The sequence below is a fragment of the Streptomyces composti genome, from assembly GCF_012034205.1.
Classification (GTDB): domain Bacteria; phylum Actinomycetota; class Actinomycetes; order Streptomycetales; family Streptomycetaceae; genus Streptomyces; species Streptomyces composti.
In genome coordinates this window covers 1-204251 of the sequence record NZ_JAATEM010000006.1, presented here as the reverse complement: position 1 = coordinate 204251, position 204251 = coordinate 1, and the positions used below count along the sequence as shown (strand labels likewise).

The 204251-nt window shown below is 72.4% G+C and carries 162 protein-coding genes, 1 tRNA gene and 8 pseudogenes; 97 read left to right on the top strand and 74 right to left on the bottom strand.

Going from position 1 to position 204251, the window contains the following annotated elements; translation table 11 throughout:
* The first annotated feature begins 256 nt into the window (after positions 1-256).
* The gene (locus HCJ93_RS07225; protein ID WP_167992140.1) at positions 257-1876 is read left to right on the top strand and encodes an ABC-F family ATP-binding cassette domain-containing protein; all 1620 of its coding nucleotides are present in this window, start codon (positions 257-259) and stop codon (positions 1874-1876) included.
* A gap of 45 nt (positions 1877-1921) precedes the next feature.
* On the opposite strand, the gene HCJ93_RS07220 is transcribed toward HCJ93_RS07225, so the two are convergent.
* Positions 1922-3034 (bottom strand): baeRF2 domain-containing protein, encoded by a 1113-nt coding sequence (locus tag HCJ93_RS07220; RefSeq protein WP_167992138.1) that lies wholly within the window; start codon positions 3032-3034, stop codon positions 1922-1924.
* Between the two features lie 32 nt (positions 3035-3066).
* On the opposite strand from HCJ93_RS07220, the pseudogene HCJ93_RS07215 reads away from it, so the two are divergent.
* Positions 3067-3386 (top strand): annotated as a pseudogene (locus HCJ93_RS07215) (DUF6158 family protein).
* A gap of 32 nt (positions 3387-3418) precedes the next feature.
* On the opposite strand, the gene HCJ93_RS07210 reads toward HCJ93_RS07215, so the two are convergent.
* From HCJ93_RS07210 to HCJ93_RS07200, 3 genes are read right to left on the bottom strand one after another with little or no spacing between them, the layout of a single operon-like run.
* A complete protein-coding gene (locus tag HCJ93_RS07210) occupies positions 3419-3973 on the bottom strand; it encodes a type 1 glutamine amidotransferase domain-containing protein (RefSeq protein WP_167992134.1) in 555 nt (184 codons plus the stop codon).
* 57 nt (positions 3974-4030) lie between these two features.
* Positions 4031-4450 carry a CBS domain-containing protein gene (locus tag HCJ93_RS07205; RefSeq protein WP_167992132.1) on the bottom strand — a complete coding sequence of 140 codons (420 nt, stop codon included), beginning with the start codon at positions 4448-4450 and terminating at the stop codon, positions 4031-4033.
* Positions 4451-4486: 36 nt separating this feature from the next.
* Positions 4487-4879, bottom strand: a complete 393-nt coding sequence (locus HCJ93_RS07200; RefSeq protein WP_167992130.1) for a DUF2795 domain-containing protein — start codon at positions 4877-4879, stop codon at positions 4487-4489.
* 183 nt (positions 4880-5062) lie between these two features.
* On the opposite strand from HCJ93_RS07200, the gene HCJ93_RS07195 reads away from it, so the two are divergent.
* Entirely contained in the window at positions 5063-5266 is a 204-nt protein-coding gene (locus tag HCJ93_RS07195) for a hypothetical protein (protein WP_167992129.1), read from the top strand.
* Here the strand turns inward: HCJ93_RS07195 and HCJ93_RS07190 are convergent.
* The gene (locus HCJ93_RS07190; protein ID WP_167992127.1) at positions 5214-7013 is read right to left on the bottom strand and encodes a thiamine pyrophosphate-requiring protein; all 1800 of its coding nucleotides are present in this window, start codon (positions 7011-7013) and stop codon (positions 5214-5216) included. The genes HCJ93_RS07195 and HCJ93_RS07190 overlap by 53 nt on opposite strands.
* 250 nt (positions 7014-7263) lie before the next feature.
* Between HCJ93_RS07190 and HCJ93_RS07185 the strand changes: the two genes are divergently transcribed.
* The 4 genes from HCJ93_RS07185 (at position 7264) to HCJ93_RS07170 (ending at position 11580) form a co-directional block, all read left to right on the top strand.
* Positions 7264-8061 (top strand): RNA polymerase sigma factor SigF, encoded by a 798-nt coding sequence (locus HCJ93_RS07185; RefSeq protein WP_167992125.1) that lies wholly within the window; start codon positions 7264-7266, stop codon positions 8059-8061.
* 215 nt (positions 8062-8276) lie between these two features.
* Entirely contained in the window at positions 8277-9065 is a 789-nt protein-coding gene (locus HCJ93_RS07180) for a hypothetical protein (RefSeq protein WP_167992124.1), read from the top strand.
* Positions 9066-9247: 182 nt separating this feature from the next.
* Positions 9248-10492 (top strand): aminotransferase class I/II-fold pyridoxal phosphate-dependent enzyme, encoded by a 1245-nt coding sequence (locus tag HCJ93_RS07175; RefSeq protein ID WP_167992122.1) that lies wholly within the window; start codon positions 9248-9250, stop codon positions 10490-10492.
* Positions 10489-11580: an MBL fold metallo-hydrolase gene (locus HCJ93_RS07170; protein WP_167992120.1), complete on the top strand. Its 1092-nt coding sequence runs from the start codon at positions 10489-10491 to the stop codon at positions 11578-11580. Before HCJ93_RS07175 ends, HCJ93_RS07170 begins: the two co-directional genes overlap by 4 nt.
* A gap of 299 nt (positions 11581-11879) precedes the next feature.
* On the opposite strand, the gene HCJ93_RS07165 is transcribed toward HCJ93_RS07170, so the two are convergent.
* Both HCJ93_RS07165 and HCJ93_RS07160 read right to left on the bottom strand, forming a co-directional pair.
* Entirely contained in the window at positions 11880-12491 is a 612-nt protein-coding gene (locus HCJ93_RS07165; protein ID WP_167992173.1) for a DedA family protein, read from the bottom strand.
* A 50-nt stretch (positions 12492-12541) separates the two neighbouring features.
* Positions 12542-13315, bottom strand: coding sequence for an MBL fold metallo-hydrolase (locus HCJ93_RS07160; protein WP_167992118.1), 774 nt, complete (start codon positions 13313-13315; stop codon positions 12542-12544).
* An 82-nt stretch (positions 13316-13397) separates the two neighbouring features.
* Between HCJ93_RS07160 and HCJ93_RS07155 the strand changes: the two genes are divergently transcribed.
* The 5 genes from HCJ93_RS07155 to dnaK all read left to right on the top strand — a co-directional run bounded on the left by HCJ93_RS07155 (position 13398) and on the right by dnaK (position 19748).
* The gene (locus HCJ93_RS07155) at positions 13398-13799 is read left to right on the top strand and encodes a hypothetical protein (RefSeq protein WP_167992117.1); all 402 of its coding nucleotides are present in this window, start codon (positions 13398-13400) and stop codon (positions 13797-13799) included.
* A gap of 240 nt (positions 13800-14039) precedes the next feature.
* On the top strand, positions 14040-16148 hold the full coding sequence (locus HCJ93_RS07150) for a phage holin family protein (protein ID WP_373563564.1): 2109 nt from the start codon (positions 14040-14042) through the stop codon (positions 16146-16148).
* 331 nt (positions 16149-16479) lie between these two features.
* Positions 16480-16908, top strand: coding sequence for an OsmC family protein (locus tag HCJ93_RS07145; protein WP_167992113.1), 429 nt, complete (start codon positions 16480-16482; stop codon positions 16906-16908).
* Positions 16909-16983: 75 nt separating this feature from the next.
* A complete protein-coding gene (locus tag HCJ93_RS07140) occupies positions 16984-17760 on the top strand; it encodes a glycerophosphodiester phosphodiesterase family protein (RefSeq protein ID WP_309141332.1) in 777 nt (258 codons plus the stop codon).
* A gap of 86 nt (positions 17761-17846) precedes the next feature.
* Positions 17847-19748, top strand: coding sequence for a molecular chaperone DnaK (gene dnaK / locus HCJ93_RS07135; protein ID WP_167992112.1), 1902 nt, complete (start codon positions 17847-17849; stop codon positions 19746-19748).
* Positions 19749-19809: 61 nt separating this feature from the next.
* Here dnaK and HCJ93_RS07130 read toward each other — a convergent pair whose 3' ends face one another.
* Positions 19810-20625, bottom strand: a complete 816-nt coding sequence (locus tag HCJ93_RS07130; protein ID WP_167992110.1) for an SAM-dependent methyltransferase — start codon at positions 20623-20625, stop codon at positions 19810-19812.
* A 154-nt stretch (positions 20626-20779) separates the two neighbouring features.
* Complete coding sequence (locus tag HCJ93_RS07125; RefSeq protein WP_167992108.1) at positions 20780-21643, bottom strand: Sco1979 family transcriptional regulator; 864 nt, start codon at positions 21641-21643, stop codon at positions 20780-20782.
* A gap of 291 nt (positions 21644-21934) precedes the next feature.
* Here HCJ93_RS07125 and HCJ93_RS07120 point away from each other — a divergent pair, with 291 nt between their 5' ends.
* Positions 21935-22360: a hypothetical protein gene (locus HCJ93_RS07120; RefSeq protein ID WP_167992106.1), complete on the top strand. Its 426-nt coding sequence runs from the start codon at positions 21935-21937 to the stop codon at positions 22358-22360.
* Between the two features lies 1 nt (position 22361).
* Here HCJ93_RS07120 and HCJ93_RS07115 read toward each other — a convergent pair whose 3' ends face one another.
* The gene (locus tag HCJ93_RS07115; protein WP_167992105.1) at positions 22362-23183 is read right to left on the bottom strand and encodes a helix-turn-helix domain-containing protein; all 822 of its coding nucleotides are present in this window, start codon (positions 23181-23183) and stop codon (positions 22362-22364) included.
* A gap of 219 nt (positions 23184-23402) precedes the next feature.
* Between HCJ93_RS07115 and HCJ93_RS07110 the strand changes: the two genes are divergently transcribed.
* The 4 genes from HCJ93_RS07110 (at position 23403) to HCJ93_RS07095 (ending at position 26263) form a co-directional block, all read left to right on the top strand.
* On the top strand, positions 23403-23708 hold the full coding sequence (locus HCJ93_RS07110; protein ID WP_167992103.1) for a 4a-hydroxytetrahydrobiopterin dehydratase: 306 nt from the start codon (positions 23403-23405) through the stop codon (positions 23706-23708).
* Between the two features lie 5 nt (positions 23709-23713).
* Complete coding sequence (locus HCJ93_RS07105; protein ID WP_167992102.1) at positions 23714-24484, top strand: class I SAM-dependent methyltransferase; 771 nt, start codon at positions 23714-23716, stop codon at positions 24482-24484.
* Positions 24485-24589: 105 nt separating this feature from the next.
* Positions 24590-25456 (top strand): class I SAM-dependent methyltransferase, encoded by an 867-nt coding sequence (locus HCJ93_RS07100; RefSeq protein WP_167992100.1) that lies wholly within the window; start codon positions 24590-24592, stop codon positions 25454-25456.
* Between the two features lie 105 nt (positions 25457-25561).
* Positions 25562-26263 carry an SDR family oxidoreductase gene (locus tag HCJ93_RS07095; protein ID WP_167992098.1) on the top strand — a complete coding sequence of 234 codons (702 nt, stop codon included), beginning with the start codon at positions 25562-25564 and terminating at the stop codon, positions 26261-26263.
* 82 nt (positions 26264-26345) lie between these two features.
* Here HCJ93_RS07095 and HCJ93_RS07090 read toward each other — a convergent pair whose 3' ends face one another.
* From HCJ93_RS07090 to HCJ93_RS07080, 3 genes are all read right to left on the bottom strand, one after another.
* Entirely contained in the window at positions 26346-27137 is a 792-nt protein-coding gene (locus tag HCJ93_RS07090) for an aldo/keto reductase (protein ID WP_167992171.1), read from the bottom strand.
* 211 nt (positions 27138-27348) lie between these two features.
* Complete coding sequence (locus HCJ93_RS07085) at positions 27349-29175, bottom strand: AMP-dependent synthetase/ligase (protein WP_167992096.1); 1827 nt, start codon at positions 29173-29175, stop codon at positions 27349-27351.
* Positions 29176-29423: 248 nt separating this feature from the next.
* Positions 29424-30296: a LysR substrate-binding domain-containing protein gene (locus tag HCJ93_RS07080; protein ID WP_167992094.1), complete on the bottom strand. Its 873-nt coding sequence runs from the start codon at positions 30294-30296 to the stop codon at positions 29424-29426.
* A gap of 93 nt (positions 30297-30389) precedes the next feature.
* Between HCJ93_RS07080 and HCJ93_RS07075 the strand changes: the two genes are divergently transcribed.
* The gene (locus HCJ93_RS07075; RefSeq protein WP_309141331.1) at positions 30390-31499 is read left to right on the top strand and encodes a bile acid:sodium symporter family protein; all 1110 of its coding nucleotides are present in this window, start codon (positions 30390-30392) and stop codon (positions 31497-31499) included.
* Here HCJ93_RS07075 and HCJ93_RS07070 read toward each other — a convergent pair.
* Together HCJ93_RS07070 and fdhD are read right to left on the bottom strand one after the other, a co-directional pair.
* Positions 31435-32673, bottom strand: a complete 1239-nt coding sequence (locus tag HCJ93_RS07070; protein ID WP_167992093.1) for a DUF5005 domain-containing protein — start codon at positions 32671-32673, stop codon at positions 31435-31437. The two genes, HCJ93_RS07075 and HCJ93_RS07070, sit on opposite strands and share 65 nt — an antisense overlap.
* Positions 32674-32786: 113 nt before the next feature.
* Positions 32787-33635 carry a formate dehydrogenase accessory sulfurtransferase FdhD gene (gene fdhD / locus HCJ93_RS07065; protein WP_167992091.1) on the bottom strand — a complete coding sequence of 283 codons (849 nt, stop codon included), beginning with the start codon at positions 33633-33635 and terminating at the stop codon, positions 32787-32789.
* Positions 33636-33904: 269 nt separating this feature from the next.
* On the opposite strand from fdhD, the gene HCJ93_RS07060 reads away from it, so the two are divergent.
* Positions 33905-34843 carry a beta-ketoacyl-ACP synthase III gene (locus HCJ93_RS07060; RefSeq protein WP_167992089.1) on the top strand — a complete coding sequence of 313 codons (939 nt, stop codon included), beginning with the start codon at positions 33905-33907 and terminating at the stop codon, positions 34841-34843.
* A gap of 33 nt (positions 34844-34876) precedes the next feature.
* Here the strand turns inward: HCJ93_RS07060 and HCJ93_RS07055 are convergent, their stop codons facing one another.
* Positions 34877-35785: a hypothetical protein gene (locus tag HCJ93_RS07055; protein ID WP_167992087.1), complete on the bottom strand. Its 909-nt coding sequence runs from the start codon at positions 35783-35785 to the stop codon at positions 34877-34879.
* Positions 35782-37473 carry a serine/threonine-protein kinase gene (locus tag HCJ93_RS07050; protein WP_167992086.1) on the bottom strand — a complete coding sequence of 564 codons (1692 nt, stop codon included), beginning with the start codon at positions 37471-37473 and terminating at the stop codon, positions 35782-35784. Before HCJ93_RS07050 ends, HCJ93_RS07055 begins: the two co-directional genes overlap by 4 nt.
* A gap of 332 nt (positions 37474-37805) precedes the next feature.
* Here HCJ93_RS07050 and HCJ93_RS07045 point away from each other — a divergent pair, with 332 nt between their 5' ends.
* The 15 genes from HCJ93_RS07045 (at position 37806) to HCJ93_RS06975 (ending at position 58921) form a co-directional block, all read left to right on the top strand.
* Entirely contained in the window at positions 37806-38987 is a 1182-nt protein-coding gene (locus tag HCJ93_RS07045; protein ID WP_167992084.1) for an ROK family protein, read from the top strand.
* Between the two features lie 332 nt (positions 38988-39319).
* Positions 39320-40837, top strand: a complete 1518-nt coding sequence (locus tag HCJ93_RS07040; RefSeq protein WP_167992083.1) for a sugar ABC transporter ATP-binding protein — start codon at positions 39320-39322, stop codon at positions 40835-40837.
* Positions 40834-41856 (top strand): ABC transporter permease, encoded by a 1023-nt coding sequence (locus tag HCJ93_RS07035; RefSeq protein ID WP_167992081.1) that lies wholly within the window; start codon positions 40834-40836, stop codon positions 41854-41856. Before HCJ93_RS07040 ends, HCJ93_RS07035 begins: the two co-directional genes overlap by 4 nt.
* Before the next feature lie 17 nt (positions 41857-41873).
* On the top strand, positions 41874-42926 hold the full coding sequence (locus HCJ93_RS07030; RefSeq protein WP_167992079.1) for a substrate-binding domain-containing protein: 1053 nt from the start codon (positions 41874-41876) through the stop codon (positions 42924-42926).
* Positions 42927-43165: 239 nt separating this feature from the next.
* Complete coding sequence (locus HCJ93_RS07025; RefSeq protein ID WP_167992077.1) at positions 43166-44374, top strand: Gfo/Idh/MocA family protein; 1209 nt, start codon at positions 43166-43168, stop codon at positions 44372-44374.
* Between the two features lie 15 nt (positions 44375-44389).
* Entirely contained in the window at positions 44390-45388 is a 999-nt protein-coding gene (locus HCJ93_RS07020; protein WP_167992075.1) for a sugar phosphate isomerase/epimerase family protein, read from the top strand.
* Between the two features lie 272 nt (positions 45389-45660).
* On the top strand, positions 45661-49377 hold the full coding sequence (locus HCJ93_RS07015; protein WP_167992074.1) for a ThuA domain-containing protein: 3717 nt from the start codon (positions 45661-45663) through the stop codon (positions 49375-49377).
* A 145-nt stretch (positions 49378-49522) separates the two neighbouring features.
* Positions 49523-50812, top strand: coding sequence for an inositol-3-phosphate synthase (locus HCJ93_RS07010; protein WP_167992072.1), 1290 nt, complete (start codon positions 49523-49525; stop codon positions 50810-50812).
* Positions 50809-52269, top strand: coding sequence for a UbiA family prenyltransferase (locus HCJ93_RS29840; RefSeq protein WP_167992071.1), 1461 nt, complete (start codon positions 50809-50811; stop codon positions 52267-52269). Before HCJ93_RS07010 ends, HCJ93_RS29840 begins: the two co-directional genes overlap by 4 nt.
* On the top strand, positions 52266-53204 hold the full coding sequence (locus HCJ93_RS07000) for a sugar phosphate isomerase/epimerase family protein (protein ID WP_167992069.1): 939 nt from the start codon (positions 52266-52268) through the stop codon (positions 53202-53204). The genes HCJ93_RS29840 and HCJ93_RS07000 overlap by 4 nt, the downstream gene beginning before the upstream one ends.
* Positions 53205-53500: 296 nt before the next feature.
* Positions 53501-54160, top strand: coding sequence for an EboA domain-containing protein (locus HCJ93_RS06995; RefSeq protein ID WP_167992167.1), 660 nt, complete (start codon positions 53501-53503; stop codon positions 54158-54160).
* Complete coding sequence (locus HCJ93_RS06990; RefSeq protein WP_167992067.1) at positions 54160-55008, top strand: TatD family hydrolase; 849 nt, start codon at positions 54160-54162, stop codon at positions 55006-55008. Before HCJ93_RS06995 ends, HCJ93_RS06990 begins: the two co-directional genes overlap by 1 nt.
* A gap of 3 nt (positions 55009-55011) precedes the next feature.
* Complete coding sequence (eboE, locus tag HCJ93_RS06985; RefSeq protein ID WP_167992066.1) at positions 55012-56181, top strand: metabolite traffic protein EboE; 1170 nt, start codon at positions 55012-55014, stop codon at positions 56179-56181.
* The gene (locus HCJ93_RS06980; protein ID WP_167992064.1) at positions 56178-57623 is read left to right on the top strand and encodes an alkaline phosphatase family protein; all 1446 of its coding nucleotides are present in this window, start codon (positions 56178-56180) and stop codon (positions 57621-57623) included. Before eboE ends, HCJ93_RS06980 begins: the two co-directional genes overlap by 4 nt.
* A gap of 110 nt (positions 57624-57733) precedes the next feature.
* A complete protein-coding gene (locus HCJ93_RS06975) occupies positions 57734-58921 on the top strand; it encodes a sugar phosphate isomerase/epimerase family protein (RefSeq protein WP_373563563.1) in 1188 nt (395 codons plus the stop codon).
* Positions 58922-59191: 270 nt separating this feature from the next.
* Here HCJ93_RS06975 and HCJ93_RS06970 read toward each other — a convergent pair whose 3' ends face one another.
* Positions 59192-60523 (bottom strand): DUF2254 domain-containing protein, encoded by a 1332-nt coding sequence (locus HCJ93_RS06970; RefSeq protein ID WP_167992061.1) that lies wholly within the window; start codon positions 60521-60523, stop codon positions 59192-59194.
* Between the two features lie 141 nt (positions 60524-60664).
* On the opposite strand from HCJ93_RS06970, the gene HCJ93_RS06965 reads away from it, so the two are divergent.
* Together HCJ93_RS06965 and HCJ93_RS06960 are read left to right on the top strand one after the other, a co-directional pair.
* Positions 60665-60749 (top strand) — tRNA-Leu (locus tag HCJ93_RS06965).
* A gap of 139 nt (positions 60750-60888) precedes the next feature.
* The gene (locus tag HCJ93_RS06960; RefSeq protein WP_167992059.1) at positions 60889-63669 is read left to right on the top strand and encodes a SpoIIE family protein phosphatase; all 2781 of its coding nucleotides are present in this window, start codon (positions 60889-60891) and stop codon (positions 63667-63669) included.
* Between the two features lie 43 nt (positions 63670-63712).
* Here HCJ93_RS06960 and HCJ93_RS06955 read toward each other — a convergent pair whose 3' ends face one another.
* Positions 63713-64591 carry an ABC transporter substrate-binding protein gene (locus HCJ93_RS06955; RefSeq protein WP_167992058.1) on the bottom strand — a complete coding sequence of 293 codons (879 nt, stop codon included), beginning with the start codon at positions 64589-64591 and terminating at the stop codon, positions 63713-63715.
* A gap of 83 nt (positions 64592-64674) precedes the next feature.
* Positions 64675-65517, bottom strand: a complete 843-nt coding sequence (locus tag HCJ93_RS06950) for an MBL fold metallo-hydrolase (protein WP_167992056.1) — start codon at positions 65515-65517, stop codon at positions 64675-64677.
* A 66-nt stretch (positions 65518-65583) separates the two neighbouring features.
* On the opposite strand from HCJ93_RS06950, the gene HCJ93_RS06945 reads away from it, so the two are divergent.
* Positions 65584-66042 carry a MerR family transcriptional regulator gene (locus HCJ93_RS06945; RefSeq protein WP_309141330.1) on the top strand — a complete coding sequence of 153 codons (459 nt, stop codon included), beginning with the start codon at positions 65584-65586 and terminating at the stop codon, positions 66040-66042.
* On the opposite strand, the gene HCJ93_RS06940 is transcribed toward HCJ93_RS06945, so the two are convergent.
* Entirely contained in the window at positions 66033-68813 is a 2781-nt protein-coding gene (locus HCJ93_RS06940; RefSeq protein ID WP_167992055.1) for a glycosyl hydrolase, read from the bottom strand. The genes HCJ93_RS06945 and HCJ93_RS06940 overlap by 10 nt on opposite strands.
* 843 nt (positions 68814-69656) lie before the next feature.
* On the opposite strand from HCJ93_RS06940, the gene fusA reads away from it, so the two are divergent.
* A complete protein-coding gene (gene fusA, locus HCJ93_RS06935; RefSeq protein ID WP_167992053.1) occupies positions 69657-71738 on the top strand; it encodes an elongation factor G in 2082 nt (693 codons plus the stop codon).
* A 151-nt stretch (positions 71739-71889) separates the two neighbouring features.
* Here fusA and HCJ93_RS06930 read toward each other — a convergent pair whose 3' ends face one another.
* Together HCJ93_RS06930 and HCJ93_RS06925 are read right to left on the bottom strand one after the other, a co-directional pair.
* Positions 71890-72816, bottom strand: a complete 927-nt coding sequence (locus HCJ93_RS06930) for a hypothetical protein (protein ID WP_167992051.1) — start codon at positions 72814-72816, stop codon at positions 71890-71892.
* A gap of 9 nt (positions 72817-72825) precedes the next feature.
* Positions 72826-73218, bottom strand: a complete 393-nt coding sequence (locus HCJ93_RS06925; protein WP_167992050.1) for a hypothetical protein — start codon at positions 73216-73218, stop codon at positions 72826-72828.
* 80 nt (positions 73219-73298) lie between these two features.
* On the opposite strand from HCJ93_RS06925, the gene HCJ93_RS06920 reads away from it, so the two are divergent.
* Positions 73299-77072 (top strand): CHAT domain-containing protein, encoded by a 3774-nt coding sequence (locus tag HCJ93_RS06920; protein ID WP_309141329.1) that lies wholly within the window; start codon positions 73299-73301, stop codon positions 77070-77072.
* A gap of 104 nt (positions 77073-77176) precedes the next feature.
* Here HCJ93_RS06920 and HCJ93_RS06915 read toward each other — a convergent pair whose 3' ends face one another.
* Positions 77177-79033 carry a pectate lyase-like domain-containing protein gene (locus HCJ93_RS06915; protein WP_167992048.1) on the bottom strand — a complete coding sequence of 619 codons (1857 nt, stop codon included), beginning with the start codon at positions 79031-79033 and terminating at the stop codon, positions 77177-77179.
* 234 nt (positions 79034-79267) lie between these two features.
* Here HCJ93_RS06915 and HCJ93_RS06910 point away from each other — a divergent pair.
* The 3 genes and pseudogenes from HCJ93_RS06910 to HCJ93_RS06900 all read left to right on the top strand — a co-directional run.
* A pseudogene (locus HCJ93_RS06910) lies at positions 79268-79859 on the top strand (ABC transporter substrate-binding protein); the annotation flags it as partial.
* Between the two features lie 59 nt (positions 79860-79918).
* Complete coding sequence (locus HCJ93_RS06905) at positions 79919-81277, top strand: GH1 family beta-glucosidase (protein WP_167992047.1); 1359 nt, start codon at positions 79919-79921, stop codon at positions 81275-81277.
* Positions 81278-81493: 216 nt separating this feature from the next.
* Positions 81494-83380, top strand: coding sequence for a DUF2075 domain-containing protein (locus tag HCJ93_RS06900; RefSeq protein ID WP_167992045.1), 1887 nt, complete (start codon positions 81494-81496; stop codon positions 83378-83380).
* Positions 83381-83495: 115 nt separating this feature from the next.
* Here the strand turns inward: HCJ93_RS06900 and HCJ93_RS06895 are convergent, their stop codons facing one another.
* The 5 genes from HCJ93_RS06895 to HCJ93_RS06875 form a co-directional block, all read right to left on the bottom strand.
* Positions 83496-86474, bottom strand: a complete 2979-nt coding sequence (locus tag HCJ93_RS06895) for a DUF5682 family protein (protein WP_167992043.1) — start codon at positions 86472-86474, stop codon at positions 83496-83498.
* Positions 86471-87592 (bottom strand): ATP-binding protein, encoded by a 1122-nt coding sequence (locus HCJ93_RS06890; protein WP_167992042.1) that lies wholly within the window; start codon positions 87590-87592, stop codon positions 86471-86473. The genes HCJ93_RS06895 and HCJ93_RS06890 overlap by 4 nt, the downstream gene beginning before the upstream one ends.
* A 185-nt stretch (positions 87593-87777) precedes the next feature.
* Positions 87778-89217, bottom strand: coding sequence for a vWA domain-containing protein (locus tag HCJ93_RS06885; RefSeq protein ID WP_206317048.1), 1440 nt, complete (start codon positions 89215-89217; stop codon positions 87778-87780).
* On the bottom strand, positions 89214-90671 hold the full coding sequence (locus tag HCJ93_RS06880; RefSeq protein WP_309141328.1) for a hypothetical protein: 1458 nt from the start codon (positions 90669-90671) through the stop codon (positions 89214-89216). The genes HCJ93_RS06885 and HCJ93_RS06880 overlap by 4 nt, the downstream gene beginning before the upstream one ends.
* Complete coding sequence (locus HCJ93_RS06875) at positions 90641-91159, bottom strand: hypothetical protein (protein WP_167992040.1); 519 nt, start codon at positions 91157-91159, stop codon at positions 90641-90643. The genes HCJ93_RS06880 and HCJ93_RS06875 overlap by 31 nt, the downstream gene beginning before the upstream one ends.
* A gap of 400 nt (positions 91160-91559) precedes the next feature.
* Here HCJ93_RS06875 and HCJ93_RS06870 point away from each other — a divergent pair, with 400 nt between their 5' ends.
* The gene (locus tag HCJ93_RS06870; protein ID WP_373563561.1) at positions 91560-93185 is read left to right on the top strand and encodes a phosphodiester glycosidase family protein; all 1626 of its coding nucleotides are present in this window, start codon (positions 91560-91562) and stop codon (positions 93183-93185) included.
* Between the two features lie 102 nt (positions 93186-93287).
* The gene (locus tag HCJ93_RS06865) at positions 93288-93764 is read left to right on the top strand and encodes a hypothetical protein (RefSeq protein WP_240967477.1); all 477 of its coding nucleotides are present in this window, start codon (positions 93288-93290) and stop codon (positions 93762-93764) included.
* A 61-nt stretch (positions 93765-93825) separates the two neighbouring features.
* Here the strand turns inward: HCJ93_RS06865 and HCJ93_RS06860 are convergent, their stop codons facing one another.
* Positions 93826-95184 carry a caspase family protein gene (locus HCJ93_RS06860; RefSeq protein ID WP_167992035.1) on the bottom strand — a complete coding sequence of 453 codons (1359 nt, stop codon included), beginning with the start codon at positions 95182-95184 and terminating at the stop codon, positions 93826-93828.
* On the bottom strand, positions 95174-95614 hold the full coding sequence (locus HCJ93_RS06855; RefSeq protein WP_240967476.1) for an effector-associated constant component EACC1: 441 nt from the start codon (positions 95612-95614) through the stop codon (positions 95174-95176). The genes HCJ93_RS06860 and HCJ93_RS06855 overlap by 11 nt, the downstream gene beginning before the upstream one ends.
* A 351-nt stretch (positions 95615-95965) precedes the next feature.
* On the opposite strand from HCJ93_RS06855, the gene HCJ93_RS06850 reads away from it, so the two are divergent.
* From HCJ93_RS06850 to HCJ93_RS06835, 4 genes are all read left to right on the top strand, one after another.
* Positions 95966-97456 carry an aldehyde dehydrogenase family protein gene (locus HCJ93_RS06850; RefSeq protein WP_167992031.1) on the top strand — a complete coding sequence of 497 codons (1491 nt, stop codon included), beginning with the start codon at positions 95966-95968 and terminating at the stop codon, positions 97454-97456.
* A 104-nt stretch (positions 97457-97560) separates the two neighbouring features.
* A complete protein-coding gene (locus tag HCJ93_RS06845) occupies positions 97561-99093 on the top strand; it encodes a GMC family oxidoreductase (RefSeq protein ID WP_167992030.1) in 1533 nt (510 codons plus the stop codon).
* 168 nt (positions 99094-99261) lie between these two features.
* Positions 99262-101382 (top strand): choline BCCT transporter BetT, encoded by a 2121-nt coding sequence (gene betT, locus HCJ93_RS06840; RefSeq protein ID WP_167992028.1) that lies wholly within the window; start codon positions 99262-99264, stop codon positions 101380-101382.
* Between the two features lie 160 nt (positions 101383-101542).
* Positions 101543-101995 (top strand): hypothetical protein, encoded by a 453-nt coding sequence (locus tag HCJ93_RS06835; protein ID WP_167992027.1) that lies wholly within the window; start codon positions 101543-101545, stop codon positions 101993-101995.
* A 106-nt stretch (positions 101996-102101) separates the two neighbouring features.
* On the opposite strand, the gene HCJ93_RS06830 is transcribed toward HCJ93_RS06835, so the two are convergent.
* Positions 102102-102707 carry an HD domain-containing protein gene (locus HCJ93_RS06830; RefSeq protein ID WP_167992025.1) on the bottom strand — a complete coding sequence of 202 codons (606 nt, stop codon included), beginning with the start codon at positions 102705-102707 and terminating at the stop codon, positions 102102-102104.
* A 199-nt stretch (positions 102708-102906) separates the two neighbouring features.
* On the opposite strand from HCJ93_RS06830, the gene HCJ93_RS06825 reads away from it, so the two are divergent.
* Complete coding sequence (locus tag HCJ93_RS06825; protein ID WP_240967475.1) at positions 102907-103167, top strand: hypothetical protein; 261 nt, start codon at positions 102907-102909, stop codon at positions 103165-103167.
* A gap of 140 nt (positions 103168-103307) precedes the next feature.
* Here the strand turns inward: HCJ93_RS06825 and HCJ93_RS06820 are convergent, their stop codons facing one another.
* The 4 genes from HCJ93_RS06820 to HCJ93_RS06805 are packed head-to-tail and all read right to left on the bottom strand — an operon-like array spanning position 103308 to position 108102.
* Positions 103308-104288, bottom strand: coding sequence for a TniQ family protein (locus tag HCJ93_RS06820; protein ID WP_167992023.1), 981 nt, complete (start codon positions 104286-104288; stop codon positions 103308-103310).
* A gap of 3 nt (positions 104289-104291) precedes the next feature.
* Positions 104292-105344: an AAA family ATPase gene (locus tag HCJ93_RS06815; RefSeq protein WP_167992022.1), complete on the bottom strand. Its 1053-nt coding sequence runs from the start codon at positions 105342-105344 to the stop codon at positions 104292-104294.
* Entirely contained in the window at positions 105341-107344 is a 2004-nt protein-coding gene (locus HCJ93_RS06810; RefSeq protein ID WP_309141327.1) for a TnsB C-terminal domain-containing protein, read from the bottom strand. The genes HCJ93_RS06815 and HCJ93_RS06810 overlap by 4 nt, the downstream gene beginning before the upstream one ends.
* 44 nt (positions 107345-107388) lie before the next feature.
* Entirely contained in the window at positions 107389-108102 is a 714-nt protein-coding gene (locus HCJ93_RS06805; RefSeq protein ID WP_167992020.1) for a TnsA-like heteromeric transposase endonuclease subunit, read from the bottom strand.
* A gap of 202 nt (positions 108103-108304) precedes the next feature.
* On the opposite strand from HCJ93_RS06805, the gene HCJ93_RS06800 reads away from it, so the two are divergent.
* Together HCJ93_RS06800 and HCJ93_RS06795 are read left to right on the top strand one after the other, a co-directional pair.
* Positions 108305-109030: a class I SAM-dependent methyltransferase gene (locus HCJ93_RS06800; RefSeq protein ID WP_167992018.1), complete on the top strand. Its 726-nt coding sequence runs from the start codon at positions 108305-108307 to the stop codon at positions 109028-109030.
* A gap of 81 nt (positions 109031-109111) precedes the next feature.
* A pseudogene (locus HCJ93_RS06795) lies at positions 109112-109456 on the top strand (hypothetical protein); the annotation flags it as partial.
* A gap of 200 nt (positions 109457-109656) precedes the next feature.
* On the opposite strand, the gene HCJ93_RS06790 reads toward HCJ93_RS06795, so the two are convergent.
* From HCJ93_RS06790 to HCJ93_RS06780, 3 genes are all read right to left on the bottom strand, one after another.
* Positions 109657-109980: a barstar family protein gene (locus tag HCJ93_RS06790; RefSeq protein WP_167992016.1), complete on the bottom strand. Its 324-nt coding sequence runs from the start codon at positions 109978-109980 to the stop codon at positions 109657-109659.
* Between the two features lie 15 nt (positions 109981-109995).
* Positions 109996-111459: a pre-toxin TG domain-containing protein gene (locus tag HCJ93_RS29135; protein ID WP_206317046.1), complete on the bottom strand. Its 1464-nt coding sequence runs from the start codon at positions 111457-111459 to the stop codon at positions 109996-109998.
* A gap of 272 nt (positions 111460-111731) precedes the next feature.
* Positions 111732-112496, bottom strand: a complete 765-nt coding sequence (locus HCJ93_RS06780) for a CDP-alcohol phosphatidyltransferase family protein (protein ID WP_167992014.1) — start codon at positions 112494-112496, stop codon at positions 111732-111734.
* Positions 112497-112604: 108 nt separating this feature from the next.
* Here HCJ93_RS06780 and HCJ93_RS06775 point away from each other — a divergent pair, with 108 nt between their 5' ends.
* The 5 genes and pseudogenes from HCJ93_RS06775 to HCJ93_RS06755 form a co-directional block, all read left to right on the top strand.
* Positions 112605-113582, top strand: a complete 978-nt coding sequence (locus tag HCJ93_RS06775; protein WP_167992012.1) for a zinc-dependent alcohol dehydrogenase — start codon at positions 112605-112607, stop codon at positions 113580-113582.
* A gap of 164 nt (positions 113583-113746) precedes the next feature.
* The gene (locus HCJ93_RS06770) at positions 113747-114145 is read left to right on the top strand and encodes a 6-pyruvoyl trahydropterin synthase family protein (RefSeq protein ID WP_167992010.1); all 399 of its coding nucleotides are present in this window, start codon (positions 113747-113749) and stop codon (positions 114143-114145) included.
* Positions 114142-115341, top strand: coding sequence for a glycosyltransferase family 4 protein (locus HCJ93_RS06765; protein WP_167992008.1), 1200 nt, complete (start codon positions 114142-114144; stop codon positions 115339-115341). Before HCJ93_RS06770 ends, HCJ93_RS06765 begins: the two co-directional genes overlap by 4 nt.
* The gene (locus tag HCJ93_RS06760; protein ID WP_167992007.1) at positions 115338-116429 is read left to right on the top strand and encodes a class I SAM-dependent methyltransferase; all 1092 of its coding nucleotides are present in this window, start codon (positions 115338-115340) and stop codon (positions 116427-116429) included. The genes HCJ93_RS06765 and HCJ93_RS06760 overlap by 4 nt, the downstream gene beginning before the upstream one ends.
* Positions 116426-117397 (top strand): annotated as a pseudogene (locus HCJ93_RS06755) (lysylphosphatidylglycerol synthase transmembrane domain-containing protein); the annotation flags it as partial. The gene HCJ93_RS06760 and the pseudogene HCJ93_RS06755, both read left to right, overlap by 4 nt.
* A gap of 533 nt (positions 117398-117930) precedes the next feature.
* On the opposite strand, the gene HCJ93_RS06750 reads toward HCJ93_RS06755, so the two are convergent.
* Positions 117931-118764: a creatininase family protein gene (locus tag HCJ93_RS06750; RefSeq protein ID WP_206317045.1), complete on the bottom strand. Its 834-nt coding sequence runs from the start codon at positions 118762-118764 to the stop codon at positions 117931-117933.
* A 41-nt stretch (positions 118765-118805) separates the two neighbouring features.
* Here HCJ93_RS06750 and ribA point away from each other — a divergent pair, with 41 nt between their 5' ends.
* Positions 118806-119465, top strand: a complete 660-nt coding sequence (ribA, locus tag HCJ93_RS06745) for a GTP cyclohydrolase II (RefSeq protein ID WP_167992003.1) — start codon at positions 118806-118808, stop codon at positions 119463-119465.
* Between the two features lie 30 nt (positions 119466-119495).
* Here ribA and HCJ93_RS06740 read toward each other — a convergent pair whose 3' ends face one another.
* The 9 genes from HCJ93_RS06740 to HCJ93_RS06700 form a co-directional block, all read right to left on the bottom strand.
* Positions 119496-120725: a serine hydrolase domain-containing protein gene (locus tag HCJ93_RS06740; protein WP_167992002.1), complete on the bottom strand. Its 1230-nt coding sequence runs from the start codon at positions 120723-120725 to the stop codon at positions 119496-119498.
* An 85-nt stretch (positions 120726-120810) separates the two neighbouring features.
* Entirely contained in the window at positions 120811-121395 is a 585-nt protein-coding gene (locus tag HCJ93_RS06735; protein WP_167992000.1) for a histidine phosphatase family protein, read from the bottom strand.
* Positions 121396-121401: 6 nt separating this feature from the next.
* Positions 121402-122295: a phosphogluconate dehydrogenase (NAD(+)-dependent, decarboxylating) gene (gene gnd / locus HCJ93_RS06730; protein ID WP_167991999.1), complete on the bottom strand. Its 894-nt coding sequence runs from the start codon at positions 122293-122295 to the stop codon at positions 121402-121404.
* A 148-nt stretch (positions 122296-122443) separates the two neighbouring features.
* Positions 122444-123376, bottom strand: coding sequence for a glucose-6-phosphate dehydrogenase assembly protein OpcA (opcA, locus tag HCJ93_RS06725; RefSeq protein ID WP_167991997.1), 933 nt, complete (start codon positions 123374-123376; stop codon positions 122444-122446).
* Positions 123373-124959 (bottom strand): glucose-6-phosphate dehydrogenase, encoded by a 1587-nt coding sequence (zwf, locus tag HCJ93_RS06720; RefSeq protein WP_240967473.1) that lies wholly within the window; start codon positions 124957-124959, stop codon positions 123373-123375. Before zwf ends, opcA begins: the two co-directional genes overlap by 4 nt.
* Before the next feature lie 416 nt (positions 124960-125375).
* Complete coding sequence (locus HCJ93_RS06715; protein WP_167991996.1) at positions 125376-126785, bottom strand: glycoside hydrolase family 16 protein; 1410 nt, start codon at positions 126783-126785, stop codon at positions 125376-125378.
* Positions 126786-127256: 471 nt separating this feature from the next.
* On the bottom strand, positions 127257-129362 hold the full coding sequence (locus tag HCJ93_RS06710; protein WP_167991994.1) for an MMPL family transporter: 2106 nt from the start codon (positions 129360-129362) through the stop codon (positions 127257-127259).
* 234 nt (positions 129363-129596) lie between these two features.
* Positions 129597-130268, bottom strand: a complete 672-nt coding sequence (locus tag HCJ93_RS06705; RefSeq protein WP_167991993.1) for a response regulator — start codon at positions 130266-130268, stop codon at positions 129597-129599.
* Positions 130269-130275: 7 nt separating this feature from the next.
* A complete protein-coding gene (locus HCJ93_RS06700; RefSeq protein ID WP_167991991.1) occupies positions 130276-131469 on the bottom strand; it encodes a sensor histidine kinase in 1194 nt (397 codons plus the stop codon).
* Positions 131470-131672: 203 nt separating this feature from the next.
* On the opposite strand from HCJ93_RS06700, the gene HCJ93_RS06695 reads away from it, so the two are divergent.
* Positions 131673-133010, top strand: coding sequence for a 6-phospho-beta-glucosidase (locus HCJ93_RS06695; RefSeq protein WP_167991989.1), 1338 nt, complete (start codon positions 131673-131675; stop codon positions 133008-133010).
* Positions 133011-133270: 260 nt separating this feature from the next.
* Here the strand turns inward: HCJ93_RS06695 and HCJ93_RS06690 are convergent, their stop codons facing one another.
* Complete coding sequence (locus HCJ93_RS06690) at positions 133271-134416, bottom strand: ATP-grasp domain-containing protein (RefSeq protein ID WP_167991987.1); 1146 nt, start codon at positions 134414-134416, stop codon at positions 133271-133273.
* A 260-nt stretch (positions 134417-134676) separates the two neighbouring features.
* Here HCJ93_RS06690 and HCJ93_RS06685 point away from each other — a divergent pair, with 260 nt between their 5' ends.
* A complete protein-coding gene (locus HCJ93_RS06685; RefSeq protein ID WP_167991985.1) occupies positions 134677-135540 on the top strand; it encodes a metallophosphoesterase family protein in 864 nt (287 codons plus the stop codon).
* A complete protein-coding gene (locus HCJ93_RS06680) occupies positions 135537-136238 on the top strand; it encodes a 4'-phosphopantetheinyl transferase family protein (protein ID WP_167991984.1) in 702 nt (233 codons plus the stop codon). Before HCJ93_RS06685 ends, HCJ93_RS06680 begins: the two co-directional genes overlap by 4 nt.
* A gap of 49 nt (positions 136239-136287) precedes the next feature.
* On the opposite strand, the gene HCJ93_RS06675 is transcribed toward HCJ93_RS06680, so the two are convergent.
* The 3 genes from HCJ93_RS06675 to HCJ93_RS06665 form a co-directional block, all read right to left on the bottom strand.
* Positions 136288-136524: a hypothetical protein gene (locus tag HCJ93_RS06675; protein WP_167991982.1), complete on the bottom strand. Its 237-nt coding sequence runs from the start codon at positions 136522-136524 to the stop codon at positions 136288-136290.
* Between the two features lie 199 nt (positions 136525-136723).
* On the bottom strand, positions 136724-137263 hold the full coding sequence (locus tag HCJ93_RS06670) for a toxin-antitoxin system, toxin component (protein ID WP_167992152.1): 540 nt from the start codon (positions 137261-137263) through the stop codon (positions 136724-136726).
* A 31-nt stretch (positions 137264-137294) separates the two neighbouring features.
* Positions 137295-137957, bottom strand: a complete 663-nt coding sequence (locus HCJ93_RS06665; RefSeq protein ID WP_373563560.1) for a helix-turn-helix domain-containing protein — start codon at positions 137955-137957, stop codon at positions 137295-137297.
* A gap of 223 nt (positions 137958-138180) precedes the next feature.
* Here HCJ93_RS06665 and HCJ93_RS06660 point away from each other — a divergent pair, with 223 nt between their 5' ends.
* The 16 genes and pseudogenes from HCJ93_RS06660 to HCJ93_RS06585 all read left to right on the top strand — a co-directional run bounded on the left by HCJ93_RS06660 (position 138181) and on the right by HCJ93_RS06585 (position 151797).
* Positions 138181-138840, top strand: a complete 660-nt coding sequence (locus tag HCJ93_RS06660) for an MmyB family transcriptional regulator (RefSeq protein ID WP_167991980.1) — start codon at positions 138181-138183, stop codon at positions 138838-138840.
* A gap of 147 nt (positions 138841-138987) precedes the next feature.
* Positions 138988-140154 carry an NAD(P)/FAD-dependent oxidoreductase gene (locus tag HCJ93_RS06655; protein WP_167991978.1) on the top strand — a complete coding sequence of 389 codons (1167 nt, stop codon included), beginning with the start codon at positions 138988-138990 and terminating at the stop codon, positions 140152-140154.
* A complete protein-coding gene (locus HCJ93_RS06650) occupies positions 140151-140450 on the top strand; it encodes a (2Fe-2S)-binding protein (protein WP_167991977.1) in 300 nt (99 codons plus the stop codon). The genes HCJ93_RS06655 and HCJ93_RS06650 overlap by 4 nt, the downstream gene beginning before the upstream one ends.
* On the top strand, positions 140440-141852 hold the full coding sequence (locus HCJ93_RS29835) for an FAD-dependent oxidoreductase (protein ID WP_167991975.1): 1413 nt from the start codon (positions 140440-140442) through the stop codon (positions 141850-141852). The genes HCJ93_RS06650 and HCJ93_RS29835 overlap by 11 nt, the downstream gene beginning before the upstream one ends.
* A complete protein-coding gene (locus HCJ93_RS06640; protein WP_167991973.1) occupies positions 141849-142748 on the top strand; it encodes a dihydrodipicolinate synthase family protein in 900 nt (299 codons plus the stop codon). The genes HCJ93_RS29835 and HCJ93_RS06640 overlap by 4 nt, the downstream gene beginning before the upstream one ends.
* 12 nt (positions 142749-142760) lie before the next feature.
* Positions 142761-143762, top strand: coding sequence for a proline racemase family protein (locus tag HCJ93_RS06635; protein ID WP_167991972.1), 1002 nt, complete (start codon positions 142761-142763; stop codon positions 143760-143762).
* Entirely contained in the window at positions 143759-144427 is a 669-nt protein-coding gene (locus HCJ93_RS06630) for a GntR family transcriptional regulator (protein WP_167991970.1), read from the top strand. The genes HCJ93_RS06635 and HCJ93_RS06630 overlap by 4 nt, the downstream gene beginning before the upstream one ends.
* Positions 144428-144893: 466 nt before the next feature.
* Positions 144894-145454: pseudogene (locus HCJ93_RS06620) on the top strand (F420-dependent methylene-tetrahydromethanopterin reductase); the annotation flags it as partial.
* A 132-nt stretch (positions 145455-145586) separates the two neighbouring features.
* On the top strand, positions 145587-145667 hold the full coding sequence (locus tag HCJ93_RS30105) for a putative leader peptide (protein ID WP_373563562.1): 81 nt from the start codon (positions 145587-145589) through the stop codon (positions 145665-145667).
* Between the two features lie 387 nt (positions 145668-146054).
* On the top strand, positions 146055-146612 hold the full coding sequence (gene ssuE / locus HCJ93_RS06615) for an NADPH-dependent FMN reductase (RefSeq protein WP_167991968.1): 558 nt from the start codon (positions 146055-146057) through the stop codon (positions 146610-146612).
* A gap of 48 nt (positions 146613-146660) precedes the next feature.
* Positions 146661-146849: pseudogene (locus HCJ93_RS30330) on the top strand (LLM class flavin-dependent oxidoreductase); the annotation flags it as partial.
* Between the two features lie 109 nt (positions 146850-146958).
* The gene (locus HCJ93_RS06605; RefSeq protein WP_167991966.1) at positions 146959-147114 is read left to right on the top strand and encodes a putative leader peptide; all 156 of its coding nucleotides are present in this window, start codon (positions 146959-146961) and stop codon (positions 147112-147114) included.
* A gap of 93 nt (positions 147115-147207) precedes the next feature.
* Positions 147208-148083 carry a glutathione S-transferase C-terminal domain-containing protein gene (locus tag HCJ93_RS06600; protein WP_167991965.1) on the top strand — a complete coding sequence of 292 codons (876 nt, stop codon included), beginning with the start codon at positions 147208-147210 and terminating at the stop codon, positions 148081-148083.
* Between the two features lie 101 nt (positions 148084-148184).
* Positions 148185-148976 (top strand): GlcG/HbpS family heme-binding protein, encoded by a 792-nt coding sequence (locus HCJ93_RS29130; RefSeq protein ID WP_240967472.1) that lies wholly within the window; start codon positions 148185-148187, stop codon positions 148974-148976.
* Positions 148946-150997: a phosphocholine-specific phospholipase C gene (locus HCJ93_RS06590; RefSeq protein WP_167991963.1), complete on the top strand. Its 2052-nt coding sequence runs from the start codon at positions 148946-148948 to the stop codon at positions 150995-150997. The genes HCJ93_RS29130 and HCJ93_RS06590 overlap by 31 nt, the downstream gene beginning before the upstream one ends.
* A 185-nt stretch (positions 150998-151182) precedes the next feature.
* Entirely contained in the window at positions 151183-151797 is a 615-nt protein-coding gene (locus HCJ93_RS06585; protein ID WP_167991962.1) for a TetR/AcrR family transcriptional regulator, read from the top strand.
* A gap of 323 nt (positions 151798-152120) precedes the next feature.
* On the opposite strand, the gene HCJ93_RS06580 is transcribed toward HCJ93_RS06585, so the two are convergent.
* Positions 152121-153068 carry a DUF2510 domain-containing protein gene (locus HCJ93_RS06580; RefSeq protein WP_167991960.1) on the bottom strand — a complete coding sequence of 316 codons (948 nt, stop codon included), beginning with the start codon at positions 153066-153068 and terminating at the stop codon, positions 152121-152123.
* 261 nt (positions 153069-153329) lie between these two features.
* On the opposite strand from HCJ93_RS06580, the pseudogene HCJ93_RS06575 reads away from it, so the two are divergent.
* Positions 153330-156009 (top strand): annotated as a pseudogene (locus HCJ93_RS06575) (ATP-binding protein).
* A 74-nt stretch (positions 156010-156083) separates the two neighbouring features.
* Here the strand turns inward: HCJ93_RS06575 and HCJ93_RS06570 are convergent.
* Entirely contained in the window at positions 156084-157073 is a 990-nt protein-coding gene (locus HCJ93_RS06570) for a DUF3048 domain-containing protein (protein WP_167992145.1), read from the bottom strand.
* A 191-nt stretch (positions 157074-157264) separates the two neighbouring features.
* Here HCJ93_RS06570 and HCJ93_RS06565 point away from each other — a divergent pair, with 191 nt between their 5' ends.
* A complete protein-coding gene (locus HCJ93_RS06565; protein WP_167991958.1) occupies positions 157265-158455 on the top strand; it encodes a zinc-dependent alcohol dehydrogenase in 1191 nt (396 codons plus the stop codon).
* Positions 158456-158483: 28 nt separating this feature from the next.
* Here the strand turns inward: HCJ93_RS06565 and HCJ93_RS06560 are convergent, their stop codons facing one another.
* Positions 158484-159551 carry an ATP-dependent DNA ligase gene (locus HCJ93_RS06560; RefSeq protein ID WP_167991957.1) on the bottom strand — a complete coding sequence of 356 codons (1068 nt, stop codon included), beginning with the start codon at positions 159549-159551 and terminating at the stop codon, positions 158484-158486.
* Between the two features lie 146 nt (positions 159552-159697).
* Here HCJ93_RS06560 and HCJ93_RS06555 point away from each other — a divergent pair, with 146 nt between their 5' ends.
* The gene (locus tag HCJ93_RS06555; protein WP_167991955.1) at positions 159698-160135 is read left to right on the top strand and encodes a glutaredoxin domain-containing protein; all 438 of its coding nucleotides are present in this window, start codon (positions 159698-159700) and stop codon (positions 160133-160135) included.
* Between the two features lie 17 nt (positions 160136-160152).
* On the opposite strand, the gene HCJ93_RS06550 is transcribed toward HCJ93_RS06555, so the two are convergent.
* Complete coding sequence (locus HCJ93_RS06550; RefSeq protein ID WP_167991954.1) at positions 160153-161163, bottom strand: LacI family DNA-binding transcriptional regulator; 1011 nt, start codon at positions 161161-161163, stop codon at positions 160153-160155.
* 71 nt (positions 161164-161234) lie between these two features.
* A complete protein-coding gene (locus HCJ93_RS06545) occupies positions 161235-162230 on the bottom strand; it encodes a multicopper oxidase domain-containing protein (protein WP_167991952.1) in 996 nt (331 codons plus the stop codon).
* 174 nt (positions 162231-162404) lie between these two features.
* Between HCJ93_RS06545 and HCJ93_RS06540 the strand changes: the two genes are divergently transcribed.
* Together HCJ93_RS06540 and HCJ93_RS06535 are read left to right on the top strand one after the other, a co-directional pair.
* Entirely contained in the window at positions 162405-164945 is a 2541-nt protein-coding gene (locus tag HCJ93_RS06540; RefSeq protein ID WP_167991950.1) for a ThuA domain-containing protein, read from the top strand.
* A 14-nt stretch (positions 164946-164959) separates the two neighbouring features.
* A complete protein-coding gene (locus HCJ93_RS06535; protein WP_167992144.1) occupies positions 164960-167140 on the top strand; it encodes an OmpL47-type beta-barrel domain-containing protein in 2181 nt (726 codons plus the stop codon).
* Between the two features lie 36 nt (positions 167141-167176).
* On the opposite strand, the gene ligD is transcribed toward HCJ93_RS06535, so the two are convergent.
* Positions 167177-168187, bottom strand: coding sequence for a non-homologous end-joining DNA ligase (ligD, locus tag HCJ93_RS06530; protein WP_167991948.1), 1011 nt, complete (start codon positions 168185-168187; stop codon positions 167177-167179).
* A 141-nt stretch (positions 168188-168328) separates the two neighbouring features.
* Between ligD and HCJ93_RS06525 the strand changes: the two genes are divergently transcribed.
* A complete protein-coding gene (locus HCJ93_RS06525) occupies positions 168329-169117 on the top strand; it encodes a VOC family protein (RefSeq protein WP_167991946.1) in 789 nt (262 codons plus the stop codon).
* Positions 169118-169351: 234 nt separating this feature from the next.
* Positions 169352-169609, top strand: coding sequence for a WhiB family transcriptional regulator (locus tag HCJ93_RS06520; RefSeq protein ID WP_167991944.1), 258 nt, complete (start codon positions 169352-169354; stop codon positions 169607-169609).
* A gap of 43 nt (positions 169610-169652) precedes the next feature.
* Here HCJ93_RS06520 and HCJ93_RS06515 read toward each other — a convergent pair whose 3' ends face one another.
* From HCJ93_RS06515 to ssgD, 6 genes are all read right to left on the bottom strand, one after another.
* Positions 169653-170630, bottom strand: coding sequence for an acyl-ACP desaturase (locus HCJ93_RS06515; protein WP_167991943.1), 978 nt, complete (start codon positions 170628-170630; stop codon positions 169653-169655).
* A 227-nt stretch (positions 170631-170857) separates the two neighbouring features.
* Positions 170858-171634 carry a dimethylargininase gene (ddaH, locus tag HCJ93_RS06510; protein WP_167991941.1) on the bottom strand — a complete coding sequence of 259 codons (777 nt, stop codon included), beginning with the start codon at positions 171632-171634 and terminating at the stop codon, positions 170858-170860.
* A 95-nt stretch (positions 171635-171729) separates the two neighbouring features.
* Entirely contained in the window at positions 171730-174033 is a 2304-nt protein-coding gene (locus HCJ93_RS06505; protein WP_167991940.1) for an ATP-binding cassette domain-containing protein, read from the bottom strand.
* 10 nt (positions 174034-174043) lie between these two features.
* Positions 174044-175669 carry an ABC-F family ATP-binding cassette domain-containing protein gene (locus HCJ93_RS06500; protein ID WP_167991938.1) on the bottom strand — a complete coding sequence of 542 codons (1626 nt, stop codon included), beginning with the start codon at positions 175667-175669 and terminating at the stop codon, positions 174044-174046.
* Between the two features lie 378 nt (positions 175670-176047).
* Positions 176048-177208 carry a GDSL-type esterase/lipase family protein gene (locus HCJ93_RS06495; RefSeq protein ID WP_167991936.1) on the bottom strand — a complete coding sequence of 387 codons (1161 nt, stop codon included), beginning with the start codon at positions 177206-177208 and terminating at the stop codon, positions 176048-176050.
* Between the two features lie 78 nt (positions 177209-177286).
* Positions 177287-177703, bottom strand: a complete 417-nt coding sequence (gene ssgD, locus HCJ93_RS06490; RefSeq protein ID WP_167991934.1) for a spore wall synthesis regulator SsgD — start codon at positions 177701-177703, stop codon at positions 177287-177289.
* A 413-nt stretch (positions 177704-178116) separates the two neighbouring features.
* Between ssgD and HCJ93_RS06485 the strand changes: the two genes are divergently transcribed.
* The 3 genes from HCJ93_RS06485 (at position 178117) to mmpA (ending at position 179768) form a co-directional block, all read left to right on the top strand.
* Positions 178117-178440, top strand: coding sequence for a plasmid stabilization protein (locus tag HCJ93_RS06485; RefSeq protein ID WP_167991932.1), 324 nt, complete (start codon positions 178117-178119; stop codon positions 178438-178440).
* 154 nt (positions 178441-178594) lie between these two features.
* Positions 178595-179344 carry an endonuclease V gene (locus tag HCJ93_RS06480; RefSeq protein ID WP_167991930.1) on the top strand — a complete coding sequence of 250 codons (750 nt, stop codon included), beginning with the start codon at positions 178595-178597 and terminating at the stop codon, positions 179342-179344.
* A gap of 49 nt (positions 179345-179393) precedes the next feature.
* Complete coding sequence (mmpA, locus tag HCJ93_RS30100) at positions 179394-179768, top strand: morphogenic membrane protein MmpA (protein WP_373563559.1); 375 nt, start codon at positions 179394-179396, stop codon at positions 179766-179768.
* Here the strand turns inward: mmpA and HCJ93_RS06475 are convergent.
* The gene (locus HCJ93_RS06475) at positions 179673-180851 is read right to left on the bottom strand and encodes a saccharopine dehydrogenase family protein (protein ID WP_167991928.1); all 1179 of its coding nucleotides are present in this window, start codon (positions 180849-180851) and stop codon (positions 179673-179675) included. The genes mmpA and HCJ93_RS06475 overlap by 96 nt on opposite strands.
* 90 nt (positions 180852-180941) lie before the next feature.
* Between HCJ93_RS06475 and HCJ93_RS06470 the strand changes: the two are divergent.
* The 4 genes and pseudogenes from HCJ93_RS06470 to HCJ93_RS06455 all read left to right on the top strand — a co-directional run bounded on the left by HCJ93_RS06470 (position 180942) and on the right by HCJ93_RS06455 (position 186082).
* A pseudogene (locus HCJ93_RS06470) lies at positions 180942-181321 on the top strand (MmcQ/YjbR family DNA-binding protein).
* A gap of 131 nt (positions 181322-181452) precedes the next feature.
* Positions 181453-182631 (top strand): CaiB/BaiF CoA transferase family protein, encoded by a 1179-nt coding sequence (locus HCJ93_RS06465; protein ID WP_167991927.1) that lies wholly within the window; start codon positions 181453-181455, stop codon positions 182629-182631.
* Positions 182632-182642: 11 nt separating this feature from the next.
* Complete coding sequence (locus HCJ93_RS06460) at positions 182643-183857, top strand: acetyl-CoA C-acetyltransferase (protein ID WP_167991925.1); 1215 nt, start codon at positions 182643-182645, stop codon at positions 183855-183857.
* Positions 183858-183901: 44 nt separating this feature from the next.
* Entirely contained in the window at positions 183902-186082 is a 2181-nt protein-coding gene (locus HCJ93_RS06455) for a 3-hydroxyacyl-CoA dehydrogenase NAD-binding domain-containing protein (RefSeq protein WP_167991924.1), read from the top strand.
* A gap of 133 nt (positions 186083-186215) precedes the next feature.
* Here the strand turns inward: HCJ93_RS06455 and HCJ93_RS06450 are convergent, their stop codons facing one another.
* Positions 186216-186929 carry a MerR family transcriptional regulator gene (locus HCJ93_RS06450; RefSeq protein ID WP_206317042.1) on the bottom strand — a complete coding sequence of 238 codons (714 nt, stop codon included), beginning with the start codon at positions 186927-186929 and terminating at the stop codon, positions 186216-186218.
* Between the two features lie 215 nt (positions 186930-187144).
* Between HCJ93_RS06450 and HCJ93_RS06445 the strand changes: the two genes are divergently transcribed.
* On the top strand, positions 187145-188611 hold the full coding sequence (locus tag HCJ93_RS06445; RefSeq protein WP_167991921.1) for an amino acid permease: 1467 nt from the start codon (positions 187145-187147) through the stop codon (positions 188609-188611).
* 298 nt (positions 188612-188909) lie between these two features.
* Here HCJ93_RS06445 and HCJ93_RS06440 read toward each other — a convergent pair whose 3' ends face one another.
* The gene (locus HCJ93_RS06440) at positions 188910-190409 is read right to left on the bottom strand and encodes a M1 family metallopeptidase (RefSeq protein WP_167991919.1); all 1500 of its coding nucleotides are present in this window, start codon (positions 190407-190409) and stop codon (positions 188910-188912) included.
* Between the two features lie 360 nt (positions 190410-190769).
* On the opposite strand from HCJ93_RS06440, the gene HCJ93_RS06435 reads away from it, so the two are divergent.
* Positions 190770-192491 (top strand): BCCT family transporter, encoded by a 1722-nt coding sequence (locus HCJ93_RS06435; protein ID WP_167991917.1) that lies wholly within the window; start codon positions 190770-190772, stop codon positions 192489-192491.
* Between the two features lie 56 nt (positions 192492-192547).
* On the opposite strand, the gene HCJ93_RS06430 is transcribed toward HCJ93_RS06435, so the two are convergent.
* Entirely contained in the window at positions 192548-193501 is a 954-nt protein-coding gene (locus HCJ93_RS06430; RefSeq protein ID WP_167991916.1) for an FAD-dependent oxidoreductase, read from the bottom strand.
* An 80-nt stretch (positions 193502-193581) separates the two neighbouring features.
* On the opposite strand from HCJ93_RS06430, the gene HCJ93_RS06425 reads away from it, so the two are divergent.
* Complete coding sequence (locus tag HCJ93_RS06425; protein ID WP_167991914.1) at positions 193582-194616, top strand: oxidoreductase; 1035 nt, start codon at positions 193582-193584, stop codon at positions 194614-194616.
* Positions 194617-194727: 111 nt separating this feature from the next.
* Here HCJ93_RS06425 and HCJ93_RS06420 read toward each other — a convergent pair whose 3' ends face one another.
* The 3 genes from HCJ93_RS06420 to HCJ93_RS06415 form a co-directional block, all read right to left on the bottom strand.
* The gene (locus HCJ93_RS06420) at positions 194728-197085 is read right to left on the bottom strand and encodes a Tex family protein (RefSeq protein ID WP_167991913.1); all 2358 of its coding nucleotides are present in this window, start codon (positions 197083-197085) and stop codon (positions 194728-194730) included.
* 106 nt (positions 197086-197191) lie between these two features.
* Positions 197192-197323 (bottom strand): LPFR motif small protein, encoded by a 132-nt coding sequence (locus HCJ93_RS29830; protein ID WP_010042827.1) that lies wholly within the window; start codon positions 197321-197323, stop codon positions 197192-197194.
* Between the two features lie 180 nt (positions 197324-197503).
* The gene (locus HCJ93_RS06415; protein ID WP_167991911.1) at positions 197504-198262 is read right to left on the bottom strand and encodes an enoyl-CoA hydratase/isomerase family protein; all 759 of its coding nucleotides are present in this window, start codon (positions 198260-198262) and stop codon (positions 197504-197506) included.
* A 238-nt stretch (positions 198263-198500) separates the two neighbouring features.
* Here HCJ93_RS06415 and HCJ93_RS06410 point away from each other — a divergent pair, with 238 nt between their 5' ends.
* Entirely contained in the window at positions 198501-199265 is a 765-nt protein-coding gene (locus tag HCJ93_RS06410) for an HdeD family acid-resistance protein (RefSeq protein WP_167991909.1), read from the top strand.
* 174 nt (positions 199266-199439) lie between these two features.
* On the top strand, positions 199440-199946 hold the full coding sequence (locus HCJ93_RS06405; protein WP_167992142.1) for an ATP-binding protein: 507 nt from the start codon (positions 199440-199442) through the stop codon (positions 199944-199946).
* A 48-nt stretch (positions 199947-199994) separates the two neighbouring features.
* Here the strand turns inward: HCJ93_RS06405 and idi are convergent, their stop codons facing one another.
* Entirely contained in the window at positions 199995-200588 is a 594-nt protein-coding gene (idi, locus tag HCJ93_RS06400; protein WP_167991908.1) for an isopentenyl-diphosphate Delta-isomerase, read from the bottom strand.
* A gap of 272 nt (positions 200589-200860) precedes the next feature.
* Entirely contained in the window at positions 200861-201799 is a 939-nt protein-coding gene (locus HCJ93_RS06395; protein ID WP_167991907.1) for a cation diffusion facilitator family transporter, read from the bottom strand.
* 521 nt (positions 201800-202320) lie between these two features.
* Between HCJ93_RS06395 and HCJ93_RS06390 the strand changes: the two genes are divergently transcribed.
* Positions 202321-204168 (top strand): DUF5941 domain-containing protein, encoded by a 1848-nt coding sequence (locus HCJ93_RS06390; RefSeq protein ID WP_167991906.1) that lies wholly within the window; start codon positions 202321-202323, stop codon positions 204166-204168.
* The coding region (locus HCJ93_RS06385) for a sugar phosphate nucleotidyltransferase (protein WP_277350681.1) at positions 204165-204251 on the top strand (87 nt) is incomplete at its 3' end. The genes HCJ93_RS06390 and HCJ93_RS06385, both read left to right, overlap by 4 nt.

The following is a 204251-nucleotide window of genomic DNA, read 5'->3' as shown; positions in this document are numbered from 1 at the left end:
ATGGGGGTAGACGGCGGTCTCCCGTGGCGCAGCAGGCATGGCGGGCCCGCCCTTCTCGTCTCGTAGTCGTCTCGTAGTCGTCGTGCTCGTCTCGTGCGGCGACGGCCGGCGATGACAGGAACGCTCGTCACGCTACGCCGGCAACTCGCATGATGAGACCTGCGTTTCACATACCGGTCCCCGGATACGGGTCCTGCGGCGCCCGCCCCGGTAATTCGTTTGATCGCTGGTCGGGCGGCTCGGACAATCGGCCCCCATGGGTCATCTGGAAGCAGCACACCTGGAGTACCACCTCCCTGACGGGAGGCCGCTCCTGGGCGATGTCTCCTTCCGGGTCGGCGAGGGCGCCGTGACGGCCCTGATCGGACCGAACGGAGCGGGCAAGACGACCCTGCTCCGCCTGCTGTCCGGCGAGCTGAGACCGCACTCCGGATCCGTCACCGTCAGCGGCGGCCTCGGCGTGATGCGCCAGTTCGTGGGCTCCGTACGCGACGAGACCACCGTCCGCGACCTGCTGGTCTCCGTCGCACCGCCCCGGATCCGCGAGGCCGCCCGCGCCGTCGACCGGGCCGAGCACGCCGTGATGACCGTCGACGACGAGGCCGCCCAGCTCGCCTACGCCCAGGCCCTCGCCGACTGGGCCGAGGCGCGCGGCTACGAGGCCGAGACGCTGTGGGACGTGTGCACCACCGCCGCGCTCGGCGTGCCCTACGAGAAGGCGCAGTGGCGGCAGGTGCGCACGCTCTCCGGCGGCGAGCAGAAGCGGCTGGTCCTGGAGGCGCTGCTGCGCGGCGGCGACGAGGTCCTGCTGCTCGACGAGCCCGACAACTACCTCGACGTGCCGGGCAAACGCTGGCTGGAGGAGCGGCTCGCCGAGACGCACAAGACGGTCCTGTTCGTCTCCCACGACCGTGAACTGCTGGCCCGCGCCGCCCAGCGCATCGTCTCCCTCGAACCCAGCCCCAGCGGCGCGGACGCCTGGGTGCACGGCGGCGGCTTCACCACCTATCACGAGGCCCGCCGCGACCGCTTCGCCCGCTACGAGGAACTGCGCCGGCGCTGGGACGAGAAGCACGCCCAGCTGAAGAAGCTGATGCTGAATCTCCGTCAGGCCGCCTCCCACAACGACGGGATGGCGTCCCGTTACGCTGCTGCGCAGACCCGGCTGCGCAAGTTCGAGGAGGCGGGACCGCCGCCGGAGCCGCCGCGCCGGCAGGACATCACCATGCGTCTCAAGGGCGGGCGCACCGGAGTCCGCGCGATCACCTGCGAGCGGCTGGAACTCACCGGCCTGATGAAGCCGTTCGACCTGGAGGTCTTCTACGGGGAGCGGGTCGCCGTGCTCGGCTCCAACGGCTCGGGCAAGTCGCACTTCCTGCGCCTGCTCGCGGGCGACGACGTCGCGCACACCGGCACCTGGAAGCGGGGCGCCCGCGTCGTTCCCGGGCACTTCGCCCAGACCCACGCCCATCCCGAGCTCGAGGGGCGCACCCTGCTGGACATCCTCTGGACGGAGCACGCCCAGGACCGGGGCGCCGCCATGTCCCGGCTGCGCCGCTACGAGCTCACCGGGCAGGCCGGGCAGACCTTCGACCGCCTCTCCGGCGGCCAGCAGGCCCGCTTCCAGATCCTGCTGCTGGAACTCCAGGGCGTCACCGCGCTGCTGCTCGACGAGCCGACGGACAACCTCGACCTGGAGTCCGCCGAGGCGCTGCAGGAGGGGCTGGAGAGCTTCGAGGGCACGGTCCTCGCGGTCACCCACGACCGCTGGTTCGCCCGCTCCTTCGACCGCTTCCTGGTCTTCGGCTCCGACGGCCGGGTCCGGGAGACACCGGAACCGGTCTGGGACGAGCGCAGGGTGGAGCGGGCCCGCTAGCCGGCACGCACCAGGACCTGCCGACGGGCCGTCACCCCGCCGCGCTCACGTCCAGCGCAGCAGTGCGCCCAGGCCGCCCACGGGGGTGTCGTCGTCCAGGCCCGGGATCACCGTGACGACGAGCGCCTCGGCGTCCGTGGTCACCACCGAGCGGACCAGGGCGTCGTCCGCCCGGGCCGCCCAGGAGTGCTGCTCGCCCAGGGTTCTGAGCTCGGTGCGGCGCATCGCCAGCTGGTCCGGGTCCTCACCGATCCACACCTCGCGGTGCGCGTCCGGCCCGTCCGGGCGGATCAGCAGCTCGTCGATGCGATGCTCGCGCGCCGCCTCCACCAGCGCCGGCACACCCTCCACGGCGCCCCCGCGGCCCGCGTCGTCGCGGCCGCGGGCGGCCAGGAACCGCTGCAGCTCGGCCGCCGCGTGTGTCTGCACATGCTCGGTCCGCGCCCGGTCCACGTCGTCGTCGAGCAACCTGCTGCCGGCGCCGTGCGCGGCCTCCACCACCCGATGGTGCAGCCGCTGCGGCAGCCGCCGGCGCACCTCGTGCCGCTCGCGGTCGTCACCGACCAGGATCAGCAGATCGGCCCCGGTCTCCTCCTGGCTCACGGCCAGCGCGTCGGCGATCTCCGCCGCGTTGTGCTCCCAGGTGTTCTCCACCCGCAGCTGGAAGCGCCGCTCGGACCAGTCGACGGAGCCGGTGCGGTGCACCGGCCACTGCCGTCCGGTCACCCCGCCGGCGTCGTCCCGGCCCAGCGCGCTGCGCAGCTCGAAGGCGGCGCCCTTGCGGTCGACGTAGGCGACGACGCACACGGGATCCTCACCGGCCAGCTCGAGCAGCGGGGTCACCCGGGGCAGCGGCGCCCACACGGCGTGGTCGCGCTGCGGCGCGCGGGCCAGCGGCGGATCGAGCACCACCTCGCCCCCGCGGGCGAACAGCGCCCGGCCGTGCGGCTCGGAGGAGTGCCGCAGCTCGTCGATCGCACGGCCCACCACCCGGCAGGTCGCCTCGTCCGCGCCCTGCCCGGCCAGCTCGCTCGCCATCGCCCGGGCGGTCAGGTGCCGCTCGTGGGGCGTGTCCTCGGTGTGCCGGGAGGTGCCGACGTACACCGAGGCCCAGGGGCCCGGATGTTCGTACAGTGGATGCAGAAACGCGAGATCCATGGCTCCCTCCCGGATACCGCTCGGGGCAGTGCTTGTGGTCAGGACCGGGCGGGTACCCGGACCGCACACACGAACACGACGAGCGGGGCACACGATGACCGGAGTCGACCCGAGCCGCCTGGACGACCAGCAGCTGATGAAAGAGCTGGAGAACATCCACCGCACACGGCACGACACCCTGCTGTACGGGTCCAACGACGCGCTGCGCACCCACAACGAGCGCATGGCGCAGCTCGAGGGCGAGTATCTGCGCCGCAACCCGGACCGCCTCGTCGCCGCGTCCCGCACCCGCGAGGGCGCCCGCGAACGCGACTGCGCGGACTCCGCCACACCCACCACGCCGGGGACCTGAACGCGTCCGTCCAGCTCCCCGGCCGCGGCCGCTCAGGCCGCCTGCTTCTCCTTCTCCTCCGCGAAGACCTCGAGCAGCGTCGCGCAGAACGCCTTCAGATCGCCCGGCTTGCGGCTGGTGACCAGCTTGCTCGGCGCGTGGTCGCAGACCTTCACCTGCTCGTCCACCCAGGTCGCCCCGGCGTTGCGCAGATCCGTCCGCAGACTCGGCCAGCTGGTGAGCACCCGGCCGCGCACCACGTCCGCCTCGATCAGCGTCCACGGCGCGTGACAGATCGCGGCCACCGGCCGGCCCGCCTCGAAGAAGCCCTTCACGAACGCCACGGCCTCGGGGTCCATGCGCAAAAAGTCGGGGTTCGCCACCCCGCCCGGCAGGACGAGCCCGTCGAAGGAGCCGGCCGACGCCTCGCCGACCACCTCCTGCACGGGGAAGGTGTCCGCCTTGTCGAGATGGTGGAACGCCTGGATCCTGCCGGGCTTCGTCGACACGAGCACCGGCTCGTGCCCCGCGTCGACCACCGCCTGCCAGGGCTCGGTCAGCTCGACCTGCTCCACACCCTCCGGTGCCGTCAGAAACGCGACACGCATGACAGTCCTCACGTCCTTTCCCCACAGCCATGGCCGTGGGCGGTTCTCATCCGTCGGTCACTCGTCCGGGTCCGCGCGGCTGATGTCGGCCAGCGCCGACCCGGGATCCTGCGCCTCGGCCAGATCGCCGAGGCTCACCATGCCGACCGGCAGGCCGTTCTCCACGACCGGGATCCGGCGCACCGCCTTCTCCCGCATCAGGGCCACCGCCGTCGAGACCGGGTCGTCCGGGCCCAGCGTCAGCGGCTCCCGCGAGCACACCGAGCCGACGCTGACGCTCATCGGATCCGCCCCGTCGGCGACCGCCCGGACGGTGATGTCCCGGTCGGTGAGCACGCCGACCACCTGCTGGCCGTCGGCCACCACCACGTCGCCGATGTTCTGGGAGCGCATCAGCTGCGCCGCCTCGACGAGCGACGCGCCCGGACGCACGGCGACCACGCCCGGAGTCATCACGTCCTTGACGTACTCGGCCATGACTGGTCGTCCCTTCCGGTCCTCCACCCTGCCGGGCTACGCCGTCTCCGTCTCCCGCGTGCGGGTCAGCGCAAGGGCGAGTTCCTGCAGGTTGGCGTAGCGCGCATGCCGGGGCAGCCGCTCCAGCGCCTCCACCAGTGCGTCCGGCGCGTACCGCCGGTCCAGGGCGCGCACCAGCTCCCGCGGCCCCGCGGGGAAAGCGCTCCGGTTCAGGAACCGGGCCAGTTCGAGCCGCATCGCCTCCAGCGACGACGGCGCGCGGCCCGGCCGCAGCGGACCGAAGGCCACCTCGGGGTCGTCGTCGGCGGACGGTTCCGGGTCGTGCCACTCCTCGGTGCGGGTGGGGTGCCCGGACCTCAGCAGACCCTGCAGCTCGTGCTTCATCTCGTCGTCACGGTGGACGCTCAGCCGGTCACTGCCTCGCTGCATGTCTCCCTCCACATCCATCGGGGGTCCGCACCGCGTACCCGGCACACACGGCCCGACACGGACGAACCCCGGCGGATGTCCGCGGTCCCGGGCCGCCCGCCCGTCCCCGCGGTGTTTGTGCCGCGCCTGCCTGGTGACCCGGAGAACAACGCCCCCCACGCGCCTCCTGGAAAGGGAATGGCCATGGCGGTGCTCGCTGCACTGATCCCGCTGCTCATGCTCGGCGTGCTGCTGATGCTGGGCCGGTACGAGGAGCTGATGATGCCGCTGCCGGGCGAGGACGACGGCGGACGGCGGACCGAGCCGGCCGCCGCCCCCCGCGCCCCCGCACCGGCTACCCCGGCTGCTCTCCCGCCCCCGGCAGGAACTCCTGCACCTTCGCCTTGAAGCCCTGCTTGATCATGGAGCCGCGGTCGGCATCCCCCTTGATGATGGAGGCCACCGTGGCCTCCAGCTGGTCCCAGGTGGCGTGCGGCGGGATCGGCGGCACGGCCGGGTCGGTCACGAACTCCACCACCGCAGGGCCGTCCGCCTCCAGCGCGGCCCGCCAGCCCGCCTCCACGTCCTCCGGCCGCTCCACCCGCACCCCGGTCAGGCCCAGCGACCGCGCGAAGTCCGCGTACCGCACGTCCGGGAGCTCCTGGGACGGCAGGAAGGACGGAGCGCCCTCCATGGCCCGCATCTCCCAGGTGACCTGGTTGAGGTCGCGGTTGTTCCACACGCCGACCACCAGCCGCGGGTCCTCCCAGCGGTGCCGGTACTTGGCCGCCGTGATCAGCTCCGCCATCCCGTTCATCTGCATCGCCCCGTCCCCGACCAGGGCGATCACCGGCCGGTCGGGGTGGGCGAACTTCGCGCCGATGGCGTAGGGCACCCCGCAGCCCATGGTGGCCAGCGTGCCCGACAGCGAGCCCCGCATCCCCGGCCGCATGGTCAGATGGCGGGCGTACCAGTTGGTGGTCGAACCGGAGTCCGAGGTGATGACGGCGTCCTCCGGCAGCAGCGGATCGAGGGCGCGCGCCACGTACTCCGGGTTGACCGGGTCGGCCGTCAGCCGGGCGCGCCGCTCCATGATGTGCCGCCAGCGCCGCACGTTGTCGCACACCGTGTCGTACCACTCGCGCCCCCGGCCGCCCTCGATCAGAGGGATCAGCTTCCGCAGCGTGGCCCCGGCGTCACCGACCAGGTTCACCTCGTAGGGGTAGCGCATCCCGATCATCTGCGGGTCGATGTCGATCTGCACCGCCCGCGCCCGGCCGAACTCCGGCAGATACTGCGCGTACGGGAACGACGAACCGATGGTCAGCAGCGTGTCGCAGTCCCGCATCAGCTCGTAGGACGGCCGGGTGCCCAGCAGCCCGATCGACCCGGTGACGTACGGCAGCTCGTCGCTGAGCACGTCCTTGCCGAGCAGCGCCTTCGCCACCCCCGCGCCCAGCAGCTCGGCCAGCTCCTCGACCTCGGCCCGCGCACCCGCCGCGCCCTGCCCCACCAGCACCGCGACCTTGTCGCCGGCGTTCAGCACGTCCGCGGCCCGCCGCACCGCCTCGTCGGACGGCACAGCCGTCCACGAGCTGCGGTCGAGGCTGGAGGGGACCATCTTGAAGGCGTGCGCCGGCGGCGAGTAGTCCAGGTCCTGCACATCGCCGGGGATGATCACCGCCGTGGGGCAGCGGCGCGCGTAGGCGGTGCGCACCGCCCGGTCCAGCACGTTCGGCAGCTGCTCCGGCACGGTCACCGTCGCCACGAACTCGGAGGCGACGTCCTGGAACAGCGTGTGCAGGTCGACCTCCTGCTGATACGAGCCGCCGATCGCGGTGCGGTCCGTCTGCCCGACGACGGCCAGCACCGGCACATGGTCCAGCCTGGCGTCGTACAGACCGTTGAGCAGATGGACCGCCCCCGGCCCCGAGGTCGCGGCGCACACCCCGAGCCGCCCGCTGAACTTGGCGTAGCCGACCGCCTGGAAGGCCGACATCTCCTCGTGCCGCGCCTGGATGAACTCCGGTTCGTTCCCGGCCCGGCCCCAGGCCGCCAGCAGGCCGTTGATGCCGTCCCCGGGATAGCCGAAGACCTGCTCCACCCCCCATTCGCGCAGCCTGCGCAGGACCTGATCGGCGACCTTCATACCCATGTACGACCTCCCGGACGTCAGCGGTGAACGGGCCTCGCGGAGCCCTACGGGTGACCGGCCGCGTCCCGGGAAAACCTGCGCGGGAGGTTTGGCGGGCGGGTGCGGGGGCAGGAGGACTCACAGTGCTTCGGACAGGAGGCACGTCCGTGGAGGGCGGCGCACGCCGCAGCCCGGTGCTCCTGTTCCACGTCTCAGGCGCGCATCCCACGGTGACCATCCGTCCCCGAGCACATCGAGGATCTGAGGCACCATGCCCACCCGCACCAAGCCCCACCCGCACGACGACGCCCCCGACACCGCCGACGCCTTCCGCCGGCTCGCCGCACTCCCGCCCGGCACCGCGCGGAACGCGTTGAAGGACGAGATCGTCCAGGCCTGGCTGCCCATGGCGGACCGCCTCGCCGGACGCTTCCGCAGCCGCGGCGAGGCCTTCGAGGACCTGCGCCAGGTCGCCGCGCTCGGCCTGGTCAAGGCCGTCGACCGCTACGACCCCGACATGGGCAACGCCTTCGAGAGCTACGCGGTGCCCACCATCACCGGCGAGATCAAGCGGCACTTCCGCGACCACATGTGGACCCTGCACGTGCCGCGCCGGGTTCAGGAACTGCGCAACAAGGTCCGGGTCGCCGCCCAGGACCTGTCCAACACGACCTCCGGCCGCCGGCCCACCGTCGCCGAGATCGCCGAGCGCGCCCACCTCAGCGAGGAGGAGGTGCGCAACGGGCAGGAGGCGCTGGAGAGCTTCTCCGCGCTGTCCCTGGACGCGGAACTGCCCGGCAGCGACGACGGCTACTCGCTCAACGACGCGCTGGGGGCGCCGGACCCGGCCCTGGACACCGTGGTCGACCGGGAGGCCGTCAAGGACCGGATCGCCGCGCTGCCGGAGCGTGAGCGGGCCATCCTCTACATGCGCTTCTTCGGCGACATGACGCAGAGCAGCATCGCGCAGCAGCTGGGCATCTCGCAGATGCACGTCTCCCGGCTGATCAGCCGCTCCTGCGGCAGGGTCCGCGACGAGGTGCTCGGCGACGGCGGAGGCGACACCTGACCCCTCGGGCCGTGGGCGGCCACCTGAGCCCCCCCCCGGGGGCCAGGCGGCCTGACGGCCCTGGACACGACCGGACCCCGCGCCCGCAGGGCGCGGGGTTCACTCTGTCGGGGTGCCGGCACGGGCGGTGCGGCGGCACGCGGGCTGTGATGGGTGTGGGGCACGCCCGCCGGAAGACGGCGCGCCCCTTCAACGTCCTCGAAGGAGCCCGCAGCATGCGCCGCACCGTACGCGCCCTGTCCCTCGCCGCCGCAGCCGGCACCGCTCTCGGCGTGCTCGCACCGGTCGCGTCCGCGAGCCCGTTCGCCCCGCCGGGACGAGACGCCGCCCCCTCCGCCACCTGCCCCCCGCAGCAGGGGCACCAGTCGTGGCAGGGGCCGAGCGGAAGCACCGAGGAGAAGGAAGCCGGGGACAAGAAGGATCACAAGGATCAGAAGGAGCAGGGGAAGGCCAAGGACGCGGCGGCCGGACTCGAGGCCGAGCTGGACAGCCTGGAGACGGAGATCCTCGAAGCGGAGGAGGAGTTGTCGGCCCGGGAGCACGACGCGCTCAGCCCCGACGGCACGTCGGCGGACGGGGCCGGGCCGCAGAGCGGGGGAGCGGGCGGCCTGCTGTCCGAGGAGCCGGGAACGTACGCCGACGAACCCCTGACCGCCGACGAACCCCTGACCGCCGACGAACCCCTGACCGCCGATGAGCCCCTGGCGGCCGGCGAACCGCCGGCGGCCGAGGACGCCACCCGGCTCTGGGAGAGCGGTGCGGGCAAACCCACCGCCACGGCCGAGCCCACGGCCAAGCCCACCGCCAAGCCGTCCGCGAGCCACGGCAGGGACCCGCACTGCGACCCGACCCGGGCCCCGGGCGGCGTCCACGGCGGCGACGGCGGTTCCCTCACCGACTCCGTGCCCGCCCTCGCCGCGGGCGGGCTGCTGATCGCGGGCGCGTTCGGCGCCGCCGCGCACCGGCTGCTGGGCCGGCGCAAGGACCCCGGCCGCCACGGATGAGCGCCCCCGGCCCGGCCCACCGGTGAGGCGCCGTCCCCGTCCCGGACGGCCGTGCCGGGCGGCATGCGACCCGTGGCGGGGCCCATGCGCCCGGGGCACCGTGGGTACGTAGAACGCCTGGGGCACCGGGTACCCCACCGGCCCCGGCACCACGACGACCCAGTCACTGCGCGGAGGCACCGATGCGGACCGACCCGGAAGGCCATGGACCGGTCCGATTCGGACCGGCCGTCCCCGACGACGGGCTGCCCGTGCTGCCCGAACTCGCCGCGGTCCTCGCCGCCGCCGCGTCCCGTCCGGCCGCGGAACCCGTGGGCGGCGGCCCCGCCCTGCTGGAGGCCGCCCGCGGCTACTGGGAGCGGCGCGGACTGCCCGACGGGACCGACCGGATCGCCGTCGCCCCCGGCGCGCCCGCCCTGCTGGTCGCCCTGACCGCGGCCATCGGCGGCGACGTGCTGGTGCCCCGGCCCTGCCCCGCCTGGTGGGCGCCCTGCGCCCGGCTGCTCGGCCGGCCCGCCTTCCATGTGCCGACACCGGTCGGCAGCGGCGGCGTGCCCGACCCGTACGCGCTGCTGGAGACCGTGCGGCGGGTGCGGGCGGAGGGCGGCGATCCGCGGCTGCTCGTGCTGTCCGCCGCCGACGATCCCACGGGCACCGTCACCGCTCCCGAACTGCTGCACGAGACCCTGGAGGCCGCGGTCGGCGAAGGACTGCACCCGGTCAGCGACGAGACCTGGCGCGACACCCTGCACGCCCCGCACGACACGGTGCTGCTCAGCCCCGCCGAGATGCTGCCCGAGCAGGTCACCGTGGTCACCGACCTCTCCGGCGCCCTGCTGCCGCCGGGCTGGCCCGCCGCGATCGCCCGCTTCCCGGCCGGCGAGCAGGCGGCCCCGCTGCATGCCCGGGTCCTGGACGCGCTCACCGCGCTCGACGCCCGGATCGCCGCGCCGGTCGCCGCCGCGGCCGGATACGCGCTGACCGAACCCGGGCCGGTCGCCCGGCGCGTCGCCGACTCCGTGCGCCTGCACGCCCGGGTGGCCGGCGCGGTGCACGACGCCGTCGCCGCCACCGGCGCCCTCGTCCCGCCCCCGCAGTGCGGCCGCCACCTCTACGTCGACCTCAGCCCTCTCGCACCCGCGCTGGCCGCCCGCGGCATCGGAGACGCCCAGGAACTGGAGGACTTCCTCACCGCCCGCCTGGACATGCCCGCACCGGGCGGCCACCGCTTCGGCGACGACCTCGAGGCCCCGCGCGTACGGCTCGGCACCGCGCCGTTGCTGGGCGACACCGCCGAGCTCCGCGCGGAATGCCTCGATGCACCCGCACCGTTGGAACTGCCACATGTGCAACGCGCGTTGAAACGCGTGCAGTCGGTCTTCGACGAACTTCGTGACGACGCTCAGCGATGGGAGCCTCCTCGATGACGCAGCAGTCCGAGCCGACAACCACCACCCGCACCACCACGCCGGAAACCGACCGGCCGGCCCCCCGCTCCCCGAAGCCGGCCGCTCCCGTGTCACCGTCCCCCGTCGCGTCCCCGTACCCGCCGCTCGCGGAACCCCGGCCGCTCGCCGAACGGCGCGTGTGGCCGCGCACCTTCCACGACCGGCTCACCGCCCCGCTGCCCGGCCTGAAGGCCTTCGCGCGCTTCGCCCGCGAGGGCGCCGTACGACCCGGTCCGGAGGGGCTGGAGGGCATCCGCCGGCTGCCCTACGAGCCGGGACCGCTGCCCCGCGTCGACGCCCGCGGCCTCGCCGTCACCTGGGCCGGACACGCCAGCTGGGTGCTGCAGATCGGCGGGCTCACCGTCCTCACCGACCCGGTGTGGTCCCGCCGCATCCTCGGGACCCCCGCCCGCATGACACCCGTCGGGGTCGCCTGGGAGGCGCTGCCCCGCATCGACGCGGTCGTCATCAGCCACAACCACTACGACCACCTGGACGCCCCCACCCTGCGCCGGCTGCCCCGCGACACCCCGGTGTTCGTGCCGGCCGGCCTGGCCCGCTGGTTCCACCGCCGGCGCTTCACCACCGTCACCGAGCTGGACTGGTGGGAGGCCGCCGAACTGCGGGGCGTGCGCTTCGACTTCGTCCCGGCGCACCACTGGTCCAAGCGCACCCTCACCGACACCTGCCGCTCCCTGTGGGGCGGCTGGGTGATCACCGCCCCGGACGGCCCCCGCGTCCACTTCGCCGGCGACACCGGGTACGGCCACTGGTTCTCCCGCATCGGCCGCCGCTACCCCGGGATCGACCTCACCCTGCTGCCCATCGGCGCCTACGACCCGCGCTGGTGGCTCAAGGACGTCCACTGCGACCCCGAGGAGGCGGTGCGCGCCTACCAGGACCTGGGCGCCCGGTACATGGCCCCCATGCACTGGGGCACCTTCATCCTCTCCGCCGAGCCCGTCCTGGAGCCCCTGACCCGCGTCCGCGCGGCCTGGAAGGCCGCGGGCCTGCCCCGCGACCACCTGTGGGATCTGCCGGTGGGCGCATCGCGCGTCCTGGAGTGACGGCCACCGGAGCCCGGCCGGGCCCCCGCCCGGAGGTCCGCCCGGGCCCACCGGCTCGCCCATGCGCAAACCCGGCCCGCGCCCGGACCCGCCAAGGCGCACTGAGGCCTCCGGGGCGTGCGTGCCGGGGCCGCAGGGGCGGGCCGGGACCCGCCAGCGGCGGACCCGGTGCGGCGCGGGCTGTCCCCCAGGGGGCCCAGGGGGACCGGGCGGGCCGCCGGGCCACACGGGCGGACCTCCGCGGTGAGCGGCCGGCCGGGGCGGGCCGCCGGGGAGATCACCGGGCGTCCGCCCGGCGCTCACCGGTGCCGCACCCGGCGCCACACCCCCGGGGCCGCGCTGATCAGCAGGGTCAGCGCGACCGCCGCCACCACGCCCTCCCAGGGCTCGGGGAACAGGGAACCGCCCAGCACGCCGATCAGCTGGTACGTCGCCGTCCAGGCGAGGCAGGCGGGCAGGTTGCCGCGGACGAAGCGGCGCAGCGGCCACTCGGCGACCAGACAGGCCAGCATCACGGGGAGGCGGCCGGCCGGCACCAGCCGCGAGAGGATCAGCACCGTCACCCCGTGACCGGCCAGCCTCGCCTGCGCCTGGGCCAGCCGGTCCTCCGGGGCACGTGCCCGGATCGCCTCCAGCCAGCGCGAGCCGTTGCGCGACCCCATCCCGCGCCGTCCCAGCCAGTACAGCGTCACGTCCCCGAGGAACGCGGCCAGCGACGCCGTCACGAACACCAGCGCCATGGAGAACGGCGCCGTCTGGTGCACCGCCACCACGGCCGCCGAACTCACCAGCGCACCCGTCGGGATCACCGGCACCAGCGCCCCGATCAGCACCAGCAGGAACAGCGACGGATAGCCGATCGCCTGCTGGGTCGCCTCCGGCGCCTCGGTCGCCGGCGCGGCGGCCAGCACGGCGGCGGGCCACGGCGCGCCGGCCGCCGGCAGCAGGACGGCGGGCAGCGTCACCGAGTGACCTCCAGGCGCACGCTCTCGCCGTGTCCCAGCCGGTGCACCACGGCCCCGGGCGCGTGACGTGCCGCCAGCCGCGCGAACTCGTCGCCCGGCGCGTGGAACTCGTGCGGGCGCACGGCGTCCAGCCCGATCGGCCAGTACGTTCCGTAGTGCACCGGCACCGCGCGGGACGCGCCGAGCAGCGCCAGTGCCTCGGCTGCCCGCCGCGCGTCCAGATGCCCGTCGCCGAGGTGCGGACCCCAGCCGCCCACCGGCAGCAGTGCCACGTCGACCGGCCCGACCTCCTTGGCCATCGTGTCGAACAGGCCGGTGTCTCCCGCGAAGTAGGTGCGCGCCTCGCCCTCCACGACATAGCCGAGGGCGGGGGAGCGGTGCGGGCCCAGCGGCAGCCGCCGCCCGTCGTGCCGGGCCGGAACCACCCGCACCACGACACGCCCGACCTGCATCACGTCGCCGGGCGCGACCTCGCGCACCCGCAGGTGCGTGAGCCGGCGCAGTCCCGGCACCGCACGGGGCGCACCCCGGGGCACGAGCAGGAGCGTGCCGGGGGCGAGCCGGGCCAGGGAGGCCAGATGGAGGTGATCGGCGTGCAGGTGGGAGACGAGTGCGACGTCCGCGTGGCGCGCGTCGGGCGGAGGGAGTGCGCCGCGCCTGCGCCGCAGGTGCGCCAGCCTGCGTGCGAACAGAGGGTCGGTCAGCACGCGGGTGTGCGAATCCTCCACCGTGCATGTGGCGTGACCCCACCAGGTGATCTCCACCGGCACCCCTTCGCCTCCTTCGTGCGACTCCCCGAAGCGTACGGGCAGGAGTAGGGTCGGCGGCGAAAACCGGAGGTGAGGGGGCGCCATGGGGCCGGTGCGGGTGACGGCGATCGCGAGTCTGACGCCGCTGGAGCAGCTGGACGCCGATCCCTTCCTGGTGGACTCCCGCAGCCAGCACGCCATGTGCGCCCGCTGGGCCGCCGAACGCGGCTACGTGGTCACCCGGCAGCTCCTCGTGCGCGGGCTGCGTCCCGACCACGGCGCCCTGTGGGAGGGGGTGCGGCCCGGCACCGATCTGTTCGTCGCGCCCAGCAGGCGGGTGCTGGAGAGCGCCCTGTCGTCGGTGGAGGAGTTCACCGCGGAGTGCGCCCGGCGCGGGGTGCGGGTGGAGACGGTGGGCCGCGCCGAGCCCCGCTACGACGCGGCGATGAAGGCGCGCGTGCACCGGCGGCTGTCCATGCCGACGGCGGGATACGACGGCTGCTGAGCCACTGCCTCCGGGAGGCGTGTCAGCCGGCCGTGTCAGGGGTCCGCGGGGACCGTGTCAGGGGTGCGTGGGGGACGGATCAGGGTGGTCTCCGGGGCGCGGGCGGGGACGCGGGGGCACGTCCGGGCGTTGTGACAAGGTGAATGGGGACCGGCCAGGACGAATCGGGTGGGGAGGTGCGCCGGGGTGGACCGCAGGCGATGGCGGCGGATCGCCAGTCAGACCGGGCGGAGCATCGCCGTGTGGGCGGTGTCCACGCTCACCATGCTGGTGCTCGCCGGGATCCTGCCCGACTTCCGCCTCCGCTCCGCGGACGGGAGCAGCGCCACCGACATCGCGGTCACCGCCGCGCTCGGCGCCGGCGCCTTCGGTCTGCTGTCGGCGCTGGTGTGGCCGCTGCTGGTGCGCCTGCTGCTGCTCGTGCCCGCGCTGGTCCTCGGCCTGCTGGTGTTCTTCCTCAACGGGGCCCTGCTGTGGGTCGCGCTGTGGGTCAACCCGGTCGAACGCGGCTCCGCCGCACCGCAGACGGCGGTGGTGGTCGCGGCCGTGATGTCCGCGGTCGCCTCGGCCACCGGCGCCGCCCTCGCCGTCCGCGACGACGACGCCTACCGGCGCCGCCTGTACCGGCTCGCCCATCGAAGACGCCGCACCGGGCCGCCCTGCCCGTCCACCCCCGGCACCCTCTTCCTGCAGCTCGACGGCGTCGGCCACGACGTGCTGCTGGACGCCGTCGGCAAGGGTCTGATGCCCACCGTCGCCCGCTGGCTCGGCAGGGACGACGGCACAGGGGCCGGCAGGAGTGCCGACGGAGGGGACGGCAAGCACGGCAGCGGCCGGGGACCGGGCGGGAACGCATCCGGCGCGGTGCGCGGACGCGGGGCCACGCACCGGCTCACCTGCTGGCGCACCGACTGGTCCAGCCAGACCGGCGCCAGCCAGCTCGGCATCCTGCACGGCAGCAACTTCGACGTGCCCGCCTTCCGGTGGTACGAGAAGGCCCGCCGCGAGGTGATGGTCTGCAACCGCCCCACCAGCGCCGCCGAGCTCCAGGCCCGCGCCATCGAGCGCACCGGCCACGCCGGGCTGCTCGCCGGCGACGGCGCAAGCCGCGGCAACCTCTTCAGCGGCGGCGCCGAGGAGCAGGCCCTGGTGCTGTCCATCGCCACCCGGCGGCGCGGCCCGCTCAACCGCTCCCGGGCCGGCTACTTCGCCTACTTCTCCGACCCGGCCAACGCCGTGCGCACCGCGCTGTCCTTCGTCGCCGAGGCGGGCCGGGAGATCGGCCAGTCCACCCGCGCCCGGTTCACCAAGCAGCGCCCCCGCGTCTCACGCGGTGGCCTGTATCCCTTCGTCCGCGCCTTCGCCACGGTCGTGGAACGGGACGTGGTCGTCGCCGCCGTGATGGGCGACCTGCTGGCTGGCCGCACCGCCGTCTACGCCGACCTGGTCGCCTACGACGAGGTGGCCCATCACTCGGGCCCGGCCAGCCGCGACGCCGAGAAGGTCCTGCAACGCCTCGACCGGGCCCTCGCCCTGATCGAGAAGGTCGCCGAGCACGCCCCGCGCCCCTACCGGATCGTGGTGCTCTCCGACCACGGGCAGAGCCCCGGCGAGACCTTCCGCTCCCGCTACGGCCTCACCCTGGGCGACCTGGTCCGGGCCGGCTGCGGCCTGCCGGTGCCGCGCCGGGCCCGCCGCACCCGCAGCGGGGCCGAGGCCCGTGCGGCGGTGCGGGCGGCGCTGCACCGGCCCGTGGAGGAGGGCGCCGAGCAGTACCGCCCCACCCGCGGCTCGGAACCCGTCGTGCTGGCCTCGGGGAACCTGGGCCTGATCTCCTTCCCGGACGTGCCGCACCGGATGACCAAGGAGGAGATCGACGCCCGGCACCCCGCGCTGCTGCCGACCCTCGCCAACCACCCCGGCATCGGCTTCCTGCTGGTGCGCAGCGAACGGCACGGCGGCGTCGTCCTCGGGGCGCACGGCGTCGAGATTCCGCTGGCCGAACTCGACGACGACCCCGGGCCGCTCGCCCCGTTCGGTCCCGGCGCCGCCGACGTCGTACGCCGCACCCACACCTTCCCGCACACCGCCGACATCATGGTCAACTCGGCCTACGACCCGGCCGACGGCGAGGTGCTGGCCTTCGAGGAGCAGATCGGCTCGCACGGCGGGCTCGGCGGTGCCCAGTCGCGCGCCTTCCTGCTCTCCCCGCTCGCGCTGTCCCCGCCGGTCGCCGAGGACGCCGAACTGGTCGGCGCGGAGCAGGTCCACCAGGTGCTGCGCCGCTGGCTCGACGAGTCCGGCGCGACGCGCGCCCCCGAGGAACCCCGCCGCGAGCGCGCGGCCTGACGCGCCGGCACCGGCAAGCCCTCCCCGGTCGGATGCGGCACCGTGCTGCGGCCCGGCACCGGCCTGCCGCTGCCGCGGCGCCCCGAGGACTTCCCGCCCACCGCGCGGTCCTGGTCGTCGCCGACGGCCACGGCGGCGTCCCGCGGGTGCGGCGCGAGCACGCGCACCCGATCCCGCGCGGCGTACGGCTGCCGTTCGCCGCGAAGGGGCCCGTCTTCCGGGTGAGCCGAGCCGGAGTGTGATCGGATGGATGCGGGAACCCGCCGCGGCGGGACTCCCGGACCCGGCACCGCCGGGACCCACGGCAGGACATCTCGCGAAAGGAAGCGTCATGGCAGCCACGCGCTCCGCACACACCGTTTGGGAAGGCAACCTGTTCCAGGGCAGCGGGGTCGTCACCTTCGACTCCTCCGGCAGCATCGGCGACCAGCCGGTCACCTGGGCGTCGCGGGCCGAGGAGTCCAACGGGAAGACCAGCCCCGAGGAGCTGATCGCGGCCGCGCACTCCAGCTGCTACTCCATGGCCTTCTCCAACATCCTCGACAAGGCCGGCACCCCGCCCACCCGCCTGGTGACGTCCGCCGACGTGACCTTCGTGCCGGGCGAGGGCATCACCGAAATCCACCTCACCGTCGAGGGCACCGTCCCCGGCATGGACGAGGCCGCCTTCCTCTCGGCCGCCGAGGAGGCCAAGGTCAACTGCCCGGTGAGCCAGGCGCTGAAGGGCACGAACATCACCCTGACGGCGAAGCTCGCCTGACCCGACCGGCCTGCCGCAGCCCGCGGACCGCCCCGCACACGGGCGGTCCGCGGGCGCCCAGGGGAAGGAGTGGCCGTGCGGTCACCGGAAGCAGAGGCTCTGCGGCTGCGGCCGTCCGCCGGGCCCGCCGTCTCCGCCCACCAGGGCGGCTCCGAGCGCGCCGCACCGGCGACCCGCGAGGCCTACGAGGACGCCGTCGCCGCCGGTGCCGACTACGCCGAGCTGGACGTCCGCCGTACCGCGGACGGCGTCTTCGTGGTCCACCACGACGCCCGCGCGGGCGGCGACGGACCCCTGCTGTCCACGCTCACCCATGCGGAGCTGTGCGCCCGCGCCGGGCGGCCGGTCCCGGTGGTGGAGGAGGTCCTGCAACTGCTCGCCGGGAAGCTCCTGGCTCACCTCGACCTCAAGGAGACCGGCCACGAGCGGGAGCTGATCGACCGCGCCGTCGCTCTGCTCGGCCCGGACGGATTCGTCGCCACCACCCTGGAGGACCGCTCCGTCGCCGCGATCACCGCCGCCTTCCCCGGCGTGCGCACCGCGCTCTCCCTCGGCCGCGACCGCAGGGACATTCCCCGCGGCCGGTTCCCGGCCACCCGCCTCGGCGAGCTGCTGCCCATGCGCCGGGTGTGCGCCTGCGGCGCCGACGGGATCGCCGTGCACCACCGGCTGGCCCGGGCCGGCGTGCTGCGGCAGGCGGCCCGGCACGGGCTGTTCACCATGGTGTGGACGGTCAACGACGATCCCCTGATGCGCACCTTCCTCGCCGACCCGCGCGTCGACGTGCTGATCACCGACCGCCCCCGGCGCGCGCTCCAGCTGCGCGCCCACACCCGCACCCCCACAGGCTGACAAGCGTCCACTCAAGCTATTGACAACAGGCCGCTCAAGTTCTGGGCTGGAAGTCCGGAGATGTGCCCTGGCGGAAGGGGACGGCGATGGGACGCGCGGTCGGGATCGACCTGGGGACCACCAATTCGGTGGTCGCGGTGCTCGAGGGCGGCGAGCCCACCGTGATCGCCAACGCGGAGGGCGCCCGGACCACGCCCTCGGTGGTGGCCTTCGCCAAGAACGGCGAGGTGCTGGTGGGTGAGGTCGCCAAGCGGCAGGCCGTCACCAACGTCGAGCGCACCGCCCGCTCCGTCAAACGCCACATGGGCGACTCCGCCTGGCGCTTCCCCGAGCAGGGCTCCGTGGACGGCACCCGCTACCGCGCCCAGGAGCTGTCCGCCCGCGTGCTGCAGAAACTCAGGCGGGACGCCGAGTCCTACCTCGGCGAGGACGTCACCGACGCCGTGATCACCGTCCCCGCGTACTTCGACGACACCCAGCGGCAGGCCACCAAGGAGGCCGGGGAGATCGCCGGCCTGAACGTCCTGCGGATCATCAACGAACCCACCGCCGCCGCACTCGCCTACGGTCTCGACAAGGAGGACGACCACACCGTCCTCGTCTTCGACCTCGGCGGCGGCACCTTCGACGTCTCCCTCCTCGACATCGGGGAGGGCGTCATCGAGGTCAAGGCCACCAACGGCGACACCCACCTCGGCGGCGACGACTGGGACCAGCGCGTCGTCGAGTACCTCGCCAAGCGCTTCAAGGGCCAGTACGGCATCGACCTCAACCAGGACAAGATGGCCGTGCAGCGCCTCCGCGAGGCCGCCGAGAAGGCCAAGATCGAACTGTCCTCCTCGTCCGAGACCACCATCAACCTGCCCTACATCACCGCTTCCGCCGAGGGCCCGCTGCACCTGGATGAGAAGCTCACCCGCGCCCAGTTCCAGGAACTCACCGAGGACCTCCTGGAACGCTGCAAGACCCCCTTCCACCAGGCGGTCAAGGACGCCGGGGTGAAGCTCTCCGCGATCGACCACGTCATCCTGGTCGGCGGTTCCACGCGCATGCCCGCCGTCACCGACCTGGTGCGCGAACTGACCGGCAAGGACCCGCACAAGGGCGTCAACCCCGACGAGGTCGTCGCCGTCGGCGCGGCCCTCCAGGCCGGCGTCATCCGCGGCGACGTCAAGGACGTCCTGCTGCTCGACGTCACCCCGCTGTCCCTCGGCATCGAGACCAAGGGCGGCATCATGACCAAGCTGATCGAGCGCAACACCACGATCCCCACCCGCCGTTCGGAGATCTTCACCACCGCCACCGACAACCAGCCCTCGGTCGGCATCCAGGTCTACCAGGGCGAACGCGAGATCGCCGCCTACAACAAGAAGCTGGGCGTCTTCGACCTCACCGGGCTGCCGCCCGCCCCGCGCGGCGTCCCGCAGATCGAGGTGGCCTTCGACATCGACGCCAACGGCATCATGCACGTCTCCGCCAAGGACCTGGCCACCGGCCGCGAGCAGAAGATGACCGTCACCGGTGGCTCCGCCCTGCCCAAGGACGAGATCGACCGCATGATGCGGGAGGCCGAACAGCACGCCGAGGAGGACCGCAAGCGCCGCGAGGCCGCCGAGACCCGCAACCAGGCCGAGCAACTCGTCTACCAGACCGAGAAGTTCCTGCGCGAGAACGGCGACGACGTCCCCGCCGGCACCAGGTCCGAGGTCGAGAGTGCCATGACCGAGCTCAAGCAGCAGCTCGAACGGCAGGGGGACACCGCCGCCCTGCGCGCCGCGGCCGACCGGCTGGCCGCCGTCAGCCAGCAGATGGGCCAGGCCATGTACGCCCGGACCCAGCCGTCCTCCGCCGAGGGCGCCGGTCAGGACGGCGGGACACAGGGCCCGGCGCAGGACGCACCGCAGGACGAGGAGAGCGTCGTCGACGCGGAGATCGTCGACGACGACACCTCGGGCCAGGGCGATGACCGCAAGGGCGGGGCGGCCTGAACCGCCCGGTCCACGGCGGCCCGAGCGCCCGGCCCGGACCCTCCTCAGAGCCCTCCGCGGCTCACGGCTTGCGGGCCACCCCCGCGTACACCGGCACGATGCCCTCCGCCTGCGCGGCCACGTCCTCCTCCTCCGGACGCCAGCCGTGCACCGGGATCACCCCGGGACCCAGCAGCTCCAGGCCGGTGAAGAACCGTGAGAACTCGCCGAGCGACCGCGGATGGAACGGCGTGCCGCTGCGCCGGAAGTGCTCCGCCGCCTGCCCGACCGCCTCCGGGCTCAGATCGGCCGTCACCTGGGACAGGATCAGATAGCTGCCGGGCGCGAGCGTGTCGACATAGCGCTCCAGCAGGCCGTACACGTCGTCGCCGCCCGGCGCGTCGTCCAGGTAGTGGGTCAGCGCGACCAGCGACAGCGCCACCGGCCGCCCGAAGTCCAGCGTCTTCGCCGCCTCGCCGAGCAGCCGGTCGGGGTCCCGCACATCGGAGTGCACATACGCGGTGACGCCCTCCGGAGTGCCGTGCAGCAGGGCCTGGGCGTGCCGCAGCACGATCGGGTCGTTGTCCGCGTACACCACCCGCGAATCGGGCGCGACCCGCTGCGCCACCTGGTGCAGATTCGGCTCGGTGGGGATGCCGGTGCCGATGTCCAGGAACTGGCGTATCCCCGCCTCGGCGACCGTTCTGGTGGCCCGGTGCATGAAACGGCGGTTGGCCCGCGCCCCGCGCACCACGGTGCCGTCCGCGGCGAGGATCCTGCGCGCGAGTTCCTCGTCCACCGGGTAGTTGTCCTTGCCGCCCAGCCACCAGTCGTAGACCCGGGCCGGGTGCGGGCGGCTGGTGTCGATCGGGGCGTTCATCGCGTCGGATCCGCTCACACGCTGTCCTCTCCTCGTTCTGTCCTGGCCATGGCGTCGCTCTGCTCTCTCTTCTGTCTCGTCTCTCTCCTCCTCTTCTCAAGACGTGCTCCGGCGCGCGGGGTTGCACCGGTCGCGCGGGTCACACGGATCGCACGGGCTGCACGGACCTGGCTCAGTACCGGTCACGCCAGGCGCGCAGCAGCTCACGGGTGCGCTCCGGGGACGCCGCCCGCGCGGTCATGTGGTCCAGCACCTCGAGATGCGCCGACACCTCGGTGCGGGAGTCCAGATACAGGGCGCCGGTCAGGTACTCGGTGAACACCATGTCGGGCAACTCCGGTTCGGCGAACCGGAACAGCGTGAACGGCGCGTAGGTCCCCGGATGCGGGCCTTCGGCGAACTCCGCGATCTGCACGGTGATCCCGTCCCGCTCGGAGTACCGCAGCAGCTCGTCCAGCTGCACGCGCATCACCCGGCCGTCGACGCTCACCGGGCGCCGCAGCACCGTCTCGTCCAGGACCACCCACAGATGCGGCGGGTCGGCCCGCTCGAGCAGGCGGCGGCGTTCCATGCGCAGCGCCACGTGCCGCTCGACCGTCTCGCGCCCCTCCGCCCCGATCGTGCCTGCCTCCAGCACCGCCCGCGCATAGTCCTCGGTCTGCAGCAGGCCCGGCACGAAGTGCGGCTCGTAGCAGCGGATGATCCGGGCGGCGCCCTCCAGGCTCACATAGAGGCTGAACCAGTCGGGCAGCACATCGTGGAACCGCTGCCACCAGCCCGGCCGGTTGGCCTCCTCCACCAGCTCGATGAACGCGGTCGTCTCCGGCTCCGGCACCCCGTAGGCGGAGAGCAGGATCTGCACGTACGGGATCTTCAGCGCGACCTCGGCGGTCTCCATGCGCCGCACGGTCGCGGGCGCCACCCGCAGCACCCTGGCCGCTTCGTCCCGTCCGAGCCCCGCGGCCTCCCGCAGTTCCTGCAACCGCCTGCCGAGCACCACCTGCCCCACGGTGGGTGCGGCCCGCCGCTCGCTCACACCCGGCCTCCCAACGCGCCGTGCTCCGCGATCCGTCCGTCACGCCGCCCCCACACTCTCACGCTGTGCGCACGGACCACCACGGACCCCTTGCGCCCCCGGTGCGAGGGCTGCCGTAGCCGAGGGTGCGCGGGAAGCGGCCTCTGCCCGGCATTACTCCGGAGGTAATCGACGCCGGCCCCGCCCGCCGGGATCGTGGAGGTCGGGCGGTCCCGGGACGGCGCACTCCGTTCCGGGACCGTACCGCCCGCATCCCGCCGACCAACCGACCCCGACGGAGGGTGATTCGTCATGTCCGCGACCCAGCTCGCCGCGCTCGCCCGGACCACCGACCCGCGGGCCGTGCTGCGCCGCTTCCTCGCCCTCGACGCCGTCGTCACCGGCGCCAACGCGCTCGCCTACCTCGCGCTCTCCGGACCGCTCGGGCGCTTCCTCGGCGTGGACTCGACCCTGCTGCTCGGCCTTGGTGCGTTCCTCCTCGTCTATGCGGCCGGAGTCGGCCTGCTCGCCGCCCGCCCGCACCCGCAGGCCCTCGGCGTGCGGGCCGTCGTCGAGGCCAACCTCGCCTGGTCGGCGGCGAGTCTGGCCGCGCTGGCGCTGTGGCTGACGCCGAGCACGGCGGGCGCGGTGTGGATCGTGCTCCAGGCGCTCGTCGTGGCCGGCTTCGCCCTGCTGCAGCACATGGCGCTGAAAGCACGGCAGTCCGGCCGGGGCTGAGTCAGCTCAGCCAGTTCTGCAGGTACTTGGCCGTCGCCGGGTCGGCCGGGAGCAGCGTCTCCACGGCCAGCTCGGCGACGGTCACGTCCATGGGCGTGTTGAAGGTGGAGATCGAGGAGACGAAGGACAGCGTCCGCCCCTGATGCTCGAGCAGCATCGGCAGCGCGAAGTACGCGACCGTGTCGTCCGCCTCCTCCTCCGCTCCCGGACCGGTCTCCGGCACGGGATACCCGGCCACCTCCTCGTACAGCGCCCGCAGCTGCTCCGAGCGGCGCAGCGCGATCTGGTGCTCGATGCGCTGCAGCAGATGTCCGCGCCACTGCCGCAGATTCCGGATGCGCGGAGCGAGCCCCTGCGGATGCAGCGTGATCCGCAGCGCGTTCAGCGGCGGCTCGAGCAGCGACTCGGCAATCCCCTCCAGCAGCGCCATCACCCCTCGGTTGGCGGCCACCACGTCGAACATGGCGTCCACCACGAGCGCGGGGAACGGCTCATAGCCACCGATCAGCTGCTCGATGCCCGCCCGCAGCGCCTCCAGCGCCGGGTCGTCCAGCGGGGTGTGCGGGTACCGGGGCGCGTAACCGGCCGCCACCAGCAGCGCGTTGCGCTCCCGCACCGGCACGTCCAGATGCTCGGCGAGCCGCAGCACCATCTCCTCGCTGGGCCGGGAGCGCCCGGTCTCGATGAAGCTGATGTGCCGCGCGGAGGACCCCGCACGCAGCGCCAGCTCCAGCTGGCTCACCCGCCGCTGCTCCCGCCAGGCACGCAGCAGCGGGCCCACACCTCCGGCCGCGGAGGCGGCCTGCGACGTCGCACTGCTCATGCCGCCGACCGTAACCGAGAACCGGGCACCCGCACTCTTCCGGCGCACTCCGCAAGCACCCCTGCACGGCCCTCCGGCACGCTCCTGTCACCGCCCCGAACGGGAGCCGGGCACGACATGCTGTGGCACGCTGAGTAACGAGCCCCCTTGCCTGCCGAGGCGTCCGCGCAGGACGGCTGAACCGCTGAACCACCCCCCACCGGCGAAGGAGCGCACCCCATGCCCGTCGAACCGCTGCCGCACCAGGAGATCGAGGACCGGCTGGCCGAGCTGCCCGGCTGGTCGCTCGACACAGACCGCCTCACCCGCTCCTACCGTCTCGGCTCGCACTTCGCGGCCACGGCGATGGTCGTCCACATCGCCCAGGTGCAGGAGGAACTCGGCCACCACTCCGACCTCACCCTCGGCTACAACACCGTGACCCTGTCCGTGAACACCCACAGCGTGGGCGGCGCCGTCACCGAGAAGGACTTCGAGCTCGCCCGCAGGGTGGAGGACCTGGCACCCGGCCACGGGGCACACTGAGTCACGTGCTCGACTACGAGGAGGAGGCCCGGCACTACGACGACCTCCGCGGTGGCGAACCACGAGCGGCGGCCGCCGCCGACGCCGTGCTCGGACTGATCCCCGCCCGGGCCCGCACGCTGCTCGACGCGGCCTGCGGGACCGGCCTCGTCACCCGCCGCTTCGCCGCCGCGCGCCCCGGCCTGACCGTGACCGGTGTCGACCTCGCCTCGGCCATGACCCGGCTGGCCGCCTCCCGGCTGCCCGGCCGGATCGCCCGCGCCGACACCCGCCGGCTGCCGTTCGCCGACGCGCGCTTCGACGCCGTGGTCACCGTCTGGCTGCTGCACCTGCTGAACGGGCCCGAGGAGGTCGAGGCCGTCCTCGCCGAGTGCGCCCGCGTGCTGCGCCCCGGCGGCGTCTACGTCACCACCGTCGACAAGGCCGCCGCGCACAACGTGGGCAGCGACATCGACGCCGTCCTCGCCGACCGCCCGCGCACCCCCGTCCGCGACGCCGCCGCCGACATCGAGGCCCGCGCCGCCCGCCACGGCCTGGTCCCCGCCGGCCAGGCGCGCTTCCGCGGACACGGTCAGGGCCGCAGCCCCCGCCGCACCGTCGCCGACCTGCGCCGCGGCTGGTTCGTCACCATCCCGCCCGACAGCCCGCTCGCCGACCGCATGGCCTCACGCCTGGCCGCACTCCCGGACCAGGACCGCCCCCGCCCCGACCCGGTCTTCACCCTCCGGGCCTTCCGCAAGCCCTCGCCCCGCCCCACCCCTCCCTCCCCCCGATGACCGGCGCCCGCCACCCCGGCTTTGCACAACCGGCAAGTTCATTTGCCACCCCACGGAGCGTCGGCGCACTCTGTCCGAACCCGAGCGGAGAGGCTGACCAACACCATGGCGCACCACCACCACGACCACACGGACATCGACTGGGCCGAGATGGCCGACCACCTCGAATCGCAGGCGGAACTGTTCACCCCGCTGTACGAGCGCGTCCTCGGCTGGCTGGCCAAGGAGGTCACCGAACCCGGACTCGTGGTCGACGCCGGCAGCGGCCCCGGCGTGATCTCCTGCCTGTTCGCCGACACCTTCCCCGGCGCACGCATCGTGGCCGTCGACGGCTCCGAACCCCTCCTGGAACGCGCCCGGGCCCGCGCCGCCGACCGGGGCGTGGCCGACCGCTTCTCCACCCTCACCGGAGAACTCCCCGCCGTTCTCGACGACTTGGAGTACCCCGCCGACCTCCTCTGGGCGAGCCGCAGCGTGCACCACCTCGGCGACCAGCAGGCCGCCCTCACCGCCCTCGCCTCCCGGCTCGCCCCCGGCGGCACCCTGGCCGTGATGGAGGGCGGCCTGCCCACCCGCTTCCTCCCGCGCGACATCGGCTTCGGCCGCCCCGGCCTCCAGGCCCGCCTCGACGTGCTGCAGGAGGAGTGGTTCACCCAGATGCGCGCGGATCTGCCCGGCTCGGTCGCCACCACCGAGCACTGGCCCGCCCTGCTGACCGCCGCGGGCCTGCACCACACCCGCACCCGCTCCTTCCTCCTCGACCTCCCCGCCCCGGCCCCCGACCGCGCCCGCGCCTACGCCCTCGACATGCTCACCCGAGCCCGCGAGACCTTCGCCGACCACCTCGCCCCCGACGACCGCGCGACCCTCGACCGCCTCCTCGACCCCGACGACAAGTCGAGCCTCCACCACCGCCCCGACCTCTTCCTCCTCACCGCCCACACGGTCCACACAGCGGTACGCCCGGTCTGACCGCAGGAACGCTCCTCGACGGCCCGCTTGACTTCGAGAGCGCTCCAAGTGATGGACTCCCGGCAGCTGACGGCGAACCACGAACGGACAACCGAGGGAGTGCTGATGAGTGACTCACCGGTCACGCTGATCACCGGCGGGGGCAGTGGCATCGGGGCGGCCGTCGCGCGGCGGCTGCTCGCGGCGGGGGAGAGGGTGGCCGTCACCGGGCGTGGACAGCAGCGGCTGCGGGGCTTCGCCAAGGAGGCGGGGGAGCCCGAGGGGCTGCTGACGATTCCGGGGAACGCGGCCGTGTACGAGGACGTGCGGGACGCGGTCGAGGCGGTTCTCCAGCGGTTCGGGCGGCTGGACACGGTGGTCGCCAACGCCGGGTTCGCCACGGGCGACTCGGTCGCCGAGGGGGATCCCTCGGGGTGGACCGAGATGGTGCTGACCAATGTGCTGGGGCCCGCGCTGCTGATCAGGGCATCGGTCGACGCGCTGAGGGAGACCCGGGGGCGGATCGTGCTGATCGGGAGCGTCGCCGGGTTCGTGAACATGCCGGGCAACCTCTACGGGGCGACCAAGTGGGCGGTGACCGGGCTCGCGGAGAACACCCGGCGGCAGGTGACCGACTGGGGTGTCGGCGTCACACTGGTCGCGCCCGGGCGGGTGGAGACGCCGTTCTGGGAGGCCCACGGCGGTGTTCCGCAGGGGCCGATGCTGACGGCCGATCAGATCGCCGAGTCCGTGGTGTGGGCGGTCCGGCAGCCCGCGGGCGTCGATGTCAACACGGTGGTCGTGCGGCCCCTCGGGCAGCCCCACTGAGGGGAGTCGCGGGACGGACGGGTGCGGCGGCCTCGGGTGTCACCGGGGCCGCCGCACCGCCGGTCAGGACGCGTCGGGAGCGTCAGGCCAGGTTGAACTGGGCCGGGTCCGGGCCCAGGCGGCGGCCCTCGTCGAGGGCGCTGATGGCGGCCAGGTCCTCGGCGTCCAGGCTGAAGTCGAAGACGTCGATGTTCTCCCGGATGCGGGAGGGCGTCACCGACTTCGGGATGACGATGTTGCCGAGCTGGAGGTGCCAGCGCAGCACGACCTGGGCCGGGGTGCGCTCGTGCTTCCGGGCGATCGCCACGATCGCCGGGACCTCGAGCAGGCCCTTGCCCTGGCCCAGCGGCGACCACGCCTCGGTGGCGATGCCCCGCTCCGCGTGGTACTCGCGGGCGGTGTGCTGCTGCAGATGCGGGTGCAGCTCGATCTGGTTGACCGCCGGGACCACCGAGGTCTGCGAGATCAGCCGCTCCAGGTGCTCCGGCAGGAAGTTCGACACGCCGATGGCGCGGACCCGTCCGTCGGCGAGCAGCTTCTCGAACGCCTTGTAGGTGTCGACGTACTTGTCCCGGGCCGGCGTAGGCCAGTGGATGAGGTACAGATCCACGTAGTCGAGGCCCAGCTTCGACGCGGACCTGTCGAAGGCGCGCAGCGTGGCGTCGTACCCCTGGTCGGTGTTCCAGAGCTTGGTGGTGACGAACAGCTCCTCGCGCGGGATGCCCGACTTCGCGATGGCCCTGCCGGTGCCCTCCTCGTTCTCGTACGCGGCCGCCGTGTCGATGCTGCGGTAGCCGGCCTGAAGCGCCTGCGTGACGGCCGTCTCCGCCTCGTCGTCCGGCACCTGCCAGACGCCGAAGCCGAGCTGGGGCATCTCGACGCCGTTGTTCAGGGTGATCGCGGGGACCTTGGTCACGGGCTTACGATCCTTCGTCTCGTCGGCAGGAGTGGTGGGTGTGACACCCCCATCGTCAACGATCACGGCTCGTCGTGCATTCCTGATCGGCCGGCTCGTGTCCGCTGCGGGACGTGACGTGCGTCCCGTCCGGGGCGGATGGTGACCCGTTTCCGGGACGGATCGCCGCTCAGGCCCGGTACAGGGCCTCGACCTCCTCCGCGTAGGCCTTCTCGATCGCCTTGCGCTTCAGCTTCAGGGACGGGGTGAGCAGCCCGTGCTCCTCGGTGAACGGCTGCGCCAGGATCCGGAAGGTGCGGATCGACTCGGCCTGCGAGACCAGTGTGTTGGCGGCGACCACCGCGCGCCGCACCTCCATCTCCAGGTCCGGGTCGTTGACCAGCTGGGCCGGCGGAAGCCGGGGCTTGCCGCGCATCGCCAGCCAGTGCTCCACGGCCTCCGGGTCCAGGGTGACCAGCGCGGCGACGTACGGGCGGTCGTTGCCGACGACGATGCACTGGTTGACCAGCGGATGGTCGCGCACCCGCTCCTCCAGCAGCCCGGGCGAGACGCTCTTGCCGCCGGAGGTGACCAGGATCTCCTTCTTGCGTCCCGTGATGGTCAGATAGCCGTCCTCGTCGAGGAAGCCCAGGTCACCGGTGGCCAGCCAGCCGTCGTGCAGGGCCTCGTCGGTGGCCTTCGGGTTGTTCAGATAGCCCTGGAAGACGTTGGCACCGTGCAGCCAGATCTCCCCGTCGTCCGCGACGTGCACGGTGACGCCCGGAATGGGCGGGCCGACCGTGCCGTACCGGGTGCGCCCGGGCGGGTTGGCGGTGGCCGCCGCGGTGGACTCGGTCAGGCCGTAGCCCTCGTAGATCTGCACGCCGGCACCGGCGAAGAACAGGCCGAGCCGCCGGTCCATCGCCGAACCGCCGGACATGGCGTTGCGGATCCGTCCGCCCATCGCGGCGCGCACCTTGCTGTAGACGAGCTTGTCGAAGAGCTGGTGCTGCATCCGCAGCCCGGCCGAGGGCCCCGGTCCGATGCCCCACGCCTTCGCCTCCACGGCGTCCGCGTACTTCACCGCCACCTCGACGGCCTTCTCGAACGGCCCTGCCCTGCCCTCGCGCTCCGCCTTGCGGCGGGCTGCGTTGAACACCTTCTCGAAGATGTAGGGCACCGCCAGGATGAACGTCGGCCGGAACGCCGCCAGGTCCGGCAGCAGCGCGGCGGCGTTCAGCTGCGGCTGGTGCCCGAACTTGACCCGGCCGCGGATCGCCGCCACCTCCACCATCCGGCCGAACACGTGCGCCAGCGGCAGGAACAGCAGCGTCGACGCCTCGTCGCCCTTCTTGGAGTGGAAGACCGGCTCCCAGCCCTCGATGACGGTCTCCGCCTCGTACATGAAGTTGCCGTGGGAGAGCACACAGCCCTTGGGGCGGCCCGTGGTGCCGGAGGTGTAGATGACGGTCGCCACCGAGTCGGGGGTGACGGCCCTGCGGTGCCGGTGCACGATCTCGTCGTCGATGTGGGCGCCCGCGTCGTACAGCTCCTGCACCGCGCCCGCGTCCAGCTGCCAGAGCTGGCGCAGCTGCGGCAGCCGGTCGACGACCGTGGCGATGGTCATCGCATGGTCCTCGTGCTCCACGATCGCGGCGGATACCTCCGCGTCGTACAGCATCCAGAAGCACTGCTCCGCCGACGACGTCGGATACACCGGCACGACCTGCGCGCCGATCGTCCACAGGGCGAAGTCGAACAGCGTCCACTCGTAGCGGGTGCGGGACATGATGGCGACCCGGTCGCCGAAGCGCACCCCGCGGGCGATCAGCCCCTTGGCCAGGGCGAGCACCTCGTCACGGAACTCGGCGCTGGTGACATCCCGCCACTGCCCGGATTCGTCCTTGCGGCCGAGCGCGACACGTGTCGGGTCCTCCTCGGCGTGCTGGAAGACCATGTCGGCCAGTCCGCCCACGAGAGGTGCCGACGCAGGCGGAGGGTTCTCGAACTCGCGCAATCCCCGCTCCCCGTCTCAGCGCTTCCTTCTCCACGACCCCCCGCAGGCGGTGAAAGCTACCTCACACCGCCCAGGGGCGGGAGGGGGTGGAAAATTGAGCACGGCTCTTGTTCGCGCTGGTCAGCCCTGGAAAATGCGCTCACATGGGTAAGGGTCGGACAGATTCCTGACGGTTGAGTAAGTTTCGGCGCCGTAATCTCCACCGAATCTGTACGACCGTGGAAACGCCGGCCCGGGGAGAACGGGGGTCATCCGGGGCCGCCGCGCTGCAGGCGGTCGCCGCCCGCGAGGATCGCCTCCGCCAGCGCGCGGGCCGCCTCCCGCGCCGGGGGACGGCCCCGCCCGTACGCCACCACGAAGTCCACCTCGCCCGGCTCGGGCAGCCCTGCCCGCTCCGGCATCCGCACCAGGCCCGGCGGCACCAGACCCCGGGAGTGCACCATGACGCCCAGCCCCGCGCGGGCCGCCGCCAGCAGACCGTTCAGGCTGCCGCTGGTGCACACGATGCGCCACGGGCGGCCCTGCCGCTGAAGCGCCCGCAGCGCCAGCTCGCGGGTGATGCCCGGCGGGGGATAGACGATCAGCGGCACGGGACGCTCCGGATCCAGCCGCAGCCCCGGCGCGCCGATCCACACCAGCTCGTCGTGCCAGACCAGCTCTCCCCGCGGGTCCTCGGGCCGCCGCTTGGCGAGCACCAGATCCAGCCGGCCCTCGGCGAGCCGCTGGTGCAGGATGCCCGACAGCTCGACCGTCAGCTCCAGATCGACCTCCGGGTGCTCGCGCCGGAACCGCTGCAGGATCTCCGGCAGCCGGGTCAGCACGAAGTCCTCCGAGGCGCCGAAGCGGAGCCGGCCGCGCAGCCGGGTGCCGCCGAAGTACTGTGCCGCCTGCTCGTGCACCTCCAGGATCCGCCGCGCGAAGCCCAGCATCGCCTCGCCGTCCTCGGTCAGCTCCACCGAGTGCGTGTCCCGGGCGAACAGCTGCCGGCCCGTCGCGTCCTCCAGCCGCCGCACGTGCTGGCTCACCGTCGACTGCCGCAGGCCCAGCCGCCGGGCGGCCTGGGTGAAGCTCAGCGTCTGCGCCACGGAGAGGAAGGTGCGCAGGTGCGTGGGGTCGTACATGGGGCCACGGTACGACGCTCATCGCGATCCGTGATGACAGTGAGTGCGGTGTACGGGTTTCCCGATCGCCGGTCCGCTGATCACCATGGGGGTGTGTACATCCTGGTCCTGCTCGCCACGGTCGGCCTCGCCGTCCTGCTGCCGGCCCGCGGCACCGGCGCGGAGATCGCCTCCGGTGCCGCCACGGCCGCCGTCGCCCTGCTGTTCTTCCTGTACGGCGCCCGGCTCTCCACCCGGGAGGCGCTCGACGGGCTGAAGCACTGGCGCCTGCACGTCACCGTGCTGGCCTGCACCTTCGTGGCCTTCCCGCTGCTGGGCCTGGCCGCCCGCGGTCTCGTCCCGTTCCTGCTGACCGACCCGCTGTACCAGGGTCTGCTGTTCCTGACCCTGGTGCCGTCCACCATCCAGTCGTCGATCGCCTTCACCTCGATGGCCCGCGGCAATGTGCCCGCCGCGATCTGTGCCGGCTCCTTCTCGTCCCTCGCCGGCCTCGTCCTCACCCCGCTGCTGGCGGCGCTGCTGCTCGGCGGCAGCGCGGGCGGCGTCTCCGCCGACTCGGTGGTGAAGATCGTGGCGCAGCTGCTGGTGCCGTTCCTCGCCGGGCAACTGCTGCGCCGCCGGCTCGGCTCCTTCCTCACCCGGCACCGCAGGGCCCTGGGCCTGGCCGACCGGGGTGCCATCCTGCTGGTCGTCTACACGGCGTTCAGCGCGGGCATGGTGCAGGGCATCTGGCACCAGGTCGGCGTTGCGCGGCTCGGCGCCCTGCTCGCCGTGGAGGCCGCGCTGCTCACCGTGATGCTCCTGCTCAGCTGGTACGGCGCCAGGGCGCTCGGCTTCGGGCGCGCGGACCGCGTCGCCATCCAGTTCGCCGGCTCCAAGAAGTCGCTGGCGGCCGGGCTGCCCATGGCGAGCGTGCTGTTCGGGGCGCACGCCTCGATGGCGGTGCTGCCGCTGATGCTGTTCCACCAGATGCAGCTGATGGTCTGCGCGGTCGTCGCCCGCCGCCGCTCGCGCGATCCGCTGCCGGAGGAGGGAGGCGGCTCCGCGAACGGTTCACCGGCCGGCTCCGGGAGCGCCTCACCGGCCGGTTCCGGGAGCGGCTCACCGGCCGGCGCCGAGGGCCGCCCGGCCCCCGCGCTCACCCGTCCGCGCCGAGGCGGACCGTCACGAAGCGGGGCCGGTACAGCGACACGTTCCGGCTGAGCATCACCGCCGCGCCGGCCGACTCCAGCCAGTTCACGTCGTAGCTGAGGACCAGGCGCCCGTCGCCGCTGAGCTCCGGATGCGTCTGCGGGTTGTAGGCGGCGGTGCCCTGCTGCGGCAGCACGGGGGCGAACTCCGCGGACGGGCCGTGCCAGGGCCCGGTCGGCGAGCAGGCCCAGTAGGAGGCCACCGTGGTGAGTCCCCTGGCGCCGGTGGCCATGGTGAACAGCACATAGGTGCCGCCGTCGCGCACCACCGAGAAGGCGCTGCCGACGCCGGTGCGCCGGCCGTCGCCCAGCACCGGGCGCGGACGGGCACGGCCCTGCCAGGCCTCGCCGTTCCAGTACTCCCAGGCGGACGGTTCGGCCAGCCGTCCCTCCGGCACCCGGGCCACATAGGCGTGCGAGGCGGGCCGGGCGGCGGGTCTGCCGTCGTCCCCGCCGAAGACGTACGTCCAGCCGTCCTTCTCGACGAGGGTGGTGCCGAACAGCACCCGCCGCGAGTAGTCCGCCACCTGTTCCTGCCCGAGCACCCTCACGATCGACTCCACGCGCAGGTCCGGCAGGGAGAGCGTGGCGACCTCGGTGGCGGTGGGCACGCCGTACACCCACGGGTCCTGCCCCGCCGTGCGCACCCACAGCAGGACCCGTACGACCCGCTCGTCGGACCCGGGGGAGCGGGGCTCGACGCGGGCGGCGACCGGCCAGCGCCACTGGTCCGGCGCCGGATCGGGGAAGAGCGGGGCGGGCAGGGTGCCCTCGAGACGCCCGTCGCGCATCAGCACACCCGAGTTGCGCACCAGCGGGGCGGTGGTGTCGCGCCAGGCGTGGGCCTCGCCGACCGGGTTGGGCGGGCGGTGCACCCGGCCCAGGTAGGTGTCGGAGAACAGCCACAGCAGCCGGCCGTCGGGCAGCCGCACGGAGTGGGTGCCGTCGCCGCCGGTCCAGTCGTCGGCGCGGGCGTCGTCGTCTCCGTAGCGGGCGAACTCGCCGGTGAGGCGGTCGTCGGCGGTCCAGGAGGCGACCGTGCGGGGCGTGCAGTCCCCGTCGCCGTCCGGCCGCCCGTCGTCGTCCCCGGGCAGCCCGCTGACCAGCACGGCACCGAGGATCAGGGCCAGCGCCAGGCCGATCCCGGTCCCCGTCCGCTGTCGCACTCGGACCACGTCGTCGGGCACGCTCCGCGACGTTAGCGGGAGCACCGGCCCCGGTCCATGGGGCACCGGGTGCGCACCGGCCCGAGGGGACGTCAGGGCCGCTCGGGGGAGTGACAGGTGGCCGCCCAGGTGGGTCAGGCGTGGCCGGCCGGGGCGGGCAGGGCGATGCGGTGCTCGCCCGCGTAGATGTTCATGGAGGTGCCGCGCAGGAAGCCCACCAGGGTCATACCGGTCTCCGTGGCCAGGTCGACGGCCAGGGACGACGGGGCGGAGACGGCGGCCAGGACCGGGATGCCCGCCATCACGGCCTTCTGCGCCAGCTCGAAGGAGGCCCGCCCGGAGACCATCAGCACCGTCCGGGACAGCGGCAGGTCACCCGCCTGCAGCGCCCGGCCGACCAGCTTGTCGACCGCGTTGTGCCGGCCGACGTCCTCCCGTACGTCCAGCAGTTCGCCGTCCTCGCCGAACAGGGCCGCCCCGTGCAGCCCGCCGGTCCGGTCGAAGACCCGCTGGGCGGCGCGCAGCCGCTCGGGCAGCCGGGACAGCAGTTCGGTGGTCAGGCGCAGCGGGGGCGTGTCGGCAAGCGGCCAGCGGGCCGTGGTGCGGACCGCGTCCAGGCTCGCCTTGCCGCACAGACCGCAGGAGGAGGTGGTGTAGACGTTGCGCTCCAGGGTGATGTCCGGGATCGCCACGCCCGGCGCGGTCTGCACGTCGACCACGTTGTAGGTGTTGGCGCCGTCGGCCGTCGCGCCCGCGCAGTACACGATGTTGCGCAGCTCGGACGCCGTGCCGAGCACGCCCTCGCTGACCAGGAATCCGGCGGCCAGCGCGAAGTCGTCGCCCGGCGTGCGCATGGTGATCGCCAGCGGCCTGCCGTTCAGCCGGATCTCCAGGGGTTCCTCGGCGACGAGTGTGTCGGGACGGCCGGTGACCGCTCCGTCCCGGACCCGGACCACCTTGCGTCGTTCCGTCACTCGTCCCATGCCGTCCATTGTCCCCGAGCGGGAACGGACGCCCGTCGGCGGAGCCGGACTGCGGGCGGCACGGCACGGACTGCCGGAGGCACGGCACGGGTGCACCCGGGCCTGCGGGGGGCACGGGGCGGATGCACGAAAGCTGGGAGCGCCACGGCGCAGATGTCACGGAAGCCGACAAGGGCGGCACCCGTTTCCTGTCGCTTCACCTGCCCTCGTACTGGTCGGTCACTGATCAGACTGGTGCATCCCGTTACCGACTGACAGGGGGACCACCCATGACCGGCTCGCGGATCAGCGCCGTCGGCCACTACCAGCCCGCCCGGGTGCTCACCAACGAGGAGCTCGCGGGCATGGTCGACACCAGCGACGCGTGGATCACGAGCCGGGTGGGCATCCGCACCCGCCACATCGCCGGCCCCGAGGAGCCGGTCGACGAACTGGCGGCGCACGCCGCCGCCAAGGCGCTGGCGGCGGCCGGCCGCACCGCCGCCGACATCGACCTGGTGGTGGTCGCGACCTCCACGGCGATCGACCGCTCGCCGAACATGGCCGCCCGGGTCGCGGCCCGCCTCGGCATCCCCTGCCCTGCCGTGCTGGACGTGAACGTGGTGTGCGCCGGGTTCCCGCACGCGCTGGCGACCGCGGACCACGCCCTGCGGGCCGGTGCGGCGCAGCGGGCGCTGGTGATCGGCGCCGACAAGATGTCCGACGTCACGGACTGGACCGACCGCTCCACCTGTGTGCTCGTCGGTGACGGTGCGGGCGCCGCGGTCGTGGAGGCCGCCGAGGAGGCGGGCATCGGGCCGGTGCTGTGGGGTTCGGTGCCCGAGATGGGGCACGCGGTGCGGATCGAGGGGACGCCGCCCCGGTTCGCGCAGGAGGGGCAGAGCGTCTACCGCTGGGCGACCACCCGGCTGCCGTCCCTCGCCCGCCAGGTCTGCGCGAAGGCGGGCCTGGCACCGGAGGACCTCGCCGGCGTCGTGCTGCACCAGGCGAACCTGCGCATCATCGAACCCCTCGCGGCCCGGCTGGGCGCGGTCGACGCCGTGGTCGCCCGCGATGTCACCGACTCCGGCAACACCTCGGCCGCGTCCATCCCGCTGGCGCTGTCCAAGCTGGTCGAGCGGGGCGAGCTGACCACCGGCGACCCGGTGCTGCTGTTCGGCTTCGGCGGCAATCTCTCCTACGCGGGGCAGGTCGTCCGCTGCCCCTGATGCACCGGGCCGGGCGTTCCGGGCCCTCGGGTGTCAGGGGCAGTCGTAGGTGAGCTCCGTCCGGGCCGACGGGCCGGCGGGGGAGACGAACCGCAGCTCGGCGTGGGCCTGATAGCGGCCCTTCCCCTCGAAGGTCCACAGCAGGTGCAGCCGCGCGCGGGTCTGACCGCGCGCCAGGTCCTCGCGCAGCATGCCGGAGGAGGTGCCGTCGCTGCGGATCCAGCGGTAGGTGAGGGTGCCCGGGCGGCCGTCGGTGGTGACCGTGGCGACGAGGTCGGCGGTGCCGTCGCAGGCGACCGTCCCGGGGTCGGCGGTGACGGTGACCTGACGGAGCGCCGGGCCGGGGCCGAGGCGCTGCCAGGCGAGGAATGCCAGAGCGGCGATCACTGCCAGGACCGGTAGAGCGTGGCGGCGCAGCCCGCGGCGGCGGACGCGTCGCAACGGCTCGGTGGCGATGGGCAGGGTGACATGGGCCGTGGCCCGCGAGGCCGGCGTGGCGGGGGCGTGCGAACGGCGGGCGAGGGCGGCCTGCACGCCGGGGCCGAAACGCAGCACCGTCCCCTCGATCCGGTCCGGGCGGACGCTGTGCGCCCCCGGTCCGCCGTCGTTGTGGCGGAGCGTGCCGCGCGCACCCGGTCCGGTGCTGTCGTCGCGCTTCGCGTCGCGCGCGCCTGCCCCGGTGGCGTCGCGCACCGTGCCGACCGTGCCTGCCCCGGTGGCGTCGCGCACCGCGCTGCCCGTGCCCGCCCCGGTGTCGCGCACCGTGTCCCGCGCACCCGGCCGGCGGTCGTCCTCGCGCCCCGTGGCCGTCATGGCGGCCGTCTCGGCGTCCGGTCCGGGGCGCTGCACCCAGTGTGAGGCCAGCACGGTGGCGCTGTACTCCTCGCTCTCGGGCGCCGGGGCCGGACCGGACGGGCGGCCGAGTTCCTCCGGGTCCGTCATCGCAGATCACACCGCTTGGTGAGCAGTTGCTGCGAGGCGCCGCCGTCGGCCGGCGCGGGGCGGGTCGAGGCCCGCACCGTCCAGTAGCAGGCCCGGTTCTGGAAGGTGTGCGGGGCGGTGATCGTGTACTGGGTGGCGCCGCTGCGCTGGAAGACCTGGGCACCGTCGGCCGTGCCGGGACCCCCGGCCGCGTCGCCGGTGAACCAGTCGAGCGTGACCGACACCGGTCCGGGACCGTCGGTGTGGACGGTGACGGTGACCGTCGCGGTGTCGGTCCCCGTCTGCCGGAAGTCGGTGACGGAGATGTCCTTCACGGCCGGAGCCTCGGGCTCCGGATCCGGGTCGGACGGGGGCTCCTCAGCCGACGGGGGCGTGCCGTCCCCGGGGCCGGTGGGGGGTTCCGGCGCGGTGCCGTCGCCCGGGCCGCCGGTATCGGTGCCGGTGTCTGCGTCCGTCTCCGGGGCCACGTCCCCGTCCTCGTCCGCCGCCGGGGACGTGGCCGCGTCCGACGGGCTGCCGGAGCCGGCGGACGGTGCGCCGGACGTGCCGGGCGCCGGGGGAGTGGTGGCGGCATCCGGGCCGGGCACGGGGCCCGCGGTGATGCCGGGCCGGGCGCTGGTGGTGGCGAAGGCCTCGGCCGCCTTCCGTGCGTCAGGGCCGGCGGCGGGCGCGCTGTGGGCCAGCACGATCGCCATGACCGCCGCGGCGGCGGCCACGACCACGCCGGGGCCGGTGGGCAGCCACTCCCGCGCCCGGACCGGGCGGGGCTCGGGCCGGAGCACGGTGTGCGCGGTGTCGGTCACCGAGCGCGGGTCCGTGCGGGCCGAGGGGAGCAGCAGGGCGAGCAGCGCCACCAGCGCGGCCAGCCTGCCCCGGCCGCGTTCCTCCCAGTCCTCCCCGTACGCGGCGACGGCAACCGCCTCCAGCTCGGTGACGAACGCCCGCGCGTCGTCCGGCCGTTGCGCCGGGTCCTTCGCCAGACCCCGCCGCACCAGCGGCCGTACCGGTTCCGGCACGTCCTCCTCGGGCACCGGCGCCTCGGTGTGCCGCAGCGCGAGTTCGGCGATGTTGCCGCCCGGGTAGGGCTTGTGGCCGGTCAGGCACTCGAAGAAGGTGGCCGTGGCGGCGTACACGTCGGTGGACGGGGAGGCCGGGTCGCCGCGCCACTGCTCGGGCGCCATGTAGGAGGGGGTTCCGGCCACGCCGCCCCGGGTCCCCGAGTTCACGGCGATGCCGAAGTCCACCAGCTTCGACAGGCCCGCGGGGTCCACCAGGACGTTCTCCGGCTTGTAGTCGCGGTGCACCACGCCCACCCGGTGTGCGTCGGCGAGGCCGAGCAGCGAGCCCTTGAGGACCACCAGCGCCGCCTCGGCGGCCAGCGAGCCCTGCCGGGACAGCACCGTGCGCAGGGAGACGCCGTCGACCAGCTCCATCACGATGGCGGCGCCGTCCGGGCTCTCCACGTACTCGTACAGCCCGGCGACATGAGGGCTGTCCAGGCCGGCGAGCAGCCGGGCCTCCGCACGGAAGTCCCGCACGAAGTCCGGGCGGCTGCGCAGGGACTCACTGAGGTACTTCACCGCGACGGGGACGCCGGTCCCCTCGTGGAGGGCGAGGACCACCCGCCCGCTCGCCCCGGACCCGAGTTCCAGCGACTCGGTGTATCCGGGCACCGTCCATGTGCTCATCGGTCTCTCCCCGGGGCCGGCCGTCGCCCGGAGGTCTCACGCACTCCGCGGCACCCGGCCCTCGCGACCTCAGACACTTCTGCGGTGCGCACGGTTGCGGGGGTGGGCGTACTCACCCGTACCGGCCCGTAGTTCGCGGGTTTCCGTCCGTCCGGACCGGGCCGGCGGACCGTCTTTGTCCTCTGAGTGGAAAAAGTAGGGGGCAATTCCTGCGAGACTTCTTCCCACGCTCGGCAGCCGCTGCTACTTTCCCTCCGAAAGCAAGCGCCACGCAGGTGGCCGGAATCCGGTGCACGCCAGCCGACCGAGGCGGGGAGGGGCTCGTGAGACGTATGACGGCGCGACCCGCGAACGCCCATCAGGCCCGGCTGCTGAAGCTGTTGCGGGACGGCGGCCCCAACTCCCGGGCCCAGCTGGGAGACCAGGTCGACCTGTCGCGGTCGAAGCTGGCCGTGGAGGTGGACCGGCTCCTGGAGACGGAGCTGGTGGTGGCCGACGGGCTCGCGGCCTCGCGCGGCGGCCGCAGGTCGCACAACATCCGCCTCAACCCGCATCTGCGGTTCCTCGGCGTCGACATCGGCGCGACCTCCATAGATGTCGCCGTCACCAACGCCGAACTGGAGATCCTCGGGCACATCAACCAGCCCATGGACGTCCGGGAGGGGCCCGTCGCGGTCTTCGAGCAGGTGCTGTCCATGGCCGCCAAGCTCAAGGCCTCCGGGCTCGCCGAGGGCTTCGACGGCGCCGGCATCGGCGTCCCCGGACCGGTGCGGTTCCCCGAGGGCGTCCCGGTGGCCCCGCCGATCATGCCCGGCTGGGACGGCTTCCCCGTACGGGAGGCGCTCAGCCAGGAACTCGGCTGCCCGGTGATGGTCGACAACGACGTGAACCTGATGGCGATGGGCGAGCAGCACGCCGGAGTCGCCCGCACCGTCGCCGACTTCCTCTGCGTCAAGATCGGCACCGGCATCGGCTGCGGCATCGTCGTCGGCGGTGAGGTCTACCGCGGTACGACGGGCAGCGCCGGCGACATAGGGCACATCCAGGCGGTGCCCGACGGCCACCCGTGCGCCTGCGGCAACCGGGGCTGCCTGGAGGCCCACTTCTCCGGCGCCGCCCTCGCCCGCGACGCGCTGGAGGCCGCCCAGCAGAACCGGTCACCGGAACTCGCCGCCCGCCTGGAGAACCACGGCACGCTCACCGCCGTCGACGTCGCCGCGGCGGCCGCCGCCGGGGACGCCACCTCCCTCGACCTGATCCGCGAGGGCGGCAACCGCACCGGCCAGGTCATCGCCGGCCTGGTCAGCTTCTTCAACCCGGGCCTCGTGGTGATCGGCGGCGGGGTGACCGGCCTCGGTCACACCCTGCTCGCCGCCATCCGCACCCAGGTCTACCGCCAGTCGCTGCCGCTGGCGACCGGCAACCTGCCCATCGTCCTCGGCGAGCTGGGGCCCACCGCCGGCGTCATCGGCGCGGCCCGGCTCATCAGCGACCACCTGTTCTCGCCCGCGTAGCCGGGCACCGCACCACCGCCGGCCCGGCCGGCACCGCGCAGCACCACCACCGCTCGTCCCCCCACGCCGCTCCGCCCTGCCCTGACAACGTTCTACCGAGCCGACCGCAGACCCGACAGAACCACACAGAGCATCACAGAGCAGTACAGGGAAGCCGACACGTCCGTCCGAGCACACAGACAGCGTCCGACTGAGCGCACAGGCAACGCCCGTCCGAGCACACAGACAACGTCCGACCGAACGCACAGTCAACGTCACGACCGAGCACGCCGACACCGCTCCACCGAGCACGCCCTGACACCGGCCCGAACGTCCGCCGAGGGGAAGTCCGCATGGCACCCGAACCACCGCTGCTCAGCATGTCCGGCATCACCAAGTCGTTCCCCGGCGTCCGGGCCCTGGACGGCGTCGACCTCGACGTCCAGGCCGGCGAGGTGCACTGCCTGCTGGGCCAGAACGGCGCCGGCAAGTCCACCCTGATCAAGGTGCTGGCCGGAGCCCACCAGCCCGACACCGGCACCATCCGCTGGCGCGGCGAGGAGGTCACGCTGCGTTCCCCGATCGCCGCCATGCGCCTCGGCATCGCCACCATCTACCAGGAACTCGACCTGGTGGAGCACATGTCGGTCGCCGAGAACGTGCACCTCGGTCACGAGCCCACGGCCGCGGGCTTCGTCGTCCGCGGCCGGGCCGCCAGGGAGGCGACCGCCGGGCTGCTCAAGCGGCTCGGGCATCCGGAGATCGATCCCGCCCGGCTGGTGGGGGAGTTGTCCGCCGCCCAGCAGCAGATCGTGTCCATGGCGCGGGCGCTCTCCCACGACGTGCGGCTGATCGTGATGGACGAGCCGTCCGCAGCCCTGGACCCGGACGAGGTCGACAACCTCTTCCGCATCGTCGGCGACCTCACCGCCGACGGAGTCGCCGTCGTCTACATCTCCCACCGGCTCGAGGAGATCCGGCGCATCGGCGACCGGGTGACCGTGCTGAAGGACGGCCGGGCGGTCGCCGTCGGACTGCCCGCCAAGTCCACGCCCACCCGTGAGGTGGTGTCGCTGATGACCGGCCGCAACGTGGAGTACGTCTTCCCCGAGCGGCCCTCCTCCGCCCCCGAGACCGCCCCCGTGCTCACCGTCGAGAAGCTCTCCCGGCAGGGCGAGTTCGAGCCGCTGGACCTCCAGGTGCGGGCCGGGGAGATCGTCGGGCTCGCCGGGCTGGTCGGGTCCGGACGCTCCGAGATCCTGGAGACCGTCTACGGCGCCCGCCGCCCCGACACCGGACGCGTCCTCGTCGACGGCAAGCCGCTCAAACCAGGCAGCGTGCGCGCCGCCGTGCGCGCCGGGGTCGGTCTCGCCCCCGAGGAGCGCAAGGCGCAGGCGCTGCTGATGCTGGAGTCCGTCACCCGCAATGTGTCGGTCTCCTCCATGTCCCGCTTCTCGCGCGCCGGCTGGATCGACCGCGGCGCCGAACTCGGCGCGGCCCGCGCCGCCACCCGCGAGCTGTCCCTGCGCCCCGACAACCCGGACGTGCCCGTGCGCACCCTGTCCGGCGGCAACCAGCAGAAGGCCGTGCTCGCCCGCTGGCTGCTGCGCGGCTGCCGGGTGCTGCTGCTGGACGAACCCACCCGCGGCGTCGACGTCGGCGCCCGCGCCGAACTGTACGCGGTGGTCCGCCGGCTGGCGGACGAGGGCCTCGCCGTGCTGCTGGTCTCCAGCGAGGTCCCCGAGGTGCTCGGCCTCGCCGACCGTGTGCTCGTGCTGCGCGAGGGCCGGGTCGTCCACACCGCCCCCGCCCGTGAGCTCGACGAACACCGTGTACTCGACCTGGTCATGGAAGGAAGCCCGGCGTCATGACGCAGCCCGTCTCCCCGCCGCGGGACGACAGAACCGGCAAGGTCCCGCCGGCCGGCCAGGCGCCCGCCTGGCGCGCCGTGTGGTCCCGCGCCGACGTCCGCACCCTGTCGCTGCTCGGCGTGCTCGCCGTGCTCGTGCTGATCGGCGGCATCACCAAACCGGACCAGTTCCTCGACACCCGCAATCTGCAGCTCGTCCTCACCCAGGCGTCGGTCATCGGCGTGGTCACCGTCGGCATGACCTTCGTCATCACCTCCGGCGGCATCGACCTGTCGGTCGGCGCGATCGTCGCCCTCGCCTCGGTGTGGGCCACCACCGTGGCCACCCAGGAGTACGGGTTCGGCGGCATCCTGTTCACCTCGATCGCGGTCGGCGTCGGCTGCGGACTGGTCAACGGGGTGCTCATCGCCTACGGAGGCATGGTCCCGTTCATCGCCACGCTCGCGATGCTCGCCTCGGCCCGCGGTCTCGCCCTGCAGATCACCGAGGGACGCACCCAGGTCGTCACCGTCCCCAGCGTCCTCGACCTCGGCGAACGCGACGCCTATGTGCTCGGCGTCCCGCCGCTGGTGCTGGTGTTCGGCGTGGTCACCGTCATCGGCTGGCTGCTGCTGAACCGGACCACCTTCGGCCGCCGCACCGTCGCCGTCGGCGGCAACGCGGAGGCCGCCCGGCTGGCGGGCATCGACGTCCGCCGCCAGCGGCTCTATCTCTACCTGCTGTCCGGGCTGTGCTGCGGCATCGCGGCCTTCCTGCTGATCGTCCTGTCCGGCTCCGGTCAGAACACCAACGGCAACCTCTACGAACTCGACGCCATCGCCGCCGCGATCATCGGCGGCACCCTGCTCACCGGGGGCCGCGGCACCATCGTCGGCTCCGTCCTCGGCGTCCTGATCTTCACCACCATCACCAACATCTTCGCCCTGAACAACCTGCAGAGCGACGTCCAGCAGATCGCCAAGGGAGCGATCATCGTCGCCGCCGTGCTGGTCCAGCGCCGTACCGCGAGCACGACCTGAGGAAAGGGTTCACCGCCATGCCAGAGCACATGCCTTTCGCGAGCCGCAGAGGTCTCCTGTTCGGAGCCGCCGCCGTGTCCGCCGGTGCCTTCCTCACCGGGTGCACGAGCAACGAGTCCAGTGACAAGGACGAGCCGGCCGCGAACGACCAGCCCGCCGCCGACGACAAGCCCGGCAAGCCGGTCACCATCGGCTTCGCCGGCCCCCAGGCCGACCACGGCTGGCTCAACGCCATCAACGACAACGCCAAGAAGCGCGCCGAGAAGTACTCCGACGTCACCCTGGAGATCACCGAGGGCTCCAACGACACCGCCCAGCAGATCGGCCAGATCGAGACCCTGATCAACAAGAAGGTCGACGTCCTGGTGATCCTGCCGGCCGACGGCAAGGCGCTCACCCAGGTCGGTCTGAAGGCGATGCGGGCCGGCATACCCGTGATCAACCTGGACCGCATCTTCAACTCCCCGCAGGCCTACCGCTGCTGGATCGGCGGCGACAACTACGGCATGGGCCTCAACGCCGGCCACTACATCGGCGAGAAGCTCAAGGACAAGAAGAACGCCCGGGTCATCGAACTCGCCGGCCTGGACAACCTGGAGCTCACCAAGCAGCGCACCCAGGGCTTCGACGACGCCCTGAAGAACTACCCCAACATCAAGAAGGTCGCCCGCCAGGCCGCCGAGTTCACCGTCGAGTCCGGCCAGGCCAAGATGGCCCAGCTGCTCCAGGCGCAGCCCGAGTTCGACGCGCTGTGGAACCACGACGACGACCAGGGCGTGGGCGCGCTGCGCGCCATCGAGCAGGCCGGGCGGGACGACTTCCTGATGGTCGGCGGCGCCGGCGCGCTCTCCGCCTTCCAGGCCATCAAGGCCGACAACGGGGTGCTCAAGGCCACCGTCCTGTACCCGCCGACCATGGCCGCCTCCGCGATCGACCTCGCCCGCGCTCTCGGCCAGAGCAAGGGCGTCGGCGGCCTCGCCGAGTACGAGATCCCGGCGTCGATCACCCTCTACTCGGCCGTCGTCGACAAGACCAACGTCGATCAGTACATGTCCACCGGCTTCAAGTAGGAGCCCCGGCCCACGGGCCTGACCAGCCCACCGGGCGGGGCCCGCCCCCGGGAGACGGTGTGCGGCCCGCGCCGGTGAGCCGCCGGCGCACCACGCGAGCCGCGCACACCCCCTGGGGCCTGTCTGCCGGCCCCCGCCCGCCCTGCGAGGGCCGCCCTCCGGGCGGACACGGGGGCGCGTCAGACGGACCCGGGCGGGGAGCCGTCCCCGCCCGACACGACGACGAGGAGGACATCCGCATGGCACAGCCGCAAGCGTCAGCAGGGGCGGACACGGGGAAGCCGCCGCTGCGTGTCGGCATGGTCGGCTACGCGTTCATGGGCGCCGCCCACTCCCAGGGATGGCGCACCGCGGGCCGCGTCTTCGACCTGCCGCTGAGCCCCGAACTGGCCGTGATCTGCGGCCGGAACGCCGACGCCGTGCAAGCGGCGGCCGACCGGCACGGCTGGGCGGCGACCGAGACCGAATGGCGTGCCCTGGTGGAACGCGACGACGTCGACCTCGTCGACATCTGCACCCCGGGCGACAGCCACGCCGAGATCGCGCTGGCCGCCCTCGCCGCCGGCAAGCACGTGCTGTGCGAGAAGCCCCTCGCCAACACCGTCGCCGAGGCCGAGGAGATGACCCGGGCCGCCGAGGAGGCCGCGGGACGCGGCCAGGTGGCGATGGTCGGCTTCAACTACCGGCGCGTCCCGGCCACCGCACTGGCCCGGCGGATGGTCGCCGAGGGCCGCATCGGCACCCTGCGCCACGTGCGCGTGACGTACCTTCAGGACTGGCTCGTGGACCCGCAGTTCCCGCTCACCTGGCGGCTGCGCCGCGAACGGGCCGGCTCCGGCTCGCTGGGCGACCTCGGAGCGCACATCGTGGACCTGGCCCAGCACGTCGCGGGCGAGCGCCTGGCGGGCGTGTCCGCGCTCACCGAGACCTTCGTCAAGCAGCGCCCGCTGCCCACCGCGCCCAGCAGCGGCCTCGCCGCCGTCTCCGCCGCCGGCACCGGCGAGGTCACCGTCGACGACGCCGCCGTGTTCACCGCCCGCTTCGCCTCCGGCGCCGTCGCCACCTTCGAGGCCACCCGGTACGCCACCGGCCGCAAGAACGCCCTGCGCCTGGAGCTCAACGGCGACCGCGGCTCCCTCGCCTTCGACCTGGAGCGGCTCAACGAGCTGGAGTACCACGACGGCACCGAACCCGGCACGCACGCCGGCTTCCGCCGCATCCTGGTCACCGAACCCGATCACCCCTACCTGGAGGCCTGGTGGCCGCCGGGCCACGGACTCGGCTACGAGCACACCTTCGTGCACCAGGCCCGCGACCTGGTCCACGCGATCGCCGACGGGCGCACGCCCGAACCCTCCTTCGCCGACGGGCTGCAGGTGCAGCGCGTACTGGCGGCGGTGGAGGAGAGCGCCCAGAAGAACTCCGTCTACACCCCGATCGCCGCCTGAGAGGACGGATTTCAGATGCCGCGCAACTTCACCCTGTTCACCGGACAGTGGGCCGACCTGCCGCTCGAGGAGGTCTGCCGGCTCGCCCGCGACTTCGGCTACGACGGCCTCGAACTCGCCTGCTGGGGCGACCACTTCGAGGTCGACAAGGCCCTCGCCGACCCCGGCTACGTCGACTCCCGCCACCAGCTGCTCGACAAGTACGGCCTGAAGTGCTGGGCGATCTCCAACCACCTGGTGGGCCAGGCGGTGTGCGACGCCATCATCGACGAACGCCATCAGGGCATCCTGCCCGCGGACATCTGGGGCGACGGCGACCCGGAGGGGGTGCGGCAGCGGGCGGCGGAACGCATGAAGGACACCGCCCGCGCGGCCGCGCGGTTCGGGGTGGACACCGTCATCGGCTTCACCGGCTCGGCCATCTGGCACCTGGTCGCCATGTTCCCGCCCGCTCCCGAGTCGATGATCGAGCGCGGCTACCAGGACTTCGCCGACCGCTGGAACCCGATCCTGGACGTCTTCGACGCCGAGGGCGTGCGCTTCGCGCACGAGGTGCACCCCAGTGAGATCGCCTACGACTACTGGACCACCCGGCGGGCGCTCGAGGCCGTGGACCACCGGCCGGCCTTCGGCCTCAACTTCGACCCCTCGCACTTCGTCTGGCAGGACCTCGACCCGGTCGGTTTCCTGTGGGACTTCCGCGACCGGATCTACCACGTCGACTGCAAGGAGGCCCGCAAGCGCCTGGACGGCCGCAACGGCCGCCTCGGCTCCCACCTGCCCTGGGGCGACCCGCGGCGCGGCTGGGACTTCGTCTCCGCGGGGCACGGCGACGTCCCCTGGGAGGACGTCTTCCGCATGCTGCGCTCCATCGGCTACGAGGGGCCCGTCTCCGTCGAGTGGGAGGACGCCGGCATGGACCGGCTCCAGGGAGCGCCCGAGGCGCTGCGCCGCCTGAAGGCGTTCGACTACGAGCCGCCCTCCGCTTCCTTCGACGCCGCCTTCAACAGCTGATCGGCAGCCCGGATCCGGGGACCGGAGGTGCCGCCGGTCCCCGGTCCGGCCTGCCCTGATGCCGCCTTTGTCCTGCGTTGGGAAAAAGTTCAACCGATTCCGTTGGACGGGGTGTTGGTTCCGAACGAAGGCGGCTACCGTCCTTGAGGTGTCCTGTTCTTGAGGTGTCCAGGACACATTCGCTCTCCGGGGTGACGGCGCACCCCGGCGCCCGCACGACTGCACGTCAAGCACCCATCCCGTACGGCCCATCCCGTTCCCGGAGGGATCTCGTGCACAGAAGCAGACTCAGAGGCAGAACACCCGCCAGGCGCCACCGGCTTCGCACCCCCCTCGCCCTGTTCACCGGCCTCCTGCTGGCCGTGGGCACCCCGGCGACCCTCGCCGGAGCCCAGCCGGCCGCGGACGCACCGGCCGCCGCCGAAGGGCAGTTCCAGCAGGTGCCGCTCGCCAAGGGCGAGCCCGAGATGGGCGAACCCATGTCGCTCGCCGTCCTCCCGGACAGAAGCGTCCTGCACACCTCGCGCGACGGCACCCTGCGCCTGACCGACGCGGGCGGCACCACCAAGGTCGCCGGCCGGCTCGACGTCTACAACCACGACGAGGAAGGCCTGCAGGGCGTCGGCGTCGATCCCGGCTTCGAGAAGAACCGGGCGATCTACCTCTACTACGCCCCGCCGCTCGACACCCCCGCCGGCGACGCACCGGAGACCGGCACCGCCGAGGACTTCGAGAAGTTCGACGGCGTCAACCGCCTCTCCCGCTTCGTCCTCAGGCCCAACGGCACCCTCGACCTGGACAGCGAGAAGAAGATCCTCGACGTCCCCGCCTCCCGTGGCATCTGCTGCCACGTCGGCGGCGACATCGACTTCGACGCCGACGGCAACCTCTACCTGTCCACGGGCGACGACACCAACCCCTTCGCCTCCGACGGCTACACCCCGATCGACGAGCGGGACGACCGCAATCCCGCCTTCGACGCCCGCCGCAGCTCCGGCAACACCAACGACCTGCGCGGCAAGATCCTGCGCATCAAGGTCGCCGAGGACGGCTCCTACACCGTCCCCGAGGGCAACCTCTTCCCGCCGGGCACCGAGAAGACCCGTCCGGAGATCTACGCGATGGGCTTCCGCAACCCCTTCCGGATGAGCGTCGACGAGAAGACCGGCGTCGTCTACGTCGGCGACTACGGCCCCGACGCCGGCACCGCCGACCCCCAGCGCGGCCCCGGCGGCCAGGTCGAGTTCGCCCGCATCACCGAGCCCGGCAACTACGGCTGGCCGTTCTGCACCGGCGCCAACGACCCGTACGTCGACTACGACTTCGCCACCGGGACCTCCGGCGAGACCTTCGACTGCGACGCGCCGAAGAACACCTCGCGGCACAACACGGGCCTGGTCGATCTGCCGCCCGCCCAGCCCGCCTGGATCCCCTACGACGGCGGCAGCGTGCCCGAGTTCGGCACCGGCTCCGAGTCCCCGATGGCCGGGCCCGTCTACCACTACGACCCCGATCTGGACTCCTCCGTGAAGTTCCCCGAGGAGTTCGACGGCGACTTCTTCGCCGGTGAGTTCGGCCGCCGGTGGATCAAGCGGATCGAGCAGACCGCCGACGGCACCGTCGAGAAGATCAACGACTTCCCGTGGACCGGCACCCAGATCATGGACATGGAGTTCGGCCCCGACGGCGCCCTCTACGTCCTCGACTACGGCCTGTCCTGGTTCCAGGGCGACGAGCACTCCGCGCTCTACCGGATCGAGAACGCCGAGGACGGCTTCTCCCCGATCGTCGAGGTCAGTGCCGACAAGACCTCCGGAGCGGCCGGGCTGAAGGTCGCCTTCACCGCCACCGCCAAGGACGCCGACTCCCCGGAGCTCACCTACAGCTGGGACTTCGGCGACGGCACCGAGGGCGAGGGACTCAACACCACCCACCGCTACAAGAAGACGGGCACCTACACCGCGACCTTCACCGCCAGGGACCCCGAGGGCAACACCGGCAACGCCAGCGTGCGCATCGTCGTCGGCAACACCGAACCCACGGTGAAGATCGACGTGCCGGGCAACGGCAGCATGGCCGCCTTCGGTGAGCCCGTCCCGTTCAAGGTGACCGTCACCGACCCCGAGGAGAAGGTCGACTGCTCCAGGGTCAAGGTCGTCTACAGCCTGGGCCACGACTCCCACGCCCACGAGCTCACCAGCGAGAACGGCTGTGAGGGCACCCTGAAGCCGCCGCCCGGCGACGGCGGCCACGACCCCAACGCCAACATCTACGGCGTCGTCGGTGCCAGCTACACCGACGGCGGGGCCAACGGCCAGGAGGCCCTGACCGGCACCGCACGCGCCGTGCTCCAGCCGCTGCACCGCCAGGCCGAGCACTTCGGCAAGCAGCAGGGCGTCTCCGTCATCGACAAGCCCGCCGCCCACGGCGGCAAGACCGTCGGCGACGTCCACGACGGCGACTGGATCTCCTTCACCCCGTACCGGTTCGACGGGCAGAAGAAGATGACCGTGCGGGCCTCCTCCGGCGGCGCCGGCGGCTTCATCGAGCTGCGCACCGGATCCCCCGAGGGCACCCTGCACGGCTCCGCATACATCCCGACGACCGGCAGCTGGGAGACCTTCCAGGACATCGACGTACCGCTGCGGGCCCTGCCCAAGCGCACCACGGAGATCTACCTGGTCTTCAAGGGCGGCGAGGGCGCTCTGTTCGACGTGGACGACTTCGAGTTCTCCGAACAGGCGTACAACAACGGCAAGAGGGTCCTGGTCTTCTCCAAGACCGCCGGCTTCCGCCACGACTCCATCCCGGACGGCATCGCCGCGCTGAAGGAACTCGGCGGTCCCGCGGGCATCACCGTCGACGCCACCGAGGAGGCCGGGCAGTTCACCACGGCCAACCTCGCCAAGTACGACGCGGTCGTCTTCCTCTCCACCACCGGCGACGTGCTCAACGCCGACCAGCAGAAGGCGTTCGAGAACTACGTGGCCAACGGGGGCGGCTACATGGGCATCCACGCCGCCGCCGACACCGAGTACGACTGGGAGTTCTACGGCGGCCTCGTCGGCGCCTACTTCGAGTCGCATCCGGCCATCCAGAAGGCCACCGTGCGGGTCGAGAACCACGACCACCCGGCCACCGCGCACCTCGGCGACGCCTGGGAGCGCACCGACGAGTGGTACAACTACCGCACCAACCCGCGCGACAAGGCCCGCGTCCTCGCCACCCTCGACGAGACCACCTACCAGGGCGGCACCATGAAGGGCGACCACCCGATCGCCTGGTGCCAGAACTACGGCGGCGGACGCTCCTTCTACACCGGTGGCGGCCACACCAAGGAGTCCTACGCCGAGGAGGCCTTCCGCGCCCATCTGCTCGGCGGCCTGCAGTACGCCACCGGCCAGACCAAAGCCGACTGCAAGCCGGACAAGGGCTACCGGAAGATCTTCAACGGCCACACCCTGGACGGCTGGAAGCAGGCCGGACCCGGCAGGTTCGTCGTCAAGGACGGCGGCGTGATGGAGTCCGAGGGCGGCATGGGCCTGCTCTGGTACCAGGCCAAGGAGCTGGGCTCGTACTCGCTCAAGCTCGACTGGAAGATGGCCGGCGACGACAACTCCGGAGTCTTCGTGGGCTTCCCCGCCTCCGACGACCCCTGGTCGGCGGTGGACAAGGGCTACGAGATCCAGATCGACGCGACCGACGCACCCGACCGCACCACCGGCGCGATCTACTCCTTCAAGTCCGCCAACATCAAGGTCCGCGACCAGGTGCTCAGACCGCCCGGCCAGTGGAACTCCTACGAGATCAAGGTCACCGGTGAACGCATCCGGGTCTTCCTCAACGGAGCGAAGATCAACGACTTCACCAACACCGATCCCGAACGGAGCCTGAAGGACGGCTACATCGGCCTGCAGAACCACGGCCCGGACGACCAGGTCTCCTTCCGCAACATCCAGCTCAAGGAACTGCCCGCCGAGGGCGACTAGACGGGCGCCGGGCGGAGGACGCCGGACCTCCGCCCGACGTCCCGCCGGGCGAAGGGCACCGGTGGCCTCACCGGGCCCTCCGCCCGGCCCCCGCACTCCGCATCCGGCGCTCGCACCCGGTTCGCGTACGACAAGGAGGCTGCCCATGTCCGCCGAACCGTCCCTCCCCACCGCCGACGGCACCGGCCCGCGCTACGGCGTCTGGCTCATCGGCGCCCGCGGCTCCGTCGCCACCACCGCGATCGCCGGCTGCGCCGCGGTCGCCGCAGGACTCCACCCGCCGACCGGCATGGTCACCGAGACCGCGCCCTTCACCTCCTCCGGCCTGCCGTCGTTGTCCTCCCTGGTCTTCGGCGGCCACGACACCGTCGACTGCCCGCTGCCCAAGCGGGCCGAACACCTCGCCGCCGGGGGAGTCCTGCCGCACGGACTGCCCACGGCCGTGCACGCGGAACTCGCCGCCGCCGACCGTGAGATCCGGCCCGGAGGGCCGGCACCGGGCGGTGCGGTGTCCGGCGGGACCGGGGCCGGCCGTGCGGTGTCCGGCGGGACCGGGGCCGGCGGTGCGGTGTCCGGCGGGACCGAGCCGGGCAGGACCGGGCCGGTCGGAGCCGTCTCCGGCGTGGGCCGCACCCACGAGGAAGCCGGCGGGGACCGCAGCCAGGAGGAGTGGGTGGCGGCCTTCGCCGAGGACATCCGCGACTTCGTGCGCCGCCACGGCCTCGCCGGAGCCGTCGTGGTGAACGTCGCCTCCACCGAGCCCGCCCCCACCGACGGCACCCTGCCACCCAGTTCCCTCTACGCCGCGGCCGCACTGCGCGCCGGCTGCCCCTACGTCAACTTCACCCCCTCCACCGGCCTGCACCACCCGGCACTCGCCGAGCTCGCCGCCTCCTCCGGCCTGCCGTACGCGGGCCGCGACGGCAAGACCGGCCAGACCCTGTTGCGCTCGGTGCTCGGCCCGATGTTCGCCCAGCGTGCCCTCGCGGTACGTGCCTGGTCCGGCACCAACCTGCTGGGCGGCGGAGACGGCGCAGCCCTCGCCGACCCGGCCGCCGCGGCGGCGAAGAACTCCGGCAAGGAACGCGTCCTCGCCGACACCCTCGGCGCCGCCCCGCAGGGCGAGGTCCACATCGACGACGTGCCCGCGCTCGGCGACTGGAAGACCGCCTGGGACCACATCGCCTTCGACGGCTTCCTCGGCGCCCGGATGATCCTGCAGACCACCTGGCAGGGCTGCGACTCCGCGCTCGCCGCACCCCTCGTCCTCGACCTGGCCCGCCTGATGCTCCGCGCCCACGAAGCCGGCCTCGGCGGCCCCCGCCCCGAGCTGGGCTTCTACTTCAAGGACCCGGACGCGGGCGCCTCCTCGGCACTCGGCGAGCAGTACGCCGCGCTGCTGGACTTCGCGGCCCGGCTGCGGGACGGCATATGAGCAGCACGAGCACGAGCACGGGCGACACCTCCACGCTGCGCGCCTGGGCCGAACTGCTGCGTCTGCCCGCCCTGTTCTCCGTCCCCGGCGACGCCCTCGCAGGCGCCGCCGCCATCGGCGTCCGCCCCGGCCGCGGCACCCTTCTCGCCATCGGCTCCTCCCTGTGCCTGTACGAGGCCGGCATGGCCCTCAACGACTGGGCCGACCGCGCGGAGGACGCGGTGGACCGCCCCCACCGCCCCATCCCGTCCGGCCGCATCCACCCCACCGCGGCCCTCACCGCGGCCACGGCCTTCACCGCCGCCGGCGTGGCCCTCGCCCACCGCGCGGGCCGCACCCCCGGCGCCCTGGCAGCCGCCCTGGCGGCAACGGTCTGGGCATACGACCTCCACCTCAAGCACACCCCCGCGGGCCCGGCGGCCATGGGCACGGCCCGAGCCCTGGACGTCCTCCTGGGCGCGGCGGCAACGGCCGGCGGACAGAGGCCGGCGTCCGCGGCCCAGGGAGCGGCCGGGCGTCGGCCCGGCCGGGGGCCCGCGCGCAGACCGATGGCGACACCACCCGCGGCCCTCTCGGTTCCGCCACCCCCTGCTGGGGGGCCGGGGGTGCGCTCGGCACCGGGCGCCCCCATGGCGAGGACCGGGCGAGCGCCGGGAGGCGAACGCGGCGTCGGTGTGCCGACCGCGGCAGGCGCGGCGGCCGTCGCTGCACGCAGCGCAGCCGCCTCCCGGGGCGGCCGCGGACGGCCCTCGCGCTCGGTTCGCCGCGCGCTCGCGGCGGTGGCCGCGCTCATGCCGGGAGGCACATCCGGCGGCGTCCGCCTGCTGCCCGGAGCAGCAGGCACCCCGTCCGCGCGGCCGACGCGTGCGGGCAAGGCCGTATCGGCCGGGGCGGCGACCCTCGCTGCCATGACGGCCGGGACCGGCCGGCCGGGAAGCGGCCGGTCCGCACGCCGGGCGGGGCTCCTCGGCCCCGTGGCCCCGGGGCTGTCGTCGGCGGGAACCCCGACCGCGGGCCGGGCCCGCCCCGCACGTCCCGTCGGACTCCGTGCCGCCCTCCCCGCGGCCCTTGCCATGGCCGCCCACACCACCGCGGTCACCTTCGTATCCCGCGACGAGACGACCGGAGGCAAGCCGCTCGTCCCCGCCGCCGCCCTCGCGGCCACCGCGACTGTGACCACCCGGCTTCTCAAGCCCCCGGCAGGCCGAGGCGGAGCAGCCCCCCTCGGCCTGCCGGGACCCCTCGCGTACGCGGCGACCGTGGCACGCCCGTTGTTCCACGCCGCCCTCAACCCGTCACCGCCCCTGACCCAGCGGGCGGTCGGTGCCGGGATCCGGGCGATGATCCCGCTGCAGGCCGCCCTCGCCGCACGCGCCGGTGCCCCCGGCTCCGCCCTGGCCACCGCCGCCCTGGCCCCTCTCGCACGGCGCTTCGCCCGGAAGGTGAGCGTGACATGAGCCCGCAGACCGAACACTCCCCGTGGCGCTGGGGCTACGGCACCAACGGCCTCGCCGACCTCCGGCTCGACGACGCCCTCGCCCTCCTCGCCGACCTCGGCTACGACGGCGTGGGCCTCACTCTCGACCACATGCACCTGGACCCGCTGGCCCCGGACCTCGCGGCCCGCACCCGGCGCGTGGCGCACCGCCTCCAGGAGCTGGGCCTCGGCGTCACCGTCGAGACCGGCGCCCGGTACGTCCTCGACCCTCGCCGCAAGCACGGGCCCTCGCTGCTGGATTCGGACCCGGAGGACCGTGCCCGCCGCACGGATCTGCTGCTGCGGGCCGTGCGGGTCGCCGCCGACCTCGGGGCGCACGCCGTGCACTGCTTCAGCGGGGTGCTGCCCCAGGGCACCGACGAGGACACCGCCTGGAAGCGCCTCACCGACGCCCTCGCCCCCGTGCTCGACGCCGCCGCCACGGCCGGCGTCCCGCTCGCCGTCGAACCCGAACCCGGACATCTCCTCGCCACCCTTGCCGACTTCCACCACCTGCGCCGTCTGCTCGGCGACCCCGAGCCGCTCGGCCTGACCCTGGACATCGGGCACTGCCAGTGCCTCGAGCCCCTGCCGCCCGCGGACTGCGTCCGCGAGGCCGCACCCTGGCTGCGGCACGTCCAGATCGAGGACATGCGCCGAGGCGTCCACGAGCATCTGCCCTTCGGCGACGGCGAGATCGACTTCCCGCCCGTGCTCGCCGCCCTCGCCGCCACCGGCTACCAGGGGCTGACGGTCGTGGAGCTGCCCCGCCATTCCCACGCGGGGCCCTACCACGCCGCCCACTCCCTCCCGTTCCTGCGGCGCGCCGCCGCCCGGGTCGCGGCCCCGGCCGCGCCGGCCGCCCCGTCCCACGGCGATCCCTCCGCCACCCCCGAAGGGAGCACCACCTCATGAACCACCCGCACCACATCCCGGCGACCCCGGAGACAGGCACCACCGGCGACGACCACGGAACCCCGGACGCCCCGAACAGCACGGCCGCCCCGGCCGCCCCGGCCGCCCCGGACGCCCCGAACCCCCCGGACTCTTCGGATCCTTCTGACACCTCGGACGCTCGTGGGGCCGGCGGCACCGCGCCGGCGCCCGCGCGCCCTGCCGGGACCAGCGCGAACGGCGACCGGGCCGGCGGGAAGGGCGGCACCGGCGGCGAACCGACCCGCGAGGGGAACGGCCCGGCCGGCGAGGCGCCCCTGCCCCACCCGGCCCGGACCCCGCCCGCCGAGCTGCGCGAGAAGCTCGCCACCCGGCTCGGCGAAGCGGCCCGGGCCTGGTTCCAGCACGCGCTCGAGGAGGCCGCCGCCCACCCCGGCAGACACGGCCCCATCTCCGTGTGGGAGCTGCGCCTCGCGGAGGCGGGCCGGCGCTGCGGCCCGGCCGGAGCCGACGCCGTCCGCGTCCTCATCCTGCACGCCGCCCGCGCCGGCACCGACGCACTGACCCGGGTCTACTTCCAGGGCACCGCCGACGAACGCCGCGCCGTACTGCACGCCCTGCCGCACCTGGTGACCGGCCCCGACGCCCTCCCGCTCGTCGAGGACGCCCTGCGCGCCAACGACACCCGGCTGCTCGCCGCCGCCCTCGGCCCGTACGCCGCCCGGCACCTGGACGACCACGCCTGGCGGCACGCGGTGCTGAAGTGCCTGTTCACCGGTGTGCCGGTGGACCACGTCGCCGACCTGGAACGACGCGCGAGCGGGGACGCCGAACTCGCCCGCATGCTCCGCGACTACGCCGCCGAGCGCACCGCGGCGGGCCGCCCCGTCCCGGACGATCTGCACCGCGTGCTGGCCCTGACCGCGTCCGCCGCCCCGGACCGGGAGGCGGACACCCCCCACGGCAAGGAGTCCTGATGCGCATCTTCGACCCCCACATCCACATGACCTCGCGCACCACCGACGACTACGAGGCCATGTACGCCGCCGGCGTCCGCGCCGTCGTCGAACCCTCCTTCTGGCTCGGCCAGCCCCGCACCTCCCCGGCCTCGTTCCTCGACTACTTCGACTCCCTCCTCGGCTGGGAACCCTTCCGCGCCGCCCAGTACGGCATCGCCCACCACTGCACCCTCGCCCTCAACCCCAAGGAGGCCAACGACCCCCGCTGCACCCCCGTCCTCGACGAACTGCCCCGGTACCTGGTCAAGGACAAGGTGGTCGCCGTCGGCGAGATCGGCTACGACTCCATGACCCCCGCCGAGGACACCGCCCTCGCCGCCCAGCTGCAGCTCGCCGCCGACCACGGCCTGCCCGCCCTGGTGCACACCCCGCACCGCGACAAGCTCGCCGGACTGCGCCGCACCCTCGACGTGGTCCGCGAGTCCGCCCTGCCCCCGGACCGGGTGCTGGTCGACCACCTCAACGAGACCACCGTCAAGGAGGCCAGGGACAGCGGCTGCTGGCTCGGCTTCTCCGTCTATCCCGACACCAAGATGGACGAGAAGCGGATGGTCGCCGTCCTGCGCACCTGCGGAACCGACCGCGTCCTGGTCAACTCCGCCGCCGACTGGGGCAAGAGCGACCCGCTGAAGACCCGCAGGGTCGCCGACCTGATGCTCGCCGAGGGCTTCACCGAGGACGACGTCGACCAGGTCATGTGGCGCAACCCCGTCGCCTTCTACGGGCTCAGCGGCCGTCTGGACCTCGAGGTCGCCGACACCGGCGCCACCCACGAGGGCAACTCCATCCTGCGCGGCGGGGAGTGAGCCATGCGCTTCCGGCACCCCGACGGCACCACCGTCCACCTCGCCTACTGCACCAATGTCCACCCCGCCGAGACCCTCGACGGTGTCCTCGCCCAGCTCCGCGACCACTGCGAGCCGGTCCGCCGCCGCCTGGGCCGCGACCGCCTCGGCATCGGCCTGTGGCTCGCCCGCGACGCCGCCCACGCCCTGGTCACCGACCCCGCCGCGCTGCGCGGCCTGCGCACCGAACTCGACCGGCGAGGCCTCGAGGTCGTCACCCTCAACGGCTTCCCCTACGAAGGCTTCGGCGCCGAGGAGGTCAAGTACCGCGTCTACAAACCCGACTGGGCAGACCCCGAGCGGCTCGAGCACACCACCTCCCTCGCCCGCGTCCTGGCCGGCCTGCTGCCCGACGACGTCACCGACGGCAGCATCTCCACCCTGCCGCTGGCCTGGCGCACCGCCTACGACGACACCCGCGCCGACAAGGCCCGCGCAGCGCTGCTCACCCTCGCCGAACGCCTCGACGCCCTGCAGGAACTGACCGGCCGCTCCATCCGCGTCGCCCTGGAGCCCGAGCCGGGCTGCGTCGTGGAGACCACCCGGGACGCCATCACCCCGCTCACCGGCATCGGCCACCACCGCATCGGCATCTGCGTCGACACCTGCCACCTCGCCACCTCCTTCGAAGACCCGCACACCGCCCTGGACGCCCTCACCGAGGCCCGCGTCCCCGTCGTCAAGTCCCAGCTCTCCGCCGCCCTGCACGCCGAACACCCCCACGAGCCCGAAGTCCGCGACAGCCTCGCCGCCTTCGCCGAACCCCGCTTCCTGCACCAGACCCGCACCCTCACCGCCGCAGGACTGCGCGGCACCGACGACCTCGACGAGGCCCTCACCGGCGACGCCCTCCCCGACACGGCGCCCTGGCGCGCCCACTTCCACGTCCCGCTGCACGCGGCCCCCGCCACGCCCCTCACCTCCACACTCGACGTCCTGAAGGACACGCTCACCCGGCTCGTCGGCGGACCGCACCCGCTCACCGGCCACCTGGAGGTCGAGACCTACACCTGGCAGGCCCTCCCGCCCGAGCTGCGGCCCCGCGCCCGCACCCAGCTCACCGACGGCATCGCCGCCGAGCTCACCCTCGCCCGCGACCTGCTGACCGACCTCGGCCTGAAGGAGCTGCCATGACCACCGGAGCGCACACCACCGGCGACCGCGGCCGCACCACCGGTCCCACCCCGCTGCTCGTCCTCGACGTCGTGGGCCTCACCCCCCGCCTGCTCGACCACATGCCGAACCTCAAGGCGCTCGGCCAGAAGGGCTCCCGCGCTCCACTCGGCACCGTTCTGCCCGCCGTCACCTGCGCCGCCCAGTCCACCTTCCTCACCGGCACGATGCCCTCCGAGCACGGCATCGTCGGCAACGGCTGGTACTTCCGCGAACTCGGCGAGGTCCTGCTGTGGCGGCAGCACAACGGACTCGTCTCCGGCGACAAGCTCTGGGACGCCGCCCGCCGCGCCCACCCCGGCTACACCGTCGCCAACATCTGCTGGTGGTACGCCATGGGCGCCGACACCGACATCACCGTCACCCCCCGCCCGGTCTACTACGCCGACGGCCGCAAGGAACCCGACTGCTACACCCGCCCGCCGTCCCTGCACGACGAACTCACCGAGAAGTTCGGCACCTTCCCCCTCTTCCACTTCTGGGGACCCGGCGCCGACCTGGTCTCCAGCCAGTGGATCATCGACGCCACCCGGCACATCAACCGCACCCGCACCCCCGATCTCACCCTCTGCTACCTCCCGCACCTCGACTACGACCTGCAGCGCCACGGCCCCGACGACCCCCGCTCCCTCCAGGCCGCCACCGACCTGGACGCCGCCCTCGCCCCGCTCCTCGACGACGCCCGCGCCGAGGGACGCACCGTCGTCGCGCTGTCCGAGTACGGCATCACCCGCGTCAGCCGGCCCGTGGACATCAACCGCGCCCTGCGCCGCGCCGGACTGCTGGAGGTGCACACCCAGGACGGCATGGAGTACCTCGACCCGATGGCCTCCCGCGCCTTCGCCGTCGCCGACCACCAGATCGCCCATGTCTATGTGCGCCGGCCCGAGGACCTGGACGCCACCAGGGAAGCCCTCGAGGGCCTGCCAGGCATCGGCCGTCTCCTCGACGACGAGGGCAAGAAGGCCCACCACCTCGACCACCCGCGGGCCGGCGAACTCGTCGCCGTCGCCGAACCCGACGCCTGGTTCACGTACTACTACTGGCTCGACGACGCCCGCGCGCCCGACTTCGCGCAGCTCGTCGAGATCCACCGCAAACCCGGCTACGACCCGGTCGAGCTGTTCATGGACCCCCAGGACCCCTATGTGAAGGTCAAGGCGGCCACCGCACTGGCGCGCAAGAAGCTCGGCATGCGCTACCGCATGGCGGTCGTGCCCCTGGATCCCTCACCTGTTCGCGGCAGCCACGGCCGCCTCCCCGCGAGCGACGACGACGGTCCGCTCCTCATCTGCTCCACCCCCCGCGCTGTCGGAGACCGCGTAGCGGCCACCGATGTCAAGTCACTGCTGCTCAGGCTGGCCGGACTCGCCGACGCACCGCCCGCGAGATCCGACTACTGAGAGTGAAACACACGGCACTGACAACGGCCCGCCGCCGGTGCCACCGGCGGCAGCAACGACGAAGAAGGCAGGCACCCGTGAGTCACTTCTCGAACCCTTCGCAGGACGACATCCCAGTCGCCGGCGCGGCATCCGCCGCCGGCCCCGACGAGGCCCTCAGACGCCGGCTCGGCATCGGCCGCCGCCGCTTCCTGTCCACCTGCACCGCAGCCGCCGGCGCCGCCGTCGCCGCCCCCGTCCTCGGCGCCTCCCCGGCCTTCGCCGCCCAGGACCACGAGCGAGGCCACGGCCACGGCAAGGGCCAGGGCCACGGCGGTCAGGTGCTCGTCCCCGCCCACAAGCGCGGCATCATCCTCTACACCGTCAGGGACGCCACCGGCCGCGACCCGCTCTCCACCGATCTGCCCTCCGGCTTCCGCGAGGTCTTCAAAGAACTCTCCCGCCACGGATACCGCCAGGTCGAGTTCGCCGGCTACACCCAGCACCCCAACGCCCCCGGCGGCGCCGACCTGGGCACCGTCAAGGGCGCCCGGCTGCTGCGCGGCTGGCTCGAGGACCACGGCCTGCGCGCCCAGGGCAACCACGGATTCATCCCGCCGTCCTGGCCGCTGACCAAGAGCGACCTGGACACCTTCAAACAGCACCTGGAGATCGCCAACATCCTCGGCATGCCCCACATGGGCACCGGCGGCGACCCCACCGACAGCCCCTACCGGGCCGACTGGGACGTCGCCGCGGAGAAGTGGAACACCCTCGGCGAGATCGCCCGCCGCGAGGGCATCAAGCTCTACACCCACAACCACGACGCCGCCTACGGCTTCCTGCTGGACGGCGGTCCGCTCGACGACCAGGGCCGGCCCACCCGCAGTTCCGGCATCCGCAAGCTGGAGTACTTCCTGAAGGTCACCGACCCCAAGCGCGTCTGGCTGGAGATGGACATCTACTGGGCGCACGTGGCCCAGTACAAGTTCCACACCTACACCGCCCACGACGGCACCCAGCGCAGGAACATCTTCGACCCGGCCGGCCTGGTCGCCCGCCACAACAAGCGCTACCCGCTGTTCCACGCCAAGGACGGCACCCGCAACGAGACCAACGGCATGGGCTACGACATGGTCCCGTTCGGCACCGGCGACATCGACTACCGCACCTTCTTCAGCCGTGTGGGGCAACGGAACTACCACAACCCGATGGTCGAGCAGGACAACGCGCCCAGCTCCACCGACGCCGGCCAGTCACTGCGCTTCGCGAAGATCGGCTACGACAACATGGCCGCCCTGCGCAAGCGCCGCTGCTGACCTGCCAGCGGCGTGACGCGCCGACGGCCACCGGACCGGGACCACGTCACGCACCGCCGGCCGGTCACCGGTGCCACGACGCCCGACGGCCACCGGCCCGAGAGGCGTCACGGCGCCGCCCGTCCGCCGCGGCGGGCGGCCCCGTTCACCGGGTCTTTCCGCCCGGCGGACGGGGCCGCCCGCTCGCAAGGAGCCCACGAACGGGCCCGCAGCGCGACGCCGGCACCACCGCGCGCCCTTCCGGCTGAGCCCCTCGCCGGCGCCCCCGGCTCAGCCGATCCCCTGCCGGTCCGGCCGGAGCGCGAACTCCCGCTCCTCCGCCGTACCGGCCGCCCGCTCCACGGCCTGCCGCAGCAGGTCACGGTGGCGCAGCAGCGGCTCCCGACGCTCCTGAGGGGCGAGCAGCAGCAGATCCTCCAGGCCGGCCATCAGCCGCCGCGTCACCTGCGGCACCCCCGACCCGCACACGCGGACCTCCGTCAGCCCCAGGTCCACCAGCTCCTCCCATCCCGGCACCGGCTGCACCAGCCGCACCTCACCTGTCCGGTCACGGTGCACCACGGTGTCCAGCGGCCGCCGCGACAGCGCGGTCAGCAGCTGCACGATCCGGTCCAGCGCCTGCACCGCCGTCGTCGGATCGTTGATCGCGGCGGACAGCGCCCGCAGCGCGATGTCCGACAACTGCCGCAGCCCGAACGCCACATCCAGATGGAACGTCCGCTCCACGCCGACCCCCAGGGCACGCCGGAGTGCCCCGCGCCGCGGAGCCTTGCCGCCGTGCACCGCCAGCACCGGCGTGCCCGGCACCACGAAATCCCCGATGCGCGGCATCAGCCGCAGCACCACCCCGTGCGCCCGAGCCACCCGTACCAGCCGCGCCACTCGCACATCCCGCAGCACACCCGCGCGCCCCTCGTGCGCCACCCACGCCGTCACCGGCCCCAGCTCGGGCGGCTCCTCCGCCTTGCCCGGCACCGGCATCAGCGCGGCCACCCGGAACGACTCCGCCGCGATCCGGGCGATCACATGGCTCACCCGCATCATCCGCAGCGTGGTGTTCACGTACACCACGAACAACAGCAGGCTCAGCCCCACCATGATCAGTGTGAGTACCGACTGCACCAGCGGCACGGAGGTGACCACCCGGGGGTCGGTGGCGCTGTCGAACGTGGTCAGGACCAGCAGGGTCAGCACGAAGGTCGCCAGGAACACGGCGAACGTCGCCTTGGTGATCTTGCTGCGGACGAAGATCCGAACCACCCGGGGTGTGAACTGCCCGCTCGCCATCTGCACGGCCACCAGCGAGATGCTGAACACCACACCGATGAAGGTCATCATCGCCGAGCTCACGGCGTTCACCACGGACCGGGCGTCGTCCGCGAAGCGCAGCAGGTCGGCCAGTGTGTCGTAGTCCCGCTCCGCCTGCAGCGACCGGACGATCGCCACGTCCAGCTCCTCGGCGCCCAGCCACACCACGAACACCAGCACCATGGCCGCCACGGGTGCGAACCAGAACGAGTCCCGCAGATGCTCCCGGAGCGGCGACAGCGCCCGTCGGCGGCGCCTCGGCAGCGGACCCTGGGTGATCGTCCAGTCACTCATGGTGCGACCCTAGAGGCAACCGGCGGTCCGGTCCCGGACCACCGCCGGAGTGAAGGAAACGCAGGTGAAAGGCACTGCCAAACCTTGGTATGGTTGTCCACGTCGCCGCGGGGCCGAGCCCTGACCGGCGGCGTACACCTCGTCCGGGTGGCGGAATGGCAGACGCGCTAGCTTGAGGTGCTAGTGCCCTTTATCGGGCGTGGGGGTTCAAGTCCCCCCTCGGACACTCACCAGCCCATACGGCTCACGGCAGGGACGATCAGCAGATCGTCCCTGATTGCTTTCCCCGGGGGTCTTTCCAGCGCCCTCCCGCGCACCCACCCTCCTGAACCGCGCCCGCCGGGCAGGTCACCGATACTGATGAAATGGGCAAAGTCGGGCGAGACGCCCCTGCGAGCCGACGGGGCGAGCACGTGCCACCGAAGGCCGGGCCGCCGGAAGCCGGTCCGACGGCCCGTCACCGTTCGACCGGCCACCGTGTGCTGTCGCTGGCGAAGCCGCGCAGCGTCGCCGGTCAGTTCTTCCTGCTGCAACTCGTGGTCGTGCTGCTGCTCATCGCCACGGCCGTGGTGGCACTGGTGATCCAGGACAGGAACCGGGCGATCCAGGAGGCCAGGGACCGGTCGCTGGTGGCGGCCGAGGCATTCGCGAACGCCCCGGGCACCGCGGAGGCGATGAAGAGCGACGACCCGACGGCGGCGCTGCAGCCCCATGCCGAGGCGGTCCGCAAGCGGACCGGTGTCGACTACGTCGTGGCGCTGAGCCCCTACGGCTTCCGCTGGACCCACCCGGACCGGGACCAGATCGGCAAGCACGTCTCCACCTCCTACGGCCAGGCCCTCGAGGGCGAACCCCACCAGACCACGTTCGACAGCAGCCTGGGCAAGGCCGTCGACTCGACGGTGGCCGTCTTCGACGAGCGGGGAAACCCCGTCGGACTGGTCACCGTGGGCGTCACGGTCGCCAAGGTGACCAGCGTGGTGCAGGACCAGCTGCCGGTGATCTTCGCCGCGGGAGGAGTCGCCCTGCTGCTGGCCGCGGGCGGATCGGCACTGGTCAGCGGGCGTCTGCGACGCCAGACCGGAGGACTGGGGCCGGTCGAGATGACCCGCATGTACGAGCACCACGACGCCGTGCTGCACGCCGTCCGTGAGGGCGTGATCATCCTGGACGCCGAAGGGAGGCTCCAGCTGGTCAACGACGAGGCGCGCAGGCTGCTCTCCCTGCCGCCGGAGGCCGAGGGCAGGCCGGTCACCGAACTCGGACTGAACCCTTCCCTGGCCGCACTGCTGGGTTCCGGCCGGCCCGCCAGCGACAAGGTCTTCCTCGCCGGGGACACCCTGCTCGCGGTCAATGTGCGGCCGGTCGGCCCGAACGGGGGCAGCGTCGCCACCCTGCGGGACACCACCGAGCTGCGCGCCCTCGCGGGCCGGGCCGACGTGGCGGGCGGGCGCCTGCAACTCCTCTACGACGCCAGCACCCGCATCGGCACCACCCTCGACATCAAGCGCACGGCCGAGGAGCTGACCGAGGTGGCCGTCCCGCGCTTCGCCGACTACGCCACCGTCGAGCTGGCGGAGTCCGTGCTGCAGGGCGGCGAACCCACGGAGGCGAGCACGGCGATGCGCCGCGTCGCGGCCGCGGGCATCCGGGACGACGCGCCGCTCAGCCCGGTCGGGACGCTGGTGCAGCATGCGCCCGGCAACCCCGTGGCCACCGGGGTGGCGACCGGGCGGCCGGTCCTGGCCAGGCACCTCGCCGAGGCCGAGGGATGGCGGGCCCAGGCCCCGGAGCGCGCCCGGCGGGTCATCGAATTCGGGATCCACTCCATGATCACGGTGCCGCTCAGGGCCCGGGGCCAGCTGCTCGGGGTCGTGGAGTTCTGGCGTTCCCAGCAGGACCCGTTCGAGCAGGACGATCTGTCCCCCGCGGAGGAGCTCGCCGCGCGGGCGGCCGTGTGCATCGACAACGCCCGCCGCTACACCCGTGAGCACAACACGGCCGTCACCCTCCAGCGCAGCCTGCTGCCCAGCGCGCTCCCCGAGCTGTCCGCCCTGGAGGTCGGGCACCGCTATCTGCCCGCCCAGGCCGGGGTCGGCGGCGACTGGTACGACGTCATCCCGCTGCCCGGGGCCCGGGTGGCCCTGGTGGTCGGCGACGTCGTCGGGCACGGTCTGCACGCCGCCGCCACGATGGGCCGGCTGAGGACCGCGGTGCACAACTTCGCCGCCCTCGACCTGCCGCCGGACGAGCTGCTCGCCCACCTGGACGACCTGATCGCCCGGATCGACCAGGACGCGGCGGCGGAGGGCAGCACCGAGGCCGTCACCGGTGCCACCTGCCTGTATGCGATCTACGACCCGGTCTCCGGGCGGTGCGTCGTGGCCCGCGCCGGGCATCCGGGGCCGGCGCTGGTGTCCCCCGACGGCACCGTGACCTTCCCCGACATCCCCGTCGCACCGCCGCTCGGCGTGGGCGGGGGACTGCCGGTGGAGACGGCCGTGCTCCGGCTGCCGGCCGGCAGCCGGCTGGTCCTCTACACCGACGGCCTGGTCGAGACCCGCGACCGTGACATCGACGTCGGGCTGCGCCTGCTGAGCGAGGTGCTGGCCGAGACGCACGGCACCTCCCTGGACGACACCTGCGAAACGGTGCTCGACACCATGCTGCCCACCCGGCCCAACGACGACGTCGCCCTGCTCGTCGCACGTACCCGGCTGCTCGACCCGGACGAGGTCGCCGAGTGGGAGGTGCCCGACGATCCCGCCGCCGTCCCCCGGGTCCGCGCCGAGGCCACCCGCAGGCTGGAGTCCTGGGGCCTCGGCGAGGCCGCGTTCACCACCGAGCTGATCGTCAGCGAGCTGATCACCAACGCCGTCCGGTACGGCAAGAGCCCCATCAGCCTGCGCCTGCTGCGCGACCGGGACAGCCTGATCTGCGAAGTCGGCGACGGCACCAGCACCTCGCCGCACCTGCGCCGCGCCGCCTACACCGACGAGGGAGGCCGCGGCCTGTTCCTCGTCGCCCAGCTCTCCCGCCGCTGGGGCACCCGCTACACCGACCGAGGCAAGATCATCTGGGCCGAACAGGCGCTCGACTCCCCGGCCGGCCCCGACCTGGCAGACCTGTGGATGGAGGACCTGTGAGCCCCGGACCCGGGTCGGGCCCCGTCGTCTGCGGTCCCCGCCGTCAGGAGCCGTCCTCGACCCTCAGGTACGGGATCTTGGCCGGGTCCCGCCCGAACGCGGCCCCCAGATAGACCGCCGACAGCTTGGCCAGCGTGCCGTCGTCGATCAGCCGCCGGATGATCCGGTCCAGCTCCTCCTTGTTGGCCGACTTCTTCGGATACAGGGCGCCGTAGCCCTGCTCCGTGCGGTACTGCCCCACCAGGCGCACCCTGCTGTCCGGCTTCTGGGGATACGCCAGCAGAATCGTCGTGTCGTGAATGACCGCGTCGACCCGCCTATTCTCCAGCGCCGCGATCAGGTCCGGGTCGTTCGGGAAGGGCGTCACGGGCTTCGCCGGTCTCAGACGCTTCTCCACGAACTGCTCACCCGTCGTGCCCTCCGCCACCCCGATCGGAACATTCCGAACATTGTTCTGATCGATCGTCTCCCCGTCCCTGATCAGCAGTCCCAGGGTCGAGGAGAGGTACGGAGGGGAGAAGTCGGCGACCTTGCTCCGTTGCGGGGTGATCGTGATCTGGGCCAGGGCCAGATCGAAGTCCTTCGTTCTCCCGGACACGACCTCAGGGAAGGGGGCGTTCTTCACGATCACCCGGTCGAGCCCGGACCGGTAGGCGATATTGGCGGCCATGCAGTACTCGTAGCCGCTCTTGATGGACTTCGCCGAGTCACCGTTCCACCAGCCGGGCGCGGGCAGCGTGGTCTTCACCGTGAGCACGCCCCGCGTCACGGGCTTCAGCCGGAACTCCCCGTACCGGCCCGAGACCCGGCAGTCGCCGTATTGGACGTCCGGCGACTCCTCCCCGCCCTGGTCGCACGCCGAGGCAGCGGCGATCAGCGCCCCACTGACAGCCAGAGAGACGATCGCTGCCGCCGCGCGCATTCTTGCACCTCCGGTCGGGGCATACTCCTTGAGTCACCATAAATCACCCGACCCGTGCGATCGCCACTCCACGGACGGCGTGCTCAGAGCCGCAGCCCGGAGGCCTGCGGTCGCGTGAGGCGGGCGAACTCCCAAGGGTCGTGGGCCGAGAAGAGCTCGATCTCCTCCGGGTGCTCGCGGATCAGCTGGCGGAGCCGGGCCTGGGTGGCGAGGCGCAGGTCGCGGTGGACCTCGGAGCGGGTCTGGACGAGGTCCAGCAGCGGGTGGGGCTCCCCGGCCTCCTCCATCTCGCGGTGGTAGTAGTACGCGTCGCCGCAGTGCAGCAGCCAGCGGTCGCCCCGGTGCACGGCGACCCCGGTGTGGCCCGCGGTGTGCCCGCCGAGCGGGACGAGCCGGAACTCCGGCGGCAGGCCGCGCGGGCGGAGCGCAGTGAAGCCGAACCAGTCCTCGGTGGTCCCGGCGCGGCCGGCGGCACCGGTGTCGTACGTGACCCAGTGGGGGCCGTGCGCCCAGTGGGCCAGCCGGTAGCGCAGGCTCGGGGCCTCGGCCAGCGCCGCGGCCAGCTCGTCGGCCAGTACGTGGACCCGGGCGCCGGGGAAGTCGGGAAGACCCCCGCAGTGGTCCACGTCCAGATGGGTCAGCAGGATGTGGCGGACGTCGGCGGGGTCGAACCCCAGCCGGGCGACCTGCCGGACTGCCGTCTCCTGCTCGTCGAGCACCGGCGCGGCCATCTCGGTCCAGTCGGCGCCGAGCGAGCCGTCGGGGTCGCGGATGTCACCGAGACCGAGACCGGTCTCGACCAGGACCAGGCCGTCGCGGTCCGTCTCCACCAGCAGGCAGTGGTTGACGGCGGGAGCGGACGGCGGGCCGTCGTAGGTGGCGTCGATGGTGCGGACCGAACCGCAGTTGAGGTGATGGATCTTCATGCCGACTAGGCTGGAACTTGAACCACGCTTCAAGTCAAGGCCGTACGCTCGCACGCGGAGGACGCCGTGCCCGACGAACCGTTGCTCGACATCGGTGAGGTCGCCCGCCGCACCGGGCTCGCGCCGTCGGCGCTGCGCTTCTACGAGAGGAAGGGGCTGATCGCCCCCGAGGGCCGCAACGGTCTGCGCCGCGCCTACCGACCGGAGGTCCTGGAGCGCCTCGGCCTCATCACCTGCGCGCGCAGCGCCGGTCTGTCCGTCGCCGAGATCGGCCGCTTCCTCGCGGCCCGCCCCTCCGACGGCGATCTGCGGGAACGGATGACGGCCAGGGCCGAGGACCTGGACGAACAGATCGGCCGCCTGACGAGACTGCGGGACAGCCTGCGACACGCCGCCGTCTGCACCCACGAACCGGTCGTCGACTGCCCGGACTTCCGGCGGGCGATCGGCGGTGTGGCGCCGCGGACGCACACCGGCGGGGACCGGCCGGACGCCGGTCCCCGCCGGAGGTCTGCTCATGCGTAGGGGATGACCAGAACGGACTTGTCCGTCCCCGTCTGGAGCTTCGAGGTGCCGTTGCCGATGGCGCTCCAGACCTCCAGGCGCACGGTGCCGCCCCTGAGGTCGGCCAGGGTGCCGGTGGACGCCTTGAGACCGCGGGCCTGGGTGTACTCCTCCCATCCGGGGACCGGGTCGGTCGCGAAGTAGTTGTACGTCTCGGTCCGGTCGAAGCTGCCGTCGCCGGTGAAGTCGTAGCTCACCCGGGCCTGCTGGCCGAGGGCGACCGTGGTGCCGGCGTCGACCTGGAGCCGGAAGGCGGTCGCCGCGCCCGGGGTGAGCGTGCCGTTGACGCCGCGTACTTCGTAGACCAGGGGCTGGTGCGGGGTGCCGTCGTGGTTGGCGCCCCCCGCGGAGGCGATGGTGTCGCTGCCCGCCGTGCCGTCTGCCGACGTGGTCAGCACACCGCCGCTGCGCAGCTGGAAGGTGTTGCCCGTCGGCGGCTCCGGCTCCTCCGGGCCGGGGTCCGTGGAGCCGTCCCCCGTGCCGGTCGCGGTGGAACGAGGCGGCACGGACAGGGTCTTGCCGTCCGAGAAGGTCACGGTGCGGGTGGTCGAGCCGTGGTTGTGGGCCGCGTAGGTCCGGGCCGAGCCCTTGGTGAACACGGCGGAGGTGGGGATGTCGCCGGTCACCGTGGCGTCCGGGGCGCCGAGGTCGGCCAGGGTGCTGATCCAGTGGTAGGTGTGGGCCTTGGACTCGCCCTCTTCCGGGGTGTAACCGGCGTGTCCCGCGTCCCACTTGGACTTGGCGGCGGCCGGATCGGCGAGGGACTCGAACTCCCAGAGGAGATCGCGCCATTCCACGGCCGGACCGCCGTTCTCCCGCTCCATCTCGGCGAGGTTGCGCCGGATCGCGGCCTTCTCGCGGCCGAGGTGCAGCGAACCGCCGGTCACCGGAAGGACGTTGATGCCGTGGATCTCCTCGGGGTTGGCGGTCCACCAGGTGGCGTAGGCGGCGCCGCTGCCCCAGACCATGCCGGCCGTGTCATGTCCGAAGGAGGACGGGAAGACCTGCTCGTCGGCGTCGAACCAGTACTGGGCGATCGACTCCGACTCGGTGGTCAGCAGGAAGGTGCCGAGATCGCGCAGCGAGCTGTCCCCGGTCGCCGAGCCCCACAGGACGAGCGCCGCACTGAGGTTGGTCGACTCGGAGGAGGACTCCTGGTTGTTGCCGGCTGCGAAGCCCTGGTGGCCGGAGGCCCAGGAGTGGCCCGCGTAGACGTCGAAGCCGCGCAGGAACGGGAAGGCGCTGTCGTTGCGGCTCGGGTTGGCGGTTTCCCGTACGAGCGTCTTGACCATGCCGCCCCAGGCGGAGTCGGCGGCCCACGCCTGGTCGTACTGGGCGACGATCGCCGCCGCGTAGACGTAGTAGCCGTAGTGGAAGTGATGGTCGTTCAGCTCGGTGTCGCTGCCGTAGGAGGCCGGGTAGCCGGTGAGCGTCCTCCAGTCCTTGTCGTAGCTGAACTCGCTCGCGCCGCCCGCCGTGAACCACTCCTGCAGCTTGCCCTTGATCAGGTCGAGCAGCCGGTCGCGGACGCCGGCCTCACCGATCTGGTCGGCCACCGGGACGAGCTGGGCGAGGCGGCCCAGCGCCTTGCCCGTCCAGTAGGTGTCGGTCGCCCCGGAGAACGGGTCGGAGGCGTTCACCACGTCGTTCAGATAGCCGCGCAGCCGGGCGTGGTCCACCCCGTCCGACCCGGGCAGCGCGGGCAGTACCGCCGCCGCCTTCTGGCTGGTGGTGAAGGAGGCAGCCTCACGGACCTTCATGGTGCCGCGTGGCGAGACATAGGTGTAGGAGGTGAGGGGGGCCGAGGTGTGCAGCCACTGGTGGCGGTAGAGCGCCTGGAGCGTACCGCGCTCGCTGCCCTCTTTCGCCTCGGTGGTGAGCGTGTACACCGCCTTGACGGTTCCGCCGCTGTAGCTCCAGGTCACCTTGGAGCCGGTGACGAAGCTGAAGGCGTACTTCTTGAACGTGGCCAGCGCACCGGTGGACGGCAGCACGGCAACGGAGAAGTAGTCCTTGCCGCCGAGCCCCGCGGTGACGGTGGAGCCGGAGACGTTCCAGTCGCTGCCGGTCGGGGCGAAGAGGGCGTAGTGGTGCCCGGCGACGGTGATGCCGAGGACATTGCCCTCGTCGGCGAAGACCGTGGGCGCCCCGGCGGTGGTGATCTGGGCGTTGCCGCCGGAGCCCTGCGCGTAGACGAAGGGGGAACCGTGGCCGATGGTGGTGCGCAGGGTGCGGGTGCCGTCCGACCAGTAGGGGGTGACCGTCCAGTCGGACCAGTCGTCCGCCTTGGTGTCGGGGGAGTTGAGGCCGGTCAGCCCGATGGTGAGGTCGCGCTTGTGGGCGTACTCGTACTGGCGGCCGTCGCCGGTGATCACGGGGGTCGTGGGGTAGCCGACGTCGAGTCCGCCGGCGGTGGCCTGGTAGGTGAGAGGGTGGCCGTACATGGGGGTGGAGTACGGGTTGTCGCCGTAGCGCTGGAAGGCGAGGGAGGACCACCAGTCGTTGGTCGGCACGGGCCGGTCCTTGGCGGCGGCGGTCACCTTGGGTGTGACCGGCGTTCCCGTGTTGGTCGTGGGACCCGATGTGCCGGGAGGCCGGGTGTCGGAGTAACTGCCCGAGCCTACGGGCACGGTGGCGGCGGACGCCGGTGCGGCGGCCGGGCCCAGACCGTAGGCGGCGAGGGCCGAGACCAGCAGCAGGACGGCCGCGGGTCTGGAACGTGGGGTCGGCATACACGTCACCTCAAGTCGTGACGAGAAATGGGGAGTTGGGGTGTCGACAGCGTTTGAGAGCGCTCTCAGACGGTCGGAACGTAAAGCCGATGTAATTCACGTGTCAATAGTTTGAACACGGAGGGTGCGGAGAAGAGTGGGGCGCCGTCAGGTGTTGGAGCATCCCGGACGGCGGCTCCCCGCAGGCGCTCACACACGCGGCCCTCGGCGCGTGCGGCCGCTGGCTGCGTTCCTGCCTGCGCCCTGGCCTGTGTCCGCATCTGTGGCCTTATCTGCGTCCCCGCACCCGCTCCCCGCCTGTGTCCCCATCTGCGTCCCCGCCCGCGCGCCCCGCCTGTGTCCTCATCTGCGTCCCCGTCCGCGCGCCCCGCCTGTGTCCCCATCTGCGTCCCCGCCCGCGCTCCCGCAGGTGCTCCGCCGAAAACCCGTGGCACCGGCCCCCACCTCTCCCTACACTCACGGATCAACAGGCGCCGCCCGCCGAAGGGGCCGCGCCGTCGTTCGTCCGTGAAGGGAGCCCGGCCATGCGTGAGCGCACCGCCGTCGCTGTCTCCCTCTCCCGGTACACGGTGATCCTGGTGTCTTCGACCGCCCGGTGCCCGCTGCGCGCCCGGCACCGGATGCCCTGACGCGTCGCTGACTCGGCGTCGGTTCAGACTCGCCGTCGCCCGCTGATCAGCACATCTCCGGCACGACGCACGCCTCCCTCCGGATGCCCGCCGGCCGGCCTGTCTGCCTGCCCGGTCGTCCGGCCGCCGGGACCCCGTGCGCTCCTGCCCGCCCGCGTCCGGGAAATCGCGCTGCCCGTCCACACGGATCGACCAGTGAAAGGCCATCAGGGCCATGCGCGTCAACCCAGTCACCAACCCCCTCGCCACCGTCCGCAACCTCGGCATCCTCGCCCACGTGGACGCCGGCAAGACCACCGTCACCGAGCGGATCCTGTACGCCACCGGCACCACCCACAAGCGGGGCGAGGTCCACGACGGCACCACCGTCACCGACTTCGACTCCCAGGAACGCGACCGCGGCATCACCATCTTCGCCGCGGCCGTCAGCTGCACCTGGGCGGGCCACCGCATCAACCTCATCGACACCCCGGGCCACGTCGACTTCGCCGACGAGGTGGAGCGTTCGCTGCGCGTGCTCGACGGTGCGGTCGCGGTGTTCGACGCGGTGGCGGGCGTGGAGCCGCAGAGCGAGTCGGTGTGGCGGCAGGCGGACCGGCACGGTGTGCCCCGGATCGCGTTCGTCAACAAGATGGACCGCGCCGGAGCGGAACTGGACGCCGCCGTCGCCTCGATCCGGGAGAGGCTGCACCCCGCACCCCTGCCCGTCCAGCTGCCGATCGGAGCCGAGGACGGCTTCACCGGCGTCGTCGACCTGCTGCACATGCAGGCTTTGACCTGGGACGACGACGGCATGGCGGCCGACCCGGCGCCCGTGCCGGAGGCGCTGCGCGAGGAGGCCGCACGGCGGCGCAGGCTGCTCGAGGAGGCGGTCGCCGAACTGCACCCGGGCGCCCTGGAGGAGTTCTGCGACACCGGCTCCCTCGGCACCGGCACCCTCGCCGCCGCTCTGCGGGACCTCACCCGCAGCGGCGACGGCGTGGTGGTGCTGTGCGGCTCCGCCTACCGCAACCGAGGCATCGAACCGCTGCTGGACGCCGTCCTCGCCTACCTGCCCTCGCCGCTCGACGTACCGCCCGTCCGAGGCACCGGTGACGACCGGGAGGACGGCGAGCAGGAACGGCCCGCCGACCCGGCGGCGCCGCTGGCCGCGCTCGCGTTCAAGGTGAGCGCGACGCCCACCGGGCGGCTCACCTACCTGCGCCTGTACTCGGGCACCATCGAGAAGGGAGACACCGTGTGGGACGCCACCGCGCGCCGCGTCGAGAGGATCGGCCGCATCCTGCGCGTCCGGGCCGACCGGCACGCACAGGTGGACCGGGCGGTCGCCGGGGACATCGTCGCCGTGGTGGGGCTGAAGTCCGCCCGCGCCGGCTCGACGCTCTGCGCGCCGGACGCTCCGCTGCTCCTGGAACCTCCCGGTGTCCCCGAGCCGGTGGTCTCGGTGGCGGTGGAGGCACAGCGGAGCACCGATACCGGCCGCCTCGCGTCGGCGCTCGCCCGGCTCGCCGAGGAGGACCCCTCGCTGGTCCTGCGCACCGACGCCGAGACCGGCCAGACGGTGCTGTCCGGCATGGGTGAGCTGCATCTCGAGGTCGCGGTGGAGAAGGTACGGCGCGATCACGGCATCGGCGTCAACGTCGGCCGCCCGAGGGTGAGTTACCGGGAGACCGTCGGGCGCGGGGTGTCCGGCTTCGTCTACCGGCACGTCAAACAGGACGGCGGAGCGGGCCAGTTCGCCCATGTCGTGCTGGACGTCGAGCCGCTCGACGCCCAGGACGGCTCGGGCGCCGGGTCCGGTTTCGTGTTCGCCTCCACCGTGGTCGGCGGGAGCGTTCCGCAGGAGTACGTCCGCGCGGTGGAGGCCGGCTGCCGTGACGCGCTGGCCGAGGGCCCGCTGGGCGGTCACCGGGTGACGGGTCTGCGGGTGACCCTCACCGACGGGGCGACCCATGTGAAGGACTCCTCGGACACCGCCTTCCGCACCGCCGGCCGCCTCGGACTGCGCGAGGCGCTGCGCGCCTGCGAGATGGTCCTGCTGGAACCCGTCGTGGAGGTCACCGTCACCGCACCCGAGGACGCGGTCGGCGGGGTGCTCGGCGATCTCGCGGCGCGCCGCGCCCGGGTGACCGGCTCGGTCACCCGGGCCGGTGCCACGGTCGTCACCGCCACGGTGCCGCTGGCCGAGCTGTTCGGCTACGCGACCCGGCTGCGCAGCCGGACCCAGGGGCGCGGCACGTTCACCACCCGGCCGATGGGCTACGCCCCGGCCCCGGCTGCGGTGTCCGCCCGGTAACGGCGAACGGCGGCTGACGACGGCGGCCGGCGGTCGCCGGCAGGTGGTCGAAGGGGCCCCTCCCGCACGCATGCGCGGGAGGGGCCCCTTCAGAGCCGTCTGGTTGGCGCAGGTGCTTGCGGCCGGGACCCGGCAGGACGCATCTCTGTCGTCACTCGGCCTTCCTGAACACCTCCGACAACCCGTCCCCCGTGTCATGGGCCAGCCGTCCCGGCTCGTCCGGCGAGAGCAGGCCGACCCGGGCGGCCAGCTCCCGGCCGTGGACGTCGACGGCGGCCTCGATCAGACCCGCGAGTGAGTCCAGGGCGGCCCGGGCCCGGGACCGGGCGACCGCGGCGCAGCCGAGGGCGGCCAGTGCGGCCGGCCACCACCAGCAGGCGAGCAGGGCGTAGCCGACGGCCCAGGCGGCCAGGCGGGCGGCGGCGCTGAAGGAGTCGTGGGCCGACTGGATCTGGCGTACGGCAGGCTCAGGGAGGATCAGCCACAGCCGTGGCCAGAGGGCGGCCAGGTCCACGCCGTAGGCGGCCTCGACGCGGTCTGCTGCCGCCTGCATGCGGTCGCCGTACCAGGTGGGGCGGGCCGGTCGGCGCAGCGCGATGCGGTCGCGGGCCTCGGCGAGGGCCTGGATCCGTGCCAGCGCGCTGCTCGGGATCAGCACGGCACCGCCGGCTCCGGTGCCGGTGCCGTGGGCGTGCTCGATGGCCTCGGTGAGCCGCGCGTCCCGCTCCTGCCAGCGGCGGGCCCGGCGGGCGGCCCTGGCGCGCGAGTACGGGTCCCGGCCGAAGCGCAGCCAGCACCGTTCGATCGCGCCGCCGAGGAACTGTGCGGCGAGCGAGGCGGCGGTCGCGGTCAGCAGGACCAGGGCGACCAGGAGGGCGGCGGTGCCGGTGCGGTCGAGGGCGGGACGTGTGGCCAGCTCGTCCAGGGTGGTGCGCAGCCGGTCCAGGTCGTGCCAGTGGCGGTGGCCCAGGGTGGTGCCGACGGCCGCGGCGGCGAGGAACAGGGCGCCGGGGAGGACCAGCAGGTTCAGCCAGCGTTCGGTGAGTCTGCCGCCCAGGGTGGTGAGAAGGGAGTGCATGAGGGCAGGTCACTGCGCCGAGCTGAGGCGGCTCTTGCGCATGCGGGTGCCGTGGACGGCGCAGTACGGGGCGGGGAGCAGGTCGCGGGCCCGTTCGATGCGGGCGCAGGAGTGCGCACCGGGGCAGACGGCCACCTTGATGTGGGGCGTGATGCCGGGGGCCGTCGCGCCTCTCGACTCACCGACCAGTCCGCGGGCGTCCCCGTTCCGGCGCAGGGCGGTGTCCAGCTCGCGGTAGCAGGCGGCGAGTTCGTCGGCGTCCGCACCCGACCGCAGCAGGTCGCGCGCACGTTCGGCCGCCTCCCGGACCCCGGGCAGCCGCAGGTCCTCCGGTGAGCCGAGCAGGGCGCACAGCGCAGCCGTCGCTCTGTCGAGCCCGGGTGAGTAGGGCGATGCCGTCATGGTTCAAGTGTGCCGTAATACAAGCGGAGTTGAGAGGCTGTTGACGCGTACTCGACGTACACAGTGGGGGGAGTGACGGGGTGAGACACGACCGCGACCGGTTTCTGAAGGCGCTGCACATGCGGCTGGGCCGGGCCGTCGGGGCGGACGGGTCCGTGATACGGGACGTGGTGCTCGGCAGAGAGGCGGACGCCGAACTTCAGGGACTGCTGCGGAGCATCGATGCGAAGACCGACATGGAGGCCCGGCACGCGGCCGGCTGGCTGTGCGCCCTCCGCGCCATGGCCGGCACCGGGGTCCACGGGTCCGTCCACGGGGCCATGGCCGGGACCCTGCTCTTCCCGGTGTGGGTCGCCGATCCGGCGTCGGTGCCCGAGCAGTTCGCGGCGGGCTTCGCCGCCGCCGATCCCAGCACCCGCCCGGACCCGGCGAACGCGGACTTCCCGGACGCATGGTGGGCGCTGTGCGCCGCCTCGACGATCGTGGCGGAGGGACAGCAGCACAGCCTGCCACCGGACCCCTCCGAGGACGACATCCACCTCCATGAGATGGCCGTGAGGCTGGCAGGGATGTACCCCTCCCGCGAGTCCGCGCTCGGGACCGCGGTCGGAGCCGGCAGCCTCGCCGTCCTGGCCACCTGGGAGTACGAGCCCCGGTTGGAGCTGAGGCTGGAGACCCTGGCCCGCGCGGTGGCCCTCGCCGGGACGACCTGGCCGTTCGGGGACCTGGCGGACGGGGACCCGGTGCGGTTCGTGCGCGGCGCCGTCAAGCGGGCCCCGGCCGGCTCACCCGCACGCCTCCTCGCCCTGGACGGCCTGAGCCGCAAGCTCCTCGAGCGCTACATGAAGTCGTTCGACGCCGAGGACCTGCACGAGGCGGTCGGCATCGCCCGTGACGTGGTCGCCCAGCTGCCTCCGGACCACCCGCACCTGCCCTCTGCGACGGGCGCGCTCGGCCGCTCCCTGATGTGCCTGCTGCAGGCGGAGGGGGCGACGGCACAGCAGTGCGACGAAGTGGTGGAACTGTGCCGGCGGAGCTTCGCCGGGCAGCCGCAGAGCCCGGCGGCGGCGGGCCATGACCTCGGCATGGCGCTGGTGCTCCGGGCACAGCACACCGGCCGGGTGGCGGACATCGACGAAGCGGTCCGGGTGCTGGAGGAGGCTCTGCGCGCCGCCCGTACCCCGGGAGAGAAGGCCGCCCTGCAGAACGCCCTGGGCAACGCCCTGCGCCACCGCTCCGTCGTGACCGGAGCCCCGGCCGACCTGGACACCGCGCTCGGCCTCACCGGGTCCGGCACCGCTCCCGGCGAAGCGGCGGGGGGCGCGCCGTCGTCCTTCCTCGTCGCCCCCGCGGCAGCCCTGTACAACCGCTACCTGCGGGACCCGCAGGCGAACGGCGGTGACCTGGACGAGGCGCTGCGCCTCCTCCAGCGGGCCGAGGCCGAGCTGCCGCCCGGCCACCCCGACCGTCCCGCGGCGCTGAACCACCTGGGCCTGGTCCGGGTCGCCCGCCACCAGCGGTCGGGCAGCGCGGAAGAGCTGAACAGAGCCGTGGCGGCCCACCGGGAGGCGGTGGCCGGCACGCCCGACGGGCACGGGCTGCTGGGAACACGGCTGCTCAACCTCGGTGCCGCGCTGTCGCTGCGCCACCAGCTGACCGGAGACGGTGAGGACCTGAGAGAGGCGCGGGAGTGCCGGCAGCGGGCCGCCACCCTGCCCGGCCTGGGCCGCGCCCACCACGCCATGCTGCTGAGCTCCACCGGCATGAGTCTGCTCACGGGCCTGGAGCGCGCCGCCGACCCGGACACCCAGCTCGACCAGGCCATCGCGCTCCTCAGACAGGCCCTGGCGCTCACCCCGGAGGGCGACCCGCAGTTGCCCCGGCGCCGGCACCGCCTCGCCGTCGCCCTGCTGTCCCGTCCGCGGACATTGAGACCCGGTGACGCCCGTGAGGCGCGCGAGCTGGCCGACGCGGTGATCGCGGCACTGCCCGCGAACTCCCCGGATCTGCCGGGCGCCCTGGACATCGCCGCGACGGCAAGAGCGATGAGCACCCGCACCCTGCTGTCGCGGGCCGCCCGGCGCGAGGTGATCGCTCTGTACCGGAGGGCCGTCGAGGCCACGCCTCCCGGTGACCCCAAGCGCACGTACCGCCTGTGCCTCCTCGGCAGCGCCCTGCACGACCTGACCCCGGACCCGCGTCACCGCCGGGCCGCCCTGGAGGAGGCCGCCGGTCTCTTCCGGGAAGCTGCGCTGGAGGAGCAGTGCCCGCCGTCCGAGCGGCTGGAGGCGGCACGCGTCTGGGGCGACCTCCGGGCGGAGCAGGGCGACTGGGAACAGGCCCTGGAAGGCTATGTGGTGGCCGTCGACCTGCTGCACGCGGTGGCACCCCGCCACCTCGTCCGCGACGACCAGGAGTTCCTGCTCGGCCGGACCGCGGGACTCGGCGCCGCCGCCGCTGCCTGCGCGGTGCGCTGCGGCCGGCCGGGGCTCGCGGTCGGCCTGCTGGAACAGGCCAGGGGCGTGATCCTCTCCCATGCCTTCGACGCCGACAGCGACCTGACCCGGCTGAGGGAAGCCGCCCCGGACCTCGCGGCCCGCTTCGAAGAGCTCCGGGACGCCCTGGACACGGCCACCGACACTCGCGAACTGCCGGCGGAGGAAGAATTGTCCGCCCCCGGGGCCCGCGCCGATCTCCGGCAGCGACTGGCCGCCGAGTGGCGGGAACTCACCGACCGGATCCGCGCCGAGCACCCCGAACTGGGCCTGCTGCGGCCGATGCGGGACTGGGAGGAGAGCGAGCTGCGCGCGACGGCCGCGGCGGGCCCGGTCGTCCTGGTCAACGTCTCGCCGCACGGCAGCGACGCCCTGATCGTCACCGAGCACTCCATCGAGGCCCTGCCGCTCCCGGACCTCGACCCGCGGACGACGACGACTCGCCGGCAGACCTTCCAGGACGCGCTGGTCCGCATCGAGACACCCGGCACGTCCCGCAAGCAGTCCCAGCGCGCCCAGCGGGACGTACGCGACACCCTCGCCTGGCTGTGGCGGGCGGTCACAGGACCGGTGCTCGACCGCCTCCCCGCGGCGACCCGCGTGTGGTGGTCGCCCGGCGGACTGCTGGGTACCCTGCCCCTGCACGCGGCAGCCCCCGCCGACGGTGCCCCCGGCGCCCTGGACCGCGTGGTCTCCTCGTACACGCCGACGCTGCGGGCCCTGCACCACGCACGTCGGCGCGCCGCCCGCCCGGCGGGCGACGGAACCCTCCTCGTCAGCGTCGGGCACGCCACCGGACAGGCGCCTCTGCCGGGCGCCCGCCGCGAGGCAGAGCAGCTGGCCGGCACGCTCCCCGGCGCCACACTCCTCGCGGACGCCTCCGCCACCCACTCCGCGGTGGTCTCCGCTCTGCGGCACCACGCCCACGCGCACTTCGCCTGCCACGCCCTCAGCGACCTGGAGCATCCCTCGGGCAGCCGGCTGGTCCTGCACGACCACACCGAACGCCCCCTGACCGTCCGGGACCTGGCCCGCCTCCGGCTGCCGTCGGTCCGGCTCGCCTACCTCTCCGCCTGCGCCACCCTGCGCACCAGCCCCGAACTCGCCGACGAGGCCGTCCACATCGTCAGCGCCTTCCAGATGGCGGGCTTCCCCCATGTGGTCGGCTCCCTGTGGCACGTCGACGACGTGATCGGCGCCGAGGTGGCCCTCAGCGTCTACCGCGACCTGCATGCCGGCGGCGGCACCCTCGACGTCGCCCGCACGGCCGAGGCCCTGCACCGCGCCGTGCTCGCCCTGCGCGACACCTACCCGCAGACCCCGAGCCTGTGGGCCTGCCAGGTGCATGCGGGACCGTGAGGGGACCGCGCCTCGAGGCCTCTTGGGCGGTGGACCCTCCCGCGGCGCGAGCGCGGGAGGGCCACCTCGACCACAGGCGGGGGCCTCAAGGCGAGGCTTCCGCCTCAGGGATAGGACACCACCGTCGACGGCACGGTGTCCGAGCCGGACGTCGGTGCGCCCGTGTCGTTGATGACGCACTCGTACTGGCCGTGCCCGCTCAGCGAGACCACCAGCAGGTGGTGGAAGCGCACTCCGGGCCGCTCGGGGGCGGCGAAGCCGTGGTGCTGGACGATGGTCGGGTCGACGTTGTAGTAGCAGTACGAGCCCATGCCCCAGCCCTCGTGGGTGGTGACCTGGTCGCCGACCTTGTACGCCGCGTAGCCCTTGACGGAGCCGTTCTGGATGGCGGCCTGGTCGGGTGCGTCGTAGGCCTTCTCGTTCTGGAAGAAGATCGTGCGGCCGCGTTCGCCGTTCCACTGCACGTCGTACTTGTTGAAGTGCTCGACGAACAGGCCGGTGGCGAGCACGTCGTCGCCGTTGACGACCACGCCGTAGTCGCAGCGGTTGGTCTCCCAGCCGACGCCGTCGCCGTGGTCGGCGCGCCACACCCAGGTGTGGTCGACGATGGTGTGCCGGGCGTTGATCACCATGGCGGTGGTGGCCCGGCCGGGGCCCGCGCCGCCGATCCGGATGAACACGTCCTGCACGGTGACGGGGTTGGCCGAGTGGTCGCGGGAGGCGCCCTCGGGCCCGACTTCGAGCAGGACGGGGGAGTTGACGGGGCCGGCGTCGATCAGGAGGCCGGCCAGCCGTACGCCGTCGACGTCGGCGACCTTCAGCGCGGTGGTGCCGCCCTGGGGAACGAGGGTGGCGTAGCCGAGGCCGAGGACCACGGTGTTCGGGCGGTTCACCGTGATCGGCGCGTCCACCTCGTAGATGCCCGGTGTGAGCAGCAGGTTGAGGCCCTGGGTGAGAGCCTGGTTGAGGACGGCGGCGGAGTCGCCCGGGTGGGCGACGTAGAAGCGCTCCAGGGGCAGGGAGGTGCCGCGCGGGGTGCCGTTGCCCCAGGTGACGCCGCGGGCGTTCGTGCGCAGGGCGGGCAGGAAGACGCGGTACCGGGTGCCGTCCAGGTGGAGGAAGGGCTTCTCGCGGGAGACGGGCGTGGTCCGGAGGGTGGTGTAGGGCGGGTCGGGGAAGCCTCCGGCGGGGGCGCCCTCGACCCCGGAGAAGACCATGTTCCACACGCCGTTGGTCCAGCCGCCGACCGCGCTGTCACGGGTGTACCACTGCTGCTGGGAGTACGGTCCCACCGTGCCGTCGATGCGGCTGTCGGCGATGTAGCCGCCGCTGGCCCAGCCGTAGCCGGACGGGGCGAGGTCGAGGCCGCCGCGGACGTGCATGCGGCGGAAGGGCGCCGCCTGCGCCACCGCCCACCGGTTGTCGCCGTTCACCGGGACGACGGCCAGGTTCTCCGCCGAGCGCCAGAAGTTCTGGGTGGCGTTGCCGTCGAACCAGCCCGCGTCGACGGTGATGTCGCCGTTGATGGTCGTGTCGTCGGGGGAGAGGCCGAGGCCGGAGACGGAGGTGTAGAAGCCGATCTGCGCGTTGAGGCCGTTGTACGTGCCCGGCTTGAAGAGCAGTTGGTAGCGGCCGGGACCGAACTGGGCCTCCTCCTGCCGGGTGAACACCTCGTCCAGGGTCGCCTGGATACCGGGGGTGGAGGGGTCGAAGACGAGGACGTCGGGGCCGAGGTCGCCGCCGCCCTCGAGCCGCTTGCGCCTTCTGCGGTGGGCCGGTCCGGCAACGGGGCGGTCCGGCGGACCGGCCGGTGCGGCTGAGGCGGTGCCGGGCAGGCCGGCGAGGACCGGGGTCGCGGCAGCGGCGCCGAGGAGGGTGCGGCGGCCGACGGTGCGTGGGCCGGGCGTGGCGTCGGCCGCAGCCCCTGGCGGGGGAGTTGACGGGGAGTCGGACGAGGACATGGGGCGGCTCTCCTGGTTCAGGAATTGAACAGGGTGGGGTTCTGGGAGCGCTCTCTCGCCGCTGAATGGTTCATCCGTGGAACAGATGAGTCAAGGGGTGCGGCGAGAGTCGGCTCGGCCCGTTCAAGCCCTTGACGGCACTCGGCCCGAGGGATTAACTCACGTTCTAAATTAAGCCATGAGGTGCTCGGTGGGTGCCTCAGCGTGCCTTCCCGGAAGGGGACTTGGACAGCCATGCGCAGAATCCGGGCCGCGGCCACGGGCGCCGTCTTCCTGTCCCTCGCACGTGCCGCCTCGGCAGGCGGCGGCGGTTCCAGCACCGGCGGCGGGTCCGACGACTCGCCCGGAAAGCTGACCTACTGGGCCTCCGGCCAGGGCGCCGGCCTCAAGGCCGACAAGAAGGTGCTCCAGCCCGGGCTCGGCACGTTCGAGAAGCGGCCGGCATCAAGGTCGAGCGGGAGGTCGTTCCCTGGTCCGACCTGCTCGACCGCATCCTCATCGCCACCACCTCCGGCCAGGGCCCGGACGTGCTGAACATGGGCAACACCTGGACCGCCTCGCTGCAGGCGACCGGCGCGCTGCTGCCGTGGGACGAGAAGAACCTCGACAAGACCGGCGGCCGGGACCGGTTCGTCGACTCCGCCCTCGCCCCCACCGGAGCCGAGGGCCAGGACCCGGCGGCCGTCCCGCTCCACTCCATGGCCTACGCGCTCTACTGCAACAAGAAGATGTGTTCGCCGACGCCGGCATCGAGAAGCCGCCGGCCACCCGGGACGAGCCGATCGCCGCCGGCAAGAAGCTCTCCGGGCACGGCAAGTGGGGCATCGCCGGTCCGACGGCAGGAGCCGTCAGGTGAGCCGACCCGTCAACCCCGAAGGAACCTCAGTGACCATCGACTACGCCGCCCTCCCCGACGACTTCCTGTGGGGCACGGCCACCTCGGCCTACCAGATCGAGGGTGCCGTGACGGAGGACGGCCGCTCGCCGTCGATCTGGGACACCTTCTCGCACACCCCCGGCGCCATCGACAACGGGGACCACGGCGACATCGCCTGCGACCACTACCACCGCTGGCGCGAGGACATCGGCCTGATGCGCCGCCTCGGCACCAACGCCTACCGCCTCTCCATCGCCTGGCCCCGCGTCCTGCCCGGCGGCGACGGCCCCGTCAACACCAAGGGCCTCGACTTCTACGACCGCCTCGCCGACGCCCTCCTCGAGGCGGGCATCACCCCCTTCGTCACCCTCTACCACTGGGACCTCCCGCAGACCCTCCAGGACCGCGGCGGCTGGCCCGAGCGCGACACCGCCGAACACTTCGCCGCCTACGCCTCCGTGGTCGCCGGACGCCTCGGCGACCGCGTCCACCACTGGGCCACCCTCAACGAGCCCCTCTCCTCCGCCTGGATCGGCCACCTCGAGGGCACCATGGCCCCCGGCCTGACCGACCTCACCGCCGCCGTCCGCGCCTCCTACCACCTGCTGCTGGCCCACGGCCTCGCCACCCGCGCGATCCGCGCCGCCGCCCCCGGCGCCCGCATCGGCATCGTCAACAACCTCTCCACCGTCCACCCCGCCAGCGACACCCCCGAGGACCACGCCGCCGCCACCCGCATGGACGGCCACACCAACCGCTGGTGGCTCGACCCCGTCCACGGCCGCGGCTTCCCCGCCGACATGCGCGAGGTCTACGGCGTCGACCTCCCCGAACGCCCCGGCGACTCCGCCGCCATCGCCGCCCCCCTCGACTGGCTCGGCCTGAACTACTACTTCCCCCAGGTCGTCACCGCCGACCCGGAAGGACCAGCCCCGTTCGCCCGTCAGATCCGCCGCCCCGGCGTCCCGCGCACCGGCATGGACTGGGAGATCGACGCGAGCGGCATCGAGACCCTCCTGCTCCGCCTCACCCACACCTACGGCGCCCGCACCCTCTACGTCACCGAGAACGGCTCCGCCTACCCCGACACCGTCCGCCCCGACGGCACCATCGACGACCCCGAACGCCAGGCCTACCTCGAACAGCACATCGCCGCCTGCGCCTCCGCCGCCCGCAAGGGCGCCCCCCTGGCCGGCTACTTCGCCTGGTCCCTCCTGGACAACTTCGAATGGGCCTACGGCTACGCCAAGCGCTTCGGCCTCGTCCACGTCGACTACAGCACCCAGAAACGCACCATCAAGACCAGCGGCCACCGCTACGCGGACATCATCCGCGAACACGGGGAGAGGCGGAGGCGGACGGCCTGACGCCCGCGAGGCCGCACGTGAAGACGAGGGCGCCGTGCTCCGCGAACGCCGTGGCACGGCGTCCGATCGCGTGAACCGTCCTGCGCGAAGAACGACAAACGGTAGCCTCGGACACGTTGTCGACGCGGCCCGACGGGCTTCCGCTCCACTGCGGTGGAGTCTCGAAGGACATGCCCCCACCCGCACGAGTCACTTCGTGCTGCCTGGGGGAAGTTCTTGCTGTTCCGTGCGTCCGCGAAATCGGTCGCCGTCATGGCGCTCGACGGTTCGCTGTTCCTGCACCTCACCGACCAGTTCGCCCATATGCACGGCCACCGGCCCGGAACCCCGGAGGTGCGCTCCTGGGAGCGCAGCCTTCCCGTCCTGGCGGCTGCGCTCAACGACGCCGGACTGGGGGACGTCGAGGTGATGCTGGAGTACGCGCTCCCTCTGAACAGCAAGCGCGCCGACGTCGTCCTTGCCGGCGTGCACCCCTCGACCGGGGAACCCTCCTACGTCGTGGTGGAACTCAAACAGTGGAGCCAGGCGCTGCCCCACGAGGACGATCCCACGCTGTGCCACGTGGAACGCTACGCCCACCCGGTCCTCAACCCCATCGAGCAGGTGCGGCGCTACTGCGAGTACCTGGTGAACTTCAACGGAGCGCTGGCCGGACACGGACACCGGATCAGCGGAGTGGCGTACCTGCACAACGCCACCGAGTTCGGTGTCGCCGGCCTGCGAGAGATCGAGCGCGATGACCGCGGGCTGCTGTTCACAGGGCAACGCCGTGGCGAATTGCTCGATCACCTCCGCACAAAGCTGAGCGACAGGCACCCCGGCGCCGGGGCGGCGGACGAACTCCTGTCGGGTGCGACGGTGCCGTCGAAGCAGCTCATGTCCGTGGCCGCCGAGGAGGTACGGGAGCGCCGGCAGTTCGTACTCCTGGACGAGCAGCAGGTGGCGTACCGCATGGTGCTCAACGCGGTGGAGAAGGCCAGGCGGGCCGACAGCAAGGAGATCGTCGTCGTCACCGGCGGCCCGGGCACCGGCAAGAGCGTGATCGCACTTCAACTGCTGGGTGAGCTGTACCGGCGCGGAGTGCCTGCCCTCCACGCCACCGGCTCCCAGTCGTTCACCAAGACGATGAGGAAGGTCGCAGGCTTCCGCAGGCGGGAGGTGCAGGACCTCTTCAAGTACTTCAACAGCTTCATGACCGCCGAGAAGAACAGCCTCGACGTCCTGATCTGCGACGAGGCCCACCGCATCCGGCAGACCTCGGCGAACCGCTACACGCGGGCCGAGCACCGGACCGGCAGGGCCCAGCTCGACGAGCTCATCGACGTGGCCCGCGTGCCCGTCTTCCTTCTGGACGAGCACCAGGTGGTACGGCCGGGCGAGATGGGCACCGTGGCCGAGATCAAGGCGACGGCGGCCAGACGGGGCCTGCCCTGTCATGTCGTCCCGCTGGACAGCCAGTTCCGCTGCGGCGGCAGCGACGCCTACCTGCGCTGGGTCGTGCGGCTCCTCGGTCTGGAACCGGGCGGGCCGCTGATCTGGGAGCCCGACGACCGGATGCAGTTGCTGGTCGCCGAAAGTCCGCGGGAGATGGAATCGTTTCTCGAGGCACGGCGTGCGCAAGGCTATGGTGCCCGCCTGTCCGCAGGGTACTGCTGGCGCTGGTCCCCGGAGCCCAAGCCCGGGCAGCCTCTCCCGCTCGACGTCGTCATCGGCGACTGGGCCCGCCCATGGAACCTTCGTGGCGATCGTTCCGTCTCGGGGGCGCCCCCAGCCGCCCTGTGGGCCACCGACCCCGCGGGTTTCGGACAGGTCGGCTGTGTCTACACCGCTCAGGGCTTCGAGTACGACTGGTCAGGCGTCATCATCGGCCCCGACCTGGTGTGGCGCGGCGACCGCTGGGTCACCGACCGCAGCGCCTCCCGCGACCCGGCTTTCAAGAAGACCACCCCGGACGCCGACGTCGACCGTCTCATCCGCAACACGTACAAGGTGCTGCTGACGCGCGGCATGGTCGGCACCGTCGTCCACTCGACAGACCCGGAGACGCAGGCGAAGTTGCGCCAACTCGTGTCGACTTCGGTGCGGGAGCCCGCTTCGGCCTGACCGGGCGTCCACGTTCGCCCGCGCTCGCTGCGACCATTCGCCGCTCAGTCCGAGCCTGCTCCGTCTGCTCATGACAGAGCCGGGCCCTCGATCCGCCGGGGCCCGGCTTCAGCCATCACCTGCCGGCGAGCAATGACTCCAGCGCCCGCGCGGATGCCGGGTGCCTGGCCACAAGGGCGGTACCCGTGGGAGCAGAAGCAGCTTCTTCGACCCAGACGTCCGTGCAACCCAGCAGGTCCGCCAGGGCGGCGCAGGTCGCTGGATGGGTCCGCAGGAGGGGTGCGCCTGGTGTGGGCGTGGCCTCGGGGGCGGCCCAGCCCTCGTCGCAGCCCAGCAGGTCGGCGATCGCGTCGCACGACGCCGGGTGGGCGGTGAGGAGGGGGGTGGGTCGGGGGGCCGCTGCCGTGGCCGGACGGCGGGCCGGCTGCCGGGGGGCCCGCCACGGGGGGACCCAGGTGTCCAGGGCGTCCAGGCGGGCCGGGAAGATGCGGCCGGCCTCGCGGATCAGCAGCGGGGCCAGGTCCGCGGCGCCGGAGCGGAGCGTGGTGATGAGGCGGGGGAGCCAGGGGAGCAGGACCGGGTCGGGCAGGCGGGCGAAGGCGTTGGAGACCGCCTCGACCACCACGTCCGCCAGGCCCGGCACCGGCTCCAGGGCGTGCACGAAGCCGCTCAGGTAACGCGGATAGGAGGGGACGACCAGCGGGTTGTCCAGCAGTTGCTCGCAGCGCGCCCGCAGCTCGGCGCGGGACAGGGTGCCGAGCTGCACCTGGGCCGCCCACAGCAGTGCCGTCTTGGACGGGTCGTCCGGGTGGGACTGGGCGACCGCGAGTTCCAGCTGGGCCCGGTCGCAGCCCAGGGACAGGGCGAGGCTCTCCATGCTGAACAGGAAGCCCAGCATCGCCGCGACCTGCCCGACCGTCGCCTCCTCGTCGCGGAACGCCGTCGGCAGCAGGGTGCAGTAGTGGGCGTAGCCGGTCCTGGTGAAGGACTCGATCCAGGCCGGGAGCACCGGCTCGTTGGTGCGGTAGTACGCGAGGAGCGCCCGCACCCGGCGCAGGACCTCCGGGGCACCGTCGACGCTGCGCTCGGTGGAGAGGACCTTCAGCGCGTGGGTGCCGAGTTCGTCGGCGAGGCGGCGGCTGCCGAGGTAGAGGATGGCCTCCTCGACCGCGGCCAGCACCGTCGCCGTGGTGGCCCGCGGGGCGTATGCCTCGCGGCGCAGCCGCTGCTCCAGGACCTGTTCCAGGCTGACGCCCTCGTAGCCGAGCTCGATCAGGGCGCGCTGGTGGGTGCCGAGCGCCAGGTCCCAGGACTCCTGGATGGAACGCTCGCCCAGCCGCCGTTCGCCCATGATGGGACGGGCCGCTCCCTGTGGCATCAGACGCCTGAGCATCCACAGGACGTCGGAGCACGCGCGGAGTTCCGGACGTGAGCTCATGTCGAGTAGGGCCCGCTGCACGCCCCGTCGCTGGAGTGTCAGCTCCAGCGGTGCGAGCCGGTCGTACACGTCGCGGGCGAGCGGCGGCAGGGAGTCGTAGCCCACCTGGCCGATCCGGTCGCCGCCCATCATGATCTCGACGAGCCGGCGGATGTCCCGGCGGCCCGGGACGCTGTCCTTCTCGATACAGGTGATCGCCGCGTCCTGGAAGTCGTACGGCGTCGGCTTCGCCCGGTCCCGCATCCCCGCGAGCAGGATGGACGTCTCGAACACGGCGATGGCGTCGGCCGTGGAGGCGAGATATCCATTGCGCCGGGCCGCCCGCACGATGTCCACCGACCAGCCGAGGAGTTCCGCCTCGTCGAGCGGGTCGAGGGCGGGCGGGGTGCGCAGGAAACCGGAGAGCCGGTCGTCGCCGGTGCCGGCGTCGGCGGCAGCCGTTGCGGGTGCCGCGGTCTGCTTGCGCTCGGCCGCCTTCGCCGGGGCCTTCTTCCTGGTGCCGGCCTGGCCCGCCAGCCGGTACGGCTGCACCCGGGTGCGCTTCAGGCTCTTCGCCCACTCGGTGGCCGCGATCGACACCGAACCGGCGGCCAGCCCGAACTGCGCCTCGATCGCGGCGTGGCTGGAAGGGATCAGCCCGTACTGCCAGGAGGTGCCGGTGCGCGGGGAGATCGTGAACGTGTCGGCCCCGTTCAGACCGAACTCCTCGACCCGGCTGGCGGCGTGGAACGCGCCGCACACATACAGGCAGTCGTCCGGGTCGGTGTCCGTGGCCCGCAGATGCTCGCGTATCCGGGTCCACATGTACCGCTCGCGGTCCTCGTCCACGCGGAGCCGGCCGGCGTCCCCGGGGGCGAGCCGGCGGAACAGGCTGCCGATGAGGAACATCACCTGGCGGTAGGTGTCGTGGTCGCTGCCGCTCGCGCCGAGCGGCACCTCCACGTACTGGTGCCACCACTCCGACCAGTGCCGCACCTTGCCGTGGTGCAGCAGATGCTCCTCCAGCTCGGCGAAGCGCGGACGCAGATCACCGATCTCGACACCGACCGCCTCACCGTGCAGTGCCGCCTCCGTCTCGGCGGGAGCCGTGCCGTCGCCGGCGGCGGGGTGCGGATCCGGCGGGCCGTCGTCCCCGCGCCGGTCCCACTGGAAGACGTGGTCCGCGGACCGGTCGACCAGGACCAGTTCCACGCCCGGTGTGTCCAGGGCGTAGGCGATGGCCTGGTACTCGGCTGACGCCTCCGTGATCGGTGCGACGACCGACAGCGGAGCCCACTCGGCGGGGAAGCCGTCCACCTCACCGGCGAACGCCTGGACCGCCACCGGCAGCCGGCAGTTGCGCAGCTCGGTCAGCAGCGGAGCCATGTCCTCGCACAGCTCCAGATAGATCACCTTGGGCTGCTTCTCGCGCAGCCGGCGGGCCATGGCGAGAGCGGAGGCGGGGGAGTGGTGACAGACGGGGAAGATCTCCAGCGGCTCGTTCACCGCGCGGTCGACGTCGTCGACCATGCCGAGCAGGATGCTCTCCAGCGCGTCCGGCCCGCCTGCGAAAGCGGCGGCTGCCTCCTGGAGCTGTCCCTTCAGCGCGCTGAACGTGCCGTTCGTGTCGGGAGTCTGGGGCACGGGTGTCCCTTCGGGTTTGTGCAGTGCGCTCATGACAGGGTGGCGATCGCGTCGCGGCCGCCCTCGAGGAACTCCGTCCAGGAGCCGCCCTCCTCCTTGCTGCGCGGCTCGACGACGCCGTGCAGGTACTTGTTGAGGATGGCCAGGTCCTCGGGCTCGCGCCGGGCCAGCGAGCCGACCAGGGAGGAGGCCAGCGTGCGGGCGGTGAGGGTGCGCTCGCCGAAGAAGTTGCTGTGCAGCACCGCGTCCTCCAGCACACCGATCTGCTCGGCCGTCGACAGCGCCGACTCCAGCTTCTCGTCGTCGCTGCCGGCCGCGGCGGCCGAGGCACGCAGGTCGGCGAAGCTCTGCAGCAGCACATCGAGCAGGGTCGGCGGCACCTCCAGGTCGATGGCGTGCCGGCGCAGCAGCTCCTCGGTGCGGAAGCGGACGATCTCCGCCTCGCTCTTCTTGTTGGTGACGACCGGGATGCGGACGAAGTTGAAGCGGCGCTTCAGGGCGGAGGACAGGTCGTTCACGCCCCGGTCCCGGCTGTTGGCGGTGGCGATGACGGAGAAGCCGGGCTTGGCGAAGACGATGTTGTCGCTGCCGCTGCTCTCCAGCTCCGGCACGGAGATGTACTTCTCGGAGAGGATCGAGATCAGCGCGTCCTGGACATCGCTGGTGGCGCGGGTCAGCTCCTCGAAGCGGCCGATGGCGCCGGTCTCCATCGCGGTCATGATGGGCGAGGGGATCATCGACTCACGGGACTGGCCCTTGGCGATGACCATGGAGACGTTCCACGAGTACTTGATGTGGTCCTCGGTGGTGCCGGCCGTGCCCTGCACCACCAGCGTGGAGTTGCGGCAGATAGCGGCGGACAGCAGCTCCGCCAGCCAGCTCTTGCCGGTGCCCGGGTCGCCGATCAGCAGCAGGCCGCGGTCGGAGGCGAGAGTGACGATGGACCGCTCGACGAAGCTGCGGTCGCCGAACCACTTCTGGGAGATCTCCCGGTCCAGGCCGTCGGAGCGCTCCGAGCCGAGAATGAACAGCCGGACCATCTTCGGCGACAGACGCCACGAGAACGGCTTGGGGTTGTCGTCGATGGACTCCAGCCAGTCCAGCTCCTCGGCGTACTTGATCTCGGCGGGAGCGCGCAGCAGGTCGGACATGAAGGGGAAGCCTTTCCTTACGAGAACGAGGACACAGAAGAAGACGAAGAGTTGAGCGATCAGCGCGATCGGTGCGATCAGTGCGATCGATGAGGTCGATGGGGTCGAAGTGACCGGAACGATCAGAACGACCGGAGACAGGGGAGTACGCGGGCCCCGGGACGAGCGAGGCGGGCGTTCGCCGGTCAGGTGAGAAACGCCTTGAGCTCGAGCACGAGCTTCTTGATGTGACCCGAGATCACCGGCGTGCCGAGGTTGTTGAACTTCGCCCGGAACCACGGATTGACGCTGCCGCGCCCGGAACTGGTCACCGAGCCCACCGGGATGAACTTCGCCCCCGAGCGGTGTATCGCGGCCATGCTCTCGAACAGCTCGGTGTGGCGCCATTCGTAGAAGTCGGAGATCCACACCACGACGGTGTTGCGCGGCTCGGCGATCTTCGGCTGGGCGAGCGCCATGGCGACGGTGCCGTCGGTGCCGCCGCCGAGCTTGGTGCGCAGCAGCGTCTCGAACGGATCGTGCGCCCAGGGCGTGAGGTCCAGCGCCTGCGTGTCGTACGCGATCAGATGGACCTCGACCTTCGGCAGCCCGGCGAAGATGGACGCCAGGATGGTGCAGTTGACCATCGAGTCGACCATCGAGCCCGATTGGTCCACGACCACGATCAGCCGCTGGGGTGTCGTCTTGCGGCTGGTGTGCCGGTAGTAGAGGCGGTCGACGTAGAGCCGCTCCTCCTCCGGGTCCCAGTTGGTGAGGTTCTTCCAGATGGTGCGGTCCAGGTCGAGGTTGCGGAACACCCGCTTGGGCGGCACCGAACGGTCGATCTCACCGACCGACGCCTTCTCCACCTGGGTGCGCAGCACCTCGGCGACCTGGTCGACGTAACGGCGGATCAGCGCCTTCGCGTTGGCCAGCGCGACGCCCGACAGGTTGTCCTTGTCGCGCAGCAGCTGCTCGATCAGCGACATGCTCGGGGTCAGCCGGGACGCCAGCCGCGGGTCGGCCAGCACCTCGCGCAGCCGCATCCTCTGCACCAGGCCCGCCTCGATCGAGCCGAGTTCGGGACCGATCTCCGGGATGAGCCGGCTCAGATCGGGTGTGGGCGCCCCGGAACCGGTACCGGTGGGGCTGACGCCGCCGCCCGCCCCCGTACCGGTCGCATCGCCCTGGCCGCCGCGTCCTCCGCGCAGTTCGCCGGGCCGGCAGCCCAGGGCCCGCTCCAGCCAGCCCGCGTCGGACTGCCAACGCGCCAGCTGCCCGGCGGTCACCGTGCCGGGCGGGGAGGCGAAGACATTCAGCAGCACCTTCGACGCGAGCGCCGCGCGCCGCACCTCCGCGGCCCGGTCACGCCGGCCGTCCTCCTCGGGCTCGGGCGTCATCAGCCCCTCGAACTCCGCGGCCAGCTCCGGATGCCGCTGCACCACGGAGTCCACGGACGCCCCCGGGTCCAGCAGGGCGGCCGGCAGCCCGATGTCCTCCACCACGGCGAGGCTCGCCGATTCGAGAGCCGCCTGCTCCTCGGGGTCGAACAGACGCGCAAGGAGCCGCCAGTACAGCACCTGACGCCGGTTGTCGTTCGGGTCGGGCACGGGAGCCCGCTCCGTCATGTGCTCCGTCTCGTTCATTTCCGCAGCAGCTTTCCTGCTCGCTCGCGCAGCACCTTCACGGCGTCGGTCGCCGCCTTCTCGGCCCGCACCCCGGCCTTGTCGCTCGTACCCCCGGCCCACGCCCCGGCGTGCACGGCCACGGACTTCTTCCCCACCGTCCGCTCCACGGCGAGCGGCTGAAGCAGGAACTCACCGGCGTCCCAGCGCAGCAGCCCGATGCAGGCAGCGGACGAGGCGACCGCCTCCGCCGTGAGCGGACCGGCGGTCGGCGCACGCTCGGCGTCGACGGCCAGCCGCTGCCCGGCGATCTCGAAGGCGACGGCCCCGTCGTCGCCCTCCTCCACGGCGTACCCCTCCAGCAGGACCGGCACGGCGAGCCGGGCCGGATGCCGGTCCAGAGGAGCCGTGGGGAACGCGGCGGCGGTGGGCAGCGCGACCCGCGCCGTGGTGAACACCTCGGCGGAGTCACCCATCCGGGCCCGGCCGTCGTCCCAGATCAGATCGCCCTCCGCGGTGAGCGGCATGGCGTCCAGCGCCATGACCCGCTCCTCGCTCACCGCGGTGAGCAGCGACATGTGCGGCCGGAGCACCTGCCACAGCCCCGCACCCACGACCGTGTCCGGCTTCGGCGCCGACACACTCGCCCGCACCAGCCGGGGCGTACCACCGTCCGCCGGCTCGAACACCCCGTGCACCTGGGCCTGTACGGCGGTGGCGTGCTCCTGCACGTCCACCCCCAGCGGCAGCAGCCGCCCCGTCGCCTCGCCTCTGCCGGCACTGGCGGACCCGGCGCCCGGAACCGTCAGCAGCATCGCCCGCGACCACAGGTCGGCCCACCGGCGCACCGGTATCCGCTCCAGGCCGGCGCCGGGACAGCAGGCGGCGAGTTCACCGGCGAACCCGTCCAGCAGCGTCGCCAGACGGCGCAGCGCCGGATCGGGCAGCATCGCGGAGACGACCGGCGCCGCTTCGGCGACCAGGTCGTGATCGATGCCCTGCCAGCCCGCCCGAGCCAGATCACTCAGCCAACTCCGCGCTGCCGCGCCGAGGTTGGAAGCCTGTGTCTCCTCACCCCGCCCCGCGTCGCCGACGCCCCCCGGCGCCGCCTCGCCCGCGCTCTCCTCCGCCCGAGGCCGGTCCACGACCTCCTCGACGCGCGCGGCCAGCGCATCGTGCACCGAGCCCAGCAGCGCGGTGCGCGCGGCGGCCAGTGCGACGAAGTGATCCTCACCGGCCGCCCCGGCCGCCGTCTTCTCCGCCGCCTCGGCCACCCGTGAGGCGAGCGGCGTCCCGGCGACCGCCTCGGCCAGCCCCATCAGTCCGTCGGACTGTCCGGGCTGCGGCCGCAGCAGACCGCCCACGAGCACGTCGTCGAACCCGTCCACGGCCGTCAGCGCCTCGTCGAGCCCGTCGATGGCATCGCCCAGCAGATCGACTCGCATCAGGCCACCGCCCTCGTCGTCGGGAACCACTGCATCTCCGGCACCGGAGCGGTCGACGGGTCGAGTTCGAGGTAGGCCAGGTGCCGCAGGAAGCGGCTGAACACCTGGGCCGCCGTCGAACGGTCCCCCTGGGCCGGCCTGGTGCCGGCCATGGCCGAGGTGAGGGAATGGACGTCGGGTGCGTCGGCGGGGTCCTCGACCTTCAGATACCGGGTCACCCGCTCGAGGCCGTACTGCAGCACGGCCTCACCGATCAGCGCGCGTATGTGGTTGCAGAACCAGCCCCGCCCCCCGCCGCAGGGGCGGTTGTTGTTGGTGCTGCACGTGAACGCGTACGAACCCGCCTCCACCGACGAGACGTACACACGCCGGGCGTCCGACCCACTGGACACCACACCCTGCAACCGCCCGTCGGCCAACTCGACGAACGGCACCTTGGCCAGCTTCCGCGGCCGCGCGGACGGCATCACCCGCGCCGTGCTCGACCTCTCCCAGAGCGACAACGCACCATCTCCCATGCATACGAAAGGGGAGTCCTCGCCGAGACCCGGCGGGACGGAGATGAATCTATCGGTGACCACTGACAACGCCCCCTGCCTGCGACATCGGCCTCCGGCTCGGCCTTGGGGAAGGCGAGCGGGATCGGACGGCAGCGGGCGTACCGGACCGTACGCGGCGCGAGTGCCGCGCAACTGTTGCTCGGGTCAACCTTCTTGACGCGCCGTGCGACGGGCCGATACTGGTCCGACGTGCTCAAGTGACCGCTCGTGCCGTCGTCGATGCGAGGCGCGCGGGTGACGAGGGCACACGAAAGCGACGCACGTCACCACCAGAGGGCTTCGCTCGGGGCCTGGCACCAGAGGTGCTCCGGAGACGGGCGACGCCGGCAGGCGCGAAGGCAGCGGGAGGTCGGTGCAGGTGAGGAGAAGGCTCTGCGGAGCGGCGGCCGCCCTCGGCGTCGTCCTGGCGGTGACCACGGTCCCACCCGTCCAGGCGTCGTCCGACCACCGGCCCGGCGGCGGCATCGCCCGCACCCTGCCCCTCGGCCCACCAGGCCTCACCGAGACCCGCACCACGCACACCCTGCAGCCCGGCGTGACCCTCACCCGCATCGTGCGCGGTGCCCAGGACCCCGCTCTCCACTGGACGGTCGAGGCAACCATTCCCGGCGGCGACACCTCACCCGATCCCGACGCACCGCCCTCCACCCTCAAGGACCGGGCCAGTGCCGAGGAACTCGTCGCCGATCTGCGACGGGACGGATTCCAGGCCCGCACCGAGCCGGTGACGACCCCGCGCACCGCGGACTACGCGGGCGGCACGCTCGGCTGGCGGGTGCGCATCGGCACCTTCGGCTCCCAGTCCGCCGCGACGGCCGAACGGGCCCGGCTGCTGGCTGCCGGACACTCCGGTTCGGTCGTCCACACCGGCTGGGACGGCGCACGCACCGACCGCGGACCGTGGCGCATCGACGTCCTCACCATCGACCCGCGCACCTTCCGCGGAAGCCTGGACGCCACCTACGGCCCCGACCTCGAGCAGCGCGAGACCACCAGCGCGCTGGCCGCAGGCGCCGACGCCGTCGCCGCGGTGAACGCGGGCTTCTTCGTCCTCGACCCCCGCGCCGGCGCGCCCGGGGACCCGGCAGGTGTCGGCGTGTATGACGGGCGTCTGCTGAGCGAACCGGTGAGCGGGCGCCCCGCCCTCGTCGTCCACGACAACGGCAAGCGAAACCAGGTCACCCGCCTCACCTGGCAGGGACGAGTCACCGCCGGAAAGACCTCCCTCGCCCTGCACGGCATCAACCGGGTACCGGGCCTGATCAGGAACTGCGGTGGCAGCGAGGGCGACACCCCCACCGCCCTGCCTCTGCACGACGTGACCTGCACCAACCCCGACCAACTCGTCGCCTTCACGGCGGACTTCGGAGCGAGCACCCCGCAGGGGCCGGGCACGGAAGCCGTCCTGGACGAACGGGGCCGGGTCGTGGAGCTGCGCACCCCGCGCGGCGGCCCCCTCCCGCCCGGCGGCAGCTCCGTCCAGGCCACCGGCCGGTATGCGGCCGATCTGACGGCGCTGGCCCGGCCCGGCGAGCGCCTGCGCATCGAGACGGCCTTGCGCGACGACCGCGGCCACCGCGTGACCCCGTCTCCCCGGACGGACATCGTCAACGGCGGTCCCGAACTGGTCCGCGACGGACGGCTCCACGTCACCCCGGCCACCGACGGCATGGTGCACCCCGGCGACCCCAGCTGGTACTACGGCTGGGTCCACAAGCGCAATCCACGCACCCTCGCCGGTGTCGACGCCGCCGGCCGCACCGTCCTGATCACCGCCGACGGCCGCAGCACGGATTCCCTCGGCCTGAGCATCACGGAGAGCGCCGAGGTCGCCCGGTCCCTCGGCCTGCGCGACGCCGTCAACCTCGACGGAGGCGGCTCCACGACCATGGTCGTGAAGGACCAGGTGATCAACAGTCCGTCCGACGCGGCGGGAGAGCGCCCCGTCGGCGACGCCCTGGTCATCCTTCCGCGCCGGCACTGACCCGGTCACCCTCCGGCCCACCGCCCACAGCGATCCACCGCACCCACCGACCCCACCGCCCACCACCCGTACGTCCGGAGGCACATGTTGACCCTGCTGGGCTTGGGCCTGTCCTTCACCTGTGCTGCCGGCGCGCTCATCGCTCTGACCCGCACCCTGTCCATGGCGCTGCCCGGTCGGCCGGAACCCTGGCCCGAGCACCTGCTGCGCAGGGCGACGGCGGCAGTCGTGTGGTCCCTCCTCACCGTCTACTGCCTGGGCTTCTTCGGCGTCCTGGCGTCAGAGCTGGAGGCCGGCGACGGCGCCGCCTCTCTCCCCGCTCCAGCGTGTCTCGAAGGCTTCGACGCGGCAACGGAACAGGGCCTGACCCACCACCGTTCCTCCTATCTGCCACTCCGCTTCGACTGCGTCCGCGCGGACGGAACCTCGTACACCGCCGATTCCGACTACGTCTGGATCAACTGGACGTCGGCCTCCCTGGCTCTGACCGCGGCAGCGCTCCTCCTCGTCATGCTCGTCAGGAGCGTTGCCGCCTCCAGAGGCGGGTCCGGCACACCGCGGGCCACCACAAGGGTCTGACTCCGCTCGCAGCGGTCCGCCGTCGGTCATCGTGCTGAGCGACCCGCGGAACGAGATGTGGCTAGTCCTGCGCGCCGGTGTGGAGGTCCATCAGCCTGTTGATGTCGTCGCACAGTTGCTCCACCTTACGGCAGTAGGTGTCCACGATCTCGGCGGTCAGCTGCCAGTCGGGCGGATGGTTTCCGCCTGGAACCTGGCTCGCGTAGGGGTCGGTGACGCCCGTGCGCGTGTATCCGCTCCTGCGGTCCTCGAGTACCTTGACGGATTCGGCGATGACCAGCCAGCGGGCATCACCGGTGGATTCGTGCAGCCAGCTCGCGACCTTCGCGGGCGAGCGCAGATGAACGGGCACGTGCACGCGTCGACGGACCGACCTGAACTCCTTCTTCACCTCGGCCCAGGCCCTGTCCAACGCGTAGAGGTGGGAGAGCTGTTGCTTGAAGTAGGAATCGCCGGGATAGGGAGTTTCCTCCTCGGGCCGCCACCGGCCGACCGGTGTCGGCTGCCACTCCGCCTCGGGTGCGCTGTCCGGAACGACGAACGTCGTACCTGCAACGTCCGTTGCTGTGCGGTCGGGGTCGGAGAGCGGTGGTGACTCCCCGGAGGGAAGCCGGAATGTCTCGCCGGCCCGGGTGGACGGTGCGACGGCAGTCGCACGGTTCGGAAAGCCGAGCACATCGGCCGCGCTGTTCTGGGCGAACAGCTGAGGTTCAGGTCTCCCTCTCAGGACGAGCCGTCGGCGCACCCGCTGCCATGCGCTGCTCACACTCAGTTCGGGCCCCAGGCCGGGAATGCCGTTCTGAAGAATGCCGATCAGTTCTCCGGTGGCTTCCGGAGAATCAGCTCCCGGCGGTGCGTAGGACTGCCTGTCATGTGGTGCGGACGTGAGTACCACGTCCCCGTACACCTCGGTGCGGTCACTGTCCCGGGCCGGATCCTCGTCCAGCGCGAGGGCCAGTTCGTCGCGCGTGACCGGACCAGGTGCGCTCATCGCGCCCGCCAGACCGCTGTAGCAGCAGTCCAGGACGGTCAACCGGTAGCGCGCGTTGCTGCCGGCCTGGCGGATGACCCGGCGCAGGTCCCGGTAGGGCAGCGTGCCGACCTGCGGGTAGTCCTCGTCGGCGGCAGTGAGGCACAGGTACAGGCTCTCGCCGTCCAGATCGCGTAGTCCGTGTCCGGCGAAATACACGAGGAGGGTGTCCTCGGCCGCCAGCGCGGCGTCCCGTACCGTGCTCAGAATGTCGTGCCCGGATGCTGCTGCATCCAGCACCGCGACATGCCTGCCGGGAAGGTTCCAGACGTCGCGCAGCAGACGGGAAAGCCGTCGGGCTCCGGACGCGGCCGCGGGCATCGAGGGCATCCCGGCGTAGACGTCTATGCCGATGAGTACGGCCCGGGTCCTTCGAGGGTCAGGAAGCACCGTCTGCTCCGTCGTCCCGGACGGTGCCTGCCGCTGGTTCCGGTGCCGGGTGGGTGAGGAGTCCGTTGCCGCCGACCAGCCGCACGAGCTGAGCCACCTCCTCGGCGGAACCCGACTCGATCTCCAGTCGAGAGCCGTCGTGTTCGATCACCAGACGCGTGGCCGACCGCACGCGGGGCGGCAGCGAGGCCCGGAAGGCCAGGTGCGAGTACACCAGCGACGTGATGGAGAATCCGCTGTTCAGCACCAGCCCGAGCCAGTCGACCAGGTCGCCGGACATCGTGCCGTCGGATGCTTGCGGGCGGATCCGGCTGATTCTCACGCGCGGCCCCACTGAGCGATCCTGTTCGAGCCACCGCGCCAAGGCTTCCGTCAATCGCGCTGCGTCCTGATTCCGGAGCTCGTCTCCGACTTCAATGCGAATGCGCATTCTTACCCCCACCTCGGGCTTCTGACACCTCGGGCTTCTGAGGCCCAGGAACCAGATGCCGCTCAGACTGTACTCAGGCAGGCAGCGCACGTTCCACCGAGTGTGAGTGAAGGGGCACCCGCTCAAGGCACCTGCCCGAGCAGGCCGGCCGAAAGGACGGGCGGGCACGAACCATGCCGCGCTCCGCAGCGGGCCGAGCCCTTCTGCGCCGCCCCTGACTAGCCCACCCGGGGCACCCCGCCACCCGTCCGCACTGGTCAGCGCGCAGCACCGCGGCGCGCGCCGCAGCATGGAGCGTGCTGCCGACCGGCAGCCCGATCCGGTACCGGTCGGATGCGAAGGAGACCCGCGATGGGTGAGCTGTACATCGATGGTGCGTGGACGAACGCCGCGGGCGGTGGCCGGCGGGAGGTGATCAACCCGTACGACGCCTCCGTCATCACCACCGTCGACGAGGCGGACGCCACCGACGTGGACCGCGCGGTGCGCGCCGCCCGGCGTGCCTTCGAGGAGGAGGACTGGGCGAACGCGCCGACCCGCAAGCGTGCCGACCTGCTGATGCGGGTGCACGACCTGCTGCTGCGCGACATCGACGAGATCGCCCGCACGGAGACCCTGGACACCGGCAAGACGCTGGCCGAGGGCCGGATCGACGTGGAGGACGTGGCGAACGCCTTCCGCTACTTCGCGGAGCTGGCCGGAAAGGACGGCGGCCGCGTGGTGGACGTGGGCCCGGACGTCCTCAGCCGGGTGGTCTATCAGCCGGTCGGGGTGTGTGCGCTCATCGCTCCGTGGAACTATCCGCTGCTCCAGGCGTCGTGGAAGGTGGCACCCGCGCTGGCGGCCGGCAACACCTTCGTGCTGAAGCCCAGCGAGATCACCCCGCTCACCACGATCAAGATGATCCAGCTGATCGAGGAGGCGGGTGCCCCGCCCGGGGTGGCCAACCTGGTCCTCGGTTCCGGGGCGACGGTCGGCGCGGCGCTGACCTCCCACCCCGAGGTGGACCTGGTGTCCTTCACGGGCGGTCTGGCCACCGGGCGCGCCATCATGGCCGCGGCGGCCGAGGGACCCAGGAACATCGCCCTGGAACTCGGCGGCAAGAACCCCAACGTCGTCTTCGCGGACGCCGACTTCGAGGCCGCCGTCGACTACGCCCTGAACGCCGCCTTCCTGCACTCCGGGCAGGTCTGCTCCGCCGGTTCCCGGCTGCTGGTCGAGGACTCCCTGCACGACCGGTTCGTCGAGGCCCTCGCCGAGCGTGCCCGTCACATCCGCCTCGGCAACGGCCTCGAGGAGGGCACCGAGAGCGGCCCGCTCAGCTCCGCCGAACACCGGGAGAAGGTCGAGCGCTACATCGCCATCGGGCGGGAGGAGGGCGCCAGGCTCGTCACCGGCGGCACCCGACCGGACGACCCCGGACTCAGCCGTGGCTTCTTCCTGCTGCCGACGATCTTCGCCGACTGCGACCGCTCCATGCGCATCGTGCAGGAGGAGGTGTTCGGGCCGGTGGTCACCGTCGAACGGTTCCGCACCGAGGACGAGGCGGTCGAGCTGGCCAACGACACCCGCTACGGTCTGGCCGGCGGCGTGTGGACGTCCGACGCCGGCCGCGCGCAGCGCGTCGCGCAGCGCCTGCGCCACGGCACCGTGTGGATCAACGACTTCCACCCCTACGTGCCGCAGGCCGAGTGGGGCGGTTTCGGCCGCTCCGGAGTCGGCCGCGAGCTGGGGCCGACGGGCCTGCGCGAGTACCAGGAGGCCAAGCACATCTACCAGAACCTCGACCCGGCACCCTCCGGCTGGTTCAAGGGTGAGCAGAAGAACCAGAGCCACAGCTAGCACCGGCACGAGAACCAGTGCGGCACCACGGCCCGGAAGACGGCGACGGCCGGCAGGAGCGGCACCCCCGGTCCGAGTGTCCCGAAGAAAGGCAGGCACCCCCCATGGCCTCCACCCCCCACGGAGCCGAGTCCTCCTACGACTACGTCATCGTCGGCGGCGGCACCGCAGGGTGCGTGCTCGCCGCCCGCCTGAGCGAGGACCCCGACTGCCGCGTATGCGTCATCGAGGGCGGCCCCAGCGACGTGGGCGACGAGCGCATCCTGCGCCTGCGCAACTGGATCAACCTGCTCGGCTCGGAGTTCGACTACGGCTACACGACCGTCGAACAGCCCCGCGGCAACTCGCACATCCTGCACTCACGCGCCCGCGTCCTCGGCGGCTGCTCCTCCCACAACACCCTGATCAGCTTCCTGCCGCTGCCGCAGGACCTCGACGACTGGGTGGCAGCCGGCTGCACCGGCTGGGATCCGGGCACGATCCTGCCGTACCGCGACCGGCTGCAGACCAACATCGTGCCGGTGGCCGAGGCCGACCGGAACCCGATCGCCAAGGACTTCGTCACCGCCGCCGCCCGCGCCACCGGCGTCCCCGTCATCGACGACTTCAACGCCGAGCCTTTCGCGGACGGCACCGGCTTCTTCTCCCTGGCCTACGAGCCGGAGGGCAACCTGCGCTCCTCCGCCTCCGTGGCCTACCTCCACCCCGTCCTGGACCGCCCCAACCTCACCCTGATGCTGGAGACCTGGGCGCACCGGCTGCTCACCGACGAGCAGGGACGGCTGACCAGGGTCGCCGTCCGGAAGGCCGACGGCGAGCCCGCGGCGGTGCGCGCGGAGCGCGAACTCCTGCTCTGCGCGGGGGCGATCGACACTCCCCGCCTGCTGATGCTGTCCGGCATCGGCCCCGCCGACGACCTGCGCCGCATCGGCATCGACGTCTCCGTCGACCTGCCCGGCGTGGGGGAGAACCTGCTGGACCACCCCGAGTCGGTGATCGTCTGGGAGACCGACGGACCGCTGCCGCCGAACTCCGCGATGGACTCCGACGCCGGTCTCTTCCTGCGGATGGACAAGGACCAGCCGCGCCCCGACCTGATGTTCCACTTCTACCAGGTGCCGTTCACCGTCAACACCGAGCGGCTCGGCTACCCCGTCCCGGAGCACGGGGTGTGCATGACCCCGAACGTGCCGCGCGCCCGCTCCACCGGCCGCATGTGGCTGCGCAGCTCCGACCCGGCCGAGCACCCCGCCCTGGACTTCCGCTACTTCACCGACCCCGAGGGCCACGACGAGCGCACCATCGTCGAAGGTCTCAAGGTGGCCCGGCAGGTCGCCGCGACCGATCCGCTCAAGGGCTGGCTGGTCCGCGAGGTCGCGCCCGGCCCGGACGTCACCTCCGACGCCGACCTTTCGGAGTACGGGCGCCGCGTCGCCCACACCGTCTACCACCCGGCGGGCACCTGCCGGATGGGCGCCGCGGACGACCCCATGGCCGTCTGCGACCCGCAGCTGCGGCTGCGTGGTGCCGAGGGCGTGCGGATCGTCGACGCGTCCGTCTTCCCGACGATGCCCACGATCAACCCCATGGTGACCGTGCTGCTCGCCGCCGAGCGGGCCGCCGACCTGATCACCTGACGCCCGGGGCCCGCCGACGGGGCGACTCGGTGACCACAGGTGCGCGGCGGGCTGTGGTGACGGGAGAAGCGGTGGGTATGGGTGCTTCGACGGCAGGACTCGTCCCCTGCGCCCGCGTCACGGTCCGGCCGGCCGGCGCAGCGGCCCGCCCCCGAGGAGGAGAGCACCATGTCGACCACTGGTGAGAAGGGCCCCCACACGCCTGACGACTACGCGCCAGGCGACCCGTCACGTCCCGCACGGCTCAAGCGCGCCGTCTTCTTCGGGGCGGCGCTCCTCGTCCTGGCCATCTCGATCTGGGCCATCATCACCCCGTCGGGTGCGGAGGAGGCCATCGGTGTGGTGGTCGGCAAGATCTCCAGCTGGTTCGGCTGGTACTACTTCCTCGCCGCCACCCTGTACCTGGTGTTCGTCGTCTTCATCGCCGTCTCCAAGTACGGCACGGTCAAGCTCGGCCCCAATCACTCCAAGCCCGACTACGGCCTGTTCACCTGGGGTTCGATGCTGTTCGCGGCGGGCATCGGCATCGACCTGATGTTCTTCTCCGTCTCCGGTCCCGTCAGCCACTACCTCGCTCCGCCGGAGGGCGACCCGGAGACGCTGGCGGCCGCCCGGAAGGCCGTCGTGTGGACCCTGTTCCACTACGGCATCACCGGCTGGGCCATGTACGCGCTGATGGGCATGGCGCTCGGCTACTTCTCCTTCCGGTACAAGCTGCCGCTCGCCATCCGCTCCGCGCTCTACCCGATCATCGGACGCCGCATCCACGGGCGGATCGGCGACACTGTCGACCTCGCGGCCATCATCGGCACGGTGTTCGGCATCGGCGTGACCCTCGGCATCGGCGTGGTGCAGCTCAACTACGGTCTGAAAGCCCTGTTCGACATCCCCGAGGGGCTGACCGCCCAGATCGCCCTGATCGTCATCGCGGTGGTCATGGCGACCGTGTCCGCGGTGTCCGGCGTCGACAAGGGCATCCGCCGCCTTTCGCAGCTCAACATCCTGCTCGCCGGCCTGCTGATGTTCTACATCCTCGTCGTCGGCGAGCCGTTCCGGCTGCTCAACGCCATCGTCCAGAACGTCGGCGACTACGTCAGCGGCTTCCCGTCGATGACCCTGAACACCTTCGCCTACGACCAGCCCACCGAGTGGCTGGACGCCTGGACCCTGTTCTTCTGGGCGTGGTGGGTCGCCTGGGCGCCGTTCGTCGGACTGTTCCTGGCCCGCATCTCCCGCGGCCGCACCCTGCGCGAGTTCATCGCGGCCACGCTGGTCATCCCGTTCCTCTTCACCGGCCTCTTCCTGGCCATCTTCGGCAACAGCGCCCTGTTCCTGGTGCGCGACGGCAACAAGGAGTTCGGCGAGACCGCCATGAACGTCCCCGAGCAGGGCTTCTACAGCCTGCTCGCCGAGTTCCCCGGCTTCATGTTCAGCGCCGGGCTCGCCACCTTCGTCGGACTGCTGCTCTACGTCACCTCCGCCGACTCCGGCGCCCTGGTGATGGGCAACCTCAGCGCCGACCTGCCCACCCCGATGACCGACGCGCCGACCTACCTGCGCATCTTCTGGGCGGTCGCCACCGGTCTGCTCACCCTGGCCATGCTGATCGTCGGCGGCGTGGACGCCCTGACCAACGCCACCATCATCATGGGCCTGCCCTTCTCCTTCGTGATGTTCCTGATCATGGCGGGTCTCTATCTCGCCCTGAGAACGGAACGCATGAAGGTCGAGGCACGCGTCACCACGCTGCCCGGCTCGCTCTCCGGCCGCACCATCCAGCACGGTCTGCCGGGCGCCCCGAACTGGCGGCACCGGCTGGCCCGGGCCATGTCCTTCCCCGGCCGGCGGGCGGCCGTGCGCTTCGTGGAGCAGGTGTGCCGTCCCGCCTTCCGGGAGGTGGCCGGGGAGCTGCGCCGCCAGGGATCGGAGGCCGAGGTGCTGGAAGGCGTCGTCGAGGAGAACGGCCTCCCGCACGCCGGTCTGCGCGTCCCCGTCGGCGAGGGCGACGAGTTCCGCTACGAGGTCTGGCCGGTCGAACGCCCCACCCCCGCCTTCGCGCTCCGCTCGGTCGGCGAGGCCGACACCTACGTACGCTTCGAGGTCCGCCTCGCCGAGGGCAACCAGGACTACGACGTCATGGGCTACACCAAGGAGCAGCTCATCGCCGACAGCCTCGACCAGTACGAACGCCACCTGGAGTTCCTCCGGGTACGCCACGAGGCCTCCAGCCGCTCCAACCTGCCCGACCACCATCCGGACGCCCCGGATGCGCACCTGCCGGAGGAGTAGCGAGCGTCGGCGGGTGGCGGGCGAAGCCGGAGGTGGGGCGGGGCTGGAGGCCGTGGGCCGAGGCAGGAGGCGTGGGGGACGAGGCGGGGAGTCGTGGAAGGCGAGTCTGGGGCGGGGGGGAGCTGCGGCGCGGGGATTGCAACAGCCGTAACCACGCGCCGTGGCCGACGTCTACGAACTGCAGCTCGCCCTCGACCCGCCCGGCTCCCCGCCGCGCTCCGAGCTCGCCCTGCTCCGCCGGCACTTGGCAGACACGGCCGAGGGCGGACGGGACGGGCACGCACGCGGACACGGGTACACTCTCCTGGCCGACCGCGGACCGGCGCGGCGCATCGGAGGCGCGCTGCTGGGGGAGCTGCGCGGCAACGATGCGCGTTGGTCACTGACCGCACGTCAGAAGACCCACCCCGACGAGTTCGACGGCCTGCGCCGCTCGGTGCGACGGCTCGGCGAGCGCACGACAGTGGGCACCACCGGCCACCTCCGCTTCTACGGGACGGACGTGCCCGAGGTGCTCGTCGCCGCGGGCGGCGGGACGGTGGACCGACGGATCCTGAGCGTGGACCGGACGGTGGACATGGCGGCCGAGGCGATCCCGGATCCGCGGGGCTGAACCCTGCCCGCACTCGCCCGGCAGATCGACGAGGCCGGTGACCGCGTCCCCGGGTGCGTTCCTGTCGCGCCCGGGGAAGTCGAGCAAGTCGGGCTTCCGTGCGCTCTTATCGCCGCTGCATCGGAATGCCGCCGCCCGGCACCGGTCCGGTCAGGTCGGGGTCCCCGAACTCGTCTCGCAGGGCCTGGAACGCGGCGACCTTGTCCTCGCCGAAGCGGCGGACCTCGGTGGCGTACCTGTCGGGGAGGAGGAACTCCGACGGCCTGGACTTGCTGTGGAACTTGTCGGCGTACATCACCAGCCGCTCCTCCTGCGTCTCCGCCACGTAGTCGGCGGGCGGGAGCGGGAGGTTCTGGCGCTCGATGTCCTGCCGCGTGACACCCACTCCCGTGTGGTGGGAGCAGAAGCGGCACAGCGTCTCCGGGAAGCCCTCGCTCTCGAGGATCTCCTGGCCGAGGAGCCCGTGCCGGATGTAGTTGGCGTGATCCAGCCGGCCGTCCTTGTCGTAGAGGCGGTAGACGCCGATGTCGTGCAGGAGGCAGCCGGCGCGGACGAGATCGGCGTCGAGATGACGCAGGCGCGGTGCGCCGAGGAGGCGCTCCGCGATGCTCCACACGATCTCGCAGTGCGTGTGGACCAGTGCGAACGCCTCCGGGGTCGGTGCGTATTTCTCGTGCAGCGCACGGATCTCTTCAGGGCTCGGAATCCTCACCGGAGGAGCGTAACAACCTTCGTTTCGGGCGCTGGCGGGGAGCCGGGACCTTGCACCACGAAGGCTCGGGCGGCAACGTCGCGGTGGCACATCACGCGATCGGGTGATCATCCGGGATGCGGGCACGCCACGGATCGGCGGTCCGTTTGATCCATCGACGGGGGCGAGCGGCCCCCGCGGTGGAACAACGGGGGTACGCATGAGTCTGCACTTTCACCGCAATCCCGACGACACGACGACGGGGCGCAACGACGACAGCGGCTTCACGGTCACCCATGCCGACGAGGAGGAGGTGAAGCGGCTGCTGTACGAGGACGCCGGGCCGGCGTACACGCCGCCACCGCCGCCGGGCACTTCGGGCGTTCACCGGTTCTCGCTGGTGCACGAGGACTTCGAGGCGACGGGCTTCGGCGACGAGGTGTCCGTTCCCGAGAGATCTGAATCGATGAGGTGCCCCTGATCTGCGCCTTGTCATTTCGGCCGGGACGCTTCGGAGCGTGGAGGGCCCAGTGGATCTGAACAGCGGTGAGCCTGGTTGGGCGTGAGGTGCGGCTGTCCCAGCAGTTCTGTCTGGCCGAACAGGCTCTGGCCTGGGGCTTCTCAGTTCCACTGGGAATCATCTCGTAGGGCGTTGTGGTCCTCCGGCGTCATCACCAGCATCAGTGATCTCCCGGATGAGTCGGTCCAGCGGAAGAGGGCGTCGTTGGAGAAGGTGTGGGACTGTCGCTTCTCGCGGAGAGAGGGGACGTTGAGCCGGCGCTCGGCTTCTGCGTAGACAGCGTCGATCGTGCGTCGGTGCTGGCTGAGGTTCACCCATTGGCGAGGCGCCCGTCGTGCTCGCCAAGCAGGGTCGGCCACCATGCCGAGCATGGTGACGAACTCCGGGTAGGTGGCGATGAACTCCCGCTCGTCGACGCGTCGCCTGATGATGTTCTCGTAGGCGGCTTCCTTGGGAGGTAGCTGAGCGAGACGGTCGTTCCAGCGTGAGAGCAGATGGGGCTGCTTCTTGTTCAGAAGCCAGGACCGGACCATGTGCTGCGCTTCCTTTGTGGCTGCTTCCAGGGTGTCGGGGAAGCGGCGGGCGATTCGCCGGTGCCGGTGTTGAGCCGTGGCAAGTTCTGGAAGGTGGCTGACGCGGTATTGGCGGTTGCCATCGAGCCAGATGCCGTGTCGGCGGCAGAGCTGGAGATCGGCGGGGCGATGCGCGAGGACTGGTTCGGTGATTCCACGGCGGTGCATGCAGTGTGAGCACGCGACGTAGAGACGCCGCCGGTAGCGGATCACCTCGCCTCCGGTACGCGCCTCAATCCGGGAGATCGCTGGCAGCAGCATCCGAAGGGTCTCGTGAGTGAGACCCGTCAGGAGTGCCAGCCGCGGCAGAACCATCGGAGTCCAGCGCCATAACGTGTCCGTCCGCTTGCCGATCAGCGCGTTCTTGAACGGCGTCAGTGTTTTCGCCAGTTGTCCCGACGTCACGTGGTTTGCGGCGGCGAGGCGGTGCAGGTACCAGCCGAAGACCTCCCCGTGGACCGGTGGCAGAGGAAGTGGCAGGAGCCGGACCGGGGCTTCCCAGGGCTCCATTACTCAGGCCGCCTTCGGCCTGCGAGCGTACTTGGCACGGGGGCGATCGGGCCGGGCCTTCTGGACGGCGTGGTCGAGCTCGATCTCGTCGAGCATGCGCTTGGTGATCTTTTCCGTGCCGCTGTCGATGGCGTCGACTGCGGCTTCTCGGATGAGCTGGGAAAGACTGCCGATCAGCCCGCCAGTGCGCTCGTGGAGGTAATCGGTCATGGCGACCAAGGTGCCGGGACGATGGGCCTGTAGTCGCAGGGAGTCCTCCATCGTCACCACCAGGGCCTGCCAGCTCTCCTTGTCCGCGCGGTTCCTGTGGCCGAAGGGCCGGGAGGGGATGACCGTGTAACGGCCGGCGATCTGCTGTCCGCGCGTGCCCTGGAACAGGCTGCTGGTCTCGACGTCGAGACCAGCAAGCACGAAGGTGGCCGCGATCCGTTCCGAGAGATACTTCAGCTGATCGGATGCCTCAGCTCCGTTGCGGGTGGTCAGGTCGAGGTTGTGGATCTCGTCGACCAGGACGAGCGTGGTGCCGAGCTTGCCGAGCAGGTCACAGACGGCGTTGGTGATCTGGACCTGGCTCATGCGGTGCTCCAGCGGGACGCCAAGGAATCGGGCGAACTCGCCTGCGAGCATCTTCGGGGTGGCCGCCGGCGGAACGGTAACGAAGACGACCGGCAGTCCGCCGACGGTGGTGGGGTTGCGCCGCCGGGTGATCTGTTCGACGTTCTTGCCCAGTTGGGTGATCGCCGTGGTCTTGCCGGTGCCGGCCGAACCGGACACGATCAGGCCGCGACGGGCGGAGACCTGGTGCCGGTTGAGCACGATGCGTTTGCGGCCCGTGGTGACGACGCCACGGATCGTGGGAGTGTTCACGATGACGGATCGTGTGTGGTAGTCGATCCGCGCTTCCCTGTAGGACTCCGACTCGTCCTCGTCCAGGACGGTGTCGGACGGGAGCGATGGCGGGGGATCAGGGTTCTCATCGACGAACGCCCGCCAGCCTTCCTTCGTGGTCAGCGACATCTGCGGGTTGGCGATGTCCGGTGGCGGAGCCTCGCTCACAGGCGACTCCCGTCGGTGAAGGCATCGAAGACGCCGAAGGGAATGACGCTCGATGTCTGCTCCGGGACGGTGGCCTCGTCCTCGGCGTCTTCAAAAGCTGGTGCCTGCGGCAGCGCAGGGACGGACCGGCCGGGCTCCAGGGCAGCGCGGGTGCGGGCCGCGATGCGGCGGTCCGGCCCGCTTTCCGCCCGCGTCAGCAACTGGTCGACTGCGGCGGCCACGGCGGCTTGGTTGGTGTCGTCCTGGCCCCGCATCGCAAGCACGTCCCGGGCCCGGCGCCAGGTGAAGTCCGCGAACGGCGCGGAGACCAGGTGCCGGTGTGTCCACGGAACCGTGATCCACTCTCCGGTGCGCGCGTCGCGTACCCAGATCTGGGACAGGTCGTAGGGGTCGTAGTGGACTTCCCAGAGTCCGCCCTTGGCGGTCACTCCTGAGGAGCGGCGCCGCAGCGGGTTCAGTCCGGGGCAGTTGTAGGTGCGGTGGTCGACGCGGATGCCGTAGTCGTTGACCGAACGCCAGAGTGCTGGCAGCAGTTCCAAGTAGTCGGGGCCGCTCAGCGGCATCGGCAGGTAGCCGGTGCGGGAGACCAGCAGGGCGTATGCGTCATTGGGAGACATCGGCCGACCCGGTAGGAATGGGCTGCGCAGTCCTTCGTGTGGCCGCTGCTGCCAGCAGGCCACGATCCATTCCTGCAACAGGTCGTCCACTTCCGCGAGCGTCCAGACGGCCTCGACCTCGGCCCCCCGGCGGGTCGTGTTCGAGCCGGTGTAGCCAGGGATGTGCTGGCAGAACAGCGTGTTGATCGAGGAAAACGTCCGCTCGACGATTCCCTTGTCCGTCGGGGTCGCCGGGCGGGACGGCTGGACGGAGACGCCCAGCGACCGGCAGGCGGTCAGGAAGGTGTTGGAGACGAACACCTTCCCGTGATCAATGCCGATCGTCTCTGGCACGATCACCGGCTTGGCGGCCGCTTGCTCCAGGCGCGCGTCGAGCTCCAACAGCCTCTGGTGGGGGATCAGCGTCATCGACATCGCCAGTGCTTCCGACCAGCCGGGCCGTAGCGGCTCCGGGACCAGCATCTTGGCCAGCAGCAGGGCGGCGTCCACGGCCTTGGTGCCTGCTGGTCGCAGCACCGCAGCGCAGATCGTCCTCGTTGCCACGTCGACGGCGATCGTGAGTTCCGGACGTCCGTTCACCCCGTCCTCCAGGACCACCAGCACGTCCAGTGGTGTCGTGTCGATCTGCACCATCTCGCCGGGGCGGCAGGCCGAGGAAGGGGTGAACGCTCCTTGCGGGCGGCGAGCCGCTGACCTGCGGGACGTGGCCTCGCCGAAAGCATGCGTGCCCTCGCTCATCGCCTCGACGAGCCGGTAGAACGCCGACTTCGACGGCATCGGCACCGTTCCCGGGCCATGGCGCTCAGCCAGCAGCGCCTCCACTCGCCGACGCAGCCGGCCGCGGGTGCCGGTGGACTCGTTCGTTGTCGAGGCGAGGATCTCCGCGATGGCGGAGACCACCCGGTCATCGGCCCGACCCGTCGGCGAGGACACCCGAGTTTTGCGGTGATCGACCAGCCCCCACAGGCCCTGCTCGCGGTAGCGCCTGCGCATTCGCTGCACGGTTCCCGCACTCGCCTGCCATCCGATAGCCCGTAGTTCCGCAGCCTTGGCCGCCACTCGCTCTTCCACTGTGTGGCTTGCCGGGTCGTATTCAGGGCGAGGTGGAGTCGTGGGGTCAGCATCCAGTGGCTTGCCGAACTCCACCTCGGTCAGATGGCGTTCCCAGGCTGTCGCCTTCTCCGCTTCCCGCTCCGGCACGATGTCCAACAGCGCGAACGGCGGCATACGGACCTGATCGACACCCTGGCCGATCAGCTCAAAGCCTTCGGAGGCCAGTAGGTGGGACAGCAACACCAGACTCGCCGACCCGGCTTCGTCGAGGAGCCGCACCGTCGTTCCGGACAGGCCGACGACCGCGTGCAGCCGGTCATCCAGGCGCACTTGATCCCCAACCCTCAACGCCGCCCGTGGCCCGGGGCGCCCGCTCACCGGGTCGCCGCCGGCGACACCAGCGTGGCATCCGACAGAGGCCGTGACAGATCGGCGGCCAGCCGTCCCAGCCAGAGCAGATGGAACACCGCCGGCAACACGGCGATCGGATCGCCGAGCAACGCAGCCTGTGGCACCAGCGGCGAAGGCGCCGAGAACAGTGCCAACAACCGGGCCACGAGACCTTCGTCGGCCCCGTGCCGCGGATGCCGGTATCCCGCCAGCCAGCGAACGTTCACCATCCGCACGGCGTCCACCTCGCCGACAACCCGGTAGCCCCACCCCACCACTTCGCAGGCTGTGCGCGTCGCGGCGAACTTGGCTGCTGACCGTGAGTCGATCCGGTCCAGCGGCCGACAGTCCACCACCAGCCCCCGCCCGTCCTCGAACCGAGCGAAGTAGTCCGGAGCGTGCGAGATGCGCTTACCCCGCTCGTCCTTCCAGAACAGCCACAGAGGCTGTGACAGCAGCCCCGTCACCTCCGGCGTGAAGTCCAGCAGCATCGCGTGATCCCGCTCCAGCCACGACTCGAACCCCACGTGCCCGCCTGTCGTGGCCGACCAGTACAGGCCCGGGAAGTTCCGCTGGCCGCGGTACGACGGGAACCCGCGTACTGGCAGACCTGCCTCGAACTCCACCGAGAGCACATCCGCCAACGGTCGCCGATGCTCACCCTCGGCATCCCGCCATCCGACCTCAAACTGGTCCACGGCTGGCAACGCCTGCTGTGCTGTTCCTTGGGCCCCCATGTGAACCACTGTGCAGAAGCGGCGGGAACGAGAAGAAGGAATGGGACCAAATACCCCATCCGAGTGATCGGCCGAAGATCTCTCACGGTAGGAAGGCCAACACCGCTGGCACGTGGCGAAATTGAGTAGGCGTCCGAGCTCAGCGGCCCCTACGTTCGGCCGCATGACAGACGAATGTTTTGGACATCCACGGCTCGCCGCGATCTACGACCCACTCGACCCCGATCGCGGCGATCTCGACGCGTACGTCCAGATGACGGAAGAGTTCAAAGCGCGTCAAGTGCTGGACATCGGCTGTGGAACAGGCGTGTTCGCGCTTCTACTGGCTGAACGCGGGATCGAAGTCGTGGGTGTCGATCCCGCTCAAGCGTCCATCGACGTGGCCCGAGCTAAGCCGGGCGGCGAGCGAGTGCGCTGGATCTGCGGCGATGCCACGACACTTCCGCCGATGCGGGTCGACCTGGCAACCATGACCGCGAACGCCGCCCAGCAGATCCTTGATCCGCAGGCATGGCGCGAGACCCTGCGTGGCGCGTACGAAGCACTACAGCCTGGTGGCCGTCTGGTGTTCGAGACCCGGGACCCAGCCAGACGCGCCTGGGAGGAGTGGAACCGCGAAGCCTCATATCGCGTGACGGAGATCCCGGATGTCGGCCCAGTCGAAAGCTGGGTCCAAGTGATCAAGGTGAGCGAGCCGCTGGTGACGTTCCGCTGGACCTACGTGTTCGCTGCCGACGGGGAGGTAATGACGTCGGACTCCACCCTGCGCTTCCGCGAGCGGCAGGAGGTCGAGACGGAGCTGATCGCGCAGGGGTACGTGGTGGAGGACGTACGCGACGCGCCCGACAGGCCGGGCAAGGAGCTCGTCTTCGTCGCGCGACGGCCGTAGCTCAGCCCACGAGAGACCTCGCCGCGCAGATTGATTGGGACTCGATCACTTAGCCGAGCAGATCCAACGGGAACCCTCACAAGCACTGGGAACGGACACGAGCGCTACGCCGGGGTGCGGAAGCGCCCGCCCGAAGGGTGCGTGCCGGTCGACCGGGGATACTTCGCCCTGGAGTGCGAGCGGCCGGGCAGGACACTGCTGGACGCCGTCACCGACACGGTTCGTGAGGTGCGGCGTGAGCACGGTCTGCTGATGACCGGGATGGGTGTCGAGAAGCCGGACGAGTGGTCGGGCACCGACAGGAACGGGCACGCGGCAGTGATCGTGGGGCATCTGCTGCTCACGGCCGCTCACCGCGCCCGCCTCCTCGGATACGGACGGAAGGACTTGGTCCGGCTGCTCGACGCGACCGGGATCGGCCAGTAGCGGCAGGGGGCCACAGCGGGCGCGCCCGTAACGGCGCCGGCAGCGCCGTCGAGTCCGGTGGGCGCCGACGGTGGACGGCTGAAGAAGAAGGGGCGGTTCGTCCGGCTCGGGTGAGTGGTACGCCTCGGGGTGTCCACATGACCCGCGGTCGGTGGGTGCCGGCCCGTGGGCCGGCACCCACCGCACAGGACGGGGCCGCTCTACCGGTAGTGGACGTGGCGCGGCACGGCGAGGTACTGGCCGTACTCGCTGAGGTAGTCGTCCAGCAGTGCACGCAGCCGGCGGGCCTCCTCCGGCAGTGCGGCCGAGAACTCCGGCCATCCGGTGAAGGTCAGCTCGTGCGGCAGATCGACGAGTCCGGTGATCGCATCCCAGAATGCGTTCCAGTTCCGGCCGTAGAAGTCGGGGAACCTCAGCTCCCGCTGGAGCAGCCGGTGGAGCTCCTCGGCATCCCGCACCGCCGACAGGTCGATGACCAGTGATCCGGGAACGTCGGGTTCGTCGTCGTGAGTGTCGTCAGCCATCCTGGCCAAGGTCTTTCAGTATGTGCCGACGTAGTCGACGGTCTTGTAGTGGTCGGTGGTCACGTAGATGAGGCCGTCGTCGGAGTAGAGCAGCCGCGTGCCGGGCTGCTTGGACCGCTTCATGGTATTGGTCAGCCCGACGTCCGCCTCGTACCAGGTCCGCCCGGCCTTGGTGGGCAGGCCGATGGAGGCCGGATCCTTGAAGACGTCGCCGCCGATCTGGCCCCCCGGCACATAGTTGCCGAGTGCCTTGCCCGGCTCCCAGCCCTTCTTGGCCGCCTCGCTCTTGGTGACGTAGTTGGACGGGAGCTTGCCGGTTTTGCGCAGGCTCTCCACGAGCGGATTGGCCTTCTCCATCGTGCTGAGCACAGTGGCCAGGCGCGAGGCGTTGTACAGGCTGTCGGCGCCCTTGTATCCGGCCTTCATCGAACGCAGGATGATGATCGCTCCGGCGGCGCGGTCCACGCCGCCCAGCGGTTCACCGGTGATGGAGTCCGTGCCGGTGATGGCCTGCATGACCCCCTTGACGTCGCCGAGGCCGGGGGTGAGGTCGAGCAGCAGTGACAGCTTGCGCTTGCGGGCGGCGTCCTGGGCGAAGCTGCTCTCGCTGCTGAATGCCTTGTCCAGGTCGGAGAAGTCGAAGTCGATCCGGCCGGGGGCGATGTGCCTCAGCTTCTCGAAGCCCTTGGCCATTTCCTTGACGGCCTTGTTGGTCTCGGTGAGCCCCCGGTTCGCCTCGCTGATGCCCTTGTTCATCTGGGTCATCGCGCGATTGGCCACGTCGATACCGGCGTTCGCCTGCTTGAGCCCGGCGTTGACCTGGTCGACCGCCGTGTTCATCTGGCCCAGCGCGGAGTTCATCTGCGCCATGCCGGCGTTCATGGTGTCGAGGGCACCCAAGATCTCCCTGTAGGTCTTTCCGACCTCCAGCTCCTTGACCAGATGTGCGGTGTCCCTGAGCAGCTTCGTGGTCGTCTTGGCAGTCCTCACCGCCTCGCGCCCGAACGCCTCGGCAGCCTCGCCCTTCTTCTTGGCCTTCGTGACGGTCTTGAGGAACTCGGTGCGCAGCGCGTCGTCCGTCAGCAGCAGTGACGGATCGTCGAGCACGTCATAGGCCTTGACCGTGGACTCGTAGGCCTTCTGGGCGTCGAGCTGCCCGTGGACGGCCTCATGGCTGAGGTGCAGTACGAGGAACCAGGTCACCCCTCGCTCGGCGATCTGGTGAACCAGGTTCTCCAGGCATCCGGGCCGCTCCGTGAGCGGTTTGTCGAGGCATTCCTGCACCGAGGCACCGGCACTCTTGCGGAGAGCGTCGGTGACGCAGCTGATCTTCTTCAGCAGGGTCAGGTTCTTGCAGGCGGCCAGCGGACTGGTCGCGGCCGCGGCCGGCTGGGCGGGAGCGACGACGCTCCCGGTCAGAGCCAGGATCAGCGCCAGGAGGACTGCGGCGATCCGGGATTTCGGTCTTCTGTTCTTCAATTGTTCCCCCGCGCCCTCGGAGCCCGCCCGCACTCTCCGCGGGGCCCACCCCTGGTCAGGAGGTGACGGACGAAGCCGAAGGCGCCGTTCGATGACATCGTGCCCCATGATGTTACTGACTAGTAGGGCCGGGTGGTCCGGGAGGTGGGGACGGCTCCCGGAGCCCTCGTGTCCTCGGGGGCGGGTGACGCATCGTGAGCGTCACGCGATGGGGGGAAGAGGCGTAGGAGGGGAGGGAAACGCGGGTGAGGGCCGGTCCGGCCGGCGTGCCCTCACCCCGCGACCAGCTCCGGCACCTCCCGCTCCGCGCTCGGAGTCGTGTGCGCGCGGGAGTTCCGGTACAGCCACAGCACGTCACGGCCGAAGGACCACACCAGCAGGCCCAGGGCCAGGGCCACCACGGCGACGTTGACCGCGTGCGGCAGCAGCGCCGCGCCTGCCACCAGCAGCAGCACACCCTGCAGCGCGGCCACCGTCTTGCGGGCCGTGCTCGGCGGCAGCGGGGCCGTCAGCCACGGCCAGACGCGGGCCGCGGCCACGAAGACGTAGCGCATCGCGCCGATCAGCAGCACCCACGGGCCCATGGCCATCGACACGTACACGCTGAGCACCAGGATCAGAAAGGCATCCACTTCCATGTCGAAGCGAGCACCGAGGGGGGTTGACGTCCCGGTCCTGCGGGCCACCTTGCCGTCGACACCGTCGAGGATCAGGGCGACGGCGGTCAGGCCGACGAACAGCGAGACGGGCGGAGAGTCCTGGAAGGAGTCGGCGACCAGCGCCGTGACGCCACCGACGAGGCAGGCCCTGCCGAGGGTGACGCGGTTGGCCGCGCCGAAGGTGCGCAGTCCCGAACGGTGCAGGGCCCTGGAGAGCACCGCCCAGGTGGCGATCGTGAACGCGAGGCCGGAGAACCAGCCCACCGGGCCCATACCGATCGCCGTACCGATCAGGGCGAGCAGCAGGATCATCAGACCCGCGCCCACGGCGGTCTCCTGCTGTACGAGCCTGGCGTCGTAACTGTTGTTCAGGGCCACCGAACATCCTCCGGCCGTGTGACAGAGTCGATCAACGCCGCTACCTTGTGCGCGGCCTGTGCACCTCTCGGTACGCGCGCAGCTCCCCGATCGTTCAGGAGGACTTCGATGACCCGCACCGCACGTGCGTTCTGGCTCAACGAGCCTGGCCATGGTGAGATCCGGGACGTCACCCTGCCGGATCCCGGCGAGGGCGAGGTGCTGGTGCGTTCGCTGTACTCGGGGGTCAGCAGAGGCACGGAGACGCTCGTGTTCCGGGGCGGGGTGCCGGAGAGCCAGCATGCGGCCATGCGCGCCCCCTTCCAGGAGGGCGACTTCCCGGGGCCCGTGAAGTACGGCTACCTCAACGTCGGGGTGGTGGAGGAGGGGCCACAGGCGCTGACCGGGCGTACGGTGTTCTGCCTCTATCCGCATCAGACGCGCTACGTCGTGCCCGCCGACGCGGTGACCCCCGTGCCGGACGCGGTGCCGGCCGGGCGGGCGGTGCTCGCCGGGACGGTGGAGACGGCGGTGAACGCCCTGTGGGACGCGGCTCCGCTGGTCGGTGACCGGATCGCCGTGGTCGGCGGCGGCATGGTGGGGTGCTCGGTGGCGGCGCTGCTGGCCCGGTTCCCGGGGGTGCGGGTGCAGCTGGTGGACGCCGATCCGAAGCGGGCCGAGACCGCCGAGGCGCTCGGTGTCGGCTTCGCCCTGCCGGAGGCCGCCGCCGGCGACTGCGACCTGGTGGTGCACGCCAGCGCCACCGAGCAGGGGCTCAGCCGCTCCCTGGAACTGCTCGCCCCCGAGGGCGCGGTGATCGAGCTGAGCTGGTACGGCGACCGCAGGGTGAGTCTTCCGCTCGGGGAGGCCTTCCACTCCCGCCGGCTCACCATCCGCAGCAGCCAGGTCGGCACGGTCTCCCCGGCCCGCCCCGGCCGCAGCTACGCCGACCGGCTGGCTCTCGCCCTCGAGCTGCTCGCCGACCCGGCACTCGACGCCCTCGTCACCGGAGAATCGCCCTTCGAGGACCTGCCCGGCGTGATGCCCCGGCTCGCCTCCGGCGAGATCCCGGCACTGTGCCACCGGGTGGCCTACGCCGCCTCGTGAGGGCGAGGCGACCCGGCGGAACCGGCCGCCGGCCGGCACAAGCGCGCCTGACCTGAGAAAAGACGTGACCGAGGCTGAACACGGGCAGGCTGTCAGCCGTACTAGCAGGCATCCCCGGCGGCCATCGGCCGGGGCCAGACGCGCCGCACCTGGAGGGTCGCCCGTTGTTCAGCATCACCGTCCGCGATCACATCATGATCGCCCACAGCTTCCGTGGCGAGGTCTTCGGACCGGCCCAGCGCCTGCACGGGGCCACGTTCCTCGTGGACGCCACGTTCCGGCGCGAGCAGCTGGACGAGAACAACATCGTCGTCGACATCGGACTCGCCACCCAGGAGCTGGGAGCCGTCGTCGGGGAACTGAACTACCGCAATCTGGATAACGAACCGGACTTCGCGGGCATCAACACCTCCACGGAGTACCTGGCGAAGGTCATCGCCGACCGGCTCGCCGAACGCATCCACAAGGGTGCGCTCGGCGAGAGCGCCAAGGGCATCGCGGGGATCACCGTGACCCTGCACGAGTCGCACATCGCCTGGGCGAGTTACGAGCGTGCGCTGTGACCGACACGACCATCGACCGGGTACAGACAGCCCGCCTGGACTACGTTCCCCTGCAGGCGAGGTTTCCGAGGAACGACGGAATCATCCCCATGTCCCTGCGAGTCGTGCACTTCGTACTGCCGGGCGGCGTCGACGACCCGACGGCGCCCAGCGGCGGCAACGCCTACGACCGGCGGATCTCCCTGGACCTGCCCGGCTTCGGCTGGGAGGTGCGCGGGCACGCCGTGTCCGGCGGCTGGCCCCGGCCGGACGACACCGCCCGTGACGAGCTCGCCCGCACCCTGCGCGAACTCCCCGACGGCAGCGTCGTCCTGCTCGACGGGCTGGTCGCCTGCGGTGTCCCCGAGATCGTCGTGCCCGAGACGCAGCGGCTGCGGATGGCCGTCCTGGTCCATCTGCCGCTCGGCGACGAAACAGGTCTCGAACCGGCCGTCGCCGCCGAACTCGACGCCCGCGAACGGGAGGTGCTGCGCGCGGTACCGGCCGTGATCGCCACCAGCGACTGGGCGGTCCGCCGTCTGGTCGCCCACCACGGGCTGATCCCCGACCGGGTGCATGTCGCCGCGCCCGGCGCCGACATCGCGCCGATCGCACCCGGCACCGACGGCGTCTCCCGGCTGCTGTGCGTGGCCGCCGTGACCCCGCGCAAGGGCCAGCACCGGCTGGTGGAGGCGCTCGCCGAGGTGCGGGACCTGCCGTGGAGCTGCGCACTGGTCGGCTCGCTCACCCAGGACCCCGAGTACGTCGCCCACCTGCGCTCCCTGATCCGCGAGCACGGCCTCGGGGACCGGCTGGAGCTGACCGGTCCGCAGTCCGGCGCCGCCCTCGACGCCAGCTACGCCGCCGCCGACCTGATGGTCCTCACCTCCTACGCCGAGACCTACGGCATGGCCGTCACCGAGGCCCTCGCCCGGGGCATCCCGGTGCTCGCCACCGATGTCGGCGGACTGCCCGAGGCGGTCGGCCGCGCCCCGGACGGGGGAGTGCCCGGCATCCTCGTGCCGCCGGAGGACCCCGCCGCGATCGCCGCCGAGCTGCGCGGCTGGTTCGGTGAGCCGGAGGTCCGCCGCCGGCTGAAGGCCGCCGCCCGCGCCCGGCGGGCCGCGCTCGGCGGCTGGGCCGGCACCGCACAGAGCCTGGCGGCCGTCCTGCGCCGGCTGCCCACCGACCCGACCGACCCACGGAGGGCCGCATGACCGAGCCCACGACCACTCAGCACTCCCCGGTGATCCCGGCCCAGCCCGGACCCCGCGAGCCCGCGGACGCCGCCGTGGCCGTACCGAAGGAGGGCACCGTGCCGAGCCGGGAAGGAGACAGCGAGCCAGCCGGAGGAGGGGACGGGCAGGAGCGAGGGGCCGCCATCTCGGGCCCGGTCATCCCGGGTGCCGGTCCGGCGGGCGTCCGTCCCGGCGAGCGGGCCACCCTGCGCCTGCGTGAGACGGACCCCGGGGAACCGCCCCGGTACGCACCCGAGTGGCTGCAGCTGCGCGAGCCCGCCGACGCGGACGCCCGTGCGCACGAGTTGCTCGATCCGCTCCGCATCCGCCTCGCCAACCTGCCGCACCGCGCCGAGGGGCTGATCATCCACGACATCGGCTGCGGCACCGGGTCGATGGGCCGCTGGCTCGCCCCGCACCTGGACGGTCCCCAGCACTGGATCCTGCACGACCGCGATCCCTATCTGCTGCACTTCGCCGCCGTCGCCTCCCCGCGGTCGTCCGCCGACGGCAGCCGCGTGACCGTGGAGACCCGGCGCGGCGACGTCGCCCGGCTCACCCCGGACGCGCTGACCGGGGCCTCCCTGGTGACGGCGTCCGCACTGCTGGACGTGCTCACCCGTGAGCACGTCGAGACCCTGGCCGCGGCCTGCGCCGGGGCCGGCTGCCCGGCGCTCCTGACGCTGTCCGTCGCCGGCCGGGTCGAACTGACGGAGCCGCACGAGCTGGACCAGGAGATCACCGACGCGTTCAACAGCCACCAGCGCCGCGGCGGACTGCTCGGCCCGGACGCGGTGACGGTGGCCGCGGAGGCGTTCTCCGCGCACGGGGCGACCGTGCGGCTCCATCCGAGCCCCTGGCGCCTCGGGCCCGGGCAGGCCGCGCTGACGGAACAGTGGCTGCGCGGCTGGGTCGGCGCGGCCGTGGAGGAACGCCCGGAGCTCAAGGAACGTGCCGACGCCTATCTGACCGAGCGGCTGGAGGCGTGCGCGGCGGGCGAGCTGCGGGTGGTGGTCCACCACACCGACCTGCTCGCCCTGTGCCGCCCCTCGGACGGGGCGGCATGAGCATGGAGACCGCGCACGTCACGGGGGACACGGGGGAGACCGCGGTGGAGGCCTGCAAGCCTCCGGCGCCCGAGGCCCCGGGGGCGGAGCAGGGCGCGGACGCCTCGGAGCCCGCCGCAGGCACCGGGTCAGGTGTGCGCGCGCTGCTCGCACGGATCAACACCCCCGCGGTGCGCGCCCGCCTGGGCACGCTCGCCGGGCTCGCCATCCTCGCCGTGCTGCTGTGGCGGCTGGGCACCGGTGCCTTCGTGGAGGGACTGTCCCGGATCGACGGGACGTCGGTGGTGCTCGCGCTCGTCATCGGCTGGGTGACCACCGTCTTCAGCGCCTGGCGCTGGGCGCTGGTGGCCCGGAGTCTGGGAATCCGTCTGCCGCTCGGGGCGGCCGTCGCCGACTACTACCGTGCGCTGTTCCTCAACGCGGCACTGCCCGGTGGTGTCCTCGGCGATGTGCACCGCGCGGTGCGGCACGGGCAGCGCAGCGGTGATCTCGGGCGCGGTGTGCGGGCGGTGGTGCTGGAACGGACCGCCGGGCAGCTCGCGCTGTTCGCCGCGGGTGCGGTCGTCCTGCTGGCCGTGCCGTCGCCGGTGCGCGACGAGGCCCGGCACGTGGCACCACTGGCCGGGCTGGCCGCACTCGGGGTCTGCGCGGTCGTCCTCGCCCTGCGCATGAACAAGCCTGCCTCCCGCTCCCGCCGGGGCCGGGCGCTGCGCGGCGCGCTCACCGAGGCCCGCGAGGCCCTCGTCTCCCGGCGCACCGCACCGGGGGTGCTGATCTCCTCCGCGGTCGTGCTGGCGGGCTATGTGGCGATGTTCGTGCTCGCCGCTGACGTGGTCGGTGCGGGGGCTTCCGTGCTCACGCTGGTGCCGCTGGCCGTGCTGGCCCTGCTCGCCATGGGGCTGCCGCTGAACGTCGGCGGCTGGGGGCCCAGGGAAGGCGTCACCGCGTGGGCGTTCGCGGCCGCCGGCCTCGGCGCCGACCAGGGGCTCGCCGTCTCCGTCGTCTACGGGGTGCTCAGCCTGGCGGCCAGCCTGCCCGGCGTCGCCGTCCTCGTCGCCCGCTGGTACGGCGGCCCGCGCGCCAGGTCCGCCTCCGCGACGCCGGTCACTCCTCCGGCTCCACCGCAGCGCACCGACCCGGCCGGCCCGGTTCCTGACGGCGCTTCGGGTACCCGCGCGGCCGCCACGACGACCCCGGCGCCCGCGGCTGCCGCAGTTTCCGGACAGACTTCGGTGCAGCCCGCCGAACGCGCGGTGAAGGCGGGTGCCGCCCTCGCGGGCAGGCCGTTCGTCCTGCTCCCGGCTTTCGGGGCGGACGGCGCACCCTCCTGCCCGCTCGCCGCGCGGGGCACGCCTGCTGACGGGCCGTCCGGCCACACCCCGCCCCGGCGTGCGGCGCATCTCAGGGGGACGCTGCGTCCGCCCGCCGGGCCGTCCGTCACCGGGGCGCGGTACGCGGCGCACCCGCCGGGGCCGCCGCGCACCGCACCGGCCGTGGTGGGCTACGGACGCGCCTCGCCCTGCGGGTCCCCGCCGTCCTCGGCGGAACCGGATTCCGGCCCGCCGGTGTCCATCTCACCGGACAGCAAGGAAAAATACGCGCCGAAAGACTCGGCCAGGCTCGCCAGAAGTGCCTTACCCTTTTCCGCCGAGCCCAGTGAAGGGCGGCCGATGACACCGGAATCGGTATAGGCGGACATGCCGAGGGTGAGGAGCAGGCGTCGGTCGTCCGCGATGAAATCGGAGGTTTCGTAACCGGGTCGGAGCAATTCGGGATGCGTGTGCAGAAGGACGGAGGTCTCGATTTCCCCCGCGTGCATGTCGGACAGCAGCGAGCCGGACACCCCGGCCCGCACCCGCGCCTCCTCCCAGTCCTCGGGGGCCGGGAACAGCGCCATCCGCTCTCCGCGCGCGGAGGACTCCTGGACGACGTTGCCGAGTACGTAGTTGCCGCCGTGCCCGTTGACCAGTGCCAGGGCCTCCACGCCCGACCGGCGCAGCGAGTCGGCGATGTCCCGTATCACCGCGTGAAGGGTCACGGAGGAGATGGAGACGGTCCCCGGCCAGGCCGCGTGCTCGTGCGAGCAGGAGATGGTCACCGGAGGCAGCAGATGCACCGGATACGCGTCCGCGATCTCCCGGGCGATGGCACAGGCGACCAGCGTGTCCGTCGCCAGCGGCAGATACGGGCCGTGCTGTTCGAAACTCCCGACCGGAAGGATGGCCACCTGCCGTGAGACACCGGCGCCCCTCGTCCGTACATCATCCGTAGTGTCCGCCGGCAACAGACCGTGCACCGGGCCGTGTGCCGCCGACCGAGTTGGTGAACCATTCATGTCCTCACGGCCTTTCGTCTCTGCTTAGGAACTCGAGAATCATGACAGAAAACATAGGCGTCCTCGCCAAGAAGGCTCCGCAGCGGACCGGTGTGGAACGCGTCGTCAATGCGCCGCTGCCCACCGTGTACGGGAAATTCCAGGCGATCGGCTACCTGGACCACGACCGCGGCGACGAGCAGGTGGCGCTGGTCCACGGCGACATCGGCGCGGAGGGCGTGCTGACCCGGCTGCACTCGGAGTGCCTCACCGGCGACGCCTTCGGGTCCCAGCACTGCGAGTGCGGTGACCAGCTGGCGGCGGCGCTGCGCGCCGTCGTCGCCGAAGGGGCGGGCGTGGTCGTCTATCTGCGCGGGCACGAGGGCCGGGGCATCGGTCTGCTCGCCAAGCTGCGGGCCATGGCGCTGCAGGCGGAGGGCCTGGACACGGTGGAGGCGAACGTCGCGCTCGGTCTGCCGGTGGACGCCCGTGACTACGGGGTCGCGGCCGGCATCCTGCAGGACCTGGGCGTGCGGTCGGTGCGGCTGATGTCCAACAACCCGCGCAAGCGGGAGGCGTTGGTGCGGCACGGCATCCAGGTCGCCGAGCAGGTGCCGCTGCTGATCCCGCCGTGCGAGAGCAACATCACCTATCTGCGCACCAAGCGGGAGCGACTCGACCACCACCTGCCCCACCTGGACGCGGTCGCGCACCTGTCCTGACCGCTCGCCGCCCTGCGAGGGGCAGCGCCCTCAGCCGGTCACGGCCTCGTGCACCAGGCGTCTGAGGTCGCGGAGGACACCGTGGGACGACGTGGGCCGCACCTGCGTGCAGAACTGCACGGTCAGGTCGCGGCCCGGGTCGATCCAGAAGGTGGTCGTGGCCACCCCGCTCCACCCGTAGGTGCCGGAAGCGGACGGCTCCCGGGTGCGGGCCTGGTCCACGACGACGGAGACGCCGAGGCCGAAACCGACGCCGTCGTTGCCCGGGTCGTCGTGGGCGGGACGGCTGCCGAAGGCCCGCAGATCGGTGCCGCCGGGCAGATGGTTGCGGGTCATCAGATCGACGGTCCCGGCGGACAGCAGCCGCACGCCGTCGAGTTCGCCGCGCCGGCGCAGCATCTCCATGAAGCGGTGCCAGTCGTGGGCGGTGGCCACCATGCCGCCGCTGCCGGACAGCAGGCGTGGCCTGCCGCGCAACGGCAGCCCGGGGACCGGCTCGATGCCGCCGGAGGCGGTCTCCCCGTACAACTCGGCCAGGCGCGGCGCCTGTTCCTCGGAGATCTCGAATCCGGCGTCCGCCATTCCCAGCGGCCTGAAGACCCGTTCGGCCAGGTAGGTGTCGAGCGGCCGGCCGGAGACCACCTCGATGACCCGGCCCAGGACATTGGTGGCCACCGAGTAGTTCCACTGCGTCCCCGGATCGAACTGCAGCGGCAGGCTCGCGTACACCTCGACCGCCTCGGCGAGACCGGCGCCCGCCGGCACCGACGACTCCAGGCCGGCCGCACGGTAGAGGGCGTCCACGGGATGGGCGTGGTAGAAGCCGAAGGTCAGGCCCGCCGTGTGCGTCATCAGATGCCGGATCAGCAGCGGACCTGCGGCCGGGCGGGTGCGCACCTGATCCCCGGTCCCGCTGACGTGGACCCGCGGCTCGGCGAAGGCGGGCAGGTAGCGCTCGACCGGGTCGTCCAGGCCGAGCCGGCCCTCCTCCGTCAGCAGCAGCGCGCCGACGGACGTCACCGGCTTGGTCATGGAGTAGATCCGCCACAGGGTGTCGCTCTCCACGGGCAGCCCCGCCGCCACGTCCCGCAGCCCGTACGTCGTCAGGTGCGCGACCCGCCCGCCCCGGGCGAGCGCCACCAGGAATCCGGGCATCCGGCCCTCGTCCACCAGCCGGCGCAGGTGAGCGTCCAGCCGTTCCAGCGCGCCCGGGTCCAGCCCCGCCTCGTCCGGCTCCACCTCTTGCCGCAGGACTCCCATGGCTCTCCTTACGCATCACACGCGCCGAGGTGAGTCCGCACTACCCGCGGGCCGCCGGGGTGAACCGCGGGGATCGGGTTCAGGCTCAGGGCCGGATGTTCCATTCCTCGATCACCGGCCGCCCGTGCTCCAGCGACAGGCGGCACAGCGTTCCGGTCTCCAGCCGGAACAGCCTTCCCTCCCGCGCGGGCAGGCCCAGCCGGCGGGCGGTGAGGACGCGCAGCAGATGCCCGTGGGCCACCAGCAGCACATCGCCCTGCTCCAGCGCGCCCGTGACCCGGGCCAGCACCCGGTCGGCCCGCTCGCCCACCTGCTCCGGCGACTCGCCGGGCAGCTCGGGCCCGGGGGGCACCCCGTCCGTCCACAGGTCCCAGCCGGGCCGGGTGCGGCGGATCTCGGCGGTGGTGACGCCCTCGTAGCCGCCGTAGTCCCACTCGCGCAGGCCGGGATCGGTCTCGAAGCCGGTCAGGCCCGCCAGTTCGGCCGTGCGGCGGGCGCGCAGCAGCGGACTGCTGAGCACCAGCGCGAAGCGCCGGTCCGCCAGCAGCGGCGCGAGTGACCGGGCCTGCTCCTCCCCGGCGGGGGTGAGCGGCAGATCGGTGCGGCCGGTGTGCCGGCCCGACCTGCTCCACTCCGTCTCCCCGTGCCGGGCCAGCAGCAGGTCCCCCACGGCCCGCTACGCCTTCTTCGCCGCGTCGACCGTCTCGACGGCGTGACCGCCGAACTGGTTGCGCAGCGCCGCGACCATCTTCATCTGGGGCGAGTCGTCCTGCCGGGAGGCGAACCGGGCGAACAGCGAGGCGGTGATCGCCGGCAGCGGCACCGCGTTGTCGATGGCGGCCTCCACCGTCCAGCGGCCCTCGCCCGAGTCCGCGGCGTAGCCGCGCAGCTTCTCCAGGTGCTCGTCCTCGTCGAGCGCGTCCACCGCGAGGTCCAGCAGCCAGGAGCGGATGACGGTGCCGTCCTGCCAGGAGCGGAACACCTCGCGCACATTGTCCACCGAGTGCACCTTCTCCAGCAGCTCCCAGCCCTCGGCGTAGGCCTGCATCATGGCGTACTCGATGCCGTTGTGGACCATCTTCGCGAAGTGCCCGGCGCCGACCTTCCCGGCGTGCACATAGCCGTACGGGCCCTCCGGCTTCAGCGCGTCGAAGACCGGCTTCAGCCGTTCCACGTGCTCCCGCTCGCCGCCGACCATGAGGGCGTAGCCGTGCTCCAGGCCCCAGACGCCGCCGGAGACACCGGCGTCCACGAAGCCGATGCCCCGTGCCGCCAGCTCCTTGGCGTGCTTCTCGTCGTCGGTCCAGCGGGAGTTGCCGCCGTCCACCACGATGTCGTCGTGCTTGAGCAGGCTCGCCAGCCGGTCGATGACCTGCTGGGTGGGGCCGCCGGCGGGGACCATCACCCACACCGCGCGCGGCCGGTCGAGCCGGTCCACGAGCTCGGCGAGGCTGGGCACGTCGCTGATTTCGGGGTTGGTGTCGTATCCGACGACGGTGTGGCCGGCGTTGCGGAGGCGCTCGCGCATGTTGCCGCCCATCTTGCCGAGACCAACAAGACCGATCTGCATGTCAGTTCACTTCCTGAGTTCACGGTAGGCGGCCACCTCGGCGGCCGGGGACGGACCGAGGCCGGGTACGTGCGTGCCTTCGGTGAGGGCGGGATCCTGGCACGGTGCGGGCGCGTCACCGGGTGACACGCCCGTCCGCGCGGTGAGGTCAGGCATGTGCGGGCACCTTCTCGTCCCGGCCGCGCAGGGCGACGGCGTACATCTCGTCCGCGTCCAGGCGCCGCAGCTCCTCGGCGATCAGCTCGGACATGGGGCGGACCTTCAGGGCCAGCCGGCGGGAGGGCTGGCCCGGCAGGGACAGCGTGGCCAGCGGGCCCTCCGGCCGGTCGATGACGATCTCGCCGTCGACCGTGCCGAGCCGGACGCCCGTGACCACCGGGCCGGCCGTCTCCACCCGCTCCACCGGCACCTGCAGCCGGGCCTCCAGCCAGCGGGCGAGCAGCTCCGCGCTGGGGTTGTCGGGCTCGCTCTCCACGGCGGCCGAGGTCACCTTCAGCCGGGCCTGGTCGAGTGCGGCGGCCAGCAGCGAGCGCCAGGGCGTCAGCCGGGTCCAGGCGAGATCGGTGTCGCCGGGCGCGTAGGTGCGGGCGCGGTTCTCCAGGGTCTCGAGGGCGTGCTCGGCCGCGTACAGGTCGGTGATGCGCCGCTGGGCCAGTGCGCCCAGCGGGTCGCGGGAGGGGTGCTCGGGGGCGTCCGCGGGCCACCACACCACCACCGGGGCGTCCGGCAGCAGCAGCGGCAGCACCACCGAGTCGGCGTGCTGCGACACCTCGCCGTAGGTGCGCAGCACGATGGTCTCGCCGGTGCCGGCCTCCGACCCGATGCGGACCTCGGCGTCGAGACGCGGGTGGGTGCGCTCGCGCGGGGTGCGGGCGTGCCGCTTGATGACCACCAGGGTGCGGCAGGGGTGCTCGTGCGAGGCCTCCTCGGCGGCCTTGATCGAGTCGTAGGCGTACTCCTCGTCCGTGACGATCACCATCGTCAGGACCATGCCCACCGCGGGGGTGCCGATGGCGCGGCGGCCCTGCACCAGTGCCTTGTTGATCTTGCTTGCCGTGGTGTCGGTCAGGTCGATCTTCATGGCCTGCGCCAGCTCCGTCCGTCTCGTGCGAGCATCTCGTCGGCTTCCGCGGGCCCCCAGCTGCCCGCCGGGTACTGCGCGGGTGTGCCGTGCGACGCCCAGTACTCCTCGATCGGGTCGAGGATCCGCCAGGACTCTTCCACCTCCTGATGACGGGGGAACAGGTTGGCGTCCCCCAGGAGGACGTCGAGGATGAGCCGTTCGTAGGCCTCGGGGCTGGTCTCGGTGAACGACTCGCCGTAGGCGAAGTCCATCGTGACGTCCCGGATCTCCATGGACGTGCCCGGCACCTTGGAGCCGAACCGCACCGTCATGCCCTCGTCCGGCTGGACGCGGATCACGATGGCGTTCTGCCCGAGCTCCTCGGTGGCCGTGGTGTCGAAGGGGGAGTGCGGCGCCCGCTGCAGGACGACCGCGATCTCGGTGACCCGGCGGCCCAGCCGTTTGCCGGTGCGCAGGTAGAAGGGGACGCCCGCCCAGCGGCGGTTGTCGATGCCCAGCTTGATCGCGGCGTAGGTGTCGGTCCTGGAGCCCGGGTCGATGCCGTCCTCCTCCAGATAGCCGCGCACCTTGGTGCCGCCCTGCCACCCGCCCGCGTACTGCCCGCGCACGGTGCAGCGGCCCAGGTCCTTCGGCAGCCGGACCGCTCGGAGCACCTTCAGCTTCTCGGTGAGCAGCGCGCCGGCGTCGAATGCGGCCGGTTCCTCCATTGCGGTGAGGGCGAGCAGCTGGAGCAGGTGGTTCTGGATGACGTCGCGGGCGGCGCCGATGCCGTCGTAGTAGCCGGCCCGGCCGCCGATGCCGATGTCCTCGGCCATGGTGATCTGGACATGGTCCACATACGACCGGTTCCAGATCGGCTCGAACATCTGGTTGGCGAAGCGCAGCGCCAGGATGTTCTGGACGGTCTCCTTGCCCAGGTAGTGGTCGATCCGGAAGACCTGCTCCGGATCGAACACCTCGTGCACGATGGCGTTGAGCTCCTCGGCGGACTTCAGGTCGTGGCCGAAGGGCTTCTCGATGACCGCCCGGCGCCAGGAGCCCGCCGGCGTGTCCGCCAGGCCGTGCTTCTTCAGCTGCTGGACCACCTTCGGGAAGAACCTCGGCGGCACCGAGAGGTAGAAGGCGTAGTTGCCCCCGGTGCCCTGCATTCGGTCCAACTCTTCCATGGAGGAGCGCAGTTGCTTGAACGCCGAGTCGTCGTCGAAGTCGCCCGGGATGAAGCGCATGCCCTCGGAGAGCTGGTGCCAGACCTCCTCGCGGAAGGGGGTGCGGGCGTTCTCCTTGACCGCGTCGTGCACCTCCTTGGCGAAGTCCTGGTCCTCCCAGTCCCGGCGGGCGAAGCCCACCAGCGAGAAGCCCGGCGGCAGCAGACCCCGGTTGGCCAGGTCGTAGACCGCGGGCATCAGCTTGCGGCGGGAGAGGTCGCCGGTCACCCCGAAGATGACGAGCCCGGAGGGGCCCGCGATCCGGGGCAGCCGGCGGTCCGCCGGATCCCGCAGCGGATTCGACCGTCCGGCCGCCGGGGGTGCGGGCGGCGCCGCTCCGTCCCTGCCCGGCTCCTGGGTCGTCTCGTCGGTCATCGGGTGTCAACTCCCCTGTCGTCCAGCGACTTCGTCACCGCCTTCAGCCCGAAGGCGCCGTCTGTCCATTCCCGGCACGATCAGCTCCTCCCGTACAGGGTGTCCCGGTATGCCGGATCCTTCACTTCCGGGTTTGATCGCCGGACCCGGGGCGGGAGTCATATGTGACCGAGAGATCCGATATGTCTCATATGTTCAGACTCTAGCGCCGGACCGCACCCGGAACCCGTCCGGACCACCCATGACCTGGGGCGATGCTCCGTCCGGGCGGCGCAGAGCCGTCGGCGCGGGTGAAGGTCCGGGAGAGCCGTGGGGGCGGATGGACGGTTACGCACGCAGGTAAATGCGCATGACAGAGGGCTCCACCTCGTGGATGGAGCCCTCTGCCGTCGCGCCGGGCCGGACGGCCCGCCGGGTCAGTGAGCGAAGGTGAACCAGTTGACGTTGACGAAGTCCGCGGGCTGCCCGCTGCTGAAGGTCAGGTACACGTCGTGCGTACCGGTGACGGGACTGATGTTCGCCGGGACGGTCCGCCAGGACTGCCAGCCGCCCGTGTCGGCGATGGCGAAGCTGCCGACGGGCGCGTTGCTCCGGCTGTCCAGGCGCACCTCGACCAGTCCGCTGATGCCGCTCCCCGCGCCGCTGGCGACCCTGGCCGAGAACTGGCGGGCCGGGGTCGAGCCGAACTTCACGCCCCTGAACTGCAGCCAGTCGCCGTTGGCCAGCGCACCTACGTTCTGCCCGCCGCCGGAGTCCGAGGTCGTCTCCGTCATCGCGCCCGACTGGGCGTCGTAGGACTCGGCCTGGATGGTGCCGTAGGCGTCACGGTCACCGGCGGGCGGGTCGGTGTTGCCGCCACCGCCGGTGGTCAGCACCTGGACGTAGTCCACCAGCATGGAGTGTCCCGGCTGGGTGTTCGCGTCCGGGCCGCCGCCGAAGGCGTCGGGGAAGCCGCCGCCCATCGCCACGTTGAGGATGATGTAGAAGCCGTGGTCCGTGGCGTTCGACCAGGTGGTGGCGTCCACCTGGTTCTCCCGGACGGTGTGGAAGTTGTTGCCGTCGAGGTAGAAGCGGATCTCCTCCACGCTGGTCGAGCGGTCCCACTCCATCCGGTAGGTGTGGAAGCCGGCCTGACAGCTCGTGCCCTGACAGGTGGTCGAACCGCCGATGCCGCTGGTCTCGTCGCACGGACCGCCCGGCGACGTGCCGCAGTGCATCGTGGCGAACACGGTGTTCATGCCCTGCGTGTTCTCCATGATGTCCAGCTCGCCGACGCTCGGCCAGTTCCAGTAGTTGCCCCGGTAGGGGGCGCCCAGCATCCAGAACGCGGGCCAGTAGCCCCTGGCCGCCGCGCCGGTGACATCGGGCACCTGGATGCGGCCCTCGACGCGCATCTTGCCGCCGGACGGGGGCTGGAAGTCGGTGCGGTTGGTCTCGATGCGGCCGGAGGTCCAGTTGCCGGCGCCGTCGCGGCGCGGGGTGATGCGGAGGTTGCCGTTGCCGTCGAGTGAGACGTTCTCCGTGCTGGAGGTCATCGTCTCGATCTCGCCGGTGCCCCAGTTGGCGGGGCCGCCCGGGTAGCCCTTGCCGGTCGCGTACTGCCAGCGCGAGGTGTCCACACCGCTGCCGGCCGGGCCGTCGAAGTCGTCGACGAAGACCTGGTTCCAGCCCGAGGGGGGTGGCGGCGCGGAGGCACTGGCGGACGGGGTGGCGACGGCCGCCGCGGCCGCCGCGAGGCCGAGCGTGCTGACGACCGCGACGAGCGCGCGCCGCACGGACCGGGGTCTTCTGCGCGAGGTGCGGGGGGATCCGGAGGTGTCACTCATGTGGGGGTGCCTCTCGGGTGGGGATGGCCGTAATGAGGGGTGCCTCGCGGGGCGCGCTCGCGGCGCGGATCCGTCCCGGTCGTCCACGCCGCTCTGAGAGCGCTCTCACGGTGTCGTCAATGTGCTCCGTGGTCTCTCGGCCGTCAAGAGGTGTAACAGAGAATCTCCTTGCGGGCGGGACGAGTTCACCTCATGAACGCCGCGAAAGGGGCAACCCGTTGGTGTCCGTGTCGGGGAGGCGGGGGCGCGCCTCCCCGATCCGGGGGCGGGGAGGCCGGTGTGTCGGCGGGGAGACCACGGTGCGTCGCCGGGGCCGAAGACAGACGGCCGCCGGGGCCGAAGGCAGAGGGCAGGGCGCGTCGCCGGGCCCTTCGGCGGGGAGACGGACCGCGGCGCCCGGGGGGACGGTCCCCCGGGCGCCGCGTGCGCACCAACGCCGCTCGGCCGGCAGCACACCCGCTCCTCGGCTGCTCAGACCTTCTCCGGTACCGGCGCCCCCGCCGTGTGCCCCTCCTCGCGGAGCCCGAAGCGGGCGTGAGCCCGGCGCAGGGGTGCCGGCGCCCACCACGCGCGGCGGCCGAGGAGCGCCATCGAGGCCGGGACCAGCAGCATCCGCACCACGGTCGCGTCGATCAGCACGGCCAGGGTGAGGCCGAGGCCGATCTGCAGGATGGGGGAGAAACCGCCCGTCATGAAGGCGCCGAAGACGACGGCCAGCAGCAGCGCCGCGCAGGTGACCACCCGGCCGGAGCGGCGCAGACCGGTCACCACGGCCTCCCGCTCGTCCCCGGTCTCCTGCCGAGCCTCCCGCATCCGCGCCAGGATGAACAGCTCGTAGTCCATGGCGAGCCCGAACGCGATGGCCACGATCAGCGGCGGCGCGGTGAGGCTGAGCGCACCCAGGCCCTCGGCGCCCAGCAGGCCGGCCAGATGGCCGTCCTGGAAGACCCACACCACCACGCCCAGCGCGGCCGCCAGGCTCAGCAGCGTCGTCGCGATGGTCCGCAGCGGCAGCAGCACCGAACCGGTGAAGGCGAACAGCAGCAGCAGGATGCCGCCGAGCACGGTCACCACCGCCCAGGGTGCGCGGTCGGCGAGCATGGCGCGGAAGTCGACCAGCCGGGCCGCCGTCCCGGTGACGTCGACCGGTGCGTCGCCGCGCACCTCCCGCACCCGCTTCACCAGGTCGGTGGCCGCCGCGCCGTCGGCCTCCCCGGACGGCCGCATCTCGATCACCCGTGCGCCGCCCGGCAGTTCACGGGTCACGGCGGTCGGGGACAGGGCGCGGATCCGCTCCGCCGTCGCCGCGTCCGTGCCCGGCTCGACCACGACACTCACCGGTGACACCCCGGTGCCGGGCGGGAAGTGGTCGCCGACGGTGTCGTACAGCTGCCGCGCCTCGGTGTTCGCGGGCAGCTGCCGGGCGTCTCCGACGCCGATGCGCATGCCGGTCACGGGCAGCGCCAGCACCAGCAGTGCCGGGACGACCACCGCGAGCACGGCGATCCGGCGCCGGGCGGCGAACGCGGCGATCCGCCCGAACAGCCGTCCCTCGGTGCCCTTCGGGCGTGCCTTCGCCGGGGCGATCCGCCCGCCGAACCGGGCCAGCAGCGCGGGCAGCAGGGTCAGCGCGGCCAGCATGTCGACCACCACCACCGCCGCGACCGCCAGGCCCATGCTGCGCAGGAACACACTCGGGAACACCAGCAGCCCGGTCAGGCTGACCGCCACCGTCAGCCCCGAGAACAGCACCGTCCGCCCCGCCGCGGCGACTGTGCGGTGCACCGCCTCCGCCACGTCCTCGGTGGTCCGGCGCTCCTCGCGGAACCGCACCAGCATCAGCAGCGCGTAGTCCACGGCGAGCCCCAGCCCCAGCATCGTCGTCACCTGGATGGCGTACACGGAGATGTCGGTGACCTCGCTGAACGCGAACAGCGCCAGGAACGCCCCCGCGATACCGCTCACCGCCACCAGCAGCGGCAGCAGCGCCGAGCGCAGCCCGCCGAAGACCACCAGCAGCAGCGCGAGCACCACCGGCAGGGAGATCAGTTCGGCGTTCCGCACGTCCTCCTGCGCCCGCTCACCGAGCTGCTCCCCGAGCAGCGGGCCACCGCTCACCCGTACCTGGGGTGCGTCGATCTCCTTGATGCGGTCGGCCGCCGCGTGCAGCGTCCGTTCCTCGGCGGCGTCGTCCAGCCCGCCCGCCAGGGTGACGGAGACCAGCAGGGCCCGTCCGTCCTCGGCGGTCAGCCCGCGGGTGGTGTACGGGTCGGGCACGGCGGCAACCCCGGCGATCCTCCGCAGGTCCGTCACCGCCTGCTCGACCTCGGCCCGCAGCGCCGGGTCGCGGACGGGGGTGCCGGCCACCACACCGGTGATCGAGTCGCCGACCGGATCCGCCCGGTCCAGATACTCGGCGGCCGACTGGGACTCGGTCCCCGGGATCTCGGCCACATTGTCGGACAGCCGAGCGAACACGCCGGTGCCGAGACCGAACCCCAGCAGCAGGAACAGCCCCCAGAGGAGCATCACGGTCAAGGGGCGGCGGGTGGCCGCCCGGGCGAGTGCGAGTAGCACGGTCCCCTCCCGGCGAGTCTTGGTTCGCTGTCGCCCTCAGACTCCTGCGGAAAGGGGTGTCGCCGGATCGCCGACGGGAGCGGTTCACGAGCCTCGCCCTTCCGGGGGAGAAGCGGCGTCGGGCCTCGCCCGTACGAGGGAGAACCGCCCGGTGTTCCGCTCGTACAGGGGGGACCGGCCCCCGCCGCACCCCGTCACAGGGCCCGGAAGGGGCCGGCGGGATGGAGGAACGAGTCAGGGAGAACCGGGTGTGATCAGCCCCGACTCGTAGGCGCAGATCACCGCCTGCACCCGGTCCCGGAGACCGAGCTTGCTGAGCACATTGCTCACATGGGTCTTGACGGTGTGTTCACTGACGAACATCGTCTTCGCGATCTCCGCGTTGGACAGGCCCCGCGCCAGCAGGCGCAGCGTCTCCGTCTCCCGCGCGGTGAGGGCGTCGAGGCCGTGCGGGGCGGACGCCGCAGCGGCGGACTGCTCCCTGCGGCGCCGCACCAGGTCGGCGATCAGCCGCCGGGTCACCGTCGGCGCCAGCAGCGACTCACCGCCCGCGACCACCCGCACCGCGTGCACCAGATCGTCGCGGCGCACGTCCTTCAGCAGAAAGCCGCTGGCGCCCGCGTACAGCGCCTCGTACACGTACTCGTCGAGGTCGAAGGTGGTCAGCATGACGACCCTGCAGTCCGACTCGGCACACACCCGCCGGGCCGCCTCCAGGCCGTCCATCACCGGCATCCGGATGTCGAGCAGCAGTACGTCGGGGGAGTGCCGGCGCACCGCGGCCACGGCCTCCTCGCCGTCACCGGCCTCGGCGACCACCTCGATGTCGTCCTGGGCGTCCAGGATCATGCCGAACCCGGCCCGCACCAGCTCCTGGTCGTCGGCGACGACCACCCGGATGCTCACCCCGGACTCACCCGAGGGCCGTGAACCGGCCGGCGGGCACGGGCAGCCGTACGGTCACCCGGAAACCCCCGTCCGGACCGCTGCCGGTCTCGGCGGTGCCGCCGCAGGCGGCCGCCCGCTCCCGGAGCCCGATCAGGCCGTGCCCGCCGCCGGACACGGAGGGCCCCCGCCCGTCGTCGGTCACCGTGAGCCTCACCCAGTCCTCCGTCCAGTCCAGTTCCACGGTCGCGCAGGTAGCGTACGCGTGCTTCACCGTGTTGGTGAGGGCTTCCTGGACCACTCGGTAGAGGGCGACCTCGGTGTCCGGCGGCAGCGGGCGCGGCTCGCCGCGGGTGCGCAGCTCGGTGCGCAGGCCCGCCGACTCCCCGACCCTCCGCACCAGCCCCGGCAGGGCGTCCACCCCCGGCTGCGGCAGCCGTCCGGATTCCTCGTCCGGCCGCTCCTCCTTCAGCACGCCGAGGATCCGGCGCAGCTGGGACATCGCGTCCCGGCCGGCCGCGGCGATGGCGTCGAACGCGGCCTCCGCACGCTGCGGGTCCTTGCGCACCACCACGGGGCCCGCCTCCGCCTGAACCACCATCAGGCTCACCGCGTGCGCCAGGATGTCGTGCATGTCCCGGGCGATCCGGGCCCGCTCCTCGGCTTTCGCCCGCGCGGTGTCCGCGGCCCGCTCCCGCTCCAGCCGGTACGCCCGGTCCTCCAGTTCCGCGGTGTAGGCCCGCTGGACGCGCGCCAGCATGCCGAGCGCGTAGGCGGACACCACGCTCATCAGCTGGAAGGCGTACTCGTAGGCCCGCACGTCCGCCTTGTGCTGCATGGTGACGACCACGCCGATCAGCCACCCCGCCAGCATCAGCCTGCGCTCCCAGCGCCTGCCCCGGGCGGCCAGCGTGTAGAGCACGACCATCCCGCCGTACATCACCTCCGGCGGCGGCGCGTGGTACACGGCCTGGGCCGGGGTGGCCACCGACACCACGCACGCGGTGGTGAACGGCGCCCGCCGCCGCCAGACGAGCGGGACGGCGGTCGCGGCGGCGATCAGCCAGCCCTGCCAGGTCAGCGGATGGCCCCGGCCGGAGGGGAAGATCCACTGCAGGGACACCGCGAACAGCACCAGCGCGGCGAGCCCCGCGTCCACGGCGTACGGGTTGGCCGTACGCCACCGGGCGACGACGGGCGTCAGGACGTTCCGCAGCGACATGACCGGCTCCTCGGGGCGGGGGCGGCTCCAGTATCACGAGCGGCTTGCCGGGCCGTCCTCACCGACGAGAGGGATATCCGGGGGGAGAGGCGACCGGGAGGGGATGCCCCCGAGGCGTGCCGGTCCGTACCCGCCCGCCGGGGAGGCGGCGGCGCGTTAGGGTGCAGGGCGGTGACGTGAACAGGGCCAGGAGGGTGCGTGGCGTGCGACTGGTGATCTTGGGCGGTGGCGGTTTCCGGGTGCCGCTGGTGTACGGGGCCCTGCTCGACGACCGCGCCGAGGGGCGGGTCACCGAGGTCGTGCTGCACGACGTGGACGCCGGGCGGCTCTCCGCGGTGCGCCGGGTGCTCGCCGAGCAGGCCGCCGGCCGCCCCGACGCCCCCGGCGTGACCGCCACCACCGATCTCGACGAGGCGCTGCGCGGCGCCGACTTCGTCTTCTCCGCGATCCGCGTCGGCGGCCTGGAGGGCCGGGCGCTGGACGAGCGGATCGCGCTCGCCGAGGGAGTCCTCGGCCAGGAGACGGTCGGCGCGGGCGGCATCGCCTACGGCCTGCGCACCGTGCCCGTCGCCGTCGACATCGCCCACCGGGTGGCCCGGCTCGCCCCCGACGCCTGGGTCATCAACTTCACCAACCCGGCGGGCCTGGTCACCGAGGCCATGTCCCGCCACCTCGGAGACCGTGTCATCGGCATCTGCGACTCGCCGGTCGGCCTCGGCCGCCGCATCGCCCGGGTGCTGGGCGCCGATCCGGGACAGGCGTGGATCGACTACGCGGGCCTCAACCACCTCGGCTGGGTGCGCGCCCTGCGGGTCGGCGGACGCGATCTGCTGCCGCGTCTGCTCGCCGACCGGGAACTGCTCGGCTCCTTCGAGGAGGGGCGGCTGTTCGGTGCCGAGTGGCTCCAGTCCCTCGGCGCGATCCCCAACGAGTACCTGCACTACTACTACTTCAACCGGGAGACCGTCGCCGCCTACCGGGATGCCGAGCGCACCAGGGGCGTCTTCCTCCAGGACCAGCAGTCCCGCTTCTACGCCGAGATGGCCGACCCGCACGCCCCGGCCCTGGAGCTGTGGAACCGCACCCGCGCCGAGCGCGAGGCCACCTACATGGCCGAGAACCGTGAGGCCGCGGGCGCCGGCCACCGCGACGAGGACGACCTGTCGGGCGGCTACGAGAAGGTGGCCCTCGCCCTGATGCGGGCGATCGCCCGCGACGAGCGCACCACCCTGATCCTCAACGTCCGCAACCGCGGCACCCTTTCCGTCCTGGACGCCGACGCCGTGGTCGAGGTGCCCTGCCTGGTCGACGCGAGCGGCGCGCACCCGGTCACCGTCGACCAGCTGGCGGCCGACGCGGCCGGACTGGTGTGCGCGGTCAAGGCGGTCGAGCGTGAGGTGCTGGCCGCCGCCGAGTCGGGCTCCCGCGGCACGGCCGTGAAGGCCTTCGCGCTGCATCCCCTCGTCGACTCGGTGAACGTCGCCCGCCGCCTCGTGGACCGCTACACGGCCGCACACCCCGGGCTGTCCTACCTGACGTAGGGGGCTCCGCTGCCGAAGCAGGGTCTCCGCGACCGCTGCGGCGAGGTGTCCGGTCATCGGCCGCCGCACGCTTCGGGCCGGCCGGTCGCCCCCCGTGACAGCGGCCGACCGACCCGAGTCCCCCGTTCCCCCTGGCGCTTCCCCCGGCGCCTCGCACTCTTTAGAGCCCCAGGCAGGCAGCCTGATACACCCCTGGCGAAAAAATTCTGGGAAGAATCTCCGGGCGCGTCGGCGGACGGCCGCCGTGGCTCCCGGGGCACCTACGCCGGGAAGCGCGACGACGACTGGGAGGGGACCGCGGGCAGCGGGGCGCGCGGGGACGGAACGGCCGGGGAAGGCGGGGCCGCCAACTCGGAGCCGTCCGTGCGCTGGTGGGGGAGGGTGACCGGGCGGAGCGGGCGAGGGCCGGCGACCACCGTGTAGTCCTGGCCGAGGAACGGCGGCGTGATCTCGCCGGGGTCGTCCCCCAGCGCGAGACGGACCGCGGCCCAGGGCACGTTCACCCCGCACAGCGCCAGCTGGTGCAGTCCGCCCGCCGGGCGGGTGTTGACGTCCATCAGCACCGGCCGGTCACCCAGCATCCGGAACTGGATGTTGGACAGGTGGTGCAGGCCGAAGCCCTCCGCGATCCGCCGGGCGGGTTCCAGCCACTGCTCGTGCAGGGTGAAGCCCCGGCGCCGGCCGTTCTTGGTGCGGCCGATCGCCAGCCGGATCCGGTTGTCCGGCCCGGTGAGGCAGTCCACCGACACCTCCGGCTGCTCCAGGCGCGGCATGACCAGCCAGTCCACCGGCTCCTCGGCCCGCCGCACCGCGTCCAGCACCAGGTCCAGGGGCACATGCGGGCTCGGGAAACCGCCGAGCTGCGCCATCGAGAAGGGGGCGCGGGTGATCACCCGGAAGCCGACGCCGCCCGCACCGGAGGCCGGCTTGAAGCAGGCGCGGTGTCCCTGCGCCTCCAACGCGTCCACCGCGGCGAGCAGTTCGTCCGCGGACCGGACCCGCCACCACGGCGGCACGGGCACTCCCAGGGCCTGGACGGCCTCGTAGGCGATGACCTTGTCCTGGAAGACGGCCACCGCCTCCGCCGGCGGGGCGAGCAGGGCCGTGCCGACGGCCTCGAACTCGGCGCGGTGCGCCACGATCGCCGCCTGGTGCAGCCGGGGCACGAACACGTCGATGCCCAGGCGCGCGCACTGTGCGAGCGCGTACTCCACGTACGCCGCCGGGGACAGCCCCTCGGGCTCGAGTCCGGCGGTGTCGGCGGCGGCCAGCACGGGGGAGTCGGGGTCGCCGTGCGTGGCGTGGATCTCGACCGCGCGATCGCTGGGATTGCGTCGCAGCTGATCCATGAAGAACACGTTCTCCGCGTACGTTCGGTTGAGCCAGATGCGCACGCGAGAGACCATGCAGGCCGCCTTTCATGGTGTGCGGGCAGGGCTCGAGGGCCCGTGCTCGGGCAGAGGGAAGGAAGGGTCACCGAACCGCCCCGGGCGAGGGGCATCCGAGACGGTGGTGGTGTCGGCCAGATCATAGGGCCTCGGCACCGGCCCGGGTGCAACGCGTGTGTTACGTCTGGCCCCGGAGCCACTTGTTCCCGGCCCGCCGGATGTGATCTCGTGTCAGTGTTCGAGGGGGCCAGGATCGAGCGGTTTGCGGGGGGCGACCAGTGGCGGCGAGGGCCGGCGGGGGCGGGGGACAGCTGTGGGCCGTCAGCGACCTGCACATCAGCTACCCGGAGAACCGTGAACTCGTGGAGCGGATGCGCCCCGAGTCGGAGGACGACTGGCTGATCGTCGCGGGCGACGTCGCGGAGACCGCCGACCAGATCCACTGGGCGCTCGAGACGCTCGCCGGGCGCTTCGCCCGGGTCGTGTGGGCGCCCGGCAACCACGAGCTGTGGACCCATCCCGGCGACACCCTCACCCTGCGCGGCACCGCCCGCTACGAGCACCTGGTGGACCTCTGCCGTGACCTCGGCGTGCTCACCCCCGAGGACCCGTACCCGGTGTGGGACGGTACCGGAGGACCGGTCGCCGTGGCGCCGCTGTTCCTGCTGTACGACTACTCGTTCCTGCCGGCCGGCTGCCGCACCAAGGAGGAGGGCCTGGCCTACGCGCACGGAACCGGCGTGGTCTGCACCGACGAGTACCTGCTGCACCCCGACCCGTACCCGAGCCGGGAGGCCTGGTGCCGGGCACGGGTCGCCGCGACCGAGCGCAGGCTCGAGGAGATGCCGGACGACCTGCCGCTGGTGCTGGTCAACCACTACCCGCTGCACCGGCACCCCACCGAGGTTCTGTGGTACCCCGAGTTCGCCATGTGGTGCGGCACCACACTCACCCATGACTGGCACCGCCGTTTCCCGGTGCACACCATGGTCTACGGCCACCTCCACATTCCCCGGTCCACCCGTCAGGACGGCGTCCTCTTCGAGGAGGTCTCCGTGGGCTACCCCCGGGAGTGGCGCAAACGGCCGCAGCCGCCGGGCCGGTTGCGCCGGATCGCACCGAGGGAGGACGAGCGCCGTTGATCGAGGAGTTGCTGCCGCAGACGGTGGTGGTCGTGGAGGCCCGCGGCGACGAGGGCACCGACGCCCCGCTGTTCCCGGAGGAGGAGGCGCTGATGACCAAGGCGGTCGCCAAGCGGCGCCGGGAGTTCACCGCCGTACGGGCCTGCGCCCGCCGCGCCATGGAGAAGCTCGGCGTGCCCGCGCAGCCGGTGCTGCCGGGAGAGCGCGGCGCCCCCGGGTGGCCGGACGGGCTGACCGGCAGCATGACCCACTGCACCGGTTACTGCGCCGCGGCCCTGGTCCGCGCCCGCGACCTCGCCTCGGTGGGCATCGACGCGGAGGTCCACGGGCCGCTGCCCGACGGGGTGCTGGACGCGATAGCCCTGTCGGCCGAGGCGGAACACGTCGGCCGGCTCGCCGCGAATCGGCCGGAGGTGCACTGGGACCGGCTGCTGTTCAGCGCCAAGGAGTCGGTCTACAAGGCGTGGTTCCCGCTCACCGGAAAGTGGCTGGACTTCAGCGAGGCGGACATCCGGCTGTACGCCGGGCCCGCAGATCCCTCCGGTCCGGCGGGGGGTGGACGCGCCCGGGGCACCTTCCGTGCGGAGCTGCTCGTCCCCGGTCCCATGGTGGGAGGGCGCCGCATCGGCGGCTTCGAAGGGCGCTGGGCCGCGGAGGGAGACCTGATCGCGACCGCGATCGCCGTGCCGGGCGAGTGAACCGCCGTCCTCCGTCGAGTGGTTCACTCGCGCGGCACCCGACGTCGGGTCACGCCTCGGGGCACCAGTCCCGCAGCATCCGGAAGAACTCCTCCTCGTTGCCGGTCAGTCCGGCGCGGGCCAGCGCGGCCTCCGCCTCCTCCAGCACGGACGGCGGCACCAGGGGCGGCCTGGCCGTGCCGGGCGGGCCGCTGCGCGTGTCGAAGGAGGCGCGCACCGTGTGCAGCAGCCGCAGATAGGCCTGGACGGCGGTGCGCTCGCGGTCGGTCAGTACGGCGGTGGGCATCGCTCGGCTCTCCCCGTTTCTCGGTCGAAGGTCCGCGCCCCGGCAGGGGCCACGCACCTCCAGCTTGCCGCCCACCACTGACAATCGGCCGTCGCCGCAGGCCGGATCGCCCGTCCTCGCAGGCCGGATCGCCCGTCCGGCCCAGCGGTCTTCTCCGACCGGTGACGCCGGAGGGGGACTCCCCTCAGTTCTCGGGCCCTCAGCTCTTGGGCCCGAGATACCCCAGGGACACCTCGATACGCCCCGCCAGATGATCGCGCTGTACGGGACCCCGGAGCGACGAACCCGCCAGCCAGGTACGGCACTTGCTGGCCAGGAGCAGCCCGAAGGTCTCGGCCTCCTTCTCCTCGGACTGGTCGAAACGGGTCCGCGCGGCGACCGTCTGGACGGTCGCGCGCAGGGCGTCCTCGTCGTAGCTGTCGTTCAGTAAGCGGGTCGCCACCTCTGCGCCCGCGACATGGTGGCCGTGGTGCCCCGCCATCATGTGCCACAGCTCATGACCCAGGATCACCAACTGGTGGTCCGGAGCGGTGCGTTCCTCGATCACCACCAGATCCTGGTCCGCCATGTCGAGCCACAGCCCGCTCGCCGTGCCGGCCGGGAACGCGGCCGTGCGGAACAGCACAGGACGGCCCCGGCGTCTGCTCATCGCCTCGCACAGCGCGGCGTACAGGTCCGTGGGCCGCGCCGGGACCGGAAGCGTCAGTTCCCCGACCAACTCGCCGCACAGGCGGCGCATCTCCCTGCCGATGCCCACAGTTCTCCCCAGGTCAGGACTCGGGCCGCTGGACGCTCTCCAGGAGCATGTCCAGCCACTCCGCGACCTTGTCGCGGTGCTGGTCGGTGGGCAACTGCGCGGCCCGCCAGGCGATGCCGCGCACCCCGTGGTTCTGCAGCAGCCGCTCCAGCGGGTCGCTCTGCGCCTCTGCGGCCGCCTTCTTCTCGCGGTCCGCGAGCTTCTGCAGCAGATCCTGTTCGGTCTGCTGGAGTGCGCTCGCCAGGGCCTCCGGGTCCTCCGCGGTGAGGAAGCCCGCGTGCACCCGGAAGAACCGCTGGATGGCGTCGCAGTGCTCCATCGTGGGCCGCCGGTCGCCATTGATCAGCGCACCCGCCTGCTGCCGCGACATGCCCGCGCCGTCGGCGATCTCCTGCTGGGTGTACTTGCGTCCGTTCGGCTTCAGCCGGGTGCGGCGCAGCAGATCGAGGCGCTGCACGAACCGGGCCTGCACATCGGGCTCGCCCGCGGGACGGCCGCTCAGCAGCGCCTTGACCACGGGCTCCGGGACGCCGGAGGCGACGGACAGCCGACCGATGTCGAAGACCTCGGAATGCGGCACGCCGAGCCGGTCGGCGAGTGCGGTGACGCGGGCGACGACCGCGGACAGCACGGCCATCGGCGCGGTGCCCGGATCCTCGAAGCCCTCACCCGTCACCGACAGATCTCCTATGTCTCTCACAGGCTTCCCACAAGCGTTCGCCGTGAACGTCACGGAGACTAGCCCCAGTGTCGAACTGACATCCAGGTCTCGCCACAACTGTGGCCAATTTCAGCCGTCAACGGGCGGAGGATGCCACGATAGTTGACATGCTTCGCGTCCGGGCAGCAGGATCGGGGCGCCGCGTCAGGGCCGCACAGGCAAGAGGGGTGACCTCCCGATGGCACATCAGGCAGGAGGGCAGCGGCCGGCACCGCGGCCCGCCCCGCAGACTCCCGAGGCACAGGCCTACCTGGAGGACTACGCCACGGTCCTCGAGGCCGTCTCCTTCCCTTCCCTCGTCGTGGACCACCGCTGGGACGTGCTGCTCACCAACAGTGCCTTCCGGACGCTCTTCCGGCAGGTCGGCCCGCACCCCACGGCCATGCCCGACGACAACTTCCTGCGCTTCGTCCTCTTCCACCCGGACGCCGCGACCGTGCTCGGCGACCACGAGTCCAGCTGGTGCCTGCCGATGCTGGCCCACTTCGCGCAGACGGCCGAGCGCTACGGCCACGACCACGGACTCCAGGCCATCCGCCGCGACATCGCCCAGGACCCCATCATGGAGGCCGCCTACCGGCACGGCCTGCCGCACTGGCTGCGCGTCGTCGGCGAGCAGGCCGCCGAACACGACGGCGCCGTACGCCCGTTGCACCACCCGGACCCCCGCTGGGGAACCACCGACTGCCGCATCGTCGCCGAGACCACCGGCACCCTGAAGGAACTCGGCTGCACCCGGCTCACGCTGGTGCTGCGCGAGGCCCGCCGCGCCCCGGCGAGGCCCCGCAGGCCCCGCCGCGCCGTCTCCCATCTGCGCGTGGTCCCCGCGGCGGACTGAGGACCGGAGGACTGCCCACCGGAGGACCGGGCCCGAGCAGACCGAGAGCGGCAAGCCGGAACACGGGAACGGAGCCGGGCGGCCGGCTCGGCACCGCGGAGTTCCCGCCCTCTTCTGCCGCAGTGTGCTGTGTGACATAGTACTGGCGTGGGCGAGTCGCTGACCTGCGATGTCGTGGTGGTGGGCGCCGGGATGACGGGCGCCGCCTGTGCGCTGTACGCGGCTCGTGCGGGGCTCGACGTGACCGTCGTGGACCGCGGCCCGGTCGCCGGCGGCACCACCGGAGCGGGCGAGGGCAACCTCCTCGTCTCCGACAAGACCCCGGGCCCCGAACTCGACCTGGCCCTGCTGTCGCTGCGTCTGTGGGGCGAACTCGCCCAGGAGCTGGGCAAGGAGATCGAGTACGACCCCAAGGGCGGACTCGTCGTCGCCGGGACACCGAGGGCGCTGACCTCGCTCGAGCGGCTGGCCGCCGGGCAGCGCGCCGCCGGGGTACGGGCCGAGCCCGTGCCCGCCGACCGCCTCGCCGACCTGGAACCACACCTGGCCCCGGATCTGGCGGGAGGCGTCCACTACCCCCAGGACGCGCAGGTGATGCCGGCTCTCGCCGCCGCCCACCTGCTGCGCGCCTCCGGCGCCCGCCTCCTCACCGGGCACGAGGTCACCCGCGTGCTGCGCACCCGCGACGGCACCGTGTACGGCGTCCGCACCGACCGGGGCGAACTCCACGCCCCCGCCGTCGTCAACGCGGCCGGCACCTGGGGCGGCGAACTGGCCGCCCGCGCCGGGGTCTCCCTGCCCGTGCTGCCCCGGCGCGGCTTCGTCCTCGTCACCGAACCCCTGCCGCCGCGCATCCGCCGCAAGGTCTACGCCGCCGACTATGTGGCCGACGTGGCCGGCGACTCCGCCGCACTGCAGACCTCCCCGGTGGTCGAGGGCACGGCCGCCGGGCCCGTACTGATCGGCGCCAGCCGGGAACGCGTCGGCTTCGACCGCACCCTGTCGCTCCCGGCGGTACGGGCCCTGGCCGCCGGCGCCATCCGGCTCTTCCCGTTCCTCACCACCGTCCGCGCGATCCGCACCTACGCGGGCTTCCGCCCGTACCTCCCCGACCACCTGCCCGCCATCGGCCCCGACCCGCGCGCCCCCGGGCTCCTGCACGCTTGCGGCCACGAGGGCGCGGGCATCGGTCTCGCGCCCGGCACGGGCCATCTGATCGCCCGCGCGCTGACCGGGCACGCGACCGAGCCCGCGTTCGCCGCCTTCCGCCCCGACCGCTTCCCCGACGCCCCTCACCAGGAGGACCGGCGATGAACCCCCTCGAGCTGGCACGAGCCCGTCCCGGCCCGGCGTTCACCGTCGAGTTCGACGGGCGGCGCGTCCCCGCGCTCCCCGGCCGGACCGTCGCCGCCGTGCTCTGGGAGGCCGGTGTCACCTCCTGGCGCTCGACCCGCCGCGGAGGACGGCCGCGTGGCGTCTTCTGCGGCATCGGCGTCTGCTTCGACTGCCTGGTCACCGTCAACGACCGCCCCGGGCAGCGGGCCTGCCTCGTTCCGGCCCGCCCCGGCGACGTCATCCGCACCCAGGAGGGGACCGGGCATGCGGACTGACCTCGCGGTGATCGGCGCAGGGCCGGCGGGGCTCGCCGGGGCCCTGGCGGCCCATGCGCGAGGCGTCCGCGTCACGCTCGTCGACGCGGCACCGGCGCCGGGCGGCCAGTTCCACCGGCAGCCCGCCTCCGGCCTGCGCGCCGCACGCCCGCAGGCACTGCACCACCAGTGGCGAACCTGGACGCGGCTGCACGCGGCGCTCGCGGCGAGCACCGTCCGCCTGCTGACGGATCATCATGTGTGGTGCGTGGAGCGCGTCTCGGACGGCCGGGCCGACGGCTTCGTCGTCCACGCCCTGCTCGGTCCCGAGCAGGAGCGGTCCGTCGAGCTGCACGCCACCGCGCTGCTGCTGGCCACCGGCGGCTACGAGACCGTGCTGCCCTTCCCCGGCTGGACCCTGCCCGGTGTGGTCACGGCGGGCGGGGCGCAGGCCATGCTGAAGGCCGGCCTCGTCGTCCCGGGCCGCACCGCGGTCGTCGCCGGCACCGGGCCGCTGCTGCTGCCGGTGGCGACGGCGCTCGCCGCCGCCGGTGTCTCCGTCGCCGCCGTCGTCGAGTCCACCGGCCCCCGGCGCCTCGCGCGGTACGGCGGCGCCCTCGCCGGCAAGCTCCCCGAGGCCGCCGGGTACGCCGTCCGGCTGCTGCGGCACCGCGTGCCCTGCCTCGCCCGCCACACCGTGCTCCGCGCCCATGGCGACGACCGCGTCACCGGAGTCACGGTCGCCGCACTCGACGCACAGGGCCGCGTCAGGCCCCGCACCGAGCGGTTCCTGCCCTGCCACACGCTCGCCGTCAGCCACGGCATGCTGCCGCACACCGATCTCGCCACCACCCTGGGCTGCCGCCTCGACGGCACCGCCGTCGCCGTGGACGACCAGCAGCGCACCGACGTTCCCGGCGTCTGGGCGGCCGGCGAGGCCACCGGCACCGGCGGCGCCTCCCTCGCCCTCGCCGAAGGGCATCTGGCCGGCCGCTCCGTCGCCGCCCGGCTGCACGGCACCCCGTACACCCCCGCACCGGCGGCCGTCGCGGCGCGCGCCCGGCTGCGCAGGGCCGCCGACGCCCTGCACCGTGCCTGCACACCGCCCGCCCACTGGACCGACCAGGTCACCGACGGCACCGTCGTATGCCGCTGCGAGGAGGTCACCGCGGGCGAGGTCCGGGAGGCGCTCGGCCTCGGCGCCGGGGACCTGCGCAGCGTCAAGCTGCTCACCCGGGCCGGTATGGGCTGGTGCCAGGGCCGGATCTGCGGACCCGCCGTCGCCGGACTCACCGGCTGCCGGCTCACCCCGCCTCGGCGCCCGTTCGCCCAGCCCGTGCCGCTGGGCGTCCTCGCCGCACAGCACCGGCACGAGCCCCGCGCGGAACCCACCCCGCCCCCTGCCGAGGAAGGACCCTCATGACCGACCACGACCGCCACCGCCCCTGGCGCGGCGCCCTCGTCGCCACCGCCCTTCCCCTCGGCACCGACCTCTCCGTCGACCACGACCGCTACGCCGAGCACTGCGCCTGGCTGGTCGAGAACGGCTGCGACGGCGTCGTACCGAACGGCTCGCTCGGCGAGTACCAGGTGCTCACCGGCACGGAGCGCGCCCGGGTCGTCGAGACGGCCGTGGCCGCCGTCGGCGGGGAGCGGGTGATGCCCGGGGTGGCCGCCTACGGTGCCGCCGAGGCCCGGCGGTGGGCGGAGCAGGCCGGTGAGGCCGGCTGCCGGGCCGTGATGCTGCTGCCGCCCAACGCCTACCGCGCCGACGAGCGTTCCGTCCTCGCCCACTACGCCGAGGTCGCCGGCGCCGGGCTGCCGGTGGTCGCCTACAACAACCCCGTCGACACCAAGGTGGATCTCGTGCCCGAGCTGCTGGCCCGGCTGCACGGCGAGGGCCACATCCAGGCGGTGAAGGAGTTCTCCGGGGATGTGCGCCGCGCGTACCGCATCGCCGAACTCGCGCCCGCACTGGATCTGCTGGCCGGCGCCGACGACGTCCTGCTGGAACTCGCCGTCGCCGGCGCCAAGGGCTGGGTGGCCGGCTGCCCCAACGCCCTGCCGCGCGCCTGCTCGGACTTCTACCGGGCCGCCATGGGCGGCGACCTGGGCACCGCGCTCCCGCTCTACCGGCAGCTGCATCCGCTGCTGCGCTGGGACTCACGCACGGAGTTCGTCCAGGCGATCAAGCTGTCCATGGACCTGGCCGGCCGGTACGGCGGTCCCTGCCGCCCGCCGCGCATGCCGCTGCTGCCCGAGCAGGAGGCGGCCGTGCGCGCCGCCACCGAGAAGGCCCTCGCGGCCGGACCGGCGTGAGGAGGCAGAACCGTGCGCAGCAGACTCGTCCTGCACGCCGTCGACTCGCACACCGAGGGCATGCCCACCCGGGTGATCACCGGCGGCATCGGCACCGTACCCGGGTCCTCCATGAACGAGCGGCGGCTGTACTTCCGTGAACACCGCGACCAGATCAAGCAGTTGCTGATGAACGAGCCGCGGGGCCACTCCGCGATGAGCGGGGCGATCCTGCAACCGCCCACGCGGACCGACTGCGACTGGGGCGTGATCTACATCGAGGTCTCCGGATATCTGCCGATGTGCGGGCACGGCACCATCGGCGTGGCGACCGTTCTCGTGGAGACCGGCATGGTCGAGGTCACCGAACCGGTCACCACCATCCGCCTCGACACGCCCGCCGGGGTCGTGGTCGCCGAGGTGACCGTCGAGGGCGGCGCGGCCAGGGCGGTGACCCTGCGCAATGTGCCGTCCTTCGCCATCGCCCTCGACCGGGAGGCAACCCTGGCCGACGGCCGCACGGTCACCTACGACCTCGCCTACGGCGGCAATTTCTACGCCGTCCTGCCCCTGGACGCCTTCGGCCTGCCCTTCGACCGCTCCCGCAAGGACGAGATCCTCGCCGCCGGACTGAGCCTGATGGAGGCGATCAACGCCGCCGGGGAGCCCGTCCACCCGGAGGACCCGACCATCCGCGGCTGCCGTCACGTCCACCTGTACGCGCCCGGCGCCACCGCCCGGCACTCCCGGCACGCCATGGTGATCCACCCCGGCTGGTTCGACCGATCCCCGTGCGGCACCGGCACCTGCGCGCGCATGGCCCAGCTGCACGCCCGCGGCGAACTCCCGCTGCACACCGAGTTCGTGAACGAGTCGTTCCTCGGCACCCGCTTCACCGGACGGCTGCTCGGCACCACCGAGGTGGCGGGGCGGCCTGCCGTGCTGCCCAGCTTCACCGGGCGTGCCTGGATCACCGGCACCGCCCAATACCTGCTGGACCCCGACGATCCCTTCCCGGCAGGGTTCGTGCTGTGAACGGACGACACCCCGAGCTGCCCCGCCTCGGCGGCCGCAGGCCGAGCTACCGGGAGCGCGTCGCCGAGGCCCTGCGCGCCGCGCTGATCGCCGGTGAGCTGCGCCCCGGCGAGATACATTCCGCCCCGGGCCTCGCCGCCCGCTTCGGCGTCTCGGCCACACCGGTGCGCGAGGCCCTGCTCGACCTCGCCAAGGAGGGACTGGTCGACACGGTGCCCAACAAGGGCTTCCGGGTCACCGCCGTCTCCGAGCGGCAGCTCGACGAGTACACCCACATACGCTCCCTGATCGAGACACCGACGACGGTCTCGCTGGCCGGCACCGCCGACCCGGAGGACCTGCGGGCGCTGCGCCCGGTCGCCGAGGAGGTCGTCACCGCCGCCGTCGCCGCCGACCTCATCGCCTACATCGAGGCCGACCTCCGCTTCCATCTCGGGCTGCTCCGGCTCGCCGGGAACCGGCATCTGGTCGAGGTGGTCCGCGATCTGAGGCGCCGCTCGCGGCTCTACGGGCTGACCGCACTGGCCGAGCAGGGGCGGCTGAGGGCCTCGGCCGAGGAGCACCTGGAGATCCTGGACGCGCTGCTCGCCCGCGACGAGGACGCCGTACGGGCCGTCATGGAACGGCACCTCGGGCACGTCCGGGGACTGTGGGCGGCTCCGTGAGATCCGCCGGCCCGCCGAGCCGGACCGCTCACACCCCGAGCGGACGCCCGCCCCCCGGCCCACCGCCGGCTCCGTCCCGGCGCTGCTCAGCGCGCAGCAGGGAGCGGGCCACCGCGTCGTTCTGCCGGAAGGCGGGGGCGTCGGTGCGGGGGCGGGCGAAGGGCGGCCACGGCCCGGCTGCTGGTGGGAACGCCCAGGGCGATGCGGCGCGGGTGAGGGCTGTTGCCGAGGGAGGGGTCGAGGACGTGGCCGTAGGCGGGGGACACGGCGAGCCGTCCGGACCGGTGGGGGTGGTCCTGGTCGGCGACGACCTCCTCGCCGAGGGCGCCGGTACGGTGCAGGCCGCGCAGCAGCGGGTCCTCGGTGCGGTCCGGGGAAGGGCCGGCAGATACACCTCGACCAGGGCCGTGGCGTGGGTGGTGTGGCCGGGGACGGTGGGGCTGGTGGCGACGAAGGTGCCGGTGGACCGGCCGCCCCCTTCGCGCTCGCCGACACGGACGCCGAGGCCGAGGAACTGGCCCGGCAGGTGCGCCGGCAGCAGGTCAGCGGCGCCACCGCCATCGAGCATCTGGAGTTCGTCCGGAGCCGGGACCCGTCCGGCTACGACCCCGGCGGTCCGCTCCCCGACATCGACCCCGGCGTCGGCGAGGACCACGTCGCCAAGGGACGCGCCCGGGTTCGCATGTACCGCGACCCGCCGGCCACCGCCCGGGAGTGGCGCGAACTCGCTGCCGCCCACGCCTGGTCCATCCGCGACCTGGTCATCGAGACCGGCAACAAGCAGACCTTCATCGGTTCCCCTGAGACCGCCGCCCGCGCCATCGAGGAGCTGGTGCAGGCCGAGGCCGCCGACGGCTTCATTCTGGTCCCGCACATCACCCCGGGCGGCCTCGACTTGTTCGCCGACAAGGTCGTCCCGCTGCTTCAGGAACGGGGCGTGTCGCACGGACCACGAGGGCCCCACCCTCCGCACCACCTCGGCCTCGCCCATCCCGACGGCGCCGGCGACCGTCAGGGGGCCCGCTGAGGGCGCCGTCCCGCCCATGCCGCGCATTCAAGGGAATTCCCATGACAATTTCGTGAATTACGGCTCTCAGCATGTGGAATTGCATCCGGGTGTTCTTGACCGGCCGGTCTCCCCGCTGCTTTGATCGAGGGCATGAAGCGACCGGATCTCACGCAGCGACGCCACGTCGACCTCGCGCGTGTCTCCAGCTCCGGCTGTCGCTCCCGCGTCTGAGTGCACGGAGGGAAACCCTCGCACCCGCGCCCGTCCCGTGTTCGCGCATTCCGTCGGCGGCCGTCCGCCGCGGTGATTCATGCCTTTCCGGTGGTCGCCGCGGTACTCCCGTTCACGCACGCCTGAAGACGGGCGGCCGAATTCGTCTGCCCCTCACTGCACGCGTCCCTTTTCCGTGCACGTATTTCCGCTGGAGCACCCCATGTCCGTCCCCGCCCGGACCTGACCGGCCGGCCTTCGGCCCCCGGTCCGTCCACCCCCTCGCCCGCCGGCTCGGCCGCCCGGGCACCACCAGGTCCGAGCGCCTGAGCGCCCGGCCGGAAGCCGTTCCCTGCTCGCCGCCTCCGACCGCCACCGCCGTCCGGCACGACCCCGAAAGGTCCCTCCATGGCCACCGTCCTGTCCGTCTCCGGCAGTCCCTCCGCCACCTCCCGAACCGCCCGGCTGCTGCGCCGCCTGGACGACCGGCTCCGGGCCCAGGGGCACGACGTCATCCCCTTCGACGCCCGCACCCTGCCGCCCGAGGCCCTGTTGCACGCCGACTTCGGCCACCCGGCGATCGCCGAGGCCACCGCCCTGTTCGAGCGGGCGGACGGCATCGTGATCGGCACCCCCGTCTACAAGGCCGCCTACTCCGGGCTGCTGAAGTCGCTGCTGGACCTGCTGCCGCAGTATGCGCTGGCCGGCAAGACCGTCCTGCCGCTGGCCACGGGCGGCACCACCGCCCATGTGCTGGCCATCGACTACGCCCTGCGGCCCGTGCTGAACTCCATGGGCCCCGCCCACATCACGCCCGGCTGGTTCACCCTCGACCAGGACATCACCGTGGCCGACAACGGCACCCTGACCGTCGCGCCGGGAGCCGCCGAGGCTCTGGACCAGGTCACCGACCAGTTCTCCCTGGCGCTCGGCGGCCGGGTGACGTTGCTGGCCGCCACCGGATGACCGCTGTGGCCGTCCGCACCGGCGACGCCGTGGCCCTCGCCGTCGTCGCCGGTTCCGCAGGTGCACTCCGGCGGATCCTCGCCCGCCGCCGGGGAGTTCGCGGCCCGGCGCGTCGGCGTGTCACTCACCGGGGGCGGACCGCCGCCCCAGGTCGCCGGGAGGGCCGCCTGGATCCGCCGCCCCGCGGTGGCGCGGGGCCGCACCCCGCGCTCCGGCAGCCGGCTGCGTGTCCTCACGGACGCCGGCAGCCGCCGCTCGGCGTAGCCGCTCGTCACCCGTCCCCTTGACGCCGCCCGGCAGGGCCCCGACACTCGGGTACGGAATCCTAGTGAAAAGGTAGGGAACCGTGGATCGTGCGACGGCGGACCCGGGCACCGATGCCGTCCGGGCCGCCGTCCGTTCCCTGCCCCTGCTGACCTCCCGCCGGCACATCGACCTCGTCCGGGTCTCCAGCGCCGCGAGTTGCTCCTCCCCGCCCGCCGGCGGCCCCGCCCCGGTCTGACTCTCCCGCGCACCAGCCGCATCCCGGCCGCGCCGAAGGCGTCGCGGGCCGGCGCCGTCGTATGCCCGTGACCGAGCACCCCGAGGGAGACGCATGCCCGCCTCATCGCCGACTGCCGTGCCGCCCTTCCGCAGCAGGATCGGCTGCGACGCGCGCAGCGGCTACTACGCCGCCCCGCACCGCTACCGGCTGCACCTCACACCGTCCTGTCCGTACTGTCTGCAGATCGCCGTCACCCACACCCTGCTCGGCCTGGACGACATCCTGCCGGTGACGTGGCTGCCGGCCGTGCCCGACACCGGGGACGGCGGGTTCCGCACGTTGCGCCCGCTCTACGAGGCCAGCTCGCACCAGCATCCCGGTCCCGCCGCGGCGCCCGTCCTCAGTGACGACTGGACCGGCCGGATCGTCAGCACCCACACCCCCGGCATCCTCCGCGACCTCGCCCGGCACTTCGGCGGGCACGGCCCCGACCTGCTGCCCCGCGGTGCCGAGAAGGAGATCCTGGCCATCGGCCGGCTCTGCGAGCGGGGCATCCACGACGCCGCCCAGCGGGCCGGTGAACACCCCGGCGACCGGGCGGCGCGCGATCTCGCCCTCGCCACCCTGCTGCGCGTGCTGGACCTGCTGGAGCGCCGCCTCGGCTCCGGCGGCCATCTGCTGGGCGGCGAACTCACCCTCGCCGACGTGCAGTTGTGGGCCAGCCTGGTGCAGCTGGACACGGTGCACCGCCACCATCTGGACGCCGCCGCCGTGCACCGCGTCACCGAGCACCCCCGGCTGTGGGCGTACGCACGCCGTCTGGCGGCCCACCCCGCCTTCGGCCCCCATCTCGACCTGGACGCCATCGCCCGCAGGCACCACGCCCACTGCCGCGGCGAGGAGGCCGCGGGCGCCGCGGTGCGGATCGTGGACTGGACCGTGCACACCCGAACCCCCGCCCGGCAGAGCGCATCCGAGCCGGCCTGATGGGGCGTCACCAAAACGGAGGCAGGGCCCCTGCAGGTTTCATGCGACGGCCGATCGTGCCTCCACCAACCGCCGCGCATCGCCGCCAACCGTTCGGTGACATGACGGACACCCACACCGCCGGTCCCTTCGACGCGCAGTCCGCGGTCCCCCCCGCGGACCTTCTGGAGGCGCGCCCCGGCGCCACCGGCCGTGTCGCCGTCATCGGCAGCGGCATCTCCGGCCTGGCCGTCACCCTGGCCGGGGCCCAGCAGATCGTGCAGGCCGGCATCGACTTCGCCCGTGACGAGAAGCGGGAGCCACTCACCTTCGCCGTGCTCGACCCCGGCGGCACCCTGGTGACCCTGGCCCGCGAGGACGGTGCCGGACTGCTGCGGCCGGAGATCGCCGTCGCCAAGGCGTGGGGCGTCCTCGGCCTCGGGATCAACAACCGTGAGATCGGCAGGCGTGCCGCCGCACCGGAGTTCTTCACCTCGGTCGCGGCCCTCGCCGGAGGCAGGGTGCTTTCGGTGCCGGGCGGCGTGTTCGTACGGGACGAGCAGGGCCGCCTGCTGGGCGCGGTCTGCGCCACCGGCGACACCTCGCTCAACGGCGAGCGCGCGGCGGTCGCCGGCATCCGTGCCGTGGGCCTCGTTCCCGAGACGGACGCGGACGAGCCGGCGGAGCGGCCATCTGCCTGGGGGAGCTCGTGTCTGGGGGTGGCAGTGAAAGAGGGTGACCGACCCGGAGGGCCGGGTGATGTTCATCCCGGCGCAATCGCACCCTTCCCCGGCGTTCGGTCCGCCTGGAACACTCCTTGCGCGCGCACCACACCAGTCCCGGACCGGCCCGAGCTTCCCCCACGGCGAGAGGTGGCCCATCCATGTCCGAAGTCGACCGGCGGCGATTCCTGAGGCTCGCGGGCGCCGCGACGGCGTTCAGTGTGCTGTCGGCCAGCATCGAGCGGGCCGCCGCGCTCCCCGCGGCGTACCGGACCGGTACCGTCGAGGACGTCGAGCACATCGTCGTCCTGATGCAGGAGAACCGTTCCTTCGACCACTACTTCGGGCGGCTCAGAGGCGTCCGCGGCTTCGGCGACCCGCATCCGGTGACCCTGCCGAGCGGCAAGCCCGTGTGGCACCAGTCCGACGGCACCAGGGAGGTGCTGCCCTTCCGTCCGGACGCCGACGACCTCGGCATGCGGTTCCTCGAAGGACTCCCGCACGGCTGGCCCGACGGCCAGGACGCCTACCGCGACGGGCGGTACGACGGCTGGCTGCCCGCCAAGGGCACCACGACCATGGCGTACCTGGACCGCGCCGACATCCCGTTCCACTACGCCCTCGCCGACGCCTTCACCGTCTGCGACGCCTACCACTGCTCGTTCATCGGCTCCACCGACCCCAACCGCTACTACATGTGGTCCGGCCACACCGGCAACGACGGCAAGGGCGGGGGCCCGGTCCTCGGCAACGACGAACTCGGCTACGGCTGGACCACCTACCCCGAGCGGCTGGAGCGGGCGGGGATCTCCTGGCGCGTCTACCAGGACATCGGCGACGGTCTGGACCCGGCCGGACGCTGGGGCTGGATCGACGACGCCTACCGGGGCACCTACGGCGACAACTCCCTGCTGTACTTCGACCAGTACCGCGAGGCGAAGCCCGGCGACCCGCTGTACGACAAGGCCCGCACCGGCACCGACGTGAGGGACGGCGACGGCCTCTTCGACCAGCTGCGGGCCGACGTCACAGCGGGCCGCCTGCCGCAGGTCTCCTGGATCGTCGCCCCCGAGGCCTTCTCCGAGCACTCCAACTGGCCCTCCAACTACGGCGCCTGGTACATCGCTCAGGTGCTCGACGCGCTCACCTCGGACCCGGAGGTCTGGGCGCGGACCGCGCTGTTCATCACCTACGACGAGAACGACGGCTTCTTCGACCACGTGGTGCCGCCGCTGCCCCCGAAGTCCGCGGCGCAGGGCCGCTCGACGGCCGACGTCTCCCTGGACGTCTTCCCCGGCAGCACCTCGCACCGCGAGGGCTTCTACGGCCTCGGACCGCGCGTGCCCATGCTGGTCGTCTCACCATGGAGCAAGGGCGGCTACGTCTGCTCCGAGACCTTCGACCACACCTCGATCATCCGGTTCATGGAGCGGCGTCTCGGCGTCGAGGAGCCGAACATCTCTCCCTGGCGCCGTGCCGTCTGCGGCGATCTGACCTCGGCCTTCGACTTCGCCCGCCCGGACGGCCGCCTCGCGGAACTGCCGGACACCGGCGCCTACGAGCCGCCGGACCGCGACCGTCACCCCGACTACCGCCCGGCGCCCCCGGCGGACCCGCGCCTGCCCCGGCAGGAGCGCGGCCGGCGCCGGACCCGCCCGCTGAAGTACGCCCCGGCGGTGGACGGTTCCGCCGACACCGCGGCCGGTACCTTCACGCTCACCTTCTCCTCCGGCGCCCGCGCCGGCGCGGCCTTCCTGGTCACCTCCGGCAACCGCGCCGACGGCCCCTGGACCTACACCACCGAGGCCGGCAAGACCCTGTCGGACACCTGGAACTCGGTCCACTCGGCCGGCTCCTACGACCTGACCGTGCACGGTCCGAACGGCTTCCTGCGCGCCTTCCGGGGCTCCGGCACCGCGGCGGGCTGCGAGGTCACCGCCCGCCACACCGGCGACGGCATCCGCCTCACCTTCACCAACCGTGCCCCGCACACCGCCCGCCTGCGCCTGAGGGACGCCTACCGCGACCGCATCACCACGGTCGCCGTGCGCCCCGGCGCCACCGTCCACCGCACCGTCGGCCCGCGCGCGAGCCACCGCTGGTACGACCTGACGGTCACCTCCCCGGCCGACAGCGCCTTCCTCCGCCGCTTCGCGGGGCACGTGGAGAACGGCCGGCCGGGGGTGAGCGACCCGGCGATCCTCACGGACTGAGGACCCGGCTCCTCGTGCCGGTCTCGCCGACGGCCCGGCCGCGACCGTCGATCTTCATCGATACGTCCGCGTACCGATACGGTTGTGTACCGATACGCTTCCGTACCGGTACAGTGGCGTACCGGTGGGCGCACGGCCCGCGGGGTCCGGTGGGGTGCCGGGCGGACGGGACGAGGAGCTGAGGGATGACGTCGCAGGCCGCGGAGCGACCGGAGACGGTCGGCACCTCGCGCCGCTCCAAGATCACGCCCGAGCGTGAGCAGGAGTTCTTCGACGCCGTGCTGAACCAGATCCGCGAGTGCGGCTACGACGCCGTCACCATGGAGAAGGTCGCCGCCAGCACGCGGTGCAGCAAGTCCACGCTCTACCGCCAGTGGCGCACGAAACCCCGGTTCGTGGCCGCCGCACTGCGCTCCCGGCGGCAGACCCGGTTCACCGGGATCGACACCGGCACCCTCGCCGGTGATCTGCGCGAGGCGGCGCGGCGCGCGGGGGAGTGGGCGGTGCAGGACACCACCCTGCTGCAGGCCCTCGGGCTCGCGGTGACCCGGGACCGGGAACTGGCGCAGGCGCTGCGCGAGGCGCTGGTCGAGCCGGAGATCGCCGCGCTCGACGAGATCCTCCGCCGCGGCGTCGAGCGCGGCGAGGTGGCCTGGGACAACCCGGCGCTCGACCATGTGCCGGCCCAGATCTTCGGCGTGCTGCGGGCCCGGCCCGTGCTCGAGGGCGAGGACGCCGACCCGGACTACCTGGTCCGATTCGTGGACGCCGCCGTGCTGCCGGCCCTGGGCCTGCCCTGAGAACGGGGCCGCCGTCGACCGGATGACCGGACGGCGGTCCGACCGCGCCGCACCGTGGGGACGGGGGCGGCGCGCACCCCCCGGCCGGGTGGGGTGCCCCTGGAGCGGAGGGGCACCCCACCCGGCCGCTGCATCCGGGGCCGGTCCCGGCCGCCGCGCCCCTGCGCCCGGACCGGGGCGGGTGCGGACACCTGCGGACGCCGGCTCCGGGGCGGGTACGGACGCCGCGCTCCGGACGCCCCGTTCCGGCCGCCGCGCCCCGGGCGCCCCGATGATCCGTCCCGGCCGCCGTGCCCCGAGCGCCCGGATGTGCCGTCCCGCCCTCAGACCTCCTGCCCCCGGCCGCCGCCCGAGGCCGCCTCGATGCCCTCGGTGATCTCGTCCAGCAGGGACTGCTTCTGGTCGGTGTCCACACCGAGCCGGACGACGACGATCCGCTCCGGCCGTGCGGGGGAGGGGAAGGCGACCGACTGCACGAACCCGTCGGAGCCCTTGCTGGTCACCGCCCGCCAGCGCACCAGGTAGCCCTTCTGCCCAGCCACCGTCACCGCCTTCGAGGCCAGCACGTCGTGGCGGGTGATCCTCCCGTACGAGGAGCCGCCGTAGGACTCCTCGGCGTTCTCGGCGATGTCCGCCTTGGCGATCTCCTCGGGCGTGCTGCCGCGGGTGCCGAGCAGCAGGGCCGGTGACGAGTAGGCGCCGCCCTTGGTGCAGGTCTTGGAGCTGTCGCCGGGGCACTTGTAGGTCTCCTCCGACGACACATGGGCGCCCACCTGCATCTCCTGGCCGGTCCAGCCCTTCGGGACGGGCAGGCTGATCCCGCTCAGCGTGTCGGTCACCGAACCGCTCCGCACCAGGGGCGGATCGGACCCCTCCGGTCCCGGTTCGGCTCCGTCCGGACCGCCGCCGGACCCGCCGTCCCTGCCGTCCCTGCCGGAGTCGCCGTCCCGGTCGCCCCGCCCGCCGTCACGGTCCGGGCGCTCCTGGGAGGCCGAGGACCCGCGTCCGCCGTCGTCGTCGGCCAGCACGTAGACGCCCGCCCCGATGCTCGCCAGGACCGCGACCGCCGCCGCCACGGCCGCCCCGGTCCGGACCGCGCGCCGTCGCCGGGACGGCGGCCGGACGGGCGCCGGGGGACCCCAGCCGGCGGCCTGCCCCGACGGGCGCACCTGATCCGTCCAGGCACCGCCGTCCCACCAGCGCTCGGTGGCGGGCCCGTCCTTCTTCTGCCCGGGATCGGGGTACCACCCGGGAGGAGTCAGCTGCGTCATGCCCCCACCGTAAGCGGCGTCGGTGAGAGCCGGATGAGAGAGCGGAAGAACCGTTCCTCCCTGGTGCGACGACCCGTCAGACCGCACAGTCGCAAGCCTTGTTGACCCGCACCGCTCCTGGTGAGCGCGGTGATGCGTCGACCCTTCGCACCCCGGGTCACCCGTCGCGGCAACTCATGCTCCGACCCGTCACCGTTCGGGCACGCAGAGGGATACGCTCGAGGTCTGTACGTCGTTCGGGCGACTTGGGGAGGTAGCGGGATGACGGAGGTACGGCCCAAGGCCGGAGCCTCGGCCCTGTGGGAGCGGGAGGCGGAGATCGCCGCCATCGCACAGGCCGTCGACACCCTGTGTGCCGACCGCACCTCGTCCGGCAGCCTGCTGGTGCTCCGCGGCGAGGCCGGACTCGGCAAGACCGCGCTGCTCGCCGAGACCCGCCGCATCGCCGAACAGCGCGGCTGCACCGTCTGGTCCGCGCGCGGCGGCGAGACCCTTCGCTCCGTCCCCTTCAACGTCGTACGCCAGCTCCTGCAGCCCGCGCTGCTGTCGATGCTGCCGGAGGAGGCCCGCGAGTACCTCGGCGACTGGTACGACATCGCCGGACCCGCCCTCGGCATCGCCGAACCGGGCGACCGGCACGCCGACCCTCAGGGCGTGTGCGAGGGCCTGGTCGCCGCGGTGCGCAGGCTGGCCCGCCGGGACTGGCCGCTGGTGCTGCTGATCGACGACGCCCACTGGGCCGACCAGGAGACCCTGCACTGGCTGGCCGCCTTCGCCGAACGCCTCGACGACCTGCCCGTCCTGGTCGTGGTGGCCCGCAGGCCCGGCGACATCTCCGGGGTCGGCGCCCGCCACCTGGACGCCGTGGTCGCCGCGTCCGACCACCCCGTCACCACCCTCAGCGCGCTCACACCCGAGGCCACCACCGGGCTCACCCGCGCCACCCTCGGCGAACACGCCGACGCCGCGTTCTGCCGCGAGGTGTGGGCCGTCACCGGCGGCAACCCCTACGAGACCGTCGAACTCCTCGCCAAGGTCCAGGACAGCGCGCTCGAACCGGTCGAGGCGCACGCCGGTGAACTGCGCGCGCTCAACCAGTCCGCCCGCGGCGGCGGCCTCGTCGCCCGCCTGGAGCAACTCGGCATCGACGCCACCCGGTTCGCCTGGGCCGCCGCCATCCTCGGCACCGGCGTCACCGTCGACCTGGTGGCCCGCCTCGCCACCCTGGAGCACGACGCCGCCGTCCGCTGCGCCGAACTCCTGCGCAGCGCCCGCATCCTGACCTCGCCCGACCCGGCGAGCCACGGCGGCGCCCCGGCCGACCTGGAGTTCGTGCACCCGCTGATCGCCACCGCCGTCTACAACTCCATCCCCGACGCCCTGCGCCGCGCCATGCACGGCATAGCGGCCCGCATCGTCACCGACTCCGGGCGGGGCGCCGCCGCGGCCGCCCGGCACCTGATCGAGGTCCACCCGGACGACGACGAGGAACTCGTCGAGCAGCTGCGCGAGGCCGCCCGCGAGCATCTCGCCGTCGGCGCCCCGGACGCCGCCCGCCGGTGCCTGGAACGCGCCCTGGAGGAACCGCCCCGCCCCGAGGTCCACGCCCAGGTCCTCTACGAACTGGGCTGCGCCACCTTCCTCACCGCGCCCGCCCGGACCATCGGGCATCTGCGCGCCGCGCTCGGCATGCCCGGCCTCGACGGCGACCAGCGGGTGGACGCCGTGGTCCGGCTCTCCCAGGCACTGCTGCACAACGACCAGATGGAGGAGGCGGTCCGCACGGTCGAGGCGGAGGCCGCCCGGCTGGAGCCGGGACCGGCCCGGATGCGGCTGCAGGCCGTGCAGTTCATGTGGGAGGGCATCCACGCCGGCGCCACCCTCACCCCGAACCGCTCCGAACGCCTCGCCGAGCTCGCCGCCACCTGCACCGGACGCGACAACTCCGAGCGGGCGCTGCTCATCCTGCACGCCTTCGACGCCATGATGCGCGGCGAGAACGCCGAGGAGATCGTCGAACTGTGCGACCGCGCCCTGGTCGACGGCCGCCTCGCCCCCGGACTCGGCTGGACCGACTCGGAGTGGGGTGTGGAGCTGCTGCTGATGCTGGCCGGCGTCTACGCCTACACCGACTGCCTGGACCGCGCCGAGGCCCTCTACAACGAGGCCCTGCACGCCTATGAGTCGGCCGGCTGGAGCGGCGGCCACCTGGCCCTCGCCCACGCCTATGTCGGGCTCGGGCACCGCAGGCGCGGCCGGCTCGCGGAGGCGGAGGCCTCTCTGCGCGAGTCTGCGCCTCGCCGAGAAGGTCGGGCGCGGGCTGCCGCTGTACTGGACGGCGACCTGCAACCTGGTCGACACGCTGCTCGCCCGCGGCCGTGTCGACGAGGCCTGGGCGATCGCCGAGCAGTACGACTTCGCCCCGCCGTACCCGTCCACCATCGTGCTGCCCGACCCGCGTTCGGTGCGCGGCCGGCTGCTGCTCGCAGTGGGCCGCACCAAGGACGGCATCAACGAGCTGGAGGCCGCCGAGAAGGCCGCCGTGACCCGCGGCCACCACAACCCGGTGCATGTCTTCTGCGCCGCCGACCTCGCCCGCGCGCTGGCCACCGAGGACCCCGAGAGGGCGGCCCGGCTCGCCGTCGACGTGCGCCGGCGGGCCGAACGCTTCGGCACCGCCACCGCGCTGGGGGAGGCACTGCGGGTGGCCGCGGCCCTGGAGACCGGCCAGCGGGCGGTCCGGCTCGCCGGGCAGGCCGTCGCCCACCTGGAGTCCTCGCCCTGCCAGTACGAACACGCCGCGGCCCGCGTCGAGTACGGCATCCTCGCGCGCTCCGCGTCCGACCTGGAGCGGGGCCTTGCCCTGGCCCGCTCCTGCGGCGCCGACGGCCTCGCCGAGCGCGCCAGGGCGGAGCTGGACGCGGGGGCGGGCCTGCGCTGAGCGGGTGGCCGACGGCGCTCCGCGTCCGACCTGGAGCGGGGGCCGTGGCGACGGTGCGGCCCGGGTCCGCCGGGTCAGGGCGCCTTCGCGTAGACGACCCACACCTGGCCGCGGGCGAAGTTCATCCGCTCGCCCTCCTCGGTGGTGAAGGTGGTGCCGTCCTCGGCGCCGGGCCGGTTCCACCGCGCCTCGTAGGCCTTGCCGCCGCGCAGCACCAGGGCCTCGCCCGAGCCCACCGTCTCGGTGTACGGGGTGTTGTTGCCGAGGAAGTCCTGGAACTTCGACGGCCGGACCGTCACGTACTGCACGACCACGGTCGCCGGTGCCAGCCGGCCGCCGTCGCTGGTGAGCGCGGGGCTGCCGTCCAGCGACACCAGCCAGCGGCCGTCCCCGGCCGACCAGGTGAAGGTGAAGCGGGCCGCCGGGTAGCGCACCGTGCGGGAGACCTCGGGCGTGCCGCCGGACGGGGCCCGGCCGAAGCGGAATCCGGTGGTGAGCGCCTCGGCACCCGCCGGCCGGTCCATCAGCCGCCCCGGACGCAGGTAGAGGTTGTGCGGTGCGGGACGGCCGGCGCCCCTGGTGTAGACGCCGGAGAACGACTCGGGCGTGACCGCGGTCAGGGGTGCCGCCTCGATCAGCGGCTTCAGCTTGCTCTGTGCGCCGGAGTAGGCCAGCACCGGCCGGTCGAACTGGCGCAGCAGTTCCAGATCGGCCTCGCGGGCACTGCGCACCGGTCCGACCCGGTCCGGCAGCCGCGTGGCGTACACCGCCATCAGCCGGCTCAGCCCGCCCTCGACCTGCTCCACGTACACCACATCGGCGTCCTCGACCCCGGTGTGCGGGCGGGCCCCCCGAGCGTTGTCGATCTTCACGGCGAGCACCGCGGGGCCGGGCTCACGCCCGGACGTCCCCGGTGACCGCTGCGACGGGCCGCGCCCGTCGTCGGGATCGCCCGGCACGGTGCAGCCCGCGGCGAGTCCTGCTGCCAGGCAGAGCGCCAGCAACGATCTCACCGCGGTGCCGCGCCGCGTGCGCGCCCTTCGTCCCGTGCCCACCGTCGCCACCACGCCCTGTCGTCGAGTGTCTTGATTGTGCGCTTGTCTGATCGTCGGTTGCTATACCCGATCGGGAGTGATCCCGCGCTGCGGTTCCGCCGATCGGCCCAGCGGCCCACGATTCGCCGCGGGTGCCCTCGGGTACCCGGTGCCCCACCGCAGGGGCCGAACAGCGGCCGGCACGGAGGGAGCGCTCGGCGATGAAGGCAGTGACCTGGCAGGGCAAGCGGGACGTCCGGGTGGAGAACGTCCCCGATCCCAGGATCGAGGAACCGACGGACGCGATCATCCGCATCACCTCGAGCGGGCTGTGCGGATCCGATCTGCACCTGTACGAGGTGCTCACCCCGTTCATGACACCCGGCGACATCCTGGGCCACGAGCCGATGGGCATCGTCGAGGAGGTCGGCGCCGGTGTGCCGGACCTCCAGGTGGGCGACCGGGTCGTGGTGCCGTTCCAGATAGCCTGCGGCAACTGCTGGATGTGCCTGACCGGGCTGCAGACCCAGTGCGAGACCACCCAGGTGCACTCCGAGGGCATGGGCGCACCCCTCTTCGGCTACACCCGGCTCTACGGTGCCGTCCCCGGCGCACAGGCCGAGTACCTGCGCGTGCCGCAGGCCCAGTACGGGCCGATCAAGGTCCCCGAGGGCCCGCCGGACGACCGCTTCGTCTACCTCTCCGACGTGCTGCCCACCGCCTGGCAGGCCGTCGCCTACGCCGACGTCCCCGAGGGCGGCAGCGTCGCCGTGCTCGGCCTCGGCCCCATCGGAGACATGGCCTGCCGGGTCGCCCGGCTCAGGGGCGCCGGGCAGGTCTTCGGCGTCGACCTGGTGCCCGAGCGGCTCGCCCGGGTCCGCGAGCGGGGCGTGGAGACCTTCGACCTGCGTTCCTTCCACGACGAGAAGGAACTCGTCGAGGCGATCAAGGACCGCACCGACGGGCGCGGCCCCGACGCCGTGATCGACGCCGTCGGCACCGAGGCGCACGGCAGCCACATGGCCCGGCTGGTGCAGAACGCCGCCGCCATGATGCCCCGCAAACTGAGCGGTCCCATGGCGGAACGCTTCAGCGTCGACCGCCTCACCGCCCTGCACACCGCGATCGAGCTGGTGCGCCGCGGCGGCACCATCTCCATCTCCGGCGTCTACGGCGGCATGGCCGACCCGATGCCCCTGCTGACCATGTTCGACAAGCAGCTCCAGGTGCGCATGGGCCAGGCCAACGTGCGCCGCTGGAGCGACGAGATCATCCCGCACCTCACCGACGACGACCCGCTCGGCGTGGAGGACTTCGCCACCCACCGGGTGCCGCTGAGTGAGGCACCGCAGGCCTACGAGATGTTCCAGCAGAAGCGGGACGGCGCGGTCAAGATCCTCATGCAGCCCTGACCGGGAAGCGGCCCTGACGGACACCGTGTCAGGGCCCGCCGAGGATCTCCGCCAGGTCGTACCGGACCGGCTCCTCCAGCTGCGCATAGGTGCAGCTCTCCGGGGTGCGGTCCGGGCGCCAGCGGCGGAAGCGGGCGGTGTGCCGGAAGCGCTGCCCGTTCTCCATGTGGTCGTAGGCCACCTCGGCGACCCGCTCCGGCCGGAGCGGCACCCACGACAGATCCTTCTTGCCGGTCCAGCGGCTCGGCGCCCCCGGGAGCCGCGCCGACTCGTGCGCCGCCTCCTCCGCCCACGCCGCCCAGGGGTGCCCCCGGACGTCGTCCATCCGCAGCGGCTCCAGCTCCTCCACCAGCTCCGCGCGCCGCTTCATGGTGAACGCCGCCGACACCCCCACGTGCTGCAGAGTGCCCTTGTCGTCGTAGAGACCGAGCAGCAGTGAGCCCACCACCGGGCCGCTCTTGTGCAGCCGGTACCCGGCCACCACCACATCGGCGGTCCGCTCGTGCTTGATCTTGTACATGGCGCGCTCGTCCTGCAGGTAGCGCAGGGTGAGCGGTTTGGCGATCACCCCGTCGAGACCGGCACCCTCGTACTGCTCGAACCACCCCTGGGCGACCTCGACGTCCGTCGTCGCCGGCGCGACATGCACCGGCGGGGTCATCCCCGACAGCGCCTCGGCCAGCCGCTCCCGTCGCTCGGTCAGCGGGGCCTTGAGCAGCGACTCGTCACCGAGCGCCAGCACGTCGAAGGCGACGAACGAGGCCGGCGTGCGCTCGGCCAGCATCCGCACCCGTGAATCGGCCGGGTGGATCCGCTCGGTCAGCGCGTCGAAGTCCAGCCGCCCCTCCCGTGCGATCACGATCTCCCCGTCCAGCACGCACCGCTCTGGCACCCGTTCCCGCAGCGCCTCCACCAGCTCGGGAAAGTACCTGGTCAGCGGCTTCCCGGTGCGGCTGCCCAGCTCCACCTCGTCCCCGTCACGGAACACGATCGCCCGGAACCCGTCCCACTTCGCCTCGTACTGCATCCCCGCCGGGATGCTCGCCACCGACTTGGCGAGCATCGGCTTCACAGGAGGCATCACGGGCAGATCCATGCTCCGACTCTAAGGAGCACGGGCGCCGGCCGCCCGTCGGGCGGGACCGGTCACTCCCCGGCGCCGGCCGGGACCACAGGCGTGCGCACCGGCGTTCCCGGCTCACCGGTCCGGCACGCCCGCCCTGCCGCTACCATTGCGCCACCATGACCCGAGCCTGGACCTTCCCGCTGCTGCTGGCGCTCAGCGGTGCCGTGGTCGCGGCCATGCTGATCCTCGCGGGCAGTCCAGTCGCGGCGACGGCACTCCTCCTGGCGTTCCTGCTGCCGGCCGCCGTCAGCTCACCCCTGATCTTCCCGAGGCCCGTCCCCGCGCGGGAGGCACAGCGCCGCAGCGCGGCCGACGGCCGGCCGGTCGTCTACTGGCGCCCGGGCTGCCGGTACTGCATCCGCCTGCGCATCCGCCTGGGCCGCGCCTCCCGACAGCTGCACTGGGTCGACATCTGGCGCGACCCGGACGGCGCCGCAGCGGTGAGAGCGGCCAACGACGGCGACGAGACCGTACCCACCGTCGTGGTCTGCGGCCGGGCGCACACCAACCCCGACCCCCGGTGGGTGCGCACGCAGCTTCCCGCCGCCCGCTGACCGGGAGGCCGCCGGTCTCACGCCGACGCCCTGCGCACCAGCGTCGTCGGGAGTATCACGCTGGACGGGGCCTGGGCGAGGCCGCGGAGGAGGAGGCGGGCCATCAGGCGTCCCATCTCCTCGATGTCCTGACGGACCGTCGTCAGGGCGGGTTCGGTCTGCTCGGCGATCGGGGGCATGTCGTCGAAACCGACGACCGCCACGTCGTCCGGCACCCGGCGTCCGTGCTCGCGCAGCGCGCGCAGCGCGCCGGCCGCGGTGAGGTCGTTCGCGGCGAACACCGCGTCCAGGTCGGGGCAGCGGGCCAGCAGCGCGTGCATCGCCCGCTCGCCGGTCCCGGCGGTGAAGTCGCCCTCCTCGACCAGGCGCGGATCGGCGTCCACCATCACGTCCCGGTAGCCGTCCAGGCGGTCGGCCGCCGAGGTCTGGTCCAGGGGGCCGGTGATGTGCGCGATCCGGGCGCGGCCCAGGCCGAGGAGGTGGCGTACGGCGTCCCGGGCGCCGCCCCGGTTGTCGCTGTCGACGTACACCACGCCGTCCCGGCCGCCCGACCAGCCGGGGCGGCCGCCGAAGACGGTGGGCACTCCGGCCCGCTGGATCAGCTCCGGCAGCGGGTCGTCGAGGTGGAGGGAGAAGACCAGGGCGCCGTCCACATGGCCGCCGGCGAGATAGCGGCCGACCCGGGCGTGGTCGTCGCGGCCCTCGGTGAGCAGCAGCACCAACTGGTTGTCGTGGGCCGTCAGTTCCTTGCTGATGCCGCGCAGCTGACGGGCGAAGAACGGGTCGGCGAAGACGCGGCTCTCCGGCTCGGCCACGATCACCGCGACCGCGTCATGCCGCTTGGTCACCAGACTGCGTGCCGCCTGATTGGGCACGTAACCGAGTTCCTCGACGGCCTGCTGCACCCGTTCGACCAGGGCCTGTCTGACTCCGTCCCCGCCGTTGACCACGCGGGAGACGGTGGCCCGCGACACCCCGGCGCGCGCGGCCACGGCCTCCAGCGTGGGTCTCGGCGCTGTGTCGGTCACGTCGGGGCTCCTCACCTGCGGTTGCGGGACAGGATAATCCCGTGACCGCGGTCAGGAGAGGGCGTTCTCGATCACGAAGGGCGGTCATGGCTCCCGGGCCCGGCGGTGGTGCCGCGGTGCGCATGCGGGTCGTACCCCGGAATGGTGCCGTCCGGCTTCTTCACCTTGAACAGGCCCACCATGCCCATGTCCGAGTGGCTCTGGACGTGGCAGTGGTACATCCACGCCCCGGCCCCGACACCCTCCCCGGCGATCACCTGGAAGCCGAACGAGTCCGCCGGGCCCGTGATCTTGTTGTCGATGACCGGGCTCGGGTCGTCGGGGCCGGTGAGCATCCCGGTGCGGTTGTCGGCCCAGCGGTGACCGTGCATGTGGAAGGTGTGGTAGTACTCGCCGTGCGTGATCACGACGAACTCGACGCGGTCGCCCACCGTCGCCTCGAAGTCGGGGCCGGTGTGCGGGGCGCGGTTGTTGATCGTCATGTCGTTGAAGACGATCGTGTGGGTCGCGTCCGGCAGTACGTCGCCCTTGCGGCGCACGATCACCGGGCCGTAGAGCCCGTTGCGGATGCCGCCGGTGCCGTGCACCGTGCCGACCACATGGTCGTGGTAGTGCCAGTAACCCGCGCTGCCCGCACGCCAGGTGCCGTCGGCCCGCCGGCCGGGCGCGTGGGTGCGCCAGGTGTAGGTGCGGGTACCGCCCGGCTCGACATCGCTCCTGTTCTGCTTCGTCCCGTCGCTGGAGATCTCGTAGTCCAGGCCGTGCACATGGAGGCTCACCGGCACGTCCATGGTGTTCTCGAACTCGATGTGCAGGGTGTCGCCCTCATTGAGCTCGATCAGCGGGCCGGGGACCGACGCCTTGCCCTTCTCCAGGCCGTAGCCCATCTGCCCGTCGGGCAGCTTCTCGGCGTACATCGTGATGCGCTTCACCTCGCCGCCGGCGGGCGCGGTCCGCGCCGCCCGGACGGCACTGTGCGCGGCGGGTGCCGTGGCCAGCGGAGACAACGATGTCGCGACGGCCGCGCCGCCCAGCAGCACCCTGCGGTTGAAGCCGCGTCTGTCCATGCCGAACTCCCCAGGTGGCTGTCATGAACCTGTGGAACCGTAGCGTTCGGGCCCGAGTTTATCCACACCAAGGACAAAGTTCGTTGCATTGCGGCCATAGGTATTGGCGCGTGGCGAAAAGAGGTCTACCTTCCTTGACGCTGTTGCCGCGACCGATGAGGGGTGGGTGGCCACATGCGATTCACATCGCATCAGAAACCCGATCCGTTAAGAGGGTTGAGCACCAGAAGTCCGCGAACGGCCCGGAGAGCGAGACGGTCCGGCCCCCGGCGCCGCGCCTGGGTGGCAGCCGTCACCTCCGGGCTCGTCGCCGCCGGACTGCTGTCCGGCCCCGCCGCCAGCGCCCGCCCGGCGCCGGAGGTGACAACGATGTCCATCACGTCGCCCCCGGGCGGCTCCGACGTACGGGTGCTGCTGTTCTACGGCTCGGCCGCCGGCGGCGAGGAGTCCCCGCTGGTGAACGCCGGCATCGAGGCGATCGAGAAGATCGGCCTCACCGGCCCGGAGAACCAGCGCTTCAAGGTGACCGCCACCGGCAACGCCGACGTGTTCACCGATGCCGAGCGGCTCGGCCGCTTCAACACCGTGGTCTTCCTGACCGGCGGCGGCGACGTCCTCGACCCGGAGCAGGAAGCCGGCCTGGAGGCGTACATGGAGGCCGGCGGAGGCTTCCTCGGCATCCACGACGCGGCCCGCGCCGAGCCCTACTCGGACTGGTTCACCGGACTGATCGGCGCCCGCCCGGCCGCCTCCAGCCCGGCCACCGTGCAGCGGGCGACGGTCGAGGTCGGCGACCGCCGGCACCCGGCGACCAAGAGCCTGCCGATGGAGTGGAAGCGCCCCGACAAGTGGCTCAACTGGGTGAAGAACCCCTCCGGCGAGGTGCACACCGTCGCCCGGGTCCGCGAGTCCACCTACCAGCCCGGCTCGAGCGCCAACGGCTGGGACCACCCGGTGAGCTGGTGCCGCGACTACGACGGCGGCCGGTCCTTCTACACCGGCATGGGCGGCACGGTGTCGTCCTACGACGAGACCGACTTCCGCGAGCATCTGCGCGGCGCCCTGCTGTGGACCACCCGCCTGGTCCGCGCCGACTGCACGGCGACCATCACCGGCAACTACAAGGCCGAACGCCTCACCCAGCCCAACCAGCCCGGGCAGAACGACCAGATCGGTGAGCCGCACGGCCTGGTCACCGCCCCCGACGGCCGCGTCTTCTACATCGGCCGCGGCGGCGCCGACGCCTCCCAGCCCGTGATCACCGACTGGGAGGACCCCGACATCGGCAAGGGCAAGGGCCAGATCCACGTCTACGACCCGAGGACCAGGAAGGTCACCCTGGCCGGCGAGCTGACCGTCTTCGGCAACAAGGGCGGCGGCGACGAACTCGTCAAGGTCGAGGAGGGCCTGCTCGGCATCGAGCTGGACCCCGGGTTCTCCCAGAACGGCTGGGTCTATCTGCACTACACGCCGCACTCGGAGATCGACCGCGAGACCCACATGGCCGAACGCCGGGTCTCCCGCTTCACCTACGACGAGGCCACCGGCAAGCTCGACCTGAGCAGCGAGAAGGTGCTGCTGAAGTGGCCGGTGCAGATCCACAGCTGCTGCCACGCGGGCGGCGGCATGGCCTGGGACTCCAAGGGCAACCTCTACATCGCCACCGGCGACAACAACTCCAGCCGGTTCAGCGACGGTTACTCGGGCAACAACCCCGAGCCCAACTTCAAGGGCGTGTCCTTCGCCGACGCCCGCCGCACCGCGGGCAACACCAACAACCTCAACGGCAAGATCCTGCGCATCCACCCGGAGCCGGACGGGACGTACACCATCCCCGAGGGCAACCTCTTCACCGGGGAGGAACCCGACGAGGGCGGCGGCAAGACCCGCGGCGAGATCTATGTGATGGGCGTGCGCAACCCGGCCCGCATCTTCGTCGACAAGACGACCGACATCCTCTACGCGGGCTGGGTCGGTCCCGACGCAGGACAGCCCTCACCCGTGTGGGGCCCGGCCAAGTACGACACCTTCGCCGCCATCACCAAGGCCTCCAACCGGGGCTGGCCCTACTGCATGGGCAACAAGCAGCCCTACCGGGACCGCAACCTGCCCGACCCGTCCAAGCCGCTCGGCTGGTACGACTGCGACCACCCGAAGAACGAGTCGCCCAACAACGACGGCCTGGTCAACCTGCCGCCGGTGACCGCCAACAACATCTGGTACTCACCGCAGGGCGGCGGCCCCGACTTCCCGCGCGACGAGAACGGCGTCCCCTCCTACAAGGAGGAGGAGGCCATCTACCGGCTGCCCTGGCTCAAGGGCGGCGGCCAGGCCGCGATGAACGGCCCGGTCTACCGCTACGACGAGAGCAGCGACAGCTCCGTCAAGTGGCCCGCGTACTGGGACGGAAAGTGGTTCGTCGGCGACTTCTACGACGCCGACCAGCCGCGCAACGCCGTGCTGATGAACCCCGGGACGCTCGGCGACGGCGGACTGCCGGTGCACTCGGAGTCCCTGAAGAAGATCGTCCCGGTCGGCAACGACGGCATCAAGAACCTGATGGACTGGAAGTTCGGTCCGGACGGTGCCCTCTACGTCCTCGACTACGGGCGCGGCTTCTTCACCTCCGACGACAAGTCCGCGCTGTGGCGGGTCACCTACACCGGCGGCGGGCCGACCCCGGCCGCCGACCAGCTCGCAAGGGGGACACAGTGACACGACGGCGAAGAATGTGGGCCGCGCTGCTGGCCGGCCTGCTGATGGTGCTCGGCCTGCAGGCCGGGCCCGCCGCGGGGCAGCCCGAGGACGGGGCCGGCCGAGCGGCGGAACAGGTCCTGACCTGGACCGCCGGCAACGACATCGACAAGTACCTGTCCGCACCGGCCACCGCGGTGGCCGGACCGGCGACGATCGTGTTCGAGAACAGTGAGGCAACCGGCAACACCACCGGCATGCCGCACACGCTGACCTTCGTCACCGGAGACCCCGACTACAACAGCGACGTCCAGCTCAACATCCTGGCCAACCCGAACGACGCCAACGGCGGCCGGCACACCGCCGAGGTGACCCTCACCCCCGGCCGCTACAAGTACTACTGCACCATCCCCGGTCACGGGGAGATGCAGGGCGTCCTGGTGGTGACCGAGGGCGGCGGCGAGGACACCACCGCCCCCGAGGCCACCGCGAAGGTGGAGGGCACGCAGAACGCCGACGGCACCTACGTCGGCACGGCGAGCGTCGTCATCGAGGCCACCGACGAGGGCTCGGGCGTCGACCGCATCGAGTACGCGGTCGGCGACGACGCCTGGCAGCCGTACACCGCGCCCGTCGTCTTCGACCAGGTCGGCACGCACACGGTGCGGTACCGGGCCCTGGACAAGGCGGGCAATGTGTCCGAGGAGAAGAGCATCGAGTTCACGGTGGTCGCACCGGACTCCGAGGACACCACCCCGCCCGAGACCTCCGCGACCGTCGACGGCGAACAGAACGAGGACGGCGCCTACATCGACATGGCGACCGTCACCGTCACCGCCTCCGACACCGGATCCGGGGTCAACACCATCGAGTACGCCCTCGGCGACGGCGCCTGGCAGACCTACACCGGACCGGTGATGGTCCACCAGGCCGGCACCCACACCGTGCGCTACCGCGCCACCGACAGGGCGGGCAACGTCTCCGAGGAGAAGAGCGTCCAGTTCACGGTGGTCGCCGCACCGCCGAAGGACACCACCCCGCCGGTCACCGGTGTCAGCGTCGAGGGCGACCGCAACTCGGACGGCGCCTACATCGGCAACGCCAAGGTGACCGTCAGCGCCGCCGACGAGGGCGGATCCGGGGTCGCCGCCATCGAGTACTCCCTCGACGGCGGACCGTACCTCGCCTACACGCAGCCGGTGATCGTCGACCGGGCGGGCCGGCACACCCTGACCTACCGTGCCAGCGACAAGGCCGGCAACACCTCCGAGGCACTGTCCGTGAGCTTCACGGTGGTGCCCGGCGGCGGGGTGCCCGCGCCCAACTGCCCCGAGTACGACGAGCGGCTGACGGTGATCGTCGGCACCGTGGACTCCGGGGTGCCCAACCGGGTCACCGACAACCGGTGCCGGATCGGCGAGCTGATCGAGGACGAGAAGGAGTGGACCTCCCAGGCCCTCTTCCTCAAGCACGTGCGGACCGTGATGGACCGGCTGCTGAGGGAAGGGGTCGTCGACCGGCGCGAGTACCGGGCGATCAACCAGGCCGCCCGCCAGTCGGGCATCGGCAAGCCCGGCCAGACCGAGGGCTACCGCACCATCCTGGACGGCACCGAGGAGTCCTTCGCCAAGTGGGAGCACGTCGGCGGCGGTTCGTTCAGCCTGAACCCGGACGGCTCGATCACCTCCGGCACCACCGAGTCCGGCCTCGGCATGCTGTGGTTCCCCGAGCGCAAGTACGGCGACTTCTCGCTGAAGCTCCAGTGGCGGGACGACGCGCCCGGCACCGGCAACGCCAACGCCGGTGTGTTCGTACGGTTCCCGCAGATCCACGACCACCCCGAGGAGCCGCGCCCGGAGTGGGCCGCCATCAAGTTCGGTCACGAGGTGCAGATCCTGGACCTGCCCGACGGCGACATGTACAAGACGGGCTCGGTCTACGGCTTCGACCGGGTGGGTCTGGCCGGTGCGGGCGTGACCCAGAAGGGCACCTGGAACGACTACGAGATCCGGGTGGTGGACCAGCACTACGAGGTCTACCGCAACGGCGTGCTGATCAACGAGTTCGACAACACCGGAGGCCAGGAGTTCTACCCGCCCCGTGAGGACGACCCGGGCACCGACGGGCGGCGCTTCGCCTCCGGCTACATCGGACTGCAGGTGCACGGCACGACGGACGTGATCTCCTACCGGGATGTGAGGATCAAGGACCTGTAGGCCAGAACCACTGGATCCACGGGCAGGGTCCGCAGGTCAGGTCTGCTTCTTCGCCCGGCTCGGCTGTACCCGCTTGGGTTCCCCCGGCATCTTCGGATACTCGGGCGGGTACGGCAGATCACCGAGTCCGTGGTCGTGCTCGTCCCTGCGGGCCAGCTCGAGAAGCGGCTCCAGGGAGAACGCGTGATCGTCCATGTCCGCGTGCACGTCGCCGAGTTCGGCGAAGCGCGCGGGCATGGTCGCGAGATCGAAGTCCCCGGGATGCGCGACCCCGACCTCTTCCCAGCGCAGCGGGGCGGAGACGGGGGCGTTGGGGCGGGGGCGCACCGAGTAGGCGGAGGCGATGGTGCGGTCGCGGGCCGTCTGGTTGTAGTCGATGAAGATGCGCTCGCCGCGCTCCTCCTTCCACCACTTGATGGTCACCCGGTCCGGCATCCGCCGCTCCATCTCCCGGCCCACCGCGATGGCGGCCCGGCGGACCTGGGTGAAGGTCCAGCGCGGCTCGATCGGCACGAACACATGAATGCCCCGGCCGCCCGACGTCTTGGGCCAGCCGCGCATCCCGTAGGACTCGAGCAGGTCCCGCAGTTCATGGGCGGCGCGGGCGGCGTCGTCGTAGTCGGTGCCCGGCTGCGGGTCGAGGTCGATGCGCAGCTCGTCGGGGTGGTCCACGTCGTCGCGGCGCACCGGCCAGGGGTGGAAGACCAGTGTTCCGTACTGGGCGGCCCAGACGACGGCCGCCTCCTCGGTCGGGCACATCTCGTCGGCGCTGCGGCCGCTGGGAAAGGTGATGTGCGCGGTGGGGATCCAGTCGGGCATGTTCTTCGGTGCCCGCTTCTGGAAGAACGACTCGCCCGTCACCCCGTCGGGATAGCGCTCCAGGGTGGTGGGGCGGTCGCGCAGGGCGCGCAGAATGCCGGGGCCCACGGCCTGGTAGTAGCGGGCCAGGTCCAGCTTGGTGAAACCGCGCTCCGGGAAGAACACCTTGTCCGGGCTGGACAGCCGCACCGTCCGCCCGGCCACCTCCAGTTCCACCGCGTCACCCATGCGAGCCACGGTAGGCCCACCCCGGGAACCTCGCATACCGGACGAGCCGCGCGAGGCGGCCGATTGTCAGTGCCGGGTGCGAGACTCGGCACGAGGGTCGAAGACGACGGCCCCCGATCGGACTCGAGGAGGAGACGCCACATGCTGACCACCAGCTTCGTCGACGGCGGTCCTGACTGGATCGAGATCGGCGGGCCCGACGCCGAGGGCGCCGTGGCCTTCTACCGCGGTCTCTTCGGCTGGGAGTTCCGCTCCGCCGGCCCCCAGGCCGGGGGATACGGCTTCTTCGAGCTGGACGGCGACATCGTCGCGGCCTGCAATCCGGCCCAGGAGGCGACCGCCTGGACCCTGTACTTCCAGAGCCCCGACGCCGGGGCCACGGTCAAGACCGCCGAGCAGGCCGGGGCCACGGTGATCGAGCCGCCCACCCGGGGCATGGAGCAGGGAACCTCCGCGGTCCTCGCCGACCCGGCGGGAGTGCCGTTCGGCATCTGGGAGCCCGGCCGCCGCAAGGGACTCGACCGGGTCATGACGGCCGGTTCCCTGTGCTGGGCCGAGCTCTACACCCCGGACATCGCCCGCGCCGCCGCCTTCTTCAACACCGTGCTCGGGTGGGAGACCGAAGCCCTCACCTTCCCGACCGGTGTCTACACCTCCCTCGCAACGGCCGGCACCGGCGAGGAGGGCACCTTCGGCGGTCTGGTGTCGGTGGCCGACGATCCGGTCGAGGCCCGGTCGGGCGCCCGCCCCCACTGGCTGCCCTGCTTCGGCACCGACGACCCGGACGCGACCGTCTCCAGAGCCGTCGAGCTGGGCGCCGAGGTGCGCATGCCGGCCAACTCCATCCCCGGCGTGGGCCGCCTCGCCCGCCTCGAGGACCCCTACGGTGCGCGCTTCGCGGTCCTCAAGGGGGACCCGCGCCAGACCTGAGCCTCACCGGGCGTGCCGCCGTGCCTTTTCCGGGTGCCGGAGGCACAGTCGTGCCCGGTGCCCGGTGCCCGGTGCCCGGTGCCCGGTGCCCGGTGCCCGGCCGCGGCGGGCGGCCTCGGCGGGCTGGGCGATCGTGGCCGGCCCGCCGGACGGAGCGCCGCGCAGTGCGTGGTTGCGGGCTGCGTTGATGTCGTGTTGATGGAATGTTTTCCGCCGCCCGGCACGCTTCCGGCCATGCACTCGCACCTGGACATCGGACGTGGCGCCTCTCCCGAGCTGGACTGGCAGGAAGAGGCGCTGTGCGCGCAGACCGGGGGAGACTTCTTCTTCCCCGAGCCCGGCAGCTCCGTGCGGGAGGCCAAGCGGATCTGCGCACTGTGCCCCATCCGCGCCACCTGCCTGGAGTACGCCCTGACCCACGACATGCGTTTCGGGGTCTGGGGCGGGCTGTCGGAGAAGGAGCGGATGGAGTTGCGGCGGACGGGGCGCTGAGCGCGCTCCCACGGCCGGAGGCCGGTGAGCGGGGGGCCCCGGGTCAGCCGGCGGCGCGGGCCGCCATGCGGGCCTTGCGGGCCGCGAGCTTCTCGTCGAACTTCCTGGCTTCCTCGTCCAGGCCGTGCATGTACAGACCCAGTTCCTCCTGGGCCTTGAGGCCCTCGGGGCCCAGACCCTCGATCTCCATGATCTTCAGGAAGCGGAGCACCGGCTGCAGCACGTCGTCGTGGTGGATGCGCAGGTTGTAGACCTCGCCGATCGCCATCTGCGCGGCGGCCCGCTCGAAGCCGGGCATGCCGTGGCCGGGCATGCGGAAGTTCACCACGACGTCCCGCACCGCCTGCATCGTCAGATCCGGGGCCAGTTCGAAGGCCGCCTTGAGGAGGTTCCGGTAGAAGACCATGTGCAGGTTCTCGTCGGTGGCGATCCGGGCCAGCATGCGGTCGCAGACCGGGTCACCCGACTGGTGGCCGGTGTTGCGGTGCGAGATGCGGGTGGCCAGCTCCTGGAAGGAGACATAGGCGACCGAGTGCAGCATCGAGTGCCGGTTGTCCGACTCGAAGCCCTCGCTCATGTGCGCCATGCGGAACTGCTCGAGCTTGTCCGGGTCCACCGCACGCGAGGCGAGCAGATAGTCCCGCATCACGATGCCGTGCCGGCCCTCCTCCGCCGTCCAGCGGTGCACCCAGGTGCCCCAGGCGCCGTCCCGGCCGAACAGGGAGGCGATCTCGTGGTGGTAGCTGGGGAGGTTGTCCTCGGTCAGCAGGTTCACCACCAGGGCGATCCGGCCGATCTCGGTGACCTTGGACTGCTCCTTGTCCCAGGCCTCGCCGTCCTCGAAGAGGCCGGGGAAGTTGCGGGCGTCGCTCCACGGCACGTACTCGTGCGGCATCCAGTCCTTGGCGACCTTCAGATGCCGGTTGAGTTCCTTCTCGACCACCTCTTCCAGGGCGTACAGCAGCCGTGCGTCGGTCCAGTCGGTGGCAGGGCTGCCGAGGCGGGGAGAAGCGATCGTCACGGGGACTCCAGGGGGACGTGTGACAGGTACGGGGCCCGGCGAGCGGTGCCGGGAACCTACGGAATCGTAGGCTACGAATCCGTAGGTTACGTAGCCGTAGGTTAAGGGCACCGTAAAGGCCGCTGATCAGCCCCGTGACCTCGGAGAGCCGCCGGAGACGGCACGGCCCCCGCAACCCGCAGGTCCGGGGGGCCGGACGAGGGACTGTCAGGGAGCCGACCGGCTCGTCAGGAGTACAGGCCGCGCAGTCGCACCGAGAGACATGTCACACATCCCTCGAGCTTCTCGAACTCGCCGATGTCCACCAGAACCGGCTGGTAACCCAGGTCGGCGAACAGCTCGGCCGTCTTCGGCGCGCTCGCCGCCATCAGCAGCTTGTCCCCGCCGAGCAGCACCACATGGCAGCCCGACTCCTCCGGCACCGGGAGGAAGCGGTCGAACAGCGACGGCGCGTCCATGTTCGGGATGTGCCCGATGACGGTGCCGTCCGGCAGCGCGGTGACCGCCGACTTCAGATGCAGCACCTTGCTGACCGGCACCGCGACCACCCGCGCGCCCAGGGGTTCGAACGCCGCCCGCAGCTGCTGCACCCCGGCGGCGTTGGTCCGCCCGCCCCGGCCGACGTACACGGTGTCACCGATCTTCAGCACATCGCCGCCGTCCAGGGTGCCCGGCTCCCAGATCCAGTTCACCGAGCAGCCGAGGCCCGCCACGGCCTCCTCGACCCCGGCGGTCTCCGGGCGGCGCGACTCGGCGCCCGGGCGGGCGATCAGCGCGACATTGCGGAACATCACCACCGTGTCCTCGACGAACACCGAGTCCGGGCAGTCGTCGGCCGGATCGACCTCCACGGTCTCCCAGCCGTGCGTCCGCAAGGCCTCCACATACGCCTCCCACTGCTCCATCGCGCGGTCGGCGTCGACCTTCTCGCGCTGGATGTGGGTCACCAGCCCCTCGGCCAGGCGCGGGCTGGGACGGCGGACCAGGGCCTTCTTGCTGGGCACGGGCGTGACTCCGAATCGGATGGAACGTGACGTGGGCGTCGGCCGACCATCATGCAAGCCGGGACCGGACGGGGACACCCCCACCGCCGGTGAGTTTAACCACCGGTAACCGGACGGCCGGGGGCACGCCGCGCCGCCCGGCGCAGATGCACACCCGTCCAGGAGCCCTCCGCCTCGAGCAGCTGTGCCGGAGTTCCCTCGAAGACCACCCGTCCGCCGTCCCTGCCGCCTTCGGGGCCCAGGTCGACGACCCAGTCGGCGTGCGCGATCACCTGTAGGTTGTGCTCGACCACGATCACGGTGTTCCCCGCGTCCACCAGGCGGTCGAGAAGGGCGAGGAGACCGTCGACGTCGGCCATGTGCAGTCCGGTCGTCGGCTCGTCCAGCACATACGCCGCGCCGGTGCGGTGCAGCCGGGTCGCCAGTTTGATCCGCTGCCGTTCGCCGCCGGAGAGCGTGGACAGCGGCTGGCCGAGCGTGAGGTAGGAGAGGCCGACGTCCCGCAGCGCCCGCAGCCGGCGCAGCACGCCCGGATCGGTGAAGAAGTCCAGCGCCTCGCCCGCCGTCATGGCGAGCACATCGGCGATGGACCGGCCGCCGACGGTCAGGTCCAGCACCTCGTCCTTGAAGCGGCGGCCCTCACAGGCGTGGCAGGTGGTGGTCACCGGGTCCATGAAGGCGAGGTCGGTGCAGATGATCCCGCGGCCTTCGCAGGCGGGGCAGGCGCCGTCCGAGTTGAAGCTGAACAGGCCCGCCTCCCGGCCCGTCTCCCGGGCGAAGATCTTCCGCACCGTGTCCATGATTCCCAGGTAGGTGGCGGGGGTGGACCGTCCCGAGACGCCGATGGAGGACTGGTCGATCACCACGGCGTCCGGGTGGGCCGCGGTGAACTCGCCGACCAGCGAACTCTTCCCGGACCCCGCGACCCCGGTGACCGCGGTGAGCACCCCGGCGGGGAAGCACACGGTGACGTCCCGCAGGTTGTGCCGGGCGGCGCCCTTTACCCACAGTTCGCCGGTCGCCCGCCGGACCCGTTCCCTGACCTCGGCGGGCCGGCCGAGCAGCCGCCCGGTCAGGGTGCCGGACGCGGTCAGCTCGGCCGGGGAGCCCTCGAAGACCACCCGTCCGCCGTCGGCGCCCGCGCCCGGCCCCATGTCGACGACGTGGTCGGCCAGGCGGATCACGTCCGGGTCGTGCTCGACGACCAGCACGGTGTTGCCCTTGTCGCGCAGCCGCAGCAGTAGCTCGCCGAGCCGGTGCACATCGCGCGGGTGCAGGCCCACGCTGGGCTCGTCGAAGATGTACGTCATCCCGGTCAGGCTCGACCCCAGGTGCCGTACCGTCTTCAGCCGCTGCGCCTCGCCGCCCGAGAGCGTGGCGGTCTCCCGGTCCAGGCTGAGGTAGCCGAGGCCGATCCGCTCGATCCGCTCCAGCGCCGCGACGGCGGCCCGGGCGACCGGCCCCGCCACCGGGTCGTCGATCTCCCGCAGCACCCGGACGAGGTCGGTGACCTGCATCCGGGTGCAGTCGGCGATGGAAAGGCCGTTGATGCGGGTGGCGAGGGCCGCCTGGTTGAGCCGGGCGCCCCGGCAGGCGGGGCAGGTGCCCTCGGTGAGGTACTCCCGCACCAGGTCGCGGGTCTTCTGGCTCATCCCGCTCAGGTCGCGCTTGAGATACAGCCGCTCGAACCGGTCGGCGAGGCCCTCGTAGTCGTGGGTCCAGTTGCCGCCCGAGCCCTGGATCGAGACCTTGCTGCCGGGCCGCCCCCGCATCAGGAACTCTCGTTCGGCGGCGGTGAAGTCGCGCACCGGCTTGTGCGGGTCCAGCTCGTCGGTGTTGGTGTACGCCTGGCCGTGCCAGGTGCCGGGGGCGAACGGCGGGAAGCGCACCGCACCCTCGGCGAGCGAGCGGTCCTCGTCGAGGATGCGGTCCCAGTCCGGCCGCACCGTCCGCCCCAGCCCGTCGCACTCGGGGCACATGCCCGACGGGTCGTTGAACGAGTACGCCGTCGCCGGCCCGGCACTGGGTGTGCCGTGCCGGGAGAACAGCACCCGGATCACCGAGTACACGTCCGTCATCGTGCCGACCGTGGAGCGGGAGTGACCGCCGACCGGCCGCTGGTCGACGACGATCGCCGGGGTCAGGTCCTCCAGCGACTCCGCGTGCGGGCGCTCGTACTTGGGCAGCCGGTTGCGCACGAACCAGGGGAACGTCTCGTTGAGCTGCCGCTGCGACTCGACGGCGACGGTGTCGAGGACGACGGACGACTTCCCCGATCCCGAAGGGCCGGTGAACACGGTCAGCCGGCCCTTCGGGATGCGCAGCGAGACGTCCTTGAGGTTGTTCTCCCCGGCCCCGGTGATGGTGAGGTACGCGTTGTGGTCGACGGATGCGCTCATGCCGCCGACGCTAGGCGGAATACCCGACAGCTTCTGTCGTCGTTTCCTTCAGTTCTCCCTCCTCCACGATCAGCCAGCGGGTGATGCCGATGGACTCCAGGAACGGCAGATCGTGGCTGGCCACGATCAGTGCGCCCTCGTACGACTCGAGCGCCGTGGTGAGCTGGCGGACGCTGGCCATGTCCAGGTTGTTGGTGGGCTCGTCCAGCATCAGCAGCTGGGGCGCGGGCTCGGCCAGCATCAGCGCGGCCAGCGCCGCCCGGAAGCGTTCGCCGCCGGACAGGGTCGCCGCCTTCTGGTCGGCGCGGGCGCCCCGGAACAGGAAGCGGGCCAGCCGCGCCCTGATCCGGTTGTTGGTGGCCTGAGGCGCGAACCGCGCCACGTTCTCGGCCACCGACAGCTCCCCGTCGAGGACGTCGAGCCGCTGCGGCAGGAACCGCAGCGGGACGTGCGCCGTCACCTCACCCGCCACCGGCGCCAGTTCCCCGGCGATGGTGCGCAGCAGCGTGGTCTTCCCGGAGCCGTTCCGCCCGATCAGCGCCACCCGCTCCGGGCCCCGCAGGTCCAGGCCCCCTTTCAGCCGTGTCCCGTGGACCAGTTCCGCGTCCCGCAGGGTCAGCACGTCGCGGCCCCTCGGCACCGCGGTGTACGGCAGGTCGACGCGGATCTCGTCGTCGTCCCGCACCGCCTCCACCGCGTCGTCGAGCCGCTCCTTGGCCTCGGCCAGCTTCTCCTCGTGGATGATGCGGTGCTTGCCGGCGGCGACCTGGGCCTGCCGCTTGCGCTCGCCCATGACCACCTTGGGCTCGCGCTTGTTGTCCCACATCTTCTGGCCGTAGCGCTTGCGGCGGGCCAGCTTGATCTGGGCGTCGGCCAGTTCGCGTTTCTGCCGGCGCAGTTCGGCCTCGGCGACCCGCACCATGCGCTGGGCCGCCTCCTGCTCCACGGCCAGCGCCGCCTCGTAGGCCGAGTAGTTGCCGCCGTACCAGTGGACCTCTCCCGAGCGCAGATCGGCGATCTGGTCGACGTGTTCCAGCAGTTCGCGGTCGTGGCTGACCACGACCATCACGCCGGCCCAGCCCTCGACGGCGGCGTACAGCCGCCGGCGGGCGTACAGGTCCAGGTTGTTGGTGGGCTCGTCGAGCAGCAGGACGTCCGGCCGGCGCAGCAGCAGCGCGGCCAGCCGCAGCAGCACCGCCTCGCCGCCCGAGACCTCGCCGACGGTGCGGTCCAGCTCCAGCCGACCGAGGCCGAGTTCACCGAGCGTGGCCAGGGCGCGTTCCTCCACGTCCCAGTCGTCGCCGATGGTCTCGAAGTGCTCCTCGGACGCGTCGCCCGCCTCGATGGCATGCAGCGCGGCCCGCCGGGCGGCGATGCCGAGCACCTCGTCGACGCGCAGCGCGGTGTCGAGCGTGACGTTCTGCGGCAGGTACCCCACCTCCCCGGCGACCCGGACGGTGCCGTCGGCCGGTGCCAGCTCACCGGCGATCAGCTTGAGCAGGGTCGACTTACCGGACCCGTTGACGCCGACCAGGCCGGTGCGTCCCGCGCCGAAGGTGACGTCGAGGTTCTCGAAGACGGGGGTGCCGTCGGGCCAGGCGTAGGACAGGGACGTACAGACGATGGTGGAAGACATGCGGGCCTCCGCGGTTGCTCGAGCGGTCGGGAACAATCGCGTTTCGAGACACCGCGAGGAGGCGACGGGAGCGGGGGCCGCACACCGGCACGGCTGCCGGGGGCACACGCCGGCGGATGGGCCGGACATGGGAAAGCCCTGTTCCGCGAGGACGGCTCGACGCCGAGGTCGCACACGGCGGACACACGTCTGATGTGTCACGCGGTGTCTCAGGACCTCAGAGGAGCAACGTCCTTCTCCCATCGACGGCAACAGGACTGCCATACACTGTAAGAGAGTCCGGTCCGGGCGTCAACACCCTTTCCACAGGCGGTTCTGCGCCGGATCCCGGGACGGGCACGGGCGGGCCCGCGGATCCTCCCGCACCACCCGGCATGATCACTCAGCGAACGGCCCGCCGTCGCCGAACACCCGCTCCGCGAAGCGCTCGCCGACGCGGCGGTGGGCGGCCGCGTCCGGGTGCAGATCGTCCGGCAGCGGCAGCTCGGCGTGGTCCGCCTCGCCGTAGAGCTCGCGGCCGTCCAGGTAGTGCAGATGAGGGTCGTCGGCGCTCCGCTCGCGCACGATGCGGGCCAGTTCGTCGCGCACCACGGTGAGGGTGAGCTTGCCGGCGGCGACCTCGGCAGGATCTCCGGCGGCGTGGAAGCCCAGCTTGCCCTCGCTGAGCCTGCTGAAGTCGAACGCGCTGGGGCCCGGGGTGTTCTCGTGCATCGGGCACAGCAGCGGCGAGACCACCAGCAGGGGAGTGCCGGGGTGCCCCTCGCGGACGGTGTCCAGGAAGCCGTGCACCGCGGCCGTGAAGACCCGCAGCCGCATCGCGTCCTGGTTCACGAGATTGATGCCGATCTTGACGCTGACGAGGTCGGCGGCGGTGTCCCGCATCGCCCGCGCGGTGAAGGGGTCGAGCAGCGCGCTCGCCCCCAGCCCCAGATTGATCAGGTCCACCCCGCTCAGCCGTGCCGCGAGCGCCGGCCAGGTCGTGGTGGGGCCGGCGGCGTCGGAGCCCTGGCTGATCGAGCTGCCGTGGTGCAGCCACACCCGGCGGTCCCCGGCCGGTACCGGCTCCGCGGGAGCGTCGGTGCGCAGCGCCACCAGCTGCGTCATCTCGTTGTGCGGAAGCCAGATCTCCACCCGCTTGTCGCGCGCGGGGAGTCCCGTGAACCGCACCGTGCCGACCGGTCCCGGGCGCACGTCCGTCTCCCCGGTGGCCAGGTCCGTCACCACCTGATTGCCGCCGTCGACCGAGGAGCGCCCGGCCGGCTCACCGTCGACCAGCAGCTCGTACTGCCCGTCCGGGCGGGGCGGCGCCCCTTGGTAGACGGCCTTGGTGCGCAGCGCGTCCAGCTCCACCGCCGTGGCCCGGGTGCGGAACACCAGCCGCACCCCGGACGGCTGGGCCTCCGCCATGACCGCCTGCCCGTCCGCCTGCGCCCGCGCCCGCGCGGGCAGCCGGTGCGGCTGCACACCCTGCCCGGTCCGCTCCAGCTCCAGTGCGCCGCGCAGCAGCTCGTCCGTGAGGGGCGTGGTGATCCAGTCCATGATCACAGGCTGCCAACCGGGCGGGGCATCCGCAAACGCTTTCCGGCCGGCCATGGGGGCAGGCAGCCCCGGCGAGGCTCAGCAGGCGTCGCGCATCAGCTCCGCCAGACCGTGGTCCAGGTCGAGCTGCAGGTGCTCCAGGCCGGCCGGTACCAGCTCGTCGGTGGCCTGAAGGAAGCGGCGCACGTCCTCCGAGCGCACATGCACCACGGCGGTGCCCTCGGGGGCGTGGAACTCCAGCACGGTGCGGTCGTAGCCGTACGGCCGCACCCGCACGTCGCCCTGGCCCCGGGGGCCCTCCAGCCCCGCGGCGAGCAGCTCGCGGGAGAAGGTCCAGCTGACCTCCACACCCTCCAGGGTGGCAGGCCCGGGGAAGGTCATCCGGACGGCGAACGGATCGTTCCGGTCGTAGTGCAGGGTGGCGGGAATGCTCGGCATCCGCGGTGCGGCGGCTACGAGCCGGGCCTCGACGGGCTGCTCGATGACGGTGGACAACGCCTTGCTCCCTCGTGACGGCTGGGCGGGCTCTCTGACGGACTCTCAAGCGGACGGGGACCGGGACGGCTACTGGAAGAGACGACGGAATGAGCCGATCCGTGCACACAAGGGCCGAGTGACCTGTGTCACCGCCTTCATGCACACCGATGGCACGGTTCCTCACTTACGACTGACGGACCTTGGTGAGGGTTGTGGCGCGTGTGACGATCGTTAACCGGCCTTCCGGACGGCGCGCCCGGCGGTGGCCGGCTTCGCCCGTCATGAGGCGTTCGGGGCACACGCGACGCGGCGGGCGACAGGGCCGGGTCGGCCGCCGGCCGCCTGGAGCACTGACGCACATCCGGTGCTCTGGATCCCGCCGGTCCGGGTACCCGTTCCCGGCACGGGAACGAAGACCGGAGGGAGCGGACATGCCACGCGGGTCCAGCCCGAAACGGGAGCGTCAGTACGAGCACATCAAGGAGAGCGCGAAGGACCGGGGCGAGAGCACCGGCCGTGCCGAGGAGATCGCCGCGCGGACCGTGAACAAGGAACGCGCCCGTTCCGGCGAGTCCAGGACCGCCAGCCGCACCTCGACGGAGGACATCTCCTCCGGCAAGCGGGGCGGCCGGCGGTCCGGGAAGGGCTCCCAGGGGCCCACCTACGACCAGCTCTACGAGGAGGCCAGGCGCCGCGGCGTCGAAGGCCGGTCGACCATGAACAAGGGGCAGCTGCAGCGGGCCCTCGGCAAGTGAGCGGCCCCGGCCGCCCGGCCGTCGCGCGGCCCCGACGCTGAGCAGGAACTCCCTTCCCGGCGGCGGGGTTGCGGGGTTCGTCTGCCCGGAGGCCCCGCACCCCTCGGGTTCCGCCTGCCCGGAAGCCCGGACACCCCGTAGGGTCGGGGGCACCATGACGACGACCGCACCCGTCCCCGTCCCCGACGACTGGCCCGTGACCGAGGAGCAGGCCCGCGCCGTGCAGGACGCGCTGCGCGCTCGCGTGGTGCTCGACGAGGCCGGACCGCCGCCCGGCACCGGGCACGTCACCGGGGTGGACGTGGCCTACGACGACGAGCGGGACCTCGTCGCGGCGGCGGCCGTCGTGCTGGACGCGGCGAGCCTGGACGTCGTCGCCGAGGCCACCGCGCTCGGCCGGATCTCCTTCCCGTACGTCCCCGGTCTGCTGGCCTTCCGGGAGATCCCCACCGTGCTCGCCGCCCTCGACGCCCTGCCCTGCCCGCCGGGACTGGTCGTCTGCGACGGCTACGGCCTCGCCCACCCCCGGCGCTTCGGCCTCGCCGCCCACCTGGGCGTGCTCACCGGCCTGCCCACCGCCGGAGTCGCCAAGAACCCCTTCACCTTCACCTACGCGGATCCGGACACCCCGCGCGGCAGCTGGGCGCCGCTGCTCGACGGCACCGAGGAGGTGGGCCGGGCGCTGCGCACCCGGGACGGCGTCAAGCCGGTCTTCGTCTCGGTCGGCCACCGCGTCACCCTGGACGGCGCCTGCGCCCACACCCTCGCCCTGACCCCGTCCTACCGCCTGCCGGAGACCACCCGCAGGGCGGACGCCCTGTGCCGCCGCGCGCTGCGCGAGGCGACCGTGGCCCGCGCAGCCGATCCGAGCAGGGCGCCCGAGCGATCCGAGTACGGCGTCTGAGCAGCCGCGCGGATGTCCGCACCCGCCCCTGCCCGGCAGGCTCGGGTGCATGCCGACGCACCGTGCACCCACGCCTTTTGCCGCCTCCGGCCGGACCGTCGAGCGGGGCGTGACCGCCGCGCCGGTCCTCGCCGTCCTCGCCGCGCTCGGCTGGATCGCCGGGATGGTCTGCACGCCCGTCGAGTGGCCGATGCAGGTCCCGCGTTCGACGGGAGCGCCGCCGGGCGGTGCGCATCCGAGACCGAAGGGGGCGCCCCGTCCGACGGGGTGCCGCCGGAGGGCGCCGAAAGGCACCGCATCCGAGCCGCCGCCGGGAGGTGCGGAGCCGTCAGCGGGTCGCGGCGACGCGGAAGCGTATGCCTGCCCGCCGCAGCCGCTCGATCAGCGCGTCGCCCATCGCCACCGCCGTCGTGACCTGCCCTGACGTCGGCGGAAGGTCGTCGAACGCCAGCGACAGCGCGGCCTCGGCGAACATCTTGGCCGTCTCTCCGTACCCCGGGTCGCCGCCGGAGACCTCCGTGTAGACCCGCCGGCCGCCGCCCTCGCCGACGAACCGCACCGAGAACCAGCTCCTGGCCCGCTTCTCGGCACTCGGACCCTCGCCGGGCTGCAGCCGTCCGGACACCAGCCGGCGCAGCGGGGGCACCTGGGCCGCGGCGAACAGTCCGCCGACGGCCGCCACCGCGCCCACCGCGACCGGCAGCCGGCGCACCGCGGCGTAGTGGCGGTAGCGGAAGTCGGGCCCGTACCGCTGCAGCGACTTCGCCGAGCGGTGCACGATCTGCGGGTCGATGGTGGGCAGCGGCAGCGCCCAGGCATCGACCTCGGGCGCGTAGCGGGGCGCCCCGGCGGGCGTGGCGGCGCGGCGGCCCACCAGCCGGGGCTCGTGCCGGCGCCGGTCCCGGGCCGCCGCGAGCACCTGCCGGTGGCGGGCGAACTGTCCCAGCGCGGAGGCCAGGGTGCCGCCGGAAATGGTGGCGTCCGCCGAGACGAAGCCGTCGACGGTCAGCGGCACCCCCTCGGGAAGCTGCTGCACCGTGAACCAGACACCGAGGTCGTGCGGGATCGAGTCGAAGCCGCAGGCGTGCAGCAGCCGGGCTCCCGTCTCGCGGGCGCGGGTGTCGTGCCGGACGTACATCAGGTCCACGAACTCGGGCTCGCCGGTGAGGTCGAGGTAGTCCGCACCGGTGTCCGCGCATGCGGCGACGAGTTCCTCGCCGTACTCGATGTAGGGGCCGACGGTGGTGGCCACCACGCGGGCCTGCTCGGCGAGGACGCGCAGTGACGCCGGGTCGGACACGTCCGCCCGCAGCACGTCCGGCCGGTCCGTGCCGGGCAGCCGGTCCCGCAGCCGTTCCAGCTTCCCGGTGCTGCGGCCGGCCACGGCCCAGCGCAGTCCCTCGGGGGCGTGCGCGGCGAGGTACTCCGCGGTGAGGGTCCCGACGAAACCGGTGGCTCCGAAGAGCACGAGGTCGTACGGACGATCCGTCCTGTTCAGCCTGCTCATGACACCCCTGGTTCCCGCAGCCGCGCCGTTGTCGGTGGCCGAGGCTAGCGTGTGGGGTACGGAGCCCGACGACGAGCCCGGAGGAAGGCGATGGCCGTGCCTCGGAACGCCCTGAAGAAGTGGGAGAAAGTACGCCAGTACGCCCTCGGGCTGCCGGGCGCCACCGAGGAGCCCCCTGGGGCGAGACCGTCGCCAAGGTCAACAAGAAGGTCTTCGTCTTCCTCGGCGTGGACGACGGCAGCTACCCGATGGGCGTGACCGTGAAGCTCACGGACGAGACGGCCCACGCCCACGCGCTCAGCTGCCCCGGCGCCGAGCCGGCGGGATACGGGCTGGGCAGGTCCGGCTGGGTGAGCATCCCGCTGGAACCGGCCGGCGCCCCCTCGGCCGAGCTGCTGTGCGACTGGGTGGAGGAGAGCTACCGCACCATCGCGCCGAAACGGCTGACCGCCGAGCTGGACGCACGCTGAGCCGGACGCGACCGGAGGCGCCCCTCGACGTACAGTGGCTAAGCGCTTGCTCGTCAGGGTCTTGTGCCCGGTGGAACACGTTCTTAGCATCACTGGTGTTACATCGGTTGTGTCACAGCGGGGAGCTCCAGATGACCGAGGCGAAGACGCCGGGGGATGGACCGCTCGCCGGTGTGCGCGTGGTGGAGCTCGCCGGGATCGGGCCCGGACCCTTCGCCGCCATGCTTCTCGCCGACCTCGGCGCCGACGTGGTCCGCGTGGACCGCCCCGGCGGCCCCGCGCTCGGCGTCGACCCGGCCCACGACGTCACCAACCGCAACAAGCGCTCCGTCGTCGTCGATCTCAAGGACCCCGAAGGGTCCGCCACCGTCCTGGACCTCGCCGCCCGCGCCGACATCCTGATCGAGGGCTACCGCCCCGGCGTCGCCGAACGGCTCGGTGTCGGACCCGAGCAGTGCCACGCCCGCAACCCCCGGCTGGTCTACGGCCGGATGACCGGCTGGGGCCAGGAAGGACCGCTGGCCGACACCGCCGGCCACGACATCGCGTACATCGCCCTCACCGGCACCCTCGGCATGATCGGCGACCCCGACCGCCCGCCGGCGGTCCCCGCCAACCTGCTCGGCGACTTCGCCGGCGGCTCCCTCTACCTGGTCACCGGCGTCCTCGCCGCCCTGCACCACGCGCGCGTCACGGGCACCGGCCAGGTCGTGGACGCCGCCATCGTCGACGGCACGGCCCACCTGTCCGCGATGATCCACGGCATGCTCGCCGCCGGCGCCTGGCAGGACCGGCGCGGCGCCAACCTCCTCGACGGCGGCTGCCCCTACTACGGCACCTACGAGACCGCCGACGGCAAATACCTCGCGGTCGGCGCGCTGGAGCCGCGGTTCTACGACGAGTTCCTGCGCCTGCTCGGCCTCGACGACCAGCGGGCCGCCCGCACCGACGTCACCCGCTGGCCCGCGCTGCGCGAACAGGTCGCCGCCCGCTTCAAGAGCCGCACCCGCGACGAGTGGGCCGCCGTGTTCGAGGGCTCCGACGCCTGCGTGGCCCCCGTTCTCTCGCTCGGCGAGGCCCCGCACCACCCGCATCTGGCAGCCCGCGGCACCTTCACCCGGCACCAGGGCATCACCCAGCCGGCCCCCGCACCCCGCTTCTCGGCCACCCCGGCCCGCATCCGCTCGGGCCCCGCCCGGCCCGGCGCCGCCACCGCCGACGTGGCCCGCGACTGGGACGTGCCCCGGCTGCTGCCGCCCGCGGGCCCCGACGACCCCCAGCACTCCCAGCCGTCCCGAAACCCTCAGTGAAAGGCCTCCTCGTGAGCACCGAAGCGTACGTCTACGACGCGATCCGCACCCCGCGCGGGCGCGGCAAGGCCAACGGCGCCCTGCACGGCACCAAGCCCATCGACCTGGTCGTCGGGCTCATCCACGAGATCCGTGGCCGCTACCCCGATCTGGACCCGGCCGCGATCGACGACATCGTGCTCGGCGTCGTGGGACCCGTCGGCGACCAGGGCTCCGACATCGCCCGCATCGCCGCCATCGCCGCGGGCCTGCCCGACACCGTGGCCGGCGTCCAGGAGAACCGCTTCTGCGCCTCCGGTCTCGAGGCCGTCAACCTGGCCGCCGCCAAGGTGCGTTCCGGCTGGGAGGACCTGGTCCTCGCGGGCGGCGTCGAGTCGATGTCCCGGGTGCCCATGGCCTCCGACGGCGGCGCCTGGTTCAACGACCCGATGACCAACCTGGCCACCAACTTCGTGCCGCAGGGCATCGGCGCCGACCTGATCGCCACCATCGAGGGATTCTCCCGCCGCGACGTCGACGAGTACGCCGCCCTCTCCCAGGAGCGCGCCGCCGCGGCCTGGAAGGACGGCCGCTTCGACCGCTCCGTCGTCCCCGTCAGGGACCGCAGCGGCCTGGTCGTGCTCGACCACGACGAGCACATGCGGCCCGGCACCACCGCCGACTCCCTGGCCAAGCTCAAGCCGTCCTTCGCCGACATCGGCGAACTCGGCGGCTTCGACGCGGTGGCGCTGCAGAAGTACCACTGGGTCGAGAAGATCGACCACGTCCACCACGCGGGCAACTCCTCCGGCATCGTCGACGGCGCCGCCCTCGTCGCCATCGGCTCCCGCGAGGTGGGGGAGCGGTACGGACTGACCCCGCGTGCCCGGATCGTCTCCGCCGCGGTCTCCGGCTCCGAGCCGACCATCATGCTCACCGGCCCCGCGCCCGCCACCCGCAAGGCGCTCGCCAAGGCCGGGCTGACCATCGACGACATCGACCTCGTCGAGATCAACGAGGCGTTCGCCGCGGTCGTGCTCCGCTTCGTCAAGGACATGGGCCTGTCCCTGGACAAGGTCAACGTCAACGGCGGCGCCATCGCGCTCGGCCACCCGCTCGGCGCCACCGGCGCGATGATCCTCGGCACCCTCGTCGACGAGCTGGAACGCCAGGACAAGCGCTACGGCCTCGCCACCCTCTGCGTGGGCGGCGGCATGGGCATCGCCACCATCGTCGAGCGCATCTGACCCTCTCCCGACGGACCACGACGGATCACCTGGAGCACACCCTCATGAGCACCGAGTCCACCACCATCCGCTGGGAGCAGGACGACACCGGCGTCGTCACCCTCGTCCTGGACGACCCCGACCAGTCGGCCAACACCATGAACCAGGCCTTCCGCGACTCGCTCGCCGCGATCACGGACCGCCTCGAGGCCGAGCAGGACGGCATCCGCGGCATCATCATCACCTCGGCCAAGAAGACCTTCTTCGCCGGCGGCGACCTGCGCGACCTCATCCGCGTCACCCCGGAGACCGCCCAGCAGCTCTTCGACGGCGGCATGGCCATCAAGCGGCAGCTGCGCCGCATCGAGACCCTCGGCAAGCCGGTCGTCGCCGCCCTCAACGGTGCCGCGCTCGGCGGCGGCTACGAGATCGCCCTCGCCTGCCACCACCGCATCGCCCTGGACACCCCCGGCTCCAAGATCGGCTGCCCCGAGGTCACCCTCGGCCTGCTCCCCGGAGGCGGCGGCGTCGTCCGCACCGTCCGGCTGCTCGGCATCGCCGACGCCCTGCTGAAGGTCCTCCTCCAGGGCCAGCAGTACAGCCCCCGCCGCGCCCTGGAGAACGGCCTGGTCGACGAGATCGCCGACAGCCCCGAGGACATGCTGGCCAAGGCCCGCGCCTTCATCGACGCCCACCCCGAGTCCGCCCAGCCCTGGGACCGGCCCGGCTACCGCATCCCGGGCGGCACCCCGGCCAACCCGAAGTTCGCGGCCAACCTGCCCGCCTTCCCCGCCAACCTGCGCAAGCAGACCAACGGCGCCCCCTACCCGGCCTCGCGCAACATCCTCGCCGCCGCCGTCGAGGGCGCCCAGGTCGACTTCGAGACCGCCCAGGTCATCGAGGCCCGCTACTTCGTCGAACTCGCCGCCGGCCAGACGTCGAAGAACATGATCCAGGCGTTCTTCTTCGACCTCCAGGCCGTCAACTCCGGCGCCAACCGCCCCCAGGGCATCGAGCCCCGCCAGGTCCGCAAGGTCGCCGTGCTCGGCGCCGGCATGATGGGCGCCGGCATCGCCTACTCCTGCGCCCGGGCCGGCATCGACGTCGTCCTCAAGGACGTCTCCCTGGAGGCGGCTGCCAAGGGCAAGGGCTACTCGGAGAAGCTGTGCGCCAAGGCCGTCTCCAAGGGCCGCACCACCCAGGAGAAGGCGGACGCGCTGCTCGCCCGCATCACGCCCACCGCCGAGATCGCCGACCTGGCCGGCTGCGACGCGGTGATCGAGGCCGTGTTCGAGGACACGGCGCTCAAGCACAAGGTCTTCCAGGAGGCCGAGCAGGTCGTCGCCCCGGACGCCCTGCTGTGCTCCAACACCTCCACCCTGCCCATCACCGCCCTCGCCGAGGGTGTCCAGCGGCAGGCCGACTTCATCGGACTCCATTTCTTCTCGCCCGTCGACAAGATGCCCCTGGTGGAGATCATCAAGGGCGAGCGCACCGGCGACGAGGCCCTGGCGCGCGCCTTCGACCTGGTCCGCCAGATCAACAAGACGCCCATCGTGGTCAACGACTCGCGCGGCTTCTTCACCTCCCGCGTCATCGGCCACTTCATCAACGAGGGTGTCGCCATGGTCGGCGAGGGCATCGAGCCCGCCTCCGTCGAGCAGGCCGCGGCCCAGGCCGGCTACCCGGCCAAGGTGCTCTCCCTGATGGACGAGCTGACCCTGACGCTGCCGCGCAAGATCCGCGACGAGTCCAGGCGGGCCGTGGAGGAGGCGGGCGGCACCTGGACGGCGCACCCCGCCGAGGCCGTCATCGACCGCATGGTCGACGAGTTCGGCCGGGAGGGCCGGGCGGCGGGGGCCGGCTTCTACGACTACGACGAGGAGGGCAAGCGCGTCCGTCTCTGGCCCGGACTGCGTGAGCACTTCACCAGGCCCGGCCACCGGATCCCGTTCCGCGACATGCAGGAGCGGATGCTGTTCTCCGAGGCGCTGGACACGGTCCGGCTGCTGGAGGAGGGCGTCCTGACCTCCGTCGCCGACGCCAACATCGGCTCCGTCTTCGGCATCGGCTTCCCCGGCTGGACCGGCGGCGTGCTGCAGTACATCAACGGCTACGAGGGCGGCCTGCCCGGCTTCGTGGCCCGGGCGCGCGAGCTGGCCGAACGCTACGGCGACCGCTTCACCCCGCCGGCGCTGCTGGTGGAGAAGGCGGAGAACGGCGAGGTCTTCACCGACGCCCGCTGACACCGCCGCCCGCGGTTCCGTCCGCCGGGGAGGGTCCGTCCGCCGGGGAGCGGAGTGCGCCTGCTCCGGGAACGCCGCCCGGGGGACGTGGGGCTCGGGACGCGAGGGGTGAACCGCCTGGTCGCCAGGGGGTTCACCCCTCGTCGTCGAGCCACTGCGCCAGCTCCTGTCTCAGCGACCGCTGGAAGGTGGTCAGCAGCGCCTGCACCACCAGCGGATGCATATGGGCGGACAGCGATCTCACATCCCTCGTATCCCGCTCCGCGACCGCCTCCCTCAGCAGCCGCGACAGCTCACGGGCCGCCGCGCGGGAATGCTCGATCAGGACCTTGCGGGAGGCGAGCACCGTCTCCTGCGACAGCGGCACGTCGAGCAGCTCGACGCCCAGCCGCAGCAGCCCGGTGTCGACCCGGAAGCCGTCACCGCTCTCCTCGACGATGTCCAGCGCCACCAGCCGCCGGATGTCCTCGTCGTCCAGGGATCTGCCCGCGCGCCGCTCGAGCTCCTCGCGGGAGAGCGCCTCCGCCGTCTCCGGCGCCCAGGAGGCCACCACCGCACGCTGGATCGACAGCTCACGCGCGGTCAGTCCTGGCGGCAGCTGCCCCAGATAGCGCTCGATCGCCGCCAGCGTCATGCCCTGCCGCTGCAGCTCCTCGATCAGCGCCAGCCGCGCCAGATGCTCACGGCCGTAGCGGCCGACCCGGCGCGGCCCCAGCACCGGCGGGGGCAGCAGTCCCCTGGTGCCGTAGAAACGCACCGTGCGCACGGTGACACCGGCGCGGGCCGCCAGTTCATCGATGGTGAGCGTCGGCTCCTCGGCGTCGGTCGTCTCGGCGTCGGTCGTCATATGGGACAGTATCGCTGTCTCACCAGTGCTGTGACACCTTCTCCACCTGGCCCGATCACGGTGTGACATGTTCCGCGGTGTGACGTGTGCCATCGCGTGGATCACCACACATCCGGAAAGGTGCCCCCTTGGTCTGTGCCGAGATCGGGCGCCGGCCGTGCAATCCGGACAGCCGGGCGCGATCCGCCCGAGCGCACCAGAGAGTGGAACCACCCGTGAGCAAGGACGCCGTGAACACGGCAACGGCCGATGTGCGCCCCGCGCAGGGCCAGGTGCCCGCGGACGCGGGCGACGCCGGTTACAGCAAGGACCTCAAGGCGCGCCACATCAACATGATCGCCATCGGCGGCGCGATCGGAACCGGCCTCTTCCTCGGCGCCGGCGGCAGACTGCGCGACGCCGGACCCGCCCTGGCGCTGGCCTACCTGGTCGCCGGCGTCTTCGCCTTCTTCGTCGTCCGCGCCCTCGGCGAGCTGGTGCTCTACCGGCCGTCCTCGGGATCCTTCGTGTCCTACGCGCGCGAGTTCCTCGGCGAGAAGGGCGCCTACGTCGCCGGCTGGATGTACTTCCTCAACTGGTCCACCACCGGCATCGCGGACATCACCGCGATCGCTCTCTACACCCACTACTGGAGTCTGTTCACCGACATCCCGCAGTGGGTCCTGGCACTGATCGCGCTCGCGGTGGTGCTGGCGGTGAACCTGATCTCCGTGAAGATCTTCGGCGAGATGGAGTTCTGGTTCGCCATCATCAAGGTCGCCACGCTGGTGGCCTTCATGTTCGTCGGCGTCTTCCTGCTCGCCACCCGGCACGAGGTCGGCGGAGGCACCCCCGGCCTCAGCATGATCACCGACAACGGCGGGGTGCTCCCGCACGGGGTGATGCCGGTCGTCCTCGTCATGCAGGGCGTGATCTTCGCCTACGCGGCGCTGGAGCTGGTCGGTGTCGCCGCGGGCGAGACCGCCGAACCGGAGAAGGTCGTCCCCCGCGCGGTGAACTCCATCATGTGGCGCGTCGGCCTCTTCTACGTCGGCTCGGTCGTCCTGCTCGCCCTGCTGCTGCCCGGCAGCGTCTACTCCGCCGACGAGAGCCCCTTCGTCACCGTCCTGTCGAGGATCGGCGTTCCCGCGGCCGGCGACATCATGAACCTGGTCGTGCTGACCGCCGCGATGTCCTCGCTGAACTCCGGTCTGTACTCCACCGGCCGCATCCTGCGCTCGATGGCCATGGCCGGCTCCGCGCCGACGTTCACCGCCCGCATGAACCGCAGCCAGGTGCCCTACGGCGGCATCCTGCTGACCTGCGCGGTCTGCGTGCTCGGCGTGGGCCTGAACTTCCTGCTGCCGCACCAGGCCTTCGAGATCGTGCTGAACGTCGCCTCGCTCGGCATCATCAGCACATGGGTGATCATCATGATCTGCCACCTGGTCTTCGTCCGCCGCGCCCGCGCCGGACTGGTCACCCGCCCGTCCTTCCGCCTCCCCGGCAGCCCGGTCACCGAGATCGCCACCATCGCCTTCCTGGTGTCCGTCCTCGGTCTGATGTGGAACGACCCCGAGATCGGCCGGAAGACGCTGCTGCTGGTGCCCGTGATCGCGGTGATGCTGGTCGCCGGCTGGTACGGCGTCCGCCGGCGCGTCGCGCGTGAGACCGAGCGCGAGCTGGAGGGGCTCACGAAGTGACCGCCCCGGGCGGCTGATCAGCAAACGGGCGTGCGGCGGGGAGACCGGTGACGGTGTACGACCACGGGGACTGACACACGGTCTGCGGGCTGGCCGGGTGTGCCGGTCCCCGTGTGCCGATGAGCCGGTCGGCCGGGTGTGTCGGTCCCCGTGTGCCGATGAGCCGGTCGGCCGGGTGTGTCGGTCCCCGTGTGCCGATGAGTCGACGAGGCGATGTGCCGACGGGGGTGGTGCCTCGACGCGCGGCGGCGTGCCGGCAGGGCGATGTGCCCTGTGCGGCGTGTTGTGCCGGGAGCTCTCAGTGCCGGCCGGTGTGGATGTTGTTCGTCGCCGCGATCTTCTTCCAGGACTTCGGCGGGGCTGAGGGCTGCCGCTTCGGCGTGAGGGAGGCCGAGCGAGCCGCGGACTCGGACGGCTTGGACGGCTCGTACAGCCAGGTGTCGAAGAGGGCCGCGAGCGGCTTGCCCGACAGTTCCTCCGCGTAGCGCCGGAAGTCGGCGACCGTGGCGTTGCCGTGGGCGTACTTGGCGGGCCAGCCCTTCAGGAGCGCGAAGAACACCTCGTCACCGACCTCGTTGCGCAGTGCCTGCAGCGCGAGCGCGCCCCGGTCGTAGACGGCGCCGTGGAACTGGTTCTCCGGGCCCGGATCGCCGGGCTTCACCTTCCAGAACGGGTCGTCGGCCGGGTGCGAGGCGTACACATGGTGGGCGAGCTCCTGGGCCGTGCCCTCGCCCTCGTGCTCCGACCACAGCCACTGGGCGTAGCGGGCGAAGCCCTCGTTGATCCAGATGTCCTTCCATGCGGCAACCGAGACCAGGTTGCCGTACCACTGGTGGGCCAGCTCGTGCACCACCACGGACACATTGGAGCCGTTCGCGAACTGGCGCGGGCTGTAGAAGGGCCGGGTCTGGGTCTCCAGCGCATAGCCGGTGTCGGTGCCGGGGACGTAGCCGCCGAGCGCGTTGTACGGGTAGGGGCCGAAATATCCCGTCAGCCAGTCGGCCACCTCGCCGGTGCGCTCCAGGCTCGCCCGGGCGGCACCGGCGTATTCGCCCAGGTCCTTGCTGTAGGCGTTCAGGATGGGGATGCCGCTCTCGGTGGTGCCCGTGGTGATGTCGAACCGGCCGACGGCGAGAGTGGCGAGATAGGTCGCCTGCGGCTTGTCCGAGCGCCAGTTGTAGCGGGTCCAGCCCGCCTGTGAACTCGTCGACTGCAGGGTGCCGTTGGAGATGGCCTGGGTGCCGTCCGGCACCTGCACCGACACGTCGTAGGTCGCCTTGTCCAGCGGGTGATCATTGCTGGGGAACCACCACCAGGCCGCCTCGGGTTCGTTCGCCGCCACGCCGCCGTCCGGGGTGCGGTGCCAGCTGGTGAAGCCGTACGCCTTCTGCTGCGAGGGCACGCCACGGTAGCGGACGACGACGGTGAACTCCGCGCCCTTGGGCAGGGCCTGCTTCGGGGTGATCCGCAGTTCGTGCTCGCCGGAGGTGCTGAACGAGGCTTTCACGCCGTTCACGCGTACCTCGCTCACATCCAGCAGAAAGTCCAGATTGAAGCGGGACAGGTCCTGCTCGGCGCGGACCAGGAGGGTCGCGGTGCCGGCCAGCTCGTCGGTGGCGGGCTGGTACTTCAGCCGCAGGTCGTAGTGGGTGACGTCGTATCCGCCGTTGCCGTAGGCCGGGTAGTAGGGGTCGCCGATGCCCGGCGCGCCGGGGGAGGGGCTCGCGGCCGATGCCGGGATCGCCAGCAGCAGGGTGGCCGAGGCCAGGACTCCGGGCACGAGGATTCTGCGGTGCACTCAGGGCTCCAAGTCGTGGGGGGACAAGGTCCTTTCGGAGCCTATTGGCGCAGGGGGCGCTGGACATGTCCATGGCCCCGGCTGTCACACGATCGCCATTCAGCCGTCATGGAGCGGGGGTGTGCCGGGTGTGAGGCGTGCGCGAGCGGGGGAGGCGAGGGGCGGCCGGAGAGCGGGCGAGCCGTGGGCCGGCGGAAGAGGAGAGGCGGGAGGGGCGGGTGGGAAGACAGGGATGCGGGGAGAGCTGGTGAAAACGTGGAAGATATGTCCTGCTGAGAAGGTGAATTTTGCGCCACAGGTGGTAGGGGCATTGCGGGGAGGAGCGCTCTTCTCTCTTCGGTCAGACGAAAGGTGCCGCCTGTGACGCAACACCAACACAGCGACAAGGGACAAACGGCCCAGGCTCTGCCGGGGTCGGAAGCGGGACTGCCCGGTCAGCAGCGCCCCCGGACCGACCGGGTGGTGTTCGGGGTCACGGCGGTGCTCACCCTGGCTTTCGTCGTCTGGGGCGCCGTCGCGACCGACTCCCTCGAGACCGTCTCCAGCAACGCGCTCAGCGGCCTGATGCACAACGGCGGCTGGGCCTTCATGCTGGCGGCCTCCGGGTTCGTGGTCTTCGCGCTCTGGCTCGCGGCGAGCAAGTACGGCCGGATCCACCTCGGCGCGGAGGGCGAGGAGCCCGAGTTCCGCACCGTTTCCTGGGTCGCCATGATGTTCAGCGCGGGCATGGGCATCGGCCTGATGTTCTACGGCGTCAGCGAGCCGTTGTCGCACTACCTCACGCCGCCGCCCGGCACCGACCCCGCCGACTCCGGTGAGCGCATGGAACTGTCCATGGCCACCACCCTGTTCCACTGGACGCTCCACCCGTGGGCCATCTACGCCGTGGTCGGTCTCGCCATCGCCTACAGCACGTTCCGCAGGCGGCGCCGGCAGACCATCAGCGCTGTCTTCACCCCGCTGATCGGGGAGAAGAACGCCAACGGTGTCGGGGGGCGGGTCATCGACATGCTCGCCATCGTCGCCACCGTGTTCGGATCGGCCGCGTCGCTGGGTCTCGGCGCGCTGCAGATCGGTTCGGGTGTGCAGGAAGTGGGCTGGCTGGACAAGGTCAGCACGGGGCTGCTGGTCGGCATCATCGCCGTGCTGACGGCGGCGTTCGTCGCGTCCGCGGTCTCGGGTGTCGAGAGGGGCATCCAGTGGCTGTCCAACATCAACATGGTGCTGGCGCTGATGCTCGCCCTGTTCGTGTTCGTGGTCGGTCCTACCATCATCGTGCTGGACCTGCTGCCGACGTCGGTCTTCTCCTACCTGGGCGAGCTGCCGCAGCTGGCCGGTCGTACGGAGGCCAGTGCCGGCGACGGCGTGGCCAGCTGGCTGGGCAGCTGGACGGTCTTCTACTGGGCCTGGTGGATCTCGTGGACGCCGTTCGTCGGCATGTTCATCGCCCGCATCAGCCGCGGGCGCACCATCCGGCAGTTCATCGGCGGCGTCATCCTGGTGCCGAGCACGGTCAGCCTGATCTGGTTCGCCATCTTCGGCGGCTCGGCGATGAAGCTGCAGGAGCAGAACCGGCTGGGTGACGAATCGACGCCGGAGGGGCAGCTCTTCGCGGTGCTGCGGGAGTTCCCGATCGCCACGGTCACGACTCTGCTGGTGATGATCCTGGTGGGCATCTTCTTCGTGTCCGGTGCGGACGCGGCGTCCATCGTGATGGGCACGCTGTCGCAGAAGGGCGCGCTGGAGCCCTCGAGGCTGGTCGTCGTCTTCTGGGGTGTGGCCACCGGTGCGGTGGCCGCGATCATGCTGCTGGTCGGCAGCGGTCAGGGGGATGCCCTGACGGGCCTGCAGAACCTGACGATCCTCGCGGCGGCACCGTTCGTCGTCGTCATGGTCCTGATGTGCGTGGCTCTCATGCGGGACCTGCGCCGGGACCCGGTCATCGTGCGCGACCGCATGGGCTCGGAGGCGGTGGAGCTCGCCGTCATCGAGGGTCACAAGAAGTACGACGGCGAGTTCGAGCTGCGTATCGGCCCCGGCCGCGGTCCGGACGTGGAGGGCGACCCGATCGGCAAGCACTGAGCCCGCCGGCGTGCGGTTCATGGTGGGCCGGGGGCACAACCGCCCCCGGCCCACCGTCACGCCGTCGCCAGCTCAGCCGCCTCCTCCGCGCACCCCCACGCCACCGTGATCCCCGCTCCACCGTGACCGTAGTTGTGCACCAACCGGCGCCCATCGGGCAGCCGTTCCGTCTCCAGCCGCACCGCATCCCGCACCGGCCGCAGGCCCACCCGATGCTCCAGCACCCGCGCCCGCCCGATCTCCGGCCGCAACGCCGCGCACCTTCGCACGATCCCCTCCGCCACCCCCGCATCCGGCTCCAGGGACCACACGTCCTCCTCCGCCGTCCCCCCGAGAATCAACCTCCCCGGCTGCGGAAAGAAGTACGCCGACTCGCTCCCCGCCGTGTCGCCCACCATCCACTCCCGGATCCCGGGGTTCTCCACCACGACCAACTGCCCCCGCACCGGCCGCACCGCCGCATCCGGCACCAGCTCCCGCGCCCCCAGCCCCGCACAGTTGACGACCACGGGCGCCTCCGCCTCCTCCAGCCTCTTCACCTCCCGCTCCTCGACCATGCCGCCCGCCGCGACCAACCGCCCCCGCAGCCACGGCAGATGAGCCGACATGTCGATGAGCGGCAACCGCAGCCACACCCCGTCCCCCTGCGGATACTCCTCCGCACTCACCGCCCGGACATCCGCCAGCCGCCCCCCGGTCCACGCCCCGACCTCCTCCGGCCGGACCCCGCCCATCACCCCGCCGACCATCCGGACCCCGGTGACCTCGGGCCGCCCCGCCAGCTCCTCGTACACCGTCAGCGACCGCAGGGCCCACGCCCGCGCCGCCTCCACCGGCTCGATCCGGTACGGCCACCACAGCGCCCCCGCCACCGCGGACGTCGTCCGCTCGGCCGGGTCCCGCGTCCACAGCCGTACCCGGCGGCCCCGCTCGGCCAGGACCACCGCCGTGGTCAGCCCGATCACTCCGCCACCGACAACGAGCACATCGCAGTCCGGATCAGTCCTCATCGCATCGCTCATCGAAAGCGACGCTAGCCGAATGTGGCAGGACGTGCTCGGGAGCGGCCGGTGCAGGGAATACTCACCCCATGTCTGCCGAGTACGCGACCTTCGGCCTGGCCCCGGCGATGAGACCCGGTGGAGTCCTCGCCAACGGTGACTACCAAGTCCACCGGGAGTTCGTCGATTTCGTCGTCGACGGATGCCCGCTGCTCTTCCAGCTCTCCGACCTGGACGCCGTGTCCCCGCTCGCCTCGGACGTGCCGCCGGCCATCTTCACCGCCCAGGTCCGCAGCCTGCTGCTGGAGACCGAGGCGCCGCTGCCCGCCGGGCGCTACATCGTCTACGGCTGTCCCGAGTGCGCGGACCTCGCCTGCGGCGCGGTGACCGCTGTCATCGAACGGGACGGCGAGGACTTCATCTGGCGCGACTTCGCCTGGCAGACCGAGGAACACGCGGACCTGGAGCTCAACGGCTACCACGGGATAGGCCCGTTCCGCTTCCGCGGCACCGAGTACCGCGCGGCCCTCGCCTCCCTCCTCGAGGCCGACGAGGACGCGGCGAGTCACGGCGAACGCCGCCGCGTCCTCCTCATCGGTGCCCGGGTCGCCCTGCTCGCCAAGCTCGCCGCGGCCCTGCGCACCATCGGCATCGGCGCCGACATCGCCCAGGACGCGGACGGGGTACCGGCGGGGGAGCTACGCGGCTACGGCGCGGTCGTCTTCGGCCGCTCGGTCCCGGACCCCCGACGCACCGCCGTCCGCGAGGCTTTCGATGCCGCCGGCCTGGAAGTCCCCCTCGTCGACGCCTACGCCCCGATCGTCCCGCTGCTCGTCGCCCAGACAGAACAGGTCCTGGACAACAGGCCCCCGGACCAACGCCGCCTGACCTCCCTGGGGTTCAGTGACGGCGCAGCCGAGGTCGAGGTCACCTCGTCCTGCCGGGTGACCCTCACCGCCCACCGCATCGACCGCCTCTCCCGCACCCACACCCACGAGGTCTTCGACGCCATCCTCCCCCCGGGCCTCCACCGCATCCCCCTCGACCCCAAGCCCCTGAAACCCACGTCCTACCTGGTGGCCCGCACAGCCAACACAGTTCTCACCACCCCGGCCAACCACTGAGCAACTCATGTGGCCGTGCCCCCGGCCGCACAGAGCAGCCGGGCCCGGAGACCCACCGCAACCGCAGCGGATCTCCGGGCCCGGCCAGCCTCACTCGACGAGAGAGGCTTCCTACTTCAGCAACCCGGCCCGGCGCAGCGCATCGGCCATCGCACTGTTCTCCGGCGCCGCCTGCCGAGACCCGGAACCACGGCCTTGCCGCTGCTGGGGCGGACGTCCACCGCGCTGCCGTCGCTCACTGCCACCGGCCTGCCCGCCCCCGCCCCGCGAGGTCGAGCCCGCCTCATCGTCCAGCCGCAGCGTCAGCGAGATCCGCTTGCGCGGGATGTCCACGTCCATGACCTTCACCTTGACGATGTCGCCCGGCTTGACCACGTCCCGCGGATCCTTCACGAACGACTTCGACATCGCGGAGACGTGCACCAGCCCGTCCTGATGCACACCGACATCGACGAAGGCACCGAACGCGGCGACATTGGTCACCACGCCCTCCAGCACCATGCCGGGCTCCAGGTCGGAGATCTTCTCCACACCCTCCTTGAAGGCAGCCGTCCGGAACGCGGGCCGCGGATCCCGTCCCGGCTTCTCCAGCTCCCTCAGGATGTCGGTGACCGTCGGCAGGCCGAACGTCTCGTCCACGAAGTCCTGCGGCTTCAGCGACCGCAGCACCGCCGTGTTGCCGATCAGCGAGGCCACCTCCTGCCCGGTGGTCCTCACCATCCGGCGCACCACCGGATAGGCCTCGGGGTGCACGCTCGACGCGTCCAGCGGGTCGTCCCCGCCACGGATCCGCAGGAAGCCCGCACACTGCTCGAACGCCTTGGGCCCGAGCCGCGGGACCTTCTTCAGCTGGGCGCGCGAGGTGAACGGACCGTTGGCGTCGCGGTGCGCCACGATGTTCTCCGCCAGGCCGGAGGTGATGCCCGAGACCCGGGCGAGCAGCGGGGCCGACGCCGTGTTGACGTCCACGCCCACGCCGTTCACACAGTCCTCGACGACCGCGTCCAGCGAGCGCGACAGCTTCACCTCGGACAGGTCGTGCTGGTACTGGCCGACACCGATGGACTTCGGGTCGATCTTCACCAGTTCGGCCAGCGGGTCCTGCAGCCGGCGCGCGATGGACACCGCGCCGCGCAGCGACACGTCCAGGTCCGGCAGCTCCTGCGAGGCGAACGCGGAGGCGGAGTACACCGAGGCGCCCGCCTCGGACACCATCACCTTCGTCAGCTTCAGCTCGGGGTGCCTGGCGATCAGCTCACCGGCGAGCTTGTCGGTCTCCCGGGAGGCCGTGCCGTTGCCGATGGCGATCAGCTCGACCGCGTGCTCCTCGGCCAGCCGGGCGAGCTTGGCGATCGCCTCGTCCCAGCGGTTGGCCGGCACGTGCGGGTGGATGACGTCGGTGGCGACGACCTTGCCGGTCGCGTCGACCACGGCCACCTTCACACCCGTGCGGTAGCCGGGGTCGAGGCCGATGGTGGCGCGGGTGCCGGCCGGGGCGGCGAGCAACAGGTCGCGCAGATTGGCCGCGAAGACCCGCACCGCCTCGTCCTCGGCCGCGGTGCGCAGCCGCAGCCTCAGGTCGAGACCGAGGTGGGTGAGGATGCGGGTGCGCCAGGCCCAGCGGACGGTGTCCAGCAGCCACTTGTCGGCCGGGCGGCCGCGGTCGGCGATGCCGAAGCGGCTCGCGATGATCCCCTCGTAGGAGGAGGGGCCCTCGGTGGGCTCCTCCGGCTCCAGGGTGAGGTCGAGGATCTCTTCCTTCTCGCCGCGCAGCATCGCCAGGATGCGGTGCGAGGGGAGTTCGGTGAACGGTTCGGCGAAGTCGAAGTAGTCGGCGAACTTGGCGCCCGCCTCCTCCTTGCCCTCCCGCACCTTCGACGCCAGGCGGCCGCGCACCCACATCCGCTCGCGCAGCTCGCCGATCAGGTCGGCGTCCTCCGAGAACCGCTCGGTGAGGATGGCGCGCGCGCCGTCCAGCGCGGCCTGCGGGTCGGCGACGCCCTTGCCGGCGTCGACGAACGCGGCGGCGGCGGCCAGGGGCTCCACGCCGGGATCGCCGAGCAGCCCCTCCGCCAGCGGCTCCAGTCCCGCCTCGCGGGCGATCTGGGCCTTGGTGCGCCGCTTGGGCTTGAACGGCAGATAGATGTCCTCCAGGCGCGCCTTGGTCTCCGCGCTCCGGATCCGTGCCTCGAGCTCCTCGGTGAGCTTGCCCTGCTCCCGCACCGAGTCGAGGATCGCCGCCCGGCGTTCCTCCAGCTCCCGCAGATAGCGCAGCCGCTCCTCGATCGTGCGCAGCTGCGCATCGTCGAGCATCTCGGTCGCTTCCTTGCGGTAGCGAGCGATGAAGGGCACCGTCGAGCCGCCGTCGAGCAGCTCCACGGCGGCCTTGACCTGCCGCTCCCGTACGCCGAGCTCCTCGGCGATCCTGCCTTCGATGGACCCTGCTGCTGGGGACCCGGGTGTCGTCACGATCCCGTACCGCCTTCTTCCACTGAGGTTGCGCGGCAATTGTGGCAGGTGACGGCGACAATCGGGGATCAGGGCGCGGACGCGCCGGGATCGGTTCGGGCCGCCGTCACACCCGGCGGCTGCGCGTGCTGGAGGAGGCCCCGCCGAAGAGCCGGGCCAGTGCCCGGAAGGGAAGGGTCACGACGGTGGCGATGGCGCCGCCGATCTGGCGGAGAACGTCTGCGATGGCACGGAACACGTGCTTTCCTTTCGTCTGCTGCGGTCGGACGAAGATGCGGGTACCTCGTCGGCGCCGCATCATGTGCGCCGGAGCAGGACGAATGTCGCAGGTCCTCGGGCGAGGCCGCGGGAGCCGCCGCCCGGAGCCGCGGGAAGGCACCGGGTGGCCGGGTGGCGGGGCAGCGGTACGGCGGCGGCGCTAGCCGGACGCGGACACGTTCCAGGTGAAGCGGGGTGCGCGGCGTTCCAGGAACGCGGCGACGCCCTCGGCGGTGTCCCCGGCGGTGCGCGCCTGCTCGTTCCAGTGGGCCTCCCGGTCGGTGCGGCCGTCCGCGAACTCCTTGGCCGCGGCCTGGGTCAGCTGGGAGCGGGAGGCGAGGACGCGGGTGAACTCGGCGACCCTCTTGTCCAGTTCGCCGCCCGGCAGCACCTCGTCCACCAGTCCGGTCCGCAGCGCCCGTCCGGCGTCGATCAACTCACCGGAGAACAGCAGGTACTTGGCGGTGGCCGGGCCCACCAGGGAGACCAGCCGGCGGGTGGAGGAGGCGGGGTAGACGATGCCGAGCTTGGCCGGTGTCACGCCGAAGAGCGCGTCCTGATCGGCGAACCGCAGATCGCAGGCGGCGGCCAGTTGTGCCCCGCCGCCCACACAGTGGCCCCGGATCGCCGCCAGGGTCGGCTTGGGGAAGGCGGCAAGGGCCTCCTCGGCCGCCACCGCGAGCCCCTGGGCCTCGGAGGCGGACTCGCGCAGCGTGGAGATGTCGGCCCCGGCACAGAAGGTACGCCCGGCGCCGGTGAGCACCAGGACCCGTACGTCCGGGTCGTCGGCGAGCCGGGCGAGCAGCGGCGGCACCGCGGCCCACATCGCGGCGGTCATGGCGTTGCGCTTGGCCGGATGGCTGATGACGACCGTGGCGACGGAGTCGGTGACGTGGTGCAGCAGCTGGGGCTCCTCCATGTGCCGGATGCTATCCGGGCCGCTCGGTGCGCCGGTCAGCGGGAGCGCGCGGGGGAAACCGCCGGGGACAGAGGGAGGGAGAAGAGCCGGGGACAGCGCCGGGGGCAGAGGGAGGGAGAAAAGGGGAGAGGAGACGAGAAAGAGGAAGAAAGAGGAAGAAGGAGGAAAGAAGGGGAGGAAGTGAGGAAGGGAGGGGAAGGAAGAAGAGGAAAGGGGGGGCGGACCGAGGAGGCACAGCATGGCCGAACCCACCGCTGACCCGGGCGGTCGGACCACGCCCGCCGGCCGGAGCGGCGCCGCGCGGCAGGACGAGGTGGCGCGGCTGAGCCGGGGGTTCAGCTGGCTCGCCGCGCTCGGGGTGATCCTGGTGATCGCGGGCGTCGTCGGCCTCGTCTACACCGGCGTCGCGACCCTGACCTCGATGTTCCTCTTCGGCTGGCTGCTGCTGACCGGCGGCGTGGTCGGCCTGCTGCACGCGGTGCAGGCGCGGGGCAGCAACTTCTTCTGGCTGGGCGTGGTGGTCGCGGCGCTGAACATCGCGGCCGGAGTGGTGGTGCTGAGGAAGCCGGATGTCGCGGCCGAGGCGCTGACCATGTTCGCCGCGCTGCTGTTCCTCACCGGTGGGCTCTTCCGGTTGGTGGGGAGCCTGGTGGTGCGCGGGCCGCAGTTCGGCTGGACGCTGGTGCAGGGTGCCTTCGGACTGCTCCTGGGTGTGCTGGTGCTGGCGTCCTGGCCCAGCAGCAGTCAGTACGTGATCGGAACGTTCTTCTCGCTGGCGCTGCTCTTCGACGGCCTCGGTCTGATCGCCACCGGCTACGGCGGGAGGAGGATCGTCGGGATGGTCTCCGACCGGCTCACCGGCGACACCGGCGACACCGGCGGCACCGCTGGGGACGGCGAGAAGGGCGGCAGCGGCGGGAAGGGGCCTGGTGGCGGGACCGGGGAGGCCGGCCCGGGGAGCGGGGCCGGTACGGGCGCTGCCAAACCCGTACAACCCGAATAGTTCGCCGAGACGGAACAAGGGGGACAGGAACAGTCCCTCACCTGACCGTGTCATGCGCAGGTGGTCAGAAGCGCTCGAATTGTGCCGACTTCTGGTCAGCACTTGGGTACGCAGCGGATCGTTCCCAACACTCGACGTGTGGTGACAATCGAGCGCGAGGGTGGCGACCGGACGATGGACGACCAGGGGCGCGGGCCCGGCCCACGCCCACAGGGCGCGGAAGGCTCCGTCGATGCCAGAGAAGCGGACCCGCTGCCGTACGAGGGGGTCTGGCGGTTCACCGCTCCCGCCACCGACGTGTCGGTCCCCCAGGCGCGACACGCCGTGCGGGACCTGCTGATCCGTCAGGGCGTGCCGGTCACCCGCGACGCGCTCCAGGGGCTGCTGCTGATCGTCTCGGAGCTGGTCACCAACGCCGTGCGGCACGCGGCGCTGCTGTCCCCGATGCTCGCCGTCGAGGTCGCCGTCGGAGCCGAGTGGATCCGGGTGTCGGTGGAGGACAACCACCCCTACCGTCCGACGGCCCTGGAGGCCGATCACGGCCAGACGGGAGGGCGCGGGCTGCTGCTGGTGCGGGAGATCACCCGCGAGGCCGGCGGGGTGTGCGACGTGGAGCACACCGCGAGCGGCGGCAAGGTGATCTGGGCCGCCCTGCCGCTCGAGCCCGCACAGGTCCCCTGACCGTTCGCACCGCCCGCACAGGGTCCGTGACCGAGCGCTCCCGGCGCGTCACCAGCCGGCGGACGCCCCGGTCAGCTCCCGGATCGCCGGCCGGGCCGCGTCCAGCACCGTCACGAACCACGCCGAGAAGGTCTCCCGAGCGTGCCGCTCCGCCAGCTCGGAGGCGGTGACGAAGGCCGTCGAGGCGACCTCGTCGGCGTCCGGACGCACCGGGGACTGGACCAGACCCACGAAGAGGTGGTTGTACTCCTGCTCCACCAGGCCCGAGGCCGGGTCCGGGTGGTTGTAGCGGACCGTGCCCGCCTCCGCCAGCAGCGAGGGCGACACCCCCAGCTCCTCGTAGGTGCGCCGCGCCGCCGCCGCGAAGGGCGACTCGCCGGGGTAGGGGTGGCCGCAGCAGGTGTTGGACCACACACCGGGGGAGTGGTACTTGCCCAGCGCCCGCTGCTGCAGCAGCAGCCGGCCGCGCTCGTCGAAGAGGAACACCGAGAACGCCCGGTGCAGCTGCCCCGGTGGCTGATGAGCGGCCAGCTTCTCCGCGGTGCCGATCGTCGCGCCGCTCTCGTCGACCAGTTCCAGCAAGATCGGCTCTGCGGTGCCGTCCGACGGAGTGTGCGTCGCGGTGGCAGGTGTGATCGGCATACCCATCCTTCACATCGGTCTTCGCGCCCCAAGTCTGCCGTACGAAACCGGCACGCCCGGCACTTTCCCGGCGCACCCGCATGTCCCCGCGGGCGGCACCGGAGTCAGGGCCGGGCCCCGAAGATCATCCCTGCCCGGCCGAGCGGGCCGGAAATCATCGGTGCGTCGGCCACCGGCGACCTCGTCGGCACCGGTGCGGTGCGGGCGTCGGCGTGCCGTCGGCGCCGGCGTGCCATCCGCCCGGCCTCCGTGCCGAGGGCCCGCACGCCCCCTCAGTGGCAGAGCCGGGCCTCGTGCTCCGCGTGGCCGCCGGGCTCCAGCTGGAAGGTGCAGTGCTCCACGTCGAAGTGGTCGCCCAGGCAGCTCTGCAGCTCGTGCAGCATCTTCTCGTGCCCTATGGAGGTCAGCGCCTCGGAGCTGACGACGACGTGCGCGGAGAGCACCGGCATGCCCGAGGTGATGGTCCAGGCGTGCAGATCGTGGACGTCCTCGACGCCCTCGGTGGCCAGGATGTGCGCCCGCACCTCGGCCATGTCCACACCCTTGGGCGCCGCCTCGAGCAGCACCTCCAGGGTCTCCCGCAGCAGCCGCCAGGTCCGCGGCACGATCATCAGCGCGATCACCAGGGAGGCGATCGGGTCGGCGGCCGTCCAGCCCGTGGTGACGATCACCAGGGCGGAGACGATCACCGCGACCGAGCCCAGCGCGTCCGCCGCCACCTCCAGGAAGGCGCCGCGCACGTTCAGGCTCTCCCGCTGCCCGCGCATCAGCAGGGTGAGCGAGACGAGATTGGCCACCAGGCCGATCGCGCCGAAGATCATCGCCAGACCGCCCTTGGTGTCGGCCGGTGTGACGAACCGCTCGATCGCCTCGTAGAGCACATAGCCGCCCACGCCGAGCAGCAGGAGGCAGTTCACCAGGGCGGCCAGGATCTCGGCGCGGGCCAGGCCGAAGGTGCGGCGCTCGCTCGGCGGCCGGGCGGCGAAGTGGATCGCCAGCAGCGCCATGCCGAGGCCCAGGGCGTCCGTCGCCATGTGCGCCGCGTCCGCCACCAGGGCCAGCGAGTCGGCCAGCACACCGCCGACGATCTGGACCACCATCACGCCGAGCGTGATCGCCAGCGCCGTCCGCAGCCTGCCGCGGTACGCCGCGCTCACGGTGCCACCGGCGTGCGCCCCGTGCGCATGCCCGTGGTCGTGCCCTGCCCCCATGCGAGCCGCCCTTCCGTCGACGTTCCGGATCACAGTGAACTACGGGCGGGGGGTATCGGGCAACGCGGCACTGAACACCGTTGTCATGTGCCCTGACCTGCGCGTTTGATGGCCAGGTCAGGGCGGAGGCGCGGGCCGCGCGCGGTCGGCCGGGGAAGGGCGGTGAGCGGCCGTGCGGGCGGGGGCGGTGGGGGAGTGCGCGGCCGTGCGGGCGAGGCGGTGGGGGAGTGTGCGGACTCCGGGGCGGCTCGGGGTGTCGGGTGAGGGCGGGGGAGAGATGCCGGTCTTCGCCGTCAACGTCCCTTCCGGCACCGCGGTTTGTGGGCCGGGGTCCGCATCCCCGATGATGATCGCGGCACACATGCCGGCGAACCACGTCGAGCCGGCCGTGGAACGGGCGGTGAAAGCGGGCTTCCGGGAATCCGATAGCCTCTGCCGACACGCCGCCCGGAGAGCCCGCACGGGCGCCCCACCAGCACATGACCGGCGCGGAGGCGCCGGTACCCAGGGAGTGAGTTCGGTTGTCGACCGCCATCCTCACCGGTCAGCCGGTCCCCGGCTCGACGCTCGAGGGCGATCTGCGCTCCCTCGGCTTCGACGTCCGGACCGCCTCCGGCCCGGCCGAGGCCGAGACGCTGCTCGCCCAGGTGCCCTCGACCGAGCGCGTCGCCGTCGTCGACGCCGCGTTCGTCGGCCATGTGCACGCCCTGCGCCTCGGGCTCACCGACCCCCGCTTCCCGATCTCGGCGATCCCCGGCGCCGTCACCGCGCAGGCGGCCGGCCGGCAGGCGCTGACCCGCGCCATGGCCCGGGAGAACTCCGCGGTCGCCGGCGCCGGGGGCGCGGGAGCCCCCGTGGGCCCGGGTTCCCGGGACGCGGCCGGCCTGCCCGACCGCATCGCCGCCGCGCTGGACGCCGACGGCACCGCGGTGCACCGCCCCGAGCTGGGCAGCCTGGTCGCCGCCGTCCCCGCCGACCCGCAGGCACGCAACGAGGCCCGGCAGGCCGTCGGCGCCGTCGACGAGGAGGCGGTCCGGCTGAAGTCGGCCGTGAAGGCCCGCGACGGCTTCTTCACCACCTTCTTCATCAGCCCGTACTCCCGGTACATCGCCCGCTGGTGCGCCCGCAGGGGCCTCACCCCCAACCAGGTCACCACCGCCTCGCTGCTCACCGCGCTGACAGCGGCCGGCTGCGCCGCCACCGGCACCCGCGGCGGCTTCGTCGCCGCCGGCGTGCTGCTGATCGCCTCCTTCGTGCTGGACTGCACCGACGGCCAGCTCGCCCGCTACTCCCTGCAGTACTCCACCCTCGGCGCGTGGCTGGACGCCACCTTCGACCGGGCCAAGGAGTATGCCTACTACGCCGGTCTCGCCCTCGGTGCCGCCCGCGGCGGCGACGACGTATGGGCACTCGCGCTCGGCGCGATGGTCCTCCAGACCTGCCGCCACGTGGTCGACTTCTCCTTCACCGAGGCCAACCACGACGCCACCGGCAACACCAGTCCCACCGCCGCCCTCTCCGACCGGCTGGACAGCGTCGGCTGGACGGTGTGGGCGCGCCGCATGATCGTCCTGCCGATCGGCGAGCGCTGGGCGATGATCGCCGTCCTCACGGCCGTCGCCACCCCGCGCATCACCTTCTACGCCCTGCTCATCGGCTGCGCCTTCGCCGCCGCGTACACCACGGCGGGCCGGGTGCTGCGCTCGCTGACCCGGAGGGCCCAGCGGACCGACCGGGCCGCGCAGGCGCTCGCCGACCTCGCCGACTCCGGCCCGCTCGCCGAGGCGGGTGCCAGCCTGCTGCGCGGTCCGGCCCGCAGTCTGCCCGGCTTCACCGCGCCCGCCGTCGCCCTGCTCGGCGCCGCGGCCGTGGTGGCCACCGCCGCGCTCACCGGCTTCGGCAGTGTCTGGACCGTCCTGGCCGCGGTGGTGTACGCCGGAACGTCGGGCCTCGCCGTCGCGCGCCCCCTCAAGGGCGCCCTCGACTGGCTCGTCCCGCCGTTCCTGCGGGCCGCCGAGTACGGCACGGTGCTGGCGCTGGCCGCCGGCGCCGGTGCGGACGGGGCGCTTCCGGCGGCGTACGGGCTGGTGGCCGCCGTCGCCTACCATCACTACGACACGGTCTACCGCATCCGCGGCAACGCGGGTGCGCCCCCGCACTGGCTGGTGCGGGCGATCGGGGGGCACGAGGGCCGCACTCTCGTCGTCGCCGTCCTGGCGGCGCTGCTCACCGCCTCGCAGTTCACGGTCGCGCTCACGGTGCTCGCCGTCGCTGTGGCCGTGCTGGTGCTCGCCGAGAGCATCCGCTTCTGGGTGGCCGCCCACCGGGGTGGCTCGCCCGCCGTTCACGATGAAGGAGAAACCGCATGATCGGCCTCGTGCTCGCGGCCGGCGCCGGACGGCGTCTGCGCCCCTACACCGACACCCTGCCCAAGGCGCTGGTGCCGGTCGGG

Coding starts and splice junctions, on each gene's coding strand:
- HCJ93_RS07225 (WP_167992140.1), top strand. CDS start 257: ATGGGTCATCTGGAAGCAGCACACCTGGAGTACCACCTCCCTGACGGG.
- HCJ93_RS07220 (WP_167992138.1), bottom strand. CDS start 3,034: ATGGATCTCGCGTTTCTGCATCCACTGTACGAACATCCGGGCCCCTGG.
- HCJ93_RS07210 (WP_167992134.1), bottom strand. CDS start 3,973: ATGCGTGTCGCGTTTCTGACGGCACCGGAGGGTGTGGAGCAGGTCGAG.
- HCJ93_RS07205 (WP_167992132.1), bottom strand. CDS start 4,450: ATGGCCGAGTACGTCAAGGACGTGATGACTCCGGGCGTGGTCGCCGTG.
- HCJ93_RS07200 (WP_167992130.1), bottom strand. CDS start 4,879: ATGCAGCGAGGCAGTGACCGGCTGAGCGTCCACCGTGACGACGAGATG.
- HCJ93_RS07195 (WP_167992129.1), top strand. CDS start 5,063: ATGGCGGTGCTCGCTGCACTGATCCCGCTGCTCATGCTCGGCGTGCTG.
- HCJ93_RS07190 (WP_167992127.1), bottom strand. CDS start 7,013: ATGGGTATGAAGGTCGCCGATCAGGTCCTGCGCAGGCTGCGCGAATGG.
- HCJ93_RS07185 (WP_167992125.1), top strand. CDS start 7,264: ATGCCCACCCGCACCAAGCCCCACCCGCACGACGACGCCCCCGACACC.
- HCJ93_RS07180 (WP_167992124.1), top strand. CDS start 8,277: ATGCGCCGCACCGTACGCGCCCTGTCCCTCGCCGCCGCAGCCGGCACC.
- HCJ93_RS07175 (WP_167992122.1), top strand. CDS start 9,248: ATGCGGACCGACCCGGAAGGCCATGGACCGGTCCGATTCGGACCGGCC.
- HCJ93_RS07170 (WP_167992120.1), top strand. CDS start 10,489: ATGACGCAGCAGTCCGAGCCGACAACCACCACCCGCACCACCACGCCG.
- HCJ93_RS07155 (WP_167992117.1), top strand. CDS start 13,398: ATGGGGCCGGTGCGGGTGACGGCGATCGCGAGTCTGACGCCGCTGGAG.
- HCJ93_RS07145 (WP_167992113.1), top strand. CDS start 16,480: ATGGCAGCCACGCGCTCCGCACACACCGTTTGGGAAGGCAACCTGTTC.
- dnaK (WP_167992112.1), top strand. CDS start 17,847: ATGGGACGCGCGGTCGGGATCGACCTGGGGACCACCAATTCGGTGGTC.
- HCJ93_RS07120 (WP_167992106.1), top strand. CDS start 21,935: ATGTCCGCGACCCAGCTCGCCGCGCTCGCCCGGACCACCGACCCGCGG.
- HCJ93_RS07115 (WP_167992105.1), bottom strand. CDS start 23,183: ATGAGCAGTGCGACGTCGCAGGCCGCCTCCGCGGCCGGAGGTGTGGGC.
- HCJ93_RS07110 (WP_167992103.1), top strand. CDS start 23,403: ATGCCCGTCGAACCGCTGCCGCACCAGGAGATCGAGGACCGGCTGGCC.
- HCJ93_RS07100 (WP_167992100.1), top strand. CDS start 24,590: ATGGCGCACCACCACCACGACCACACGGACATCGACTGGGCCGAGATG.
- HCJ93_RS07095 (WP_167992098.1), top strand. CDS start 25,562: ATGAGTGACTCACCGGTCACGCTGATCACCGGCGGGGGCAGTGGCATC.
- HCJ93_RS07090 (WP_167992171.1), bottom strand. CDS start 27,137: ATGCCCCAGCTCGGCTTCGGCGTCTGGCAGGTGCCGGACGACGAGGCG.
- HCJ93_RS07080 (WP_167992094.1), bottom strand. CDS start 30,296: ATGTACGACCCCACGCACCTGCGCACCTTCCTCTCCGTGGCGCAGACG.
- fdhD (WP_167992091.1), bottom strand. CDS start 33,635: ATGGGACGAGTGACGGAACGACGCAAGGTGGTCCGGGTCCGGGACGGA.
- HCJ93_RS07060 (WP_167992089.1), top strand. CDS start 33,905: ATGACCGGCTCGCGGATCAGCGCCGTCGGCCACTACCAGCCCGCCCGG.
- HCJ93_RS07055 (WP_167992087.1), bottom strand. CDS start 35,785: ATGACGGACCCGGAGGAACTCGGCCGCCCGTCCGGTCCGGCCCCGGCG.
- HCJ93_RS07050 (WP_167992086.1), bottom strand. CDS start 37,473: ATGAGCACATGGACGGTGCCCGGATACACCGAGTCGCTGGAACTCGGG.
- HCJ93_RS07045 (WP_167992084.1), top strand. CDS start 37,806: ATGACGGCGCGACCCGCGAACGCCCATCAGGCCCGGCTGCTGAAGCTG.
- HCJ93_RS07040 (WP_167992083.1), top strand. CDS start 39,320: ATGGCACCCGAACCACCGCTGCTCAGCATGTCCGGCATCACCAAGTCG.
- HCJ93_RS07035 (WP_167992081.1), top strand. CDS start 40,834: ATGACGCAGCCCGTCTCCCCGCCGCGGGACGACAGAACCGGCAAGGTC.
- HCJ93_RS07030 (WP_167992079.1), top strand. CDS start 41,874: ATGCCAGAGCACATGCCTTTCGCGAGCCGCAGAGGTCTCCTGTTCGGA.
- HCJ93_RS07025 (WP_167992077.1), top strand. CDS start 43,166: ATGGCACAGCCGCAAGCGTCAGCAGGGGCGGACACGGGGAAGCCGCCG.
- HCJ93_RS07020 (WP_167992075.1), top strand. CDS start 44,390: ATGCCGCGCAACTTCACCCTGTTCACCGGACAGTGGGCCGACCTGCCG.
- HCJ93_RS07010 (WP_167992072.1), top strand. CDS start 49,523: ATGTCCGCCGAACCGTCCCTCCCCACCGCCGACGGCACCGGCCCGCGC.
- HCJ93_RS29840 (WP_167992071.1), top strand. CDS start 50,809: ATGAGCAGCACGAGCACGAGCACGGGCGACACCTCCACGCTGCGCGCC.
- HCJ93_RS07000 (WP_167992069.1), top strand. CDS start 52,266: ATGAGCCCGCAGACCGAACACTCCCCGTGGCGCTGGGGCTACGGCACC.
- HCJ93_RS06990 (WP_167992067.1), top strand. CDS start 54,160: ATGCGCATCTTCGACCCCCACATCCACATGACCTCGCGCACCACCGAC.
- eboE (WP_167992066.1), top strand. CDS start 55,012: ATGCGCTTCCGGCACCCCGACGGCACCACCGTCCACCTCGCCTACTGC.
- HCJ93_RS06980 (WP_167992064.1), top strand. CDS start 56,178: ATGACCACCGGAGCGCACACCACCGGCGACCGCGGCCGCACCACCGGT.
- HCJ93_RS06970 (WP_167992061.1), bottom strand. CDS start 60,523: ATGAGTGACTGGACGATCACCCAGGGTCCGCTGCCGAGGCGCCGCCGA.
- HCJ93_RS06960 (WP_167992059.1), top strand. CDS start 60,889: ATGGGCAAAGTCGGGCGAGACGCCCCTGCGAGCCGACGGGGCGAGCAC.
- HCJ93_RS06955 (WP_167992058.1), bottom strand. CDS start 64,591: ATGCGCGCGGCGGCAGCGATCGTCTCTCTGGCTGTCAGTGGGGCGCTG.
- HCJ93_RS06950 (WP_167992056.1), bottom strand. CDS start 65,517: ATGAAGATCCATCACCTCAACTGCGGTTCGGTCCGCACCATCGACGCC.
- HCJ93_RS06940 (WP_167992055.1), bottom strand. CDS start 68,813: ATGCCGACCCCACGTTCCAGACCCGCGGCCGTCCTGCTGCTGGTCTCG.
- fusA (WP_167992053.1), top strand. CDS start 69,657: ATGCGCGTCAACCCAGTCACCAACCCCCTCGCCACCGTCCGCAACCTC.
- HCJ93_RS06930 (WP_167992051.1), bottom strand. CDS start 72,816: ATGCACTCCCTTCTCACCACCCTGGGCGGCAGACTCACCGAACGCTGG.
- HCJ93_RS06925 (WP_167992050.1), bottom strand. CDS start 73,218: ATGACGGCATCGCCCTACTCACCCGGGCTCGACAGAGCGACGGCTGCG.
- HCJ93_RS06915 (WP_167992048.1), bottom strand. CDS start 79,033: ATGTCCTCGTCCGACTCCCCGTCAACTCCCCCGCCAGGGGCTGCGGCC.
- HCJ93_RS06895 (WP_167992043.1), bottom strand. CDS start 86,474: ATGAGCGCACTGCACAAACCCGAAGGGACACCCGTGCCCCAGACTCCC.
- HCJ93_RS06890 (WP_167992042.1), bottom strand. CDS start 87,592: ATGTCCGACCTGCTGCGCGCTCCCGCCGAGATCAAGTACGCCGAGGAG.
- HCJ93_RS06885 (WP_206317048.1), bottom strand. CDS start 89,217: ATGAACGAGACGGAGCACATGACGGAGCGGGCTCCCGTGCCCGACCCG.
- HCJ93_RS06875 (WP_167992040.1), bottom strand. CDS start 91,159: ATGGGAGATGGTGCGTTGTCGCTCTGGGAGAGGTCGAGCACGGCGCGG.
- HCJ93_RS06855 (WP_240967476.1), bottom strand. CDS start 95,614: ATGCGCATTCGCATTGAAGTCGGAGACGAGCTCCGGAATCAGGACGCA.
- HCJ93_RS06850 (WP_167992031.1), top strand. CDS start 95,966: ATGGGTGAGCTGTACATCGATGGTGCGTGGACGAACGCCGCGGGCGGT.
- HCJ93_RS06845 (WP_167992030.1), top strand. CDS start 97,561: ATGGCCTCCACCCCCCACGGAGCCGAGTCCTCCTACGACTACGTCATC.
- betT (WP_167992028.1), top strand. CDS start 99,262: ATGTCGACCACTGGTGAGAAGGGCCCCCACACGCCTGACGACTACGCG.
- HCJ93_RS06825 (WP_240967475.1), top strand. CDS start 102,907: ATGAGTCTGCACTTTCACCGCAATCCCGACGACACGACGACGGGGCGC.
- HCJ93_RS06820 (WP_167992023.1), bottom strand. CDS start 104,288: ATGGAGCCCTGGGAAGCCCCGGTCCGGCTCCTGCCACTTCCTCTGCCA.
- HCJ93_RS06800 (WP_167992018.1), top strand. CDS start 108,305: ATGACAGACGAATGTTTTGGACATCCACGGCTCGCCGCGATCTACGAC.
- HCJ93_RS06790 (WP_167992016.1), bottom strand. CDS start 109,980: ATGGCTGACGACACTCACGACGACGAACCCGACGTTCCCGGATCACTG.
- HCJ93_RS06775 (WP_167992012.1), top strand. CDS start 112,605: ATGACCCGCACCGCACGTGCGTTCTGGCTCAACGAGCCTGGCCATGGT.
- HCJ93_RS06760 (WP_167992007.1), top strand. CDS start 115,338: ATGACCGAGCCCACGACCACTCAGCACTCCCCGGTGATCCCGGCCCAG.
- HCJ93_RS06750 (WP_206317045.1), bottom strand. CDS start 118,764: ATGAATGGTTCACCAACTCGGTCGGCGGCACACGGCCCGGTGCACGGT.
- ribA (WP_167992003.1), top strand. CDS start 118,806: ATGACAGAAAACATAGGCGTCCTCGCCAAGAAGGCTCCGCAGCGGACC.
- HCJ93_RS06740 (WP_167992002.1), bottom strand. CDS start 120,725: ATGGGAGTCCTGCGGCAAGAGGTGGAGCCGGACGAGGCGGGGCTGGAC.
- gnd (WP_167991999.1), bottom strand. CDS start 122,295: ATGCAGATCGGTCTTGTTGGTCTCGGCAAGATGGGCGGCAACATGCGC.
- opcA (WP_167991997.1), bottom strand. CDS start 123,376: ATGAAGATCGACCTGACCGACACCACGGCAAGCAAGATCAACAAGGCA.
- zwf (WP_240967473.1), bottom strand. CDS start 124,959: ATGACCGACGAGACGACCCAGGAGCCGGGCAGGGACGGAGCGGCGCCG.
- HCJ93_RS06715 (WP_167991996.1), bottom strand. CDS start 126,785: ATGAGTGACACCTCCGGATCCCCCCGCACCTCGCGCAGAAGACCCCGG.
- HCJ93_RS06700 (WP_167991991.1), bottom strand. CDS start 131,469: ATGTCGCTGCGGAACGTCCTGACGCCCGTCGTCGCCCGGTGGCGTACG.
- HCJ93_RS06690 (WP_167991987.1), bottom strand. CDS start 134,416: ATGGTCTCTCGCGTGCGCATCTGGCTCAACCGAACGTACGCGGAGAAC.
- HCJ93_RS06675 (WP_167991982.1), bottom strand. CDS start 136,524: ATGCCCACCGCCGTACTGACCGACCGCGAGCGCACCGCCGTCCAGGCC.
- HCJ93_RS06670 (WP_167992152.1), bottom strand. CDS start 137,263: ATGCGCCGCCTGTGCGGCGAGTTGGTCGGGGAACTGACGCTTCCGGTC.
- HCJ93_RS06660 (WP_167991980.1), top strand. CDS start 138,181: ATGGCACATCAGGCAGGAGGGCAGCGGCCGGCACCGCGGCCCGCCCCG.
- HCJ93_RS06650 (WP_167991977.1), top strand. CDS start 140,151: ATGAACCCCCTCGAGCTGGCACGAGCCCGTCCCGGCCCGGCGTTCACC.
- HCJ93_RS29835 (WP_167991975.1), top strand. CDS start 140,440: ATGCGGACTGACCTCGCGGTGATCGGCGCAGGGCCGGCGGGGCTCGCC.
- HCJ93_RS06640 (WP_167991973.1), top strand. CDS start 141,849: ATGACCGACCACGACCGCCACCGCCCCTGGCGCGGCGCCCTCGTCGCC.
- HCJ93_RS30105 (WP_373563562.1), top strand. CDS start 145,587: ATGAAGCGACCGGATCTCACGCAGCGACGCCACGTCGACCTCGCGCGT.
- ssuE (WP_167991968.1), top strand. CDS start 146,055: ATGGCCACCGTCCTGTCCGTCTCCGGCAGTCCCTCCGCCACCTCCCGA.
- HCJ93_RS06600 (WP_167991965.1), top strand. CDS start 147,208: ATGCCCGCCTCATCGCCGACTGCCGTGCCGCCCTTCCGCAGCAGGATC.
- HCJ93_RS29130 (WP_240967472.1), top strand. CDS start 148,185: ATGACGGACACCCACACCGCCGGTCCCTTCGACGCGCAGTCCGCGGTC.
- HCJ93_RS06590 (WP_167991963.1), top strand. CDS start 148,946: ATGTCCGAAGTCGACCGGCGGCGATTCCTGAGGCTCGCGGGCGCCGCG.
- HCJ93_RS06585 (WP_167991962.1), top strand. CDS start 151,183: ATGACGTCGCAGGCCGCGGAGCGACCGGAGACGGTCGGCACCTCGCGC.
- HCJ93_RS06580 (WP_167991960.1), bottom strand. CDS start 153,068: ATGACGCAGCTGACTCCTCCCGGGTGGTACCCCGATCCCGGGCAGAAG.
- HCJ93_RS06565 (WP_167991958.1), top strand. CDS start 157,265: ATGAAGGCAGTGACCTGGCAGGGCAAGCGGGACGTCCGGGTGGAGAAC.
- HCJ93_RS06560 (WP_167991957.1), bottom strand. CDS start 159,551: ATGGATCTGCCCGTGATGCCTCCTGTGAAGCCGATGCTCGCCAAGTCG.
- HCJ93_RS06555 (WP_167991955.1), top strand. CDS start 159,698: ATGACCCGAGCCTGGACCTTCCCGCTGCTGCTGGCGCTCAGCGGTGCC.
- HCJ93_RS06545 (WP_167991952.1), bottom strand. CDS start 162,230: ATGGACAGACGCGGCTTCAACCGCAGGGTGCTGCTGGGCGGCGCGGCC.
- HCJ93_RS06540 (WP_167991950.1), top strand. CDS start 162,405: ATGCGATTCACATCGCATCAGAAACCCGATCCGTTAAGAGGGTTGAGC.
- HCJ93_RS06535 (WP_167992144.1), top strand. CDS start 164,960: ATGTGGGCCGCGCTGCTGGCCGGCCTGCTGATGGTGCTCGGCCTGCAG.
- ligD (WP_167991948.1), bottom strand. CDS start 168,187: ATGGGTGACGCGGTGGAACTGGAGGTGGCCGGGCGGACGGTGCGGCTG.
- HCJ93_RS06525 (WP_167991946.1), top strand. CDS start 168,329: ATGCTGACCACCAGCTTCGTCGACGGCGGTCCTGACTGGATCGAGATC.
- HCJ93_RS06520 (WP_167991944.1), top strand. CDS start 169,352: ATGCACTCGCACCTGGACATCGGACGTGGCGCCTCTCCCGAGCTGGAC.
- HCJ93_RS06505 (WP_167991940.1), bottom strand. CDS start 174,033: ATGAGCGCATCCGTCGACCACAACGCGTACCTCACCATCACCGGGGCC.
- HCJ93_RS06500 (WP_167991938.1), bottom strand. CDS start 175,669: ATGTCTTCCACCATCGTCTGTACGTCCCTGTCCTACGCCTGGCCCGAC.
- HCJ93_RS06495 (WP_167991936.1), bottom strand. CDS start 177,208: ATGGACTGGATCACCACGCCCCTCACGGACGAGCTGCTGCGCGGCGCA.
- HCJ93_RS06485 (WP_167991932.1), top strand. CDS start 178,117: ATGCCACGCGGGTCCAGCCCGAAACGGGAGCGTCAGTACGAGCACATC.
- HCJ93_RS06480 (WP_167991930.1), top strand. CDS start 178,595: ATGACGACGACCGCACCCGTCCCCGTCCCCGACGACTGGCCCGTGACC.
- mmpA (WP_373563559.1), top strand. CDS start 179,394: ATGCCGACGCACCGTGCACCCACGCCTTTTGCCGCCTCCGGCCGGACC.
- HCJ93_RS06475 (WP_167991928.1), bottom strand. CDS start 180,851: ATGAGCAGGCTGAACAGGACGGATCGTCCGTACGACCTCGTGCTCTTC.
- HCJ93_RS06465 (WP_167991927.1), top strand. CDS start 181,453: ATGACCGAGGCGAAGACGCCGGGGGATGGACCGCTCGCCGGTGTGCGC.
- HCJ93_RS06455 (WP_167991924.1), top strand. CDS start 183,902: ATGAGCACCGAGTCCACCACCATCCGCTGGGAGCAGGACGACACCGGC.
- HCJ93_RS06450 (WP_206317042.1), bottom strand. CDS start 186,929: ATGACGACCGACGCCGAGACGACCGACGCCGAGGAGCCGACGCTCACC.
- HCJ93_RS06430 (WP_167991916.1), bottom strand. CDS start 193,501: ATGAGGACTGATCCGGACTGCGATGTGCTCGTTGTCGGTGGCGGAGTG.
- HCJ93_RS06425 (WP_167991914.1), top strand. CDS start 193,582: ATGTCTGCCGAGTACGCGACCTTCGGCCTGGCCCCGGCGATGAGACCC.
- HCJ93_RS06415 (WP_167991911.1), bottom strand. CDS start 198,262: ATGGAGGAGCCCCAGCTGCTGCACCACGTCACCGACTCCGTCGCCACG.
- HCJ93_RS06410 (WP_167991909.1), top strand. CDS start 198,501: ATGGCCGAACCCACCGCTGACCCGGGCGGTCGGACCACGCCCGCCGGC.
- HCJ93_RS06405 (WP_167992142.1), top strand. CDS start 199,440: ATGGACGACCAGGGGCGCGGGCCCGGCCCACGCCCACAGGGCGCGGAA.
- idi (WP_167991908.1), bottom strand. CDS start 200,588: ATGCCGATCACACCTGCCACCGCGACGCACACTCCGTCGGACGGCACC.
- HCJ93_RS06395 (WP_167991907.1), bottom strand. CDS start 201,799: ATGGGGGCAGGGCACGACCACGGGCATGCGCACGGGGCGCACGCCGGT.